Below are 230,686 nucleotides of genomic sequence, written 5' to 3' on the forward strand. Positions count from 1 at the left end.
CCCACCAAATCAATCATCGATAAGCGAAATAAAATAATAAAATCAACGCCCACCGCCGAGCGAACTGCTTTAACCACGTCAACGGCAAATTTCATCCGACCAAAGATGTCGCCGCCGTACTCGTCATCGCGTTTGTTGACATGGCGCGATAAAAACTGATTAAGCAAATAGCCTTCCGACCCCATGATTTCAATGCCATCATAGCCGGCTTGTTTGGCAAGCTTTGCAGCGCGAGCGTAATCATCAACGGTTTGCTCGATGTTTTTAATGCTCATTTTGCGTGGTTTAAAGGGCGATATTGGCGATTTAATCGCACTTGCCGACACCACAAACGGATGATAGCCATAGCGACCGCTGTGCAGGATTTGCATAATAATTTTGCTGTCAAACTTATGAACCGCTCGGGTGACGCGCTGATGGTTGATGACGTCAAGCTTAGAGTTCATCGTCCCGCCCGCCGGCAGCAACCAGCCTTCGCGATTGGGCGAGATGCCACCGGTAATCATCATCGCCACGCCGCCCTTTGCGCGCTCAGCAAAATAGGCGGCAAGCTTACCATAGTTGTAAAATCTGTCCTCAAGACCGGTGTGCATCGACCCCATCACCACGCGATTTTTTAAAGTGGTAAATCCTAAATCAAGCGGGGTAAATAAATGCGGATAAGCTGACACGTTTGGTGACTCTTGAAAAAATGGCTTAGCATTGTCGGTTGTTTGGCTAGCGCTGGTGTCTAATGTTGCTCTTTGGTTGGCATCAAGGCTGGCAATCATCACATTATCCTTATCAATCAAGCGGTTAATTCTTATAAGTTTGGCTATCGTAGCATATCGACTTTTGCGCAAGCCATGAACCATTGCGACTGATGAGTGGCTAGATTTTTTAACAATGATTTTTTAATAACGATTTTGAAAATTAAAAACCACTGGTCAATTTTCTAACAAAATCTTTCTTATTCTTTTTAAAATGAGAAGTTACTTATTAATTTAATCTTAATTTTACTTAACTCTTATAATAATTTTGACTCAATTGCGGCATGATTAAAGGATTAAGATAATTTTAACCGTGATAAGGGACTATCAAATGACCGATTTTCATACCGGACTTGGCAAGACGCCGGCTAACTTTCAGCCGCTCACCCCGATTGATTTTTTAATCCGCAGCGCTCAGGTTTACCCAAACAAACCTGCCATTATTTACGATGATTTGACCCACAATAAGTTAACCCAATCGTGGCAAGACACCTTTAACCGTTGTCGGCAATTAAGCGATGGACTGCGCAAGCTTGGCATTGATAAAAACGACACGGTTGCGGTGATGATGCCAAACGTTCCGGCGATGGTCGAGAGCGCGTTTGGCATTCCGATGTCAGGCGGCGTGCTTTGTACGCTGAACACGCGACTTGATATCAACGCGCTGTGTTTTTGCTTGCAGCATTCAGAAGCTAAAGTGCTGATTTTGGACAGTGAATTTGCCGAGTTAGCCGAAATTATTATCGAAACTTTTCCGGATTTAATTTTGATTCATGCCACCGACAGCGCGATTGAAGTGCCAAGTTTTGGTTTGATGAGCTATGAGGACTTGCTTGCAAGCTCGGATAATTTGGACAATTGGGAGCGCCCCGAGGACGAGTGGGACGCCATTTCGCTTAATTACACCTCTGGCACGACCGGAACGCCAAAAGGCGTGGTTTATCACCATCGCGGCGCGGCGCTCAATGCGGTGTCGAACATTTTAGATTGGGACATGCCCAAGCACGCAAGCTACCTTTGGACATTGCCGCTGTTTCATTGTAACGGTTGGAGCTTTCCTTGGACGGTTGCCGAGCGCGCCGGCGTCAACGTTTGCCTTCGCAGTATCGATGCCGATTTGATTTTGACCTTGATTGCCAAACATAGCGTGACTCATTATTGCGCCGCTCCGGTGGTTCATAACTTGATTGCCAACGGAAAAGACGAGCTTAAATCCGCCATCACACACACCGTTAAAGGTTGGGTTGCTGGCGCGCCGCCCTCAACAACGATGCTTGAAAAAATGGAAGCAATGGGCTTTGACATCACCCACGTTTATGGCTTGACCGAAGTTTACGGTCCCGTCACCATTTGCGCCGAGCAGGACGATTGGACAAATCTCGACATCACCGAACGCGCTCAAAAAAAATCACGCCAAGGCTTGCCCTCGCATTTGATGACCGGCTTTGATGTGTTTAAACAAGGGACGAATGAATCGGTTGCGGCAGACGGTATTGAAATTGGTGAGCTGGTGTTACAAGGCAATATGGTGATGAAAGGCTATTTAAAAAGCCGAAAAGCCACCGAAGAAGCGCTCAAAGATGGCTGGTTTCGAACCGGTGATTTGGGCGTAAAATTCCCCGATGGCTATATCAAAATCAGCGACCGCTTAAAGGACATTATCATTTCAGGTGGCGAAAATATCTCAAGCATTGAGGTTGAAAACGTGTTATATAAACTGTCCGCTATTGAAAGCTGCGCCGTCATTGCCGCCCCCGATGACAAATGGGGCGAGATTCCCATTGCCTTTATCGAGATTTATGACGGCAGCACCTTGACTCGTGACGAGGTCATCAGCCATTGCCGAGCACACTTAGCCGGATTTAAAGTGCCAAAACATATCATTTTCACCCAAATCCCCAAAACCAGTACCGGAAAAGTGCAAAAGTTTGAACTGCGCCAAGCAGCAAAATCACTGGCTCATGAAACGCCAAAAGTTAAATAAAAAGGCAGTTTAAAATAATTGCTAAAATAACGACCTAGCTAAGTTTAGGCTTGACAAATTGCTGATAAGCGATAATGCCTATTACCATCGCTACCACAAAAATAAGCGCTTGCCATTGACCTGTACCAAGAAGTACGATGGCAGGCGCAGGACAAATTCCGGCGATTCCCCAACCGATGCCAAATAATGCCGCGCCAAGAATCAGCGGTTTATCAATGACCGTTTTGTTGGGCAAAATGATAGCCTCGCCAATTAGGCTTTTTGGTTGACGCTTAGCAATATAAACGCCGATTATCGAGACCATCAACGCCCCGCCCATCACAAGCGCAAGCGATATATCCCAAGCGCCAAAGACGTTTAAAAATCCCAAGACTTTTTGTGGATTGACCATTTGCGATAAGATTAAGCCAACGCCAAAAATTAATCCTGAAATTAGACCGATAGTATTTTTTAGAAAATTGCTTTTTGACATATTATTTTTTAACAAGCTAATTTTTAACATAGATTTACCCTCGCTATTATTTTGCCGGTTATTATTTTAATAAAAGTTAAATCAGCCCAAAAACTTGCCGCAATAACGTTACCGTGATAATTCCGGTCGCCATAAAAGTGATGACCGCAACTAGCGAGCGCTTAGAAAATCGCGCCAAACCGCAAATGCCATGACCACTGGTGCAGCCTGAGCCAAGCTGCGTTCCGACACCTACCAAAAGCCCTGCAATTATTAGTACGGGAATGGATGAAGTGACCTCAACCGTTGGCAGCGGCACAATGATTTGGTAAATCAGTGGCAAGATAATTAAGCCGATTAAAAATAGCACTTGCCAAGGCTCAACGTTTTTGACGCAAATAACACTTGCGGTAATTCCGCTAACTCCAGCAATTCGGCCAATACCTGTGAGCAATAAACTTGCCGCTGCGCCAATGACTAAACCGCCGATTAGCGATATCGGTGTAAACGCTTGCCAGTCCATCATCCTGTCCTCAATTTTCATAAAATATTTTATTAAATTATAATATATAAATTTACATAATAAAAGGCTAAAAAAATACCAAGCCCAAAGAGTTGAGCTTGGTATATTAAAGACTTACAGCTTAAGCAAAATAAACTTAGGCAGAAGCGGCGTCTTTAGCAAGCACTTGGTCAAGCGCTTTTTCAAAGCGGGCAACCGCGCCATCAACGTCAGTCAATTTGTCAAGACCGAACAAGCCTAGGCGGAACGTTTTAAAGCCTGCAGGCTCGTCACACTTAAGTGGAACGCCGGCTGCGATTTGCAAGCCAAGCTCAGCAAAAGCGGTGCCTTTGTGCATATCGTCGCGCTCGGTGTAGCTGACCACAACGCCTGGGGCTTTGAAGCCTTCAGCGGCAACGCTTTCGATACCACGGCTTTCAAGAACCGCGCGAACTTTGTTGCCAAGCTCCCACTGAGCATCACAAAGCTTGTCAAAGCCAATGGCTTTTGATTCTTCGATGGTGTCGCGGAACTGACGTAAGCTGTCAGTTGGCATGGTAGTGTGGTACGCGTGACCGCCGTTTTCGTAGGCGCGCATGACGTTAAGCCACTGTTTTAAGTCAAAGCTAAAGCAGTTTGATTCGGTGTTTTCGACTTTTTCAACTGCTTTTTCGCTCAGCATCACAAGTCCTGCGCCCGGCGTGCTGCTCCAACCTTTTTGTGGGGCGCTGATAAGCACGTCAATGCCAAGCTTTTTCATGTCAAGCCAGACGCAGCCTGAGGCGATGCAGTCGATAACCAATAAACCACCAACGCTATGAACGGCGTCAGCAAGCTGCTTGATGTAGTCTTCAGGCAAAATGATTCCGGCTGAAGTTTCAACGTGCGGCGCAAATACGATGCCAGGCTTGGCTTCTTTGATTTTGGCAACGGCTTTTTCGATAGCCACTGGCGCAAATGGCTCAGGGCGGTCTTCGTCGTCTTCGCGGTCAGCAGCAAGAACGATTGACGATTTGGCAAATTTGCCTTGCTCTAAGATTTGCGTCCAGCGGTAGCTGAACCAACCGTTACGGATGATAAGGCAGTCTTCGTTTTGCGCCAATTGACGGGCAACCGCTTCCATGCCATAAGTTCCTGACCCTGGAAGGATAGCTACGGCGTCAGCGTTATAAACGGCTTTTAGGTCACGAGATAAGTCGTTCATGACTTTTTGGAACACTTTGGACATGTGGTTTAGGGCACGGTCGGTATAAACCACTGAATATTCAAGTAAGCCTTCTGGGTCAATGTCTTGACGTAATGCAGGCATGAGACACTCCTTGTTTGTCGATTGAGTAAATTGCAATAAAAAAAGATATAACCCCAAAAAGCGGATTATATGGGATGGTTAATAACAACTTATCCATAAAAAAAGGCGCAAGGTAAAGCCACCCAAGGGTTAAGTCGCGATTAGAATAGAGGTTAACGATATGGCGCTTTTGTCCTGCGCTATTGCCGTTATATTAGGTATGTAGTTATGATGATCAGTAGGCTTTATGTTCTTGGTTAAGAATAAGTCATCCAAGAATAGGGAAGCTTGGGCTAGCGATTCGATTGATGCTGCTTAGCGCTCAGCAGATGGTAAGGAGCGCTCGGGCTACTGATGTGTATCATGAAGCTTAATACTACCACCGATTATTAGGCTTGACAATGGTCTATTGCTATCTATTTGACTTAACGGCGCATTTTATTTTGTAAAAACGGCTGATTTTCGGTTTTAAATTTTGCAAAATTTTTAAAACTGCTAAACTATTTTCGATAAGCATCATGAAGCCCTGATACCACAAAATCTAGCAGAGCGCTGTCGCCTTCGCGAGCGGCTTTGCGCATCAGCTTTGAGGGCGCATGACTGAGCGTTTGTGACAAGCGGCGCGACAATTCAGTGATGGTCTCCTCGGCGCTTTGCTCCCCTGATTCAAGCTTTTGCAAGGACTGAGCCACCAGTTGGGCAACTTGGTCTTGGGTTCGAGCGCGGTAAGCTTGAATGTCGCGACCAACTTGGCGAACTTGAAAGCGGCGCTCCATTTCAACGACCAACTGACTTACCAAAAGCTCTGCATCCACCGCCGCTTGCCGGCGCTGCTCAAGATTGCCGGCAATTACGTGCTGCAAGTCATCAACCGAGTACAAATAAACATCATCCAACTGCCCAATACTCGGCTCAATATCGCGTGGCACTGCCAAATCGACCATCAATATGGGCTGATAGCGGCGACGTTTTAGCGCCGTGATGGTCATGGCTTTATTAATCAGCGCGTCCATACTGCCGCTACAACTGCTGACAATATCCGCCTCGCTTAGTACCTCGGCAAGCGCGTCAAGCCCGCGAACTTCAACCCTACGGTTAGGGGCAGCCAGCTCAGCTGCCAAGGCTTGAGCGCGCTCAGGGCTTCTATTACAGACGATAATTCGACCTACGCCAAGCCCTGCAATGTGCGTTGCCACCAAGCGGTTCATCTCACCTGCGGCCACCACCAAAAGCGTTCGACTGGCAATATCATCAAAGATTTGGGTGACCAATTTAGCCGCCGCAAAGCCAAGCGATACCGCTTGCGCGCCAACTTGGGTGTCACTGCGGACGCGTTTGGCGGCGGCAAAGACTTGGTCAATGACCCAAGACAACTGACTGCTTAATGCTTGCTGCGACTGCGCCAACTGGACGGCTTGTTTAATTTGCCCCAAAATCTGCGGCTCACCCAAAATCATCGAGTCAAGCCCTGATGCCACGCGCAGCCAATGGGTTAACGCATGGGAGTTTTGATGAACATATAAATAAGGCTCAATTTCACCCAGCCTCATCGCTTTAAAATCAGCAAGCCAAAACTTAATCACCTCAACACCAGCAGATTCTACGGCTTCATTGTCAGGCAAAAGCGCATAAATTTCAGTTCGGTTGCAGGTTGAAACAATCACGCAGCCATCGCTTAGCGTTTTCAGCTGTCGCAAAGCGGTCGTTACATCGTCACCCACAAACGCCAAGCGCTCACGCAAAGCGACGGGTGCGGTTTTATGATTGACCCCGATGACCACTAATCTCATGATTGATAAACCATAGCGACAATACTAAGCATAAAGGCTCAAAAAAGCAGCATTTGACCTTAATTTATGAATAAAGCAGCTGCGGTATGTTGGAAAAAAATTGACCCATTGTTGTAGGATACGTGCCCATGATGCTGGATATCCGTTTCAATGACGAATGAGTAAGCTTGCCATTATAGCATTGTTCATATCATTATTTAATACTGCAATCTAACTGCCTTTTAATAAAGCCTTTTTTATCATCATATTAATCCCAGTCCTCCTAGCAAAGCGGTGAGCGCTCAAAAATTGCGGCGAAAAAAGCAATTTCAACAAAACAGCGACGCATGTAACAGGAGTACCATTGTTTGGCTGAATCATTCCCTCTTATAATAATACCGATCCCTTGTTCTGCAAATTATTTCCTTATGATAAGTTTAGTTATGCAAAATTTTTTGTGCAGCGCGCTCACTGACGGCGCGGTGCCACACCTTGATAATTGATGACCTTGCCCTATGATCTGTTTTGGTTTTGCCTCTCGCCTTGTTTTTAAAACTTGCAACTCGGTGCTGCAATCCAGTTGGCAGTGCTTATCGGCTTGGGCTAACTGGCGATCCCCCTGCGGCTTGATAACCCTCTGTTTTTTATCGTTTTCAGCAGTCGCGGCAGCGCCACCACTGGCGGCAGATTTGGCAGGGCTGCCCCCAAACTTAAGCCCTCAACAAAGAGAAGCTGCCAGTCTTTATGCACTGCTTGATGCCGAATTTGCTGCTGACCGCGGCGATATCCCGCGAGCGCTGAGCATTTATAAACATGAAGCCTTTAAAAAAGACGCCACTGCCGTTTTTGAGCGCGCGCTTGGGTTATCCATTGATACCGAGAGTCCGAGCCGCTCTTTAAGCTTTGCCAAACGCTGGCAATTGGATAACCCCGATCACGTTCCGGCTTGGTTTTATGTGGCGCATTTGGCGCTTAAAGCCCACGATTACCGCTTGGCAGGGGCAACGCTTAACCGGATTTTGCGCTATGATCCGCGCGCGGATTTAAGCGAAATCTTAATTGGCATTTACCCAAATAACGTTGAGGACCAACGTGAGCTGCTTGCCGCCTTACTTCCTATTGATAGCGCTCAAAACGCCTCGCTTTCGGTATTAAAAGCCGGATTATTAAATCAGTTCAACAACCCTGAAAACGCCTTAATCCATATCAATCGCGCGTTGATGCAGCAGCCTGATTATGTGCCGTTTATCACCTTAAAAGCCGATATTTTGCGTAAAACTGCCGATCAAAATGAAGTCAGTCAATTTATCAGGCAAGCTCGCTTACGAATTCCGGGCAGTAAAAGCTTATATTTATACGAAATTCGCTATTTGCTGGATTTAAAGCGCAATTTGGAGGCGCAAAAATTGCTGCTTGAGGCGCAAAATCGCTTTGACAATGATCCTGAGATTACCTTGCTAGCGGCACTCGTCAGCCTTGATGTTGAGGATTATAAAAGCGCCGATAAACTGCTCAATCTCTTGGCAAAAAGCCCAAATTATTTAAACCAAGCCTATTACTACTTGGGAATCAGTGCCGAGCGGCAACAGCGCTTTGAGCAAGCAAAGTATTATTTAAACGGGGTGATGCAAGAAGACTTGGTGCTTGCGGCGCGTGAAAAAGTGGTGGATCTTGAGCTGCTTGATGACAATGTGGAAGCTGCCCTTGCCGTCTTAACCAAGCTTCGCGATCAGTTTGAAGTTTTTGCCCCCGATACTTATGTCATGCAGGCGGATATTTTATGGCAGCGCGGTGAGGATGAAGAGGCTCGGCGCGTTTTGAGCAAAGCGGCTCGAAAATATCCGGATAATGAGATGATTTTATTTGCTCGCGTCCAGTTATTAGATGACGTGAAAGATTATGCCATTAAACGCCCCCTTTTAAACCATTTGCAAGCGCTTGATCCTGACAATTTGGCGTATCAGTTAAGCTTTGCCCAGTTGCTATTGGCTAATGACCAACGCTCTGAGCAAGGCATCACTATTGCCCAAAACATCATCCAAATTCGCTTTGATGACCCGCGTTATGACAATGAACTGCACCTACAAGCGCTTAATGTTTTGGCAGCAAATGCCCTTGCCAACCAAAAATACGAGCAAGTCATTGACTATCTTCAAACCCCTTATGATGTGCTTCCTACCTTGCAGTCAGGCGTGTTATTGTTGCGCGCTTATCAAGGGTTGGGTGATACGGCGAAAGTAACGCTACTGCTTGCAGATTTACAACAGCGCTTCTCGTTTGGTCAGCAAAATATCAATGACCGCGTTCAGCTGTATTAAAAGGTTTAATGAGGTAATTAAAATTTTACAACGATTTGTCGCAATATTGGCAACACTAGGTTGTTAGCCTTGATTTTTTGAACAGCTTCAAAGCTCGACTATGAAACATCTTAAGCCTTACAATTAAAGGCTCAGTAAAGGACAGTTATGACCAAATCCATGATAAAAACCCCTGTCATTTTGGCAGCAATCAGCCTGCCTATTGCCATTTTAAGCGGTTGTCAGTCGCTACCCAAAAGCACTCCTAAGCCAAGCTCGCCGATTTCACAGCCGCAAAAGCTTGCAAGTTTTAATATTAATGGCAAAATTGGGGTAACCAACCCGCAAGCAGTCGATGGCAACCAAGGCGGCAGCGCGTTTTATGCTTGGGGTCAAGAAAATGAGCGCTTTGCCATTGAACTTATTGGCGCCCTTGGCATCGGCAAAACCAATATCAGCTATGACGGTCAAAGCGCGACTTTGGTGAGTGAAAAAACCGGAACGCTGACGGCAAAAACGCCCGAGGAATTACTCCAAAAGGCAACCGGTTGGCAAGCCCCGATTTCGCAGATGCCTTATTGGATTTCTGGTCGCGCAGCGCCCTCGGACAACACGCCAAAGTTTGATGCTCAAAACCGTTTAATCAGCTCACAAAATGGTCAATGGTCAGCAAGCTTTACTTATAAGGGTAATGACAAGCTGCCCAATAAAATCAGCGCCATTCAGCCAAACGGTCAAAAAGTGGTGATGACCATTAACCATCAATAGCTGAACAACGACTAAGGAGATAACGCTTATGAGTGCCAGCAACGACGCTTATTTTGGAATTCATACCGCACTCACCCGCCTATCTCCTGCAAAAATCAATTTATTTTTGCACCTCAATGGCAAACGTAAAGACGGCTATCACGAGCTACAAACCGTCTTTCGCTTGCTCGATTGGGGCGATTATTTGCATTTTTTACCCACAACAAGTTTCGCTTTGGTGGGCTTGATTCAAGCTGATCCTGAGTTTGCAACCAAATCTAGCGCTGAGCAAGCCGCCACGCTTTGTCATCAGTTGATTAAGCTAAATGGGGCGGCAAGCATCACTGAAAATCTTGCAGACAATTTGATCATTAAAGCTGCCACCGCCTTATTACAATTTGCGCTTGAACAGGGCAGTTTGCCGGAGTCACTGAGCCAAATTACCTTAAGTATTGATAAACACATCCCCATGGGCGCAGGGCTTGGCGGTGGCTCCTCGAATGCCGCAACCACCTTAACCACGCTCAATCGCTTATGGCACTTAAATTTAGAGTTAAGCGTTTTGTGTCGCCTTGGCGCCACCTTAGGGGCGGACGTTCCGATTTTTATTTTTAATCAAGATGCCATCGGCGGCGGCATCGGTGATGAGCTCAGCCCCATTACCCTTGCCGATCAGTATTATTTATTGCTGACCCCAAACGCGCATATCAGCACCGCCACCCTCTTTAACCACCCCAAGCTGTCTCGAAATCAGCCCAAACTTGCTTTAACCACCATCAAGCAGCAAAGTGATGACTTTAGTCAAATCTTAACGCCGGCTTATCAAAACGTATTTACGCCCTTGGTAACGGAGCTATCGATAGCCGTAGCCGAGGCGCTTGCGTATCTGCAAAGCTTATTACCCCTTGAAATCAGTACGGCACGAATGAGCGGCACCGGAAGCGCCGTGTTTTTACCGCTTCCTGATGAGGTTGCCTTTGATGAAGACCTTATCCAATCATGGATTGACCGCGCTCCTTGCCCTGCAATTTTGGTTCACAATTTATAAAAAAGGGCTCATGTAAGCTTGGGTGATTTAAAGGAAAAGTTTGTAATTAAAAGCTGATGGCTCATTTTCTAAAAAATAAGTTGCTAAAATGGGTAGGCTTTATGGTCATAGTTTGCTAGAATAGCGCCTGACTTAAAACATTGAAGAAAAAATACGCAGAACGCTTGCAAATTAAATTTTTTTATTTATAATAGGTCGCCCATATAGGGGTATAGCCAAGTTGGTAAGGCATCAGGTTTTGATCCTGACATCCGTTGGTTCGAGTCCAGCTACCCCTGCCATATTTAATTAAGATTGCCCGCGCACTCTTAATCGATAGCTTAAAGCTTGTTACTTCTTTAAAAAGCAATTTTATAGAACACAAGCTTTTTTGGTATCATGTCAAACCGTTTTTAGGGGTATAGCCAAGTTGGTAAGGCATCAGGTTTTGATCCTGACATCCGTTGGTTCGAGTCCAGCTACCCCTGCCATTTTCCAATCTTTACCACAATTTACTTTGAGCAGTTCGTCACTGCTTAGCGGTCGCTGCTTGAGTCAATCAATAGGACATCAATCATGCCTTATTTGGCGATTTTCACGGGAAGTGCCCACCCTGAATTAGCAAAAACCGTAGCCGACCATCTGCATATCCCGCTCGGCAAAGCTGATGTTACCCGCTTTTCAGACGGTGAAATTGCTGTTGAAATCAAAGAAAACGTCCGTGGTAAAGATGTGTTCATCTTGCAGTCCACCTGCGCCCCAACCAATGACAACATCATGGAAATCATGATGATGGCGGATGCTTTGCGCCGCTCAAGCGCCGGTCGAATCACCGCGGTCATGCCTTATTTTGGTTATGCTCGTCAAGACCGCAGACCGCGCTCTGCTCGTGTTCCTATCTCTGCCAAAGTCGTTGCTGATATGCTAAATATCGTGAGCATTGACCGCGTGATGACGGTTGATTTGCACTCCGATCAAATCCAAGGCTTTTTTGATATTCCAGTTGATAATATTTACGGCACGCCAGTATTATTAAACGACTTAACCAAGCAGCATTATGATGACTTAATGGTCGTCTCCCCTGACGTGGGCGGTGTGGTTCGTGCTCGCGCCATGGCAAAACAGCTTGGTGATACCGACCTTGCCATCATTGACAAGCGCCGCGCTCGCGCCAATGAATCGCAAGTCATGCACATCATTGGTGATGTTCGCGACCGCGATTGCGTGATTGTGGATGACATCGTCGATACCGCAGGAACGCTTTGTAAAGCGGCGCAAGCCTTAAAAGACAACGGCGCTCGCCGCGTTTTAGGCTATATTACCCATCCGGTATTGTCAGGAAATGCCCTAAAAAATATCAGTGAATCTGTGCTTGATGAGCTTGTCGTCACCGACACCATTCCGCTGTCAGAAGCTGCCAAAGCTTGTAGCAAAATCCGCCAAGTTAGCATTGCCCCCACCATTGCCGAAAGCTTACGCCGAATCAATAATGAAGAATCAATCAGCGCAATGTTTGAATAAGGCATGCTCACGCCATCAAATTAGTTTGATTAAAATAAAGGCTTAGGTTTAAGCCTTTATTATTATTACAAAACCTCGTATAATGCGCCTCCAAGTCTGATATCGTTTTATCAGCTTATCATCAAGTAAATCGACGCCAAACTTGGTCGCAAAGTTTGCCACTGTATTTACTTTTTTTATTTTTTTATAGGATAACCTCATGAGCAATAACCCATTTGCCCTAAGCGCAGTTGACCGTTCTGCTGACTTGCAAGGTAAAGGTGCGAGCCGCCGCCTTCGTAAGCAAAACCTTGTTCCTGCCATCATTTATGGCGGTAACGAAGAGCCAACTGCGATTTCTCTTAAAGTCAATGAATTGGTTAAATCCATTGAAACTGAAGCGTTTTTCTCACAGATTTTGACCATCACCGTTGATGGCACTGAGCACCAAGCGGTTATCAAAGCCTTGCAGCGCCACCCATCAAAAGGCTTCCCAATGCACGTGGATTTTCAGCGCATTGTTAAAGGTCAAAAAATCACCTTGAACGTTCCGGTTCATTACGAAGGCGAAGAAAACGCTCCTGGCACTAAAGCTGCGGGTATCTTGTCAACGCTTGTGACCGATATTGAAATTTCTTGCTTGCCGTCACAGCTTCCTGAAAACCTAACGGTTGACGTTTCAGGACTTGATATCGGTGATGTGATTCGCTTATCAGACGTAAAACTACCTGAAGGCGTTGCCATCGTTGAGCTTGAAAACGAAGAAGGTCATGACCGCACCATCGTGACTATGCTTGCTCCTAAAGTTGAAGAAACCGAAGACGCAGGCGACGCTGCTGCTGACGACGTTCCTGCCACTGAGCAAAAAGACACTGACAGCGAATAAGCTGCTGCAGTAAGTCTATTGTTTGAAAACAGCAGGGGATAATCTCTCCTGCTGTTTTTGTATGCCGTAAATATAACTTTCATCTTTGCTAAAAAAGAGCCGCTATGACCTTAAAGCTTATCGTTGGCCTCGGAAACCCCGGCGCTGAATACATGATGACCCGTCACAATGCAGGGTTTTGGTTTGTTCAGCATTTGGCGCAGCAGTTTAATATTCCCTTAAATCCTGACAAAAAATTTCACGGCGTCACCGGTCGCGGTCAGATTTTGGGTCATGATGTTCGCTTATTGTTGCCGCTGACCTTTATGAACAAATCGGGGCAATCGGTCGTGCCGATGGTCAAATATTACGGCATTGATAACGATGAGCTGTTAATCGCCCATGATGAGCTTGATTTAAACGCCGGCGTCATTAAATTAAAAACCGGCGGCGGTCACGGCGGTCACAATGGTCTTCGCGACATTACGCCGCATATTGGCAATGACTTTCACCGCCTGAGGATTGGCATCGGTCACCCCGGTCACAAATCCAAAGTCAGCGGTCATGTGCTCTCAAAAGCCTCAAGCGCTGAGCAAGCGATGATTGATAGTGCATTAAGCGCCGCTTTTGATGCGCTGCCCTTATTGTTGTCCGGCGACATTGAACGGGCGCGGTCACAAATAAATGGGTTTAAATTGCCCAGTTAACGCGGTATCATATTGATTTTAAAAAGCTTGGCAAATATCAGCTTGGGCTTTTTTTATGCGTTATTTATTACAGCGGCTTTTTTAAAATTGCTTTGTTTTTAAAATAACAGCCTCAGCAGCAATATTTCGTTTGATTTAAAAATGGTGAGCGGCAACCCTTTTAATATTGCCAACTCTCGCCATTAAGCTCCTAATCTCGACTCAAAGGATAAGCCCTTCATGCTACTTAACATGCTTAAATGCAAATTGCACCGCGCCCGTGTCACCCACGCCGAGCTTCACTACGAAGGCTCTTGCGGCATTGATGGCGACCTGCTTGATTTGGCAGGGCTGCGCGAAAATGAGTCCATCGATATTTATAACGTCAACAACGGCAAGCGCTTTCGCACTTACGCCATCCGCGCGGAAGCTGGCTCTGGTATCATCTCTTTAAACGGCGCAGCCGCTCACATGGCGGACATCGGCGATATCGTCATCATTTGCGCTTACGCTCACTTGGACGAAGCCGAAGCGGATGAGTATTTACCAAAGCTCGTTTATTGCAACGAAGACAACACCGTGAAAGACACCGCCAATATCATTCCGGTGCAAGTGGCATAATTTTTTTTATAACAATAAAAAAAGCTGACATTGAAGGTCAGCTTTTTTGTGCGATTAATTATTTAAGGCTGTTTTTTGCGGTTTCTAAAGCCCTCTAAAATCCCAACGTGAGCAACTTTGGGCATTTTTAAGGTCATGGTGTTGGACAGCAAATCTTGAACCGCCAAGCCGCGCTGATTAAAAAGACAAAATAAATAGTTAAAAATGAATCCCAAAAAGGCGCTGGTCAATAAAATCTGCCGCGAGCCACCAATTAGATAGCCCACCATCGCCAATACCGCAGGCACCAAACATGCCGCCAAAATCCGCTTGACCGATTGCCCCCAACTGAGCAATTTACCGTCTTGATTGACCGTTTTCAGCCGCCACGTCTGCATGCCAAGCGTTTGACCACCACGACGCCAAAACAGCCCATAAAAGCCAATGAGCGTGAGCACAAAGGCAGGGGTCATCACCAAATTTTGATACCATGACGGCAGCGACTGCGCTTCATTGGCGCTTGTCCCTGATTGCATAGTAAGCAGCGTCCCAATCACTGTCAAAACCGTCCCCACCAAAAACAGCAGCGCCAAAATCAGCATGCCATCATAAACAATCGCCACCAAGCGCGTCAGCGGTTTGGCAATGGTCGGCTCATCACCATTTTGCGGTAAGTTTTGAGAGTGGTTTTGCGGCGGAATTTTGGGCGTTAGGGTAGGTTTTGGCATGACTTTGAACCATCATAAAAGATGGTCTATTGTACCGCAAAATCGCCGTTCTGCGGCGCGGATTGTTTGGCAAGATTGCCGCACAAAAATAACAGGCATAAAAAGCAGGCACAAAAAAATCGCCAAATTGTCATGTGACAGGCGATTGATTGTTGAACTTAACGCTAGTTGCAAAATGGTGCGCCTGGAGAGATTCGAACTCCCGACCCCTTAGTTCGTAGCCAAGTGCTCTATCCAGCTGAGCTACAGGCGCATTTTGCAAAACTTTACTACCCAAACAAAAGCTTTTGTAGTAAATTAGGTTGGCTATTATATAGATAATTTCGAGGTTGTCAATACTTTTTTCAAAGTTTTTTTAAGTTATTGGCAATTTATTAAACCGCGTTTTAACTTAAAACTGACTGCTCAAACCAACAAATGGCGGTGAAGGAGGGATTCGAACCCTCGATACGCGTAATTACGTATGGTTCCTTAGCAGGGAACTGGTTTCAGCCACTCACCCACTTCACCGAAACGATTTAAGACAGTTTTACCCAAAGTATCAATGCTAACGATACGTCTTATGCCGTGGGCGAGTATTATAACAAAGTTCACCTTGTTTGCAAGCCCTTAAATGGCATTTTAATTCAATTGTCAGCAATGTCATTGATTTTACTTGAAAATAATCTTTTCACTTTTTGCAGTTACTGGCTATTTTTGTCAATCAAAGCTATAGTAGCAAGCAAATTAAATAACAAAAAATGATTGAGAAAGGAGACCTCATGCGACCGGTAGTATTGTGTTTTTCAGGGCTTGACCCGTCAGGCGGCGCAGGATTGCAAGCAGATATTGAGGCCATTGGGCAAGCCGGCGCTCACGCAGCCATTGCTTGTACCGCAATTACGGTTCAAAACTCGCAGCAAGTGATGGGATTTGAAGCTTGTAGCGCCGATTTGCTTGAGCAGCAAGCCAAAGCGGTGTTGGGTGATTTGCCGGTTGCGGCGATAAAATCGGGAATGCTTGGCACGACGGACAATATTACCAAACTGGCTGGTCTTTTTAAAAGCGGTCAAATTGATAATTCGCTGCCGTTTGTGCTTGACCCCGTGTTGGTTGCCAATAGCGGTGGCAGTTTGGGCGATGAAACAACGCTAGTTGCCGCGTTTCAAGAGCTGTTGCCCTTTGCCACGCTGATTACACCAAACACGCACGAACTGCGAGCATTAAGCGGTGAGCAAGATTTGCACGTGGCGGCTAAAAAATTGTGCAATCAAGGCGTTCATGCGGTATTGGTCAAAACGTCGCACGATTTTGACAGCGGCGATATTGAACAGTTTTTATATGTTGGCGGTGAGATGGTACTTAAAAGCGTGATTGAGCGGCTTCAAGGCGAGTTTCATGGCTCAGGCTGCTCACTTGCCAGCTTTATTGCCGGTCGCTTGGCGGTGGGCGATGCGTTAGCCGATGCGGTAATGGCAGCCGATGATTGGATTATTAAAACACTAAAAGCTGCGGACAGACCGCATCCTGAGGATGAGGCGGCGCAATTAATTCCTAATCGTTTTATTTAGATTGCTAAAAGTTCTTAAACTTTTTTCAAAATTACCCAATAAAAAAGACGCTTAAATTTTGCGTCTTTTTTTAGCCGTTTGTTTTCACTAAACTTTATGTTAACCCAGCATCGGTAGCAAATTTGCAGCAATGGCGGTGACAAAAATTTCAATCAAGTACAGCGCAAAAAACGCAATCATTGGCGATAAATCAATCATGCCAAGATTTGGAGTAATTCGACGAAAGGGCGCTAAAATTGGCTCAGCTAAACGGATGATAATCCCGATAATCGGGTGATTGGATTGGGTAAATACCACAATCCAGCTGACGATGATTGAGCCGATAACCAAATAGCGGCACATGCGTAAAAAGTCCAAAATCAAGCTGAGCGAGCCTTGAAAAAACAGCGGAATAGGCGCTATGCCTTTATGCATCAGCGCCGCTTTTCCTGAAATGTCAATCAAGCGAATTAAAAACATCAGCACAATGGCGGCAATGCTGATGCGACCATGACCGACGGTCGGAAAAATACGCCCGAAAACATCAACGATTTGGGTGGCTTGGTAGGCGGGGCGAATCGCGGGGTCGCGAGCGTCCATTCCGGCAAATTGCAGCATAAAGCGGATAAACACCAGCAGCATGGCAAAGGTGGTCACCAAATCAAAAATCTGTAATAACATATCGTTCATGAAGTGCTACTCAATGTCGTAAAAATCAAAAAATATCAAAACTAACGCAAGACTTTATTCAAGACAAGCTTATTTGCTATCGCCGCTTAGCTCTTGACTGCGGGCGCTGCAAGCTTTCATCGCCTCAATGATGTGATCGCCAACGTGAAGCTGCTGCATGGTTTCAATTGCCGCTTGCGTTGTGCCATTAGGCGAGGTCACGCGGCGGCGAAGCTCCTTTGGTGGCTCATCACTTTGCGATGCCATAGTTGCCGCGCCAAGGACGGTTTGCATGGCAAGCGCGGTCGCCTCCTCATGGCTTAGCCCCAACTGCTCGCCGCCTTTTATCATCGACTCTAAAAAATAAAACACATAAGCTGGCGCTGACCCTGCAACGGCAGTAACCGCGTGCATTTTGACCTCAGAATTGACCCAAAGCGTTAGTCCCGAGGCGGCAACCACGGCTTCGGCAAGCGCCTTTTGCTCAGCGCTGACGCTATTATCAGCAAACAGCGCCGATGCGCCCATCTGAATGGCTGACGGGGTATTTGGCATCACGCGAATGATATGTTGATAGCCGCCAAGCATTGTGGATAAAGTCGCCACCGAAAGCCCTGCGGCAACTGAAATTACTAACTGCTCATCTAACGCATCGGCAAAGTCTTTTACCACTTCCGCCATTTTTTGTGGTTTCACCGCTAAAATGACCACGTCCGCGCCCGTAATCGCATCTTTTGGATAAGTTTTGGCATCAACCGTGTGTAGCCCTTTGTCCTTAAAAAGCTGCCGCGTACTGTCACTTGGGGCAGAAACAATGATTTGCTTTGGGTCAATTCCGCAAGCAAGCAGCCCTGAAATTAACGCTTGCGCCATATTGCCGCCGCCGATAAAGCTGATGGTTTTGTTCGCCAAGGTGCTTTTGATGGCTTGAGGGTCGATGGCGGTCATAAGGACTCCTTTTAATTAACAGGGGCGCAAACTAAAAATCCATAGCCGCGCGTAAAATGCTATTAAGTTTAGCACACTGACCTACGTCTGGCTGATTAATTCTTCATGGAATTCTGACCAAAGCGGCTTTGAATGGTGAATCTAACTTGTTCTTTTTGTTCTGATTTCAGCGCGTCATTATCACTGTCAAAAAGCGCCCAATCTTGATAAATTGAGCAAAGCATAACGGGCAGCCGCATTTTTTTGTCATCAATTAAGCTAATCACCACTAAGCTGTCTCTAAGCCAAACTGGAATGCCAAGCGCTTGAAACAGCTTTTTGCCAGATTTTGGCGTGGCATTTGGCGCAAGGGTTAATTTTTGCTCGCGGGTTAAGGCTCGAACCTCAAGACCAAAACCATAGGTTTGCAAAAAATTTATTGCCGCTTTAGAAAGTTTTAATTGCCAGTGATAATTGGCTATTTCAAAAAAGCTCATCATTTCTTGATTTGGCAATTTTGGATAAAAAACTTTTGGGGCAATTGGCTGTTGCAGTTTGGCGAAAAACTGCTGGTTTAGGCGAAATAAATGCTTTCGATAACGAAAAATGTAATAACTTTGCTCGCTTGCCTGCCATTCAAGCTTGGATTCGTGGTTATTATCGGCTCGTAAGGTAAGCGCGAGCACCTCATCAACCAAGCGCTTTGGCGGCGGTAACGGCTCATCAAGACTAAGCCAAAAATGCAGCAATTGGGCGCGCTGAGAGGGTGGTAACTGCCGTAAAGTATCACTATCAAGTACGCGCTGAATCGGCGCAAAATCAAGCGCTTTGTTTTGGCAGCGTTGATAATTTTGCGCAATTTGAGCCTCAAGGCTGACTTTAGCCTCATTGAGCAATGCCGCACTTTTAGCCATGTTGGTAACAGCTTTTGGATTTAAGATGGTAAGCTTTGGCAACACCTCATTGCGCAGATGGCTTCGAACGTTATCGCCTGCCGTATTGGTTGGGTCGTCGATATAGGGTAATTGTAGTGCTTTGGCATAATTGCTAATATCGGCGCCCTGAACTAAAAGCCAAGGTCGAAACAGGTGGTAGCGCGAGCCTTTTTTATTGACCTTGCGCCAAGGCTGCATTGCTGAAAGCCCCGCAACCCCTGCCCCTGAAATCAACCGAAACAGCAGCGTTTCGGCTTGGTCGTCGCTATGGTGAGCAAGTAAAATCACGTCATCTTGGCAAATTGCCGCGCTCATTGCCGAATATCGCGCCTGCCTTGCCGCTTGCTCATCTTTGCCATTAACGGTAATGCTTAATATTTGGCAAGGTAAATTTTGCGCGGCAGCCCAATTTTGAACATGAGTTGCCCAAGTATCGCTTGCAGCTTGCAAGTTATGATTCACGTGCAATAACTGCGGTAAAAACGGCAATCGACCTTGATGATAAAGCTGAGCGCAAAGCGCCGCCAGTGCTAGCGAGTCACGACCGCCACTACAAGCTAACCAAACCTTTTTACCTGTTAATGGCTTAAAATATTGCTCAACGCTTTGCAACAGCGCAGCAGCAAGCTTGTCATCAACCGCTTGATTGACGATAGTACAAATCGGATAAGGTCGGATGCTGTCACTAGCGCTCAAAATTACTCCTGATTAAGTCGTTTTTTATGATGAATATGAAATAAATACAAAGTCTTAAAACCGCTTAAAACATTTCATTGCTCAATCATTATACGGTTTAATTGGCATAAAAAAACGCGCCGTATGGGCACGTTTTTATTAGCTACGTTGTTAACAGGCACGTTTTTTAGAATTAAAATTTAAGCGGCTATTTTATACGATTAGCAAGGCAGCATCACTTCTGAATCAAAAGCTTTTAATTTTTCATAGCGCTTTTCACAGCGCTCGTCAGCGTCCATGGTCTCAAGCTCGCTTAACTGTTCAAGCAGCAAGGCTTTGAGCGAATTCATGACTGGTTTTGGCTGTAAATGAGCGCCCTCACCTTCATCAATAACCGCGTCAATCAATCCCATTTGGTATAAATTGATGGCGTTTAATTTAAGCGCTTCACTGGCATCTTGCGCTTTTTCAGCAGTTTTCCAAAGGATTGACGCGCAGCCTTCAGGGGAGATGACCGAATAAATGCTGTTTTGTAGCATATTCACTTTATCACCAACGCCAATGGCAAGCGCGCCGCCTGAGCCGCCCTCACCAATGATGGTCACGATGATCGGCACGCGAAGGCTTGAAAATACGGCAATGCTTTCGGCAATCGCTTGCGCTTGACCGCGCTCTTCTGCGCCAACGCCAGGGTAAGCACCTTGGGTATCAACAAAAGTCATCACCGGAATGCCAAAGCGCTCTGCCATTTTGGCAAGACGAATGATTTTGCGGTAGCCTTCAGGGTTTGCCATCCCAAAATTGTGTTCAATGCGCTCGCGGGTGCTGCGACCGCGGTGCTGACCGACGACCATCACCGGCTTGCCATCGATGCGCGCAAGACCGCCTAAAATGGCTTTGTCATCGGCAAACGCACGGTCGCCATGCAACTCGTCAAACTCCGTAAAAAGCTGATTTACATAGTCCATAAATAATGGACGATTGGCATGGCGCGCCAGCTGAACGCTGTCCCAAACGGTGCTCATAGACCTATCCTTTTTGTCATAGTATCGGCAACAGCCTTGATAAGCTATTTTGCCCTATCAAAGTACAGTTGTAAACTCATTCTACAAAAGTCATTCAACTAATCTGCAAGCGGTCAATCACCTTAAGCGGAGGATTTCAAACTATAAGGCGATAACATGAAGTTCAATGCCCCATTTGGCAAATTGCTCAATTTGCGCGTTTAAATCGCCAAGTAAACACGAATAATGCTCGCTTGCCGCCATCACCTTAATTTGCCAACGGTTAGGATTATTCTCCAAAATGCTCAGCTGAATTTTGGGCGGCGTGTGCTCGCTGCGGCTGTGCTGAATCAAAACAGCGAGGCGCAAAAGTAAGCAAAGATAAACCAACGCTTCTCCGCCAACCAACATCACTTGCTCGCGCAAATCGGCTTTGAGCTTATGGCGGTGGTTCAGCACCAATTGTGCCATGCGCTTTTGGTCGACTTGCGAAAATCCAGGGATATCGGAAAATTCAAGCAAATAAGCGCTGTGGCGATGGTAGCCGCTGTGGGCAATGGCAAGACCAATTTCATGTAAAAAGGCGGCGCGTCTTAACAAATCGCCATCTTCATCGGTGAGATTTAGCGCATTTTTCACTTGGTCAAATAACTGCTGAGCAGTTTTTACCACTTGTTTGGCTTGTTTTTTATCGACCGAATAGCGCTTGATAAGCGCCTGAACGCTTCTATCGCGGACGTCTTCACTGGCAAAGCGCCCAAGCATGTCGTACATCACGCCTTCACGAAGCGCGCCGTCAGAAAAGCTTAACGTCTCAACGCCAAAGGCTTTCATCGCGGCAATTAAAATCGCCACCCCGCCTGGAAAGACCGCTTTTCGGTGTTCTTTGACACCCTCTAAATCAATATTGTCCACATGACCGATTTCGATGAGGCGTTTTTCAAGCTTTTTAATACCTTCATAAGTGATGCGCTCTTGGTCATCCGCCCAGCCTTCGCTGACCAGCACCTGCTGAACCGCTTTAATCGTCCCGCTTGAGCCAACCACACTGCTCCAACCAGCTTTTTTATAGCGGCGGTTAATTGCCAAAATCTTTTTGCGAGCGCCGGCTTTGGCACTGTTAAAAATCGATTTGGTCATCACCCCATCGGCAAAAAAGCGCTGAGTAAATGCCACGCAGCCCATTTGTAAGCTTTCGGTCAGCATCGGCTCAAAACCTTGACCGATGATAAATTCGGTTGAGCCGCCGCCAATGTCAATCACCAAGCGCTTATCGGTACTGGCGTTGGTGTGGGAGACGCCCAAATAAATCAAGCGCGCTTCCTCACGGCCGGCAATAATTTCAATCGGCTTTGGCAAAATGGCGTTGGCACGGTAAATAAAGTCGTCGGAGTTGGTCGCTTGGCGCAGCGCGTTGGTTGCCACAATGCGGATACGATTTGCGGCTACCGAGTCAAGGCGCGCTGCAAATCGGCTTAAGCAATCCAAACCACGCTTTTGCGCCTCATCGCTTAAAATATTGTTGGCATCAAGCCCTGCTGCCAATTGTACTTTTTCCGACAGCGACACAATTTTGCGAACCTCGCCGTGGTCAAGCCGCGCAATCGCCAAGTGAAAGCTGTTTGAACCTAAATCTATCGCCGCCATCAGCTCATCTTCAGCAAGCGGCGGGGCAAAGGAGTCATAAGTGAGCATAAAAAACCACGCAAAAGTTATCAGCAGGGCACTACCAGAAGCAGCATTGGGAACAAAATGCCGCCATTAAAGCATTAATATTACGCGGTTTCAACACAAAACCTTGCTTAAATTGTCGGGCTTTTTTGTAACGGATTTTAGCGGTAAAATGCTTGGGTTAGCATTTATAAATGGCAGCGAATTTAGCAATTGCCGTTCGCCATAAAAAAACCAACGACTGAGCGTTGGTTTTTTTAGTCATGAGCAAATCAGTTTTAAACCGCTGCCATTTTTGCAAAAACTTCATCGGCAGCATCAAGGGTAGCTTTAATGTCCTCATCCGTGTGCTTAATCGACATAAATCCTGCCTCATAAGCTGACGGCGCAAGGTAAATGCCGCGCTCAAGCATGCCATGGAAAAAGGTGGTAAAGGCATCGATATCGCAGTGCGTCACATCATCAAAGTTTTTGGGCGTGGTCGTGTCAGTATCTTTAACAAAAAACATCCCAAACATGCCGCCTAAATGATTGGCTCGCAGATTAATGCCATGCTTGTCGGCTTTTTCTTGCAAGCCTTCAATCAGCATTTTGGTTTTTTCACTTAATTCATCATAAAAGCCATCGACGGTTAAATCTTCAAACATGGCAATCCCTGCGCGCATGGCTAATGGGTTGCCCGATAACGTTCCGGCTTGGTAAACGCCGCCTAAAGGTGCGATACAAGACATAATCTCTTTTTTACCGCCAAACGCACCAACCGGAAGCCCCGCGCCAATGATTTTACCAAAGCACGTCAAATCAGGCTCAATGCCAAAATGCGCCTGAGCGCCACCAAGACCGACGCGAAATCCAGTCATAACTTCATCAAAAATCAAGACCGCGCCGTTGTCGGTGCAAAGCTTACGAAGTGTGTCGTGAAACTCTTGCGTTGGTACAATCATATTCATATTGCCGGCGATTGGCTCAACAATCACGCAAGCAATCTCATTACCCCATTTTTCAAAGCAGTCTTTAAGCGCTTGTGGGTCGTTGTAAGGCAAGGTGATGGTGTGCTTGGCAAAATCTGCCGGAACGCCTTTTGAGGTTGGCTCACCGATATCGAGCATTCCAGAACCTGCTTTCACCAAAAGGCTGTCTGAATGACCGTGATAGCAGCCTTCGAACTTAACAATTTTGTCACGACCGGTAAAGCCGCGCGCTAGGCGAATTGCGCTCATGGTCGCTTCTGTCCCTGAGCTGGTCATGCGAACCATCTCAACACTTGGCACAATCTCACAAATCTTATCGGCAACGGTGGTTTCAAATGGCGTTGGCGCGCCAAAGCTTAAGCCATCATCGGCCGCCTTTTTGACCGCTTCAATGACTTTTGGGTGCGAATGCCCCAAAATCATCGGTCCCCAAGAGCCCACATAATCGATATAGGCGTTGTCTTCGGTATCAAACATTTTGCTGCCAGCTGCTCTATGGATAAATACCGGCGTCCCACCAACTCCGGCAAACGCTCGAACCGGCGAATTCACACCGCCGGGGATATGTTTTCGGGCTTGGGCAAATAACTGCTCGTTTTTTGTACTCATTACTTGTCTCTTTTTTATTTATAAATTAAATAAAAGCTAAGCTTTTTTTACCACCGACGACTTAAGTTTCATTGCCCCAAAGCCATCAATTTTGCAATCAATGTCATGACCATCGGTTGCATCCGGAAGCAAGCGAATGCTTTTTACTTTGGTACCAACTTTAATGGACGTTGATGAGCCTTTGACCTTTAAATCTTTAATCACCGTTACCGCATCGCCATCTTGAAGCTCATTGCCAACCGCATCGCGAATCACCGCATCAGCATCACTTGCTGCTGCCTCCGACTCCGCTTGCGTCCACTCATGAGCGCACATCGGGCAAACGAGAAGCGCTCCGTCTTCATAAGTATAATCGGCATCACAGCTTGGGCAATTGGGTAGACTCATCATATCCTCGTTAAGCAGCTCGCGCCGCCTATATTTGGGTGAATTTGGAAACAGCTTAATAATAATGGGTTAATAACAAACCGAAAAAAGCAAATCAATTAAAAATCAACGCCCTATTGTAGCCGAAGCTGCCGCAATTCACCAATACCTGCATGCTAAAGCTTGGTCGCCTTTTTTATGCTACTGTTTTAAAATAAGGTCAAATCTTATAACCTCAACCCAACTTCAGAATAAAAACGATTTAAAGGATACGATAATGACTAGCGAAACCAACAACCTAACTAAAAATCTGGCTGAAAAAAGTGCAACCAACGCAACACCGCAATTTGTACAAATCAGCATTGAAGGCGTTGACGCCGCAAAATTTTTGCAAGGTCAGCTCACTTGCGACGTTACTAAACTCGGACTGAGCTACCAAGCCGCTGCCATTTGTAACCTAAAAGGTCGCATTGACTTTGGCATTTGGATTAAGCGCCACGGCGAGCAGCAGTTTGACATGGTCATATCCCAAGACTGTTCGGCAAGTTTCCTTGCGCATCTGAAAAAATTTGGCGCATTTTCCAAATTTACCACCAAAGAATCCATCGACGTTTACCCTTGCGTGTTGGACGGCGAGCCAACTTTTAGCCATAACACCGATCACAATTGCGATGATGAGCGTAACTCGTGGATGGCAGCCAGCATCAACAGCGGCAACTATTGGATTGTGGCGGCGACCCAAGGCGAATTTCAACCGCAAGAGCTGCGACTACATCAGCGCGGCGGCATGGATTACGATAAAGGCTGTTATTTGGGGCAAGAAGTTATTGCGCGAATTTATTTTAAATCCGCCCCAAAAGCCTTTTTGCATTTGGTTAAAGGCAGCGGCGCCGTGCCAAACGCTGGCGATAAAACTGATAACGTTCAAGTCGTTAATGCGATAGCGGCAAATGACGGCTTTAAAGCACTGGTTGTGGCTAGACCCGAGCATTTAGAACGTAGCGATTTGACCATTTTACCGCTTCCTGAAGCGCTGCAAGCGGACGTTGCTCGTCAAAAATAAGGTTTAGTTAGCCCCCTGTCTAATGAATTACGAGGTTACTTAATAAAACTGAGCCGTTACTTAATGGGCTTAGATACTATTATTGGTCGTTATTAGCCGCTTAGGTTAACAAAGTAATTGAGAACGATTATACTTTGATAACACTATAAACATTGCTTATACAGACAACAAAATCGATTCTAATTATATTAGGAACTAGCAGTGGGCGACAGCACGCTGTGAAAACAAAACCAATAAAATCAAAGCTTAAGATTGCTTAAAAGCAATTGATAACTTCTCATCGCGTCTCATACTCAGTCATAACGAAAAATCAAGATGACGCGCCATGACTACAATAAGGACAACATAATGAACGAACATACTCTAAAAGGCGAGTGGAACCAATTAAAAGGCACGGTAAAACAAAAGTGGGCTGACCTCACTGACGACGACTTAACCCACATTGAAGGCAGCCGTGACAAACTGGTAGGTCGAATTCAAGAGCGTTATGGTCGTGCTAAAGATGAAGCTGAGCGTGAAGTTGACGACTGGCGCCGCGCCAATGATTATTAATCAATCGAAGCTTTAGGCGTTAAATTAATGACAATCTAACCTTTATCTTTACGCCATCATAAGATAAACAATAAAAAGCTGCATCCTCTCGGTGCAGCTTTTTTATGAGCTTTGCTCAGGCAAACACGAAAAAACCGCAATCTCATTACTGAGTTTGCGGTTTTTTCGTCTATCATCCTTGATATTATCATTACCACCTAGCGACATCCTTGCCACGTAACTGGTAGTGATACTGAGCATCCTGCCCATTTTGCATCTTATGACAAGCTTTAGCTTATCATCTGAAGGTTGTGTCCGTACTTTAAAAGCGTTAATCATCCTGATGCCAGCTTTTAAATGTTTGTCCTTAATACGGAGCACCCAATCCTTGGGTCACAATCCCTCATGCCGTGAGACTATAATCGCAAATTGTTGCCGCCGTGTTAAGTCGCGTGAACGACATTGCTTGTAAGCTTTTGCTTACACGGTCTAAATTATTTTCTAATTCTAAGGATTAACTATAGGGGCATTTGTAATCATCGCGACCCCACCTTTATCTGTCCGTATTTGAATACTTTTGCCATTTGTTGCTTCGGCTATTGAAGATTGCGACGCATTAGGAAGGCTTTCAACCACTGTATCAGGCGGTAAATCAGGCTTTGGGATATTATGATTTTTATTATGAGAAACTTGCGAGCCGCTGATAGGCTCTGAATGTATATCAGCAAGAACATCATTGTTATTTAGCGACTGCTGCGGTTTGCGACTGTTTTTTTGCAAAGACGCTGCTACGACTCTATTTGAAGTTGCAGCCTGAGCACTCACTCGGCAGCTGCTTACCCCTGTGATATAGTCCATCATATGCTCAGGTATTTGGCGAACGGCGGCCGCCCCTTTAAGCGGCTGCGCAAGCGCGGTTTGTAATACCGGCATGGTTGAGATTTGATGATAATAATAGTTTGCCGTAGGCGTATGCGACCAGTGCCACGGCTCATCAGCGTAGCCTTTGTTGCGACCTGAAGCATAAACTTGGCAAAAGCCAAATTTGGGCGCATTGTTGCTAAGCCAGCGATAAGCCGTTCGACCTTTTGGCGAGTTCCAATAATCAAGCGCCACGCTGTTAAAATCAACATCGGTGCCCCAGTGGTGACGGCTGGTTCCTGGAAAAGAGGAGTAACGTAAAATATGGCGCGCTTTTTCGATATCCGTATCTGAAGCATTGCCCCACTTATTTTCCCAAATTCGGCGCTGATGACTATAAGAGCGGTACGCTGAAACGATAGACAAATCAATGCCATCTTGTTTGGCGGCGCTAATTAATGTCATTAATGCCGGATAAACGTTATGATGAACCCATTCTTCTTTACTAGTAAACTGGCTGTGGATGGCTCGTAAATGGTCGCGACCGCCTTGACCATGAACGTCATCAAGGCGCCCTGAATGTGGCTTTGACGGCAGCGGCTGATCAGGTGGTAAGTTTTGCGCTATGCGACTATCTGGCAATTGAACTGGCGCGTTCGGATCGGTTGGGATCGGCTTTGGTGGCAGCTGCAAACTACCCTCAGCATCGCTCGCCGCGGTCGGGTCCGTTAGCTGACCTGCCGCGTTAGGCTCACGGATAGCATCAATGACGATGTCTTTAGCCAAATAGATGAGCAGTGTCATGCCCACAAAACAAAAAGCAATGCCAACCAAAAAACTGGTCAGCCGACCGCGGTTATCGCTTGAGCGTCTCATCGTATCTCACTTTATTAATACTGCAAATAACCGCCGAAGCTATAGCCAACCAAGCGATTGACATCCATCACTTTTACCCAACACCCCTCAATCCTATTAATCACCTCGCATTTATTGGTCTCGCCAATCACCCAAACCTCCTCTTGGTCATATAAAAATCCAAGTTTTTTCGAAGTTTTAGACGGCGCTTGCCGAACCAAGACCTTACCGCCGTATTGCGTTAATACACTGGCGCGATAACGAACGACCGTTTCCGTCAGTCCTGAACTTGGCGCAGCCGCAGGAGCGGGCTTTGGTGGCAAATTTTCGTAAGCTGTAGGGTCAGGCGCTGCCGCTACAGAATCTTGCGGCTCATAATAAGTTGCCTCATCTTGAGGCTGATTCATGCTTGGCTCTTGGTTATAGACGATTTCAGGAGGGGTCTGTTCGGGAGCCGTGGCGGCTGGCGGCGCATTGGTTTTATCTTCCTCCTCGACAATCGCCTTAGCTGCCGCCTTAATCATTCGCTCGCCCGTATCCCCACAACCCGATAACATCAGGATTGAAGAAGCCAATAAGCTTAAAACCAACAATCGTTTCATGCGATTATCCTTTAAGAAAGCTATAATTACATATTTTAACGATTAAAATTTTTTATTGCAAATAATTGTTTGATAAAAATACTTTGATATTATGGGGCATTTTTGGGAAAAGTTGCCTTAATATAAAAAAGCTAATTTATTTATTATAAATTTATCATATTAATCAACCACTTGAATATAAATTACAAATTTTCTTGAAAATTTTAGAAGTATTTTCAATTTAAGTATTTTTAAGCCATTACGCTTACTATCTTTACAATTGTTATTTTTATTATTTTTTAGAGGAATTTATTGTCTTTTAATTCCAAAATCTAAATAGAACAATAATCAATTCATTTCAAATTTTTCGAACGTTTATCTTTACCTTGATGAAAACCGTGTTTTGCAAAAACTTGCTAAAATTACCTAACCGTCTTTTTTAGTTACATCTTTTTAACCAAATCGACATCTAACCTCAAGTTTTGATGACTACCATAGCTTTGTAAGAAATTATTTCAACTGAACGGGTAGTATTTATAAAAAGGCAAGCAACAAACAGGAGCAGAACGTGGCTATCTTATCTCAATATCTAAAAGCAGCAGCAGTTTCTGCGATGACTGTCGCGGTGCTAGGAACCGCTCTTGGCAGCTCGGCAATGGCGACCAATAACTATAACCAAGCGATTTATCGTGATGGTAACTTTAATACCCTGGCGCAAAAACTGCGCCACGATTTGACGAAATCAGGCTATCAGGTGATGGACATTGAAGTTGACAATCGCAAAAGTAACCCATCACTTCTTGTTTTTGCCAAAAAAAATAATTTGCCGTACGAGCTGCATTACACTTATCCGGGGCTAAAATTAATCAGTTCAAGCCAAAAACAGTGGTCAACCGTTTGGCAGGACAAAAAGCAGCTTCATCAAGGCAGTTACCATCACGCCAATTACAATAAGCAAAAACATCATAATGAGGATATTGAAGACAACATCAAAAAAGAATCGCGTTATCCTGCCATCAAACAGCAGGCTATTCGCAAGGTCACCTCAATGGGCTATCAGGTCAAAAAAATAGAGGTCGATGAAAAAAACAATCGCGGCGTCTTTGAGATTGAGGCGAAAAAAGGCGCTCAAGACTATGATATTATCTTGGGCTATCCTAATTTAAATGTGATTAAAGTTGAAAAGGACTGATGGATGGCGTGGTCAAAACGTTTATCTTCACCGCAACTTATTTAAGCGCTGGCTTGTTGGCGCTTGAGCTTGAACCTTGGGCAAGTATAAAGTGCCCTAACCTTTTGGCGTCGCTTCCTTGACGCCGCCGGTCGAATAAATCAGTCCTTGGTTTATTTGACCTTTTTTTATTAGTGATTTTAGGAGAATTAAGGGATGACTTCATCGTGGTTAAAACCAAGCATGGCTGCCGGACTCATGACCGTCATATTAAGCAGCGTTACCGGCTGTATGACCACGCCGGACGGTTATAATGCTTACGGCGATCTTTACGAGGACATTTATAAAGACAGCAAAATTTATAAAAAGCACAAAAAAACCATCAACACCATTGATAAAGACATTTATCGCCCTGCCATTGAGCAGACGGCTGCCAATCGTGTCAGCAATATGGGCTATCAAGTTCGTGATGTTCGTTACAATAAGGGCGATAAAACCATTCGCGTTAAAGCCAATCGCGGCGGTCAAAAGTATAAAATCGATTTGGATTACCCAAGCTATAACGTGATTAATATCAAAAAAGATTAACCGTTAAAAAAAGCTAACTTTTTTATTAAATATCAAGAACTTTAATCGCATCATAAGCAGGCGTTTCATAAGGATGCGCCTGTTCAAGCGCGGCAATGACCGCGGCAATTTTATCATCAGCCACGACCATTTCAACGCGCCACTCGGCTACCGTTTCAAACTGATTTTGCGTGCCAATATGCGGCGAGCTTCCTGACAGCGGCCTGAACTGACCTTCGCCTTTAACTTGCCAGCAGCACTTATCATAATTGCCAATTTTTCCTGCCCCTGCCTCAAAAAGGGCAGTTTTAACTTGCTCGAGCGCCTCATCTGGAATAAATACGGTTAATTTAATCATGGTTATTTCCTTATTATTTTTAAAATCTTAAGTCAAATAACAACTTAATTATTTTTTGGAAAGCGACGGTTGAGCCGTCCAAAGGTAACGCAGCAGCCAGTCTTTAGCCTCCCCTGCGTAATCAATGCCAATTCGTGGTCGCAGTGACACCGGCGGTCTTTCGCCGTCATCTTCAACCCAAAGCATAGATGTTGGTGCAATCACTTTGCCGTAAAGGCTTTTATCAATCTTTAAGTGCTTGGTTAATTTACCTGGCCCTGAAAGCTGCTTGATGTCAAAATTCGGATTGGCGTTGTCTAAATTGCCTACCTCATCCACAAAAAATCCGGCACGAATCAAGACCGCTTCGGGCGACTCTGCGGCGCCACTGACAAGGTTGAGCATAAAATGGATGCCATAAGTCAAATAAACATAAATCACGCCGCCTTCATGGTACATGATTTCGGTTCGCGGCGTTCGCGTTCCGGCGTGGGCGTGGCAGGCGGCATCGCCCTCGCCGATATAAGCTTCGGTTTCGCTGATTCGCATTCGCAAAGTTTTTGTCGCACCGCTATCTTCAATAATTTTTCGGCAAATGATTTTACCAATTAAGTCACTTGCCACCACGCAAGTTGGACGGGTAAACCACACCGGCGGTAAGATTTGCGCGCTTTTATCTTGGTCAAAGTTTGGCACGATTTCAGGTTTAAACGCCTTTTTTTTCATAAGTTATCCGCTCAATTTTTATTATCGTTTTAATTTTAACGTGGTTATTTATAAGTCACTGCTTAAACCTTATCACAGCACGATTTGTTAATTTTTTAAAAATGGCTATTAATCGGTAAGGCAATGTTAAATAAAGCGGTTAAAGCCAAAATTTAAGCAAAAAAAACTGAGCCTAAGCCCAGTTTGTATCTTAAAATCGCTAACTTTTAATCAAGCGGAACGCCAATTCGGCTCGCCACTTCTTCATAGCCTTCAATCACGTCACCAAGCGACTGACGGAAGCGGTCTTTGTCCAGCTTTTTCTTGGTGGCTTTGTCCCAAATCCGGCAGCCGTCGGGTGAAAACTCATCGCCTAACACGATGCGGTCATGGAACACACCAAATTCTAGCTTAAAATCCACCAAGATTAAATCGCCTTGGTCAAACAGCGCTTTTAACACCTCGTTGACTTGTAAGCTGATGGCTTTCATGGTGTCAAGCTGCTCTTTGGTTGCCCAATCAAGGGTAATGGCTAGCGACTCATTGACCATCGGGTCACCGAGCGCATCGTCTTTATAGAACAGCTCAAACGTCGGCGGCGTTAACTCGTGACCTTCTTCAAGCCCCAATCGGCGAACCAAGCTGCCAGCAGCAAAGTTGCGAACCACGCATTCAACCGGAATCATCTCAAGGCGCTTGACCAAAACTTCATCGCTTGACAGCTGTTTTTCAAAGTGGGTTTCGATGCCAGCTTCAGCAAGTTTTTGCATGATAAAGGCATTAAAGCGGTTGTTCACCACCCCTTTTCGCGCCAACTGCTCGATGCGCTTGCCATCAAGCGCTGAGGTGTCATCACGAAAATGTAGGATTAAAAAATCGTTGTCCTCGGTTTCATAAACCGATTTGGCTTTGCCTTTGTAAAGCAGTTGTTGTCTTTGCATCAGTGCTGTCCTATGTTGCCTGTCTTGGTTGCCTGACTGGTCAGTTAAATTAAGCGCTTAACTCAATGGCGCTTTAAAAATAAGCCCATCTGGGGTTGCAAAAGTTTATTGGGCGCTGTCTGATAAGCGAACGGCGCGCTCAGGCTTTGGCAGTTGGTATTGTTTTTTGGCGGCGTTTTGCAGGTTTAAAGTGTTGGCGCCAACATTTGGGGTGGGATAAAGCGGCACAAACGGCGCGGTGTCCTGATTGGCAGGAAGCTCTAACGGCGCAAGTTTTTTGCTTGATTGATAATCAAGGCTGCCGTTATCACGCTTGGCAATCCAACCTTTTAAACTTTGGCAGCCGCTAAGCACCATCGTGCTGCTTAAAACAAGCATGGATAAGGCAAGTAGGGGTTTGTTCATCATCATATCTCTTTGGTCAATCAAATTAACCGATTATCATTGCTAAATTATCACTTTTAATGCCAAATACCAATTACAGCAACTTGGCTTTGGCTAAGGCGGCATCAATGACTTTTTGGTGCGCCTCAGAGAGCCAAACCAGCGGCAAGCGGATGCCGTTATCAATCATTCCCATTTTATAAAGGGCGTATTTGACCGGAATGGGGCTTGAGTCAATAAATAGGTCTTGATGCAAGTGTTTGATGGGGTCGTGAGCACGAACGGCGGCGTCATAATCGCCATTGAGCGCCGCGGCAAAGGTTTGGCTCATGGCTTTTGGGGCAACGTTTGCCGTGACCGAAATGTTGCCTTTAGCGCCAAATTTCATCAGTTCAAGCGCGCTTGCGTCATCGCCTGAAAGTACCACCAAGCGGTCGCCGACTGCTTGAATCAGTTTTTCGCCGCGTGGTAATGAGCCGGTGGCGTCTTTAATCGCGACAATATTGTCAATATCGGCTAGGCGCTCAACGGTATCTTGGCTAATATCAACGATGGTTCGCCCCGGAACGTTATAAAGCATTTGCGGTAAAGCAACCGCTTCTGCAATGGCTTTATAATGCTGAAACAAGCCTTCTTGCGGTGGTTTATTATAATAAGGTGCCACCAGTAGCGCACAATCCGCGCCGGCGTCTTTTGCTTCTTGGGTGAGCTCAATGGCTTCAACGGTGTTGTTCGCGCCCGTTCCGGCAATGACAGGGACGCGGCCATTAACGTGCTTGACGAAATAACGAATAACCTCGCTGTGCTCTTTCATAGACAAGGTTGCCGACTCGCCGGTCGTACCCACGGCAACTAGGCAGTGCGTGCCTTGGTCAATCTGCCAGTCAATAAGCTTTGCTAGACGCTCAAAATCAATCTTCCCGTCAGGAAACATCGGCGTTACCAGCGCCACCATCGAGCCTTGAAGTCGGGATTTGATATCGTCAAATGCTGTGCTCATAACCTTGCCTTTACTAAAAATGTTAGCGGTCGTGTAAATTAACACTTATGAAAAATCTCTGCTAGTGTAGCATATTTTAATTTGTCGATAAGTGCTCATTGAAGAACATTTTTATGGTTTATTATATTAACCAGTTAACCTTTTTTTAGGCTGCCGTTATTCAATTCGAAGTCCAATAATTGCCGGAATACCTTGACGGATAATCTCAATGGTCACCACGCCTTTTTTGGGTAAGGAGGAGATGGCACTAGAAAAATCGGTCACGTTGGTGATTTTCTTTTGGTGTAAATTGGTGACCACGTCTCCGGTCATCAGCCCTGAGCGCGCGGCAAGTCCGGTTGGGTCAACGGCGGTAATTAACACGCCGGTTTTGTTGTCTTTGGCGATTTCGCTTTTTTCAGTGGGGGTGAGGTTTCGCAAGCGAAGCCCCAATCTGACGTCACTGTCTAATTTATCCCGACCTTCGGCTTGAACGTCGCTTGGCGCGGGCGCTAATTTTCCGGTCACGGTCAAAGATTTGCCATCGCGAAGCAGCTGAATGTTAAAAGCGTCATTGGTTCGGGCGCGGTTGATGAGGTTTAATAAATCAGAAGATTCAACGATTTTGGTATTGTTATATTGCAAAATGATGTCGCCGGCTTTTAACCCTGCTTTTTGCGCCGGTGAGTCGGGCGCCACTCGGGTTAAAAGTGCGCCCTGCGGCTTGGACAATTTATAAGCTTCGGCAAGGTTGCGGTCAATGTCTTGTGGATAAATGCCAAGATACGCCCGCGCCACTTGACCGGTGGTTCTTAGCTGCTGATAAATATCCATTGCCGCATCAATGGGAATTGAAAACGACAGCCCCATATAGCCGCCGGTGCCGCTAAAAATGCGCGAGTTGATACCAACGACTTGACCGCGCTGATTAAATAACGGGCCGCCTGAGTTACCGGGGTTTAAGGCAACATCGGTTTGGATAAAAGGCACGCTGGTTTCGCGCGAAAAGCTTCGGGATTTAGCGCTGACAATTCCTGCGGACGCTGAATAATCAAAACCAAACGGCGACCCCATGGCAAGCACGGGCTCACCGACTTTTAAAGCGTTTGAGTCGCCAATCGGCAGTGCGGGGAAATTATTTCCGCTCACTTTTAATACCGCCACATCGGAGCGCTCATCGCTGCCAATTAATTTGGCGTCAAGCTCAGTTCGGTCATTTAAAGTGACGGTGATTTTATCCGCACCTTCCACCACATGATGGTTGGTAAGCATATAGCCGTCGCGGGTGACAAAAAATCCGGTGCCATAAGCGTGCTCAATGGCAGGGGTTTGCGACTCTGGAATGCGGATGCGGTCGCCAAAAAACTGGCGCAGCAGCTCGGCGGTTTGGGCGTTGGCAAGCTCCGCTTCGCTAATCGTTTTGGTGACGTTCACCCGAGCAACGCCTGGGGTAACTTGCTGAACCAATCCGGAAAAATCCGCGGTGGTCACGGCGGCTTGAGCTTGCGTTACCACGCCCAAACTTGCCACCCCTGCCATGGCAATAGCCAAGCTTAATGCTTGCGCGAGCATATTTTTTGACAGCGTTTGCAAGGGCAAATTTTTATCTTTAATAGATGATGTTTTTGATTGTTGATAGTTTTGCTTTTCGGGTTGTTTTAGCATCTCACTTCCCTTTTATAACGATGAATCGCATCATTGCCGCGCTATGGAGCGCCGATGGTTTTTAAAGGTTGGCTTTAGGATGGATTGCCAAGTTATTGTTGTCATCGCTGTAATTCTGACCATTCATCACAAGTTTTTAGCAAAAAAATAGTAATGATGTCAATGGCTTTTCAATCCCCAAAGCGGTTGCCTTATTATGCAACAAAGTGGCGGCGTTGGCTATTGGCTTATTGGCTCAATCGACGCCCTTAAACCACGACAAATAAAATCGTGATATGATAATTCGTTCTATAACTGCTCAAAGATGATGTTTATGCTTTTACCCGTGCTTGTTCACCCCAAAATTAGCGCGCCGGCATCGCGGCTGGCGTTACCAAGATAAGGGGTCAGCAATGGATACAGCGTTATTATTGTCCTCAATCGTTGGCATTGGTATTGCCGCTCAGTGGTTGGCTTGGTATTTAAAGCAGCCCTCGATTTTGTTTTTGTTGGTCATTGGTATCATTATTGGCCCAGTTTTGGGCTACCTTGACCCCGATTTGCTGCTTGGCGAGCTGTTATTTCCGCTGATTTCCTTAGGCGTTGCCATCATTTTATTTGAAGGCTCCTTGACCTTAGAGATTGACGAAATTAAGCAGCACGGCACGGTCGTTCGGATGCTCGTTTCGGTTGGGGTGTTAATTACCATTACCGTCGTTGCCTTATCCACCTATTTTTTATTTGATGTTGACCCCATTATTGCGCTGCTGTTTGGTTCGCTGGTTTGCGTGACGGGACCGACGGTCATTGTACCGCTGTTAAAAAGCGTTCGTCCGAATAAAACCATTGCCAATATTTTAAGGTGGGAAGGCATCATCATCGACCCCATCGGCGCGATTGCGGTGGTTTTGGTTTATGAATATATCATTTCAGGCGGTGAGGCAAGCAGCTTATTGCTGTTTTCCAAAATCGTGGTGCTCTCAAGCGTTTTAGGGCTGCTTGGCGCTTATGTGTTGGCATTTTTGATGCGCCGGCATATGATTCCAGAATTTTTGCGCAACGTATTTACCCTTGCCTATGTCCTTGCATTGTTTTCGATTTCCAACCATTTAGAGCACGAGTCGGGGCTGCTGACGGTCACCGTTCTTGGCATTGCCCTTGCCAACTGGCCAAAATTCCCGCGCGATACCATTTTAGAGTTTAACGAGTCGCTCACGCTACTGCTTGTCTCTGTTTTATTTATTGTTCTTGCCGCTCGCGTTGAGCTGAACAGCTTGCTTAGCGTTGGTATTAAAGGGCTGATTTTGCTTGGCATTATTATGTTTGTTGCGCGACCATTGTCAGTTTGGGTGTCGTCGATTGGCTCAAAATTAAAAACCAATGAAAAACTGATGATCAGCTGGATTGGTCCACGCGGAATTGTGGCAGCAGCCATTTCATCGCTGTTTGCCATTCGCTTGCAAGAGTATGATATTGCGGGGGTTGAATTGCTTGTGCCCTTGGTATTTATGGTGATTATCGGAACGGTGATGATTCAAGGCTTGGGCGCAAAATCGGTTGCCAAACTCCTTGGCGTTCGCGAACCTGCGACCAATGGTATTTTGATTGTCGGTTCAAATCCGGTGGCGCTACTGGTTGCCACCTCACTAAAAGACCAAGGCTTTGACGTTATCGTCGCCCACACCAACTACACCAACATTGCTCGCGCGCGCATGAGTGGTCTGCGAACCTATTTTGGCAATCCGGTCTCTGAGCACGCCTCGCACCATTTGGACTTGATTGGCATCGGGCGCTTATTTGCCATGAGTACCGACCGCGAGCTGAACACCTTATCTGAAATTTATTACCGGCATGAATTTGGCGAGCAAAAGATTTTCCGGCTAAAATTTAGTGATGAAAAAGTTAAAAATGAGCGCGACGACAAACAAAGCAACTTTCAATCCAACTGGCTGTTTGGCAAAGACGTCACCTACACCAAGCTTGCCAGTATGCTGTCAAAAAAAGCGCGAATTAAAATCACCAACCTCACCGACAGCTATAGCTTTGCGCAATATAAAGCTGACAATAAGCAGTTTGTGCCGCTCTACACCATTGATAAAGACGGCAAATTGCACGTGATTACCGATAAATTTGACAACCAAATTCCGATGGATTGTAAATTGGTCGCGCTTGTGGTTGATGATGAGGTTCAGCCAAAACCGGTCGATGTGACGGCAAAGCAAGAGCAAGCACGGGCGGTTGCCGACGCCAAATTTGACGAGCAGGTCAAAGCGCCTAGCAAACGCAAAGAAATTGAGATGAATAAAAAAACGTAAATCAAATTGGGTTAAAAATCAGGATGATTTAATGTCGAGTAATCTTGATTGAACCGCTTGCCAAATTCTTAACGCAACCTCATCGGCATTGCCTTGAGCATCAATCCGGCAAAACCTCGGCTCATGATTTGCTAACATTGCAAAGCCGTCATAAACGCGGTCAAAAAATGCCAACCGCTCTTGCTCAAAGCGGTCAGCTTTGCTGCGCTTACCGGCGCGGCTCATGCCATCAGCGACCGGCAAATCAAGCCAAAGGGTTAAATCCGGCAGTCTTGGCACAAAATTTTCGGTGAGCTGATTAAGTTTATCTAAATAACTTTTATCGCCAAAGCCGCGACCAAAGCCTTGATAAGCGGTGGTAGAATCGACAAAACGGTCGCAAATCACCCATTTATTTTGATTCAGCGCCGGCAGAATCACCGACTGTAAATGGTCGCTGCGAGCGGCAAACATCAGCAGCAATTCGGTGTCGTCATTAATTTGAGTGGCAGGGTCAAGCAATAGCGCCCGCAATTTTTCGGCAAAGGCGCTGCCACCTGGCTCACGAGTTTGGATATAATCAATGCCAAGCGCGTCAAATTGTGCCGCAAGCGCTTTGATGGCGGTGGTTTTGCCGACGCCTTCGGTGCCCTCAAAGCTGATAAATCGGGCAGGAAAATTTGGCTTGCTCATCATTTTTTATCACTTTTTAATATTTTTTAACCGCTTATCTTTTAACCACTTATTAAGCTTATTCAATTATGGCTGATTGTTCTCGGTTTCGGCTTGTTTTTGCTGCGCCTTTTTTTCACGCATCACACCAAGATAATCTTTGACCGCTTGGTTATGGTCGTTCAGCAAGGTGGTAAATTTGTGACCGCCGTGACCGGTTGCCACAAAATAAAGTGCATCACTGTCCGCCGGATGCAAGGTCGCGTCAATGGACGCCGCTGACGGCAGCGCAATGGGCGTTGGCGGCAGACCATCGATTTGATAGGTGTTATAACTGGTCACTTCATCAATATCACGGCGGCGAATGTTGCCCTCATAGCGCGCCCCCATGCCATAAATGATGGTCGGGTCCGTTTGCAGCCGCATGCTTTTTTTCAGGCGGTTGTTAAATACTGCGGACACCAGTGGTCGCTCTTCGCTGACGCTGGTTTCTTTTTCGATGATGGACGCCATGATTAGCGCTTCATATGGCGATTGGTACGGCAATCCTTGCGAGCGGCTTTGCCAAGCTTTATCAAGCGCGGCTTTTTGGCGCTTATAAAGGTCGGTCAAAATCTGCTTGTCGGTTGTGCCTTCATCGTAATAATAAGTATCGGGGGCAAACCAACCCTCAAGGTTGTGATTGACGATAAAATCAGGGTTTGATTTGACCGATTCTGGCAGCGCGTCATCCATCCCAAGCGCTCGGGCAATACTGGCATTGTCCGCGCCATCGACCAACACTTCTTTTTTAATCGCGTCATTGTCCCTTAGCGTTTGGAACAAGTCCTTTGCCGTTTTACCTTCAACGATTTGTATTTTGACGACCGCTGCTTTTGCGCCTTGAGCAAGCACTTGCAAGGCTTCTGCCATCGTTGGGTTTTCAGGAAGTTGATAGGTTCCAGCATGCAGCGGCGCGCTCACTTGCGATTTGATATACAATTTGGCGATGGTCGCTGAAAATAGCGGCACCGATTGCCACTGCGGAATCAAGCCGTAATAGGTTTGACCTTCGTCAATCGTGACCATTTTGGCAGGTTGAGTGATGCGCCCAAACAGCGTCTGATAAATCATCACCAATAAAAAAGCGGCAATCAATCCTGCCACGAGCAACACTTGATAACCGCGCTGCATAAAAAACGACGGGTTGTCTTTTTTATAGTTTCGCGGTTTGCCCTCGCCATTGATTAAAAAGTCTTCAGGGGCAGCGTTGTCGCTTTTTGCCTCAGAATTGCCGGTTGGCTCATCAAGCTTGGGATTTTCGGCGGGCTCGTTTGAAACTGGCTCGGCTTGATTGGCTTGGTTATCTTTTGGGTCGGGACGATTGGTCGGATTGGTCATGGCCACTCAAAAGGCAGAAATTTGCTAGAATTTAGCACTGAACGCGCCGCTTTTCAATGCTAATTATAGTGGCTTTACCATATCGGAGATAATAATGTTATAATTTTGCGCCTAAATTTAGCTTACGCTCCTCGTAAAAAGGCAGTAAATAATGGCAAAACCCTTTATTAAATGGGTAGGTGGTAAAAGTCAGCTGATATCACAAATATCTCAGCGCTTGCCGCAATACGTTCAAGATGGCAAGCCTTACCTTTATGTTGAGCCTTTTTGTGGCAGCGCTGCACTTGCCTTGTTCCTGCTTGACAGCGAATTTGCTCCTAAATTTGCCGTCTTAAATGACATTAATACAGATTTGATTAACCTATATCATGTCGTAAAGCATCATCCTCACAGTCTGATTGATACTTTACAGGTGATTCAATCTGAATATGACTGCTTACAAAGTAAAGAAGAAAAACAGCCTTACTATTATGCTAAACGTGAAATCTTCAATGAGCGCAGCTCAAACCCAATTGAACAAGCTGCTTTATTTATATTTTTAAATCGGGCAGGCTTCAATGGACTTTATCGAGTGAACAGTAAAAATCAGTTTAATGTTCCTATTGGAAGTTATAAGAAGCCGAATTTCATTTTTGAAGAGGTCATTCTCCAAGCATCAAAGGTGCTGCAAAAAGTAGAGCTTTTTAGCCAAAGCTATGAAATCACGCTTAGTCATTTGGACGCTATTAACCCCCATAATCTCCCTGTCTTTTTTTATATCGATCCGCCTTATAAGCCCATAAGCGATACTGCAAGCTTTACTGCTTATTCAAAAGATAACTTCAATGACAACGACCAGCAGCAGCTCAAAGAGTTTTGTGATACGTTAGATAACAAGGGCTATCAGTGGCTACTTAGCAACTCCGACCCTGCAAATATTGACAACCACAATACTTTTTTTGATGATCTTTATTCTCAATACACCATTGAACGCGTGAAAGCCAATCGCAATATAAATTCAAACGGAACAAAGCGCGGTCAAATCAATGAGCTGCTCATCAAAAACTACTAAAGGATCTTATGGCTTGGTAAAGTACCGTTTTGAATGGCAATCATAAAATCTTTTTTGAAATAAAAAGCATGGTTTTTATTTGATACGTATCGCCCTAAGACCTTTGAATAAATCGGATTGTAACTGCCATCTTTTCTTTTAGCATCCTTACTTCGGATTTGAATGTACTTACCATTTGAGGTGTGAATAAAGCCATCATTGGGGTTTGCTAAATGCCCTAATATTTGCTCTTTAATATCAAGAAAGTCTTTCAGATAAAGTGCTTTAAGTTCAGTATAGTGGTTAGAGTCAATATGATGAGCGGGCAAGAAAAACCACTCCTCAGGTACATTGGCATTGGGCTTAACCACAGGCAAATATAACAAATTACTGATTTTTTCTAATAGTCTATTTGTCTGTAAATCTCCAAAGAATAGCTCATCAAAATCCTTAGAGATTTGAGTGATGAACATCGTTTCTCGCGGCATGCCGTTAGGATAAGACTTGTTTGTTTTAAGCTCACCATCAACGAAATCCGTTAGGTTGCTGTTGTTTGGCATATCAAGAAGCTGCTGTAAAAACTGTCCTGTATTGCCTTTATTTATCGTAAAGCTTGAAATATCTTCTTGAAGCTTAAGCTCTTGAAACTTCTTTTGATAAAGACTGGGCAGTCTGGCAAAAACATCTTCTAACTTCATAAATTTCTCCTTAGATTTTTAATAGCTCTGATAGGCTCATGCCAAAAGCATCCGCAAAAACTTCCAAGTTCTCAAGGGAGGGATTGCGCTCACCGCGCTCTATCATTCCAATATAGTTGTAATGAAATCCGGTTAAGACTCCAAACTGCTTTTGCGTCAAACCTCGCGCTTTACGCAAAGTTCGAACCCTTTGCCCAAACTTGACTAAAATTTGTTTTTTCATTTGCCTTACTCGATAAACATGTGTATTATTAATTACACACAATAAGTGTCTTTTTTGGAGTCGTTTGAATGCTCCAATAGGATGCAGCTATGATAACTATTCAAAACTTAACGCTAAATATTTCGGTTTCAGCTGAGCCTGAAGATAATTTTGACATGACAACTTCAGCTCGCGATGAGCTTGTTAATTTGTTAAGAATCATTAGCCAAGATAAACGCTTTGCTGAGCAGACCGTGGTCATCCCTGATAGTTGCGATACCATGGGCTTTAGTAAAGGCGAGTTCGCTTTGCCAAGTCTTCTATATTTTTTAGCCGATATGTTGGAATGATAATGACCCCTTTATTTTTTGACAGTCCTTCGCAAGACTTTACATTATGGCAAGGCGACTGTATTGAACTTATACCTCTTCTCGATAGCAAGGTTGATATGGTGTTTGCTGATCCGCCTTATTTCCTATCAAACGATGGCTTAACCGTAAAAAACGGGAAAATCCAATCAGTAAATAAAGGCTATTGGGATAAGCTTCAAAGCTCATCAATAGCTCAAGAATTTACTTATGATTGGCTATCTATTGTTCGCGACGCCATGGCAGACAACGCCACGATTTGGATAAGTGGCACTCATCATAATATTTTTATGCTAGGACAAGCTTTGCCGCAGTTAGGGTTCAAAATTTTAAATACCATCACTTGGCAAAAAAGCAACCCACCCCCTAATTTTTCTTGCCGATTTTTTACACATTCAACCGAGTTTATCATTTGGGCGCGAAAACATCCAAAAATACCCCATTATTTCGACTATGATCTGATGAAAAAGCTTAATGGCGATAAACAAATGAAAGATGTTTGGCAACTTCCGGCAGTAGCAGCTTGGGAGAAAACTTGCGGTAAACACCCTACCCAAAAGCCTTTAGCGCTTCTTGCTCAAATCATTCTTGCTGCTACCCAAAAAATGCTTTGGTTCTCGATCCTTTTTCAGGAGCAGCAACCACTGGGGTTGCCGCTCAAGTTTTGGGAAGACGTTTTATTGGGATAGATAAAGAAACGGAATATCTAAAGCTTGCTCAGTTACGCTATGAAGACTTGCAACAAGCAGGTCGAAAACAAAACTTTAAGCAGCATTTTTATCGCCTACTTAATAAAGTGCCGTCTAAAAAGAATACTGCTTAAATACGAGACCAGATTTTTGGCTTAACCAAAGCTGGTCTATCGGCATCACCCCGCGAACAGCATTACAAAAAAATAGCTTGGTTACGTTTGGCAAATCGTCATTTTCAAGCTTTTGGATAATAATAGGCTGACCTTCTTTTTGGCTTTTATCCAAAATCACGCGGCGCATCACACCATTGACGCCGGAATGCTCAATCGGCGGCGTCAACCATTGACCCGAAAAGTAATCCTTATCTAAATCGTTATCATCATTGTTAAGTTGATAAAAAACATTGCTCATGACACCTTCAACCCAATGACCATTTAAATCACGAACCAAGCCTTCAACCAAATTTGGCTGAGCCGTTTTAAAGCGCTGCAATTCACCTGCTGCCAGTACATTGTCCAAGCAGTTTAAGCTTTTAACTCCGGCTAATAGCTTTGGCAATTGGGCAAGCTGAGCGGTTAAGCAAACCGCGTCACCAAAGGGCTGAATGGGAATGTGGGTATTTTCATCAAGCTGCCAATAAGACTTGGTGGCAATCTTGGCAGGGCTTGCTTTAAGCCAAACCTGACAAGCTCGACCTTGAGCGTCACTGCTAAAGCCGTAACCACGAACGGCTTGGACATTTTGGGCAGCGCGGTGAACGATAAGCTTTATGATGCCCTCACCAAGATTTTTGGCGCTTGCTATCACCTTTTCCCAAAATTCAAAAATAGGCAACTCCAATTGCAGCGCTAACGCATGCTCAGCCAATCGCGATTGGTGATAACTTTCCCATAAAATAGCGCCCCCTAAAACGCCCATCGTGGTAAAAAAGCCGTCGCCATAAGCTAAAGCGCGGTTGTCTAGGGTGATTTGGTCGGAAGCGCTCTTTGGATAAATCAGCACGGACGCTTAGCCTGCCGCTTTATTTAAAATAAGCATGCAGCTGTAAAATTCGCATTTTGCCAACTCGATTTTTTGACCGCCGATGACTTTATTTTTAATCACTTGACCGCCCAAAATATCGGCAACGGTGCGACCGCCATCCTCGCCCATCAGCTTTCGAGCTAAAGTATAAGCGTGTTTGGCATGTGATTTGCTGACTTCTTTTTCTTTATCTGAGTCACTTGGATTGGCAAAATACCAACCTACTTCTAAATACTTATCTGAGTCAATCAAGTCCAAGTACGGCGCGTCATCATTCATAAAGCGGTATTTGGTGGCGATGTTACTGGCGTAATCAAGACTGTTGTCATCGGTAGTGACGACTTTGCCAAGGGTTGCTTTGATGTCGTCCAAGTCATTAAGTGTGATGGGGCTGACCGCTTCATTCGACCAACTGGTCACATCATAGCTGACCGGCTCGGCAGGGACATCTGGCGCAGCGCTCTCATCGGCAGCTGCCGGCGGATTGTTCGGCTCGGTGGTGGTCTCAGCTGCTGAATCACCTTTAATGTCGGAAGCAACGTCCTCAATGACGCCTTTTTTTGAGTCATCACAACCTAAAAGCAGCGTGCTTGCAGCCAGAGTAATCGCGCAAGCAAGTGCCGTGAAAGAAGGGTTACGCATAAACAGGTCTCAAGCTAAAAAAGTGTAAAAAATCATACCACTGACATGGCTTAAGTTTACCCAACTCGCCCGCTATTGACTAGCGTTTAGGTTACAGATAGTCATCAAAGATTGAGCAAATTTGTTAAAGCGCGTTTGTTAAAGCAAGATAGTTAAAGCCAGTTTGTTAAAAAGCCTCAGATTGATTATGATGAGCCATCGCAGATTTTATAAGGCTCAGTTATGACCGCTCATTTTATGGTGATTGGCAATCCGATCGCGCACAGCAAATCCCCGCAGATTCATCAAGCGTTCGCAATGCAAGCAGGGCTTGATATCCGCTACGCTCGGCAACTTTGCCCAACCGATGAGGCAAGCTTTATTGCGGTGATTGAAGCGTTTTTTAATGGCGGCGGTATTGGCGCCAATGTTACCGTGCCGTTTAAGCAAATGGCATTTGAGTATTGCCAAAAAAACGGTCAACTCTCAAGCAATGCCGCAGCGGCAGGGGCGGTCAATACGTTATATTATAAAAATAACCTGTTAATCGGCGACAACACGGACGGTCAAGGCTTGGTCAATCATATGTTAAGTATGGATTGGCAACTGTCGGGCGCGAATATTGCGATCATTGGCGCAGGCGGCGCGGCTCGTGGGGCAATTTTACCGCTCGTTAACGCCGGAGCCGCGAGCATTTCCCTTGCCAATCGAACGCTGGTTAAAGCTCAAGATTTGATTGATGAGTTGCGCGAAAATAACGCGGCAATCAAAGCCTCCAACATTCAATCTTGCGAAACTGGCGCGTTAACTGGTGATTTTGACATTATTATTAATGCCACCTCCATTGGGCTGACCGGTGACAAATTGCCGCTATCAGACGATCTAAATTGCGGCGCGGCTTATGACATGATGTACGGCAAAAGCTTGCCGTTTTTGACTCATTTTGCTAATAAAGGCGCGGTAACCTCTGACGGCTTTGGCATGCTGTTAGGTCAAGCGGCGCTTAGCTTTTTGCTTTGGACAGGATTTGCCGCTGATGTAAAACAAGCAAGCAACGCCTTGAGTCATCAAGCCGCCGTTAGCTAAATTTTGCCAATAAATACGCCTCAATTTTTTGAAACGGCGCTTGCAGTTTGGAGGAGTGAATCACCCAGCCGCCCGCCAAGCCGACCACGCAGCCAAGCGCGGTATCAATCAGCCTTGCGTTAATGATAGCTTGTGAGTGCGCGGCACTCACCGGCAGACCACTGCCATATTCGGCAATAAAAATGGTCAACGGTGTAATAAAGATTACGGCAATGGCATAATGGCGATCAATCATCGATTCAATACAAATCATCATTGCCAAAATCGCGCCTGCCACCCCCCAAATACCAAGCCCTAAGCTGAGCAACCAGCCTGCCAGCAGCATACCAATCATCGTCCCAAGCAGGCGATGAAACTGTTTAATCCACATGGATCGCAAATGAATGCCTTGCAAAATAATAAAGCAGCTCACCGCTGCCCAATAAGGATTGCTCATTTTCAAAGCAATGGCAAGGCTCAGCGCCACAATCACAAACAGCGTGATAATCAAGCTTTCACTGATCGTATCAGGGCGATAACTGAGTTCGGGTTTGGGCGAAATCGGTCGCGTTGCTACCAAAAATAGCGAGTACAGCAGTGCCATAGCGATTGCAAAACCACTGCCAAGCATTACCATCCCCGTTGCCACAAACAGATGCTCAAGCGGCACCGGAATAAATAGCGCAATCGCTGCTGCCATCAAAATAAACAATCCTGCTGGCGGCGCTTGCTGATAATAACGACCAAACATCACCACCCCAAAGGCAAGCAGCGCAAATACAGGAAGTCTTAAAAAAGGCAGCTGCTGAGTGATAAGCCCAAGCGCAAAACAAAACGCCATAGCAAAGCCCCAAGCCATCAGCGTCACTATTCTGTCGCCAAGCTTACCGACAAGGGGCGTATTTAAAATGACCATCGCCCCTAAGGAGGCTTTGATGCCCGAGGGCAGCGCGCCAAAATACGCGCCGACAAACACCGGAAAGCTGATGGTCAGCGCCGCTATGATGGGCATATGCCACGGTCTGCGGCTTTTATTGATGGTAAACAGGTGGCGCAGCTCATCTTGGAATAATTGGCGCGCGCGGTCTGAAATCATAAACGAAAATCCTAAGGTAATGAACTTGACTTTAGTTGATTTGGGCGTAGCTTAATAGGAATGGTAGGGACAAGCTAAGCTAAATAACCTCAGCAAGTATTAGGTTTTAAATAACAAAAATTTATTGCTTACTTAAATTTACATGAATAAAAATTATAAATGGTAGTTTTACGGCGATCAAGCTTTTATACTAAAAGCCATGCTGACCTTTAGACTTAAACTAAGTGCTTTAAATTAATTGTTTTATATTAAAAAATTTTAACTTCCCTTTTAAATCACACTCACCTTTTAAATAATAAGAGAAATGAATATGTTAACGTATAAAGCCCCGCTTCGTGATATCAAATTTTTGATTAATGACGTTTTTGATTATCAAGCCCATTATAAAACCCTTGATAATGGCGCGAACGCTGACCCTGAAACGGTCGATATGATCTTGCAAGGCATGGCAGATTTTGCTGAAAACGTGTTGGCGCCCATTTATCAACCGGCGGACGCTGAGGGCTGTCACTTTAATAACGGCGAGGTCAACACCCCAAAGGGCTTTAAAGAAGCTTATCAGCAGTTTGTTGAGGGCGGCTGGCAGGGTATTTCTTATCCTGAAGAATACGGCGGGATGAACTTGCCGATGTCGCTTAACCTCATTAAAGCTGAAATGATTGGGACGGCAAACTGGCCTTGGGCGATGTATCCGGGGCTATCCACAGGCTGCATCAATACTCTTTTACAATACGGTACGCAGGCGCAAAAAGACACCTATTTACCAAAGCTGGTTGAAGGCAACTGGTCGGGAACCATGTGCTTGACCGAGCCGCAATGTGGCACCGATTTAGGTCAGGTCAAATCCAAAGCCATTCCGCAGGACGACGGCACGTATAAGCTTTCTGGCACTAAGATTTTTATTTCAAGCGGTGAGCATGACTTAACTGAAAACATCATTCACATTGTTCTTGCTCGCCTTCCCGATGCGCCTGAAGGCACCAAAGGCATCTCGTTGTTTATTGTACCAAAATTTTTACCCAATGATGCAGGCGAACTTGGTGAACGAAACGGCGTCACTTGCGGCTCGATTGAGCACAAAATGGGCATCAGCTCATCCGCTACTTGCGTGCTTAACTTTGATGCCGCGACCGCCTTTTTGATTGGTGAGCCGAACAAAGGCTTAAAAGCCATGTTTACCTTTATGAACACCGCTCGCATTGGCACGGGAATTGAAGGTCTTGCGCATACCGAGCTGTCCTTTCAAAACGCCTTGCCTTATGCCAAAGAGCGCCGCTCCATGCGAGCGTTATCAGGCGCTAAAGACCCTGAAAAAGTTGCCGATGCCATCATTCATCACGCTGATGTTCGCCGGATGCTACTGACCCAAAAGGCGTTTGCTGAAGGTGGGCGCTCGATGATTTATCATGCGGGGCGCTACGCCGATAAAATGTCGCAAGGTATCGTTAATGGCGATGACGAAGAATTTGCCAAATGGGATGACAAGCTTGGCTTTTATACGCCGATTTTAAAGGGCTTTTTGACCGAACTTGGCATTGAAGCTGCCAAACATGGTCAGCAAGTTTACGGCGGTCACGGCTATATTAAAGAGTGGGGCATGGAGCTAATTGCACGCGATGCCCGAATTGCCACCATGTACGAGGGCACCACGGGCGTTCAGGCGCTTGATTTATTAGGTCGCAAAGTCATTTTGCAGTCTAAAGGCAAGATCATTCGTGATTACACCTCAAATATCATGAAATGGTGCGGCGAATATGCCCTTGATAAAGACATGCGCAAGTTTGTTTGGGCCCTCACCAAGCTTTGCGCGGAATGGAACACTCTAACCGTCCGCCTTATGCTCATGGCTCGAAAAGACCGCGAGATTATCTCAGCCGCCTCGGATGACTTTTTGATGTATTCAGGCTACGTGATGATGGGCTATCACTGGGCGCGAATGGCAGCCATTGCTTATGACAAGCTCAAAAACGGCGGCACGGAATCGCCCGAATTTTACACCGCCAAAGTGCAAACGGCTGATTTTTACTTTGATAAAATTTTGCCGCGAACTTCAGGTCACGCTGAAGGCATGGTTGCCCCAAGCGAGAGCATGATGGCAATGGATATTGACAGCTTTGCGTTTCTTGATTAATTAACTAATTAATTAGCTAATGAATAATAAGTTCTAAAAAAGCGCTCAAGTTGGGCGCTTTTTTTGGTATTACGAATGAATCATTTAAGAAAACCTTACAAAATCATAGCAAGAACCTCTTAAAGAAAAATTGCTACTTCGCGCCTTGTTTTTTAAGATAAATCAAACAAATAGAAAAAATATCGAGACAACAGGAGACAATGATGAAAATTCAAAAAAGCTTAATAGCTGTCACCTTAACCTCAGCCTTGTTATTAGCCAGCTTAACTGCCCAAGCCCAACCCAATTCAACGGCAGCCACCCCCATTCATTTTGATAAAGGTCAGGTGAGCACAATCATTACGGGCAAACTGTTACCAAAACAGGATACAAAATGGTATCAATTTAGCGCAACCGCCGGTCAATTTGCGCTGATTAATATCACCCCGCTTGCAGGAACGAGTGAGACCGCCAACGTTGGCGTTTTGCATATGCCGGACGGCAGCTATGATGGTAATAAAGGCGGCATCGTTTACCAAGGCTGCCTGCCAAAAACTGGCACTTATAAGCTAAAAATGGGTCGCAACTTGATGGCAACGAATGGCAAAACGGCAGGCTACCGAACCGAAGTGATTATTTTGCCCGAATACGCCAGCCGTCAGCTTTGCCGTTAGGGTTTAAATTGACGGCTTAATGCGCTTTAAATGAACAAATCTTTAACCGGCGTAGGACAGCCTGCCAAGATTTTTTTATGGTAAATAGCGCTTAAGTCCTCAACCTCAACGCAAATTTGTAAGGTGGCGCGACCAGACTGCGACTCGCAAAGTGCTTTTTCAATGGTGTTGACCAAAAGCGCGGCAAGCTGATTTTTGGTGGTCTCATCGCGACCTGCCATGATTTTTAATTGCGCGTAAATAAAGCCATCAGCTTGCTCATCATCTTCAACGCCCACCAAAAAGGTCGGAATATTAAGCAATCGCGATTTAATATCCGTTGCTGATTTAAAGTGACCGCTGTCCCAAAGTGCTTTATTGAGTGTTTTAAGCAGGCTTTCAGCATGGGCAATGACGACATTTGGCGTTGCTTGCAGAGTTAAATGCGGCATAATGTTCCTTGTTTTTTTATTATGAGTCGTATTTCAAATTTTCTATGATTTATGTAAGCGTTAAATATTTTCGCTAATATCAGCAAACTTAGCCGTTAAAGCCGTTGCCAAATCCTTTGGGGACAATTCAATTTCAAGACCTCGGCGACCGGCGCTGACAAAGATGGTGGCAAAGTTAGCTGCCGTCGTATCAATCACCGTTGGCAAGCGCTTTTTTTGACCTAAGGGGCTGACGCCGCCCAAAACGTAACCGGTGCTTTTTAATACCAAATTTGGCTCTGCCAGTTGCACTTTTTTGCAGCCCAAAGCCTTTGCCATTTTTTTAAAATTTAACGTCGTGGTGACCGGAACAATCGCCACGGCAAGCGCTTTGCTGTCGGTTTGAACCACCAAGGTTTTAAAAATCTGCGCGCCATCCTTATTCATTTTTTCAGCGGCTTCAAGCCCAAACGAGGCGGCATTACTGTCGTGGTCGAACTCATGAATGCGGTAAGTTAACTTGAGCTTATCGGCAAGGTTGATGGCAGGGGTCATTGACTCTCCAGTGAAATGCGACAAAGTTTTAGCTAAAAATTGGTAAAGCCATCTCATCTTACGCAAAATGGGGGCTGAAATAAACTATTTTACGATTTGGTTAATAAAGTGTATATATCGCTTTGGCGGCTTTTATCACCATTCACCGTAAAACCATGCCGCCCTAAGCATGGATATCAGGCATTGTTTGTTGCTTATAATTAGCGCTTTTGCTAATATTAACTTGTTGCGTTGATTCAGCCAGTAGGCTGGCGTGACATGGTAACACCTTAAATACCTCCTAGTTTGTGGCGTGTCCTTTGACAATCCTAACGGTAGCCACAATCTTAGAATAAGACCTGAGCACTAAGATCTAAACATCATGGTATTAGCAAAGGTCGCGGTCGGGCTTGACCGTCTAGCGGTAGGAATCCCCTCTCTTTAGAGAGGTGAGGAAGTCAAGGCATCATAATCAGCATGATTTGCCCATTTGCCCCTATTTATAATTGATTTATGATGATGCCAAAATTTTTATTAAAAAAAGCCAAGCGTAACCGTCAAACAGACGACCCAAATACCTTGCCCCTGCCTTACGCCAATGCGCCCATCAATCAGCTGTACCGAAAGCTGTCAGGGCAAGCGCTGGATTTGGCAGTCAAGCCCAAACTGCTTGGTGAGTTGCCAAATATCGACAATAACGGCACGCTCACTTTTTATGTGCTGCAAGATTATTCGCGCTCAAACAGCATTTTAATTGATTTGCAGTCGCAAGAATATCACTTACCGCCGGCGCTGGCTCAAGTTCAAGATACCGCGCATCACATCGATGAAAATGCAGCGATTGTCTTTTTGCATCACCCCAAAGCCAAAAATGAGCAGCTCTCCCCGAGATTATCGCGTCTTGTGGCGGCAAGTTTGCAATTTCCTGAATTAAACATTCAACTGGTTCCGGTGTCGATTTTGTGGGGTCGCGCCCCTGAAAAAGAGGACTCGCTATTTAAGCTCTTGGTCGCGGACAACTGGCAAGACCCAAGCATCAGTAAGCAGCTGTTTAACATCGGCGTGATGGGCCGTGACACCTTTGTTCAGTTTCATGAGCCGCAGGATTTACGGGCGCTGATTCAAGATTATTTGCTTGACGGTGAGGTCGCGCCGAGCGATTTACTAAGCGCAAATTTAGCCGGTCAAGCTAATCAAGCAAGTAGCCGCGACCTTATTAGCACTGATATTGCCAATCGCGAGTTGGTTCAGCATTTGCAGTCGCAATTGGGCGGCTATTTGGACAAGCAGCGCGCTTGTATGCTGGGGCCTGACTTGTCCGATAAGCGCAACTTGGTGGACAAACTCATTTACTCGCCGGCGCTCAAACACGCCATCGAGCGTGAAGCCGATGAAGAAAACATCAGCGAAAAAGAGGCGCGGGCGCGGGCGCGCGGCTATGCTTATGAGATGGTCAATGACTACTCCTATCCGATTATCCGCGTGTTTGATAAGTTTTTAACTTGGCTTTGGACTCAGCTTTATGATGGCGTTGAGGTGCATCATTTTGAGCGCGTTCGGGCATTGGCAGCGGATTACGAGATTATTTACGTGCCGTGTCATCGCAGTCACGTGGATTATTTATTATTATCCTACGTGATTTATAAACGTGGTTTAAGCATTCCTTATATCGCCGCAGGCGACAATTTAGACGCACCAGTGCTTGGGTCACTGCTTCGCGGCGCGGTGGCGTTTTTTATCCGCCGAAGCTTTCGCGGCAATGCTCTTTATACGGCGGTGCTTCGTGAATATTTGCATACGCTTATCAGCCGAAATACGCCAATTGAGTACTTTATCGAAGGCGGTCGCTCACGCTCAGGGCGACTGTTGCCGCCAAAAATGGGCTTATTAGCGATGACCGTTCATAGCCAACTTCGCAAAACCAATAAGCCGGTGGTATTTATCCCAACCTTTATCGGCTATGAGCGCATCATGGAGGGCGGCACCTATATTGGCGAGCTGAAAGGCAAACCCAAAGAGTCCGAATCGCTCATGGGACTATTAAAGGTCAGCCGAAAAATCGAGCGCATTTTTGGTGACGTTCATTTAAGCTTTGGCACGCCCTTGTATTTAAGCGACTTTATGACTAAGTTTGATGTCGCGCCAAACAGCTTGCCCGCTGACCGAACCGACACGCCCTTTGATAAAAATGCCAGCGCCATGGTGGATAATATCGGCGTGAAAATCATGCAAAATATCAATAAGGCGGCGGTGATTAATCCAGTGTCGCTGCTTTCACTGGTCTTATTGTCCGCGCCAAAAAATGCCCTTGATGAAAACGTTTGCCGCGAGCAAATCGCCCTTTATCAAGGTATTGCCCGAGCCATGCCCTATGCCGATGATACGGTCATCACCGAGTTGACCCCGCAGCAAATTATCGATTACGGCATCAAACTTAAACTTATTGAGCGAACGCCGCACGTGTTAGGCGACATTATCAAAGTTGCCGATAAGCAAGCGGCGCTGCTAAGCTATTTTCGCAATAATATCCTGCACGTGTTTATTTTGCTGTCATTTTTGGCGGCGCTTGTGGCACGAAACGGCCGCATTAAACGCAGCCGCTTGGATGATATTGTCACCCAATTATATCCATTTTTACAAAGCGAGCTGTTTTTATATTATCCGGCGCATGGGCTTATGGACGTTCTCAATCAAAAAATTGATAACCTCATTGAGCATCAATTGATTGTTGATTTGGGCGACGGTTATTTAAGCATTCCGGACGCCAATAGCCGCCATTATCAGCAGTTAGAAGTCCTTGCTGCCCCCGTCGGTCAAAGCCTTGAGCGCTATTCTATGACGCTGGTTTTACTCTCGCAGCAGGGCTCGGGCAATTTAACCGCCGATGAAGTCATTGATTTATGTCACTTATTAGGTCAGCGCTTGTCGGTACTGTATGCCGATGATATTCCGGACTTTTTTGACCGCTCTTTGTTTATCAGCTTTGTGAATGCGCTGATTCGCTTAGATTATTTGCAAAAAGATGAAGCCACCGGCGTATTAAGTTTTGATAAACGCATTGATGACATTGCCCATCATGCCAAATATGTCCTAAGCCCTGATGTGATGCAGATTTTAAAACAAGTGGCAAGCCTTGATGACGAGGCAATGACGCATGCAATGACCGAAATTAATAAGAAAAAGTCGCTGTTTAGCCGAAAGCGTTAATGGAAAAACGTTAATTGAAAGTCAAACAATAAAAAAGACCGCTTAACATGAGCGGTCTTTTTTTACTATGAAAAAGTTATCCGTTAACTGGCAATTTTTTTATACTTCATGCGTTTTGGGGTCGCATCATCGCCAAGCTGCTTTTTACGGTAAGCTTCAAACTCGCTGTAGTTGCCATCAAACCAAATCGGACCTTCGTCTTCAAAGGCTAAAATGTGGGTGGCAATGCGGTCAAGGAACCAGCGGTCATGCGACACCACCATGACTGAACCGGGGAACACCTGAATGGCATCCTCAAGCGCGCGCAAGGTTTCAATGTCCAAGTCGTTTGACGGCTCATCCAGTAAGATAACGTTGGCGCCTTGCTTCAGCGTTTTTGCCAGTTGCAAGCGGTTGCGCTCACCGCCGGACAGTTGACCGACGTATTTTTGTTGGTCTTGACCTTTAAAGTTAAAGCGACCAATATAAGCTCGGCTTGGGGTGGTGTAATCGCCAACGGTGATGATGTCCAAACCGTCCGACACTTCTTCCCAAACGGTCTTTTTGTCGTCCAAGTTGTCGCGAACCTGACCCACGTAAGCCACGCTCACGCTTTCGCCCAAGTCCACCGAGCCGGTATCGGGCTTGTCTTTGCCGGTAATCATGTTAAACAGCGTGGTTTTCCCCGCGCCGTTGGGACCAATAATCCCAACAATCGCGCCGGCAGGAACGTTAAAGCTTAAGTTTTCATAAAGCAAGCGGTCACCAAATGATTTTGAGATGTCATTAACTTCAATGACTTTGTTACCCAATCTTGGACCTGGTGGAATATAAATTTCCGCCGTCTCGTTGCGCTGCTGGAACTCTTTTGAGTTCAATTCCTCAAAGCGCTGAACGCGAGATTTGGACTTGGCTTGCTGACCTTTTTGGTTTTTGCGAATCCACTCAAGCTCTTTTTTCAGCGCTTTGGCAAACGACTCTTCTTGCTTTTGCTGCTGCTCTAGTCGCTTGTTTTTTTGCTCAAGCCACTCGGTATAGTTGCCCTCATAAGGGTAGCCATGACCGCGATCCAGCTCCAAAATCCACTGCGCCACGTTGTCCAAGAAGTAGCGGTCGTGGGTAATAGCAACAATCGTGCCACTGTAATTTTGTAAAAACTGCTCAAGCCAAGCGACCGATTCGGCGTCCAAATGGTTGGTCGGTTCATCAAGCAGCAGCATATCTGGGCGCGATAATAATAGGCGGCAGAGGGCAACGCGGCGCTTTTCGCCTCCTGACAATTTACTGACATCGGCGTCCCAAGGTGGGAGGCGCAGCGCATCGGCGGCTTTTTCAAGCTGAGTGTTTAAATTATGAGCATCCCAAGATTGGATGATATCTTCCATCTTACCTTGTTCTTCGGCAAGCTTATCAAAGTCGGCATCCGGCTCAGCATATTCAGCATAAATGGCATCAAGTCGCGCGAGCGCATCGAGCGCCTCACGCATGCCATCTTCGACGTTACCGCGAACGTCTTTGGTTTCATCCAATTGCGGCTCTTGCGGCAGGTAGCCAACTTTAGTGCCGGTTTGCGCTCGCGCCTCCCCGCTAAAGTCTTTATCCACCCCTGCCATGATGCGCAGCAAGGTTGACTTTCCGGCGCCGTTAATCCCAAGAACGCCGATTTTTGCGCCAGGGAAAAAGGATAAATTGATATTTTTTAAAATTTCGCGCTTAGGCGGAACAAGTTTTGACACGTTGTTCATCGTGTAGATATATTGTGCCATTGAATCTCCGATGGACGGCTGTTAGGGTGAAAGTTGCACAGCTAATTTCACAAAAAAAATGTGAATAATAACAAGCGCTTTGCTCACCTAAAAAAAGCAGTAAAATTGTTTGCCATTATCGCATTGTGGGGCGGTGGCTGCAAGCAAGGCGGGCAGTTTTGGGCGGGAAAGCTTGGAATTTGGCTAAAAGCAAATTTTTTAAAAGTGAAATCGTAAGATTTGCTGATAGTTTTATCCGGCGGATTATTTTAACTGCGCTTTTAGCAAAATTCCTTACCATAACCCTAAGCTTTGTTGTAGTAAATTTTTAAAGAACTAGGCATAATCTCACTATTAAAGATAAAAATTAACGATAAAAACGATGAACGACAACAGCCGGATTTAAAACAACAATCAATAACAATAAGGATTTAAGCCATGACCGATGATATCACCATCACTCATAATAAGGCGGCTAAGCGCTTTGAAGCCCACATCGACGGCAAAATAGGTTACCTAAGCTATCAAGACTTAGGGCAAAGCTTGGTATTTGACCACACCATCGTCCCGCAAGCGCTCGGCGGTCGCGGCGTAGGCTCAGCGCTTGTTAAGCGCGGTCTTGATTTTGCCCGTGATGAGCACAAAAAAGTCGTCCCGCAATGCTCGTTTGTGGCAAGTTATATGAAAAAGCATCCAGAATATCAAGCCTTAAAGGCTTAAGTTTATTTAGCAATTGCTTGGCAAGATTAGAACGGTAATACTTGATTTACTAAGGAAAATAGACTTTTTACGCTCTAATATTTAACCGTATCTTTTTAACCACACCAAAAACCCGACTGTCACTTACAGCTGGGTTTTTTGTCCCCTAAGCCTTACTTTCAATGGATAATAAGGACAATAATAATGAGTAGCTTATACGACCATCAAGTAGATTTGCAGCTTGAAGAGTTAGCCGGTTGGCAGCGCGATGGCAACAGTATTGTTAAAACGTATATTTTTAATGATTTTATTGAGGCAATGAGTTTTATGAATCAAGCGGCGTTTTATGCTGAAGCCTTAGAGCATCACCCTGAATGGCGCAATATTTATAACGTGGTGGAAGTTCGCTTGATGACCCATGATACCGGCGGCATCACCAGTCACGACATTCGCTTAGCACGCCGGATGGAATATATCGTTCAGCCCAAAAGCTTGTAACTTATCACTTATCACCTGCAACTTATCAAGAGTTATCTTTGATGACTCTGTGAGGTTAACTATAAAAAACGTCCTAGAGTTAGGACGTTTTTTATTGTCGCTGCTTTATTTTATGATTACATTCTGCGGCTAACAAACGCTACGATAAACAAAATCACAGCAACGACTAGGAAAATATAAGCCAAGTTGGCAGACAAGCCGGCAACACCGCCAAAGCCTAATACAGCCGCAATTAAAGCGATGACGGCAAAAATAATAGCCCACTGAAACATGATTTTTCTCCTCTTAATTTATTTATTTTTTCATCTAAAACCATTGCTAATTTCTTGGTAACGTGCTGATTTAAAGTCGTTTTTTTCTGCAATTCATTTTAGGAACTTGATTGTGATTTTTTTGGTTACCAATGACCTTATACTTTTTATTTAAATCATGAAATCAGAGTAGCAATTTTTTTAAAATTACTGCGTTCCTTTTGGTAATAGTGGCGCTATGTTATGTAATCTGTGTAGTAGTATGACAAGATTTGTAGCAATAATTGAGCAGTCAGTCAGTATTTGCTTATACTATTTAAGCGTTGTGTGACGATTATTGGGGACAAAATAAGGAGGCGACAATGCCAAACGCCATTGCAATTGACCTGTCTGAAACATCAAAGCGTGACTTTGACATTGTTCTTTATGGGGCAACAAGCTTTGTTGGCAAATTAACAGCAGAATATTTGGTGGACTTTTTACGCGCTGACAAGCTTGCCTGCGATAAAACACAAGCGTTAAAGCAAAATCGCCCAATTCGCTTTGCCATTGCCGGTCGCAATAAAGCCAAGCTCACGGCGCTTAAAAACAATCTTAGTGCGCCAGTCGCTAACGACCAAGCTACGGTCAATGATTTGGCTATCGGGGTTATCATTGCGGACAGTCAAGACGCCAACAGCCTTGAGATGCTGGCAAAAAAAGCCCGCGTGATTATTTCAACCGTAGGACCTTATTTGCAACACGGTGAGGGCTTAATTAAAGCTTGCTCGGAACATGGCACGGATTACGTTGATTTGACCGGTGAAGCTATTTTTATTAAAGACATGATGGATTGCTACCAAACTGCCGCTAAAAATAGCGGCGCGCGCATTGTCAACTCCTGCGGTTTTGATTCAATTCCATCGGACTTAGGGGTTTATTTCACTCAAAGCGTGGCAAAAGCACAATTTAATCAGCCGTGCTCAGAGATTCGTATGCGCGTTAAAGCGGCTAAAGGCGGGCTGTCTGGCGGAACGATTGCTTCAATGGCAGCAATTTTTAGTGATGTGGGACAAAATCGCTCGCGAAGACGCCAACTGGCAAATCCTTATTTACTCAACGATGACCCCAACGCGCCCCGAATCCGGCAAACCAAGCTGAATAAGCCGCAGTACGATATTCATCACAACCTTTGGCTTGCGCCCTTTGTGATGGAAAGTATCAATTCACGAATTGTTCATCGCAGCAATCAATTGCAAGGCTATGCTTATGGTCGTGAGTTTTGTTATGACGAGGCGGTTTGGATGAAAGATGGTATTCAAGGTCAGTTGATGAGCCTTGGCATGAGTGCGGCAATCATAAGTTTTGCCATTGCCATGAGTAATAACAGCAGCCGCGAGTTTTTAGCCAGTCATGTGCTTCCTAAATCTGGAACTGGACCTTCAAAAGCCGACCAAGACCACGGTTATTTTGACTTACGTTTTTTTGGGGAAACTCAAAATAAGGATACGATTCTCACCAAGGTGACCGGAAATAAAGACCCCGGTTATGGCAGCACCTCAAGGATGCTTGCCCAATCGGCGCTATGTTTGGCGTTGGATGTGACTAAAGACGAGCTTCAAGGCGGCTTTTGGACACCGGCGGCTGCCTTTGGCGACAAGCTGATTTGTCGGCTTGAAAGGTTTGCGGGCATAAAATTTACCCTCATGTCTTAACTAAAACTGGTCAATTTAGCGCTCTTGTTTTGCCTAATAAAGTTATGGTGATAAAACTTATTAGGAATTAACTGATTAATCCTGCTTAAGAATTTTTTAGCGTAGTCTTTAAGTAAAACTATCGTGAGGTTTGGCTATTTTTACTACATATCACTACAAAATATTAGCGTAAGCATACAATCCTTAGGCAAAGCCTACTTTACTATGTGGATTGGTAAAAATAATTACCTACCCTTAATTTTTTGATTGCAAAATTGCAAGATAGGAGAAAATGGTGGCAGTTAACTTATTATCCACTAAGCTGTTCATAAATACAGCGCTAGTTTCAGGGCTGGTTATGGCAGCAAGCTCAGCCAATGCCGCGATGAAAACCGATGCTCATGGCAACGTCGGCTATGATACGTATGAGGAGTGCGTGGCAGCCATTGAAGATGGTTCTGCCAAATTCTACACCCCCTATACGTATCAACAGCCAAAACGCGGCGCAGGTGAAGCTAGCGTGAAAAAAATGCGCTTATCTGAGGTGACCATCCCAAAACATATTGTGAGCGCTCAGTCATTAAAAGCCGACCATTATAAAGGCGGCGCTTGTGATTTGGGCGTGGGTCAGTCCAATGGTCGTTATGGCGTTTCCGGCGCTTTGGTGGGTAAATACGTGCCCATTGCCGCGGACATGCCGGTCAACGTTTATATGGATAAAAAAGGCAATCCAGTTCGCTTAACCATGCAGCAATGTGACAACCATTTTAGTCACAAATTCCCAATGCCGGTGTCTTATTCTGCCGATGCTAGCAGCCCAGAAGCCCCTGCCCCTGCTCCTGAAATTGCCATTGAAGAAGAGCGCATTGCCACGCCGGTAGTGATTGAAACCAATCAAGTGATTCGCCCATCTGCGCAAGTCAGAAAAGTAGAAAGCACCGCTAAAACCGCCGTTGCCGCCGCCAATGCTCAACAAGCAGTTCAGTTAACCCCAAAATCAGAAACGGCGGTTTTGACAGATGCCACTATCGATAGCGCTGAGGAAGTTGAACTGATTGAGCTTGAAGCGCCGCAAACGGGGGATGGTTTGGTTGAAGCCGACGCCGATGAGGTCGTAATTATTGAACAATAAGCTATTGAGCAGCAAGTTATTGAATAAAAATTACTGAACTGTCAGGTTTACCATCAATAAAAAAACAAAAAAGCGGCTTAGGAGATAAGCCGCTTTTTTGATGTCATTTAAATTTTAAAAAATTTATTTACCGCCTTTTTTTACGCCCGCTTCTTGCAGCAAGGCGCCAAACGTGCCGATTTTAGCAGGGGCATCCGTTTTTGGTTTTGCGGCTTTATGAGGTCGGTTTTGCGGTTTGCCATTGTCTTTTCGCGGCGCGGATTTTTCTTTAGCGCCTTTATATGGCTTAGCTTGACGTGAAGGCTCAGAAGTTTTGGCGTTGTCTTTAGCCGCATGTTGCGCTGATGCAGCTTTTGATGCGCTCTTGTCTTGCTCAGCTTTCATGCTAAAGCCAATTCGACCGCGGGCTTCATCGATAGAAATCACCCGAACGCTGACAATGTCACCGGGTTTAACGCGGTTCATCGGGTCGGCAACAAAATCGTTTGCCATTTGCGAGATATGCACCAAGCCATCTTGGTGAACGCCGACATCCACAAAGCAGCCAAAAGCGGTAACGTTGGTCACAACGCCTTCTAGCACCATGCCCTCGGTTAAGTCTTTGATGCTGTTGACATCATCGCGGAAATTGGCGGTTTTAAACTCAGGTCTTGGGTCGTGGGCAGGTTTGGCAAGCTCATCAATGACGGCTTTCACGCCAACGCCACTGTCATCGTTAACTGCGGTTATATCCAAGCGCGATAATGCCTCACTATTACCAAGAACGTCCTCAAGGCGCAATCCTGATTGGCTGAGCAGCTCATTGACCAAGCCATAGCTTTCAGGGTGAACACCGGTGGCATCAAGGGCGTTATCCCCTGAGCGAATCCGCAAAAATCCGGCCGCTTGCTCAAAGGTTTTGCTGCCAAGTCTTGGCACGTTTTTTAAAGCGTCGCGGTTGCTAAACGCACCATTTTCGCGGCGATAGTTGACGATTTGCTGAGCCACGTTGCGGTTAAGCCCCGCAATGTGCGCTAAAATCGCAGGGCTTGCGGTATTCACATCAACGCCAACGGCGTTTACGCTGTCTTGGGTAACTTTATCAAGGCTATCGGCAAGCTGATTTTGGTTGACGTCGTGCTGATATTGACCAACACCAATGGCTTTGGGGTCAACTTTAACCAGCTCTGATAAGGGGTCTTGAAGCCTTCGCGCAATCGATACCGCGCCGCGAACCGAAACGTCCAATTCTGGCAATTCATCGCTTGCAAGCTCACTGGCGGAATAAACAGATGCGCCCGATTCATTCACAATGACCGCTCGCGCTTTTAGGCTACTGTTTGCCGCTAAAATGTCTTTAATCATCGCATCGGTTTCGCGGCTAGCCGTGCCGTTACCAATGGCAATTAAATCCACATTATAAGTGCTTAACAAGTCATCAATGACGGCTTTTGCTTCGGTCATTTTATTGTCAGGGGCAAACGGATACACAGTTGCAGTGACAAATTTGCCATCGCCATCGGTCATCACCTGACCTTGGTCGTCAATCAGCGCCATTTTGACGCCGTGACGGATGCCAGGGTCAACGCCCAAAATCACTTTGCGACCGGCAGGGGCTGCCATAAGCAGATGCTGTAAATTGTTAGCAAACACCTCAATGGCGTCCGCTTCAGCAGCTAAACGCTTTTCAGTTAAAAGACGGTGCTCAATATGCGGTCGCCATTTGTCCGACCAAAGCTTATGAGCCGCTTCTAACAAAAACTCGCGGCGCGGCATTGGCTCTACATTGGCAAGCTGAAAATGGCTAACGATTTTTTCGATAAATGGCGCATCTTCGCCATCGATTTTAAGCCCCAAGACGTTTTCTTGGCGACCGCGAAGCATGGCAAGCAGGCGGTGATTAGGAAGGCGGGCTAAGCTTTCTGAATGCTCAAAATAGTCTTTGAACTTTTCACCGACTTCGCGTTTGTCATCGCTTGCCACGTTTGAGACGATTTGCGCAGTTTTGGCAAAGCCTTGACGCAGATTATCGAGCAAATCTAACGCTTGTGTCCAATCATCAATGATAATCGCTTGAACCCCAATAAGCTGCTTATCAATATTGTTAAACGCCTCTAAATCCAACTCTTGGTGGTCAGCATTGTCCGCACTGTCAGTAGTTGGCAATTGATAGTCATTAAGCGCCTCGGTTGGCGCAACTTCATGTTGCAAAATAGTGTCGGCAACAGGCGCAAGCCCCACAGCGCGAGCTTTTGCTGCCAAAGAGCGGCGGCGTGGTCGATACGGTAAATAGATGTCTTCAAGCTCAAGCTTGGATTTGGCAGACTCAATGCGAGCGCTTAATTCATCGGTTAAATTGCCTTGATTGCTCAAAAGCTCAATGATTTTTTGGCGGCGGCTTGCCATATCGCGCTCATAATTGAGCGCTTTTTCAAGGGCGCGCAGCTTAACATCGTCCAAGTTTTGAGTTTTATCTTTTCGGTAGCGCGCAATAAACGGCACGGTCGCGCCTTCATCATAAAGGGTGACAAACGCATTAACCTGCGCGGTATTGATACCAAGACTTGCCGCCAATTTGGCGTAGATGGCGGTGTTTTGCTCAGCAGTTAAACTGGCTTTAGGTTGCTGCTGCGAAGACGTTTGGGAATCAGTGCTACTCATATCCGTATCTATCACTAAAAAATGTCACTTGGCATTATAGCAAAAGCTGAATGAATAAAAATCCTTTTTATTGCCGCCAAGTTTAATTATCAAAATTAGCGCCAAAGCTTGTAAACAAACGCATACAGCAAATGTGACCTTAAATGATGCAAAAGTCGGTACAATCTTATAAACTAAAGTGGCAGGGTGATAAGATTTTAAAGTAAAACGAAAGTTTTAATTTTTAAGGATAAATAATTTTTTTTGCTGACCCACTGCATAAAAACTTGGCGATAACAACACTGACAATAATAAGCTTTTAAGGATTTTGGCATGACTGATAACACCACTCCCAATACCGATACCATGACTCAGCGCATTTTAGTGGTCGATGATGACGCCCGCTTGCGCTCGCTTTTGCAGCGCTTTTTGGAAGACGACGGCTTTGTGGTTCGCACCGCTCACGACGCAAGCCAAATGGACAAGCTCATGCAGCGCGAGCTGTTCTCGCTTGTCGTTCTTGATTTGATGCTCCCAGGTGAAGATGGCATCAGCATCTGTAAACGCCTTCGCGCGGAAAATGCCGACATTCCTATCATTATGCTGACTGCAAAAGGTGGTGATGCCGACCGCATTGCAGGGCTTGAGGCGGGTGCAGACGACTATCTGCCAAAACCATTTAACCCAAAAGAGTTGCTTGCGCGAATCAAAGCGGTTCTTCGCCGCCAAAACCGCGAATTGCCCGGCGCGCCAAGTTATCAGCTAGAAGTCGTTGAATTTGGACCTTGGACGCTTGATTTATCTACCCGAACGCTCAAACGCGACGGCAACGTGGTTACCTTAACCACCGGCGAGTTTTCCGTATTAAAAGCTTTAGTTCAGCATCCGCGCGAGCCGTTAACCCGCGATAAACTGATGAATCTTGCTCGCGGCCGCGAGTGGGGCGCGATGGAGCGCTCAATCGACGTTCAAGTATCGCGCCTTCGCCGCTTAATTGAAGACAATCCGTCACAAGCGCGCTATATCCAAACCGTTTGGGGCGTAGGCTACGTGTTTGTTCCTGATGAAGCTGCAACAGAAAATACCGCTCCTGAAGCTTAATTTTTTATTTTTTTGCTTAGCTTGTTTTTCCGTTTAATTTATTTTTCCATTTAGCCATAAAAAAACCGATTCGCAAATTGCCATCGGTTTTTTTATATTTAGCAAAAAATTTAGCAAAATTATTGTTAAATTAACGCAGCTGACTGTCTTTACTGCCGCGGCGGTTAAACAGCTCCACCTTTTTTGCCTGACTTTCAAGCTCGCTTTGGCAGCGGACGCAGTGCTGAACGCCTTTTAATGCTTTCCGGCGCGCCTCCGGAATCGCCTCACCGCACTCATCGCAAAATTCAGCGCTCTCGCCCCTTGGTAGCGCGCGCCGAGCTCGGTCTAGGGCATCATTGACCGTGGCGTCCATTTGTTCGTGCTCTGCGCCATCTCGTGACCAACCACCTGCCATGTTATTTCCTTTTTTAAAATTTAAAAACGCTTCAATAACAATAAGATGGCGACAAATTAGCGGTTTTCAATAGAACAATAATCTTAATCTTTTGGTTGCAATGCCACCACTTGACCACGAACGCCAATGCTGTCATCACTCATCAAGCAAACGTAGCCTACCATGATGTCCTCAGGCGTTTTAAGGCTTAACGGATTCTCCCCAGGGTAGGCATGAGCGCGCATATTGGTTCGCGTCGCCCCCGGATTGATGCAATTAAAGCGTAAATTGGTGGTGTTTTGCGTTTCTTGAGTGAAAATATCGCTCATGCCCTCAACCGCTTGCTTGGATAACGCATAAGCGCCCCAAAAGGCTTTCGGGTTCGTTCCCACTGAACTTGTGGTAAATACAATCGAGCCGTTTGGCGCATCTTTAAGCCGTGGCAGCATGGCTTGGGTCAGCATAAAAGTGGCGGTCAAATTCACTTTCATCACCTCGGCAAAGGTATGAACATCGTACATTTCAAGCGGAGTGAGGCTTCCCAAAATTCCTGCGTTATGCAGCAGTCCATCAAGCGCGCCAACTTCTTTATGAATCATTTGTTCAAGCTGCTGCATCTCTGCATAGGTGGCGCTTTCAAGGTTCATCGGCAGCATGGCAGGCTGAGCGCCGCCCATACTTTCAATCTCATCATAAACGTATTCAAGCTTGCTGCTGGTGCGCCCAAGCAGCAACACGGTCGCGCCAAAGCTTGCGTAAGTGAGCGCTGCCACCCGACCAATCCCGTCGCCGGCGCCGGTCACCAAAATGGTTTTACCTAAAAGGCAGTCGCTTTTTGGAACAAAATTGCGAATGTCGTCATGGCTCAAAGTTGCTTTATTATTAGCTATCATTCAAGTTCTCACTTTGGCAAGGTTGTCAATTAAAATCATGAAGTAAAAAGTTAAGCGGCGAAATAAGCAAATTCATCTGACAATAATAAGTCATAAAGCGCTTCGGGCGTGGCAATGATATAGTCCGCGCCCCAATCTTCAAGGCGGTCTTTATCCTCAGGCGGAATATAACCGTAAGCCGCTAAAATCGTTTTCATCCCAGCTGCTGCCCCTGCCTCGATATCGCGAACATGGTCGCCGACGTAAATGACGTTTTGCGCAGCAGATTTTGGCAAGTTTAATTTATCAAGGGCAAGCAGCATCGGCTCAGGGTCGGGCTTGGGATTGCTAACGTCTTGCGGGCAAACCAAAACTGAGCAGCGCTTGTCCAAATTAAGCGCGGATAATAAGTCTTCTGCCAAATAGCGCGGCTTATTGGTGACAATGCCCCAAGGAATATTGTTGGCTTCAAAGTGAGCCAAAACATCTTCAAGGCGGGTAAATAAGCAGCTGTCAACGCAAATATCCGCGGCGTAATCGTCCAAAAACTGCTGGCGAAATCCCAAAAGGGCTTTTTCATCGACGTCTAGCTGCTCATTATGGCGCAGCATCAATTTGACCATGGCGGACGCTCCTGCTGAAACTTGCTCGCGGATTAGCGCCTCTTCAGGAACTTGCCAACCATTTTGCGCGCTCATACAAGCAATAATGCGCACAAAATCGGCAGCAGTATCAATCAACGTGCCGTCCAAATCAAAAAGAACAGCGTTTATTTTTCGGCTCATAAGGGTGCTCAGTTGAAATAAATATAAGTTAACAGCGGCTTTTTTAATAGGTTTATCATTAATCTAAGATTAAACATGACCGTTCTTAAAACGCTCAACTGGTATAAATTTTTTTTGCTTGCTGTTCATTTTATTCACAGAGGCGGCAAAAAATTCATCCCAGCATCGCTTTATTCGCTTTTTTATTTTTACATTAAATTAAATCTATCACGGCTTTTTGACCGCCATCATATAATTGACATCGACGTTTTGCGCCAGCCAATAGCGCTTGGTGATGGGGTTATAATGTAGCCCAATAATATCTTGGCGCGCAAATCCTGAAGTCATTGCCATGCTGTCAAGCTCGGCGGGCGTGATAAATTTGCCGTAATCATGGGTACCGCGGTCAAGTAGGCGCAGCACGTATTCCGCGCCGATAATCGCAAATAAATACGATTTTGGATTGCGGTTAATGGTGGAGAGCACACAAACGCCGCCGGGTGCTAATAACTCAAAACACGCCTGAACGATGGCAGCAGGGTTGGGAACATGCTCAAGCATTTCCATACAAGTGACGATATCAAATTGACCTGCCTCGCGTTTTGCCAAGTCCTCCACCGCAATGTGCTCATAGCGTAAGGTAGTTTCAAGACCGCTTTGTTTGGCGTGAATCGTCGCCGCTTTAAGGTTTTCCTCCCCCAAATCAACGCCTAAAACGTCCGCGCCGCGCCGCGCCATCGATTCGGCTAAAATACCACCGCCGCAGCCGATATCAACGATTTTTTTACCTTTTAAGACGTTTGCCGTATCATCATCTGAGCCATAAACTCGGGCAGCATTGTCGCAAATCCAGTTCAGCCGCAAAGGATTGATTTGGTGCAAGGTGGCAAACGCGCCGGATTTGTCCCACCACTCATGAGCCAAATTGTTAAACTTGGCGATTTCACTGGCATCAACGTTGCTTTTGGCAGGGTTTGGCTTGCTGTTTGGATTGCCCTCAGCATTTTTGGCGTTTACTAAAGTTTGGCTCATCTCTTATCCTTTTTTATCATTATCAGTTATGGGCTTAAAAATAATTTTGGTCATTAAAAACACTGGCAACATCGTTTGCGCCTTGCGTAAAAAATGCAGGTCGCAATTGGCAATTCCCAATTATTCCTCATCATGGTAGCATGAGCGATAAAATTTGTCCTTTAACCATTCTGAAGGGTGCCAGATGGCAAAGTCAGCCAAGCCGAAACTTTGCTAAGACCTTGCTAAAACTGTTAATCAACTCTTGATAATGGTCACAGATTAACAACTTTTGGTTAAGGTTCTGATTCACAAGCGGTTATTATTTACGATATTATAGTCGACTTCGACGGCAATAAATAAATGCTTTGCCATGATTAACAACGGTGTTGTTTGTTGTTAAGTCAATTTTGCGGCAATGAAGATTTTACCCTGATTGTTGATTTGGTTTACCGCTGAACCCTTTTTTCTTCGATTTTTTGATTATCAAGCGCTTAAGGAAACTTTATGAAACGTGTTCTTGCTTTGACTGGGCTGACGGCAGCAATTGGGCTTGCCTCGATGGGGGCAACGGCCGCCGATTATGTCGCCGGAAAGGACTACCGCGTTCTTGACAACCCTGAAACCATCACCGGAAATACCATCATTGTTCGCGAGTTTTTTTGGTACGGCTGCCCGCATTGCTACACCTTAAACCCGCACATGGAAAAATGGGCAAAAACCAAACCTAAAGACGTGGCATTCTTCAAAACCCCTGCTGCGCTCAATCCAGTTTGGGAAGCCAATGCTCGCGGGTTTTACGCCGCGCAATTGTTAGGATTTGAAGACAAAACCCACGACGCGCTATTTGATGCGATTCAAAAAGACGGCAAAAAGCTGTTTGACCAAGCGTCTTTAAGCAAATGGTACGCTTCAAAAGGCGTTGACCAGAAAAAATTTAACAGCCTTTATAACTCATTTGCCGTTGGCACTAAAATTGGTCGCTCGCAAGCCGGCGCTAAGCGCTATCAGTTGTCCGGCGTTCCTGCCGTTGTCGTCCAAGGTAAATATGTGGTGACCGGCGAAGATGCCAATGTACCCAAAGTGGTCGATTACTTGGTGAAAAAAGTCCGCGCTGAGAAAAAATAAGCCGGATTTATCTCAAATTTTCAATAAAAAAGCCAATCTGTTCACGATTGGCTTTTTTATTCACGCTATAAATCAAAGCGAGCTATTTATTAAGCTGCGATAATAGCGCCACTTCGCGAATATAGCTTTGCAAATCGGCAACGGACTCAGCAAGCAGTTCATCATCTTGCAAATGACGGGCGTATTCAATCCAAAGCAAGAGCTGATAAAGGCTGTTGCGCTCAGAAGCTTGAAATTGCTTGGTAAACTGCTTAAGCGTGCCCTCGTCATGAATGTTGAGCCGCTCTTGCCAGCTCTCAATCTTGGCAATTTGTTCTTTAGCAAAAAACGCTTCAAACAAGGCTTTAACGAGCACATGGCGGTCTTCTTCCACCATCAGCTTGCCAACACGTTTGGTTTGGCGGTTGCGGGCATTGGCATTGGCATTGGTAATGTCGGCAAGGGCAAGCAATTCTGCCATAAAATAATCGCTTGCCGGCAGCGCTTTGAGCTGCTTTTTGGACAAATTTGCCAACGGAATTGCCAACTGCTGCAAGCGCTCGTGGGCTTTTTTCAGCTCCGTTCGGGAGACGCGCATGTCATGCTCAGACCAATTAATCATAACTACCCTTTTACTGTTTACAACTTTTCGTATTTTAAAATTGTGACGCCTAGCAAGCATTAACCGTTAAGTTAACTGCCAACGGTGTTTTTCACGGTGTTTAGCCACCACAATCAGCGCCTCTGGTAACTCATCAAGCATTTTTGCTAACGCTTCGGTGACAAATACCGAGCGGTGCTTGCCGCCGGTGCAGCCAATCGCAATGGTGACGGTATGGCGGTTGTTGTGCAAAAACTCTGGAAGCCAGCGCTGCAAAAAATTGCCAATATCGCACGTCATCTCGCTAACTTCCGGATAATCAGCAAAAAACTCACCAACGCTAGCATCAAGCCCCGTTGCCGCTCGCAGCGCAGGATTCCAATGCGGGTTGGGCAAAATGCGAACGTCAAATACAAAATCGGCATCAATCGGGCTGCCATATTTAAAGCCAAACGACAATAAATTGACCACGACTTTGTTGTCCGCGCCGATAAGCTCGCGAAGCCGTTCTTTTAATTGATGAATGTTTAATTTACTGGTATCAATTTTGATGTCGGCGCAATAGGCAATGGGTTCGAGCAATTCCGCTTCTTTTTCAATGGCAGCAGGCAAATTATAAGTATTTTCAGAACCGGCGCTGCTTGATGTTGCCATCAAGGGGTGAACGCGGCGGGTGGCGTTAAACCTTGCCACCAGTGTGCTTTCTTGGGCAGTCACGTAAATGACTTGGACTTGGTTGTCACCGTATTCTTGCTTAAGCCCTTGATAAATATCGGCAAATTTGGACAAATCAGCTTGCGGTGAGCGAATATCCACGCCCAAAGCAATCTTGCAAACGCTACTTTCACGGGTGAGCTTAAAAGCCGCATCGGGAACGAGCGATAACGGCAAATTGTCAATGGAATAATAGCCCAAATCCTCAAGCATATTAAGCACTGAGGTTTTCCCCGAGCCGGAACGTCCTGAAATCACCAAAATGCTCAGCTTATCGTCATCACAATAAAAAGTTGCAGGGTTGTTATTTAGGTTTTCCATGGCGTTTGTCATTCCCATTAAGTAAATTTTTGACTGCGATTTACGGTTTGTTAACGACCAAATTGTCCAAAAGCCGAGCGCGACCCAGTTTTGCCGCCACCAAAATCACAATCGCAGATTCATTTTGAAAAATATCTGCCGATTTACTGCTGATTGGCGCCAGCATTGTCGATTTAACTTCTAAATAATCGACCAAAAAGCCAGCTTGATTGAGCTTAGTTTTGCTGTCATCAATCAGCTCGTTTAATGATTTTTTCGAAGAATTGTCTTTTAATTGTTCAGCTAAATTCTGTAATTCTTGTTGTAATTTTGGCGCAATTTTTCGCTCATCATCACTTAAATATTGATTTCGTGAGGACAATGCCAAACCATCATCAGCACGGATGATAGGCGCGGCAATAATCTCAATCGGATAACTTAAATCGCGAACCAGTTGCTTAATAATTGCCAATTGCTGATAGTCTTTTTGCCCAAAAATGGCGATATTGGGAGCAATGATGTTAAATAATTTGCAAACGACAATGCCAACGCCATCAAAATGCGTCGGTCTGGACTGACCGCAAAGCAGCTTGGCAATGTCGCCCGTTAAAACTGCTGTCGGTGGCGGCATCACCGGATACATTTCATCAACGCTTGGCGCAAATACCAAATCTGCGCCAACCTCGGCAAGCTTTGCCACATCATCATCAAGGGTTCGTGGATAGCTGTCAAAATCCTCACCAACGCCAAACTGAGTTGGATTGACAAAAATGCTGACCACGACGATATCGGCGCGAGCTTTAGCAATTTTTACCAATTCTAAATGACCGTCGTGAAGGTTTCCCATCGTTGGCACAAGGGCAATGATTTTATCAGCGCGATTGGGCAATAACGCTTGCTGAATGGCGTTGATTCGGTGGTAAATTTTGGGGGAATTGCTCATGGTTTAAAACATCACTATTTTAAAAGCCGTATAAATTAAGCATCATTGCTAAATTGGTGCTGACTTTGCGGAAAATTGCCGGCGCGGACTTCACTTTGAAATAAGGCAAACGCGCCTTCAATGCTTCCCAATTCATTTTTGGGGTCGGTTAAAAAGTCATGGACAAATCTTGGCACTCGACCATGAGTCATCCCAAGCATATCGTGCATCACAAGCACCTGACCGTCGGTGTCCGCTCCTGCCCCAATGCCAATGACCGGAACATGCACCGCTTCGGTGACAGCTTTGGCAAGCTCACTTGGGACGCACTCTAACACGAGCATCGCCGCGCCCGCCTCGACCACGGCTTTGGCATCGTTTAACAATTTAGCAGCCGCATCCGTTCCGCGACCTTGGACTTTGTAGCCGCCAAAGACGTTGACCGATTGCGGCGTCAATCCTAAATGAACGCAAGTGGGCGTTCCGGCATGGGCAAGCGTGCTGATCAGCTCACAAAGCTCAAAACCGCCCTCAACTTTAATGACGTGGGCGCCGGCTTGCATCAGCGTTCGGCTGTTGGCAACCGCCTCAGTTAATAGCGCGTAACTCATAAATGGCAAGTCGGCTAATATCAGCGCCTCGCTATTGGCGCGAGCCACGTTCGCTGTGTGATATGCCATGTCGGCAACGGTCACCGGCAAGGTCGAGTCGTGACCTTGAACCACCATGCCAAGGCTGTCACCAATTAAAATCGCATCAATTTTAGCGCGCGCCATCATCCGTGCAAACATCGCATCATAGCAGGTCAAGCAGCTAAATTTGGTTTTTGAGGTTTTAAACTGCTGTAAAGTAGATAACGTGGTCATAACTTATCTCGCTGATTTGCCTCACAAATTTGGTGAATGCCGCTTAGGTTTTGACTCTCTGAATAGCTGCTGATGGGAGCGCCGTTAATGATAAGGTCTGGTGCAATTTCTCGAAGCGGCACCAGTACAAAATTGCGCTCAGTGAGACCGGCGTGCGGGACGGTCAATCGCGGCTCATCAATCTTTTGGTCGCCAAACAATAGAACATCAGCATCCAAACTGCGCTCGCCCCAATGCCGAAGCCGCTCGCGCTTTGCCCCTGTTTCAAGGGCTTGGCAAACCTCTAATAGCGCAATTGGGGTTAAATCTGTCTCAAAACCAACCACCGCATTGACAAAATCGGGTTGGTCTTGCGGTCCCATTGGGGTTGAGCCATAAAATGAGGACGCAATTAAATTGCGGATTTGTGGATTTGCTTTAAGCGTAGCAATAGCGCGCTTTAAATGCTCAATTGGGACTCCAAGCTCATTGGCTAGATTACTGCCAAGTCCTAAATAGCACTGAATCCAATTTTGATTTGGCGTTTGGCTTTCAGCACTCATGATACGCCCCACTTTTTTTGCTTGATGCGGTCGGCAGGCTCGTCACTGCTTGGCGTTCGGCGGCGGCGCGTGGCAGGAATGGCGCCTTTATTATTGCTCATGTTAGCGCTGACTTGAGTATCGTCATTTGAACGATCAGCATTTACTTTTGCATTAGAATCAACTGCATTTTTTGCTTGGTTTTGAGTGTTTTTTTCAACCGCTGCTTTTTTTGAAACGGCTAAATTTGTCGAATCATCCTCTTTTTCTTGAGGCAAATTTTTAACAATCACGCTCGGCTTGTTTGCTTTTACGCGAATAGCAGGAACCTCACTGCTTGGCGCGCGGCGGCGGCGCTGACTTGGAACGGCATCAGTGGTTGGTGCAGGCTTTGGCGCGGTAGCAGGATAACGCGGCTGGTCTTTTTCGCTATCTTTTTTACCTACTGGCGCTCGCTCAACCTGAGCGGTTTTATTGTCCTCATATTGACTGTTTTCAGGCTCAGCGCTTTGCAACTTATCTTTTTTGCCGGTTAAGCTTTTTTGCAAAGGCGGAACGACGCTTTGATGCTCAATGACAAATAACGGCTTGGGTTGGCTGCTGCGGTTTTGCAGCGGCAGCGCCAATTTATGCAATTGATTTAATTCACTTTTATCTTGAACGCTTGGCTGCTGAGCTGCGGCAGATTTCACCTCAACGCTTGCGACGATACTTTCAGCTTTTTCATTTTGTTTTTGCCGATTGCGGTTGCGACCACGTTTTTGAGCGCTGCGGCGGCTGTCATCAAAGCTTGCAATGGCCTTTTGTTTTTGCTTGTCGCTCATGGTTTGAAAATTTTGCCACCACTCGCCCATGCCGTTGGTCGACTCAGACAATGGGTGCTCGCTATCGCCGCACTCCTCACGAAGTAATAAAAAATCAAATCCGGCGCGAAATCGTGGATGCTCGGACAATCCTTCGATTTGCTTGGCTTTTGGCGCGGCAAGTCGCGGCTGAAGCAGCCAAATATCGCGGATAAACTGCTCAGCAAACTTTGGAATGGCGGTTTTTATGCGTTGACGGTCAATAACGATACTTGCGGCTTGCAATTGCGCTTCAGCAAACGGCATGTTGCGCTTTTTAAATTTTTCAAGCTGATATAAATAGTTTTCCCAAAGTAGCGCGGCATAAAAAAATGCCGGATTGATGCTTTTGCCAGCTTTGATGCGCTTATCGGTGTTAATCGCCACTTGCTGAACCAGCGGGCTTGGCGCTTTTGGTGGATAAATGACCAAATGCTCAATCGCGCCTGATTCGAACAATAACGGCAGCAGCGGCACTAAATAGCCGCCGGTGAACATCTTTTGCGTTTCATCATAAAGGCGGTGCGGGGATATTTGCTCAAGAAGCGCCCAATTTTCTGGTCGAAACTGACGGGCAAGCGCGTCATCAAATTCAAATCCCAATTTGGCTTTAAATCGCAGCGCTCGAAGCAGTCGAACAGGGTCTTCTTCAATTCGGGTTTGCGCGTCGCCAAGTAAGCGGATGATTTTGTGATTAATATCATCAATCGCCCCGCAAAAATCGTGAACGACGCCGGTCAACGGCTGATAATATAAGGCATTAATCGAAAAATCGCGGCGAGCAAAGTCCTGCTTAATATCGCCCCAAACATTATCGCGGATAAGCATACCGTCTTGAGTAACGTTGGCGTCATTTTTAGGCGGCGCGCGAAAGGTTGCCACCTCAATCAAGTCGCGACCTGAATACACGTGGGCGAGCTGAAACCTGCGACCGATAATCCGGCAGCGCTTGCCAAACACGTCTTTGACCTCATGCGGCTTGGCATCGGTGACCGCGTCAAAGTCTTTAGGCTTAAGCCCAAGCAAGGTGTCGCGGACGCCGCCGCCCACGATAAACGCCTCAAAGCCTGCTCGTGCCAAGGTGGCAATCACTTCGATGATGGAATTGGGTAATTCAGATTTGTGTAATGCTAACTGCTTGGCGGCGCGCTCGGCCATGCATCTACTCCTTGCCAATCAAAACCGCGAAATGCTTGCTTGTCAGCGCATCAGGCGGATGTCAGCGCTAGTTTAACAAATTTTGCGCGCCGCGTGTGCGTCAACCCTACCCTCATTGTGTTAAATCTTTTAGGTATTGTTGCTTTTAGGCAGGGTTAAGCGCTTAAGTCGTCTATTCAACGATTTAGCGAACGCGAAGCCGCGAGCGATTTTTTTCAATGGTTTTGGCGCCGATGCCTTTTACTTTTGCTAAGTCATCAACGCTATTAAAATTGCCAAACATCTCGCGGTACAAAATAATCGCTTGCGCTTTGCTGCTGCCGATACCATGAAGCGACACCAGTTCGGCCTCACTTGCCGTATTGATGTTCACCAGCGCTGATTTTACTGCTTGCTCATTGAGGTTTTCTTGCCGTGTCAATTGCTGATAAGCACTTTTTGGGTCGCCAAAACACATCGCGGCAAGGCTTATTTTCGGTATCATCAACATCAATGATAAACACAAGAAAAACGCCGCTAACGACATTGCAAACGATGAAAAAGCAGTCAGCGAAAAATTAGGTAACGAAAAAGTTTTAGTCCTTTTCATAACGTTTTGCCGCTTGCCAAAGCTGATCCATCTCAAAAAGACTGCTGTCCTCAAGGCTTTGATTGATCTTTAACAGCTCATTTTCAATAAAGCCAAATCGCGATTTGAACTTATGAACGCAAGTTAACGTTGCAGCTTCGGCATCTAAATCAAGCTTTCTTGCAATATTGACCAAAGCAAAAAAACAATCGCCAAGCTCTTTTTCAATGATCGCTTTGTTGGCTTTGATATCAGCTTTGGATTTGTTTGCAATTTCGGCTTTTAGCTCGTCTATTTCCTCATCAAGCTTATCAAGCGCGCCACTGACGCCCTCCCAATCAAAGCCAAGCTTTGCCGCTTGTTTTTGCAGCTCTTGAGCTTGCATCAGCGCGCTTCCGGCTTTGATATTGTCTAATCGGCGCTTGGGCTTTCCGCGAGTGGCTTTGGCAGCGTTTTCTTCGGCTTTAATTTCATCCCAGCGTTTTTTGACCGCCGCATCATCGGGCAAATTGTCCTTATCAAACACGTGCGGATGACGGCGAATCAGCTTTTCTTGTAGCGTTTGGATAACGTCACTGAAATCAAAACGGTGTTGCTCGGCATAAAGCTGACAATGAAAAATCACTTGCAACAGCACATCGCCAAGCTCGCCTTTGATGTCCTCATCATCATTATCTTGAACTGCCTCGGCAAGCTCGTAAGCCTCTTCAATGGCATACGGAATCAAGCTTTGATTGGTCTGCTTTTTATCCCAAGGGCAATCATCGCGAAGCCTTGCCATCAATGCGATTAAGTCGCTAATTTCGCCTGTGGCGGTTGGCATTCCCTTTACAGGTGTCGGAACATTAACAGTCAGTTTTGAATTATCTTGAGAGGTTACAAGGTGAGTCTTGGTCATAATATCGTCCTGATTTCGTTGCCGTTATAGGCGGCGCAGCAGGGTTAGTGTATCATTAATCGTTGTAAAATTTAGCCCACAATTTTTAGATAACCTTTCATCATATTTTTTTAAAATGACAAAAAACAAGGGATGTTTAATGACCACCAATCCACAATTTTCAAAACCCGAACCGCAATTTGAGCCGCGACCCATCACCTCATTTAAAGCTTATGACATTCGCGGCGAGCTTGGCGTCAACCTTGATGAGGACATTGCTTACCGCATTGGTCGCGCCTTTGCGCAAATCTTGGCATCGCGATTGAACGATAATAACAATACCGAAAATAAAGACCTAAACCGCTGCATCGCCATCGGCTGCGATATTCGCCCCTCAAGTGAGGCCTTAAAAGCGGCTACCATTTCGGGCATTATTGACGCCGGAATTGATGTGATTGATTTGGGAATGACCGGAACCGAAGAAGTTTATTTTGCCACCAGTCATTACCAAGCGCTTGGCGGCATTGAAGTCACCGCAAGTCATAACCCGATTAATTACAATGGCTTAAAGCTGGTTAAAGAGCACTCAAAGCCCATCAGCGCTGATGATGGTTTGGCAGAAATTCAAGCACTGGCTGAGTCGGGAAACTTTGCTAAACCGACCAAGCTTGGCACTATTCAATCAAAAACTGATAAAACGGCTTATATTAATCATTTGTTGACCTTTATTGATGCTAAAAAATTAAATCCCTTAAAACTGGTTATCAATTGCGGTAATGGCAGCGCCGCCCCTGTTGTTGATTTACTCGTTGACAACTTACAAAGTCAGGGCGCGCCATTAGACATTATTCGCTTGCATCATGAGCCGGACGGCAGCTTTCCAAACGGCATTCCTAACCCCATGATTTTGGAAAATCGCACTGCCACCCGCGATACGGTTATTAATAATGGTGCAGATTTAGGGATTGCCTTTGATGGCGACTTTGACCGCTGCTTTTTGTTTGATGAAACCGGCAATTTTATCGATGGCAGCTACGTGGTTGGCATGCTCGCGCAAGCATTTTTACAAAAGCATCCGAGTGAGTCCATCGTTTACGACCCACGAGTGATTTTTAATACCGAAGCGGTCATCGATAACTTTTCTGGCAAAGGCGTGTTAAGCAAATCAGGGCACTCATTTATCAAGCAAAAAATGCGCGATGCCGGCGCGATTTACGGTGGTGAGATGTCCGCCCATCACTATTTTCGCGACTTTTTTTACTGCGATAGCGGCATGATTCCGTGGTTGTTGACCATTGAGCTATTATCCGTCAGCGGTAAAACGTTATCCGAGCTTGTCCGTCAATATATTGCTGACTTTCCAAGCTCAGGGGAGCTCAATTTTCGCTTGACCGATATTGATGCAAAAACGATTATTCATGACATTGAGCAGCATTTTGCCGCCCAAAATCCTGAAAAATTAATGCTTGACGGTTTAAGCCTTGATTTTGACAACTGGCGCTTTAATTTGCGAGCGTCAAACACTGAGCCGCTTATCCGCTTAAATATTGAAGCTAAAGGCAATCTTGATTTACTTGAAGAAAAAACGGCAGAACTGGTCACTTGGCTTAAAGGTCGCGGCGCAACACCTGCCTAATCTGCCTAGGCGCTGCAATTGATTCTCCTTATAATAACTATAAAAAAACCGCCCAAGCAACTTGAGCAGTTTTTTTAGCGCTTTTCATTTAGAAGGGTTTGCAACCTTAATTTGGCTTATTTGCTGCGACCAAGACCGATATAATCGCCAACCAAATCATCAATTTGTAATCTTGATAACACGTTTTGCGCGTCAAATACCGGTAAGCCAAACTGGTTTAGCTGAGCGATATCGATGGGTTCTTGATGAGACACGCTTAATAAAAACATCGCTTGAGCGCCTTTGATGCCCTCATAAGGCGCGTCGATAATCTCAAGCAGCGGCTCGTTTTTATATTGTGCCAACAGCTCGCCTTTTGCTTTATCCGTATAAACGCGCGTTTTGATGTTATACGACCAAAGCAGCGACAATAACGGATGAATGGCGGAGTTTGCCGTCCGACCTGAGTCGGCTTTATAGCTTGCACCCCAAATCAGCACCGTTTTATCATCAATAAAACCATCAAAATACTGCCAAAATTTCCGGAAAATCAGCTCTTTTTGGTCGTCATTAATATGAATGACCGATTCAATCAGCGGCATAGCGATTTGGCAATCGGCGCTTGATTGCTGCAAAGCTTCAAGTTCAAGCGGTAAGCTATTGCCGCCAAAACCCCAACCGGCGGTCAAATAACTGTTACCGACTCGATTATCAAGCCCCATGATTTGGCTGACCTTTTGAATATCAACGCCATTGACATCAGCAAACCGTGACATCTCATTCATGAAGCTGACGCGCGTTGCCAGCATTGCCATGATGCTGCTGCGCGCAAATTCGATGGTGGCAATATCCGCTTGGTGATAAGCTTTTGCTTGCTGCATGATCGGTCGCAGCACGCTTAAGCGCTGAGCACTGTTTGAAGTTTTCTCCCCCAACAGCCAAAGCGTAGGCGTGAGCATGGAGCTAAACGCGGCGCCATCTTGCAAAAATACAAACGGCACATAATATACCCAAGCTCGGCGCAGTGCCTCAGCAAAGCCGCTGATTTGACCAATTTTTGCTGTTCCACTTAAAATAATTGGGCATGCTTGCTGCTGACTGTGGTTAAACGCGGTAATCCAAGTATCATCTGACCAGTAATTTTGGACATTATTTAAAAATAACCAATAAAGTTCAGGGGTTTGGTGTTGATTGTTCAACTGGGCAGGTTGATAACGGTTAATGACGTCTGCGGCTGCCTTTGGCACGTCAACACATTCAATTTGCTGCTGACCGGTATAAAGCTGCCAAAGTGCTTGCAGATGATGCTCAAAGCCGTACTGCTCAAGCGTCTCAGTAAGCTTTGCTAAATTGGCAAACAAATGGACGCGCTGATTGAGACTTGAAAGCACCACGCTTGTGGTAATTGCCTCAATACTATGACCGATAATGACGCAAACCTTTGCGCTATCAGTACTTGGCATTGAAGCTATCGGTAATTGCGAGTAAGGCATAAATTGACCTTTTAAATATTAAAAGCCGATTAAGAACAGGGCTAAACAAAGTTAATCAGGATTAAGACAACTTGCGAATGTGCTCTAACAGCTGATTGGTTGAGTCATCAAACGGTCGCTTATCTTGGCTTAATGCTTGATAAACTGATTCCGCCATCTGTTTTCCCATCTCAACGCCCCACTGGTCAAAGGGGTTAATATCCCAAATACAAGCCATCACATAAACTTTATGCTCATACAACGCAATGAGCGCGCCCAAACTTTTTGGCGTCAGCTCATCAATTAAAATCGTTGTTGAGGGCTGATTGCCGCGATAATTTTTAAATTTATCAGTAACGCAAGCCATGGCGGTATTTTCCACCGCGGCGTTACCAAAGGCCAATACGCGGCTTTGGGCAAGGCAGTTGGATAAGGCAAGCTCATGCTGATGCCGCAGCGTGGCAAATTTTTCCTCATCACTGTAGTGGCGAACGCAAGCAATAAAGTCGCAAGAGACCTGCTGAGTGCCTTGATGTAAGAGCTGATAAAAAGCGTGCTGAGCATCTGAGCCGATCTCGCCCCACAAAATTGGGCAGGTATTGTAGTCAACTTTTAAGCCGTCATGGGTTACCGATTTGCCATTACTTTCCATCTCAAGCTGGGTCAAATAGCTTGGCAAATAAGCCAGCCTGCCATCATAAGGCAGCACGGTATGACCATGAATTTGTAAAAAACTACTGTTCCAAACCGCAATAAGCCCTAACAAAACGGGCAAATTTTCCGCAAAATCTGCCACTGCAAAATGCTCATCCATCGCATGAGCGCCAGCCAGCAATTCATGAAACTTTGGCATACCAATGGCGATGGCGATGGCAAGACCAATCGCTGACCACAGCGAAAACCTCCCACCAACCCAATCCCAAAGCTCAAGCTGATGCTCAGGATGAATGCCCCAAGCGCTCATTTTTTCATGATTGGCAGAAACGCCAATAAAATGACGGCGAAGTACGCTTTGCTTTGACCCCGATAGCGTCGCCGCTGTCGTCAATAACCAATTCAGCGCCGTTTTGGCGTTTGATAAGGTATCCACCGTGCCAAAAGATTTGGAGGAGATGATAAATAATGTGGTTTCTGGATTGAGCCATTTGAGCAAATTATCCAACTGGCTGCCATCCATATTCGAGACAAAATGAACCTCAATATCAGTATCTGACCACTCCTCAAGCGCTGTGCTTGCCATTAACGGTCCTAAATCCGAGCCGCCAACACCAATATTAACCACATCGGTAATTGCTTTTCCTGAAAATCCGCGCCAAGTGCCATTGCGAATTCGCCTCGATAAGCGCTCAACGTCGGCTAAACTTTGATGAATGTCTTTGACCACATCGCGATTTTCAACCAAAAGCGTAGCAGATTTGGGCAACCTGAGCGCCGTATGTAGTGCCGCCCGCTGCTCACTGGTGTTGACTTTGACGCCGCTTAGCAAAGCATGAATTTTATCTTTTAATTTGCTATCGTCAGCTAAGGCTAATAAATGCTTTACTACCTCATCGTCTAAACACTGTTTGCTGTAATCTAAATAAAGCGACAAGTTAGAAACTTGAAAGCGCTCACCGCGCCGATCATCTTGCTCAAAAAGTGTTGGTAATGACCACGATTTTTTTGCTAAATTCTCAAGCGCTGACCAATGAGGCGAAGTTTTCACGCTTATTTTCTGACTTATTGATGGCGCTGCTAAGTTTGTGGTCATCATTGGTTTTCCGCCAATTGCTGCTTGGCAAAATAAATAAATGCTTTCATATAAGAGGTCATGTCGCCGGCATCAAAGCTGTCGCCTTTCATCGTCGTCACTTGAACGCCTGAGGTGCTAATTAACGCATCAATAGCGTCAGTCAGCTGAATTTCACCACCAACGGAGGGCTGAGTTTTAGCTAAATAATCAAAAATGCGGTTGTCAAAAACATAACGGCCTACCACTGCAAGCTTTGATGGCGCATTTTCTAAACTTGGCTTTTCAACAAATCCTGCCACGCCAAAGCTTTGATTTCCCATCAACTCATCTTTATTTTGCATTGGCGCAGATTGGTTATCGCAAAGCTTAGCAATGCCATATTTATGAACGTCACCATCAGCAACTTGATCCACCAAGATTTGCGATTGCTGATTGCTTTGAAATGCCTTAATCATAAATGCTAAATTGTCTTGGCTTAAGTCGGTGGTAAACGGATTGAGCACCACATCAGGAAGGAGCACGGCAAAGTTATGGTCGCCAACAATTGGTCTTGCAGCAAGAACCGCATGACCAAGACCAAGTGGCTTTCCTTGACGAATCATAGAAACACTGACATCATCCGGTAGCCAATTTAAGCTATCGGCAAGCTTATCTTTACCTTTTTGACGCAATTGGCTATCAAGCTCAGCATTGACATCAAAATAGTTTTCAATGGCGCTTTTTTGCGCGTGACCGACCAAAACAATATGCTTGATGCCCGCGGCAATGGCTTCTTCGACCACATAGTGAATGGCAGGTTTATTACCAAGCGGTAGCAATTCTTTAGGAATGGCTTTTGATAAAGGCAGCATTCGCGTTCCAAATCCTGCTACGGGAATGACGGCATGAGAAATAGAAGTAGTCATAATTATTATTAAACGTCCATGATTATTTAGTTATGAAAAATTTATTACGAAGTATAGCCTTGCGGATTGGCTTCTTGCCAACGCCAAGTATCTGTGCACATCTGCTCAATACCAAGCTTTGCCTGCCAACCAAGCAAACGTTGAGCTTTATCGCAGCTGGCAAAGCAGCTGGCTATATCACCCGCTCGCCTATCAACAATGGTATAAGGAATATCTTTTCCAGTGGTTTTGGCAAAAGCGGTAACCAACTCTAATACTGAGGTTCCTGTTCCTGTCCCCAAATTAATGGGAACAAATCCTAGAGCTGATGATTGCTTATTTAAATAGTCAAGCGCGGCTACGTGACCTTCGGCAAGATCGGTCACATGAATAAAATCGCGAACCCCTGTACCATCGATGGTCTCATAATCGCCGCCAAAAATACTCAGCTTTGCCAATTTACCAACGGCGACTTGTGAAATAAATGGCATCAAGTTGTTAGGAATGCCATTAGGATTTTCACCAATTTGCCCTGACTGGTGCGCCCCAACGGGATTAAAATATCGCAGTGAAATCAGGTTCCAAGCATGATCAGAAACTGCCAAATCTTCCAAAATATGCTCAACCATCAGCTTACTTTGACCATAAGGATTGCTGCCCGATCGCGGCGCGGTTTCATCAATAGGAAGCGTTTGCGGGTCGCCATAAACCGTAGCTGATGAAGAAAACACCAAATTTTTAACGTTAAAATCATTCATGACTTTTAATAACGTTACGGTGCCAGCAACGTTATTGTCATAATATTTAAGTGGCTTAGCAACGGATTCACCAACGGCTTTTAATCCAGCAAAATGAATCACCGCCTGAAACTCATACTTGCTAAACAATTGTCTTAAAGCGACCTCATCACGAATATCGCCTTTGATAAAGGTGATGGGCTGCTCAATTAATTTTGAGATGCGATTGATGGCTTCGCTTTGACTGTTGGATAAATTGTCATAAATCACCAACTCATAGCCAGACTGGTGCAGGGCAATACAAGTATGCGAGCCAATATAGCCTGCGCCACCGGTAACGAGTATTTTTTGGGAAAAATTTGGAGTTTGGGTCATCATTATTATTGTTATTATAAAAAAAGACACCCCTATTGTAGAGGCGTCTTTTGTTTATAGCAACATGACTGTGTTGTCAACAGTTTGCTGATTGAGGTTAGCGACAATAAGCCGGCGCCATATCAACACAAACCTTTATATCAGCCATCTGCCAAACTGGTAATTAATTATTCCCAACCAGTCACTTCTTTAAGTTTTTCGCCGATTTTTGATGGGTCGCGAGTGTAAGCGATGCCAGCATCTTCAAAGGCTTTGAACTTATCTTCAGCAGTACCTTGACCGCCTGAGATGATTGCGCCGGCATGACCCATACGCTTTCCAGCAGGAGCCGTAACCCCTGCGATGTAACCAACTACAGGCTTAGTTACGTGGTCTTTGATGTAAGCTGCAGCTTCTTCTTCAGCGGTGCCACCGATTTCACCGATCAAGATGATCGCTTCAGTTTGTGGATCGTCTTGGAACAGTTTTAGCGCATCAATTTGGTTCATGCCAGGGATTGGGTCACCACCGATACCGATACAAGTTGACTGACCAAAGCCAAGCTTAGTAGTTTGAGCAACGGCTTCATAAGTCAAAGTACCAGAGCGTGAGATGATGCCCACTTTTCCTGGTAAATGGATGTGACCTGGCATGATACCGATTTTACATTCGCCTGGTGTGATCACGCCTGGGCAGTTCGGACCAACCATTTTCACATCGCCTGCTTCTTCGATGTAACGCTTGGCTTTTAACATATCGATGGTAGGAACGCCTTCAGTGATCACAACGATCAATTTAACGCCCGCGTCAACCGCTTCGATGATTGAATCAAGAACGAAAGGTGCTGGAACGTAGATGACCGAAGCGTCAGCTTGAGTGGCTTCCATCGCTTCTTGCATGGTGTCAAAAACTGGCAAACCAAGATGTGTTTGACCGCCTTTACCTGGAGTTACGCCGCCAACCACTTTGGTACCGTATTCAATGGCTTGTTCTGAGTGGAACGTGCCGTTTTTACCTGTGAAACCTTGAACCAATACTTTGGTGTCTTTATCAATTAATACACTCATTATGTTTTCCTTAATCTGTTGTCTACTAAAGCAGGCAGCTTAACTTTTTTATATAGCTATTGAATATCAATAAGCTTTTAAACTGCCGGCTTTACAATAAGAGGCTTATGCTTTTTTAACAGCGTCAACGATTTTTTGTGCCGCGTCTGATAGACCTTGGGCTGAAATCAATTGCAATCCTGACTCTTCAAGCAATTTGGCGCCTTTTTCAGCGTTGTTGCCTTCTAAGCGAACAACAACAGGAACTTGAACGTTCACTTCTTTAACCGCTTCGATGATGGCTTCTGCAATCATGTCACAGCGAACGATACCGCCAAAGATGTTGATTAACACGCCTTCAACGCTGCTGTCTTCTAAAATGATTTTAAACGCTTCAACCACGCGCTCTTTGGTCGCGCCGCCGCCAACGTCAAGGAAGTTAGCTGGTTTGCCGCCGTAAAGCTTGATGATGTCCATGGTTGCCATCGCAAGACCGGCGCCGTTTACCATACAGCCGATGTTACCTTCTAGAGCAACGTAGTTAAGATCAAATTCAGAAGCTTTTAGCTCACGCTCATTTTCTTGAGACTTGTCGCGAAGCGCTTCAATTTTTGGCAAGCGGTAAAGGGCGTTTGAGTCGATGCCGATTTTGCCGTCAACACAAACGATTTCGCCATTTTCACGAACCGCGAGTGGGTTGATTTCAAATAAAGCAAAATCATTGTCAACAAACGCTTGATAAGCACCCGTCATTAATTTTACGAACTGATTGATTTGCTTGCCTTCTAAGCCAAGTTTGAACGCAACTTCACGAGCTTGGAACGGCATCAATCCTACTAATGGATCAACGTTTACTTTAAAGATTTTTTCAGGCGTTTCTTCAGCAACTTTTTCAATTTCAACACCGCCTTCAGTTGATGCCATGAAAGTGATTCGGCGTGATGAACGGTCAACAACCGCACCTAAGTAAAGCTCTGTTTTTACTGGATACATATCTTCAGCAACAAGAACAAAGTTTACAGGCTGACCTGCGGCGTCAGTTTGGTAAGTCACCAAGTTTTTGCCGATCAATTCTTCAGCAACTTGCTTAGCTTCTTCGCGTGATTTAACAAGTTTTACACCACCTGCTTTACCACGGCCCCCTGCGTGAACCTGAGCTTTGATAACCGCGATGTCGGTTGGGGTTTTGTCAAATGCTTCAGCGGCTTCTTCGCCATTGTGAGCAATGATGCCTTCTTGAATTGGCAGTCCGTAGCCTTTTAATAGCTCTTTTGCTTGATACTCATGTAAATTCATTGATTGTACCCTTTATTTTTTGATAAAAGTAAATGCTAAGCTTGATCATCACAAGCTTTTGAGGGGCACTTTTGATGAGATTGCAATCAAAAGCGCCATCATCAATTTAAAACGATTGATTTATTTACGGCGTTTACGCTGAATGGCGTGAATCGCACGACCGTCCGCTGAAAGTGCAGCTTCGTGAACGGCTTCTGAAACGGTGGGGTGAGCAAACGTCATCAATTGTAGATCTTCGATGCTAGAAACAAATTCCATCGCAATCATACCTTGATGAACGATGTCGCCTGCACCGACTGAAATGGCGTGCATACCAAGTAAGCGGTCAGTTTTGGCATCAGCAACCACTTTGATTGAGCCTTGGGCTTCACTTTGCGCCAAAGCGCGACCGTTAGCTGCCAAGTTAAATGATCCCGTTTTCACTTCAAAGCCTGCTTCAGTAGCTTCTTGTTCAGTCATACCAACCCAAGCAATTTCAGGATGCGTGTAAATGACGTTGATGATGGTATCATAGTTTACTTGCGCTTTTTCGCCGTGAATGCGCTCAACCGCCATCATGCCTTCTTCCATGGCTTTGTGAGCAAGCATTGGACCGCGAACCAAGTCACCAATGGCATAAACGCCATCAAGGTTGGTTTTGCACTGATCGTCAACTTCAACCAAGCCGCGCTCAGTTAAGTTAATACCGCTGTCTTCACCCAAAAGTTTTTCAGCGTAAGCGCGACGACCAACACAAACGATCAGCTTATCAAAGCGCTCCTCGCTTGTTTCGCCTTTGTTTTCGCTGGTAACGACAACTTCATCACCTTGAACTTCGGCTTTAATCACTTTGGTATCAACGCGAATATCAAGACCTTGCTTTTTAAACAGTTTTGCTGCTTCTTTAGAAATGTCTTTGTCAGCGGCTGCTAAAAAGCTTGGAAGCGCTTCATAAATGATCACTTCACTGCCAAGGCGACGCCAAACTGAACCAAGCTCAAGTCCGATAACACCGGCACCAATAACGCCAAGGCGCTTAGGAGTTTCCGTAAAGTCAAGAGCGCCGGTTGAATCAACGATACGCTCGCCGTCAGTTTTGGCAACGGGAATATCAACAGGAACTGATCCTGACGCTAAAATCACATTTTTAGCAGTGATGGTGCTTTCGCTATCGTCACTAAGCGCGGTAAATTTGATTTGTTTATCCGCACCTTTACCGTCAACGAGTGTTCCCCAGCCTTGAAGCCAGTCAACGTTATTGCCTTTTAATAACGCCGCCACACCGCCGGTTAACTGCTTAACGATACCTTCTTTACGATCGATCATTTGCTTGATGTCAATGCTTACATCACCGGTGCTGATGCCGTGCTCGCCAAGCTCATGCTTGGTGGCTTCATAACGGTGCGAGCTGTCAAGAAGGGCTTTTGATGGGATACAACCGACGTTTAAGCAAGTTCCGCCTAAAGCTGGCTCACCTTTATAAGTACGCTTTTCAATACAAGCCACACTCATGCCAAGCTGAGCGCCGCGAATGGCTGCTTCATAGCCGCCAGGACCGCCGCCAATAACGACGAGATCGTAATTGTCTTTCATAATCGTCTTCCGTGGTTCAATTTTTAATCTTGTTTTAAAGGAGTATTGCCAATAGGGCAATCACCTGCAAAGTTATTTGTCTCAACATTAAAATCACTTTGCTAAAAAGCTTGCATCAGTCACTTCCGATGCAAGCCTTTTAAATTATAGATCAAGCAATAGCATGGCTGGATCTTCGATAAGCTCTTTGATGGTGACTAAGAACTGAACGGCTTCTTTACCATCGATCATACGGTGATCGTAAGACAGCGCTAAGTACATCATTGGTAAAATTTCAACCTTACCATCAACCGCCATTGGACGCTCATTGATCGCATGCATACCAAGGATTGCCGTTTGAGGTGGGTTCAAAATTGGGGTTGACATGAGCGAGCCGAAAACACCGCCGTTTGAAATGGTAAATGTACCACCGGTCATGTCTTCAATACCAAGCTTGCCTTCTTGAGCGCGCTTGCCGAACTGACGAATCGTGCCTTCAACATCAGCCATAGTCATGCGGTCAGTATCACGAAGGATAGGAACCACAAGACCACGATCTGAAGATACGGCAACACCGATGTCATAGTAGCCATGATAAACGATGTCATCGCCATCAAGTGAGGCGTTTACCGCAGGGAAACGTTTAAGCGCTTCGGTTGCTGCTTTTACGAACAACGACATAAAGCCAAGGCGAACACCGTGACGCTTTTCAAAGCGGTCTTTGTATTTGGCACGAAGATCCATCAATGGCTTCATGTTCACTTCGTTAAACGTGGTGAGCATGGCAGTATCTTGGGACGCTGACAATAAACGCTCAGCAACACGCTTACGAAGACGGGTCATTGGAACACGTTTTTCGCTACGCTCGCCAGTGGCTTCAGCAACAGGGCGACCGCTATCGGTCGTGATGTTGCTGTCAGTTTTCAAGGTTGGGTTTGCCATGTCAGATTTAGTGACGCGACCACCGCGACCTGAACCTTCAACGTTGCTTGGATCAACGCCAGATTCTTTAGCCGCTTTTCTGACCGCTGGGCTTTGATCTTTGTGATCTTTTTCTGCAACGTGTGGCGCAGCTGGGCGGTTTGGCAAATCGCCATAACCTGCTTGCTCTGGGGCTTTTTCAGCAGCTTCGCTTGATTCAGCGGCAGGAGCACTTTCACTTGCCGTAGCGCCCGCTTCAAATTCAGCAATCAACTCGTCAGACAATACGGTATCGTCAACTTGTTTGACGATTTTGGTAACAACGCCGTTGTCTGGGGCAACAACTTCAAGAACAACTTTGTCAGTTTCGATTTCAGCAAGCAAATCATCACGATTAACTTGTTGACCTTCGCTTACGTGCCACTCAACGATGGTACCATCAGCAACAGATTCTGGAAAAACGGGGGCTTTGATCTCAGCCATCGATATACTCCTTAGATTTGGAAATGATTATTTGTATAAAGCGTTAATGACGCGGCATGACCTAAAGCAATTGATTATTGCCTAAATACAAAGGTCATACCATCGCCTGATTATTTAACTTACTTATTTTGCTAATTGGTCAACTTCAATACCAAGACCACCGGCAACGAGGGCTTGCTGCTGCTCGATATGGATCTTGCTTGATCCTGTTGCAGGAGCGGCACTTGCAGGACGAGCAACGGGCTCAAGCAATTTTGCACTTGAGGAATGCGCGATCACCGTACGGTACATTTCAGGAGCTAAGTAATACCAAGCGCCTTGGTTCAATGGCTCTTCTTGCGTCCAAACGATCTCTGCAAGATTGTCGTACTTGCTGATCTCTTCATTGAGGCGCGCTTCTGGGAACGGATAAAGCTGCTCAATTCGAACAATCGCTACATGATCAAGACCAAGAGCGCGGCGCTGCTCAAGTAAATCGTAATAAACTTTACCACCACAAAGTACCAATCGGGTCACTTTGCTGTTATCAAGTTGATCAAGTTCTGGCAATACCGTTTCAAATTTACCATTTGCAAGCTCCTCAAGCGTTGAGGTAGCAAGCTTATGACGCAGCAAGCTCTTTGGCGACATCACAATTAATGGCTTACGGATTGGTCGGATGGCTTGACGACGCAGGGCGTGGAAGATTTGCGAAGGGGTCGTTGGGGTAATGACCTGCATGTTGTCTTCAGCACAAAGCTGCAAGAAGCGCTCAAGGCGAGCTGAGGAGTGCTCAGGACCTTGACCTTCAAAGCCGTGTGGTAACAGCATGGTCAAACCACAAACGCGCTGCCACTTAGTCTCACCACTGGCAATAAACTGATCAATCACCACTTGAGCGCCGTTTACGAAGTCACCAAACTGAGCTTCCCAAATAATTAACGCATTAGGAACGGTGGTGGCGTAGCCATATTCAAAGGCTAATACCGCTTCTTCTGAAAGCAAAGAGTTATAAGTGGCAAAGCGAGCTTGGTTTTCACTCATGTGCGCTAAAGGCACATACATGCTACCATCATTGATGTTAAATAGTTCCGTATGGCGATGCGAGAACGTACCACGACCCACGTCTTCACCCGTGATGCGAACTAAAATATCATCTTCAACTAAGCTGGCATACGCTAACGTTTCAGCGGCGCCCCAGTTCAAAGGCTCTTCGCCAGTTTGCATGGCAAGACGCTGCTCAACCACTTTTTGAACTTGACGCTGAAGCTTGAAATCAGCAGGGATTTCAGCCATTTTTCTGCCAAAAGCTTTCAGCTTTTCAATATCAATACTGGTGTCCCAATCATCTTCAAGCTCATGACCCAGATATGGCGTCCAGTTCACATACAAGTCAGGGTTTGGCTCTAGCACTAATGAGTTGACCACATACTCGCCGCGATCAAGCGATTCGCGGTATTCATCTTCAAGTTTGGTGGCTTCTTCGCTGCTAATAACGCCTGCGTCAACCAATTTTTTCACGTAAATGGTGCGAGTGGTCGGTAGTTTTTTGATCACCGCATACATCAATGGCTGAGTGGCTGATGGCTCATCGGCTTCGTTATGACCGTTACGGCGGTAGCAGAACAAGTCGATAACGATGTCTTTGCCAAACTCGTGACGGTAGTCAAGGGCTAGCTGAGAAGCAAAAATAACCGACTCAGGATCATCGCCGTTCACATGAAGGACGGGGGCATGAACCATCTTAGCAACGTCAGTACAATACTCGGTTGAGCGCGCATCTTCTTGACGGCTGGTGGTAAAACCAACTTGGTTATTAATGACAATATGAACCGTGCCACCAGTGGTATAAGCACGAGTTTGTGACATTTGGAAAGTTTCTTGAACGACGCCTTGACCGGCAAAGGCGGCATCACCGTGAACCACGATTGGCAATACAGAATTGCCCGTTGTATCATTACGGCGAACTTGACGTGCGCGCGCTGAACCTTCTAGCACCGGAGATACAATCTCAAGGTGCGATGGGTTAAAGGCCAAGGCTAAGTGCGCTTCACCACCTGGGGTCATCACGTTTGAAGAATAACCGTTATGGTATTTTACGTCACCTGAGCCTTTTTCTGGCTGAACTTTACCATCAAATTCATCAAACAAGTCCGCAGGGTTTTTGCCCAAAATGTTGACCAGTAGGTTTAAACGACCGCGGTGCGCCATGCCAATCAGCATTTCTTTGGTGCCGTAGCCTCCAGCGCGCTGAATGATTTCATTCACCATAGGGATGAAGCTTTCACCGCCCTCAAGACCAAAGCGCTTCACGCCGGTATATTTACGCGCTAAGTATTTTTCAAGACCTTCAGCCGCGGTTAAACGCTCAAGGATTGATAATCGCTTTTCTTTATCAAAGTTAATATAGCCATGGTTTGATTCAAGGTATTTTTCCATCCAACGCTTTTCAGTGCTGGTGCTCACATGCATGAATTCAATACCAATATAACGGCAATAAACCCGCTCCATGATCTCAATGATTTCGCGAAGCGTGGCTTCTGATTTGCCAATATTTAAATCATTGGTTGGGTAAACGGTATCTAAATCTGCTTCTGATAAGCCATGATAAGCAAGGGTCAAATCCTCAACTTCAGCGCGAGGGTGCAACTCTAAAGGATCAAGTTGGGCTTTACGGTGACCTCGGCGGCGATACGCAGAGATCAGCTGCTGAACCGCCATTTGCTTAGGATCCGCACTAGAGGTGCTGGCACTTTCAGGGCGCTTGTTGGCGGTTTGATTGCGGGCTAACAGCAAAAATTGGTCTTTAATCGCATTGTGCGGCGCATCGTTTGGCGATTGATACTGCTTAAAGTACTCCTGCCAATCAGCGTCGACACTATCGGGATCGCTCAAAAATTGCTCGTAAAGGGACTCAATATATAAGGCGTTATCACCAGCAAGCTCTGTGGCTGCGGCTGGATCTTTAGTTATACTATTCATAATAACCGTCTATTTGATAGATAAATGAATGGAGTTGGTCGTCGTTATGATCAACAGTAAGATTGGCGCGTTGCATGTAGGCGGTAGCTGGAATGATAATGGCAAAAAGGCGTGGTCAAACGGGCATGCAAATAGATCGCTAACATATATTTATTGCCTCAATTAAAGGCAAGATTGCAAATGCAGCGAGCGATATCATAGCGTTCACCAACTCTGATGTCTTTTACTTTGTACCATTAAAAGAAGAACTATCCATACTTATAGCCCTAATTTTAAAGCTGCAAAGGTCATTCCTTGACGAAAAATGCGGTTGTTGTGCCAAACGTACATTGCTAACTAGGGTATCACGGTTAAATTTCTTGACATAGTTTGTTTGTTCAATACTAGTTATTTAGATAATAAATACCCATTATCAAAATAATCACCCTTGATAATAAAAGTTAGTCAAAAGTATTATTAGTCAGCTAGTTTTTAATTTCAACCCTAAGATACCAATTCTTTAAGCAGGGTAAGACAAGCGCAAGACTTATAGTAAGCGTTGGCTTAGATTACCTGAGCGCCAGTCAAAATTGTGGCTTTGATCTGCGCGATTTCTTAAGAGCCATACCTTGTTAATTTTAAAAACTTGCCGCCAAAACTTCTAGCGCTTTTAAAACCCCGCGATATTATAGCACGGCTTATCTTGCTTTTTTTAGAAAGAAATTTTGATTTGGGTAAAAAATGCAAAAAACTTTTCTTTTTTATAAAAAAAATCGCCTCAATATGGAGACGATTTGATTAATCTTATTAAAATCAGCGCTTTAACCTGCCAAATCAATGAGCATATTTCTTAAATGACCGATGGCTTGGGTAGGATTAAGACCTTTGGGGCAAACCGCAACGCAGTTCATGATACCGCGGCAACGAAATAGGCTAAAAGGATCGTCAAGCCTTGCAAGGCGAGCTTGGGTGTCATTGTCACGGCTGTCCGCCACAAAGCGATAGGCGTTAAGCAGTGCGGAGGGTCCTAAAAACTTATCAGGGTTCCACCAAAATGAAGGACAACTGGTCGAACAGCAAGCGCATAAAATACACTCATAAAGACCATTTAATTTTTCACGCTGTTCAGGCGATTGCAGGCGCTCAGTTGGCGGCGCCGGTTGGTCGTTAATGAGGTACGGATGAATTTTTTCGTATTGCTCATAAAATTGGTTCATATCGACGACCAAATCACGAACAACAGGAAGCCCCGGCAGCGGTCGAATGACAATTTTTTCAGGCAAGGTGTTCATGTTAATTAAACACGCCAGCCCATTTTTGCCATTAATGTTCATGCCGTCAGAACCACAAATGCCCTCGCGGCACGAGCGACGAAAAGTGAGGCTTTCATCGCCCTTTTTAAGTCGCAATAACACATCAAGCAGCATCCGATCCGATTCAAGTAATTCAATCGTATACGTTTGCATATAAGGCGCTTGATCCTTGTCCGGATCGTAGCGGTAAATTTCAATGGTGCGAGTACCTCGGCTCATGATGCTAAACTCCACACTTCGGTGAGGCGCAATCCGCGATAATGTCGTGACTGCGGGCGGTATTGCTAGCCATCACCTTAAATAATTTAATAAAAATAGTCGTTTTGGCAAAGCTCGGTTAATAAACCCGAACTTTTGGCTCAATATAATCAACGGTCAAGGGGCTTTTGCGAACCGGCTTATAAATAATTCGATTGCCCTCAGAATACCAAAGCGTGTGCTTCATCCACTCGTGATCGTTGCGACCGTTTGGCGCGTAATCGTCATCTTCAGGGCGGTCATAATCAAGAACGCTATGAGCGCCGCGACTTTCGTGACGGTGAGCTGCTGAAATCATGGTCGCTTTTGCCACTTCATAAAGGTTAGCAACTTCAAGGGCTTCAATGCGAGCGGTGTTAAACACTTGCGATTTGTCCTCAAGATGAATGTTATCAATCTTGTCTTTTAAAGCTAAGATTCGCTCGACGCCTTCATCCATCAGCTCTTGAGTTCGAAACACGCTGGCATGTTTTTGCATAATGGCGCGGATTTCGTCCGCCACGTCTTGAGCCTTAAACCCTTCGGTCGATTGCTGCAATTTGTTCAAGCGATTGACGGTAAAATCAAGAACGTGAATATCAAGCGGCTTATAGGTGTGATCGGTTTGGTGGTATTCATCAACGATGTGCTGACCGGCGGCGCGACCAAAAACAATCAAGTCAAGTAACGAGTTGGTTCCTAAGCGGTTTGCGCCGTGAACGCTCACGCAAGCACACTCGCCAATGGCATAAAGCCCTTTAACGATTTTACCTTGGGTATAAAGCCCCTCGTCATCCGTGCCAGCTTCCAAATCAGGAACCGTGACTTGACCGTGAATGTTGGTCGGAATGCCGCCCATCATATAATGAATGGTTGGAATGACCGGAATCGGCTCTTTGGTGATGTCGATGTTGGCAAAGTTTTTACCAATTTCAAACACCGAAGGCAAACGCTTCATGATGGTATCGACACCCAAATGGGTCATGTCCATAACGATGTAGTCACCTTTAGGACCACAGCCGCGACCTTCCTTGATCTCTTGGTCCATCGAGCGCGACACCAAATCACGCGGCGCTAAGTCTTTTACCGTCGGCGCGTAACGCTCCATAAACGCCTCGCCGTCTTTGTTGCGAAGGATCGCCCCTTCACCGCGGCAACCTTCGGTCAACAGCACGCCGGCACCCGCTACGCCCGTTGGGTGAAATTGCCAAAATTCCATATCCTGTAGCGGAATTCCGGCGCGAACCGCCATGCCGATACCGTCACCGGTATTGATATAAGCGTTGGTTGACGCAGCAAAAATACGACCTGCACCGCCAGTTGCCAAAATCGTCGTTGGCGATTGGAATACCGCTACCGTTCCGGTTTCTTGCTCAATGGCAATCACGCCGTTAATATTGCCGTCTTCATCTTTAATCAAATCAAGGGCAATCCACTCGATAAAAAACTCGGTGCCTTTTTCAAGGTTTTTTTGATAAAGGGTATGCAGGAGCGCGTGACCCGTTCTGTCGGCAGCGGCGCAGGCACGCTGAACCGCTTTTTCGCCGTAGTTTGAGGTGTGACCGCCAAAGGGACGCTGATAAATCGTGCCATCTTCGTTGCGGTCAAACGGCATCCCCATGTGTTCAAGCTCATAAACGACTTTGGGCGCTTCTCGGCACATATATTCAATCGCGTCTTGGTCGCCAAGCCAGTCAGAACCTTTTACCGTGTCATAAAAGTGAAAATGCCAATTGTCATTGCTCATGTTGCCAAGGCTTGCCCCAATCCCGCCTTGAGCGGCAACCGTATGCGAGCGCGTTGGGAAAACTTTGGTGAGAACCGCCACTTTCATTCCAGCATCAGCCAATTGTAGGGAGGCGCGCATGCCAGAACCACCGCCACCAACAATGACCGCATCGTAACTTAAGGTTTTGATATTACTAATGGTGTTATCTTGTCTCGTTGCCATTATGATTGTCCTAATACCTAGTCAAGCTTGGGAAGTTTATCCTCATCAAGCGAATTTGGTTGATAAAGCAAGCGTTACACCGCAACGACACCAAAGCCGTTACCCCAAAAAATCATGATGCCCCAAAATACAAAAACCAAAATGGCGATAATCATTAACGCTTGCAGCACTAAGCGAATCCCCGCCGCCTTTGATCCCACTTGGTTTAACGTAATATAGTCCGTAAATACCGTCCACATCCCCACCCAAGCGTGACCTGCTAAGGCAATAATGGCTAATAAGCTCAACAGCTTCATGGGTAGGCTGGTCATAAACGCTGACCACTGCACAAAATCAACATTGCTGTGCGTTAAAAAAAAGCCCACCAACACCACGCTGTAAACCGCCAATATCACCGCACTGATGCGCTGAACCACCCAATCACGCGACCCTGAACCGGTAAGTCCTGTGGCACTTTTTATGCCTGAATCATTTTTAATCATTAGAACATCACCCATACAAATGACGCGACAATCAAAATCGCCGCAATGATAAAGCTGACCGTCGCCGCCAAGCGACCTGATTTGAGCTCCTCGATCATTCCCATATCGGCAATTAAATGCTTCACCCCCATCACAAAGTGAAACGCGGTTGCCGCCACAAAAATCCAAACGACAAAACGTAGCAGCACATTGTCAAACAGAGCCTCAAAGCTTTCAGGAGAACTAAGCGAAGTCTGCAATAACCACAGCAGAACGGGGATGAGTAAAAATAAAATAACACCGGAGATGCGATGCAAAATTGAGGCAATCGCAATGGGTGATTTTACGTTGACGCTAATCACTTGACTCAGCGGCAAATTAATAGGTCGGTTGCTTTTCACAGCGGGCATCCTTTTTTGTGGTTACACTTCGTTGGCAACTTATGATCCGGCTACCGTTTGCCCGATACACTGAGTTCCAAAGAAGACGAATAAAGTAAGGAAGAGCTAGCTGACTCAATGAGTACAAATAAACACTGGTTTTTGGTTCAGCGGCTGCTTATGGTTTATCAGTCAAACGTCAAAGCAGCGTTTAATCAGGCTCTACCACCAAAATCATCCAACGGTTGCTTTAATTAAGTCCTCAAACCTCAGTTATTAATCATTAGTTCATGATCATTATTAAATTTTTTTGCAAATTGGGAGTTATCTCCCCTCAATCAAAACTATTTGTATTCAATAGCTTGCAAAAGACAACTTTATATTAACTATTTTTAGCAATTTAGTGAACTTAAGTTTATTAATTTGGTTTTTATGAATAAAACCAAAAGTTATCATTTATCAGCCATTACAAAACCAAGTTAATAGCGCAATTTTAAGGCAATCAATAGCAATAATTATAAAATGTCAGCGTCACAATTACAAATTTATGCGATAAATAATAAGCTTAGTCGCATTTTTCGCTATTTTTAAAATTAAGCGACATTTCAGCCAAAATCATCATCACGCTACGAAATGGAATTTAAGCTTACCATTTAGTTGGACGTTATGTCCTCCCTATTTTTGACGCAATTAAGTAACCAAATATTATTAAAATAATAATTAAAAAGATACGATTTATATTGGTATAATAAATTTTACATAAGATATAAAAATTTACACAATTGGCACTTAAAATATTAGTAGACATATTTTGATACAAAAATAGAAGTTAAATCGCCCTTAATCCATCGAAATTCAGGGCTTTTGAGCAAGAAACTCTTTTCAAAATGCTATGAATTGCTGTTAAGATAGCCACAGTGTTAAGAATTAGTTTACGATATGTGACCCTTTGTTTTAACTGTCACATTATAAAAAGAGTAACTGCGGATCAAAAAGTGATCATCAGACCTACTTTTACTTTAATAAGCAAAAACCAACGGAGAGGAAATTATGGCAGACAATAACGCCAAACTAACTGTAGATGGTAAGGACTACCCACTTCCTATTATTGAGGGCACGCTTGGTCGACCTGTTATCGACATTGACGCCTTTCAAGATGCCGGCTATTGGTCTTATGATCCTGGGTTTAAGGTGACCGCTCCCGTTGAGTCAAAAATTACCTTTATTGATGGTAACAAAGGCGAGCTGTTATACCGCGGCTATCCGATCGACCAGTTGGCTGGAAAAGCTGAGTATTTAGAAGTCGCTTACGCGCTGATTCATGGCGATCTGCCAAATCAAGCGCAAAAAGACGACTTTTATGAAAAAGTCCGCAAACACTCAGGCGTCCATGACCAACTGCGGAAGTTTTTTGAGGGTTTCCGCCGTGACGCGCACCCGATGGCAATTATGGTCGGTGTGGTCGGAGCATTGTCTGCGTTTTATCATGAAGGCTTTGATGTTAATGACGAGCGCCACCGCGAAATCACCGCGATCCGTTTGGTTGCCAAAATGCCAACCCTTGCGGCGATGAGTTATAAATACTCGCAAGGCGAGCCGTTCATGTACCCACGAAACGACTTTAACTACGCCGAAAACTTTTTATATATGATGTTTGCCACACCTGCGGACGTAAATTTTAAAGTTAACCCAATTCTTGCCGATGCGATGGATAAAATTTTCACCCTGCACGCTGACCACGAGCAAAACGCGTCAACCTCGACCGTTCGCTTGGCAGGATCAACAGGCGCGAACCCTTATGCTTGTATTGCAGCCGGAATCGCCGCCCTTTGGGGACCGTCACATGGCGGTGCGAACGAAGCGGTGCTTGAGATGCTTGATGAAATCGGCTCGGTGGACAATGTTCCTGAATTTATGGAAAAGGTCAAACGCCGCGAAGTTAAGCTGATGGGCTTTGGTCACCGCGTTTATAAAAACTTTGACCCGCGCGCGCAAGTGCTTAAAAAATCTTGTGATGAGGTGCTTGCTGCCCTTGGTATCAATGACCCGAAACTTGAGCTTGCGATGAAACTTGAGCAAATTGCCCTTGAAGACCCGTACTTCGTTGAGCGTAACTTGTATCCTAACGTGGACTTCTACTCTGGCATCATTTTAAAAGCCATCGGTATCCCAACGTCAATGTTCACGGTGATTTTCTCACTGGCGCGAACGTCAGGTTGGATCAGCCACTGGCTTGAGATGCACAGCGAACCGTTTAAAATCGGTCGTCCGCGTCAGCTTTACACCGGTGAAACTGAGCGTGATTTTGTGGCGATTGACGACCGCAAATAAGCTTGCAAATTGAGTTATCAATCATAAAAAAATCCTGCCTTAGCGCAGGATTTTTTGCCGATGATGCTTTTTGCTGGGGTTAATTGCCAAACTAGTTCTTTTTAAGCTCGTTCAGCATTTTTTCATAATTGGCAATTTGCTTATCATAACCTTGGATGGTTTCATCAAATTTGCTGACAAGCTCGTCAAACTCTTGTTGTTGCTCTGCTTTCATATTCTCAATATCAGCGGCTTGTTGGGCTTCAATCTGCAGGCTAACTTGCGATTGAACAATCAAGCGACCAAGGGCAGGGCTTTTTAAGGTTAAGCGCTCGGCAATCTCAAGATTGTCAAAGACTTGCGGAATGATTGCAGCGATATTAAGTAAGGTGTCGATTTGCTCGGCGCTCAAGGCTTTGGATTCTGGCTCATAAAGCGCGCTCATTGCCTCTTGATAGCGCGCAATCAGCTCATCTTCGGGCAGAAGCTTGGGCGCTTTTGGCGCTAATGTGACGCGCTTTAATACTTCTAAATCACGCTCGCCAACTTCGGTGCTGATGTTGGTTTCTATATTGGTTCCCGTAGAAGTTTTATCATCAGCGGCTTTATCATTTTTAGCTTGAGCATCATCCGGTTTTGGGTCAGCGGCATTTTCAGCACTTAGGTTTGTGGCAGCGTTTGATACTATGTTATCTGCTTCATTGCTTGACTCGGTTGGCGTTAACAATCCTAAATCTTCCGCCGAATCGGCAGCTTCTAGCGATTCAAACTCTGCTTGTAGCCTGCGCTGCAAATTTTGCATCTCAACCACAAATATGGGCTGATATTTGGCAATTTGCGCGGCAGCTGAGTCGCTTGGCTTTGCGGGCAAATCCGCTGCTTTTTTAAGCGATTTTTCAGCAGCTTGGTTATTGGCGTTTTGAGCGTCTTTTGGCTGACACGCCCCAAGCATCAGCATGGCGCTAAGTAGGGAAGTCAGTAAAATTGGCGTTGGCGCTGTCATTTTTTTTGCAATCATAGTGGTAATAAAGCATCACTTATTAATGGAAAATTGCGGTTATTGGCAACCGTTAAGCGTCTCTAGTTTTTGAATCGGGCTTATTTACATCAGAGCGGTTTAAATTCGCATCTTTTAAAAACGGAATAAAAGCGCTCAGCGCTTGGCAATCTTGACCGCGCTGCCTTTGCACAAAATAATCTTGAACCATTCGCGCTTGTTGCTCAATGCCGTAGCTAAAAAACGGCTTGCCTTTAATCAGCTCATACTGATAACGGCGATTGAGAAGCGCGCCGCGAACGACCTTTAAGCCGTGCTGCAATTGCCAAACGTGGGTCAATTCATGAATCAGCCAGCTTTGGTAGTTAAGGCTTGTCGAACTAAAATCAGCTAAGTAGTCTTTAGGATGAAAATAAATATTGCCGTTTGGGCTGACCGCGTAGTTTTTGAGCACCCACCACGCGGTTTTGATTTGGATGCCCTCTAAGTTTAAGCTGTCACCAAATACCGAGATAGCAAGCTGTTTTTCACCAACCGTTAGCGCTCTTGACTGCTTTGGCTTGCGGCTTAACGAGCAAAGCCGCAAGCTAAAGCGGCGGTAACAACCGTTTTTACGTAAATTATCAACACTCATTGGCGAAAAGCTACCTTTTATCGCGCCCTTGTGGTCGAGGCAATGTGCCCCCATGAATCAATCTTAAGCAATCAGCCTAACTATCACCCAATGTTAATAAGGCTTAACGGTTAAATTAAAAGTGCGTTCAACCTTTGATGTACGCTTGAGCAAGATTTGGGCAGGGTCAGCAATAAGGTCAAAATGATGGCAACTCAACATTCTGCAACAGTTCCGCTTGCGCAGCGATTGCGCCCAAAAAGCCTTGATGAGGTCATCGGTCAGACGCATTTGCTGAGCCATGGTGCGCCGCTTCGAGCTTTGGTTGAGCGGCAATATTTGCCGTCTTTAATACTGTATGGCGATGCCGGAATCGGCAAAACGACCATTGCCATGCTACTGGCGGACGCGGTAGGGCGACCGTTTCATGCGTTATCGGCGCTCAATACCGGCGTCAAACAACTTCGTGAAGTTCTTGAAAGTGATGGCTTAAATTTTGCCGCACCTGTGGTATTTATCGATGAAATTCACAGGTTTAATAAAGCTCAGCAAGATGCGCTGCTTGGTGCGGTGGAAGCCGGTGACATCACCTTAATTGGCGCAACAACCGAAAATCCCTCGTTCAGCGTCAATAATGCACTGCTGTCGCGCTGTCAGGTTTATAAGCTTGAGCCGTTAAATAACAGCCAAATCAAAGCCGTTTTAGACCGCGCGTTAAGCACTGATTCGGTGCTAAGTCATCTTGATATTAGCATTGCTAACTATGAATCAATTAGCGATTTGGCAAATGGCGATGCCAGAAAAGCGCTCAATTTACTGGAAATGGCGGTTCAATCTGCCGACCTAAGCGCGCCAATTGTTATCGATGATAAGGCAATCAGCCAAGTGGCGCAGTCGGCGCTTCGCCGCTATGACAAAAACGGCGACCAGCATTATGATATCATTTCAGCAATGATAAAATCAGTTCGCGGCTCAGACCCTGATGCGGCGCTCTATTGGATGGCGCGGATGCTTGTTGCCGGTGAGCCGCCGGAATTTATCGCGCGGCGCTTGGTCATTTTAGCCAGTGAAGACATTGGAAATGCCAACCCAAACGCGCTGCTGTTAGCCGATACCGCCCTTCGCAGCGTTCAAGCCATTGGTATGCCTGAGGCGCGCATTATTTTAGGGCAAGTGGTGGTTTATTTAGCGACCAGTGCCAAAAGTAACAGCACTTATAAAGCGATTAACGCGGCAATGAAACTTGCTGAAAAAGACGCGTCCCCTGTTCCGCTGCATCTGCGAAATGGGGTGACTAAACTTATGAAAAACCAAGGCTTTGGTAAAGGTTATATTTACCCCCATGATTTTCCCCATCATTTTGCCAAGCAGGACTATTTGCCGGAGTCCTTGCGCGGGGTAACCTTTTATCATTTTGCCGACAATCAGCGCGAGCAGCACAGCAAGCAGTATTTGGCTTGGCTTCATGAGCAAGCCGCCCAAAATCGGCAGTACTAAAAACCTTGCTAAAATTAAATACTTTTATTATGAAATTGAATTAAATTTTTACTTTGCATTTTATATTTTTAATTTACAATTAAATGGCATTTTATTGAACTGCTTCATGCCATAAATAATGCTTAATTTGGTTCTTTTGCCAATTTTGTTACACTAGCTGCGGGCGCAATTTTTAATTTTTAGTACCATTTATCCAAACTCTGAGGCGTTTATGAGCTTAAATAGCATCCCTGAAATCATCGATGACATTCGCGATGGCAAAATGGTCATCTTGATGGACGACGAAGACCGCGAGAACGAAGGCGATATCATCATGGCCGCCACCCACGTTCGCGCCGACGACATCAACTTTATGATTACCCACGCTCGCGGCTTGGTGTGTTTGACCTTATCGCAAGCGCGCTGCCGTCAGCTTGATTTGCCGCTGATGAGTGAGCGCAACGAAGCTAAATTTAGCACCAACTTTACTTTATCGATTGAAGCGGCCGAAGGCGTTTCTACCGGAATTTCAGCCGCTGACCGCGCGCGAACCGTTCAAGCTGCCGTTGCTGCTGCTGCTAAACCTAGTGATATCGTTCAACCGGGGCACATTTTCCCGATTATGGCGCAAAATGGCGGGGTTTTGCACCGCGCCGGTCACACTGAAGCCGGCTGCGATTTGGCACGACTTGCAGGGCTTGAGCCAGCAGCGGTGATCGTTGAGGTCATCAATGAAGATGGCACAATGGCGCGCCGCGATGATTTAGAGGTGTTTGCCAAAAAGCACAATCTAAAAATCGGGACGATTGCCGATTTAATCAATTACCGAATTGCCAATGAGCAAACGGTGGAAGAAACCGAAGTTCGCGAATTTGATACCGAATTTGGCAGCTTTACCCTGCACCGCTTCCTCGAATTTGGCACGGAGGAGACGCATTTGGCGTTGGTCAAAGGCGACGTCAGCTCAGGGGTGAGCACGGTTCGCGTTCATGGGTTTCATCCGCTTCGTGACTTGTTTGCGGCGACCGATTTGGGCAGCCGAAGCAGTTGGAGCATTCAAGCGGCGCTCAAAGAAATCAGTGACAGCGGTCAAGGGGTTTTGGTTTGGATTGGCAGCAATCAGCCGGTCGATTTGGGCGAGGCCTTAGATAAAGCCGCGGGCAAAAAATCACAATCAACCCTTGCTCAGCAGCCGTACCGAAGCATTGGCGTTGGCGCTCAGATTTTGCGGCATTTGGGCGTCCGCGATATGCGCCTATTGTCCTCGCCAATGAAGTTTCATGCGTTATCAGGATTTGATTTAAACGTGGTTGATTTTGTCAGCGCGCCCAAAGATGATGAATAACGGTTAAATTTTTATCATAAAAAAGCAGAACCCACTTTTGGCTTCTGCTTTTTTTTATGGTTTAATTTTAACCATTAACATCCATTCAATAGCTCACATTAATGCGAGGGCGTGTGCCCAAATTTGGCTTCAAGGTCAAATAAAGCATCACGCTCTTCTTCTGACCAAGCCACTTTTTTGCTGGCGCTGCTGTCAAGGCGAACGATGACGGCATCGGCGGTGGCAACCACGGCGTTTTGCGCGGTGCTAAAATAGCTGTATTCCATAATGATGCTTGTCGTTCCTAAATGGCGGCAGCGAACGCCGATAAGCAAGGTGTCCGGATAGGTCACGGGGCGCAAATATTTGCAGCTTGACTCGGCAAGAACGGTCACCATGTCGCCATCAAACATCTTTAAAGCAAATAAATAAGCAATCCGCGCGGATTCAGCATAGCGGTAAAATACCACGTTATTTAAATGATTAAAGGCGTCCATCTCGCCCCAATGGATGGGCTGCGGATGAATGACCGGAAACTGTGATAGCTCCTCGGGACGCTGAAAGCTTGGCTGAGTGATGTCGTGAAGAGCCGTCATGATGGTCATCCCTTAGATGAATAAATAGTATAAAATCCCGATTATATCAGTGGGCGTTTTTTTGGTTCAACATCTGAGCAGTCACCAAGGTAATGGCGGCAGGTTTATTTTCAATAAGCGCATCAATCGCAGCAATCGCCTCGGGCAATGTGGTCGGCGTGTTATCGCTTGCGCTACTTGGCGCGGCGACTTTATTAGCCTCATCACTGTTCGCCACGTTTTTGTCTTTTTCGGCGCTGTTTTTGGTGAGTTGGTCGAGGGCTTTTTTGGCAACAGATTTTGCGTCATCACTGCTATTTTGCGCGGTAGCTGACGTGCTTTGCAAACTTGCTAACTGCTCGCGCGATTGGCGTAAATAACTGACCGTTTCGTCCCCATGATGCAAATTGCTGGCTTGAATGGCAAGGTTTAAGGTCATAATGACTTCATGAATGACAAGCTGCTGCTGCGAAATGGTTGCCGATTGCTTATGGCTTAACTGATGTAAAAAGGTTTGGATGTTTTGAATGGCAAGGTTTTGCCGTTGCCAAGGATTGGTTTGTAGGCTTTGAGCTTGCAGGCGTTCAATGTCTTGATTCAGGCTGTTTTTGATGACAATAGTCAAGGCTGGGGCAATCTCGTTGCTGCTTTGCGACAACTGCCATTGCAGCCCGCGAAGCAGTTCAATGGTCGCCGGTAAATTGTTATCGTCAAGCAGCCGCGTTGCCGCTTGAATTTGAATCTTTAACAAATCAAGCTGATTTTGCGCTTGATTGCTCATGTCTCCCTTAGGTTCAGGAAGCGCTTGCTGACTGATGGCAAACAGGCGGTCGTCCATATCGTTTAAGCGCGTGGTCAGCTGCTCATTGGTTTGCAGCCGCTCGTTAATTTTTTGCTCAAATTTTGATTGCGCCAACATCAACCAAATCCAAGCTAAAATTAGCAAAAATATGATAAGCCATTGCAACCGTGACAGCCAAACGCTGACTTGCCGGCGCTGATACGGCATGGAAGGCGATTTATTTGCAACATGAGCATCTTGCTGATTTCGATTGCGACCCAAACTTGCCTCCTTGATGCCTTTTAATGACCACGGTTAATTATAGCGCAGGCTTTTGCGCTAAGAATGCTGCCAAAATGGTTTCGGGACTTAAATCTTCCACGCGGATAAACTCAAGATGATGCTCTGCGACCATATTGGCTAAGCGCTCGCCTAAAACCACATAAGTAAAATCACTTAAGCTTTGCTTAGGACTAGTTTTTGAGTTTTGCAAAATAGCTTGCCAATTTTCAAACGCCGTTCCGCTACTCACGATAACGATGGGCGGCGGCGCGCCTACCTTTGGCGTATAGTTTTGCTGCCACTTGTTAAAATTGCTTTCTGCATCCTCCGGCATTAAGCGCTCATACCAAGCGATGCTATCAATACTAACGCCGCGAGTCGCCAGGGTATCCACAAGCAGCCGCCGGCCACCAAGACCACGCCAAACAAGCAGCCTATCGCCTTGTTGCAATGCTGCAATCTCAGGCATGGCAAGCATTCCTTCATTATTGGCAATTAACGGCTGTAAAATGTCAAAATGGCTAGTTAACATTGAGTCGTGAAGCACTTTAGCCGTGGCATCACCGACCGCAATGATGTGGCTTGGCGGCTGATCAAGAGCAGTTGCCAAGCCGTTGTCAATCAGCTGCTGCCAAGCGTGAAGCCCAGATTCCGCAGCGGTTGGGCTGACGATAACCAACGCTTGAAAACTGCCCTTAAGCCAAGAGGTCATCAATGCCAAATCAGCGCTACGGGTTTCGCGGTTTGCCAAGCTCAGCAGCGGCAGCTCAACGACCTCAAAGCCATTGTTGCTCAAATGCTCGGTTAACGGCGCGGCGCGCTCGCTAGGTCTTGTATTAATGACTAAAGGCAATTGCTGATGTTGCATCGTCATCACGCCGGCAGTTTCAATTGGCATTGTCATGATAAATCGCTGCTAAAATCTCGCCGGCACCTTTTTCAAGCAGCTGCTCGGCAACCTCAATGCCCAGCTGATTGGCTTGAGTTTCTTTATCACTTTGTGAGCCATGAAGTTCAATGCGCTTTTCCGCTTTTAAGAGCACGCTGCCATCGGCTTGACCAACGCGACCACGAAGCCAAAGGGTTTGGTTATTGTTACCGTTGCTGTCGTTCTTATTTTCAAGAACGGCAAACGCTGCAATTGGCACTTGACAGCCGCCTTCTAAATGCCGGTTTAAGGCACGCTCAGCAATCAGGCGGATTCTTGCTTGGTCATCATTTAATGGCGCAAGCAGCTGCAATATCGCCTCATCACCCTCGCGGCATTCAATGGCAAGCGCGCCTTGACCGACCGCCGGAAGGCTCACGTCAATATCAAGCTCACCTTTAATACGGTCTTCTAAATGAATGCGCTGAAGCCCACTGGTTGCCAAAATAATCGCGTCATAGTCGCCGGCATCAAGCTTTGACAGCCTTGTTCCGACGTTACCGCGCAAGGTTTTGATTTGCAAATCGGGTCGATAGTGCTTAATTTGGCACTGACGGCGCAGGCTTGAGGTACCAACCACCGCGCCCTTAGGCAGCTCTTCTAAGCTGTTATAAGTATTAGACACAAAGGCATCGGTTGGCGCGGCGCGTTTACAATACGCCCCAAGCATCAACCCTTCAGGCAATACCATCGGAACGTCTTTTAAAGAGTGAACGGCAATGTCGGCGGTTTTATCATACATCGCTTGCTCAAGCTCTTTGACAAACAAGCCTTTGCCGCCGATTTTAGCCAACGGCGTGTCCAAAATTTTGTCACCCTTAGTGACAATTTTTAGCAATTTTACCTCAAGGTTTGGATACAGTTCTGTCAGGCGATCACGGATGTGTTCCGCTTGCCAAAGCGCCAGCGGACTTTGGCGCGTGGCAATGGTTAAGGTTGAGATGGTCGAGGGCTGATTGGTCATAATATTCTCAGTGGTCAATCTTGAAAAAGTTCAATTGGTCTTGGCGCAAAAAAATACCCCTATTTAAGCACAAATAAGGGCATGATGGTATGACCACATGGTTAAGATCGAAATTGGCTTGCAGTTAACGGCTACATGCTTTGAATTTTATCGCGAAGCATCGGTAAATGGCGGCGGCTGACTGCCAAAGTCTCCTCGATACCTTTAAAGCGAACTTGGTATTGCCCTGAATCAATCGATTCTAAATAGTCTAAAAATCCCAAATTAATAATGGCATTACGATGAACGCGAAATAAGCGCTCGCCAAACTCACTTTCAAGTTCTTTGAGCGTTTCATCAATCAAAACAATACCGTCCTTATAGCGAACTTTGACGTACTTTTGATCGGCGGTAAAATAGTAAATGTCTTTAAGCGGAATCAATTTCATACCGCGATGGGTTCTTGCGGCAATATGCTCTCGCAGCGGTCTTGCGGTTGGGTCTTCAAGTTGGCGGATGGCATTGAGCTGAGCGGCATTTAAATTTTTAGCTTTGGATAATGCCTCAATCAGCTCATCTTTATTGGCGGGCTTCAGCAAATAACCAATGGCATTGGCTTTAAAGGCGGCTATCGCATAGTGGTCATAAGCGGTCACAAAAATAATCGCCGGCGGGTGCTCAAGGTCGTTTAAAAACTGAGCGCAGCGAACGCCGTCCATCTCAGGCATTCGGATGTCAAGCAAGATCACATCGGGTTGGCAAGCTTTTACCGCCGTCACCGCTTCTGCACCTGTTGTTGCTTGCGCCACCACTTCATGACCTGAGTCTTGAACTATCCGAACCAAGCGCTCGCGAGCAAGTGGCTCATCATCACAAATTACAATCCGCATAACTTCCCTCTTTTGCGCCTAGGTTATCGCCAAAACCAAACTTTTACAGCCATGAACACTTTTTCAATTTATAATATCACGATTTGGCGGCAGCTATGAGCGAATCCTACAACAAGCGTTGGTAAAACCGAACGCTGTTTGCAAGCTTAAAGACACCATGTCATACCATGTTTTACTTGTATCAACCTACTCAGTCTACAACTCATCACGGTAATAAATTGCAACAACTGTGCCAAACATTCTAGCAGCCGCTTGATAGTTAAGCCTTTTTAGCCTATTTCCTGCCAGTTTTGATTTAAATACTGACGTCTTGCAGCGGATAATTGATGATGGTGGTGACTTGTTTATTATTCACATCGCTATGAATATAAGCGCTTTGACCAAAATACATTTGTAGCCGCTCCGCTTGCAAACGAAAATCAATATGCTGACGCAAATTTTGAGCGACCACCAAAGTTTTGCTTGGCAACTGAACGGTAATCACAATCGTCACCCGATGCTGTCGCCAGTCTGCTTCTATATTCATCACCACGGTTTCGGTGGTATTTTCGACCACATTTACCAGCATTTTTTCAAGAACGCTTTGCAAGGTCAGTGCGGTGATGACCATGTCATACATGACGTCATCGTTTGGAAGCTGCCAGTTCACCTCAAGTTTGTCCGCAAGCCGGCAAGATTCAATCGCTAAATAGTGTTTACAAAGCGCGATTTCTTCTTCAAAGCTGATTTCACGAGCGCCATTAAAGCTTGCTCGAAACAGCGCTGAGATATGTTGCAATAATTCAGAAGCCCGCGGCGGGTTCGATTCAATTAACGAGGTCAAACTATTGATGGTGTTAAAGAAAAAATGCGGCGCAATTCGGGCTTTCATCACATCATTTTGCGCTTTTAGTTTTTGCTCAAAGGACAGTTTAAGGGCAGACAGCTCTTCATAACGGCGCATAAAATACAATAAAAACACCAAGGTAAAAGCGCCGGTAATGACCGCATTTACCATCACGTTAGAAATGAAAGCTTGGCGGTTATACTCCATGACGCCCAAATTGATGCGCAGCAACATGGTCAATAAAATGGTAACAATAGCGCCCGTCACCAACATCAGCAACACATAAGCGCTGACCCGAATGGGGTTCATACGTTTAAATACCGGTCGCCAATAGTCGATTAAATACAGCGCTGGAATGATGGTGGCAATATTTTGAAAGGCGCGACTGGCAAATTTAATCATAAAATCGCTGAGCGTCAATAAGTTATGACGGTCAATCACCGTCACAAATAGCGACCAAGTGATGATATATAAAAGCCACTGCCAAGGCTGCATCATCCCGATAAGCTTGGGAATAAAAAACTCTAAGCGCTCAGCTAGTAACGCGACCTCATCCTTTGCTATACTTGAGGTCTCATTCACCTGACTTGTCTTAGACCGATATGAACGCCACTTCTTCAAATGTCATCAATCCTGATTCAAATAATCATCCAAACAACCCGTTAAATAATAATGCTTCTGAAAATAATTCTAGCACAACTTCAGTGAAACCAAATCAAAGTGTTGGTCAGCAAATGTGGGGCGGCAGATTTAGCGAAGCTACCGACAGCTTTGTGGCGGCGTTTACCGCCTCCGTCGGCTTTGACCAGCGCTTTGCCCGCCATGACATTGAAGGCTCAATTGCTCATGCGACCATGCTTGGTAAGTGCGGTATTTTAACCGATGATGAGGTTGCCACCATCATCGAGGGACTCAAACAAGTTCTGAGCGAGGTTGAAGCCGGTCAATTTCAGTGGTCAATTGCGCTTGAGGACGTTCACATGAACGTTGAGTCGCGATTGACCGATATCATCGGCGCCGTTGGTAAAAAACTGCACACCGGTCGCAGCCGCAACGACCAAGTCGCTACCGACATCCGGCTTTGGCTGCGTGAGGAAACCGACAATATCGTTGCCTTACTGGTTAAGCTGCAAAGCGGACTTCTAGACCTTGCGGCTAAACATACTGCAACTATCATGCCCGGATTTACCCATTTGCAAACCGCGCAGCCGGTCAGCTTTGGTCATCACGTGATGGCTTGGTTTGAGATGCTAGGTCGCGATACCGAGCGCTTTATTGATGCTCGCCGCCGCATCAATCAGATGCCGCTTGGTAGCGCCGCGCTTGCCGGAACGACCTTTCCAATTGACCGCACTATTACCGCCGAACTGTTAGGCTTTGAAGGTATTTGCCAAAACTCACTTGATGCGGTATCTGACCGTGATTTTGCTATTGAATTTACTTCAGCGGCGTCGATTTTAATGATGCACCTGTCACGAATGAGTGAGGAGATCATCCTTTGGATGAGCGCTCAGTTTGGCTTTGTGCAAATCCCTGATCGCTTTTGTACCGGCTCGTCCATCATGCCACAAAAGAAAAACCCTGACGTTCCAGAATTGGTTCGCGGAAAAGCCGCTCGTGTGTTTGGGCAGTTGACTACCCTATTAACCTTAATGAAAAATCAGCCGCTGGCTTATAATAAAGACAACCAAGAAGACAAAGAGCCGCTGTTTGATTGCGTTGATACCTTAACCGGCTCGCTTTTAGCCTTTGCTGATATGCTGCCGAACATCACCCCAAATGCGGATAATATGCGCGCTGCCACCATGAAAGGCTACGCCACCGCCACCGATTTGGCAGATTATTTGGTTCGCCGAGGGGTGGCGTTCCGCGATGCTCATGAAGTGGTTGGCAATGCGGTCGCTTTGGCAATCCGTGAGGGCGTTGATTTAAGCGAGTTGTCGCTTGAACAGTTGCAGCAGTTTAGTGATGCGATTGGCGAGGATGTGTTTGATTACTTAACGCTCGAAGGCTCGCTTGCTGCTCGTGACCATTTGGGTGGCACTGCGCCAAATCAAGTGAAACAGGCGATTGAGCGCGGTCGCAAGCGTTTAGAAAAATTTGCATAATTAGTCATTCAATTAAAATAAAAATACCTGCGTTATCGTGGGTATTTTTTTGGCTAAAACTTTAAAGGTTGATTTTTTTAATCCCAATTTTTAAAACGCTCTTTTTTGCCCAATCATTACGGCATTTGTTATGATAACGAAACAATTAATTTTACAATAAGGATAAGAACCATGGCAGAAACATTTAATCCCAAAGCCAACACGGTATTTTGCCGAAAATACCATCAAGAGTTGCCAAAAATGGCGCATCCGCCCTTTCCCAATAAGCTTGGTCGTGAAATTCAAGAGACCGTTTCGGATAAAGCTTGGAAAGAGTGGCTTGAGCATCAAACCATGCTGATTAACGAAAACCATTTAAGCATGCTTGACCCTGAAGCCAAAAAATTTATCACCGAGCAGCGCAATAAATTTTTGGACAATGAGGATTATGAACGCGCTCAAGGCTGGACGCCGGAAAATAAATAAGCGTTAAAGCAAATTTTGCGGCGCGCTTTGGCTTTGCTCAATGGCGCTTTGAACGGTGGCAAAATCGCTATGGCGAACGTCCGTTCCTGAGCAGATATAAATAACCAGTTCAGCGAGATTGCGGGCGTGGTCGCCGATACGCTCAAGCGCCCGCAGCACCCACAAAAGATGAATGACTTGGCTGATGGTTCGCGCGTCTGCCATGACGTAGGTCATCAAAGCGCGTGTTGCCGATTGGTATTCAAAATCAACGTCGCAAGCGCTTTGCAGCACGGTAAACGCGGCTTTAGCGTCTTGAGTTTCAAAGGCAATCAGCGCGGAATTGAGCATTAAGCGAACTTGGTTGCTTAATTGCCAAACTTCTTGATGGCAATAAGAGTGCGCCTCGGTGATGATTTTTTGTGCCATTTGGGCGATTTTTACCGCTTCATCGCCGATGCGCTCAATATCAACGACGCCCTTACTAATCGCCACCACCAAGCGTAAATCGCGAGCCGCCGGTTGGCGTTTGGCAAACAGCAACAAAACGCGCTCATCGATAAGCATCTCTAATTGATTGATGGCATCATCACCTGCTATCACTTGCTCGGCTAACTCAAAATCGCCCTCAACCAACGCCCGCATGGCAAAGGTGACCAACTCGCTTGCCGATTGCCCCATTTTCAAAAACAGCTTGGAGACTTCGGTTAAATCTTGGTCAAAACGGCGAGAAATGTGCGGTGAAGATTGCGGCATGGCAGCGTTACCTAGAAATTTATTTAGAGTTTCACTTAAAAAGTGACCTAAAATTACTCAAAGTTTTTATTAAAAGTTTTTATTAAAAATTGCTTTGATTTTGGCAATCAGCCATAACGTCCGGTAATATAATCCTCGGTCGCTTGCTGATTGGGACTGGTAAAAATCTGGTCGGTGGCGCCCACTTCAACCAAATCACCCAAATACATATAAGCGGTGACATCGGAGATTCGCGCCGCTTGCTGCATGTTATGAGTAACAATCGCAATGGTGTAATCTTGCTTTAAATCCTCGATTAAGTCCTCAATGGCGCCGGTTGAAATTGGGTCAAGCGCGGAGGTTGGCTCATCAAGGAGCAGCACTTCAGGTCGGGTGGCGACCGCGCGCGCAATACAAAGCCGCTGCTGCTGACCGCCGGATAAGGACAATCCTGAGGCGGTTAATTTGTCTTTAACCTCATTCCAAAGCGCGGCTTTTTTTAGCGCCCACTCAACGCGCTCGGCAAGCTCGGCTTTGCTCAAGGTCTCATAAAGACGAACGCCAAACGCCACGTTATCAAAAATCGACATCGGAAACGGCGTGGGCTTTTGAAAGACCATGCCAACCCGCGAGCGCAGTAAATTGACGTCCGTTGATTTTGCCAAAACGTCCAAGTCATCCAGATAAATCTGACCTTCTGCTTTCATATTTGGGTATAAATCAAACATTCGGTTAAAGCTTCGCAGCAGCGTTGATTTACCGCAGCCAGAAGGTCCAATAAACGCAGTGACCTTTTTGTCTTGAATGTCGATATTGATATTTTTTAGCGCATGAAATTTGCCGTAATAAAAGTTTAACTCACGAACTTTAAGTTTTGCTAGCGCTGAATCAAGAGCAAAACTAGGCTCAGCATCGGTGAGCATTTGCGCGATATTCAGGGATTGCTCTGTTGGCAAACCAGTTACCGGCGCCGTTGCCGAAGTCTTTGCCAAATTTGCACGCTCAAAAGGGCTAAAAATGGTTTTATTTTGCGGTTTTTTAAGGGTCTTGGTCATGAAGGTTGTCTCGTTAAAAGTGGGGCAAATCTGTTAATGTAAATCTTTAGCACCGATATAGCGCGCGATAAGGTTTAATACCAAAACGCTTAGCGTAATAAGCAGTGCCGCCGACCACGCCAGCGCGTGCCAGTTGTCATAAGGGCTCATGGCAAATTGATAAATGGTGTTCGGCAAGTTGCCCATTGCTTGACCCATATCAAGGCTAAAATATTGGTTGTTCAGCGCGGTAAATAGCAAAGGCGCGGTCTCCCCCGTGATTCGGGCAAAGGCAAGTAAAATTCCGGTTAACAGCCCTGCTCGCGCCGCTTTCATGGTGACTTGAAGCACCAACTTCCATTTGGGCGTCCCTAAAGCAAACGCCGCCTCGCGAAGCGCATTTGGAATGAGCAGCAGCATATTTTCCGTCGTTCGAACCACCACCGGAATGACAATCAGCCCCAAAGCCACCGCCCCTGCCCAACCTGAAAAACTGGCATTTTTCACCATCAGCGCATAAACAAATAAGCCAATAACAATAGACGGCGCGGACAGCAAAATGTCATTTAAAAAACGAATAACTTTGGCAAGGCGGCTGTTTGCTGAAAATTCTGCCAAATAAATCCCTGCAAGCAGTCCAATCGGCGCGCCAATAAATAGCCCTGCCCCTGAAATCATCACTGAGCCGACAATGGCATTTTTAAGACCGCCTGAGCTCATTGGCGGCGGCGTATCTTGAGTAAAGATGGGCATCTCAATAAGTCCGGTAATGCCGTGACTTACCAATGTCCACAAAATCCAACCGAGCCAAAATAGCCCAAATCCCATGGCAAAAATGGCAAATCCCAAGCCGATTTGGTTGCGCCATTGACGCTTGCGATAGCGGCTTTGGTTAAACACTCGCGGGGCTTGGATGGGCTTATTCGTGGCGCTCATGGTGGTCATAATGTCAATCCTAAAAACTCAAATAGCTCGCTTGATAATAAAATAGCGGTAACCTTAAACGCTTTGTTTTAACGCTCATTATTTTGACAACTACTGTCCTGCCCGCTTGTCCAAATGACCAATCAATAACCGCGAACATGCCAGTACCAAAAAGGTAATTAAGAACAGTACCAATCCCAAATTTAAGAGCGCCGATAAATGCAGCGGCGTTGCTGCTTCGGCAAACTCATTAGCGAGCGCTGAGGTGATAGAAACGCCTGAGGCAAACAAACTTGGGCTGATATTAAAGGTGTTGCCAATCAAAAAGGTCACCGCCATCGTCTCCCCAAGCGCGCGACCAAGCCCCAAAATCACCCCGCCTGCAACGCCGGATTTGGTATAAGGCAGCACCACTTTAGTCATCACCTCCCAAGTGGTCGCCCCCATGCCATACGCCGACTCTTTAAGCAGCGTTGGCACCACCAAAAACACATCACGCATGGTGGCAGCAATAAAGGGAATAATCATAATTGCCAAAACAAGCGCCGCGCAAAATAGTCCAATTCCCATGGGTGCGCCGACAAATAGCTTGCCAATAACGGGTAACTCGCCTAAATGTTCAGTTAACCACGGCTGAATGTGATTGCCAAAAAACGGCGCAAACACAAACAAGCCCCACATGCCATAAATGATGGAGGGGATTCCGGCAAGCAGCTCAATGGCAATCCCCAAAGGCTTTTTAAGCGCTTTTGGGCAAAGCTCGGTCAAAAACATCGCAATGCCAAAGCTGATAGGAACGGCAATGACCAGCGCCATGATGGAGGTCATAATCGTGCCATAAATGGGCGCAAGCGCGCCGAACTCCCCTGCCACTGGGTCCCAATGATTGCTAAGATAAAAATCAAATCCAAACGCTTGAATGCTTGGCCAAGCGCCCACCACAAGCGAGACCAAAATCGCCCCCAAACTTGCCAAAACAGTCAGCGCGGCAAGCTTGGTAACGCCTACAAATAGCGCATCTAATCGCTGCTGCTTGCGTAGTTTTTGCTGAATGATGCTTGCTTGATTCATGCTTGCCATCGTTTTATCCTAACCTTGAACTGTTTTGGGCGCTTATTTGGCGATTTTTAAATGGAGCAATTTGCTTTAAGGCTTATTTTGGCTGAGAAACGGGCTTGCCATCTTTATCAACCACTTGTTTCCAACTGTCTTTAAATAAGGCTACGGCAGTGTCTGAGAACGGCACATAATCAAGCGCTAAGGCTTCTTTATCGCCTTCATCAAATGCCCAGTTGAAAAAGGCAAGAACACCGGCGGCTTGTTTGGCATCTTTTGGTGTTTTGTTCACCAAAATAAAGGTTGCCGCCGCAATTGGCCAAGCGTTTGGCGTTTCTGCATTGGTAATAACTTTATAAAATCCAGCTTGCTGTGACCAATCAATGTCCCCTGCCGCCGCAAAACTTTCGGTTGACGGCTGAACGATATTTCCTGCCGCGTTTTTGAGCGCCACATGCGCCATATTATTTTGTTTGGCAAAGGCGTATTCGACATAGCCAATCGAGTTATTCATTCGAGCCACATAGCTTGCCACGCCCTCATTGCCTTTTCCTGCGGCGCCTTGCTTCGCGGTTGGCCAATTGACCGATTTATCCACGCCCACCTTACTTTGCCAATCGGGGGAAACTTTTGCCAAATAATCGGTAAAGTTAAAGGTCGTCCCTGAGCCATCCGAGCGAAATACAGTAGTGATGGGAGCGTCCGGTAAGCTCAACTCTGGGTTTAATTTGGTGATGGCAGGATCATTCCATTTTTTAATGTTGCCTAAATAAATATCGGCAAGCGTTTTGCCATCAAGCTTGAGCGCCCCTGCGGCAATACCTTTGATATTTACCACCGGAACGACGCCACCAATCACCGTTGGGAACTGGATTAAGTTATTGGCATTTAATTCGTCAACGGTCATTGGCGCATCTGACGCCCCAAAATCAACCGTTCCTGCGATGATTTGCTTGATGCCGCCTGAAGAGCCAATCGACTGATAATTGACCTGACCGCCGGTTTGTTGGTGATAATCGGCTGACCATTTGGCATAAATCGGCTGCGGAAATGATGCCCCAGCACCGGTGATGGTCATGGCAATGGTGTCATTTTTACCGGTTGCGGTGGTGTTTTCTGAAGTTGTGATTTCTGAAGCTTTTGCTGCGCCACTGTCTGCGGCGTTAGCGTCATCAACACTTTTATTACAAGCACTGAGCATCATGGCGGTGGCTATCATGGCAACGATGCTGACTTGGCGAAAGTTTTTGCTCATTACGGCTCCTAAAAGTTATCAATTTAATCCTCGAATAAGGTTATATTGCCAAGCTTTGATGACAATCTGATGAGCATTTGATGACCGTTTGATGACAGTATTAACAAGCGCCTAAAAAACATGACGAAAAAATGACAATTCAAGACGCGTTAAAATAGTATTAGAATTCAAGGCAGAAGTTTGCTAGCATAGGGGAAGTTTCAACACTGACAGACTCGGGGTGCGGTTGTTTAAATCATGAAGTTTAACAATTGATTTGAGCGCTCGCTGAGACACACCCGCCGAACCTGATGCGGTTAGCACCGACGCAGGGAAGTCTTAAGCATGGTTTTTTGAGAGAATAGAGCTTGCAGAAATGCTTGATAAGTTATTACGCTTAGTTTTTAAAACACAGTTTTAAAGCTTATTCGGTTAACTTATTTGCTGCGATATTCAGTTTTTGATGTGGCTTTTTATGTTTATAAAAAAGTCATCAAAAATGTCAAAAAAACGCGCGTTCCGCAGTCATTGGCGGTGTTGCTTTTATGGACATCAGCTAGGACAGCTTCTTATGACTCAATCTACCCCCACGATTCACGCACCAACTGCCAAGCAAAAGACTCCAAAAACCGACGCGCTTAAAACGCCTGCGCACCGATCAAGCTTAGACGCGCGGTTTGAAGAAGAATCGCGCGATTTGCACCGCATTTTGCCGGCATCTAAAAAAGTGTATCTCGAAGGCTCACGCCCCGACATTCAAGTGCCCATGCGCGAAATTACCTTATCGCCAACGCCACTTCAAGACACCCCTGAGAGCGATTGGGAACAAAATCCGCCGTTTTACGTTTATGACACCTCAGGCGTTTATACCGACCCAAACGCGCAAATTGACTTAACCCGCGGCTTGCCAAAGCTTCGTGAAGGTTGGATTGAGGAGCGCGGCGACACCGAACGCTTAGACGCCTTATCAAGCGACTACGGTCAAGCTCGCGCCCGCGACATCACGACCGCTAATTTGCGCTTTGCTCATATCGACAAGCCGCGCCGCGCCAAACTGGTCGATGGCAAAGCCGGCAACGTCACCCAAATGCACTACGCCCGCCGCGGCATCATCACCCCTGAGATGGAATATATTGCCATCCGCGAAACCCAAAAGCAGCACGAATTGACCGACACCCGTCAGCACGACGGCGAAAGCTTTGGCGCCAATACCCCAAAAATCATTACCCCTGAATTTGTCCGCGATGAGGTTGCCGCCGGTCGCGCGATTATCCCAAACAACATTAACCACCCTGAATCTGAGCCGATGATTATCGGTCGCAACTTTTTGGTAAAAATTAATGCCAATATCGGCAACTCAGCGCTTGGCTCATCGATTGATGAGGAAGTGTCAAAAATGACTTGGGCGACGCGGTGGGGCGCGGACACCATCATGGACTTGTCAACCGGCAACCACATTCACGAAACGCGCGAGTGGCTGATTCGCAACTCTCCCGTTCCAATTGGCACGGTTCCTATTTATCAAGCGTTAGAGAAAGTCGATGGCATTGCTGAAGATTTAACGTGGGAAATTTTCCGCGACACATTGATTGAGCAAGCCGAGCAAGGCGTGGACTACTTCACCATTCACGCCGGCGTCCTTTTGCGCTACGTTCCGATGACCGCCAACCGTTTAACCGGAATTGTCTCGCGCGGCGGCTCGATTATGGCGCAGTGGTGTTTGGCGCACCATCAAGAAAACTTTTTATACACCCATTTTGAAGATATTTGCGAGATTATGAAGCAGTACGATGTCGCCTTTAGCCTTGGTGATGGTTTGCGACCCGGCTGCTTGCAAGATGCCAACGATGAGGCTCAATTTGGCGAGCTGCGAACGCTTGGCGAGCTGACCCAAATCGCTTGGAAGCATGACGTTCAGGTGATGATTGAAGGCCCAGGTCACGTGGCGATGAACCGAATTAAAGAAAACATGGACTTGCAGCTTGAAACCTGTAGCGATGCGCCTTTTTATACGCTTGGGCCCTTAACCACCGACATTGCCCCCGGTTACGACCATATCACCAGTGCCATTGGCGCGGCGATGATTGGCTGGTTTGGCACGGCAATGCTTTGCTACGTGACGCCAAAAGAGCACTTGGGACTGCCGAACAAAAAAGACGTGAAAGACGGCATCATCACTTATAAAATCGCCGCCCACGCTGCTGACTTGGCAAAAGGTCATCCCGGCGCGCAGGCTCGTGATAATGCGCTGTCCAAAGCACGATTTGAGTTCCGCTGGGAAGACCAGTTTAATTTGGCGCTTGACCCTGATACCGCTCGTGAATTCCACGATGAAACCTTGCCAAAAGATGCTCACAAATCGGCGCATTTTTGCTCGATGTGCGGCCCTAAATTTTGCTCCATGAAAATCACTCAAAATGTCCGTGAGTACGCCAAAGGTCTTGATGCCAATGCAAGCTTGAGCGCGGCGGCGATTGATGAGGGCATGAAAGAGATGACCGAAAAATACCACGCAGAAGGTCGTCAGTTGTATAAGGAAGTTTAAAAAAGGAAGTTTAAAAAGGGAAGTTTAATTTTTAACAGTTAAACAAAAAAAACCCTTACTGTTATCGTAAGGGTTTTTTTATTCAACTAATTTTAACGCTAAAGCTAAACCTTTGACGCGCTATAAATCTCATCAATCGAGGCGTTAATGGTATCGGCAAATTCTTTGTCGCTTTGCTGTTTACTCAAACCTTCAGTAAAGGCGCGTGAGAAACTGGCAATCATTCCAGGGTTTTGCTTTAGCTTTTCGCAAGCGTCTGTTCGGCTATAACCACCGGATAGCGCCACCACTTTCACTACTTTTGGATGGTCGATCAACTCTTGATAAAATCCGGCTTCATCAGGCAGTGTAAGTTTAAGCATCACTTGATGGTCGTCATCTAAGCTGTCTAAATTGCGCAAGATTTCTGTTTTTAAAATCACTTCGCAGTCGTGTTTTTTCTCGCTGTTGATGTCCACTTCTGGCTCAACAATTGGCATAAAGCCTTGCGATAAAATCTGCTTTGCCACGTCAAACTGCTGCTGAACGACAAGCTCAATACCATCAACGCTTGGCTCATAAATCACTGAGCGCATTTTGGTGCCGAATACTGGATAATTTTTGGCTTTGTCCAAGAGCAAATCAAGGCTTGGAATCGGTCGCATCACCTGAACGCCGTTCATGTGCTCAGCCAAACCCTTATCCACCTTTAAAAACGGCACAATATTTTTATCTTCCCAAAGATAATTGGCAGTCGGCTTGCCGTTCACCTCACGGTCCATGGTGTCTTCAAACAAAATTGCGCCCAAAACGCGCTCATTGTCAAAGCAATCACAAGTCATAATGCGAGCGCGCATCTCATGAACAAGGTCAAACATCCCCTCGTCATCGTTATAGTCACTCTGGCTTACGCCATAATTTTCAAGCGCTTTGGGCGTGCTGCCGCCACTTTGGTCAAGTGCGGCGATAAATCCGTTGCCAGTTTTGATACGTTCGAGCTGCTTTTCATAAACGGCGTTTGTCATCTTGTCGTCATCCTTTGTTGTTAGTCAGTCTTAATCGCTTATTTTTCTCAACTTATTTTCCACCGCCCACCATAGCACAAGATGACGCGCCTTCATATAATCCAATAGTGAAAATTGCCTCGTTTAAAACATTGCCGTACAAAATCGGTAATAAAAAAACGAAGAATCAGAAAACCTATAACAAAAATAAAATCCCTGCGCTCACCACCGCCAAAACCAATCCCAGCATATTCAGCTTTGATAATTTTTCATGAAAAACAACCGCCCCAACTCCTGTTGCCACCACAATCACGCCGACGTTCATTCCGGTAAAAACAATACTTGGCGACTCGGATAATACTTGATGGGCGCGAATATAAGCGTAAATATTACCCACGTTGAGCGCGCCTAACACCAGTCCAAAAAGTAATGCTTTGGGCTGCCATTGGGTTTTTTGCAAGAGTAAATATCCCCCTAAAAATAGCCCCGCCAAGCTAAAGCTGACAAAAAGCGTAAGTGGAAACGCTGCGCCTTGTTTGGCAACGTGTTTAAATAACACATCAATGACGCCATAGCCTAAAAAAACACCCATCAGCCAAAGGGTTGTAGAAAATTTCGATGATAAAGTCGCTTGGGATTGAGTATGAGAAACGTGATTCAAATCAGCCTTTGGCGCTTTTATCACCAAAGCGGCAAGCGCCAGTAATCCAGTAACCAAACCAAGCGCGCGAATTGGCGAAATCACCTCACCAAAAAGCACGGCTGCCGCCATAATCGGGATAATCAAGGACAAGCGCTGAGCCGCATCCGCTTTAATGATGCCAGCTGTGCTAATTGCGCGACCTAAAATCACAAACACTAACGGCAATAATATGCCAAGGGCAACAATCACGCCCCAAGCGTTGCCAAGATTGTTAACACCTTGAATATCCGGCTTAAGCAATAAAAAGGTCAAGAGCACCGCCATCGGATAGCCGGCAGCAATGGTTTGGCGAATGTCTAAATGTTGCGCCCGAAGCAGCTTTAACAGTACAGAAACGGCAACGCTACAGCACACCGCAATGGCTAAATACCCCATAACTTAACTCAATCCTTTATTGTGTCTCAAAATCGCTGCTATTTTAAACGCCTATCGTGACGCAGATACGTTTTTGCTTAATTTTTAATTTTAAAATCATTTTTTTAATTAACATTGAACGACTTAATCCCTGAAAAAAGTGCCTTCTAAAAATGCCTAGAGCGTTCAAATTACAATTACCTTGCAGGAGAATTAGTAATATTTTGCTAAACTATCCGCTTGATTTATCAATAATAACTGCAAATTACCGACCGCTTTGACTGCTTATGAACGCTTTATTTCGATTTTTTGAGACCCGACTGCCCGCCTTTCCTGACAGCCCAATGCCGCTACCACGGCATGGACTGTTACATTTTTTATGGGCGTGTACCAAAGGGCTTCGCGGTTGGCTGCTGCTATTTATGATCTTATCGGCGGGCATTGGCATTTATGAAGCGCTGCTGTTTGCTTGGATTGGCAAGTTGGTTGATTGGCTTGGCACCTACTCGCCTGTCATGCTTTGGGCAGAAAAAGGCGACATGCTGCTGCTCATGCTTGCGATGCTTATTGTCAGTCCGTTTTGGATTGCGCTGTCCTCCCTGATTCATTTTCAAGTGATTCAAGGCGTGTTCCCGATGCAGATGCGCTGGCACTTTCATAAGCGCATGCTTGGTCAGTCGATGCAGTTTTATCAAGATGAGTTTTCAGGTCGGGTGTCGGCAAAGGTGATGCAAACGGCGCTTGCGGTTCGTGATACGGTGATGACGGTCACCGATATGCTGATGTATGTGACCGTTTATTTTATCACCACCGGCGTCATTTTATTTAATTTAGACCGTCTTTTACTCATTCCGTTTATCATTTGGACGGTGCTTTTTGGCTTGACCATGTGGTTTTTTATCCCGCGATTAAAACGCTCCGCCATCGTTCAAGCTGACGCTCGCGCCTTGATGGTGGGTCGGGTGACCGATGCTTATGCCAATATTATGACGGTCAAATTGTTCAGCCACTCGCGCCGCGAGCTCAGTTACGCCAAACACGCGATGGGGCAATTTTTAGGAACGGTTCATGCGCAAATGCGCTGGGTCAGCTATTTGGAAGTGGCAAACCATATCGTTAGCGTAATTTTGGTGGGAACGACGGCAGGAATTGGCATTTATCTTTGGCAAAAAGGCGCGGTTGGCGTTGGGGCAATTGCCGCAGCAACCGCAATGGCGCTTAGATTGAACGGTCTTACGCACTGGATTATGTGGCAAACCTCAAGCCTGTTTGAAAGTATCGGCATAGTTCAAGATGGCATGAAAACGCTGTCCGCACCGCAAACTATCGTTGATAAACCGGATGCCAAGCCGCTAGTCGTCACAAACGGTCAAATCACTTTTGATCATGTTGATTTTGGCTATCAGCGCGACGATGACGTCAAAGATTTAGAAGGCATAACCATTGATGAAGCCAACGGCATTGCGCCCAAAAAGCTGTTAGACAATTTTTATTTAAATATCAAATCCGGCGAAAAAATTGGCTTGGTTGGTCGCTCAGGCGCCGGAAAATCAACGCTCGTTAATTTGCTACTGCGCTTTTATGATGTCGATTCAGGTAAAATTTGCATCGACGGTCAAGCCATCGACAGCGTCACCCAAGAGTCGCTGCGCCAACAAATCGGCATGGTTACCCAAGATACCTCCCTACTTCATCGAACCATCCGCGAAAATATTGCTTATGGTCGCCCTGATGCCACTGATGAGGACATCATTAACGCCGCCAAACAAGCGCAAGCTTGGGACTTTATCAAAGACTTATTTGATGACAAAGGCAATAGCGGGCTTGATACTCAAGTCGGCGAGCGCGGCGTCAAGCTGTCCGGCGGTCAACGTCAGCGCATTGCCATTGCCCGCGTGATGCTCAAAAACGCGCCGATTTTGCTGCTTGATGAAGCCACCAGTGCGCTAGATTCTGAGATTGAATTTGCCATCACCGAAAGCTTAAACGACATCATGACCGGCAAAACCGTGATTGCCATTGCCCATCGCCTATCAACCATCGCTGCCCTTGATCGATTGGTGGTCATGGATAAAGGTCAAATCATCGAGCAAGGCAGCCATGATGAACTGCTTGCCCAAAATGGTGTTTACGCCGGACTTTGGCAGCGGCAAAGTGGCGGCTTTTTGGGTGACAGCGACGAGTTCGATAATGATGAATAAGTTATTTGATGCTGAAAAAAGCGTGATGATTTCGGGAAAAAACGCCCGTTATTTTGACTTTTCGGCATATTCACCACAAAAAAAGCCCATTGCTCATTTTTATGGCGGTAATGGTTTTGCAATCGGCTGCTACCTGCCGCTCCTTGAACGACTGAAACCTGATTTTGATTTAACCTCGCTTGCCCTGCGTGGCTATTGGTTTGACAAACCGACCGCTAACAAACTTACCCGCGAAGAAGATGCCGACGTTTTAATTGAATTTTTAGAACAAACTCAGGATAAGCCAGTCATCGGTATAGGTCATTCCCAAGGGGCAACCGCCACTGCCATTGCTGCGGCAAAGCGTCCAGAGCTGTTTTCAAAGTTGTATCTGCTTGAGCCGGTCACCTTTACCAAAGCGCAAACTTGGGTTTATAACCTGTTGCCGCGAGCGCTTAAAATGACCCAAGAGCCTTTTAAAAGTACCCAAGCTAAGCAAAACAACTGGCAAAGCGTGGCAGATTACTTGGCGCAATTACGAGCATTAAAAGCGTTTCGGCGAATTGATGATAAATATTTGAAAATCTTTGCTGATCATAGCCTTATCAAAACCGATAACGGCTATCAGCTTATTTTTGAGCCCAAGCAAGAGCTTGCCAATTATTTTGGAACGCCATTTATTGATGACGCGCTAAAAGCTTTATTACAAAAAAAGCTTCCTTTTACCCTAATCCTTGGCAAACCTACCTTATTTTTGAGCCAAAAAGTCCGGAACAACTGGCAGCACTTTATTAATAATGAGCAAATCATCACGCTTAATGACTTTGGGCATTTATTGCCGATGGAAGCGCCGGAAATTTGCGCTCAGCTTATTTTAAAAGACCATCAAGCATCCTCATGACCGCGTTTCATTCAAAAAATCTGCTGCCTGATTTAGCTTAAAATTAAGTTACCGTTGATTTGGTCGGCTATTACGATAAACTTTAACAAGCCACTGAATTAGCAACGCAAGCGTTAACAGTCCTAAAACTGGATAAATAATCAGCAAATCAATGCGAATGGGGGCAATTACCGTTTGCTCCCAATGCTTCATAAAAAAATAATAGGGCACAAACAGCAGCCAAGCTATTAAAGTTACCATTTGCAGCCGCGTCATAATGCACCTTTTTATAAGCTAATGAGGATTAAATTATTAATCACTGACTTGCAAGACGATTTTGCCAAAGCTGTCACCTTTTTCAAGCTGCTTATGGGCAGCAATGGCGTCCGATAAGGCAAATTCTTTATCAATATGAAGTTTAATCTCGCCGCCCGCAAGCTTTTGTAAAATTTGTCCCATGCTATCGCCGTTTGGCGTCACGGCAAAACCCTCAACGCTTAAGTTTTTATCTTTTCCGGCTTTTTTAAGCTTATCTGCCCAAATGGTCGGCAATACCAACACGCGAGCGCCAGATTTTAGCGTAGTAAGCGCTTGAACGCCGGCATCATCACCAACCAAATCAAGCAACACGTCGGCTTCTAACTTTGGAAAGTTTTCATTTTTAGTGTAATCAATCCAGCCTGCCAAATGATTTTTATCAATGAGCTTATCGAGCTTTTGGTACTTTTCAGGGGAGCAAATGACGCTGACTTTTAAATTATCCGCTTTTACTTTTTGCATAAGCAGTTGAATTAAAATGTGACCCACGCCGCCGGCAGGAGCATTCATCACCACGTGGCTGCCCTTTTTGATGTCGGCAAAGTCCAAAAATTGCAGTGCCGTTTGACCGGCGCAAGGGAGCGCTCCGGCTTGGGTTGAGCTGACATTTTCGGGGATTTTGGCAAGCAATTTATCATCGACGGCGACAAACTGAGCATAGCAGCCACCATCAAAGTTAAGGGCAGCAACGTTATCGCCGATGTTAAACTTGTCACTTTGACTGGCAATGACTTCTCCTGCCAAATCAAAGCCCAAAATCGCGGCGTCATCAAAGTCAAACTTAGCCTTTTGAATGTTGTCCGCGCCCCAACCTTTACCTTGGCGCGTTTTATAATCAACCGGATTGATTCCGGCAGCGGCAATTTTTACCAAAACTTGACCGTCTTTTAAGCTTGGGACAGCAACACCATCTTGATAACTCATGACGTCAGGGTCGCCAAATCTGGTGATAATCACCGCATGTTGTGAGGTTGGCAGATTTTGATTGGACGTCATAAGATGTTCCTTTAACTTATTATGTTTTAAATGAGCAATTAAACTCGAGCCAAGCGCGCGCTGATGGGCAGATGGTCAGATAAAGTTGACCACGGTTTTCCTGAATGCACCCAAGCATCTTTGACAATTAAGTTACGAACATAAATTCTATCAAGGCTTAATACGGGCAATTTTGCCGGAAAGGTCGGAAGCAGCTTGCCATGACACGACTTAAAAGCTTCGGTCATGCCAAGGCTGCTTGCCAGTTTGTCGCAAGACAGCTTTTTCCAGTCGTTAAAGTCTCCTGCCAAAACGAGCGGTTGGTCGCTTTCGATGCAGTTTTTGACGTAATCACTGATGGCTTGGTACTGCTTGACTCGGTCGCGCTCAAGTAAATTTAAATGGGCGCATAAAATAACAACAGGCAACTCCCAACCCTCCGGCTGAACCTCACAGTGCAGAACGCCGCGCTGCTCAAGCTTATTGACCGTGATATTGACGTTATGTTTGGGGTCTAAGGGATACCGGCTTAATACCGCATTGCCGTGATGACCGTTTTCATACTCGCAGTTTTTGCCATAGCTGTTTTGCAAACACAAGTACTCGCCAAACCATTCATGTTGCGACTGGTCAGGATATTCATTATATTGCAAATTGCGCTTGAGATTTTGACCTTGAACCTCTTGCAAGCATAAGACATCTGAGCCCACGTCTTGAAGCGCCGCCGCAATTCCTTGCATTTTGACCTGCCGATTGAGCGGCGACATGCCTTTATGAATGTTATAACTGGTCAAAATAAAAGAGTCTGGCGTCATAGCTGGCTTTAATCTCATCAAGTTGCAAAAGGTTACCGTCAAATTTTATTGTAGCTTTTTTATCGTAGCATCAAGGGGCTAACCATAAGTCTTTATCAAATAATCAATAATGTCTTTAGATTCAAACATTTTGGTGTTGGTATTCGGGTCAACAAGGTAGGGAAATTGCAATTTGCCGTCCATGACTTCGTTCATAATTCGTTCACGCTTTCCGCCTTTAATGGGCTGATAATCGCCCAAATTCAAGCGAACGCCAAACGCGCCGATGTCCTCAATTTGCTCGCGGGCAACGTTATGATTGATGTAGCCCACTTCAAGCTCGCTTAACTTTTCGCGAACCAACCGGCAAAACGGACTGGCTTCAAAGCCATATAAATGCAGCGGCTCATCAGGGCGACCGCGGTCTTTATTTTTTTTGGGGTGCGCCGCTTTAACCCCGCGCATCATTGAGGCAATGCTTGCCGATTTGTTGAGCAAGCTTGCATTATCGCCGTCATTGGCTTGGTATTTTTTTGGCGTTTTACCGTCTTTTGAATAATGCTTAAATAAATGGTCGATGATTTGTTGTGAGTCCGAAATTTTATCGTCGGTATTGTCATCAATCAAAAACGGCACTTGCGTTTTTCCGGAAATCTCTTTTAACTCATCGCGGTAAACGTGACCTTTATGCGGACTTGGTCGGCTTTCGAAATCAAGATTTAAACAGGTCATCACCTCACGGACGCGGCGCGAGTACGGACAAGCTTCATGCTCATAAAGCACCAGCATTTTTTTAGGCAAAATGGGCGTTGGCGTTCCCATGTTGCCAAGACCGCCGCGAAGCAGGGTGCTTGCGGTTGCTTGCGCGCTTTTTATTTTAAATCCTAAGGAGCTGTTTGGAATAATCATCAAAATCATCCTAAGCAAGTGACAATGAGATAAGTGATAGCAGGACAAGCTATAACAAGACAAGTAAAGCTAAGGAAGCCGGCTTGCTGTCAAACCGGCTTAACTTACCTTTTTAATTATAAAAAGCCAACCCTTAATAACGGGTAATCAGCGCCAGTGGCTGCTCAGACGCCATCATCTCTTGCGGCATAAAAATTGCTTTGCCGCCATTTTGGGTGACTTGAGCAATAATATCGCCAACCACGTCATCACTGATATTTTTGTCAGCAGGGTCACTATTATCTACAGTGCTAAGCGTCAGTTTTTCCTCATCAACCTTAGCCGCTTGAATATAACCACGGCGGACATAAAGCGTCTCGCCTGCGCCTTGGTTGGCAGCGCGGTAAATTTCTTGCAGATCCGTCAAGAGCATTCCTGCACCGCGGGCTTTGTCAATCTCGCCCATGGCGGCTTTGTGAAGTGAGGTGCGGTAGTCCTCAATGGCTTCTTGAACGCCATCAATGATGCGCTGAGCGCTGCCGTTTTCAAGGTCGGTTAAGTTGGAAACGGTCGCAATGATGTTGTCTGGGCGGTCGCAAACCTCTTTATAGTAGCCGATGTTTTTGGTATCGCCAACGACGACCAATGACATTTTTTGTTCACCCCAAATTTCTTGGACGCTTTTATCGACTTGATTAAAAAACTCTTGCAGATAGCTGTTTTCTTTGTTGGTTGAGCGGTCAGAGCCGGCATCCCCTGTGGTATATAAGCCATTGTTATCAATAGGGAATTTGATATTTTCCATATTAACTTGCAATTTGCTGTGCTCATCAAACTCTTGAACCACGCGGTCATTTGCCGCTTCAATCAAGCGCGCTTTATCGCGGGTCAGCACCACGGTGTAATAATGAACGGCACTTGCCATATCGCGAACCAAATCTCGGGTCGCAAAGCGGTTTGAAATTACGATACGCTCAGGCGTATCAAGCGGCATTCGAACGATGGTGGCATCATCAGGGCTGGCAAAAATCGCTAAAGTATCTAAGTTATAATTGTGGTTCAAATCGTCCGTTTTTTTATGGATTTGTTCGAGGACGGCGGTGGCAGTTTTTTTATCGTATTCTTGAGTTAAGCGCTCCTCGGCAAGCTTAAGCTGATTTTTTAAGGCAATGGGGTCGGTGCTGTTGTCCGGATGCTCACGGTGGGTCTTCACAAAAATGCTGACCGCAGGGTTGGCTTTGGCGTCTTGTAAGCTTTTTAGGGTGGCTTTCATTAATTCAGCTCCTTCTTGTCATTCTCTTTTATTATTGTTAGCGGCAATTTAACCGCTTTGATGTTCATCGCCAACGAGGGCGACAAATCAAAACGTTTCATTGCAAGTCTGCAGTGCCTTTATTGATGCTATCAAGATAACTTTACGTTCTATATGGTTGCTTTGCAAGCAATTGGTGAGGCTTTGTAACTATGATCTTTAACAACTATGACCTTTAAACTGGTATTTTATTTGGCTTAGTTTCATTTAACGTCGTTGCAATTGCTAGAATAAAATTAATTTGGCTTGATAAAGTAGAGTGCTGCCAATATATCAATAGTTATACTGCGCGTTTACCGCATTTCCAACATTTATAATACGCTGACCATTAAAACTTATTTAGGATTTGTATGACTGCGACTGCCTCAACGAACCAAGCTGATACCAATTTGCATTTGGTTGATTTTAACCAAGTGACGCCTGAGCAATTAAAAGCGGATATTGAAATTGCAATTGATGCGGCGATGGGCTTTTTAGACAAACTACATAGTGCTGACGACATGAGTGCCAAAGCGGCGCTTGAGGATATTATTGCCTTTGACCATTTAAATATCACCCTTGATCGCGCTTGGGGTATTTTGTCGCACCTTAACAGCGTAATGAGCAATGACACCATTCGCCAAACCCATCATGAGGTATTGCCGCTGCTGTCAGCGTTTGGGACGCGCGTTGGTCAATCAAAGCCGCTATTTTATCGCTACCAAAAAGTAGCAGCGAACAAAGAATTTTTTGCAACTTTGGATAAGGCGCGAGCGCGGGCAATTACCCTTGCCATTCAAAGCTTCGAGCTGTCGGGGGTGGCATTGGCAAAAGACGACCAAGAAAAATTTGCCGATATTCAGCGTCAATTGTCGCAGCTGTCGGCAACCTTTTCTGACCATATTTTGGATGCGACCCAAGCGTTTTCGCGACCGCTTAGCGATGATGAACTTGCCGGCATCCCTGAAAGTGGTTTGGCGCTGCTTGCGGATGCCGGCGAAACTTTTAAGCAAAACGCCCTTGCAACTGGCTTACTCACGCAGACAGATATTGATAATTTGCCAACGCCTTACTACGTAGCAACGCTGAACATTCCGGTTTATCTTGCGGTGATGACCCACGCGGACAATCGCAAGCTTCGCGAATCGCTTTATTATGCTTACGTGACCCGAGCCTCGGAGTTTGATGCTCATAAAAATGCCAAAGGTGAGTCGCTCAATAACGCGCCCATCATGAGCGATATTTTAAAATTGCGAGCGCAAAAGGCAAAGCTTTTGGGCTTTGACAACTATGCGACGTTATCCCTTTCCACCAAAATGGCAGAAAGCGTTGCCGAGGTTGAATCGTTTTTGCGCAATTTAGCGACCAAAGCAACGCCAGCGGCAACCGCTGATTTGGCAAAACTGCAAGACTGCGCTACTAAATTTGGCATTGACGATATTCAGCCTTGGGATACAGCGTATTTGGCAGAAAAAGTGAAGCAAGTCAGCTTTAGCTTATCGCAAGAGGACATCCGACCTTATTTTCCATTGCCAAAAGTGATTGACGGCTTATTTAACATCGTTCAGCGCTTATATGGTATTCGCGTTCAGCCAAAAGATGCGGCATCAAAGGTATCACGTTGGCATGATGAAGCGATGTTTTATGAGCTTTATGATGTCGATGACAGCTTGATTGGCGGCTTTTATTTTGACTTATTTGCCCGAAATAACAAGCGCGGCGGGGCTTGGATGAGTGGCTTTCAATCGCGCTATGAGTTGGCGGACAGCTACAGCCAACTTCCCGTTTGCTTTATGGTTGCCAACTTTACGCCGCCGCTTGATGGCAAGCCAAGCCTATTGACCCATGATGAGGTAACCACCTTATTCCACGAGTTCGGTCATGGCCTGCATCATTTGTTGACGCAAGTGAGCGTTGGCGATGTCGCAGGGGTCAATGGCGTTGAGTGGGATGCGGTGGAGTTGCCAAGTCAGTTTATGGAAAATTGGGCTTGGGATGCCAAGGGCATTGCGCTCATTAGCGGTCATGTCAAAACGGGCGAGCCGCTACCAAAAGATAAGTTAGAGGCGCTACTTGCCGCCAAAAACTTCCAAAGCGGTTTGCAAACGCTGCGCCAAATTGAGTTTGCACTGTTTGATTTGTCGATTCATGCCGATGCTCAAGGTTTAGATTACGACGGCATTTTAGCCACGCTCAACCAAGTCCGTACTGACATTGCTATTTTGCCAACGCCCGATTACAACCGCTTTGCCAATGGTTTTAGCCATATTTTTGCCGGCGGCTATGCGGCAGGGTATTATTCGTATAAATGGGCAGAATTGTTATCGGCGGACGCGTTTAGCAAATTTGAAGAAGAAGGGATTTTTAATCCGGCAACGGGAAACGCCTTTCGCGAAAGCATTTTAGCGGTCGGTGGCAGCCATCCTGCCAAAACCAACTTTGAAAACTTTCGCGGCAGACCTGCCAGTATTGACGCGCTACTTCGGCATAGCGGCTTTGCGGTTGATGCTGACAATGACGCCAACAACGCCGCAAACGATACGAAGGCAAGCTGATGCGCTATCAATCTAAAAATCTTAAGCGTCAGTTTTTAGCTGGCGTTCGCTGCCCAAAGTGCCAAACGATGGATGCCGTGGTTCAGGTGCAAATTTTTGAGCCCAATCCTGATGAATTTATCGAGTGCACAAATTGCGGTCATCGCGAGCGCCGACCTGAGCCTGATAGCGCAATCTTGCAAAGCTTAACCGATAATTTAGGAACGCAAGGGGTGGTTAAATTTAAGCCCTAGCTTTTACCTTTTTAAGTCATTGAAAACAAGTTAAATAAAAAATAGGATGACCGTACTGCCATGAGCCAAGTTCAGCTGACCCATGACCCCATTTTAATCAGCAACGCGCAAGTCTTGGTGTTGCCGGTCAACAGCGCCGGATTGTTGTTGGATTCGGTATTGGTCAAATCGCAATCGCTTTATCCAGACAATTATAAGCGCTATCGCAGGGCTTGCCGAAACGGCGAGCTTAAAGCGGGAAGCTGCCTGCTTTATAAACGCAAGCTTGAATCGTCAGGACTTAGCGCAAGCTCCAATGGCAATCAGCCGCGATTTATCGCTAATTTGGTGGTATCTGATCATCCTTATCATCCGCCGCGCTCGGAGTGGCTAACAGATGCTATGACGGAATTGCAGCAGCAGCTGTTACCGCTGATTCGATATGACGGTATCCGAAAATTAGCGCTGCTCACAAGACCGCTGATTTTTACCAATGAAGCGCCGTTTGAAAACAACAGCGCGCCAAGATTGCCGCTTGATTGGCAAGATACCACCTTGCCACTGCTTAAAGAAGAACTTTCTAAACTTCCAAAACTGCAATCGGTGCTGCATTTGCCAAAAAGTATCGCGATTACGGGTTAATCTTAAAGTTTAATCTTAAATTTTTTGCCAAAAAAACCGCCTAAAGTTAGGCGGTTTTTTTATTATTAAAATGATTATCAAAAATTAGTTTTGCTCAAGACCTTTCATGGTAAGCTTAATGCGACCACGGTTATCGACATCTTGAACCAAAACTTTAACCGATTGACCTTCTTTTAGGTAGTCAGAAACGTTTTCAACGCGCTCTTCGGCAATTTGCGAGATGTGAACTAAGCCATCGGTATTTGGCAAAATGTTGACAAACGCGCCAAAGTCAACGATTCGCGCTACCGTACCTTCGTAGGTTTTGCCAACTTCAACTTCTGCCGTTAGCGCTTCGATTTGACCAATCGCGGCTTTGGTTGCGGCTTTATTTTCACCAAAAATGCGAATCGTTCCAGCGTCATCAATGTCGATCACCGCGCCCGTGTCTTCGGTCAATTGACGGATGGTTGCGCCGCCTTTACCGATAACGTCACGGATTTTTTCAGGATTGATTTCAATGACCGCGTAGTTTGGCGCATGAGCATTGATTTCAGTTCGGCTTGATGCCAACACTTCATTCATGGCGTTTAAGATATGGATTCGACCAGCATGAGCTTGCTTTAGCGCTTGCTCCATGATGTCGGCGGTGATGCCTTCGATTTTAATGTCCATTTGCAGCGCGGTAATACCATCTTTTGAACCGGCAACTTTAAAGTCCATATCGCCTAGGTGGTCTTCATCGCCCAAAATGTCCGACAATACGGCAAAACGCTCGCCTTCTTTAACCAGTCCCATGGCGATTCCAGCAACCGGCGCTTTCATGGGTACGCCAGCGTCCATCAAGGCAAGGCTTGCGCCGCAAACGGAGGCCATTGACGATGAGCCGTTTGATTCGGTGATTTCTGAAACTACGCGGATGACGTACGGGAAGCGCTCGCTGTCAGGAAGCATCGCTTGAACGCCGCGGCGAGCCAGACGACCATGACCGATTTCGCGGCGTTTGGGCGCACCCTCACGACCCGTTTCGCCAACAGAGAACTGCGGGAAGTTATAATGCAGCATGAAATGGTCGCGGATGGTACCAGCTAAAGAGTCAATCAAGTTGACATCACGGCTGTTGCCAAGCGTTGTGGTGACTAAGGCTTGAGTTTCACCGCGGGTAAATAGCGCTGAGCCATGAGTGTATGGCAACACGCCCACTTGAATATCAAGGGCGCGAACGGTTTCTAAATCGCGGCCGTCGATTCGCGGCTTTCCAGATAAAATATTGTCACGAACGGTGCGGTATTTTAACTCACTATAAAGCTCTTTAAGCTCGCTTACGATATCGGCATAGCCTTCAGCTTCACTGTCACCGGCAAGCGCCGCAATCATAGCATCTTTGATTTCATCAAGCTTGGCGTAGCGCTCTTGCTTGTTGGTGATGGTATAAGCTTCGGCAACTTGATCGCCAAATTGCAACTTCATTTGACCAACCAACTCTTGGTTTTGCTCAGGGGCGCTAAAGTTTTGCTTGGCAACGCCTGCCTCTTCAGCAAAGGAGATGATTTGGTCAATGACGATTTGCTGCTGCTCGTGACCATAAAGCACCGCGCCAAGCATTTGATCTTCTGACAACTCACGAGCTTCAGATTCAACCATCAATACCGCAGATTTGGTTCCGGCAACGACCAAATCCAAATCGCTTTCTTCTAACTGAGCAAGGCTTGGGTTTAAGACGTACTCGCCATTGATAAAGCCGACTCGCGCCGCCCCAATAGGGCCATTAAATGGCGCATCTGAAATGGCAAGCGCGGCTGACGCGCCAATCATGGCGGCGATATCGGCATGATGGGTTTTGTCAGACGACATGACCGTTGCGGTAATTTGGATTTCGTTCACGTAGCCTTCGGGGAACAATGGTCGGATTGGGCGGTCAATCAGGCGCGAGGTGAGCGTTTCAAATTCGCTGGCGCGACCTTCACGTTTGCCATAAGCGCCGGGGATTTTACCTGCCGCGTACATTTTTTCTTGGTAGTTCACGGTCAATGGGAAAAAGTTTTGATCTTCTTTGGCATCTGCCTTGACTACTGCTGCCACAAGTACCGAAACGCCACCCATATGAACCATCACTGAATACGCTTGGCGGGCAATTCGACCCGTCTCTAGCACGACTTTTTGATCACCGTATTGAAACTCACGCGTCACGGTTTGAAACATCGAAGAATTTGTCATAAATATGTCCTAATAATTATTGACGATAAGAATAGCGGCTCTTTTGGCGCTATCACTTATAAAAAGGGGGAATCAAGCGTTTGATTTTATAACGACTTTGACTCTTAATTTTTTATCACTTAATCACGCTAAAGTAGCGTTACTTTCCAATCATAGCAATTGCGATCACAGCTAGATAACGGGCTACGGCAATTATCAGCTGAGGTTATGGATTTTGCCCTAATTATTCATCATAAAACCCAAGGCATCATAGATGGCGATTTTGCCAAACTATTAAAGGGCAATCAGCAATTATATAACTTAAACTACGATTCGCGCGTTTATTTTACAGAGATTTGGTCGCTATGACCAATAAATTACAAATAACCTGTTGGCACAAAAAAAACGGCGTGACACCTCACACCGTTTTTTAGCACCAAAAGTTAACGCTACCTTATTGCCTGATATCAGCATCGCCAGAATAGCTGTTGATACCAAAGCGAGTTGGCAAATTAGCGGCGTAATCCTAATTGGCTGATGATCGTGGTATAACGACCCAAATCTTTACGCTTTAAGTAGTCAAGCAATTTGCGGCGCTGATTAACCATTCTGATCAAACCGCGGCGGCTGTGGTGGTCCGCTTTGTGTTCTTTAAAGTGGTCTTGCAAATCGTTGATACGAGCGCTTAACAAAGCCACTTGAACTTCAGGAGATCCAGTGTCATTTTCGCCGCGCTGATATTGAGCAATAATTTGTTGGCGATCGGTATTGGTTAGCATAATAGTCTCCGGCAATGCTAAAGATATCAAGATGATACCTGTAAAAATAATCAATAAGGTGACATTCAGATCGACCCTGCATTACTAGAGTCGAACCAGTGCCGCCATTATCAAAGAATAAAAACCAAAAAATAAATGAACTCAAGGCTATTGAGTCAAGCGCTAGATTATAACAAAAAACTGCTGAACCAACAGCAGTTTTTTATTCAAAATAGCAAATAGATGGGCTTCGATTACAAATCATTTTCTTTAGTTTGCGCATTTGGGTTGCCAGCGCCAGCTGCATTTTTGCCAAGCTCATCACCTTGTAAAGGCACAGTGGTCGCTTCAGCAAGACTGTCTGGCAAACCATCTTGAGCCGGCTTGATGTCTTCTGCTAAGTCTTTAATGGTTGTCTCTTCGCGGTCTAAATCGCTTTTTTTAGTATCCATATTGACCTCAATATTGTTAATTCATTGACTAAGTTAGCAACTTCGGTCTTTTTAGGGGCAATACTGATGAATTTACTGCTTATCTTGAGCTTGTTCAAGGTTACTTTCAATGCCATCAGCGGCTTGGTCATTAGTTTTATGGTTGTTCTCATAATTACCCTCAGCTTGATTTTTTAAAGAGGACACTTCTGATTTAGATTTTTGCTGCTCAAGTTCGGTATTGTTTGGATTCGGATTTGACATAATTATTGTTCCTTTTATTATCAGTTATTTTTTGAAGTTTCAAAATACAGTTTATTTAACTGTTTTTTAGCATGTCATCAATCGCATTGACAAAGTTTGCAATATCATCAGGATTTCGTGAGGTAATCAGATGACCATCAACTTGAACGGTTTTGTCAACGAAGGTGGCGCCGGCGTTTTCTAAGTCCGTTTGCAGCGACTGATAAGCCGTTAAGGTTTTACCTTTAGCGATTCCGGTGTTAATTAGTGCCCAAGGTGCATGGCAAATCGCGGCAAGGGGTTTTTTGCTGTCGTTAAATGCTTTAATCAGTTGCTGAGCGTCTTTGTTACCGCGAAGGTTGTCCGCATTAACCGTACCACCCGGCAAAACTAAGGCATCATAATCATTTGGGCTGGCATCTTTAGCAAATAAATCAGCAGTAAAACTGTCGCCTTTTTCGACATCGTGATGACGACCTTGAACGTTTTTATCGTCGTTGGTCGTTATCAGCACCGTCTTATAACCTTTGTCTTTGAGCTGATTATTCACCTCTTCATATTCAGCTTGTTCAAAGTTATTATGAAGTAAAAATACAATCGTTTTCATAAGACCTCTTTTTATTCATTAAAATTAGTGGTTATCCTAAATTTTTATCATTATTTTTAACTTATAGTTTTTTTTATTTTTTTAATTATTATCTCTTAATTTATTATTATAAATATTTAGATAATCATCTTATTTTTTTTATTATATTCTTTTTTTATTTTTTTAAATTTGCCAGTCAGCGTTTTATATTATTATTGGTTCTCAGTATTATTTTTGACCCGCAGTAAAAATAGTATAAAAAAAGCAGGGGTCACTATAGGTGAACCCTGCAATAAAATGTAGCGAAGTGTGATTTATGTCATTACATCGTAAAGATAAATCTCGGTTATTTTAGTTACTTTGGTTGCTTTAGTTATTCGAAGTTAATCAGTTTTTTAGGTTGCAATCTGCCGTTCATTTCAATTGCTCCTAGCCCTAAAAACGTATCGGCGGTCGTCACCAGTTTAATATCGGTCAGGTCTTGACCGCTATCTTCAATCAGTGCTGCAATATCCGCAGTGATTTGCGCTTTGACATTGAGGCGCTGACCCATTTGAATTCGCGCGCACTGCTCAGGCGACAGTACAAGGGTAGCGTCAAGGTCAATGCAAGCATCAATCGGCAGTAATCGCGCCAGTCGCTCGCTATGGTTTAGCGCTTCAAAATCAGGTAGCGTTAGCGCTTGGTGGACATCAAATTTACCGACGCGCAAGCGGCGAAGTTCAGTTAAGTGCCCAAGCGTTCCAAGCGCTTTGGCAATATCCTCACCCAAAACGCGAACGTAAGTGCCTTTGCTACAAGTGACGGTGATTTGCAGTTGATTAGGCGCAATTTGAACCAATTCAAGCTGTTTAATGGTAATAGACCGCGCCGGACGGTCAATTTCAATCCCTTGACGGGCAAGCTCATAAAGCTTTTTGCCGTCTTTTTTCAGCGCCGAATACATGGGCGGTATTTGCAATTGCTCGCCTAAGAATTGCAAGCGAACTTGGGCAAGGTCATCCTCAGTGATTTTAGGGAAGCTTTGGGTGGCAATGATTTGACCCTCAGCATCACCGGTATCGGTTTGACTGCCAAGCAAAACCGTGGCTTGATAGGTTTTATCGGCATCTAGTTGATAGTGGCTAAATTTGGTTGCCTCCCCAAGGCAAATTGGCAAAAGTCCTGTCGCCATTGGGTCAAGCGTTCCGGTGTGACCGGCTTTTTTACTGTCAAACCCCTCAGCTTTCAGCAAATACTTGACCTTAGAGACCACCTGCTGCGAGGTCATGCCGATGGGCTTATCGATTAAGATAACGCCTGACACCTTTTTTTTAGCGACTTTATTCTTTGCCGGATTGGCGGTTGACGCGCTCATATTATGGCTTGCTCTCATCATTATCAGCTTCGTTTTGCTCAGTTTTGCTGACCGCTTGGTTGATAAGCGCCATCATATAATTGCCGCGAGCGGTGACCTCATCGTAATGAAAGCGCAGTCTTGGCGTGGTTCGCGTCTTTAAGCTGTGGCTGAGCGCTGAGCGCAAAAATCCGGCAGCTTTATTGAGCACTTGCAGACTTTGCTCATGGCTATGTTTAGTCATCGCGTCGTTCATTTCAGGCTCCATGATGGTGACATAAATGTCGGCGTAACCTAAATCGGGACTGACTTTAACGCTTGAAATGGTCACAAAGCCGGTCAGTCTTGGGTCGTTGACTTCATCACGGATTAACACGGCAAGCTCACGCTGAATTTGGTCTGCTAAGCGCTGTAAGCGTTGGTTCATAAAAATGTCCTAGTGTGGTTATCAACAAGTTTTTGAATAAAAACTTGATTATCGATTAAACAATTAAATTTTTATAGTTAAAAAAAGGTCTAACAGAATTATCCTGATAGACCTTTTTTCGGCAAATTAAGGCGATTGCCTATTGTAGCCGAACCGCAATTAAATGGTGCGCTCGACTTCTTGGATTTCAAAGACTTCGATTTTATCGCCGACTTCAACGTCATAACCGCGAACCGCAAGACCACATTCCATTCCGGTACGAACTTCATTCACGTCGTCTTTAAAGCGGCGCAAAGATTGCAATTGACCGGTAAAAATGACTTGGTCATCACGTAAAACGCGAATCGGTTTGTTGCGATAAATCGTGCCTTCAACCACCATACAGCCAGCTGCCGCGCCAAATTTACTTGAGCGGAACACGTCGCGAACTTCAGCAATGCCCAAGATTTTTTCGCGGTGCTCGGGCGCAAGCATACCACTCATTGCCGCTTTAACATCATCAATTAAGCCGTAAATGACGCTGTAGTAGCGGATATCAAGGTTTGCCGCGTCTGCTTTTTTACGCGCTGCTGCATCGGCTCGAACGTTAAAGCCTAATAGTACCGCTTCGCTTGATTCGGCAAGGGTCACGTCCGATTCAGAAATAGGACCGACACCTGAGCTGATTACGCGAACTTTTACTTCATCGGTTGACAGCTCATTTAAGGCGGCAAGCAGCGCTTCTAATGAACCACGAACATCGGTTTTAAGTACGATGTTTAAGAACGACACGTCGCCTTGACCCATTTGCTCAAACATATTTTCAAGGCGCATTTTGTTTTGGCGCTCAAGCTGCTGCTCACGCTCACGGTTGGTTCTAAAGTCGGCAACTTCACGCGCTTTTTTCTCGTCGGTGACCACTAAGAACTCGCTGCCCGCTGCTGGCGTTTCCGGAAGTCCTAAAATCTCAACAGGAATTGACGGTCCTGCCGATTTGATGCGTTGACCATTTTCATCAGTCATGGCGCGAACTTTACCGTAATGCTCGCCTGCCAGTACCAAGTCACCTTGCTTGAGCGTGCCTTTTTTGACCAAGACGCTCACCACCGCGCCGCGACCTTTTTCAAGTTTGGACTCAATGACCACGCCTTGAGCAGCCCCATCGAGTGGCGCTTCAAGTTCCATCAATTCAGCTTGAATGCTGATAAATTCAAGCAGCTCGTCGATACCTTGACCGGTTTTTGCTGAAATTTTAGCAACTGGCGTATCGCCGCCCCACTCTTCGGTGACCACGCCTTTGGTGGTCAGCTCATTTAACACGCGATCAGGGTCGGCTGATGGCTTATCCATTTTGTTAATGGCCACAATCAATGGCGTTCCGGCCGCGCGAGCGTGGTCAATCGCCTCTTCAGTTTGTGGCATCATACCGTCGTCAGCTGCCACAACAAGCACGACGATGTCCGTCGCTTGAGCGCCGCGCGATCGCATGGCGCTAAACGCCGCGTGACCTGGGGTATCAAGGAAGGTAATCACGCCGCGATCGGTGGTGACATGATAAGCACCGATATGCTGAGTGATGCCGCCCGCCTCGCCGGTGGCAACTTTAGTGGTTCGGATTTTGTCAAGAAGCGAGGTTTTACCGTGGTCAACGTGACCCATGATGGTGACTACCGGCGGTCTTGCCTGAACGTTGCTGCTGCGCTCATCGACGTCTTCGTGAAGCTCGTCTTCAACTTTGGTGTCGCTGACCAAAATAGGGTTGTGACCCATTTCTTCAACAATAAGGCTTGCCGTTGCTTGGTCGATGGTGTCAGATTCGCGAACCATTTCGCCCATTTTCATCAACAGCTTAATGACTTCACGGACTTTGATGGCCATTTTTTGCGCAAGATCAGAAACGACGATTTGCTCGCCAATTTCAACATCATGGACGATTTTTTCAACCGGCATTTCAAACTTATGCTGAGCCGCTTGCGCGGAGCGTAAACCGTTTTTACGGTTTTTCATTTCGCGTTCTTCTTGGTTTTTACGGCGGCGACCGCGAGCAGGAGCGGTGCTTGCTCCGCGTTTGATTTCGCGGCGCTCTTTTTCAAACGACTCTTCAAGTGCCGCGCCAACTAAACCTTCGGCTAATGGCTCATCACGGCGAACTTCAGTAACAGGCTCGCGATCAGTGTACTTTCCTGCCATTTTACGCATTTGCTCAAGGGTGCGCTTTTGAGCTTCTTCCGCTTGAATGCGGCGGTTTTCCGCTTCCAGTTGACGCAAGCGCTCTTCTTCAGCTTCGCGAGCAGCTCGGGCTTTACGCTCAGCTTCCGTTTCAACTTTAGGTTTAGGTGCGACCGCTTTTTTCTTTTCTTTCTCTTTTTCTTTGGCTTTGATGTCGATAGCCGCTTTACTGCCTTTTTTAACCACCACCGATGAAGTTAATGGCTCATCACTTTTGCCAGTGCTGCTTTTACCACCGCCAAAGCTTGCGCGCATGGCAGCAAGCGTTGCTGCTTGCCGCTCTTCAGCTTGCTTTTTGGCAGCTGCTTTTTCTTCCGCCTCTTTTATCGCGCGCTCTTGGGCTTCTGCCATGGCTTTTTCGCGGGCAGCAAGCTCTTGCGCCATTTTTTCAGGATCTGGCTTTTCAAAAACTTTTTTCTTACGAACTTCAACATTGACGCTTTTTGATTTTCCAGAAGATCCGGTCACGCGAGCGGTGCTGGTCGTTTTAGATTTTAGGCTAATTCGGCGCTTTTCTTGCTGACCGTGACTTTGTTTAAGATACGTTACTAATTTTTCTTGCTCAAGTTCGGTGACTAAGTCATCCTCCCCGCGAGCAGGCAGTCCGGCATCGACAAGCTGCTTTTTCAGCGCGCTTGCGGTTTTGCCAACCATTTCTGCCAATTCTTTGACGGTTTTATCTGCCATTGATTATCACCTACTGTCTATTGTTTGCTATGTGTTCAATTCAGTTGTTGGTCACAAGTGATTGCGCGCTGACCCAGCTTTTTATGATTGCTCAGTCAAATTAACGATAGCATACCACCAAAAGACAGTGGTATGCGGCTAACGCCTACTCATTGAACCAAGATTCCCGAGCTTTCATAATGAGTTGACCTGCGGTTTCGCTGTCCAAACCTTCGATATCTTCTAAGTCAAAGACGGCTTGCTCTGCCAAATCATCAAGGGTAATGATGTCTTTTTGCGCCAATTTATAAGCAAGACTCACGGTCATACCTTCTAAGTCTTGCAGCTCTTGGCTCGGCTCTTTCATATTTTGTTGCTTAACCAACTCATCCGCGATGACCACTTCTTTGGCGCGCTCTTGAATCATGTCAATGGCGTCATCGTCAAGACCTTCGATGTCATAAAACGTCTCAACCGGAACGTAAGCAATCTCTTCGATGCTGGTAAAGCCCACATCAACCAATGCTTGCGCCAAATCTTGATCCACCTCCAAGCGGTCATAAAATAAGTTAATAAAGGCTTTGGTTTCGTTTTCTTGCTGAGCTTGGTATTCAGACTCAAGCATCATGTTCAGCTTATAACCGGTAAGCTCAGATGCCAAACGCACGTTTTGACCTTGCGAGCCAATGGCGCGCGCCAACTGATCATTGGTACTAAAAATAATATCCGCGGTTTTCGCATCTTCATCAAGAATAATACTGCTGACGTCAGCAGGCTCTAGCGCACTGATAATATACTGCGCCGGATCATCTGACCAAACCACCACATCAATGCGCTCGCCATCCAGCTCTTGCTGAACCGCTTGGATTCTGGTGCCGCGCATTCCGATACAAGCGCCAACCGGATCGATGCGGTTGTCATTGGTTTTTACCGACACTTTTGCCCGCGTCCCCGGAAGTCGCGCCACGTTACGGATTTCGATAACTTCTTCCGCAATTTCAGGAACTTCTTTTTGCATGAGGGCGGACAGCATTTCAGGATGCGTTCTTGATAACAATAACTGGGCGCCGCGATTGTCACGATTGACGTGGTATAAGATGGCGTTGATTCTCGATTTTACGCGCAATTGCTCACGTGGCAGCATCTGATCTCGCGCCAAATAGCCTTCGGCATTGTCACCTAAATCAATGATGTAGCCATCGCGAGTTTGTTTTTTGACCTCGCCGTACATCATCTCGCCAACGCGTGGTTCAAACGCATCAGCAACCAAAGCGCGCTCAGCTTCACGGATTTTTTGAATGATCACTTGCTTGGCTTGGGTGGCGGCAATTCGACCAAACTCAATCGATTCAATTTGCTCTTCTTTGACATCGCCAATTGCCCATTCATTAGGATCAAGGTCACTAATGGCAAGCTGACACGCTGGCATTTCATGGTCTTCATCAGCAACCACCGTCCAATAACGATAAGTATCATAATCGCCGGTAGCACGATCAATCGCCACACGAATGGCAACTTCAGGCTGGTCGGTATAGACCTTTTTTTTGGTCGAAACCACCAAAGCGTCTTCAATCGCCTCAAAGATGTCTTCAGGATTTAAGCCTTTTTCATTACTGACGGTTTCAACCACCGTTAAAATTTCACGACTCATGCTTTAGTTATCCTTACCTTTTTGATTGGGCATCTTTTACCCCACATCATTACAAATTTTGGGCTTAAGGCTTAAGAGTAGCCGCGATATTGATTACAGCTCATCAAAAACCAAATTGGCTTTATCTATATTGGTTAATAAAATATCAAACGTCATGTTGTCGCTTGTGGTCAAGTTTAAACTTGCTTCATTGATGCTATTTAAAACACCCGTCACTTTGCGGCGCTTTTGATCACCTGTGCCAATCGCTTGAATCAAGCGTAGGCTAATGGTCTCACCGATATACTCTTGCAATTGATCATCAGAAAAAAATGAGCGATCAAAACCTGGAGAGGACACTTCAAGAATATATTCTCCTGCAATCGGGTCATGAACCTCAAGAACGCCACTGACTTGATGGTTAACTGCCGCACAGTCCTCGATGGTGACGTGTTTGCCGGCGGCTTTGTCCTCAGGCAAGCATTCGATATAAATGCGCAGTAAGGATCTGCGACCTTGCGGCGCAAACTCAACGCCCCACAGCGCCACATCACAAGCCGCGACAGCCGGCGCGATAATTTGGGTTAATTCAGCAACTTTGGTCGAAAGTTTCATGGTGTCTTGATCGCTTCCTATTCACAGCATTGCGGCGTGAGCATCATTTCCCACCTTGCCGCCAAAATATTTTTTAGACAACAGACCGCTGATATCGTCAAGCTTTGCTGACGCGTCGGTCTTTATGGGCATAAAGCTTAGCATATTAGACAAGATACTGCGGCAACACTTAAGTTTCAGATACAAAAAAACCCACAAACATAATGGTGGGTTTCTCGCAACTGACAATATTGCGTACAACAATCAGTATAAAAGTGGTAGCGGGGGCTGGATTTGAACCAACGACCTTCGGGTTATGAGCCCGACGAGCTACCAGACTGCTCCACCCCGCAACAATTTAGAATGCATACTATAAATGGTTTTTTATATTCTGTCAATGATTATTTTAAATAAATCATCTAAGCTCAAAAACCTAAGCCATACTATGCGTTTTGATGATTGTCTAAAGCAATCATTGGTGCGATTGGGGGGACTTGAACCCCCACAGCTTGCGCCACTACCCCCTCAAGATAGCGTGTCTACCAATTCCACCACAATCGCAATCTTTAGCATCACTGCCAAAAAGTAGGTTGGCATTGTAAGACGTCTTGCTCAAAATAGCAAGCGCTTATTATCAAGACTGCCTGATTAAGGTTAAGGATTTTGATTCAACGGTCTTGGGTTTTGTGGCGCGGTTGCAGGAGCGCTTGGACCATCTAAGCGGAACTGGTCTTCTGCTTGTTTTCTGGCGTGAACGGCAAGCGTCAAACTGGTAATAAAAAAGATAGCCGTCAAAATCGCGGTCGCTCGCGTTAAAAAGTTGGCAGAACCGGCTGCGCCAAAGACCGTTCCTGACGACCCTGCGCCAAAAGATGCCCCTGCGTCCGCGCCCTTGCCATGCTGAATCAAAATCAGTCCAATCATGGCAATTGCCACGATGATGTGCAAGGCTAAGATAAATGTAAACATGGTAACCTCGTTGCAGCCTGACGCTTAATTGCCAATGAAAGCTTGCGCGGCGTTGCAATAAAAATAAGTAGGCGCATTGTACCTGATTGCAAGGTCAAAATTAAAGGGGCTTATAAAAAAGCAACCTTAGGGCAATTTTGACGTCATGGTTTAAGCGCGCTGACCAAACGCCCGAACGATTGCCAAAAAGCTGTCGGCTTTTAATGACGCGCCGCCAACCAACGCGCCATCAATCATCTCGCTTTTGGCAAAATCGACAGCGTTATCGGCATTAACACTGCCCCCATAAAGCACGCTTAACTCAGCTAAGCGCGGGTCAAAACGGCTTAAGGTTTGCTTGATGTGCTCATGAATTTGGGTGACCTCAGCAACCGTAGGCACTTTTCCGGTACCAATTGCCCAAACCGGCTCATAAGCAATGATCAGCTTTTCGGTGAGCTTTTTTGTCAACTCAGGGTCATGTTGTAGCAGCTCTTGAACGACGCTGAGCTGATTTTCTAACACGGCAAGCGTTTGCCCATCTTTGTGCTCGGCTTCGTGCTCCCCAATACAAAAAATGACGCCCAAGTCTTTGTTCATCGCGTGCTGCATTTTATTTAAAAGCATGGCATTGGATTCTTGATGGTATTGGCGGCGCTCGGAGTGCCCTAAAATACAAAAGCTTGCCCCTGAGTCTTTGATTTGCGTCGCTGAGCAATCGCCCGTAAACGCGCCAGTCGTTGAGCTATGCGCGCTGATGTCTTGGGCGGCGCACAAAATGGGCGAGCTTTTAAGCTTATCGGCAGCTTGGTAGAGATGAATGCAGCTTGGGGCAACCATGATTTGGCAGTTCGATACCTCAGGATTGAGGGTGTCATCGCAAGCGATGGTGTCAAGCAAGGCATCAAGAAGCGCGGTCACATCGGTTGAGGTTGCCGGATTTTGTTTCCAGTTGCCAATTACAGCTTGCATGGTCATCTACCTTTTATTAATTGTCAAAATAAAGCGCCAAGACGGCAAAATTGCCCGCCAGTATAGCAAAGATTTAATTCAGGCTATAGTCCAACGTGCCGCAATGCCTGAAAAAGGCTTTATTTTTTGGCTGTAGTTTCATACACTTAAAATTGAGGTCAATGGGTCATTGCGGCTGGATATAAGGCACTGTTGTCACGATTTTTGCAAGAAATTTAGACTTATGACTGATAAAGTGACCGCGTTATCCCTGTTATTGGCGTCAACAGCCGCTTTTATTTTGCCTAACTTTTACTATCACGCTTCTTAAAAAACTTAAAATTTAATCCTAATTAAAAACTGTATTGTAATTTATTTGAATTTCTGCTCGAAAAAAGGAGAGCAACATGGCAACCACCAAAACCCCGCTTGGGGGGCTTGCGCTACAATTGGTCAATGAAGGTGTGGTCACCGAGGACAACATGCGCCGAGCGCAAGCAGATGCCGCTCAGCAGCAATCAGGGCTGATTCCGTATTTGGTTGACAACAAAATGGCAGCAGCGCTTGAGCTGGCAACCCTGCTGTCAAAAGCCTTTGGCGACCCTTTATTTGATTTAAATACCATCAATAATGAAGTCATCCCAAAAGACTTGGTCGATGAAAAAATCGTTCGCAAGTTTAACGCCCTGCCGATTTTTAAACGCGGTCAGCGGCTGTTTTTGGCATTAAGCGACCCCACAAAAATTGATGCCATTGACGCGATTGCTTTTAACTCGCGACTGTCGGTGGAAACCGTGGTTGTTGAAGAAGACAAGCTGCGGGCAAAAATCGATGCTATTTTTGCCGATACTATGCAAAACTTTAGCAGCTTTGCCGACAGTGATTTGGACGCGGGGTTTGGCGAGGAGGTGGTTGATGACGGCGAAACGGCGATTAATGACGGTGTTGATGAAGCGCCGGTGGTCAAGTTTGTGAATAAAATGCTCCTTGATGCCATTCGCATGGGCGCGTCGGATTTGCATTTTGAGCCTTATGAAAAAACCTACCGCGTCCGCTTTCGCGTTGATGGCGTCATGCAGCAAGTGGCAAGCCCACCGGTTCAGCTTGCCGGCAAAATTGCCGCGCGCTTAAAGGTGATGTCGCAAATGGACATCTCTGAGCGCCGAGTTCCGCAAGATGGTCGTATTAAATTAAAAATTTCCAAAAACAAAGCCATCGACTTTCGGGTAAACTCCTTGCCGACCCTTTTTGGTGAAAAAATCGTCCTGCGTATTCTTGACCCCTCCTCAGCGATGCTTGGGATTGATGCCTTAGGTTACGAGCCCGACCAAAAAGACATGTTTATGGAAGCGCTGCACAAGCCGCAAGGCATGCTGCTAATTACCGGCCCGACAGGTTCAGGTAAAACGGTGTCGCTTTATACCGGAATTAACATTCTAAATACCGGCGCCACCAACATTTCAACCGCTGAAGACCCCGTTGAAATTAACCTTGAGGGCATCAATCAGGTCAACGTTAACCCAAAAGTTGGCTTAACCTTTGCCAATGCGCTCAAATCCTTTTTGCGCCAAGACCCTGATATTGTGATGGTTGGTGAGATTCGAGACTTAGAAACCGCTGAGATTGCCATTAAAGCGGCGCAAACCGGTCACATGGTACTTTCCACCTTGCATACCAACTCGGCGCCGGAAACCTTAACGCGGCTTCGCAACATGGGGGTGGCGTCGTTTAATATTGCAACGTCTGTTAACCTTGTGATTGCTCAGCGCCTTGCCCGACGGCTTTGTAAACTTTGCAAAAAACCGGTCAACGTGCCGCGCAAAAGCTTGCTTGAGATTGGCTTTACCGATGCCGATTTAGACGATTCAAGCAAGGTGATTTACGAGCCGGTGGGTTGTAGCGAGTGCCGTGAGGGCTACAAAGGTCGGGTGGGGATTTATGAAGTGATGAAAGTGACGCCGGACATTTCGCGGATTATTATGGAAGATGGCAACGCTATTGACATTAAAGATGCTGCCCTTAAAAATGGCTTTCGCGATTTGCGCCGCTCAGGAATCTTAAAGGTGCTTGAGGGGGTCACCAGTATTCAAGAAATGATGCGGGTCACCTCAGAGTAAATAAATCAACAATATTAGGCAAAAATTTAATTTTTTAAGGTAATATTGCGCTACTATAGTAGTTATGTAAAGCTTAAGCCTGATTAACCGTTAAGCTTTGAACTTAATTGAAACATTATTTTAATTACTCATGCTTAATTGATGATAAGGATTTGACATGGCAAAAGCAAAAACCGACATGCTGCTTGATTTTGTCTATGATGGGGTCAACAAGCGCGGTCAAAGGGTTAAAGGGGAAACTACCGGTCGCAGTTTGGAGTTTGCTAAAGCAACTTTGCGCAAGCAAGGCATCACGGTAAAAACCATTAAGAAAAAACCCAAACCGCTTCTTAATTTTAAAAAAAGCATCAAACCGGTGGATATTGCCATTTTTTCGCGGCAGCTTGCCACCATGATGAAAGCGGGCGTACCTTTAACGCAATCGTTTGAAATTGTCGCGGACTCCCTTGATAATCCGGCAATGAAAGAGTTGGTGCTACAAATTAAAGCTGATATTGAAGCTGGCGGCACCTTTGCCTCAGCCCTGCGCAAGCATCCGCGCTATTTTGATGACCTGTTTTGCTCGCTGGTGGATTCCGGTGAGCAATCAGGGGCGCTTGAAACCATGCTTGAGCGCGTTGCCACCTACAAAGAAAAAAGTGAGCTGTTAAAAGCCAAAATCAAAAAAGCGCTCAAATACCCGATTGCGGTTATTGTCGTGGCAATTATTGTCACCATCATTTTGCTGGTTAAAGTCGTTCCGGTATTTGCCGATTTGTTTGAGTCCTTTGGGGCAGAATTGCCGGCCTTTACCCAAATGGTCGTTGGCATGTCGGAGTGGATGCAGTCGTGGTGGTTTGTGCTGATTATTGTCATCGGCGGCGCGGTGATTGGTTTTTCTGAAGGTAAAAAACGCAGCAAAAAGTTTCGCGATATGCTGGACCGAGCGACCTTAAAAGCACCGATTTTTGGCAACATTGCTTATCAAGCGGTGATTGCCCGCTTTGCGCGGACGCTGTCAACGACATTTGCGGCCGGTGTGCCTTTGATTGATGCCCTTGATTCAACCGCAGGGGCGACCAATAACGTGGTGTTTTATAATGCCACTCAGCAAATTAAAAATGACATCGCCACAGGTCAGCAGCTACAATTTTCCATGCGTGCCACCAATTTATTTCCCAGTATGGCAATTCAGATGGTCGGCATCGGCGAGGAAGCCGGAAGCTTGGAGGAAATGCTCGATAAAGTGGCGGTGTATTACGAAAACGAAGTCGATAACGCGGTTGATGGTTTGACGAGCCTGATGGAGCCGATGATTATGGCGATTTTGGGCGTTCTTGTGGGCGGCTTGGTCATTGCGATGTATCTGCCGATTTTCCAAATGGGCTCGGTGGTTGGCTAACGCGCTTTTGCTTAAAAAACAAAATGGAACCCTATTAACGGAAACAATATTGATGTCGTTTATCGCGTTATTGCAAGACAATTTGGCGCTTGCCTTAATTACTTTTGGTATTTTAGGGCTTTGCGTGGGTAGTTTTTTAAATGTGGTCATTCACCGCTTGCCGCTGATGATGGTTCGTGAGTGGCGGGCGGAATGCAGCACGTTTTTAAGCCATGAGCCGGACATTCCCAAAGCGCATTCTGGAGCCATCGCGGCAATTATTGCTACCGATTCGCCGATGACGCTAAGCACACCGGCATCAACCTGCCCAAATTGCCATCACGGCATCCGCTTTTATGAAAATATTCCGCTGATCAGCTGGCTTTTACTTCGCGGTCGCTGTTCGGGGTGTAAATCGCCGATTAGCATTCGCTACCCTATCGTTGAAGTGGTCACGGCGATTTTATCGGTACTAGTCATTTATCATTTTGGGGTGACGCTCGCAGGCGCAGCCGCGCTGGTTTTGGTTTGGGGCTTGATTGCGCTGACCGGAATTGATTTTGATACTCAGCTGCTTCCTGATAAAATTACCTTTCCTTTAGCAGGGCTTGGGCTATTGGTCAATGCCAAGCATATTTTTGTCTCGCCGACCGAGGCGATTTGGGGCTTGGTTCTTGGGTTTTTATCACTTTGGGTGGTGGTCAAAATCTTTTATTTATTGACCAAAAAGCATGGCATGGGTCAAGGCGATTTTAAGCTGTTGGCGGTTCTTGGTGCTTGGCTTGGTCCTATGATGCTACCGCTGATTATTTTATTGTCCTCCTTTTTGGGGGCGATTGTCGGTATTATTTTAATGAAAAAAGCAGGCGAGAGCCGACCGTTTGCTTTTGGACCTTATATTGCCATTGCCGGTATCATTGCCTTATTATATGGTAGCGACATTATCTCATGGTATTTGGGAATGTACGCCTAAACCAATTTTTTAATCAATTAAGTCAATGTTATGTCTCAACACAGTTTTATAGCAAGCTCAGAAGCAACTCTTACTTCCCAAAACCGACCACGATTGGTCGTCGGGCTAACGGGCGGCATCGGCAGCGGAAAATCAGCAGCAACGCAGTGGTTCGCTAAGCAAAACATTGATATTATTGACGCCGATGTCATCGCCCATGAGGTAATGGCAAAAGGCAGTAAAACGCTTAAAAAATTGCAGCGCAAATTTGGCGATTGGGTGATTCAAGACAACGGCGAGATGGACCGCGCTGCGGTTCGCAACTTGGTGTTCAGCTCGCCGGACGCCTTGATGGAACTTGAGGCCATCACCCATCCGGCAATCCGCGAAGCTGCCAAAGCAAAACTTGCTCAAAGCACCTCAGAGTATGTGATTTTATCCGCGCCGCTGTTAATTGAAGGCGCGGAAGCTGGACTTGCCAATTTATGTCAGCGCATTTTGGTAATTGATGCCAGTGAAACGGTTCAGCTTGAGCGTGCAAGCCGCCGCGATGCCCAAAGTGTCAGCCGCATCAAAGCCATTATGGCAAACCAGTTAAGCCGCGAGGAGCGCAACCGCCATGCCGATGATGTGGTGGTCAATGATGGCGATTTAACGGCGTTTTATGACAAGCTTGCGCCGCTGCATGAATTGTATTTGCAGCAGGCAAAGCTTTTTTAGTTTAAAATGTTATCAAGCTTGGCGTTGGCGGTTAATCTCGTAAAGCGCCATTCCGGTGGCAACGCTGACGTTTAAGCTTTGTAAGTTACCAAACTGATTGCCACTCATCGGGATATAAACCAGCTCATCGCAGTTCTTGATGGTAAGCTGACGCATCCCCTCGCCCTCAGACCCCATAATCAGCGCAACTTTTCCGCTAAAATCAACGTCAAATATCGGCTTTGCGGTGTCATCAAGCGCCGTTCCAAAGACAAACACGCCGGCTTGCTTAATTTGCCCAAGCGTTCTTGCCAAATTGGTGACGCTGACAACCGGAATAAGTTCCGCCGCGCCAACCGCAACTTTGGCAACCGTTGGGGTTAGACTTGCGGCATGATGTTTGGGGCAAATGACCGCATCAACACCCATCGCCACCGCCGTTCGCAAACAAGCGCCTAAATTATGAGCATCGGTAATTTGGTCTAAGACAAGCAGCAAACAGCTTGGGTTTTGAACGATATTATCAACAACGCTTTCATCAGCAAAATTCAGCGGCCGCGCATGCAGTACCACCCCTTGATGCTGCGGGCTGCCGCAAAGCTGAGTCAATTTGTCCTTTTGCGCGGTTTGGATGCTGATGCCGTTTGCTTTGGCGGCTGCCATAATCGCCGCTACCTGAGCGTCATTGTCACGAGCCGGCTGAACAAACAAGCTTAGGGCATCAAGCGGTCGCTGCTGCAATAAGGCGTCAATGGCGTGAATGCCATAAAAATAACAAGGCTTTGCCATACAAGTCCTAATAGTATTAATTAGCAATACAGCTAAGTAAAAAACAGTTAATTAAAAACAGCCAATAAAAAAGGCAATAGTTACCCTATCCGCCTTTTGCTGAATCGCCCTTTGTTTACCGGCTTTTTTATCAGCCTTCTGTTTTATCAGCCTTCTAAATGGCAAATATATTGAACGATGGTGTCGGTTTTGATTTGAAAGCTGCTGTCACCTTGCACAAAAAACGAGTGACCGCTGCCATAATAGGCAAAATCTTCTTCGCCCTCGACCATCACTTCGCAGTCGCCGCTGATGATTTCGATTTTTTCAGAAGTGTTGGTGCTAAATTTGTAGCTGTCAACCGTATCGTCACAAGGCAAAATGATGCCAATGGTCTTGTGGCGACCATCCTCAAACAAAATGGTGTGGCTGGTGCAGCGACCATCATAAGAGATGCTCGCCTCAACATTGATGGTCACATTGTTATATTGGGTCACTGACATAAGGTACTTCCTTATTAATAACGATTTATAAGATAAATAAGTGACTGATTAAACAACTAAAATTTGCCGTTATTTTGGTTTAATTCGTGTCTTAATGGGGCAAAGCTTTGTGCTAAAATCGTGCTGTGAGCAAAAGGCTTGCGCTAATCGTTTGGATTTAGTGAGATTATGCTACCACATTATTTCTAAAAAGTTTGTTACCATCAGTTTGAATCTAAAAAGATAAAGACGCACTACAAAAAATTCAGTCCCCATCACTACCCTTCTGGGAAAGCCAATTTATCACAAATTTTTATAATAATCATGAGGCTACTGCGCCAAATTGGGCGTAATTTTAAGTTATGGCAATTGTAATTATCAAGCTTGGTCATCATAATGGGCTTGAAGATTTTTATCGTAAATTTTAGCTAAAGCTGCTAGTTAATAAGAGGCGTTGATGCTGATATCGTTAACATTACACCAATTTGCGCTCGTCGATGAGCATGAATTAAGCCTTGATTCTGGCTTTAATGTCATCACCGGTGAGACCGGCGCAGGCAAATCGTTGCTGCTTGATGCGCTGTCTTTATGCTCAGGGGAGCGCGCGGCAAGCTCGATGGTGCGTCATGGGGCGGTATCTGCCGATATTTTCGCGCTGTTTGATGTGACGGACAATAACGTGGTCAAAGACTGGTTTGCCGCTCATGAGCGCAATCTTGACGACGATGAGATTTTAATCCGCCGGCAGCTTAGCCAAAATGGTCGCTCAAAAGCTTGGCTCAATGGCGCTCCGGTTAGCATTGCCGAGCTTAAAGAGCTTGGGGCGCTGCTGATTAATATTCACAGTCAGCACGCCCAGCAAGCGCTATTAAAGCCGCAATTTGTGGTTGATTGGCTTGATGACATGGCAAAGCTGACGCCGCTTGCTAAAACCGTAGCTGAAAAATTCGCCCATTATCAAGCACTAAAGCGCACTGCCGCAAACCTTGCCGAGCGCGAAGCCCAACGCGCCGACCGAATTCAGCTGCTGCAAAATCAGCTGAGCGACGTTGCGCCACTATTGAGCGTCGATTATGGCGAGATTGAAGCTGAGCATGAGGAACTGTCTAACATCGAGGCGCTCATGCAAGAGGCAAGCCATGCCTTGCATTTGCTGGATAATGACACTGACGCGCCGGATGTGATGACGCTGATTGGTCAAGCGATTAAAATTTGCGACCAACAAGTGGGGGTGAGCGCCACCTTTAGTCAAGCTTCCGAGCAGCTGTATTTGGCGCAGCAGCAACTAATGGACGTCACCGCTGCGCTGTCGGATTATGCCGACCAGCAGTTGCCCGACCCTGAACGGCTACAATCCTTAAATGAGCTGATTGCTTTAGGTCACAGATTATCACGAAAGCATCACTTGCCTGCTAATGAATTAATTGCTGAGGCGAAAGTTTGGCAAGAGCAATTGGAAGCCCTTGAAAATGAGCCAACATCGGAAGATTTAGCCGCGCAAATCAAAGAGGCTTGGCAAGACTATTTAACCGCGGCTCAAGAGTTAACCGAAAAACGCCAACAAGCGGCGCCAGCGATTGCGAAAAAACTGGTCGAAAAATTAAAGCCGCTTGCTCTGCCTAATGCGCGCTGTGAGTTTGTCTTTACCAAAAAAACCAGCGATAACCTTTATAACGCTCAAGGAACGCATGACATTGAGCTGCTGTTTAGCGCCAACGTTGGTATGCCGATGCAGCCTTTGCACAAGATCGCTTCAGGTGGCGAGCTGTCACGAATGGCGCTGGTCATGCAAGTGCTTGAGGTGACTCACGCCGATTATCATGCGGCAAAACCAATGCTGGTTTTCGATGAAGTTGATGTTGGCATTAGTGGGGCGACCGCGCAAGTGGTCGGCGAGCTTTTGCGCTCCCTTGGCGACACTCAGCAGCTGCTTGCCATCACTCACCAAGCCCAAGTTGCCGCGCAAGCCCATCAGCACATTTTGGTGAAAAAACATCACGACGAGCAGTCAAAAAGCGAGCTGATTATTTTAATGGACGATGCCAAAGTTGATGAGTTGGCAAGAATGTCAGGTGGCGTGGTGATTACCGAGGTTACCCGACGCCACGCGCAAAGTTTGCTTGATGCCATTGATTCATAATGGCTGCTTTTTTAATCGCTAACGCTTACTGATGCAAATTGGCGTTTGGTTGATTTTCGTGTCATGATCGCCATATAGTTTAAATGCCTTTTGCCAAATACTATATTGATAACTTTACGTTGATCCATTACGTTGAAAACAAAGCCTTATGACCAAAGCCAATTTGACCCACCATTTTTTGATTGCCGCCCCAAGCCTTGCCGACCCAAGGTTTGAAAAGGCGCTGATTTATATTTGCCGCCATGATGAGCACGGCGCGCTTGGGCTGATGGTCAATCGCCCGATTGACAGCGCTCGCGTTGGCAAACTCCTTGAAGACTTAAACATTGAAGTCAACAGCCCTGAGGTGATGGATGACGTTCCGCTTGCCGGTGGTCCAATGTATCCTGAGATTGGCTTTGTGCTGCATACCGGTCAGCCGGAATGGGCATCGTCGTTTGCCATCTCCGAAAACGTTTGCATCACCACCAGCCAAGACGTGCTCAAACGCATTGCCACAAGTCAAAGCGTCGGTCACTATTATTTGTGTTTAGGTCACGCCAGTTGGGGCAAAAAGCAGCTTGAACGCGAGCTTGAAACCGGTGATTGGCTTGTTTGTCCGGCTGACTTGACCTTGCTTTTTGACACGCCCTTTGATGAGCGTTGGCAGGCAGCAGCAGATAAAATCGGCGTGAATTTTGACTATTTAAGCGACGATATTGGTCACGCTTAAAGCGTTTTAGCATAAAATAGCAACAAGTAATTGGGCAAACAGGCAATAAGTTTTATGACACAAACCACCGCGGATAAGCTGATTTTAGGGCTGGATTACGGCGTCAAAAAAATGGGAATGGCGCTTGGCAATACCATCACCGGCACGGCGCGAAGCTTTGATATTTTAGCAATGAATAACGGTCAGCCTGATTGGGACAATTTGCTTGGGATTATTCAAACTTGGGGAATCCATCACGTGGTGGTCGGACTGCCTTTAAATATGGACGGCTCAAGCTCGATGCTGTCAAAGCGCGCTCATAAATTTGCCCGCCGCTTAGCGCACCGCTTGATGGAGCAGCGCATCAAAGTTGGCGTGAGCCTTTGCGATGAGCGCTTAAGTTCGGTCGATGCTCGCGAGATGGCTTGGGAAAATGGCTGGATTGACGATGTCCGCGCGGAAATTGATGACATTTCGGCGTGTATTTTATTATCCAGCTATTTTTCTGACCCCAGTAGCGTGATGGCAATTGATGCGATTAAAGCCGATTGATTTTAAAAACGCTTGTTAACTGCTTATTTTAGTTTTTACCTTGTTGACCGAGTCCCTTATGAGCCAAGATTCTGCTGCGACCCCAACTGCTATTGCGCCGCAAGTTATCCACGTGATTAAGGGCGCAGCTCGCGCCAACAAAATCGCCATTTATCTGATTTACGCCGCCATTGCTGCGTTTTTAATATTTGGAACGCTGGCAAGCTTGACCGCATTTCATGACAATCAGTTGTTATACCGCTTATTTTTTAATTTGCCGTATGCGCTGATTGCCCTCACCATTCCGGTGACCCTTTATGATGCCTTTATCATTTATCGCTACCGCTTAAGTCAGCCGTCGATGGTAGCACTTGCTATTGGGGTATCTGTGGTGGTCACGCTTGGTAATTTGATATTTTCGGACAGTATTTGGCTTGGGCTGTCCTGCTGGCTTGGCGTGGCGTTTTTATTTCAAGCCAACTTTAAGCGCTTTTTTAAATATTTAGCCGCAAGCACTTAATTTAGCGGTTTATTTACCTGTCTATTTAATTTTCCAATCTGTTAACTCTCCAATTTGATACTTTAAGCTTATGACCACTGAAAACCCAACCCCGACCTTTAACCATCAGCTTGACACCCAAGGCTTGATTTGCCCTGAACCGGTGATGCTGTTGCACCGCGCCATTCGCAATGCTGAAGGCGGTGAGGTGATTGAGATTTTGGCAACTGATCCTGCCACCACCCGCGATATTCCTAATTTTTGCCGCCATTTGGGACATGAACTTTTAAGCCATGAAACCCTAGATAAAACTTTAAACGACGCGCCAACTTACCGCTACTTGGTCAAGAAAAAAAGCGCTTAAATGTTTAAGCTAATAGTAGAGCCATTATGAGCCTTGACCGCGCGCTATTGCCACGAGCGCCCAAAGCGTTGGTAAAAAAAGATGAGCCGGAATATTTAACCGAATTTCGGCAAGCGCTGCTCGCTCGGGGGTTGGCAACACAGTCACGAAATGCGTATCTTCGTGATTTGACCCAAAGCTTGGCAGTCATTGATAAGCCGCTGCCGGAGTGGTCGGCGCAAGACGTTTTGGCTTGCCTTGCGGATGTTGAGCGCTCAGGAAAGTCGCCACGCTCGCAAGCACGAATGCTGTCAAGCCTTAAGCAGTTTTTTGCTTGGCTGATTGATGTCGGTTACCGCGAGGACGACCCCTGTGCGCAAATCAAAGCGCCAAAGCTAGGTCGCACGCTGCCAAAGGACTTAAGCGAGGATGACGTCGAGCGGCTATTGTCCGCGCCAGATGTCAGCTCCGCCATCGGACTTCGTGATAAAGCCATGCTTGAGGTGCTTTACGCCTGCGGGCTTCGGGTCAGCGAGCTGGTCAATTTATCCCTTGACCAAGTCAACCTGAACGCCGGTTGGCTGCAAATCGTTGGAAAAGGCAACAAAATGCGCCTTGTGCCACTTGGGGAATTGGCAAGTGAGGCGCTGAGCAATTATCTGACCTTTGGTCGCGGTCACTTGATTGCCCATCTAAAAGCTGGCAACTGCCAAGCGGTGTTTTTGACCACCCAAGGCGGCTATATGACGCGGCAAAACTTTTGGTATCTTATCAAAAAACACGCCAGTGCCGCCGGAATCGATAAAGCCTTGTCTCCGCACACTTTGCGCCACGCCTTTGCCACCCACCTTATCAATCATGGCGCAGATTTGCGCAGCGTTCAGCTGCTCCTTGGTCATAGCGATCTTTCAACGACGCAGATTTATACCCATGTGGCAACGGCGAGGCTGCAAAAGCTGCATGCGGAACATCATCCGAGGGGTTAAAGTAAAAATTAATAAATTATGGATAGAAATTAAATGAAAGAGTTTTTACTATTTATCTTTGTATTGGCTTTACATTTTTATTTTGAAAGAAACTATCCTAATAGTATTGGGCAATATTCTTTATATTTAATATTAGGAACTGCCCTTATATTGATTTATCGCGGTTTACGTTATTCGAGTTAAATGCGCTATGGTTATTTTCGTTTTTCATATAGTAAGTTGTAATTATACCATCGCCCATTTAATCTAAAGAAGCTCCTTACCGCTTCAATTTTCTAAAACAATATTAGGATTTCGCGCTTGTATTTCTTGAAGAAAAAGCGGCTTATTTTTAGGTGATATCAATACCGAATTACCCTGATAACTTATTTTAATTCTATCTAAGGATAATGCGGGAGAAGCTTTTATATTTCTTGTCGGGGTAATCTTGGTAATTTTTGCAATCTCAATCCGCTGAGTAAGAAAGCCATTATTTATAAGCAGCTGACTTTCTGTTAACGTATATTTTGTTCTAAACAGGGGTAACAGCATCAACGCTACAAAAGGAAGCAACATAAACGCTAAGAAAATGCTTTGCGCTAATGAACCATCACCATTCCTTTTCCATTGCCAAAAGGGAGCAGCTATTGTTAATAGGATAGCCCCAAAAAGTATCGCAGCAATCCAAAAATCAATTTTAGAAGTAAATACGAGATTTGCCATAAAAATGATAAAACCCACTTAAATAAACTTAAGTTTAGCAGATATGACTAATTTTAGTTGTAGTTATCATTCTTAAATCAATCCCTAGCTGCAATCCTCCCCTTTTCTCGCTACAATAACCGCCAGTTAAAACTATTCCCAAGCGAGAACCCCATGAGCCATACCCCGCCCGCCGATTTGCTAAAAAAAGCGCAATTTTGGCGTGATGACATCCAATTTCGCCAAGACGTTCTTGGTAAGCCGTTTGACTTTACCACCACTTGGGGCATTTTCTCCCCCGAAAAGCTTGATGATGGTAGCCTAATGCTGCTTGATTATGTCGATTTTCAAAGTGACGACGACTCGATAGATTTGGGCTGTGGCTATGGTGTTCTTGGGATGACGGCGGCGCGCGAGTGCCCAAACGGCAAGCATACCTTGATTGACAAAGACTTTGTGGCGGTCGATTATGCTCGCCGAAACTGCCAAAAAAACGGCTTAACGAACGTCGATGTTCATTTGTCCAACGGCTTTAACGAGGTTGACCCGACGAAAGACTTTAGCCTTGTCATGTCAAACTTGCCTGCCAAAGTCGGCAAAGAGCAGCACTATTTATATTTGCTTGATGCCCATGCCAAAATGCGCGAGGGCGGTCGTTTTTATGTGGTGACGATTAATGGGCTGCGGCAGTTTATGAAGCGCGCATTTACCGAAGTGTTCGGCAACAGCGACAAAGTCAAGCAGGGCAAGACCTACACCATTACCATGGCGGTAAAAGAATAGCTGTTAAGAAAAATCTTAAAATAAAAAAGCACGCTAAATTTTTATGGCTTAGCGTGCCTTTTTTAACAAAATTTTTATGGCAAATCAGGCGGTTACATTTGCCGTTTAAGCAAATAAAGCCCAAGCGCGGCGCTGGCGATAATCGGTAAAATGACCATAATCAGCGGTGAAACTCCTGTGGCAAGGGCAATAAAACCGACCAAATCTTGCAAATAGCTAAACAGCAAGCCAAAGAGCAGCGCCACTACAATTCGAAGCCCCAAGCTGTGGCTGCGCAATGAGCCAAACACAAACGAGCAAGCAACAATCACCAGTGACAAAATAGAAAACGGTGACAGCAGTTTTTGCCAAAATGCCAGTTCGTGGTCAAGCGAGCGCTTGCCCTGCTCGCGCATAAACTGCTTATGAGCATAAAGCTGAGTCAGGGACAAATCCTCGGCTTTTTTGGTGAGTAAATAAACCGATTCGGGCGCAAATGGTAGGCTAAGCGTTTGCGCGGGCGTGCGGGCGTGCGCGGTATCAAAGCCTTGATTGATGGTCAATTCGGTCATGTTGTTCAGCTGCCAATTGTAACGGTAGCGCTCGGTCAAAGTTTGGCTTTCAGGATTAAGCGGGATTTTGCCACTATATTTGCCGCCGCTTGCATGAATGGCGCTTTGCAAGTTGCCTTTATTGTCCAAATGCCAGCGCTTGACCTCACCGATATTGCCGTTCACATCCGCATAATCAATATAAAGCACGTCGTTGCCATCGACCACCTCGCCGTTTGGTGTTGATTTTAGCGTCGGCTGAACTGTCCAATAACCACGAACGGAAGTGACAAGGCTGGTGACATCGTCGTTGTTAATTTCTCCGGCGCGCTGATTGGAAATCGGCAAAACAAATTGATTGATAGCAAGGGCAAGCATAACGAAAATCAGCGCCGGTTGCAGCGCCCAGCCAACGATTTGATAAACGCTGACCCCTGCTGCGCGCATCACCACAAGCTCGCTGTTATTGGCTAAAAGCCCAAGCCCTACAACCGCCCCAAGCAGCGCCCCTGTGGGAATAAATTCTTCTAAAAAATACGGCGAGCGATAAAAAATATACCAAAGCGCCTCGCTGGTGGTGTAAGTGTCGGATAACGAATCCAGCTCGGACAAATACGAAAAGACAATTTGCAGCGCCCAAAGCCCCAAAACGGCAGCGACAATGGCAAATAGCGCATTTTTTTTGACATAGCGGCTGAGCACCTTTGCCGATAAAAAGCTTTGGCTAATGGTTTCGCTTTGCTGATTAGCTTTAAAAAACGCTGCCATCAGTCTTGACCTCCGGCGTTATCTAATAGCTTTTTATCTGCCACCCGAAAGCGCAAGCGGTGCTGAATCCGGCTGCCCCAATTGAGATAAAGCGCCAACGCCATAAAGCCTAAAATCAGCCAAGCGTTTGCCCAAATGCTCACATTGCCTTTACCAACCGCATTTTTTAAAGAAATCACCCCAAGTGCGCAGCTAACAAATAACAAAACTGACGGAAATAATCTGAGCCAACGACCTTGACGCGGTCGAACTTGCGCTAACGGCACAGCAAGCATTGGCGCGATAATCATCAGCCAAGGCAGTGCCAAGCGATAGCCAATCTCGCCTTGGGCGGCAGTGGTAGCCGCCGCATTGTTGTTATTAAAGGCGGCATTCCAAAGCAGCGCGATGGACTGAGTTTCGATATTGTCCTCGGTCACCTCTTCTTTTGGCGGCTCGGTTAAAGTGATTCGGTAGCGGTCAAAGCCCACTTGGTTGTACTTTAGACTTCCCGCGCCCACTTCATAGCGGCGACCTTGGAATAAGTCCAATTGCGTAATGCCGCTTGCCGGATTTTCCACTTGAGCGGCGCGCTTTGCCAAGATAATGGTGTCTTTACTAGTGCTATCAGCGTTGTTCACGATATTTTTTGGAATGTCCGGCAGCGATTCTAGCTCTTTGGCGTCCACTTCGTTAAACGCTGGTCGACCTTTTTCTTTGGGTTCAGTTTGAATCAAGACCACATTTTGCAGCTGTTTTTTATCGTCGCTTAAACTGCCAACATACAAATGATAATTGCCGCTACTGATGAACTCGTTAGGGCGGATTAAATCAAAGGCACTGCTGAGCGCTTGCTGTTTCCAGATATTTTCAGACTCACGAACGCCCCAAGGTTTGGCAACCACCGACAAGCCAACTTCCACCAAAAATAGCGTCAAAATCAGCGGCGTCATCAAACGACCAAGTCTACCGCGCGAGATGCCGCTACCGTTAATTACCGCCATTTCTTGGTCAACGTAAAGCCTACCAAAGACGAGCATCAGCGCAATAAAAAACGACAGCGGTAAAATTAATTCCAAAAAATACGGCAAATTGTAACCAATAATGGTAAACAGCAAGCCGACATCAAGACCGCCTTCAGCAGCAATGCCAAAGTAGCGAATCAGGCGACCGCCAAGCATCATCACCACCAAAAATCCAAGCACCAATGCCGTGGTTGAGGCAACTTGCTGGGTCATGTAGCGGCGCAATATCACAATAAAACTCTCTTTTTTTGCGGTTTAAACTTAACTTTTTACCGATTTGGCAACAACTGAGCAATAACAAAAAAGCGTGACCATACTATCAAAGTTTTTATAAAACTGAATGGTGTCACGCCGCTGTCAATGCTAGCATGTTTTTGTAAAAAATGGCTGCAAATTGTGTTTGCAAACATTACTCAAAACTTGCTTGCTGCGCAAAGCTTTTGAGATATGCTACACTGATTGCCGAAATTGGCTTGAAAAAATAAAGCCAAAACGCGGTAATATAGTCAGTCTTATATAAAAAAATCAAGCGATGCTGGGATGAATTTTTTGCCGCCTCTGTGAGCTTGCGAGCAGCAAGCAAAAAAAATTTATACCAGTTGAGCGTTTTTAAAAACCGTAACTTTTTAAAGTTAGATTGACAATATAAAGCACGACATCAATAACTTAAAATGATGACTTTAACCGAACAATAAGCCGATTGCAGGCACAATTATAATTTGACAAAGGACACCATGATGAATATTCAACTGACCAGTCAGCTGCCAAAAACGCACACCCAAAAAATCCTTAAAAAACCCACCGCCAAAGATGCCGCTTGCCTTGTGGTGTTGGTTGACGACCAAAAAACCTTACTTGCCAACAACGAGCTAAGCGAATTTCAAGAGCGCGTTGAGCAACTGGTTGAAGTGGCGCATTTTGACGGTAAAGTTGGCGAAACCGTTGCCGATTATGCCTTAGCCGGTGATAAAAAAACCACCAAGCAAAATCCAGTTCAATTGCTGATTGTCGGTGTTGGCAGCCTTGATAAGCTCAATCATTCAAGTTTACAAAAAATCGCCAAAGCCATTTATAGCGCGACCAAAAACCGCGTTGAGTCCTTAACCATTGCCTTAGGTGATGCGTTTGGCGATGAAGAATTTGACCAATTTGTCCGAGCGCTACTGTCTGCCGCTTACCGCTTTGATAAGTACAAATCTGAGCAAAAAGCCCCGCTATTAAGCGACATTTACTTATTGACCGATGACAGCTTTGCCCCCGCCCTTGAGTTTGTAAAAGCGGTGATTAAAGGTCAAACGTTGACCCAAGACGTTGCCAATGAACCGGGCAACATCTGCTTCCCTGAGTACCTTGCTGAACAGGCTCAAGCGTTGGCAAAAGCGCATTCAGACGTGTTGACCGTTCATGTTTTAGGCGAAGAAGAAATGACGGCGCTTGGCATGGGCTGCTTTTTAGCGGTCGCTCAAGGCTCAAAAAAAGAAGGCAAATTGGTCATTTTAGAATACCAAGGTCGCTCAAAATTCAGCGCCAAAGCCAAATCTGGCGTGGTCAAAGCCATCACCAGCAAACTGCCCATGAAATCGGCAAAAGAAGACAGCGCTACCAAAACCATCAGCCCTGATGCGCCAATTGCACTCGTTGGTAAAGGCGTAACCTTTGATTCAGGTGGCATTTCAATCAAGCCAGGCGCTGCCATGGATGAGATGAAATTTGACATGGGTGGCGCAGCATCGGTGCTAGGAACGATCAAAGCCCTTTGCGAATCGCGATTGCCCATCAACGTCGTTGGCGCTTTAGCTTGCGCTGAAAACATGCCGTCAGGTGATGCCACTCGTCCAGGCGACATCGTTAAAGCCATGAACGGTAAATCGGTTGAGATTTTAAATACCGACGCCGAAGGTCGCTTGGTGCTCGCCGACACCTTGTGCTATGTTCAGCGCTATCAGCCAGCTGCCATCATTGATGTGGCAACGCTTACCGGCGCTTGCGTGATCGCACTAGGTCACGTTCGCTCAGCGGTCTTTAGTAACGATGAGGACGTCTTATTTGCCCTTGAAAATGCCAGCAGCCAATCGGGCGATTTGGTTTGGCACATGCCGCTTGATGACGACTACCAATCGCAATTGGATTCTCCGATTGCCGATATCCAAAACATTGGCGGTCGCGCGGCAGGCGTGGTTACCGCGGCTTGCTTCTTAGCGCGCTTTATTGAAGACGGTCAAGCTTGGGCGCACTTAGATATTGCCGGAACGGCTTGGAACTCAGGAGCGGATAAAGGCGCAACTGGTCGCCCTGTGCCGTTATTTATGCAATATCTTAAAAACAGCGCTGACGCCCTATAAATGACGCCCGTTTCTGTCAGTTTTTATGTGTTAAGTGAGACTAAAGCCCAAGATATCTTGGGCTTTGTTTGCAGCTTAACCCAAACCGTCATCGATAAAAGCGCGCTTGCCGTGGTCATTTTAAGTGACGATAGCGCCAAGCTTTCGCAAATCGATGACGCGCTTTGGGCATTTGAGGCGACAAGCTTTATTCCGCATCAAGTTATTAATGACCGCGTGACTTCCAAAAATAGTGCTGCCAATACCGCAACAAATTCAAAAGACCTTTCACCGCGAGTATTATTAAGCAAAAATCTGCCCAACGGCTTTTCAGGAGCAGTGATTAATTTAACGGCAAAGGCGCTTATTTTAAACTCTGAAAACAACTCTGAAAACTCAAACTCGCAAACCTCAAACCCTTCCCGAATTTTAGAACTGGTATTGCCCAACGAGCAAAGCACCGCGCTTGGTCGGCAAAAATACCAAGCTTATAAGTCACAAGGCTGCAAACTGCAACATTTTAAAGTTTAAGCTGTTTTATTTTACCTTTTAAAATTTGTTTGGCTAAGCTTGTCATTCTCTCTAAATAACTTCCCCTAAAACCATTTTTAAGATACTGCCTTTTGTCCGCTAGCGACGCTTTTATTAGCCTGACTTTATAAAAAATGCTACTATTCCTGCGAATTTAGCATAACGATAGCTCAAAACTTCACAAAGCCATCGTTGACCGCAGATAGGGGCGACATTATGCAATCCTTCCTCGCAGCATATCAGCGCATTGGGCTGGTGCCGCTGATTATTTTTGGCTTAATCTTGGGCGTTCTTATTGGCTGGCTTGCGCCAAGTATTGGCATCGCGCTTGGGCTGTTGGGGACGCTGTTTGTTGGCGCGCTCAAAGCCGTTGCGCCGATTTTGGTGTTTGTTTTGGTGATGGCAGCGATTTGTCAGCACCAAAGCAGCAATGAAGTGTTTGTAAAGCCGGTCATTATTTTATATTTGATCGGTACGTTTTTGGCAGCATTGACCGCCGTTGCGGCAAGTTTTTTATTTCCGACCACGCTCGTTTTGGTTCAAAATACCGTCGAGCAAATCCCGCCGGCAAGCTTGCAAGAGGTCATTACCAATTTATTATTAAGCCTCGTCGCCAATCCGGTCAACGCCATTGCCAACGCCAACTATATGGGGATTTTGGCTTGGGGCGCGATTATCGGCTTTGCGCTTCGCCAAGCCAGTAGCACCGCGCGCCTTGTGGTCACCGACTTGGCCGACGCCATCTCTAAAGTGGTCAAGTGGGTCATCATGCTTGCGCCCATCGGTATTTTAGGACTCGTTGCCAATACGGTTGCCGAAACTGGATTTTCAGCGCTTGCCGGTTATGCAAGGCTGCTTGGCGTTTTGGTCGGCTGTATGGGATTTATCGCGCTGATTGCTAACCCGCTTATTGTGTTTATTAAAACTGGTAAAAACCCCTATCCGCTGGTGTTTACTTGCTTAAAAGAGTCGGGAATTACCGCCTTTTTTACAAGAAGCTCGGCGGCAAACATTCCGGTCAATATGAGCCTTGCCGAAAAACTTGGGCTACAAGAGGACTCATATTCCATCACCATTCCATTGGGGGCGACCATCAACATGGCAGGGGCGGCAATCACCATTAACGTGCTGACCCTTGCCGCCGCGAACACGCTTGGGATTGAGGTCAGCTTTGCATCAGCGTTATTATTAAGTTTGGTGGCGACTATCAGCGCTTGCGGCGCGTCAGGCGTTCCAGGTGGCTCGCTGCTGCTGATTCCGCTTGCCAGCAGCTTATTTAGCATCCCCAACGACATTGCCATGCAGGTCGTCGCCATTGGCTTTATCATTGGCGTGGTTCAAGACTCGACCGAAACGGCGCTTAACTCATCAACGGATGTGCTATTTACCGCTGCTGCCGACCCAAAATATGCTCGCAACTCGGCGTGATAATTGGCGTTAACGTTTAACAAAAAAAAGGGCGTCATTGCCCTTTTTTTACAGTTTAATTTCAGAAAAATTTTTAATAAAAATTATCAAGACGTTATTTTGGCGCGGTCACCGCAACTTCAATTACTGGACGGTCGCTTTGCCATTGGCGTTTAAATTGGCGCAGCTGCTCAAGCTCATCAAGCAATTCTAAAATCAGCCCGATGGCAGGGACGCTGGCGTCAAAATCACGGCTTAATCTTGAGGCTCGGCGAACCGTGGTCAGCTGGAACCCTGAAAATCCGCGCGGCTCAGCAACATCATATTCAATGATATTTTCTTCAATTAAGGCAATGACCCACTGCCGGTCTTGACCGCAAGCGGCAATCAGCTCATCTAAATCCATGATAATATCGGTTAATTCGGGCGAGTGCTTCATCGTTATTGTCCTCGTTATCTATGTCGTATTCTTCTTGTTATCGACTATATTATAGTAGCAACCTTTTGATTTTGTTAAATAATTTTAAAACATTATCTTTGTTTAAAAATAAACTTTAATCGTTAACGGCTAATGGTTGAGCTGTTAAACGCTTGCTTTAACTGCTCAAAAGCGGCGCGCTCGTCATCGGTTTTTACTTCAGGATTGACGATATTTAAGGTTAAAAATAAATCTCCGGCTTGTTTGGCAGGGATACCTTTGCCTTTTAAGCGCAAATTGCTTCCAGATTTGCTGTTTTTTGGGATACTGACACCAAGCGTTCCGGCAGGCGTGGTGATGTTAATTTTATCGCCAAGCGCGGCTTCCCAAGGGGTGATATTGACGGTTTGGTAAACGTTGGCGCCTTCAAGCCGGATGTTGCTTGGGTGAGTAATTTTCACTTTTAAAAATAAATCGCCGTTTTTGCCGCCGCCAGTTCCTGCCGCGCCTTGACCGGACAGGCGGATTTGCTTACCTTCGGTGATGCCTTTGGGGATTTTGATTTTTAAGGTTTTATTTTCATAATTGACTTGCCCCATAGCGTTGCGGGTTGGGACGTTAAGTTTTATGCTGTAGTCATCGCCGGTGTAAACCGAGGCTAAATCAACGCTGATTTCGGCGTGTTGGTCTTGACCTTGCTGGTTTTGATTAAAGCCGCCAAAGTCATCAAAGCCGCCGCGCGACTGCCTGCCGCGAGCGCCGCCGCCAAACGCGGAAAAAATATCATCAAAGCGAAAGCCACCTGCGCCATGAGCATTGCCTTCACCAAACTGGTCTTTAATATCCTCCCAGCGAAAGCCGCCAGCACTGCCACCAAAACCGCCGCCGAATCCTGAAGCGCCGCCGCCAAAGCCACCTTGACCTGCAAACGGATTGGCAAGCATGGCATCGTATTCCGCGCGCTTGTCTTTATCGCGCAAGGTTTCATAAGCGTTGTTAATCTCGGCGATTTTGGCATCGGCGTTGGGGTCGTCGCTGACATCAGGGTGATATTGGCGAACCAACTTACGGTACTTTTTTTTGATGTCGCTATCAAGGGCGTCTTTACTGACCCCTAAAATGTCGTAATAGTTTTTTTCAGCCATATTATTATTCCTTATGATTTTCAAATTTTTATAGCGATAAAAATTGCTTGTTCTAAATGAGTGGGATCAATGATTAAGCGCGGTGGGTTTAGTTTTGAGGGTCAACATTGGTAATCATCTTCGGTTCAATCAACCGCTATAACGAGCAATATATATAAGATCAGAAAATAAGTTCATTTTTTTAAACTTATTTTTCACCATAGCGCATTAATCCTTGATAAATTTGGCTTTACTTATGATTTTACAAGTTTAAATACGTTTAGCCACAATTTATTTAGGGCGTTTTGTTCACGAATCGTTATTAGCCTTTTAGAGCTTAAATAGGTCGCAGAACTCTCAATAAAAAAAATTCTCAATAAAAAAAGAGCAAACAGCTTTCTGTTTACTCTTTTTATTGACAGCAACTGGCTTTAAAGCCACTGCCCAATTACGATTAGCGGCAATAGACCTTTGCCGTTCTTGGGGTATAAATACCAAAAGAAACCACGCCCAAAGCAATATCTACGGGCTGCTGAATGGTTTGAATTTTCGCAACATTGGCTGCGCCGCCGCAAACCTCAGCCGCATTGACTGTTTGCTCTTGTCCTAATCCTGAGATGAAAAAGGATTGCGATTTTGAATATGTGGCTACCGCTTGAGCGTTTGGTTGAATGACGGCAGTTTGAGTTGCACAACCTGACATTATGGTTGCCGCGCCAATCGCTGCAGCAATAATCAGCTTTTTCATAATGATATCCTTACTTGCAGAATACGCGAAGTTGACGCGGCGTATAAATTCCAAATGTGATCGTACTTAGCAAAACGTTCATGGCGCTTTCTTGGGTTTGAACGCTATGGACATTACGCTGACCTGAACAAACCTGAGCGGCATCAACCGTTTGCTCTTGACCAATTCCGGCAAGCAAGAAGTTTTGTGTCTTATCAAGCTCTGCAGTTGCCGTATTGTTTGGGGCATTTGTTGATCCCAACAAATAAGTTTGGGTGGCACACCCTGAACTTAAAACTGCAAGCAATGCCAAAATAGCAGCTTTTTTCATGAATTACTCCAAATTAAGATCATATAATATGATTTTTGTTCGGAGGATACTAAACACAATCTTACGCTAATGCAACAAATTTGCAAGCAAATGACCATAAATCTTAAATTTGGTCAATTTTTTAGAAAGCGCCAATCATAACGTTGGGTTCTCAAGCGCTTCTAATTCGCTCATGGCATCAAGTAGGCGCTCCTCAATGGCATCTTGAGATTGCTGCAGTGTCGATTGCTCCTCAAGTAACGCCAATAATTTATTTTTATTGGCATCTTCATATAAACTGACATCCGCAAGCGTTTCTTCAAGAATACCCAAACGCTGGCTGGCGTTTTCAAGCTCTGTTTCTAAGTTGGCAATTTGTTTGCGAAGCGGCGCGGTTTGTTTACGCTGCTCGGCGGCTTGTTTACGCAAGGCTTCTTTGCTGATTGTGCTTGCTTTATCTGGCTTAGCTTCAGAAGTTGCCAACGCTGATTTCGTTTCACGTGAAACCTGAGAGGATTGCTTTTTATTCTCGCTGATCCATTTGCCATAATCATGAATGTCGCCGTCAAACTCATCAACCGCGCCGTCGTGAACGAGGTACAATTCATCGCAAACGTTCGCCACAAGCTCGCGGTCGTGCGATACCAAAACGACCGCGCCCTCAAAGCTTTGTAAGGCAAACGTGAGCGCTTGCCGCATTTGCAAGTCTAAATGGTTGGTCGGCTCATCAAGAACCAAAACGTTGGGGCGCTGCCAAACAATCAGCGCTAGGGTTAATCGCGCCCGCTCGCCACCTGAAAACAGCTTACTTTGGGTATCAATGCGCTCGCCGCGAAAATCAAAACTGCCCAAAAACGAGCGTAAATCAGCATCCGAGGTTAGCCCCGCCAAACGGCGAAGCATTTGCATTGGGGTGGCGTTTTCATCAAGGCTGTCCATTTGGTGCTGATTAAAATAGCCAAGCTTTAGCGTATCGGAAACGCGATATTGACCAGAAATCAGCGGCAACTCACCAACTAAAGCTTTAATGAGCGTCGATTTTCCTGCGCCGTTAATCCCCAAAAGCCCAATCCTTGAGTCCGGCGTCACTTGCAAATTCACGCGATTAAGCATCGGCACATTATCGTAGCCAATGCTGGCATCGGTCATCACAATCAAGGGCGAGCTCATGTGGGTAGGCTTGTAAAACTGAAAGCTAAACGGATTGTCCGCCATAACCGGTGTCAGCTCGCTCATGCGCTCAAGCTGCTTAATCCGGCTTTGCGCCTGCTTTGCCTTACTGGCTTTGGCGCGAAATCGGCGGATAAAGTCATCCAAATGCGCGCGAGTGGCTTGCTGCTTTTCAAAGGCGTGCTGCTGCTGAGCCAATCGCTCACTGCGGGTTCGGATAAACTGCTGATAATTCCCTGAATACAAGGTGATTTTTTGCTGTTCCACGTGAAGGATGTTGTTCACCGTGGCATCAAGAAACGCTTGGTCGTGGGAAATAACAATGATTAAGCCGCTAAACTGGTTAATCCAAGTTTCAAGCCACAAAATTGCGTCCAAATCCAAATGGTTGGTTGGCTCATCAAGCAGCAATAAATCAGCGCGGCTCATCAAGGTTTTAGCCAAATTTAGCCGCATTCGCCAACCGCCCGAAAACTCCGACACGGTTAACTCATGCTGATGGTTTAAAAAGCCAAGCCCTGCCATAATTTGCGCGGCTTTGGTTGGCGTCTTATAGCCATCGATTTCATCAAAGCGTTGATGCAATTGAGCAATCTCATCATCTCTTAGCGCCTCAAGATTGTTAAGCGCGGCATTTAATGAAAACCACTCGTCATCGCCGCTCAACACGTAATCGATGGCTGATTGATTGCTTGCCGCAACTTCCTGCGCCATGTGAGCGACCTGCCAACTGTCAGGGATGCCAACGCTGCCGCTGTCCACGCTGACCTCGTCACTTTGACCGTCAGCATTGCCAAGCGCTTGCATTTGGGTCAAAATTAGCGCAAACAGCGTTGATTTTCCCGTGCCATTATTGCCGGTAAGCCCGATTTTTTGGTTCGGGTGCAGCTGAAAACTAGCACCACTAAATAGCACGCGACCATCACGGCGAACGGCAACTTCTTTAAATTCAATCATAAAATCATCTTTTAAAAGTTACGGTTAAAATCAGCAAACTGATTTCAACATTATTAAGCGCTATTATTTCAAACGCGCTAACAATAGGCAATCGGGCAAGCCGCCCCTTGACAAATAAATTCGCCGCCCCAATTATGCTATACTAACGATTGACCATCAGGCAGTGACTGCTCTGCCTTATTGATATTTTGAGGTAATCATGACCGTAAGTGCCGCCGTATTTAACCCAGCTGAGCAGCTTGACCCCACCGCCCTGAATTTGACCAACAGCGCTGCCCAAAAAGTGCGTAGGCTTCGCGAAGAAGAAGGCGATGACGATTTGATGCTTCGTGTTTATGTCACCGGCGGCGGCTGCTCGGGATTTTCCTACGGCTTTAACTTTGCCAATGAGGTCGATGAAGACGATGCCGACTTTCAAAATGGCGATGTAACGCTTGTTGTTGACTCATTAAGCTATCAGTATTTGCAAGGCTCAACCATTGATTATATTGAAGGCTTAGAGGGCGCTCGCTTTGTGGTTCAAAACCCCAATGCCACCACCACTTGCGGCTGCGGCTCGTCGTTTTCTATCTAAATTGCCTTTATTTTTCTAAAGCTTAAATTTAAGACCCATCATTTAAAGCTTTCTTAATATAAAGCTTGAGTTATTGATTTTATAACCAGCTTTAATATGAAATTGCAAGCATTATCAATTTACCTCTGTTTATAATTTGCCTTTTTTTACCGATTAAACAAACAAAAGCGCGTTTAGTCGGTTTTAAACTTGTTTAATTATTTAGTTGTGGTTAAATATAAGGCGAATCAAGCGCGTGATATTAATGAAAAATTTTTATTTATTGGCTTCAAAGCCGTTAGGCAAATGCCTCCTTTGAACCTATAAATAATAACTTCACCTTAATTTTTGCCGCTGATTTAGACGTAACTTGCAAATTTAATTTGTTTGACCGTTATGTTTTGCAATTTTACCAACGGTTTTAGGTTGGTGTATTGGAGAAGATACGGGCTAACTGTTTGCTTGCCGGTTACGACGAATTTACCTAAATTTTGGCTAATTTTTAAGCCCAATCATAACTAATAATAGGACTCGTCCCATGGCAAAATTATCACTTGACCCATTAAACGAAATTGACGGTTTTATCGCTGCTGCCCTTGTTGACAGTGAATCTGGTCTTGCCCTAGCGACCCTTGGTACTGGCATTGACTTAGAGCTTGCCGCCGCCGGTAACACCGAAGTTATCCGCGCTAAGCGCAAAGTGGCTGATGCGCTTGGTCTTGATGAAAATATCGAAGATATTTTGATTACTTTGAGCAAGCAGTATCACTTATTGCGCCCATTAGTTCGCAATAGCAACTTATTTTTATATTTAGTATTGGACCGCCAAAAATCAAACCTTGCCATGGCGCGTCATAACTTAAAGAGCTTTGAAACTGAGCTTGATTTTTCCTAAGGGCTGCTAAAACGACTTTGATATGAATTTTTATCATAAGCATCTACCGTCATGGTAGGTGCTTTTTTCGTGTGGTTGCGATTTAATTTAGCGCCAAAAACTACTAAGTAGCCATAGCGATAAAAACGGGACATTACCATTGTTAAAGTGGCGAAAGTCAGTGCAAGTAAAGGTTACGCAATTTGTAATCGCGCGTGGTGTTTCGCAAGGCTTTGGGATAAACTTAGCCCATTCTTACCCTTTTTTAAGCAGCGTTTGGCGCCAAAGTCAGCCTTGCTTGATAATAATAATGAACAGTTGCCAATATTATGAGTGATTTTGCTACAAATTTTTCTGGATTTAAACTTCCTGATTGGCTAACAGCGTCCCTATTAGCCGGAATGCTGCGCGGTATTGAAAAAGAAGGGCTTCGGGTGCTCGCTGATGGTCACTTAGCAAAGACTTTTCATCCCAAAAAGCTTGGCTCAAAGCTGACCCACCCGTTTATCACCACCGATTATGCGGAAAACTTACTTGAGCTGATTACCGAGCCAAAAAGCACGCCAAAAGATACGCTTGCCATGCTGCGACAGCTCCACGTTTTGGTTTATCAAGCGCTTCCTGAGGATGAGTTGATGTGGCCTTTGTCCATGCCGTGTATTAAATCGGCTAACGATGAGGACATTCCGCTGGCTGATTATGGCACATCGAATTCAGGTCGGTTAAAGACGCTTTACCGAAGTGGTCTTGGCATCCGCTATGGTCGGCGGATGCAAGCCATTGCAGGGCTGCATTATAATTTGTCCTTTGGTGATGAGTTATTTTCGCGCTGGCTTGCCGAAGAAAATAAGCAAAATGACGCTCAACATAGCCACGATAATGAGCGGCTCTCAAACTTTAAAAATGACAAGTATTTGGGGCTGATTCGTAACTTTAAGCGCTTAACCAGCCTTGTGCTGTATTTGCTTGGGGCAAGTCCGAGCGTTTGCGCAAGCTTTGTGGAAGGTCGCAACCATGATTTGGAATTATTAAACGAGCGCACCTATCATAAGCCGTTTGCCACCAGTCTGCGAATGGGCAAGCTTGGCTATACCAACAGCGTTCAAGAGTCGCTTGATATTCGCTACAATCATTTGCCGGAATATGTGGCAGGGCTAAGACGCGCCATTCAAACGCCACACGACAGCTTTAAAGCGCTCGGTCTTGAGGATGAAAACGGCTCGCCGATTCAAATTAATGACCACATTTTGCAAATTGAAAATGAGTTTTATAGCCCGATTCGCCCCAAACAAATCACCGAGCGCGGCGAAGCGCCAACCGAAGCTTTAGAGCGGCGCGGCATTGCTTATGTGGAGTTTCGAGCGATTGATTTAGACCCGTATAGCGACATTGGCATTCGCTTATCCAGTGCTTGTTTTTTAGAAGTGATGGCGCTGTATTGTTTGCTAAGTGACTCGCCGCTATTGCTTCCTGACGAAGAAGAAGAGCTTGCAATCAACGTTGAGCGCGTTGTGAATCAAGGTCGTCTTGAGGGTCTGCAGATTTTGGCAGGCGGCAAAAAGGTGCTATTGCAAGATTGGATGCTTGAGCACTTAACTCAAATGCGACCGCTCGCGGCGCTCCTTGATGCTTATCATGGCGGCAACGACTACCGAACCGCCATTGCCCTAATGCAAGGCAAGGCCGGTCACAGCGACTCGACCATTTCAGCGCAAGTGATGGATGACAGCAAACGCTTGGGCGGAATGTGGCAGCTTGGGGCAACGCTTGCCAATCAGCACAAGCAAAGCCTATTAAAACAAACGCTCAGTCCAAAAGACCAAGCCAAATATGAGGTCTTGGTTGAAAAATCGCTACTTCAGCAAGCCGAACTTGAAGCTGCCGACACTGAGGATTTCAACACCTTTTTACAGCAGTATCGCTAATTAAGCTTGGCAAAAATTTACTCAAGCCCTAAAAAGATTAAGTCCAAAAAAAGAGAGTTTCAATGTCCCGATTGACTTACCGCAATTTAAACTGGCTGTTAGCCGCTGCTGCCCTGTTAGGAATGGGCTTTGCGCTGCTGTTTTTACAGCGTTATATGGGATTTGCGCCCTGCTCGCTTTGCGTCTTTCAACGGGTCGGCTTAATTGTGATGGGGGTTTTTGCGCTGATTGCTGCGGTGGTTAACCCAAAAGCCATGTGGGCAAGGCTACTGCTTTGGGTGGGCAGTTTTGCAGGGATTTTGTGGTCGGTAGGGGTTGCCGCGCGCCACATTTGGCTTCAGCACTTGCCGGCTGACCAAGTGCCCTCTTGTGGTCCTGGTCTTGACTATTGGCTTGACACCTTGCCTTTGCAGCAAGTGCTTCACGAAGTGCTGTCCGGCTCGGGTGAGTGCGCCCTTGTTGAGTGGCGCTTTTTGGGACTGAGCATTCCTGAGCAAGCGCTGATTTTCTTTTTAATCTTACTTATCATTCATGGGCTATTATTCTTCCGAATTATCAAAGCAAACTAAGTAGTAATTTAATAGTGGTTAATAATCAATCACTTACTGCCAAAATAATTGACTGGGCATTCACGATTTTCTTGCAAAAGACTGCTTTAGTATAACAAACGCTTACAGTGTTAAAAGCAAATTTTGCTATCTTAAGCGGATGTAGGGCTTATTAGCATTTGGACTAAAAGCTGCTGATGGTTGGTAGCTCTCAGCGTTATCTAATAGCCTTTCTTTTTAAAGCCACCGTTTACCTTACTCCTGTACTTGCTTTTGCGATAAACCTGCAAGCGGCGCGGTGGCAGCTTGATAGCAGTCAGTTAAGTTATGATAAAAAACCTTATTTCCGCTCGGTTTGCACTTTTAAGTAGCAAAGTACCTAGCATCAAAGCCCCCTTAACGGTAAGCGGTTGGCAAGGCTTAAAAAAGCGCCAACTTCTTACAGCGGCTTCGATACTGTTAGGGTCAGTCTGGTTGACCGGTTGTGATAGCCAGTCGGCGACCTTTTCAATGGTCGATTCAAAGGCAGATGAAGCGGTAGAATCTACGGCAGCGGCAACCCAACAAGACCACCTTGCTGACACTGCTAACCATGACGCTGATGAGCGCTTACCAAGCTTAGGGGCAAGCCCTGCCCCTGAAACTCGTGGTCAGTCGTTACTTGCCGCTGCCAAAACCGATGACAATCCGGCTCAAAATCTAGCCACGATGGACAACCGTAGCGAAAACTCCTTACATGCAACCTTAATTGGTGATTATGAAGGGATGTTGCCTTGCTCGTTTTGTGAAGGGATAAATGTCACTTTAAACTTATTTTCTGATGGCTCGGTGATTAAAACCAGCGTTTTTGAGGCGCCGGATGTCCCAAAAGCACCACTTTCTGAGTCGGGCGTTTACCGGCAAGACAATAATAAAATCATCATCGCCTATGAAGACCAATCGATTGAGTCGTTTGAGATTCAAGATAACCATTTGGTGATGTTTGGTAAGGACAAAAAGCCCAATCCTGATTTTACGTTATCTCGAAAATAGTCCTTATCAACCTTAAAAAAACGTTCATTACCGCTTAGTTATTGACCCTCTTGCCTACCTTGTAGGCTTTTTTTATGTCAAAAAATTGAGGGCAAGGATTTTCATTGGCGAAGTTTTGCGCTTTACATTACAATGAGGCGGTTATTATTTTGCCTTTTGACTACAGCGAGCGCGATTGATGCACATTCATATCTTAGGAATTTGTGGGACATTTATGGGGTCATTGGCGCTTTTGGCGCGAAGCCTTGGGCATACGGTGACCGGCTCTGACGCCAATGTTTATCCGCCGATGTCCACTCAGCTTGAAGATGCGGGCGTTTCCATTCTTGAGGGCTATTTGGTTGAGCATTTAACGCCAAAGCCTGATTTGGTGGTGGTTGGTAATGCCCTGAAACGCGGAATGCCGGTCATTGAATACTTGCTCAATTCCGACATTCGCTACACTTCAGGACCACAATTTTTATCCGAAGAAGTGCTGCAATCGCGCCACGTGTTGGCCGTTGCCGGAACGCATGGCAAAACCACGACGACAACGATGCTGGCTTGGATTTTGCAATTTGCAGGAATTGATAGTGGATTTTTAATTGGCGGCGTGCCCCTTGTGAATACCGATGATGAGCGCTTGCAACATGCCTTTGCGCACAGCAGTCATTTGGGCACCAATACTGATGATAAAACCACGGGCTACTTTGTTATTGAGGCGGACGAGTACGATTCGGCGTTTTTTGATAAGCGCTCAAAGTTCGTTCACTATCGCCCAAGAACGGCAATTTTAAACAATTTAGAATTTGACCACGCCGATATTTTTGCTGACTTAAACGCCATTCAAACTCAGTTTCACCATATGATTCGCATGATTCCCAGTCACGGTCAAATCATCATGCCAAACCAAACCCCAAGCCTTGAGGACACCCTTGCCAAAGGCGTTTGGACACCGGTTTGGCGAACGGAAGTTGCGACTGAAACCAAATCAAAGCTTGAGCAAAATCCAACCAGCGACTGGCAAGCGCAACTCATCCGCGATGATGGCAGCCAGTTTTTGGTCAAATTTCATGGTGAGAATAACTTAAATGACAGCAATCAAAACCAAGGTCTTGTGACTTGGGAAATGAGCGGCAATCATAACGTCAATAATGCTTTGGTTGCCATAGCTGCCGCGTTTCACGTGGGCGTCAGTATTGATAAAGCTTGCGAGGCGCTGAGCAACTTTGCTGGCATTAAGCGGCGGATGGAACATCTTGGCACGGTGAACGACATCATGGTCTTTGACGACTTTGCCCATCACCCCACGGCAATCACCACTACCCTTGATGGCGCTAAGAAAAAACTTAATGGTCGCAAAATTTGGGCGGTGATTGAACCGCGAAGCAATACCATGAAAATGGGGATTCACCAAGATGATTTGGCGGAATCTGCAAGCCTTGCCGATAGCGCCATTTGGTTTGAACCTGCGGGGCTTGAATGGGGTCTTAAAGAGGTTATTTTGGGCGCGGACGTTGCCAATCCGCAGCAAGTATTAAGTTCAACGGACGCCATCATTGAGCAGTTAGCCGAAAATGCCCAATCTGGAGATGCCATTATTATCATGTCAAACGGCGGCTTTGAGGGCATTCATCAGCGCTTATTAAGCAGACTTGCAAAATCCAGTCACGCTTAATTTCTAAAGTTTTTACTGTTTTAACCATTCTAAATCAGCGCCAACTGCTAACTTTGGCGCTTTTTTTTGCTGATTAGGAGTAACAATCAGCGCTTTCGTTACGTAAATTTTCAAGCCGCTACTTTATTAACTTATCCTTTACCGAACCTAGTCACACGGTAGCAATTATCGATTTTTTCTCACATAGCCCATACACAGCTAACACTTCTCGATTATTTTTTGACCGCAATTAATTCTACAATAAGCTTATCAAATCAGATGATAGCTGCCTTGTTGTAGCACTCAAGCTGATTCAAAACTTATAAATTTAAAATTAAAACTTATAAAAAATTAAATGATTGAAGTGGTAGGAGAACGATTATGGGATTTATTTGGATGATTATCGTAGGTCTGGTTGCTGGGCTTTTAGCGCGAGCCATTAAACCCGGTCACGACCCCATGGGCTGGATTATGACCATCGTCTTAGGAATCGTCGGCGCGCTCATTGGTGGCTTTTTAGCCAGTATGGTGGGAATCAATGCTGATGGCGGCTTTACCGGTCTTATCTTTTCCGTGATTGGGGCGATTATTTTGTTGTTCATTTATGAGTTTGTGATGAACAAACGCCATGTTTAAGGGCAACCTTTAGCGTAATAAAAGACCTTAATCCAATTTAAGGTCTTTTTTTATGGCTATTTTTACTTACCTGCGATGTTAAAGCAATAAATAAAAATGTTTCATATCGTAGTGAGCCATTGATAATCATTACTTTTGACCGCAATTATCTTATAATATGCCAAGTTTTAGCGCGGATTTGCGCCAAATTTGCCAATGTTACTCAAAAAGGTGAGCCCAATGGCCGTTCTTCCTATTTTAAGTTACCCTGACCCTAGACTTCGAACCCTTGCCGCCCCCGTGAAGGTGGTTGATGAGGAAATAAAAGCCCTTATCAAGGACATGCTTGAAACCATGTATGACGCTCAAGGCATCGGTCTTGCGGCAACTCAAGTTGACCGTCATGTTCAGGTCATTGTGATGGACTTGTCCGAAGATAAGGACAAGCCTATGGTGTTTATCAACCCGAAAGTCACACCGCTGATTGACGAAACTCAGCCCTATGAAGAAGGCTGCCTGTCTGTTCCTGAGGTTTATGATAAGGTTGAGCGACCCGCTAAAGTGCGAATTGAAGCGCTTGATGGCAATGGCGAGGCAATCGACATGGAAGCGACCGGACTTTTAGCCGTTTGTATTCAGCACGAAATGGACCACTTAAACGGCGTCATTTTTGTGGATTATTTATCAAGGCTTAAGCAGTCGCGGGCGCGGGATAAGGTAAAAAAAGTCATTAAAGCTCGTGAAAAGCTTGATGAGGTAAAATCGGCTCAGCCGGTAAACGTCTAGCGGGAAAATTACTGCCCCAAACTATCCATGATTGACTTCTCCATTATTTTGCTTAAAATTTGAGCAATCTAATAATTTTGGCTTCTTTTTTCTGACCACCAAAAGGTTTTGATAACGATGATTAAAATTGACCAATACTTTGATGCAAGCAGCTGGCAAAAATTCACCAAAGCGGCTGAAGGTCGTCCCACGCCATTTTTGGTGGTGGATTTAAGCCGAATCAAAACCAAATACCATGAGATGGTTGAGCTGTTTCCGACCGCCAAAATTCATTACGCGATGAAGGCAAGCCCTGCGGTTGAGGTGATTAATTTACTTGCCGATTTGGGCTCAAACTTTGATTGCGCCTCCATTTATGAGCTTGACCGCGTCCTTGGTTGCGGCGTTGACGGCTCGCGGATTTCTTACGGCAACACCATCAAAAAAGCCGACCATGTGAAATATGCCTTTGATAAAGGCGTTCGCTTGTTTGCCACCGATTCTGAAGCGGATTTAAAAAATATTGCCAAATTTGCCCCCGGCTCAAAGGTTTTTGTTCGTATTTTGGTTCAAGGTTCAGAAACGGCGGAGTGGCCCTTATCGCGCAAATTTGGCTGTCACCCGAACATGGCAATTGATTTGCTCATTCAAGCCAAGGCGCTTGGTCTTGACCCTTATGGCATTTCGTTTCACGTGGGCAGTCAGCAAAAAGACGTGGCTGCTTGGGATGATGCCTTGGCTAAGGTCAAATATATGTTTGATTGGATGCTCAATGAAGAAGGCATTAAGCTGCGAATGATTAATTTGGGCGGCGGTTTTCCGACCAATTATATCAGTGAGGTCAATCCAATTCAGGTTTATGCTGAAGAAATCAAAAGCTATTTGACTGATGATTATAGCGATGAAGACATGCCGGACATTATTCTTGAGCCGGGGCGCTCATTGGTTGGTGGTTCGGGCGTTTTGGTCAGTGAAGTGGTGCTGATTTCGCGAAAATCAGATACCGATTTGACGCGCTGGGTTTATACCGATGTTGGGTTGTTCCAAGGGTTGATTGAAACGCTTGGCGAGGCGATTAAATATCCGGTTTATACCCCAAAAATGGAAACCTCAACCGATGAAGGCACGGTGGTTTTGGCGGGCCCAACTTGTGACTCGACCGACATCATGTACGAAGAAGCCGGCTATCAATTGCCAGAAGAGCTTGAAATCGGCGATAAAATTTATTGGCTGACCACCGGCGCTTATACCAACTCTTACTCCTCAGTTGAGTTTAACGGCTTCCCGCCGCTGGATGTGGTTTATATTGACTAAAAGTTTTAGTTAAAGCTTTTGATTAAATAAAGGTTTGAAAATAAAAAGCGCTGGTGATATCAGCGCTTTTTTTGTACTTACTTTTTGCTATTAAAAACTATTGAACCATTAGCCAAATGGGCGTGCTATTGGTTTGCGAAAATTGACCGCTTTTGCCAAACGTTGATTGGCTAATGTTTTTATTTTGTTGAATATCGCCGATTTTTTGCCAAGTTCCACGTGAAACAATAAGTGAGCTTGACAAGGCTTGCTGCTGAATCATTGGTGAGCTAAATCTTGAGCCTTTAATCACTTTATCGTTGTTTTGCTGAAGGGTTACTTCAACTTGGTTGTTATTCAGCAGTCTTGGAATGACGTTAATGCCTTGCGCGGCGGTAACCAGTCCAATTTGATTAATGACGATTTGATGAGCTCCAAGCTGCCCAAACTGGGGTTGATTGAGCGGCTGCGGCGATAGCGCCAGTAACGTTGCGGTGCTGATACTTGCCGGATAGCCGGATAAGGTTTGCACTTGGTAGGACTGGCTGGACTGCGCTTGGTTTGACTGCTGATAAGCGCCGCCTTGAGCAGAAATGCCGCGCTGATTGATAATAACTTGAGCTTGGTTGACTTGACCAAATTGGCGGCTATCACCGCCAACGCGGACGTTAATGATTAAGGGCTTTGGCTGCTGGTCAATTTGCGAAAGCAGGTTTTTGACCGCTTGGTAATTGTCAGCGGTGGTGGTGACAATCAATTTGTCTTGATAGCTTATCACGCGACCGCCGTTTGGGTGTTGATTGAGCAGCTGTTGAACGGGCGCAATGAGAGCCGTACCGCCATAAGAGTCAATGACAAAGGTTTGCGGGCTTGTCGCTTTTGCAGGTTTTAGCATTGCCGTAACCGCCAGCAGCGAAAATGCTACGGCTTGATAAGTCCTGTTTTTCATAAGTGATTTTAAAACTTGCATGGCTACCCTCACCCATTTCACTCACTGTTACCAACGCTTATTTTTTATCGTTTAATCCCAAAACGTCCTGCATGTCATAGCGGGCTGATGGCTGATTTTTAAGCCAAACCGCCGCACGAACCGCGCCTGCCGCAAAAGTCATCCGCGAGCGCGCTTTGTGGGTGATTTCGACCATCTCGCCATCGGCAATAAACATCACCGTATGGTCGCCAATGATTTCGCCGCCGCGAACCGCGTGAATGCCGATGCTGCCTTGCTTACGCGCGCCGGTTTGACCTTCACGGCCATAAACAGCAACGTCTTTTAAGTGTTGACCGCGAGCATTTGCGACCGCCTCTGCCATCATAAATGCCGTTCCGGACGGCGCATCGATTTTATGCTTATGATGCGCTTCAATGACCTCAACGTCGGCGGTATCGCCAAACGCTTTGGCGGCGATTTCTAACAATTTCAGTGATAAATTAACGCCCGTTGAATAGTTTCCGGCGTAAACAATAGGAATTTGGCGACTGGCGTCATTTAAAATTTGCTCTTGGTGTTCATTAAAGCCAGTCGTTCCAATGACCATCGCCACACCGTGCTTGGCGCAAATTTGCATCATCTCGGCGGTCGCATCGGGCAAGCTAAAGTCAATCAGCACATCAATGTCATCAATGACCGCATTTAAGTCGCCCGAAATGGCAACATTTTTTTTACCAATTCCGGCAACCTCACCGGCATCACTACCAATCAAGCTTGAGTCAGCGCGAACAATTGCCGCGCTCAAATGGCAGTTAGGATCATCAAAAACGGCTTCAATCAGCATTCGCCCCATTCGCCCTGCGGCGCCCATAATGCCGATGGCAAGGGTTTGTTGGTCATTATTATCGGTCGTCGTCATCACTGGTTTTCCTTAAAAAAGTAGTTTTCAAAAAAGAATCGTTGCTGCTGATATCATATCATGAAATTTTAAAGCGCTTGCTTGATGGCGGCGTTGTTCTTTTTACGAGCTTAAATGGTTTTTAAAAAACAAAAAAAATAAGAAAACAAAAAACCCCAAAAGTTCCACATGAAACTTCTGGGTCAGCGATAACAATTTTGCTTTAAGGCTTAATCAAACAATTCGCCAATTTTTTTAAAAAACGATTTTTTATGCGGCGACTGCTGATGATGACCGTCACCATCAAGGGTATCTTGGAATTTACGCAGCAGCTCAATTTGCTCTTGGTTTAAGTTGACCGGCGTTTCAACGATGATTCGGCAAATGAGGTCGCCTTTCATGGTGGTTTTAATTGGCGTGACCCCTTTACCGCGAACGCGAAGCATTTTACCGCTTTGGGTACCTTCAGCAACGCGGATTTTGACTTTGCCATCAAGGGTTGGAATTTCCACTTCTTTGCCAAGGGCGGCATCTGAAATGCTCACCGGAACGTCCATGTACAAATCAGCGCCGCGACGTTTAAAGACCTCGTGCGGCTTGATGCGAACTTCAACGTACAAATCGCCATTTTGAACGCCAGCGCCGCCCGCTTCGCCCTCACCGCTCAAGCGGATGCGGTCGCCATCGTCAACGCCTGCAGGGATAGTCACTTCAAGGGTTCGCGATTTGTTTTTAACGCCGCTGCCTTGACAATCTGAGCAAGGATTTTTGATTTGTTTACCGCTGCCGCCGCAGTGCGGGCACGTTTGCTGAACGGCAAAAAAGCCTTGCTGCATTCGCACTTGACCGTAGCCGTGACAGGTTTGGCAAGTGACCACGTCGGAGGGGTCTTTGGTGCCTTTGCCATTACAAGTGTCACAAGGCGCCGGTGCGCTAAAGGTAATCTCTTTTTTGCAGCCGCGAACCGCCTCTTCAAGGGTCAATTCAATCACATAGCGCAAATCTGAGCCGCGGCGTGGCCTTGATGAGTTGCTGCGACCTTGACCAAAAATGTCCTGAAAGTTGCCGCCAAAATGTCCAAACAAGTCGCCAAAAATATCTTGAAAGCCGCTACCACCAAAGCCGCCGCCGCCCATGCCATTTTCAAACGCTGCATGCCCCATTCGGTCATACGCCGAGCGCTTGTTATCATCGCTCAATACTTCATAAGCAAGCGATGCTTCTTTAAACTTTTCTTCAGCATCAGGGTCGTCCGAGTTGCGGTCAGGGTGATATTTCATCGCCAGTTTTCGGTAAGCTCGCTTAATTTCTTTGGTATCCGCCGTTTTGCTGACCCCTAACACCTCATAAAAATCGCGCTTACTCATGGTCTCTCCTCTTGTCATCAAAGCTTGCCGCCTTTATCCCCTTGCAAATGATAAGTTGCCGCAGACCTCATAAGAAGTTTCACGTGAAACCGGTCAAAATCATCGGGGCGGCGCTGCTAAAGTTGGGTGGCGAGAAACTTGCTAACCAAATCAATTAATAAAAGTTTGCGCTGTTAATGGTGATGACAATCACAATTATCAAGACTTAACTGACAGATATTTTTGCAGGCTTTGATATGGTTTTTAGCAAATTTCTTTTATATCGATTTTTTGGCAGTCATGATAAGATTTAGCTCCTGCTTTGACCGCAATCTTGATTTAAGAGTCACCGTTTTTTTGCCCAATAAAAAAGCGGCGCAGGTAAAAATAGGAATAAATGTTATGAAAAAGCTGACCTCGCTGCTGCTGATTTTGATTGTGATTTTGGTGGCGATTTTTGCCGCATCGCCATATTATCGCGCTTATCAGCTTAAAAATGCTTTTGACGATAAAAATGGCGCGGTGATTGCGGCGGCAATTGATTATGAACTGCTCAACCCTAGCGTCAAATCGCAATTAAAAAACCAATTTGCCAACACCCTTCAGCAGTATCCGGCGGTGGTGGAACTTGGCGGCGAGCCGTTAACCCAAGCGGCAAATGGCTTTATCGAGCAAGCCGTTGATGGCGCTATCACCCCGCAAAACGTCGAAAAAATCGTCAGCACTCAAGGTCAAGCCAACAACGCCACCAAAGAGCTGGCGGCAGCTTGGGCAATTGCCAGTAACCAAATTAATTTAAAAACCCTCATCCGCGATATGATTATCGAGCGCGGCGACATTGATGCGGTGATAAAAAAACAAGTTAATTTGGTGATGAACAACCAAGCTCAGCGCATCGAAACGGCAAAAGCAGCGCCGGATGCCGGTAAGCCTGAACTTCACTATTGCGGCATCAATTGCTTTACCATCAGCGGTGTGGTCAAAGGCTATCCGGTGACTGTTGAGTTGGCGCGGCAAGGCTTTACCACTTGGAAAATCGTCGACGTGACGTTGCCAGAATAGCCATAATCGGAATTCATAAAAAATAGTATGAATAAAAAAACCGCCATCAATCAAGGCGGTTTTTTAATGCAAAATTTTAACTGAAAGCTTTTTAAATCATGGTTTAAAAACTAACGAATCCCTAAAAACTGCAAAAATTCAGGGCTGTCAAAGCTTGCTTGATACAGCTCACCATCGGCGCGGAAAATCGCCGGCGTTGCCACCACCGCAAGTCCTGCTGCTTTATCGCGGTTTGGGGTGACAAAGTCGGTGCTGCTAGTTGCGGTTGGCATTTGACCTTTAAGCATCGCGTTATCAAGCGCAAGCCTGCGGGCGCTATCCCCTTTTTGCGACCAGATGGCGCGCATTTGCTGCGGCGACTGCTCATAAATTGGGTAGCCAATCGCTTTTACTGTGACGCCTTTTTTATTGAGTTCAGGGATTTGATGGTGAAATTTTCGGCAGTACGGGCAATTAACATCGGTTGCGATATAAACAACCGCTTTTTCCGGCGCCGTTGCCGGATACGTAATCAATTGCGACTCATCAAGCGTTTTAAAGACCGCTTGGTTTTTACGCTTTTCAAAGGTGTCATCAAGGCCAGTAAATTGACCGTTTTGAATGACCGCAATCTCGCCGTCGGTGATATAAGCACCATCATCGCTCACCAAAAATGGCACGCCCTCAAGCGATGCGCCCCAAATCACCCCAGGAACAGCGGTATAAAAAAACGGGTTTTTACTGCTGATATTTTTAAGGGCGCTCATGTTATCAAGCAGCACTTTTTTAGCAGTCGCGGTGATGGGTTCTCCGAGCTGAGCGCTACTTGCTCTTGGTGGCACTTGGCTATTGCGCTTCGGGCTTGGATTTTTTTGCAGCTCGCCTTGGATGACGTATTTGCCATCGCCGGTCATGTGGAGGGGTGGCTGACCGGCAAGGCTAATTTGGTACATATTGGGCAGTTTTGATGGGGTAATGCTTAAAATCTGCGCCTTAATTCCGGCCTGATTGAGAACTTGGCGCAATTTGCTATCAATGGCAGGGCTGACTGCTGAGCTTGTCGTCGCGGAAGCCGTTTTTTGAGTTGCCTTTGGCGCTTTTGTTGGCGCTGGCTGAGCGCAAGCACTGGTCACCAGCAGCGCCGCAAAAAGAGGAGTTAGGGCTAATTCAGGTCGTTTCACAGCAAATCCTATCGAGTTATCATTTTAAATATCATGATTTAGTTTGCAAAAAATTTAGCGGCGCGATTTAAAAGTCATTGATAAATGGATAACCATCAATACGATTAATCATTAAGAACTTTTAAAAGTTTTTACCGCAAAATTTTATATTATGCAAAAAGGTAGATTAAAATAGACATCGACTGTAGCATAACTGACCTAATTTTTAACCCAAACTAAGCTAATTTTGCAATTTGGCTACCAAATATTAAGACCCGAGAAACAGTTTAATTTTAAGTATTTTTAAACTCACCATTTTAAAATTGGCTGATTTCTTCATCTGATAAAAAGCGGCTGTCGCCTTTTTCCAAACCATCAAGGGTAATATTGCCAATGCTTTCGCGGTGAAGTTCAATCACTTTATTGCCAAAATAGCCCATCATGCGCTTCACTTGGTGATACTTTCCTTGAACTAAGGTCAGTTTGGCGTGGGTCTCATCAATAAATTCAAGAGTAGCCGGTTTGGTTGGCTCATAGTCGCCATCAAGTAAAATGCCCTTTGCCACTTGCTTTATCGCATCAGCTTGCGCATCGGCGTCCATCGGGTCAGCTAAAGTGAGCGCGTAAACTTTGGGATGCTCGTGCTTAGGACTGGTGATTCGGTGCAAAAACTGACCATCATCACTTAAAATCAGCGCCCCTGTGGTGTCCACGTCCAAACGTCCTGCCATTCGCAAGCTTTGCAATTCAGGAACGGCAATCAGTTCGGTGACGATAGGATATTCTTTGGCTTTGAGGGTACATTCAAAGCCTTCAGGTTTATACAATAAAATATAGCGGTTGCCGGTCGCGACCGACAGCGGCTCGCCTACCCAAAGCACCTCATCATTTAAAATGTCGATATGCAGCCCTGGGTCTTTGACCACCTCATCATTGACGGTAATTTCGCCGGCGTGAAGGATTTTTTTGGCCTCTTTTCGAGACAGCTCGGTGGCCTTACTGATTAATTTATCTAAGCGCATTGATTTGCCCATCCGTTGTTATCATAATGATGACTCAAAAACTAAAAAATTATAGGTCAAAACCTGACCTAACTTGCCGCAAGTTTAGCATAGTTGCCCTATTAAGCTGAACGATTCCTAACTTATGAAAACGATGTGCTATGAGCTATCAAACCTTAAAACGAGCTGTCCGCGCCGATTTGGAAATAAAAAAGTCGCAATTTATTGCCTTTGCCTATCCGGTGACCACTCGTGAAGCCGCAATGTTTCATGTGGAACAATTAAGGCTTGAGTTTCCCGATGCTCGCCACCACTGCTGGGCATATATCATCGGTGACCCAAACAACACCACAAGCGCGGGATTTGATGACGACGGCGAACCAAACGGCACGGCGGGTCGACCAATTTTAAATGTGTTGCAGCATAAAGCCATTGGCAACGCAATTATCATCGTTGTTCGCTATTTTGGTGGCATTAAACTTGGCGCAGGCGGTCTCACGCGAGCTTATGCGGCATCAGCGCAATTGGCGGTTGATGAAATGCAATTGGTTGAATTTGTTCCCAAATCAATGCTGATGATTGAAACGGATTTTGCCGATGAAGCCCAGTGCCGCTATATTGCCGCGCAATTGGGCGGCACAATTGGCGAGGTCAATTACGGCCAAACGGTTCAGCTGCCAGTGACGATTGCCAATGAACATATCGCCGAGCTTCAAGAAAACTTAGGCATTTACGGCAAAGTGACTGAAAATAATAGCAAGCAAAGCATAGAAAATAAGGATTAAGCTATCATTTAACCTTTAATAAATTTTTAAACGCCAAATTAAAAAAGTTAAGTTTCACGTGAAACTTTTAACAATTAAAAACAACCAAAAAGCTGCAACTATTTATGACAAGTTTTAATTACCAACCGTTTAAACCGCCGTTTTGGCTGGCCAATCCGCACTTGCAAACCATTTTACCCAAGTTTATCGCCCCAACCTCGCCAAATTATCGCCGCGAATTGGTCAAAGACTCGCTCAATGAAAGCGAAGTGGCTTACGATTTTGTTGATACTGCTGACATTCAATTAAGCGAAAATCAATTTCAAAAGCCGCTGCTCGTTTTGTTTCACGGCATGGAAGGCAGCAGCCAAAGCCATTATGCAAGGGTTCTTGCCAAGGCGGCGCAAACTCAAGATTGGCATTTTGTGGTGGTTCATTTTCGCAGCTGCGGCGGCGTTCCGGTTAAAGGTCGCGTGTTTTATAACGCCGGTGACACCGCTGAAATTGACCATGCGCTGCGCCATTTATCCCAAAGCTACCGAACGATTTTCGCCGTTGGCGTGTCGCTTGGTGGCAATGCGCTTGCAAAATACATGAGCGATTTTGGCGATGATGCCATTTGTAAAGCGGCGGTTGTGGCGTCTGCGCCCGTTGATTTGCTTTCCGCGTCGCTTGCCATGGAGCGTTTTTTGGGTCGTCGCGTTTATACGCCCTATTTGCTTAATCCCATCATTGAAAAAGCGCTTGCCAATGATTTAAGTGAGGATGAAATCGCGGCGATTAAATCAGCGCGGCGAATGAGCGATTTTGACAACATTTTTACCGCCCCGCGTCATGGCTTTCGCTCGGCAAATGATTATTATTATAAAGCATCTGCACTGCCGCATTTGATTCATATTGCCAAGCCAACCTTGATGATTAGTGCCAAAGATGACCCGTTTTTGGGGGTCACTGCGACATCCGGCGACGTTTCCGACCAAGTGACATTAATTGATACGGCTCACGGCGGTCATATTGGCTTTTTAACCTATCAAGATAAAAAGTTTGATTTAAGCTGGTTGCCAAATACAGCGGTCAGTTTTTTTAAGGAAGCTGAGTTGTTGATTTAGCGTTAATTACCAATCTCCGCCCGAAACTCTTTATAATCCGCCGCCGTCTGATTCACCGCCTCAATCATCGGCACGTGACCAACGTCCGGCATCAACAGCACTTTGGCATGCGGCATAAGCTGCTTCATTAAATATGCCGTTTCAGGTTTGATGACTTTATCCTCTTTGCCCCAAACCACAAGCGTTGGGATTTGCTGCTCGGTGATGACTTTGGCGCGTGCCTCGACGTTGTCGGTCACGACCTGCTCAATAATTTTGCTATGTAAATCGCGGTTATTAATGTTGTCCTGAGCAAACACCGCTTGCACCGTTTTTGGAATAAACGGCGGCTTGTTCATCACCAAATGATAAAGCGCAAAATACTGCTTGGTGTTGTCAATGACCAAAGGATTGTTGTCCGCCGTTGCGTTTTGATAGCGCTCAAACAATCCTGCCGACCAAAATCCTGCGCTATCAAGCAGCCATAAGCTTTTTACCTCTTTTGGAAACATGGCTGCATACGCCACGCTGATGCTACCGCCCATGGAGTTGCCGCCGATATGAATGCCGCTGTTAAGGTTTTTTTGGCGTAAAAATTCATTCAATCGCCGTGCTTGAGCATCGCTACTATAATCAGCATCCATCGGTTTGCTTGAATTGCCAAAGCCGAGCAAATCTGGAATCACTAAATGATACTCGCCCAATTTATCCGCAATTCGGGTGAAGTTGTCCTTATTACCGCCAAAGCCGTGAATCAACAATAAAGGCGCGCCGTTTAAATTGCCGCCTTCTAAATACGCTATTTTATCGCCAGAGTTAAGCGTTAAGCTTTTGGTTTCAAGGCTTGATTTACTGCGCTCAAAATTGACCAGTTTTTGGGTGGCGTTAATGGTTAAGGGATTGGGCGTGGTGCAGCCGATTACCGACAAGCTGAGCAGCGCGGCAACGCTTAAGCGTTTAAGCGACATAAATCTTCCTTTTTCAAAGTTGATAAATTAAAAAATTGATAGTTAAAAGTTAATAGTTAAAAAGCTAAAAAAATCTAGTTTACCGCTTAAATTGGCTAAGACAACGTTTAGACTTACCTTTTAAGTCACACCAAAAGTCCTCAAATCGTAACCCCTGTTAACCGCTAAGATTACAGCTCTAATAAAGACGGCATTAGCATTGTCCTTTATGATAAAGGCTTTCGCTAAATTTACTTCAATAAAATTTTTATCAGTAATAACAATAAATAATGCAAAAGGATAACCCGTGAGTGATGCTGCCGCCGCCCCAAAAAAATCGCGTGATTTGACCACAGGGTCAATCGCCAAAACCATGCTGTTATTTGCCTTGCCAACGCTTGGGTCGTCGGCATTGCAGTCGCTTAACGGCTCAATCAACGCCATTTGGGTGGGTCAGTTTTTGGGTGAAAATGCGCTTGCGGCAACGGCAAACGGCAATATCGTGATGTTTATCCTGATTTCCTTTATTTTTGGCTTTGGCATGGCATCGACCATTTTGATTGGTCAAGCGATGGGTCGGCGCAACCCTTTAATGGTCAAAAAAACCATGGGAACGGCGCTTGGCAGCATCATTCCGCTGAGTATTTTGATTGCGATTTTGGGTTGGGTGTTTTCGCCCACGCTGCTTGATCTGCTTGGAACGCCGGCAAGTGCCGCAGAGCTTGCGCTAACTTATCTTCGGGTAATTTTTATTGCCATGCCAGCAACCTTAACCTTTACCCTTATCATGATGGCGCTTCGCGGAACGGGCGACTCGACGACGCCACTTTGGTTTATTGGGCTGTCGGTGCTGATTGACCTTGTGTTATCGCCGGTGCTTATTTTGGGGATTGGACCTTTTCCTGAATGGGGTATTTTTGGCTCAGCGTTTGCCACTGCGGTTGCCAACTTGGTGGCGCTTGTAGGTTTGGTCATCACTTTATATTTGCGCCGCTCCGTACTTGCACTTAGTTTGCTAGAGCTGAAATTTTTACGTGCCGACCCGCAGATTTTAAAATCAATGATTACCAAAGGCTTGCCAATGGGGATTCAGATGATTGTTATTTCATCGGCGGCGCTCACGATGCTGACTTTAATCAACCGCGAAGGCGTTCAAACCACCGCGGCTTATAGCGCCACTCAGCAGCTTTGGACTTACGTTCAGATGCCCGCCATGGCGTTAAGCGCGGCGGCAAGTGCGATGGTGGCGCAAAATATCGGCGCCAATAAATGGAACCGCGTCCCTGACATTACCAAGTGGGGGCTTATTTTTAACCTAGTGTTAACCGGAGCGCTCATCTTGGTGCTGACCATTTTTGATGAAGCGGCGCTTGGGCTATTTCTTGGCAGCGACAGCGATGCCGTTCCCATTGGTCGGCATATTCAATTGGTGGCGACTTGGGGCTATCTTTTTTTTGGCATCGCTCAAGTGCTGTTCGGGACGATGCGCTCCAACGGCTACGTGATTTGGCCGCTGATTGTGATGATTATCTCCATGTATCCGGTGCGCTTGGGATTTGCATTTGGGCTTTATCCGATGCTTGGCGAGGACGCGCTTTGGCTGTCGTTCCCCGCCGGAATGGTGGCAACGGCGGTGATGGGCGCAGGGCTTTATTGGTACGGCGGTTGGCGAAAAGGTAAAATCTTACCTGCCGAGGAAGCAGCGCAACATTCTGAAGAGTTTCGCATTGATACCGGAGCCAGCGCTTCAGGTCGCGAGCTGATGCCAACGACCGTTTGGAAGCGCTCACCGCTGCGACGACGCCTTAAAAACTTGCAGCGCCGATTGCAACGGCGGGTGTTAAAAAGAAAACTCAAACGGCAATCGCGAGGTTGATTTACCCTCATAAAAAATAAACGCTATCGTCATTTTCTGACCTTTTTTAGCCAGATTATCATTTATAATCATTCTTTATTCAGTAAAATCCTGATTAAACAATGGCGTAATTGTCATTAGGACTTAGAAAACGGCGATATTTATGACGACAAAACAACCCTTTAAAATCCGAACCCACCGCAAATATTATCGTTTGCTGTTTACAGGGCTCATGGCGCTGATGATGTCGCTGATTATCTCAACCGTGCTCATGCTGATTAAAGTCGGCTTTGTTGACGGCTTTTTTATAGAGCTGCTGCACTCTTGGGGATTGGCATTTTTGGTGGCTTGGCCAAGCGCTTATGCTTGCGCGTATTTGGTTCAAGAGCATATTTTAAGCCGGATTGAGTTTTATTGACGGTTATTGAAATCTGCTTATTTCATTGTTAATTAACACTATTTGACAAATCGAGCGCTTAATTCTCGCTAAGATAACCTTATCTCCATCATGATAAGGGTGGCACGATGACCAAGCGAACCATTGAGCAGTTAATTAATGCGGAGGTCTTGCCTGCGAAAGTTGCTGAAAAGGCAGCGATGGCGCTTCATATTTACCCAAGCGTTAAGGAGTGGCGGCAGTTTTTTGAGCGGCTGCTGACCATCATAGGCGTAATAGCTATTGCCTTTAGCCTGATATTTTTTATTGCCTTTAACTGGCTTGAATTGGGCAAAATGGGCAAATTTGCACTGGTTGAAGGCGCGTTGGTGTTCACTCTCATTTGCTATTTGGCGCTCGTTTGGCTAAAAAAAGCTTCGTTGCTACAGCAATTGTTACTGCTGGCGGCAAGTCTGATTACAGGCGCCCTGCTCGCGCTTGTCGGTCAAGTTTACCAAACGGGCGCAGACTCATGGCAGCTGTTTGCCATTTGGTCGGTGCTGATTATTCCTTGGGTACTCATTGCCCGCTTTCCCATACTTTGGCTGCTTTGGCTTGAGCTGATCAATTTGACCGTGATGGTCAGCTATGCCCAAAGCTCATGGTTTGCTATCGCGCCATTTGCTTTTATTATTAATCCTATTTTTAGCAAAATGCTGCTGCTGACATTGATTAACGGTTTCGCGTTTTTGGCTTGGCTTATGATTGCTGAGCACTTATCGATTGTTCCACGTGACTCTCACTTACCAAGCATAAATCCAGCGGCAAATATTGCTGAAAAAAAGCTCATTGCGCCGCCCGTTCATCTGCATTGGAGCACCAATTTGGTGGGGCTATTGACAACAGGATTTGCCACGATACTTGCCAGCAATAGCGCGATTAATGAGGTCAATTTTGCCAACACCTTACTTGCTCATGTCATTTGGCTGCTTTGGCTTGGGGTGTTGTGGTATCACTTTTATTGGCTCAGATTAAATTTATTGATGCTCACCTATTTTTGCGCCGCGATCGTTGCGGTCGTGATGGTTTGGAGTGCCAAGTGGCTTGATTTTGACTGGGAAATGGCAGCGCTTTTTGTCATGGCGGCGATATTATTGATCATAAGCTCGCTTGCGGTGGGTTGGCTTCGGCGCTTATCGGCAGCAAGTTTGCGCGTAAGGAGATCGTGATGATGCCTTTTGAGCGCCAAGATTTAACGACGGCTGATATGACCGAAACCCTCGACAAACTGGTCGAGGCAAAGCTCATTGACCCAACCTCAAACGCCTTTGTGCAATTCAAAGCCGCTGAACTTAACGATGACTTAACCCTAGAGTCCACGCCTTGGTTTATTCAGCTATTTTTTGGGCTTTGCGGTCTGGTGATCAGTGTGTTGTTGCTTGCGGCGATTGCATTAATGCTGATAGCTTTAGATTTTGGGGAATCGACCGCGCTTTTTGTGACGGTTGCCATAATGCTAAGCGCGTTGGGTTATGTTTTGCTGACTCATGCCAGCCGCAGCTCGCCCTTTGTCACAGGATTGGCATTAAGTTTAGCGATCGGCGCTCAAGGCTATTGGCTCATGGCAATCGTTGATAATCAGGACAGTTTAGCCTTTCGAGTTGCCGGGTTAATGGTTGTTGAGCTGATATTAACGGTAATTATGCCAAGCTTGTTTTATCGGCTGGTAAGTTGCACGATCATGCTGGCAAGTTTGCTTTATTTATTAAGTATTTTTGGCGTAACGGCGGTCAGTTTGGCGCTGCTTGCGCTCATTTTTATCAGCACAACGCTTTTTTCCCATAAATCATTGACCTTGTTGCCACCACAATTTTTGGCAAATGGCATCTCCGTTTTGCGGTCGCTCAGCTTTTCATCGGCAATCCTCTTAATGATTTCGGCGATATTTTTCATTGATATTGTATGGGATCTCGTAGATGCTAATTCAGCAGTTTTGCAGCTGACCGACCCTGTTATATTGATGCTATCGCAAGGATTATTGACGCTGGTCAGCATTGCAGCGGCAATGATACTTGCTAAACGCTATACGATGTCTATTTCATCGCTACCATTTTTACTTGCAATGATTGCCATTATCGCCCTTGGCACGCTGTCTTTTTGGGCATCAGGACTCTTAGCAATTGCGCTTGTGATCACGGTCAGCTTTGCTAATAGCGAGCGTTTGCTGCAAGCGCTTAGTATGGCAACGCTGATCGGTTACGTCTTTTGGTATTATTATCAATTAGATACCTCCTTACTTATCAAATCGGCGCTGCTGCTTGTTCTAGCCCTTGGCTGCTTGTTACTGCGGGCGCTGATTTTTAGTCCGCGGTTTAAAGGTCAAAAAGACCAAAAAGCTCAAGGAGGTACGCCATGAGCCGATTTTTAAATAAGCTTTTGACACCTTCCAAATCAACCCCTCGGCGCGGACTGGCAATTGTTGCCGCCTTACTTGGACTGATTATTACTTTAAGCGCGGTCAATATTTCCATTGCCAAGTTTGAGTCGCAACTGGCAAACGGTCGCGTGGTATTGCTAAAGCTTGCGCCCGTTGACCCGAGAAGTCTCATTCAAGGCGATTATATGGCGCTCAATTATCAACTTGAAGATGACATTGCCGAAGCGCTTAGCCAATCGGTCAAAACGACCGCGACCGATGAGGACATTGAGGGTAATTTGGAGGAAGACGTTTGGTTTCGCCCGAACCTTCCTGAGCAGTTTTGGCATTATGATGGCTTTGTGATTTTAAGTCTGGATAAGCACCGCGTTGGGCATTTTGTAAGGCTTGCCGATACGCCCAACCATACCGCTGATAATGAAATCGCCCTGCGTTACAAAATCCGTGACGGCAGTATTTATATCGCAACCAATGCATTTTTCTTTCAAGAAGGTCATAGCAAGGCGTTTGAAAATGCAGAATTTGGTTTGTTTCGGGTCAATGATAAGGGCGCGCCGCTACTGCAATCGATGGTGAATGAAGATTTTGAGGTGATTGTTCCTAAGAATAATGACGCGCGGTGACTCACGATTCACTAAAAGGTCGTTGCAACTAAAGGCTTTGACTTGTTACGGTAAAGGCTTTCACCATTAAAATAATAAGGATAAAACAATGAAAAGCGCTAGCTACGAGCAGTTTGGCAATCCTACTGAGGTGTTAAGTGTCACCGAACGCCCAAAACCTGAACCAAAAGCTACTGGGGTTCGCGTTAAAACGATTTTAGCCTCCATCCACAATCATGACCTATTGACCATCCGCGGTCAATACGGCTTTAAACCCAAACTTCCAGCAATCGGCGGCTCTGAGGCGGTCGGCGTGATTGATGCGGTAGGGACTGAGGTCAAAGGCTTAACAGTCGGTCAAAAGGTCGCGGCGGCAAGCGTTCAAGGAACGTGGGCGCAGTATTTTACCGCACCAAGCCAAATGGTCTTTGCTATTCCCGACACCATTCCCGATGAGATGGCCGCGCAACTGATTGCCATGCCGCTTAGCGCTTTGATGCTTATTGAGTTTTTGAACCTGCAACCGGCGCAGTGGCTCATCCACAACGCGGCCAATGGCGCGGTCGGCAAATCACTTGCAATGCTAGCGAGCGCTCGCGGCATCAACACCATCAATTTGGTTCGCAGCGCAGGCGCCCTGAGCGAGCTTAAAGAGTTGAACTTAAAGCACAATATCAACACCTCAAACGAGGATTGGAAAGATAAGGTGCGCGCGATCACCCAAGATACACCCATCAGCGCGGCGGTTGATGCGGTCGGCGGCGAGGCCAGCGGCGATCTGTTGTCCTTACTCGGTTTTGGCGGAACATTTGCGGTATTTGGTGCAATGTCTGGCAAGCCCATGATGCTTAATCCTTCTGATATGATCTTTAAACAGGCCATTTTAAAAGGCTTTTGGGGCAGTAAGATCAGCCAAGAAATGGAATTTGCCAATAAACAACGGCTGATCCAAGAGCTGATTGACCGCGCGGTCAGCGGCAAGCTTACCCTTCCTACGGGAGCTATTTTTGATTTGGCAGATATTAAAAAAGCGGTGGATGGTAAGGTTCAGAAGGAGAAGATGGGGAAGGTTTTGGTTAGGGTTTAGATTTTATTAAGCTATACCACTAACAATAAAGAGTAGGGTCCTTGTTGTAGAACCCTGCCTTTTTCAAGCGGCTATTTATTTAAACTTTAATTTCTTTAATACCAAGCGACTTAAGATAATCCCAAGTACCTTCATAAAATTTTTCGGGTCTGGTGTGATCGAGGATGTCACCTTCAGGAATGAAGATAACCATCCCTTGCCTGGCTCTAGTCAATAATACTCGGTATGTATTTTTCAGGAATTCTTTGGCATCTGGCTGCTTAATGCTCTGCCACTTAGTGCCCTTGAAACTTAAGTATTGCCAAGCACTAGATTCTATATGAAAGTTGCCTCCCCAAGCGACACAAGCCCAGTCGATTTCAAGGCCCTGGATATCAAATTCTGTCGCTACTTCTTCTAGAAAATAAGAAGATCGTATATCGTTGCTGTCATTCAAAAACCAATTCGGTGCCGAAATGCCTTGACTGACATCTATCCCTAAAGGCCGTAATCTTTTGGCACCCGAGGAGCTGATTACCCCTATTCTCTCGCTACCTTTTGCAGACTTTCGTAGCCAGTTTTTAGCAGTTTCAAAATCTCTGGTAATGACAATGGGGTAATCTGCCTTAATTTGGGTATAAATACTTTTGGCGACGTCTTTATCTAAGTCTAACAGCGCTTGAACAAAATCTGACAATTTTTCTGATCGAAATGATCTGACAGATACTGACAAATGCAGCTCAGATTTACTGTTGCCGTTGTTTGCCAGCCAATCCTTGATAGGTTTAGATCTAAGATAATTATTACTTTGAAGAATGACGTGTGAATAATAAATATTCCAGTGACTAAAATGATGTTTTAAAGCGTGAATCCACTCCTCAAGACCAGCTTCACCAGTATTGATTTCTTGTCCGCCCCCGATTAAACAGATGATAGTACACCAACCCGTATGCCTATTCATAACCTCAATCAAAAACTCAGGTTCAGATTTATTAAAATTTTCAATACCCTTTTTTCTTTTCATAAATGCGCAGGCTTGCGCTGTCGTCCACGCTCTTTGGGCTTCATCAAACACCACCACCTTTTCAATTGGGGCGTTATCCGACTTTAAGTTATCATCTCTAAAATGATGAATATTTTGTATAAACGCGTTGGCTTTAATGGCGGCTTGTTTTTTAGTCAGCTTTTGAGCATGAAGTTTGGACGTTGCCACCGCATCTCGAGCCAATGCCTCTCGTAGAACCTCAACTAAAGGGCCATTTCCTGATAAAAAAACAGCATGCTCATCCTCATCAGCTTTCATACGCTGAACTGCGGTATTCAAGCCAGCTAACGTTTTACCAGCCCCAGGAACACCGGTCACAAAGCAAATTGATTTTGAGTGATTGCGTTTTGAGTATTCAATAATTTGATTGATTTGTTCATTTGTTGTTGTCAGATTAATGGCGCCGGCATCTGATCGGGTAATATCTTTGACATTATGGCCCTTATAAAGGGCTTGCGCCGCCTCTACAATCGTCGGTGTAGGCTTGTAAATTGAATTCTCCCAATAGGCAACATCGATAGCGGACTCATTTTCATTTATAAACGTGCCAAGCGTTTGGGCTAGATTGAACTGATTAGATTTAGCCACATCTTGGTGATTGATAATGTCCGCATGATCCGTCATCGTCTGACTATCTTTGGCATCTGTCACCACCAATAATGGTATTAACTTGGCATGATGACTGCCCTCATGGAAGTTTTTAAGATCAAGGGTATAGTCGATTGTTTGTTCGATGGCCGGTTTCTGGTAGCCACCAGCAGCAACCTTGAACTCAACAATAAAAACAATATTATTTATAATAATAATATTGTCCACCCGTTTACCCATTCTCGGAATAGTAAATTCAAAATAAATCTGACCTGAAAAATTACTAAGTTGACTTTTTAATACTTGAATTTGCTTTTTCCAAGCGTTGATTTGTAGCTCTTCAAGCGTTCTATTGCTGTGGCCTGCGGTCAATTGTCCTAAAATACTGTGTTCAGATTCTATCAAAAAGTCTTTTATTGAGCTTGAATAGTAGGCGCGCTTCACAGGCTGTCCTTGTGTTAATAAATGCTTAAATTTATAGCTTAATACAATATTGTTCCGTATAAAAAAACGCAAACTAAAAGTCTGCGTTTTTACTTTCTGAGCAAGATTTAAACTTTGATTATTCCCACTCAATCGTCGCTGGCGGCTTGCTTGACACATCATAAGTCACGCGCGAAACGTCCTTGATTTCGTTCATGATTCGGTTCGATACCGTCTCAATCAGCTCATACGGCAGGTGGGCAAAGCGCGCGGTCATAAAATCCACAGTTTCTACAGCGCGAAGGGCAATCACCCAAGCATAGCGGCGACCATCACCGACCACACCAACTGATTTAATCGGCTGAAAGACCGCAAAAGCTTGCGCGGTTTTGTCGTACCAGCCTGATTTTTCAAGCTCTTGCATAAAAATGGCATCCGCTTGGCGCAAAATATCCGCGTATTCTTTTTTGACTTCACCCAAGATGCGAACGCCTAAGCCGGGGCCTGGGAACGGATGGCGGTAAATCATTTTGTGCGGCAATCCTAAAGTGATACCAAGCTTGCGGACTTCGTCTTTGAACAAATCGCGGAGCGGCTCGACCAGTTTAAACGCCAAATCATCGGGCAAGCCGCCGACGTTATGATGGCTTTTAATCACGTGGGCTTTGCCTTGGTGCGATTTGGCAGACTCGATGACGTCAGGATAAATCGTCCCTTGTGCTAAAAACTCAATCTCTTGACCGTCGCTGCTATTGCTGATCTCGCGGGCGCTGTCGGCAAAGACGTCGATAAAGGTTTTGCCGATGATTTTGCGCTTGGCTTCAGGGTCGGTCTCGCCTGCAAGTGCGGTTAAAAAGCGGTCTTCAGCATCAACACGGATGACTTTAACGCCCATATTCTCGCTAAATACCTGCATGACTTGGTCGCCTTCATGCAATCGAAGTAGTCCAGTATCCACAAATACGCAGGTCAATTGGTCGCCAATGGCTTTATGTAAAAGCGCAGCCACCACTGAGCTGTCAACGCCGCCGGACAAGCCAAGCAAGACTTGTTTGTCGCCGATTTGCTCTTTTAGCTGTTCAACGCGCAAGTCAATGATGTTGTCCGGTGTCCAGTCACCCGCGCAGCCGCAAATCTCATGAACAAAGCGACCAAGCAGCGCCTCACCTTGCAAGGTATGGGTGACTTCTGGGTGGAACTGCAAGCCGTAATACTGACGCGATTCGTCTGCCATAATGGCAATTGGGCAGCTTTGGGTTGAGGCGATAATCTCAAAGCCTTTTGGCGCGTCAATGACTTTGTCGCCGTGACTCATCCAAACGCTTAAGCTGTCTTTGCTATCTTCGATGCCGCGAGTCAGCGCCGACTCTTGATTTAAGCGGATACTTGCCGCGCCAAACTCATGAATGTCGCTTGCATGAACCTTACCGCCAAAGCGCTCCGCCATTGCCTGCATGCCGTAGCAAATGCCAAGCACCGGAACGCCAAGCTCAAACACCGCTTCATTAATCCGCGGGCTGTTTTCAATATGAACGCTTTCAGGACCGCCGGATAAAATGATGCCTTTGGCGCCAAAGTTTTTGATGCGGTCACTGTCAATATCAAACGGGAACATTTCACAAAACACGCCGGAATCGCGGACGCGGCGGGCGATAAGCTGACTGTACTGCGAGCCAAAATCGAGGATAAGGATTCGGTCTTCTTTAATAGTTGGCGTGACGTCTTGATTAGAGATGGCAGGGGTGGCAGTTGTCATAAAGCAATGTCCATCGATAGATAAATTGTAGGGGTATTTTAACAAGTTTTATACCGCTTCGGGTCATTTCGGAGCATTGATGGGTCAATTATTTATGGCAGAACAGCCAAGCCAAGCTCTTGTAAAAACTTATTATGGGTCGCTTTAGCGCTCTGTACTCGTTGTTCTATCTCAATCAATTGCTGATGAACCTCTTCTAGGTCAATTTGCTTTTCAGCTTCAGCGATACTAACATAACGGGTAATATTAAGGTTAAATCCATGCTCTTCAATCTCATCCATTGATACACGGCGAGAGTAGCGTGCCTCTTCACGGCGGTTTTGATACGTATCAATGATTTTGTCGATATGCCCAGGCTCAAGCTCGTTTTGGCGTTTACCTGGTTTGAAGTTGTCTTTATGACTGGCATTGATAAATAAAACATCATCAGACTTTTTACACTTTTTGAGCACTAAAATACAAACAGGAATACCTGTCGAATAAAACAGGTTAGCAGGCAAACCGATAACAGTATCTATATGTCCATCTTTGAGTAACTTAGTACGTATGCGCTCCTCAGCACCGCCTCTAAATAGTACCCCATGCGGCAAAATAATCGCCATCGTGCCATTATCAGCTAGGTAGTGAAAGCCATGTAATAAAAAGGCAAAATCCGCCGCTGACTTAGGGGCAACGCCATAGCCTTTAAACCTAAAGTCATCGCTTGTAGTGTCAACAGGCTTCCAACGTAAGCTAAAAGGCGGGTTGGCGACAATGGCATCAAACACGATCTTTTTTGCGGGGTTACGTTCATTAAGTATGTCCCATTCGTTTTTTAGTGTGTCACCATGATAGATATCAAACTCGGTATCTTTTACCCCATGCAATAGCATATTCATACGAGCAAGATTATAGGTAGTGATATTGCTTTCTTGACCGTATAGCTTACCGATGCCGTCTTTACCCATTTGGTTCCTAACGTTTAACAGTAAGGAGCCTGAGCCGCAAGCGAAATCGAGCACTTTATTTAATTTGTCTCGCTTGCCAAGTTTCGGGTCTTGACTATCAAGCGTGACGATACGAGACAATATGGTAGACATCGGCTGCGGGGTATAAAACTCGCCTGCTTTTTTGCCACTGCCTGCGGCAAATTTACCGATCAAAAACTCATAAGCGTTACCCAATGTGTCACTATCTGTATTGAACTCAGCTATACCATCAGCTATCTGCTGAATAATCGTAGAGAGTTTCTTATTACGCGAGTGATAATCTTTGCCCAGCTTTTCGGATTCTAGATTGATCTCAGAGAACAACCCTTGAAAGTTACTATCAAAAGATTCATTTTCAATATATTTAAAAGCTTTATTTAAGGTTTTAAGTAATTCAATATCCTGTGTGCGAGCCTTTTCAGCGATGTTACTCCAAAGGTAGTGAGGCTTGAGTACGTAATGCATTTTACGGCGCATTAAGCTTTCAAACATTTTAATATCTGGCTCTGGTGCAAATGTAATGGTTAAATCGCTATCCTTCGTCGCCTTAACAATAGGTGGCTCAGATGGTGAAGTGGGCATTGTCTTTATACTGATAAGAGCCTCAGTAGGATCTTCCTTCACTCTTAACATATCAATTGGCATTGTTAAGACACCCGTCTTCTTATCAATTAGATTGTCTATATAAGACGATTGATTGTCTGATATCCAATTACCATCTTCATCTTTATTAACGATGATACTTTTTACTTTTCCTTTAGTATCGACGTAGTCAATACTGACTTCATGAATGTCATTGCTATTATCTTTATACCATACGGCTAAAGGTGACCGCTTATCATCCTTATTCAGTTTGGGATAGTCTGCGCCTAGCTCTGCTGCCGCTGTCTCTTCATAGTTGTCTGAGAGATAACGCAGGAATAAAAAGGAGAGCATATAGTCGCGAAAGTCATCGGCATTCATCGCGCCACGTAAGCTGTCCGCAATGTCCCATAGGGTTTTACCGAGGTTGTTTAGTTGTTCTTGGGTCATGTTTATTTTCTTCCACTAGGTGGTTCAGTCATTAATTTAGGTAATTCAAACTGGTATCGAGCTAAAAATGCATGAAGGATTTTCTCAAATAAATCTTTTGTATCCTCTCCCATTTCTATAGGAGCGTAAGTGGAGTATTGCCCATGACTCATTACGTTCAAAGCCCGGCTAAATAAGTCCTTATCTTCCATATTATCGATACAGACGGAGAAGTCTTTATAGCCAAAAAAGGTGGATGTCTTTTCTAAGATAGCTCTTAGCATATTGAAATGATGCGTATATACTCTTCCTGTCTCACTTGCTTCTTTTAATTCGCTAAGCGTAGCAACATGATGAAAAAAGGGCGTATCATCAGTCGCTTGTAGCGTATAGTCACGTTCAGATGCTTTATGCAAAAAATAAAGCTTATGCTTACTTTTTTTAAGCTCATTGCTCATGACGTTAAAAAATAAACTATGATGTGAAGAAATCACTACTTTTTGATCATCTCTCTTCTTTTTTAAAAGTTTAGAAAGATCACAGGCTACGGCTATAGCATTGTTATCATCTAGTGATGAAATTGGATCGTCAATATAAATATACTTTACCCATTTATAAGCATCTGCTTCTTCAATGGCTAACTCGCAAATAGCCATAAATATACACCATACAAATATCGCCTCCTCTCCTCGCGATATCTTTATAAACTCATCTTCATCGTCTTTGTAAAACCTAATTGTCCAATTTTCGTAGTCAATTTTGAAATTAAAGCTAGCATAGCGCTCATAGTATTTAAAGATAGCGCTTTCAAGCTCTAACTCCTTAAAACCTGCAAAAAACTTGGAATCAGAATTGATATGTAGTTTTGGCTCTGTATCGTTATCTAAGTCATTATCCCAGTAAAACAGGTCTTCGGTGTAAGCATTAAAATATAGCGTATCTGGTTCTTTAGGTTTACGCTTCTTAGTCGTCTTACCTCTTTCTTTAAACTCCATAGATAAGCGTGTCTTTCCCGTACCGTTATAGGCATATACAAGAATGAAGTTTGCGCTATCAAGATCGTTAAAGTTGAGATCATCTCGTAGGCGAGAGACTATCTTTTTTAAACTGACATAATGATATAGCTTTTTGGTTTCTTCATTTGTTTCAGTCTCATTAGTATTTTGGGTTACGTCACTCATAGTCATTCACCATCCATCACAGGAAACAACTGCTGCATTAAACCTCGCTTATGCTCTTTTAGCGCATCAATTTGGTTATCTTTGGCTTGAATAAGATTGTCTAAAGAAAATAAGCAATCGACTATTTTTTGTTGTTCTTTACTACTGCTTGGGAATTGAATGTTTAAACGTCTTAGGTCGTCCCCATAAATTCTAGTTATTGTTGTAGAATTTAAAATACCCCAATTTATATTACTAACAATATAGTATAAAAGCTCGTTTTTGATTCTTTGCTTAGGGTTATCAAGCCAAACAATATTGGAATCTTGATAATAAGCATCCTCTCCATCGTATATAATTGTTTTCCCAACAGTACCGCTACATGTCAAAAGCACTTCTCCTTTCTTAGGAAAGTTGTACCTACTTTTGTAATCTTCATATAAATCTCGACTGATGAAAGCATCAGGACTGCTACCTAACGTACCGATTTTATAAAAAGGTACACCTCGAAGGCTGTTTGTTTGATCTGTGAACACTCTTTTACACATGAGTATCTTGCACAGCTCTCCTAATTTCACTTCTTCCCAATCCCCATCATCTTCAAACTCTGCAAATCGACGCTTAGGCGTTGTTTCGCCTTCAGCGGGAAACAGTTGTTGTATTAATCCTGCTTTGTACTCTTTTAAGGCATTAAGCTGTTCATTTTCAGCTTGAATCAGTGTGTCTAATGAGGATGAGCAATCGGCTATTTTTTGCTGTTCATTATAATGAGGTAAATATAAGGGAAGTTTATTTATCGCAGATGCATACAAGTGATAAACCGTGGAGCCAGTAACATATTGTAAAACCTTTTGCTCTCTAAGACGGATATAACGACTCAAAAACTCGCCATTTATAATACTTTTATCTGTCCTAATAACTAATATATCACCCCCTAAGATAATACCACTCTTGTTTATACAACTAGCTTTTGCTAAACCCTTAGGGGTTACGTCTGATGTCGGCATTAAAACATCATTTTCTTCTGATAATACCCATTTTTCTTTTACATTAGTAAAGCTTATGACCTCATTAATCACTTCAGAATAACGTGTGAATAGCTCTCCATAATGTATGCAAGGTAGTGTTCCTTTATCATCTATATAAGATTTTGGGAGCCCTTTACCTTTGCTAAAAGTAGCTACTTTTCCTAACTGTTTAATCTCCCAATCACCATCACCCTGAAACTCAGGAAAGCGTAGTCTTGGCACAGCCGTTATTTTATTAGTCTTCATATGCTTTTAATCCTGATATCTCTTGCCCATCGGCGCGTTTTTTGAGTAAGGGGATAAGCTCATCCATCAGTGCCATCTCAGCGCTCATTCGTGCCTTCCAGCCCAGATTTAATGGCTTGAGCAGCTCGGTCAGCGCTTCACCATCGAACACCTTTCGCCAGATGATATCATCAACAAAGGCGCTTAACCTATCGACCTTTAAATCATGTTTGCTAGCGATATTATCCAACTCTTTTGCCGAGCGCTTGGCTTTGAAGTCATTGTAGCCTTGTTTAATTTGCGCTTCACTGAGCGGCTCGCCCGCTTGTAGGCTATTGATATAATCGGCGATGTTATCGCGTTCATCCATTAGATTAGACTGTGAAGCAAGCAAGTCAATCAACTCTTGCTTGCTCATCTTATGCTTATCAGACGCCTCTTGAGTATAGCGAGAGATGAGTCCCATAATATAATCGTAATCAATGATAGCGGATGAAAATAATACAAACTCAAAGTCTAGCTCATCAATAGGGTCATCGGCATCTGTACTCTCAGGCTTATTCTGCTTGGCTTTTAGATCCTTTGCGATATCGATATATACTCCTCGAAACCCTAATAAGTCCTCTTTTGGAATAATATCGGCAATCGCTTGGGTTTGCTCGTCTGTTAGATCCGTATATTGGTCGAGCTGTGTCTTCAAACGCTGCACGGCTTTGAAGTCATTGATAAAGCTTGCTCGTGCGTTATCGCCTTTTAAGTTGGCGACTGCTTGCGGGGTACAATCCAGCCCTTGAGAAGCCATAAATTGCTCAAGCTTACCCACCGCTTCATTATAGTCACTGATGACTTTGGGCGCAGGGTCAACCAGCCAGATCTCTTTGGCACTGTCATGCTCTTTTTTCTCACCAGAGAACAGCTCTATCGCGTCGTCAACTGCTGACTCCTGATGACGAAAGTCTAAGATATTGCCCCAGGGCTTGGTGTCGTTTAGTACCCTATTAGTTCGCGAAAACGCTTGAATCAAGCCGTGATACTTAAGGTTTTTATCCACATACAAGGTATTTAGGTATTGCGAATCAAACCCTGTTAGTAGCATATCAACCACGATAGTGATGTCAATTTTATGACTATGAGCGTAGTCACTATTAGGGTATTTATGGTCTTTGATACGCTGCTGAACATCTTGATAATATTGATCGAACTGGCTGATCTGATGATTGCTATTAAACTGCGCGTTGTAGTCCTCTATGATGGCTTTTAAAGCCTGTTTTTTGTCTTCTGGATTGTGTTTGTTGTCCTCTTTTTCTTGAGCTAAGTCTTCTTGTAGCTGCCTGACATCTTGATTGCCCTCGCTTGGCGGCGAGAACACACAAGCAATATTGAGAGGACGCCACTCGTTAAGCTCATCTAGGCGCTTCTCTTGCACTTTTTTAAATAGCTCAAAATAAGCAATCGCATCATTAATAGAGGCAGTAGCAAATAGCGCATTAAAACGCCTGTGATCGGTCGCGGTGTCGTGCTTGTCCAAAATGGCGTTGACGATGGCTTCTTTGGTTAGCGCATCTTGATTATGACTCGATACTGTTTTTTCATACTTTTCAGAACCTTCAGGCTTAAAGTAATCCACATGAAAGCTTAAAACATTTTTGTCTTCAATGGCGTGAGTGATGGTATAGGCATGAAGCTGTTTTTCAAAAATATCCTTGGTGGTTTTAAATTGACCAACTTTGCCTTCAATCTTTACGTAGTTACTGTTTTCTTCAAAAATAGGCGTCCCTGTAAAGCCAAATAATTGCGCGTTAGGAAAAAATTCTTTGATGGCTTTATGGTTGTCACCAAACTGTGAGCGATGACACTCATCGAAGATAAACACCACGCGCTTATCCGCCAGCGGTTGCAAGCGTTTTTTATAGTCGTGTTTGTGGCTTCCATCAAGTGCCAAACCCAGTTTTTGAATGGTGGTTACGATGACTTTATCCGCGTAATCATCGGACAAGAGCCGTTCGACCAGTGCATGAGTATTGGTGTTTTCTTCAACCGCACCTTCTTGAAACTTATTAAACTCTTCACGAGTTTGCCGGTCGAGGTCTTTACGATCCACCACAAACAAACACTTTTCAATATCTGGATTGTCTTTGAGTAAGGTTGAGGCTTTAAAAGAAGTGAGGGTTTTACCACTGCCAGTGGTGTGCCAAATATAGCCATTACCTCGGTTTTGATGAATACAGTCTACGATCGCTTTAACAGCATAGACTTGATAAGGTCGCATCATTAGTATTTTTTGCTCACTGGCAACCAGTACCATATATCGACTGACCGTTTCGCCTAAAGTGCATTTTTCTAAAAAGGTTTCACAAAAATCATCAAGCCCTGATATTTTTTTATTGGCTTTGTCTGCGTATTCATACACAGGTAAAAACCGCTCATCGGCATCAAAAGTAAAATGGCGATTGTCATTATTGGCAAAATAATAAGTCTTATTATTATTACTGACAATAAACAACTGAATAAAACACATCAAAGTGTTGGTATAGCCATTACCTACATCTTTTTTATAATCAACAATCTGTTGCATAGCGCGCCGGGGACTTACCGCGTAGGTCTTAAGCTCAGTTTGAGCAATTGGTAAGCCATTAATTAGGATAACAACGTCATAGCGATGATAGCTGACATCGTGATTCACCCTTGGCTGATTGATGACTTCAAACTCATTTTTACACCAGTCTTTGATATTGACTAAGGTGTAATTGAGCGGCGTACCATCATCACGTATAAAGCTGTTCATTTGGCGTAGCGTTTGGGCATTTTTAAATACATTAGGGCTTATGATCAGCTCCATTAAGCGACTAAACTCATTATCACTTAAGTTAACCTTATTGAGTGCCTCAAACTTTTGGCGAAAGTTATTATGTAGCGCCTCAATATTGCGAATATCTTGACGATAAGTGTATTTAAGCGCTTCAAGTTTTTGAATAAATCTGTTTTCTATTGACGTTTCGTAGGACATTTATCAGCCTATATTGTTTGTGTCGTTGATGCGCTAAGAGTACCTCAGATATAAGATGGTATAAACCTTAAATCTTATTAACTTAGACTATTTTCATTTAATATAGTTTTTATTTGAGGCCTAATCTAAAATCTATATTCTAATGCCCCAAAAACTTAGGCGCTCGCCGCTCAAGCATCGCTTTTGCGCCCTCGACCGCATCACTTGAGGCAAACAATTCTGGCAAATAGCTGTGAATGTTGCCAAGCGCAGCTTTTTCACCGTTTAATTTGGCATCTTGAGCCGAGGACAATAACGCTTTAACCCCAAGCGGCGCAGCGGTGGCGATAGTTTGGGCAATGCTAAAGGCACGCTCAAACTGAGTACCTTTTTTGGCAATTTCGCTGACCAAATTTAACTTTTCCGCCGTTTGCGCGTTAAATTCGTTTCCGGTCAGCAAATACGGCATGGCTTTTTGCCAACCTGCCGCCGCGACAAAGCGAACGGTTGCGCCGCCAAAGGGCATGATGCCGCGCTGAACTTCTAATTGCGCAAATCGGCAGTCGTCGCTGGCAATGACCACATCGGCATTGAGCATCAGCTCAATCCCAGCAGTAAAGCAAACGCCTTGAACCGCGACTACCACTGGCTTTGAGCGCCGCCGACCGGTGATGCCCCAAGGGTCGATTTGCGACTCATTAAACGTTAAAACGCCTTTATCCCATTTGTCCTGTAATTCCATCAAATCAAGCCCTGCGGTAAAATGCTCGCCATGCGCAAAGATGACGGCGCAGCGCAAATTATCATTATTTTCAAAATCAGTGAGTGCTTCGGACAACTGCCTTATCATGATGCTATCAAAGGCGTTGCGTTTATCGGCGCGATTAAGCCCAATCAAGCAAATATGGTCTTTAATGTCAAAGGTAATCCGTGTGGTTATCATAACTTCTCCTTACTATTATTTTATTTATCCCCTTTGCCTTACCATACTGAGCGCGCCAAATTTGAGCAACTTAAAAATGAGGCTTTTGGAATACTGCAAAGTCATTTCTTCAAGAAGTTTCACGTGAAACAAAAAAACCGCTTTCCTAGAAAAGCGGTTTTAACAAGCTTATTTCAAAATACCAAAATAAAGTTAAATATCAAGATTGGAAACGGTTAAGGCATTTTCTTCAATAAAGGCTCGGCGCGGCTCAACATGGTCACCCATCAGGCAGGTAAACATATGGTCAGCGGCAATGGCATCATCGATGGTCACTCGCAGCATTCGGCGATTTTCTGGGTCCATGGTGGTATCCCAAAGCTGATCAGCGTTCATTTCCCCAAGACCTTTATAGCGCTGAATGGCAAGACCACGGCGCGCATCAAGCATCATTTGTTGCCATAAGTGCTCAAAGTCGCGAATGGCGATTTGGCGTGCCGACCCTGATTGCTCTTTTTGGATAAAGGCGCTGTCGGTCAACAGCGTGTTCCACTCGCTAGCCAAGCGCAGTAATTTACTGTATTCGCCAGAATTAATAAAGCTGGCATCAAGCAAATAATGATGCGCCAACTGGTGAATATAAATGGTCACTCGCGGCAGCCACTGGGCTTTATCCGACAACAGCGCGCTGTCATCGACCGCGCCATCGCCTGATAAATTTAAATTGAGCATATCCTCCGGCTGACCGCTGCTGCTAGAGTCGGCATCATGGATATTTACCAATTCAATTTCAGGTCGGAATTCCGAGCCAAAGTGGTTAAGCTGATGTTGCAAGTTGTCACACCATGACTGCATGGCAGCTTTGTCATAAGTCATGTTGACCGAAAGCTTTTCTGTTTTGGTCAGTGCATCAAGAAGTACCGCCGGATAACGGAGTTGCAATCGCGCTTTAATCAATTGCGTTTGGTTATAATCGTTTAATAACTGCTCAAGCGCTTGACCGGTAATGGCAGGGGCGTCGCTTGAAACGTGAAGCCTAGTATCGTCAATCGTTGAGGACAACAAATAGGCTTTCAGCGCTTCATCATCTTTTAAATACAGCTCTTGGCGACCTTTTTTCACCTTATAAAGCGGCGGCTGAGCAATATAAATATAGCCGCGCTCAATCAATTCAGGCGTTTGCCGGAAGAAAAAGGTCAATAGCAGCGTTCGAATGTGCGAGCCATCAACGTCAGCATCGGTCATGATGATGATTTTATGATAGCGGACTTTATCCGGATTGTATTCGTCAGGACCAATGCCGCAACCAAGCGCGGTAATGAGCGTACCAACTTCAGCGGACGACAACATTCTATCAAAGCGCGCGCGCTCAACGTTGAGGATTTTCCCTTTTAACGGCAAAATCGCTTGGGTTTTACGGCTACGACCTTGTTTGGCGCTACCCCCTGCTGAATCCCCTTCCACAATATAAAGCTCGGACAATGCAGGGTCTTTTTCTTGGCAATCCGCCAGCTTTCCGGGCAATCCTGCAATGTCCAAAGACGTTTTGCGGCGGGTCATCTCGCGAGCTTTACGAGCAGCATCTCTTGCGCGAGCCGCGTCAATGATTTTGCTGACAATGGCTTTAGCAGCGTTGGGATTTTCAAGCAAGTAATCGTTAAATTTATCGTGCATTGCCGATTCAACCGCCGATTTGACCTCGCTTGAGACCAATTTGTCTTTGGTTTGGCTTGAAAATTTAGGGTCAGGAACTTTTACCGACACAATCGCCGTTAAGCCTTCGCGAGCGTCATCGCCGCTTACGCTAAATTTTTCTTTTTTCAGCAGATTTTCGCGGTCCATATAGCTGTTTAAGCCGCGAGTAAGCGCCGAGCGAAATCCTGACAAGTGCGTTCCGCCATCGCGCTGCGGGATGTTATTGGTGAAACAAAGCACTTTTTCGTTATAAGTGTCCGTCCACTGCAGCGCCACTTCAACGCCAATGCCATCATCTTGGCTGCTGATAAAATGCAAAACGTCATTGATGCCGTCTTTTCCAGCATTGATATAACTGACAAATTCTGCCAAGCCGCCTTTGTGTTCAAACTCGTGGCGCTTACCGATGCGCTCATCGGTCAAGACAATACGAACGCCGGAGTTTAAAAACGACAACTCGCGAAGGCGTTTTGCCAAAATATCATAATCAAAAATGGTGTCGCTAAAGACCTCCGCGCTTGGGTAAAAGCGGATTTGTGTTCCGGTTTTTTGAGTCGGCTCAAGCTTGGCAACGTCGCCATCAGGAACGCCATCGCTATAGGTTTGCTGATAATGAAAGCCTTCACGCCAAATGTTCATCTCAAGCTTTTTGGACAGCGCATTTACCACCGAAACGCCAACGCCGTGAAGACCGCCGGATACTTTATAGCTGTTGTCATCAAATTTACCGCCGGCGTGAAGCACAGTCATAATAACTTGCGCCGCTGACACGCCTTCTTCGGGGTGAATGTCAACCGGAATGCCGCGACCATTGTCCATGACGCTCACCGACTCATCTTCGTGGATGATGATGTCAATTTGGTTACAGTGACCGGCTAACGCCTCATCAATGGCGTTATCGACCACCTCAAAGACCATATGATGCAGCCCTGTGCCATCATCGGTATCGCCAATATACATTCCTGGGCGAACGCGAACGGCCTCAAGACCGCGCAAGACGCGAATGTCTTTTGAGCTGTAGTCCGACGTTGGGGCAGCCCCTTCAGGAGAAATAGCTTGCGTTGACGGCTCAGAAGTTAGCTCGGTAATTTCGGTCGCAAATGACTCACTCATAGGTCTTCCTTAGTCAATCCTAATTTTTGCCCGCGTGGTTGTTGTTAAAATAATCACTGCTATAGATAGCGGCACTTTTTTATCAATAACCAACCCAATAAAATTCTGCTAAATCAAGGCTTTAACCGCCAAAAATTTGCAATCAACTATTGGTGTGGTTATTAAAAAAAAGCGAAAACGCTTGCAAAAATGAGGTGAAAAATAAAGCCTTATTTTAGCATTTTTTTGCTGCTAAGTCACTGTTTAGCGTCATAATTGGTAGCGGCAAAACAGGCGAATTAAACGAAAAATTTGCTTTTAAATGAAAGGCTTAAAATTATCAATCAAGTAGAAACTCACTAACCTGACCGTGTTTCACGTGAAACAACTTAGGCGTTTGCCAATGCGAGTGAATAAGTGAAATAATATCTTCGGTTAAACTGGTGATAAACACCTGACAAGGCAATTTGGAGAGCGTGGTAAGCAAAATATGAATGGCGCGGTCATCAAGCTCAGCGGTAACATCATCAACTAATACGATGGGCGCGGCGCGCGGCGCGGTGGTTTTGGTAGGGACAGCGGCTTTATCGACAGTCTCTTGAGTCAGTAGCGGCAGTTGCGACAGTTTAAGCGCGGTAATCAGCAGTTTTTTTTCACCGCGTGATAAGACGTTGGCAGCTTGCTCTTTAATGGTTTTGGTTTCATTAAGAGTATTTAAAGCTTCATCATTGTCAACTTTTCCAGCACTTTTACTGCGCCAATGAACATGAACGTCGGCGCGGTGGCTGCCAATTCGCGAGTAGCCCAATTGCAAATCTTGCTCTAAGCGCTCAGCCAATTGCTCATCAAGCGGTCGGTCGGTATCAAATCCGGCAGAATAGCTGAGCGTCAGCTGCTCGGCAAATTGCGGCAACAGTTTTGCGATGATGTCTTTGAAATACGGCTGCCAAGCGTCGAAAACTTGGCGGCGATAATGATGGATTAAGGCGGCATGGTTTGACAGCCCACTATCCCAAGCTCGAAGCTCGGACAACTGAGCGTTTGATAAGGGTTTTGGTTGTTTGAGCAGTTGGTTGCGCTGCTTTAAAAGGCGCTGATAAGCAAGCCACTGCGGATGAAAGCTAGGTTTCATGTGAAACACTAACCAATCGAGCAATTGCCGCCGATTGGTACTGCCTTGCTCAAGCATTTCCATGGAAGAGGGGTCAATAATTAGGGTCGGCAGCAGCGAGGTGAGGGCGCTTTGGGAATAAACGTTGCTATGATTCAGCCGTAAGGTGGTGGTGGCATCAAGCTGTTTTTGAATGGCAAGGCTTGAACCATCGGTCAGCGTGGCAAATACCGTTACCGCCTCATGATGATGTTCAATATAGCGCTTGGGCTGATGGTGGCGAAAGCTTTTGCCGCGTGATAACAAAAAAATGGCTTCAAGGCAGGAGGTTTTGCCGCTGCCATTAGCCCCAATCAGTACGTTACAAGCGCCAGCGCTGATTTTCACGGCATGTAAATTGCGCAACTGGCTGATTTGTAAGCGCTCAATCATAACAACGTCGCCATTTTTTAACGTCTAATTAAAGGCGCATTGGCATAATGACAAACTGATGCCGCTCATCGCCCAACTGATTGACCAGCACCGAGGCGTTGGATTGGCTCATTTGCAACTGAACGTCGCCTGAGATGACCGAAAGCACATCTTGCAAATACGCGGCGTTAAAAGAAAGCTCAATGCCATCGCCCTGAAATTTGCTTTGCAGCACTTCAACCGCCTCATCGTGCTCAGCGTTGTTAGCACGAACCTCAACGCTGCCATCAGGGGCAAAGCTAAAAATTACCCCACGCGATTTTTCATTACTTAAAATGGCAACGCGGCGCAGCACCTCACTTAAGGTGTCTTTGTTCAATAACGCCCGCTTATCGCTGCCACTTGGCATCACCCGCTTATAATCCGGAAATTTACCATCGAGCAGGCGCGCGGTAAAGGTCACCATCAAATCGCGGCTGATTTGACCGGTGCTATCAACGTCGCCAAAAGGCAAGGTGACTTGTAAAAATTCGCGACCAAAGCTGAGCGTGACCGGATTGTCATTATCGCCAAGCATTTTGCCAAGCTCACTGGTTAAACGCTCAAGCTCAATCACCGCTTTTCTAGGTAAAATCGCCTGCATTTGCAGGGTATCGTCCGCCTCAATCGCGCTTCTTGCTAAAGCTAAGCGGTGACCGTCGGTCGCAACCGTCGTCAATTGCCGCTGCGCCACATCAAACAGCATCCCTGTCAAATAGTAGCGAACGTCTTGAATCGCCATGGCAAACTGAGTTTTTTGAATCAAATCCGTCAGCTGGCTGCGCTGAATATGAATAGCTGTGATATTTTCAGGATTACCTAGTATCGGATAGTCTTTTGCCGGAAGCGTTCCTAACATAAACCGGCTTTTACCGCTACTGATTTGGCAACGCTCGTTATTTTGTGAAGTGATATTAATTTGCGACTGCGCCGGAAGTGATTTGCAAATGTCTTTAAATTTAATTGCAGGCAAGGTTACCGCGCCTTCTTCAATACAAGCATTGGGCGGCAATTGCAAACTGGCGGTCAGCTCAACCTCTAAATCAGAGGCGGTTAATACCAACACCTCAGAGGTAAGCACCAACTTAATATTTCCTAAGATAACCATATTATGGCGCCGATCCGCAGCCTTAGCGATCAGATTAACCGCTTTTAATAACGCCTCTCGATTGATCGTTAACTGCATTTGACAAGCCCTTTATCATAAAACTGTGGTGAAATGATCTCAGGTTTTAGGAAAAACCTTTAGCAAAAAATACGACTAGCTAACCTTAAATTATAGCACAATGCGCAATAAAATAAGCGCAATCTTTGTATTGAAGCGCTTTGGAGTTACCATCAGCCCGCTTGCAGCATGAGTGATAGCGCCTTGTAATCCTTATCAATGTTGGGGTCACTGGCGCGCAGCTCAGCCACCTTATCACAAGCGTGCATCACCGTGGTGTGGTCGCGACCGCCAAACGATTGCCCAATATCGGGGAAGCTATCACCGGTCAGCTCGCGAGCAAGTGCCATAGCAATTTGCCGTGGTCTGGCAATTTGCCGCGTTCGTTTTCGACCCATAATGTCTTTGACACTAACATTATAGTATTCCGCCACCACTTTACGAATATTGTCCATATTCACCGCTTGAACGCGCATCGCCACCACGTCTTTGAGTGCAAACTGAACCATCTCAAGGGTAATCGGCGCTCCGGTCAAATTGGCATTGGCAAAAACTTGGTTCAACGCCCCTTCAAGGCGTCTGACATTCGACACCACATTTTGTGCGATAAATAAGGCGCATTCTCTTGGCAACGCCATTTGATGCAGCGCCGCCTTTTTTTGCAAAATTTGCATTCGCGTGTCAATTTCCGGCGGTTCAACAGCAACCGTCAATCCCCAAGAAAATCGCGACCGAAAGCGCTCGTCAAACTCCGTCATTTGCGACGGGTGCCGATCCGATGCCAAAATCAACTGCTTATCACCACTGGTAAAATCAGCAAATAAGGTTAAAAACTCGTTACTGCTTTTGGTTTTTCCTGCCAAGACATGAATATCATCAACAATTAATAAATCAACCTTTTTTATTTTTTTCTTAAAATCTTCGACTTTATTATTTCTTAATGAATAAACCAATTGATTAATAAATTTTTCGGAAGTGAAATAATAAAAACTCTTATTCATTTTGACATAGCGGTCGGCAACAGAGTGCATTAAATGCGTTTTTCCAAGTCCAGAAGGACCGTAAATAAATAACGGATTGTGGCGATTTTTTGGTTGACGTTTGCTCAGCTCAAAACATGCCTTGTAGGCAAGCTGATTAGATTTTCCGGTCACAAACGTATCAAAGGTAAACTCCGGATTAAGATAGCTTAACGACTTAGCTTCGGCGGTATCCTCACTTACTGCTTGCGCAAATTTTTTATCTATCTCATTGATTTTATAATTACTTTTTTCGTCATTTTTTTCTAATGCCTCAGTAGGGGAGGGCAAATTATCGAAAGAAGAGTCTATATTTTGATGATTATCAACACGGGCAATGACTTCCTCAATCTGACCTTGGCTGTGCTTAAGCGCAAGCGCCTTGATGTCAGCTAAATGATGCTTTTGGATATAAGCCACAAAGTAATCGTTTGGCGCTCGGATAATCAAATTTTTACCTTCTTGCTGCGCGGATAGCGGGCGTAGCCACATGGTAAAGACGTTGTCTTTGACGCTATAACGCAAGTCTTCCAAGCACTTATCCCAAATCAGCGTGGTATCTATCATGAATGACATATCCTTAACGGTAAAAAAATATAGGGCAGTTATCAAAATTTATCTGACAAGCTTAGGAGATATTTTGGCGTGACAATCTAACATAATTTGCCTGTGGATAACATAGCCATTTTCTGTGGATAACCTTGGGGATAACCCTGTGAATAACTTTGGGGATAACTTTTAGACAATTCTAAAAGGCAAGTTATTCACAATTCATCCACAAGATATCCACAGGGTTATCCATATCGTAAATAACTGATAAATATAGGAAATATGCACTTAACCACAGAAAAACGCTATACCAACAATAACAAGATATATAATATTAATAAAACCTTATTATTATTAAGCAGCGCAATTTTTTTGAAAATTTAAGGCAAAAAAACGCGATTTTTGCAGTTAGCGACAAATAAAGCTTCAGGATAAATTTCAGCTAAAGACGTTTAGTCGGCTTTAAAGTTAGATTTCAAGGGTTTAATTGATTGACCGAAAAATAACAGCGTGATATAATTTTGCGCTATTACGAATTGAGTCCCATTATTTGATAGGTGAGTTATGAAACGTACATTCCAGCCAAGCGTGATTAAACGTAAGCGTACTCACGGTTTCCGTGCTCGTATGGCTACTAAAAAAGGCCGCCAAGTTCTAGCGCGTCGCCGTGCTAAAGGTCGTCATCGTTTGACCGTCTAGGAATGGATTAGAATCTTTTTGCAGCCATTAATCATTAATATTGCGATTGGATTGTTTCATCTTGCTCCTAGCAACTGCTAATTTTTATGATTAGTTTTATTAAAAGCGCCTTAGTGGCGCTTTTTTTTGGTTTAAATGTCTCCATATTTTATTGTCAATTTGGTTTTAATTAGCTTGAGGTCAAACCATGCCCAAAACTACTCATCAGCCAGCCCCAAAAGCGCCTTTAGAGGCTATAAGCGCGCGATTTACTAAGTCACAGCGCTTATTGACTGCGCCTGAATTTAAAGCGGTTTTTGACGCTCCTGAGCGCAAATTGCACCAAAGCCATCTGATGGCGTTTACCCGCTCAAATAGCGCCCAAACGCCACGAATTGGCATGGCAATCACCAAACGCCGCGTTCCCACAGCGGTCGCTCGTAATCGCTTAAAACGGCAAATTCGTGAGCAATTTCGCTTGCAGTCGCATCAGCTCAAAAATAAAGACATCATTTTTATTGTCAAAAATTCAATTGCTGACTTAGATAATAAAGAATTAAAAAGACAGGTAAATAATATTTTTAAAAAAATAGAAAATAAGTGAAAATGAAAATTTCAAATTTTTTAGAAAAGATTGTTTTTACTTTTTTTAAAAAACTGGTAAAAATATATCAATTATTCATTAGCCCAGTTATTCCCGCGCGTTGTCGCTATTACCCAACGTGTTCGAATTATGGTAAGCAAGCGCTTGATTGGCATGGCGGCATTAAAGGCAGTTGGCTGCTTTGTAAACGATTAGCACGCTGTCAGCCGTTTGGTAGTTATGGCGTTGATTTTGTGCCGCTTCCGCTTTATCGCTTTGATTATATTTTGTTGAAGGAAAACGGGAATGAGCCTATTGGAGTGATGAAAGATACCACCAGTTATCAGGCGCAGTTAAACTTATGGCTTGGACGTTAAGTTAAAAAATTGTGAGTTTTCAAGAGGCTGACAAAAAATGTTACGACCTTATTGGTGCTAAAAATCTCTGTGAGTATCATTTAATGCTAAATTTTAGTAAAATAATGACCATTTTAGGTCAAGATGAGGGTGCAAATTGGCAATTGGCGTTCAGATTCTAATAGCTCTTGGCTTAAGCCCAAATTTTTCACTGTAGGATAGGTTTATGCAAAAGATACTTCGGCTTATGATCATCATTGCGATGCTCATCACCGCTTATCTGCTGATTTTAGCGTGGCGAGATGATTATGCCGATGCGCCGGCGACAGATGCTGTGCAACAAACGGTAACGCAAGCAGGCTCCGACATTCCAACCACCCAAGGCGCGGCAGGAGATATTCCGGCGCAGTCGACCTCAACCGCTGGCGGCGCGACAGTGGCGGCGCAAGCTACAGGTAATAACGGTCTGATTACGGTAACCACCGACCGCTATGACATCAAAATCAACCCTGAAGGCGGGGACATTGTTTATGCTGCGCTCAAGCAATACAACGCAACGCTAAATAGCGACACGCCATTTGTCCTGCTCGAGAATGACCAAAATCGCGTTTATATCGCGCAGTCTGGATTGATTGGCGCCAATGGCATTGATACTGCTGAAGGTCGTGCAAACTACCAGCATGCCAAAAATAGCTATACCATGCAGCCAAATCAGCAAACACTATCGGTACCGCTGACTTATGAAAAAGATGGCGTGACGGTGATCAAAACCTTTACCTTTACTCAAAACAAGTATCCCATTGAGGTCAGTTATCAAATTCAAAACCGTAGCAATGCGCCGTGGCAAGGTCAGCTGTTTGCGCAGTTAAAACGCGATGACAGCAAAGACCCTGGCATGTCGGATAAAGGCGCGCTTAGCATGGCGACTTATCTTGGCGGCGCTTGGGGAACACCGGATGAGCCTTATAATAAGCTTAAATTTGGTAAGTTTGGCAAAAGTGAGTTAAACGTAACCAGCGAAAAAGGCTGGGTGGGAATCGTTCAGCATTATTTTGTTTCCGCTTGGACGCCAAATAACTTTAAAGGTCAGTTTTTTGCTCGCGAAACCGGTGGCGATTATTTTATCGGCTTTAACAGTCAACCGATGAATGTGGCGCCAAACAAGCAAGCGACGCTGAGCGCGACCCTTTATGCCGGTCCTAAAGTTCAATCAGAGCTTAAAGACGTTGCCGTTGGACTCAATAAAACGGTGGACTACGGTCTGCTTTGGCCGATTTCAAAGGTTTTATTTGCGCTTCTGGATGGCATTCATAAAGTGATTGGCAACTGGGGCTGGTCGATTATCGTTCTGACCATTTTGGTCAAAATTGCCTTGATGTGGTTTTCCAACAAAAGCTACTATTCGATGGCAAAAATGCGTGCCATTGCCCCAAGGCTGCAAGCGCTCAAAGAAGAGCACGGCGACGACCGCATGAAAATGTCGCAAGAGATGATGAACATCTATAAAGAAGAAAAAGTCAATCCGATGGCAGGCTGTTTGCCCATTTTGATGCAAATGCCGATTTTCTTAGCGCTTTATTGGGTGCTCGTTGAAAGTATTGAATTGCGTCATGCGCCGTGGATTTTGTGGATTCAAGACTTATCGGCAATGGACCCTTGGTTTATTTTACCGCTGCTTATGGGCGCGTCGATGTTTATTCAGCAGCAGTTAAACCCGCAGCCGACCGACCCGATGCAAGCCAAAGTCATGAAGATTTTGCCGATTGTCTTTACCGTATTTATGCTGTTTTTCCCCGCAGGTCTCGTGCTTTACTGGACGGTGAACAACTTATTTAGTATGACTCAGCAATATATCGTCAACCGAAAAGTGGAAGAAGAACAAAAACACCGAACGGTAAAAGTTCTTGATTAGCTAAATTTTTTGCTCAAAAAGACCATCGCGATTGCGGTGGTTTTTTTATGGGGAATGTCTTAATTTGAGTTAATAGGAAGATTGTTTGTTGAGTTGGGTTTTGGCGACTATAATAAGGGTTTTGGCTTTGAATGAGCGTGATGATGTTTGATGCAAGCTTAAATTTACCAACGATTGCGGCAATTGCAACGCCTATCGGTCGCGGCGGCGTTGGCGTGATTCGCTTATCTGGGGCAAAGGCGGTAGCGATTGCTAAAGCCTTAACTGGTCGAAAGACCTTGAAACCGCGCCATGCTTATTTTTGTAGGTTTTATGGCGATGATGGCACGCTCATTGACGAAGGCTTGCTGCTTTATTTTCAAGCACCAAACTCCTTTACTGGCGAGGACGTGATTGAAATCCAAGGTCATGGTGGCATGATTTTGCAAAATCAGCTGCTCGCTCGGGTGTTTGAATTAGGCGCAGTGCAAGCAGCTGCCGGCGAATTTTCTTATCGCGCCTTTGACAATAATAAGCTTGATTTGGTTCAAGCTGAAGCCATTGCTGATGCCATTGATGCGACCAGCGTGGCAGCAGCAAACAGCGCCATTCGCTCATTAACTGGTGAGTTTTCGCAAAAAATTAATACGCTATTGTCGCAGCTGATTGAACTTCGGCTTTATGTGGAAGCCGCCATTGATTTTCCCGATGAAGAGGACGTGGATTTTTTATCCGATGGGGTGATTTTAAGCAAATTGGAGGCGGCGCAAGCGCAAATTGAGCAAATATTAGCGACGGCAAAGCAAGGTCAACTGCTTCGCGATGGTATCCACGTGGTGCTGGCAGGACGACCAAATGCGGGAAAATCAAGCCTATTAAACCGCTTGGCTGGCGTTGATCGGGCTATTGTTACGGATGTGGCTGGAACCACCCGCGATACCTTGCAAGAAACAGTGGTGTTAAATGGCTTAACGCTGCACTTGACCGACACGGCAGGGCTTCGTGATACCAGTGACACCGTTGAGCGTATTGGCATTGAGCGCGCCCGAGCGGCTATTACCCAAGCCGATATTTTGCTGCTCGTTTATGACGTTACCCGCGATATTGATATTGCTAGTGGCTCGCCGCTTGATTTGGCAAAAGTATTGTTTGGCGCGGATTTGGATACCAAACGCTTACTTATTGTTGCCAATAAAAGTGATTTACTAAGCCAAGATATTGCCCAGTTAAATCAAGAGTTAGAAGAAAACGCGCTTACACCGATTTATGTTTCATGTGAAACAGGTACGGGAATTGATACGCTGATTGAAAAGCTTTGCGATAAAGTCGGCTTTCATCCGCCAGAAAATAGCTTGATTGCTCGAACTCGGCATATCGATGCGCTGAAACGAACGGCTGGGCATTTAGTCCAAGCTCATGAGCAACTAACCATTTTTCAAGCCGGCGAGTTGGTTGCTGAAAGCTTGCGGCAAGCTCAGGTGAATTTGGGTGAAATTACTGGCGAATTTAGCGCGGATGACTTACTTGGCAAGATTTTTAGCAGCTTTTGCATTGGTAAATAGTCGCTTATTACTGCTTATCGGCACATTTTTTAGCGCATTTTTTTAGAGCTTATTATTTTTGAGTACATTATTTTGGAGCATCAGGATGCATTGTCCTTATTGTAACGCGTCAGAAACCAAAGTGATTGACTCACGCCTTGCTGCTGAAGGTGCTCAAGTTCGCCGCCGCCGCGTTTGTAGCACTTGCCAAGAGCGCTTTACCACCTTTGAGATGGTCGAGGTGGTGATGCCGCGAATCATCAAATCCAGCAGCAAAATTGAGCCTTATGACAGCGACAAGCTGCGCCGCTCCATCATGCTGCCTTTGCAAAAACGACCCATCACCATTGATGAGCAAGAGGCGATGATTAGCCGAATTGAAAAGCGCGTCCGGCAAATGGGCGAGCGCGAAATCAGCAGCAAGGTACTTGGGGAAATCATCATGAGCGAGCTTAAAAGCTTAGACGATGTGGCTTACGTTCGTTTTGCCAGCGTTTATCGCGACTTTCAAGACATTGATGCCTTTCAACAAGAGCTTGCCAATATCCGCCCCGATAAAAGCTGATGGCGGCTTTGTGAATAGGTTTAGAGGCTAAATAAAAGATGACCATGACGTTTACCCCCACTACCACCGAAAAAACCGACCCGCGAGCTGCTTGCGACCGCTACTTTATGAGTTTGGCGATAGAGCAAGCCAAGCTTGGGCAATTTACCACCCGCCCCAATCCGGCGGTGGGCTGCGTGATTGTCAAAGAAGATAAGGTGGCAGGTCAAGGTTTTCATCCAAAAGCGGGTCTGCCGCACGCTGAGGTTTTTGCGCTCAAAGCTGCCGGTGACTTGGCAATTGGCGCTACCGCTTATGTCACCCTTGAGCCTTGCAGCCATACCGGTCGCACGCCGCCTTGCGCTAAAGCATTGATTGATTCTGGCGTTCGCCGAGTGGTGATTGCAGGGCTTGACCCCAATCCAAAAGTTGCCGGCAGTGGCGTTAACTTGCTCAAAGCTGCCGGAATTGAGGTGACTGTTGGCGTATTAACCGAAGCGGCTGAAGCGTTAAATCAAGGTTTTTTAAAAGCCATGCGCCAAAATCTGCCTTATGTTCGCCTAAAAATCGGCGCAAGCTTGGACGGTCGAACGGCAATGAAAAGTGGCGAATCCAAATGGATCACCGGAGCGGCAGCACGGCTTGATGGGCAAAAGCTTCGCGCAAAAAGTGGCGCGATTATTACCGGAAGTGAAACTATCATTCAAGACAATCCGCAACTTAACGTCCGAGTTGCCCCAATGGGGGTGAATTTAGCGGACATTCCAACGCCAAAAGTGGTGATCTTAGACCGCCGAAAGCGCCTAAGTTTTGATAAAAACTCGAGCTATCAGCTTTGCCAAAACCCTGAGACGCTTTATTACCGGAATGATGATTTAACTGAGCTGCTTTCTGATTTGGTTCAAAATCATCAATGCTATGATATTTTGGTCGAAGCAGGTGCAAGTGTTGCCGCAAGCTTTTTGCAGCAGGGTTTAGTGGATGAAATGATTGTTTATCAAGCGCCTTGTCTGCTTGGAACGACCGCGCGAGCAATGGTTGATTTGTCCTTTGAGCGCTTATCAGAGCAGCTCAGCTTTGAATTTGTCAGTGTCGAGAAGTTAGGAAGCGACTTAAAACTGATATTAAAACCCCTTTGATAACTGGTGAACAGAATTATTTATAAGTCCAAAAGGTTTCACATGGAACATAAAAACTGTGGATAACTTAGTTTCACGTGGAACTATTAATAGTTTTATTTTTAAATATCAAAGTAATTTATAATTAAATCAATAGTTTAATATATAGTTATTTATAAGTTCCATTTTGTGAAACCTATGAAACAATGTGGATAACTTCAGTTTTTAAAGATTTTAGCCGTAAATTTTATCCATTTAAAAAAGTTATCCACAAGGTTATTCAAGATTTAGCAAGATGTATTAAAATTACTCACAAAGATGATGAGGCAAAAATAATATGTTTACTGGAATTATTGAAAGTGTTGGCATAGTCAAAGCGCTTAAGCCCATCGGCGGCGATATCCGCTTGACCATTGAGGCACCAAAATTGGACTTTAGCGATGTTCAGCTTGGTGATTCTATTGCTTCTAATGGCATTTGCTTAACGGTCGTTCAGATTAACAATCACAGTTATTCTGTGGATGTTTCACGTGAAACTATCGCAAGAACAGCGCTTCATGAGCTAAAATCAGGGTCTATGGTTAATTTGGAAAAAGCCATGCTACCGACCACGCGCTTTGGCGGTCACATTGTTTCCGGTCACGTTGATGGCGTGGGCGTGGTGAAACAGCGCAAGCAAGATGCGCGCTCGCTTTATTTTGAAATTGAAATCCCAAATGATTTGGCAAAATTTACCGCCACCAAAGGCTCCATCACTGTCGATGGCATCAGTCTGACCAGCAATTTGGTGAAAGGCAATATCGTTTGCTTAAATATTATTCCGCATACCGCCGAAGTGACCAATATCGATAAACATTGGCAGGTGGGCAGTTTGGTAAATATTGAAGTTGATGTGGTTGCCCGCTATTTGGAGCGACTGCTGAATAAAGATGCGCCGGTAGCTGCCCCGCAGTCGAAAATCTCAGAAGCCTTTTTAGCTGACAATGGCTTTTTAAAATAAGCGGCTGTCAATAAAATTAGCTTGTGGTTTTAGCTTGGCTTACTCTTGGTTGGCGGTTTTTTCGCTTGCCAAAAACTTGGCTAAAACGGCTTGCAGCTGAGCTTTATTGACCGGTTTTGATAAAAATCCATTCATGCCAACTGCTAAGCAAGCGGCTTTATCCTCATCGCTGTTGTTTGCGGTTAAAGCAATAACAGCAATATCATCGCCCTTCGCGCGGATGGTTTGAGTGGCTTGCAGACCATCCATGACTGGCATCCGGCAATCCATCAAAATAAGGGCAATGTCGTCTCGCTGCTGCGCCAAAACTTGCAGCGCTTCTTCACCATTTTCAGCAATTAAGCTTGAATAGCCAAGCTTTTCAAGCATTTTTTTGGTGATTTTTTGATTGGTGACGTTGTCCTCAACGATTAAAATCAGTGGCGGCGCTTCCGTTGCTGTGGTATCAAGAAGGTTAGGGTTTTTTGGCAACAGTGATTGCGATTTATCGTCAACAGCCTTTGCAGGTAAATTGGTGGCAGTCTTAAGCGCTATATCAGGAGTCGTTTGGGTCAACCGCGTAAGTTCAGACAGCAATAGCGCCACATCAATGGGTTTGTTTAAAAAGCCATCAAATTGCTCAAGCAAATTTGAGGAAATACCGCGCTCAGGCTTCATGCTGATCAGTATTTTGGCAACCGTTTTATGGGCAATCAGTTGTTTTAGTAAGCTTTGCTCTGGTTGGTCTTGAACGCTCAGATAATATTCATAATCGATGATCAGTACCGGAGTTTTTGCTTCGGGAAGTTGTGATAAGGTTGCCATGATTTCTTGCAATATTTGATTATCTATTGAAAGATAAAGCTGCGTGGTGAGCGATAAATGCGCGCCAAGCTTTTGCAGATAATGCTGGCGAACGGAGTTATTGAGAATACCAAGCAAACAAATATGCCCAAAATTAAGCTTGGGCTGATGAGGCGATTGCAAGTTAGGAGTCCGGCTGGGTAAGAACAACTCAAAGCAGCTGCCGCGATTTTTTTCGCTGGTCAATAATATAAAACCACCTAAAAGTTTGGCAAAGCTGTTTGAAATGGCAAGACCCAGACCGCTGCCGCCAAATTGACGGCTGATTTGATTGTTGGCTTGATTAAAGTAGGTGAATAATCGCTGCTGCTCTTTGGGGCTGATGCCAATTCCCGTATCCATCACCCGAAAGCGAATCCACGACTGTGGTTTTTGAGCCACTTCCTCCAACCAGCGGTAGGTGGTCAAATCGCGGTCATTGCTGGTTTTTGTGCCTAAGTCATGATTCAGTTGATTGAGCCGGTCTTGTAATTTAGCATGAGCCATGCGCTGCAATTGCTCACTTGAAATCAAATCAATCTCAAGCGCCACGTGACCTTTGGCAGTAAACTTGATGCTATTATCAAGTAAGTTCAATAAAATTTGCCGAAGCCTTGTTTGGTCAGTGTGAATATAGCGCGGACAATTGGGTATAAAGGCATAGACCAAATCCAGTCCTTTTTGGCGGGCGCTGCCGATCATCAGCGAACTGATATTTTGGCTGAGCTTAAATATATCCACCGTTTCATCAACCGTCACCGCGGCGGCGGATTCACTTTTTGACATTTCAAGCATGTCATTGAGTAACGTCAACATCGATTGGCTTGAGTGAATTAAGGTGGCAAAAATTTCTTGCTGCTCAAGCGTCAAGCCGTCGGTATCAATCAAATTTAGCGTCCCGATAATGGCGTTGAGCGGCGTTCGCAGTTCGTGACCTATCACTGAGCGCAGCCGCGTCATTTCAGTAAGGCGGTGCTGTTGCTGCTCAAGCTGTCTTTCAAGATCCTGAGACTGCTGTAGCCACGACTGAACATTATGCAGAATTACCGTAAAGCCGTGGACTTGACCATGTTCACCAAACCAAGGCGCAAAATGCAGCTGATAGGCAAGGTGGTCCTCAACTCCAAAAACCAAAAGGCTGCGGGCTACCTTTTGGTCTTCTAAACGCTCTAAAATCTGTTGAATGGCTTTGTCATCGCCCATGACAAAATCCGTGATTTTATAACTGCTATCGCGCTGAAGATGGGCGGCAAAAACTTGCTCAAAGCGTTGATTAAAAAAGCTGATTTGACCTTGGCGCATCACCATCATCATCGGCAGCGGCGCTTTTTCTACCAAATGCTCCAACCGGTGCGTCAACATTTTAATGCGCCGATGTTTTTGATGCAGATCATGGCTGATGCGACCAAGCAGGTGACCTAAGCGCAAAAATTCAATAGGAGAGTCGGCATTATCAAATGGTGGCGGCGAATAGCCCTCTTTAGCGGTGCTGATTAAACCGTCCGTGTAGCTGAGCAGCTGATCCCAATTGTTGCGCCGTTTTAAAATAAACAACAGCGCCCCGATAAATAAAGCGATAGCAACCATCAGCGGCAGCCAAGATGGGTAAGCCATCCAGTCAATTTGAACCGGCTTGTGCCTGATGACCAAATAAATTTGCGTGTCATTGGCTAAGTCAATGGTGGCAGTTAAGGTATTAGCCGATAAGGTATAAGCGCTGTGATCCTCAATTTGGTCATAATTAAGAATGGGAAAAGACACGGTGTTGAATCTAGGCTCATCAGGTCGGGTTTCGCGGTGAACGTAGGTTTTCCCCGAGGGCAGCATCACAATCAGCTGATAGCTTAACTCCTGAAACATCGGTTTTTTAAGAATTTGCGCGATGTCCTCATCGCTTGGCGCCGGCAAACTTAAAATTTCAAATTTAAACGCTTCAAACGCTTGCAAGCTTTGTTCTTGATGCAAATTTTTAACCAGCAACACCATCATGGCATAGTATAATGCCAGCATCATTACCAGCGTCATTAAATAAAAGGTCAGCAAGCGTTTTAATGACTGAAACTTAGGCATGGTAGCTTGTCCTAACGGCGGTCACGGTAAGTCAACGTTAAGTGGTTAACAATAAAGATCATCTTAATAATAAAATTTGTAATAATAAAAAAACGTAATTGGCTTATTTAAGGGTTTCAAGTTATCTTAACACCGAAGCGCCAGATTTTATCGTGTTTTATGCAATTCAAACAGCGCTTCATGATAAAGCGTCAAGATTGCCGGCTAAAAGACTTCCATGGGCGTTTTGGCGGCAATAAAAACGCTGACGAGTTTTGGCATTCATGGCAGAAGCATCAAAATTTGCCTATAATAACCCTTTTAAGGCTGAAGCTTTCCGCAACACCATCAATAATGAATCACGATCAGCTGCCGATCAGTTGAATTTTATAACGATCACGATAATTTTTGGACCTCATATGACCAAGTCGATTGTACCGCCGCTGCGGGTGGTATTTGCAGGAACGCCCGAATTTGCTGCCAAAAGCTTAAGCGTGCTGATTGACCAACAAGAAACGTTAAATATTGAAATTGTTGCTGTTTATACTCAGCCGGATCGCAAAGCAGGTCGTGGTCAAAAGCTGGCAATTTCCGCAGTAAAAGAAGTGGCGCTTGCTAATAATCTTGTCGTTCAGCAGCCGTCCACCTTTAAAAAATCCGTGACTGAAGGCATCAACGCCCGTGAAACCCTGCGGTCTTATCATCCGGATGTGATGATCGTTGCCGCTTATGGGTTGATTTTGCCGGTGGGGGTGCTAACCATTCCCAAATTTGGCTGCCTAAATATTCATGCCTCATTATTGCCCCGTTATCGCGGCGCGGCGCCCATTCACCGAGCACTGCTGGCAGGCGATAACGAAACGGGCATCACCATCATGCAGATGGATCAGGGTTTGGATACCGGCGATATGCTTTATAAAGTCAGCTGCCCGATAGCAAAAGATACCACTGCCGCAAGTCTTCACGATAGCTTAGCCGACTTGGGCGCAGGCGCCATTGTCAAAGTTTTAAGCGATTTGCCAACGTATCAAGCCAATGCCAAAGCGCAAGATGACGCGCTTGCCAATTACGCGCAAAAGCTGACCAAAGACGAGGGTTTAATCGATTGGAACATTTCAGCTTACCTTATCGACCGGCAAATCCGCGGTCTAAATCCTTGGCCGGGAACGTTTAGCTTTGTAAATGGCAAACGGGTTAAAATTTTGGCGGCGTATCCGCTGATGCTCAATTCGTCAGCTCAAGCGCCGTTTGGTCGCGTGATTAGCGTTGGCAAAAAAGCGGTTCTGGTAGCTTGCGGCACCGATACCAGTGAGGATAGTGATGATATTCAGCAAACCGCCCTTGCCATCACTGAGCTGCAATTTGCCGGTAGCAAACCGATGAGCGCTGAGCAAATTTGCCACGGCAATCAAATCAATGACGGTGATATTTTTGCCGCTGATACCCATTGACTTTGACACCAATTGCCGCTGATACCAGTGCCGAAAATTAATTTTTAAAAAGACAATCTAACTTATGACCCAAAGCCCAAAAACGACCTCAAAAAATAAAATGGACTCAAAAAACACCCGAGCTCAAGTGGCCGAGGTGCTGATTGCCATTCAGCGCGGTCAGTCGCTTGCAAGCTTGCTCGATGGCTTGCTTGAGCGCGTCAATAGCGCTGATAAAAGCTTTGCCCATGCGCTGCTGCTCACCACGCTTCGGCATTGGCACGCTCAGTCGCGGCTGATTGACAGCTTGGCTGACAAGCCAATTGATGAAATCGAAGTTCGCACTATTTTGCAATTGGGCTTAACTCAGCTGCTTTATTTACAGGTAGCTGACCATGCGGCGATTCATGAAACGGTCGAGGCAGTCAAGGCGCTAGGGTTCGACAGAGCGGCGGGGCTAATCAACGCCATTTTGCGAAAAGTAGCTAAAAATCCCAATAAAATTCGCAAAAAAGCCGATAAAAATCACAGTCTGCCCAATTGGCTTGCTTATCAATTAAAGCAAGATTGGGCGGCTGAATATGATGAGCTGACCCAAAGTTTGCGCCAAGCTGCGCCGATGTTTTTACGAGTAAACAATGTCGTTGACAGCGCGGATGATTATAAAAAAGCGCTGACGGATAGCGGAATTGACTTTGAAACGGTTTGCCAAACTATGGGTCTTAACGTTGCTAATAGAGGGCTTGCGAATAAAATCAGCGCGCAAATTGAAGCATTACGATTAGCAAACAGCCTTCCGGTTAGCGCGTTACCGAAATTTAGTGAGGGCGCAGTTAGTGTTCAAGATGCCCATGCTCAGCTTGCCGCGCCAATCATTCATCATGCATTATTATCAGTAATCGATGATAATAAAAGGGATTCGGAAACCTTGCAACTCCTTGATGCTTGCGCTGCGCCGGGTGGAAAATTGGCGCATTGGCTTGATTTATTTAACCAAGATAGCGCTAAGTTTCACGTGAAACAAATTGAGATTAGGGCACTGGACAATGAATCAACAAGGCTAAATCGCGTTGATGATAACCTTAAGCGCTTGCAATTAACTGAATTCGATAAAATTAACGTCCAAAACATTTGCGCCGATGCCACCACTTGGCAAGTAGATATTCAAGATAGCGATGGCGGCTTTGATGCGATTTTGCTGGATGCCCCATGTACCGCAACAGGCGTGATTCGCCGGCATCCGGATATCAGCCTATTGCGCGTTGAGGATGACGTTAACCAAACTGTTCAGTTGCAAGCCAATATTTTGGACAATCTTTGGTTGCAATTAAAAAATGGCGGCGTCTTGCTTTATGTGACTTGCTCAATTTTAAAGCAAGAAAACGTGAAACAAATGCAGTCGTTTTTAGTCCGTCATCAAGATGCCACTGCTATTGAGTTTACCGACGATTGTAGCTTTGGTTTGGCGCAAAGCGTTGGTCGTCAGTGCTTGCCACTTGATGAGTTTGGCGGCGATGGCTTTTATTTTGCCTTATTGCAAAAACAAGCGATAACTTAATTTATATTAACGTGACAACCTTTTATTTTTACTCCTAATTTACTTTACTGAGAATGACTATGAAATATATCAGTACCCGCGGTAACACTAAGCCGATGGATTTTAGTGACGTGCTCTTGATGGGACTTGCTCCCGATGGCGGCTTGATGCTTCCTGAAACCTATCCGCAGATTGATGACGCGACGCTAAGCAATTGGCGAAAGCTCAGCTACCCAGAGCTTGCATTTGCCATCATGTCGCTGTTTGCCACCGACATTGACCAAGACGATCTCAAAGATATTGTAGACCGAACTTATACTGCCGAAGTTTTTGGCTCAAAAGACATCGTCCCGACCCGAAAACTGGGTGATAACTTGCATATTTTAGAGCTGTCGAATGGTCCAACGCTTGCCTTTAAAGACGTTGCCATGCAGTTTTTAGGAAATGCCTTTGAATATGTGCTGAAACAAAAAGGCGCTCGCTTGACCATCATTGGCGCAACCAGCGGCGATACCGGCAGCGCAGCAGAATATGCCCTTCGCGGTAAAGACAATATCGAAGTCTTTATGTTGTCCCCAAATGGCAAAATGAGTGCCTTTCAGCGCGCGCAAATGTATAGCCTGATGGATGACAACATTCATAATATCGCGGTTGAGGGCATGTTTGATGATTGCCAAGATATCGTTAAAGCCTTGCAGCAAGACGCCAAATTTAAAGCCGATTACGACTTAGGAACGGTCAACTCCATCAACTGGGGTCGCATTTTGGCGCAAATCGTTTATTATTTTAAAGCCTATTTTGCAGTGACAGATAGCAACAGTGAGCACGTGAGCTTTTGTGTGCCGTCCGGTAACTTTGGTAATATTTGCGCCGGTCACATCGCCCGTGAAATGGGATTGCCGATTGACCGCTTAATCGTTGCCACCAACGAAAACGACGTGTTAAACGACTTTTTTAATCAAGGCGCTTATAACCCAAGAACCGCCGACAAAACTTTTGTCACCTCAAGCCCATCGATGGACATCTCAAAAGCGTCAAACTTTGAGCGCTTTGTTTATTTGCTGCTTGATAAAGACAGCAAGCGCGTGAGCGAGCTATTTGATGGGGTCAAATCCGGTCAAGGCTTTGATTTAGCCGAGTTAAAACAAGTGATTAATGAGCGTTACGGTTTTGCCGCTGGAAAATCGACGCATCAAGACCGTCTCAATACCATTAAGGCAGTTTATGACGAGTTTGGTGAGCTTATCGACCCGCACACCGCTGATGGCGTTAAAGTGGCTCGCGAACTGCAACAGCCAAATGAGGTCATTATTTGCGCAGAAACGGCGCTTCCTGCCAAATTTGCCGAAACGATTGTTGAGGCTGTTGGTCAAGTTGACATGCCGCGACCTGAGCACACTCAAGGTTTAGAAGATTTACCGCAAAAAGTAACCGTTCTTGACAACGATGCAAGCTTAGTTGCCGAACAAATTAAAAAGTTTGTTAAAGCAAATTCAGCAACCGCTTAAAATTTGCTTATCTAAATTCTAAAGCCTTTTCGTTTCACGTGAAACGAAAAGGCTTTTTTATTGGAGTAATGAAAAATTTCCAAATAAAAGTTACGCTTTTGTAAAAAAGTGTTTAATATTGTGCTATGGTAGTCAAACAAAAATTTTGCGTTTTTTACCCTTAATGGCTTGCCGCGCTAACTACTCAGCCGTTCTCACCACGCTTTATCACGATGCCCGAAAAGCGGCGGCGCGCTTGCAACAAATCTTGAATCACTTAGATGGAATGACTAATGACCAATCGTTTCTCAACGCTGACCAAAGCTTTGGCGGCAACGCTTGTTGGCGGTGTCCTCTTCATGAATCCGGCGTCAGCAAACAATCCACCGCCGACGATTAAAGCCGACGCGCCCAACCGCTACATCGTGAAAAAAGGTGACACGCTTTGGGACATTTCAGGGCGTTATTTGCAAAGCCCATGGCGCTGGAAAGAGATCTGGGCAACCAATAAGCAAATTAAAAATCCCAACTTAATTTATCCTAATGATGTGCTGATTTTGTGTGTGATTCAAGGAAAAACCTTGGTGGGTGTCGATACCGGTGAAGGTTGTGCCGGCGTTGAGGCGCAATTAACCGGAGCGGCGGTCACGACAACCGTGGCGGTGACCAGTTCGGCAAACAGCATTCCGCCCATTCCGTGGTCAGCCATTCAGCATTGGCTCGATAAAACCATCATTGTAAATCCAAAGGACTTTAACACCACGCCGTATATTTTAGCGTCCAAAAATCGCAATTTAATCACCGGCGCTGGCGATAAGGTTTATGCCAAAGGCATTCCGCTGATTGTCGGTCAGCGCTACGGCATTTACCGCGAAGGTCAGCCGTATATTGACCCGACCACTCAGCGCGTCATCGGTCTTGAGGTCACTCAAGTGGCAACCGGACTTGTGACCGATGCCAATACTGATGGGGTAACCAGCCTTCAGCTGACCGGTTCTTACGGTAAAGAAGTTCGCGAAGGCGACCGCGTATTTGTTGAATTAGACCATGCCATCCCGCCGGTATTTTATCCTGCCCCTGCGCAAGTGTCGCGCGGTGGGATGATTGTTCGAGTACTTGATTCGATCAGCTCAGCGGCTCGCGGCAGTGTGGTTGCCATCAATTTAGGTCGTCGTCACGGCGCAAAACCGGGGGATGTGTTAACCGTTTATCAAAAAGGCGCGCTGGTTCGTGATATCCGCGATAATGATACGCCGGTGCGCTTGCCAAGCGAAGAAAGCGGCATGGTCATGGTATTTAACACCTTTGATGACATCAGCTACGCTTATGTTTTAGAGTCTGAATTGCCGCTCAATGTCGGCGATAAGTTGTTGCCGCCGCCTTATTTATAAGAGGTAACCGCAGTAATGGCAATCATAACAGAACACAACCGCGCCGCCTTGGCGCTTTGGTTTGAGGTGAACTGTTCGCTGAGCGCTTATCAAAAACTGATTGCAAGTTTTGATGGCGCGGTCAATGCTTGGCAGGCAAGTTCGGCAGACTGGCAGCAGCTTGGCATTCATAAGCTGCATATTGAACGCCATCAAGATAATGCAGCAACGCTTATCTTTATCGAAACGCTAGAAAAAAGCTTAGCTCAAAAGCAGTATCAGCTGCTTTTTGCCGATAGTGCTGATTTTCCGGAAAGCTTAACTGAGCTGTTTGACCCGCCGCCATTGCTGTTTTATCAAGGTAATATTAAGCGCTTGGCTGAGCCGCAAATTGCCATCGTTGGCAGTCGCAAGCCAAGCCCGCACGCGCAAAAAACAACCTTTGATTTGGCACAGTATCTGGCGCAGTCAGGACTTGTGGTGACCAGTGGTCTTGCCATGGGGGTGGACAAGCGCGCGCATTTAGGGGCGCTGTCGCAGGACAATCCACAATATCAAGGTCGAACCGTTGGCGTCATGGGAACGGGAATTGACGTTTGTTACCCCAATCACCACGACCAACTCATGGCGCAAATCATCGACCAAGGCGGCTGTATCATCAGTGAGCTGCTGCCGAAAACGCCGCCGCAGCGGCACACCTTTCCGCGCCGAAATCGCTTGGTAGCAGGGCTTAGCCTTGCCACCATCGTCACTGAAGCGGCGCTAAAAAGTGGCTCGCTGATTACCGCAAGATTGGCTTCTGAACAGGGCAAGCAGGTTTTTGCGGTGCCAAGCCATATTGACAATGTGAATGCTGAGGGCTGCCATCATTTGATTCGCGAGGGCGCCACGCTGATTTATCACCCTGACCAAGTCTTGATGGATATCCGCTGGCAACTGCCAACCACGGTCGCGCCGGCAGTTAACCAAAATAATGAAGAGTTACCGCTTGCGCCACAACGCCCAACCCTTAACCAAACCACAAATAAAACCCAAGGCATAAGCTATCAAGTAAAACAAGACGTTCCGCAAAGTTTGAGCGTCCCTGACCACCTTAACCCCATTTATGAGGTTCTTGATTGGCATGGTCAAGATTTGGATGCCTTGGTTGCCGCCACCAACGTTACCACGCCGCAGCTTATTGCTCAATTGATGGAGCTTGAGCTGTTAGGGATTATTCGTGAGCAGGGCGGTCGTTATTTGCGCGTTTAGTCGTGGTATCATAACTCTTTTACGATGATGTTTTGCCATGACTTTTTTAACCACCAATTTTACCGACCGACCTTGGGTCACTGACAACGTTTCCCAAGCCGCTACTTGGCTAAAAAATGGTCAATTATTAGCTTATCCTACTGAAAGCGTTTGGGGCATTGGCTGCGACCCGTTTAACCAAACCGCCACTCAAGCGTTGCTTGCCCTCAAACAGCGACCTATGGCAAAAGGCTTGATTGTGGTGACCGACAGTATTATAAGGATTGAGCCATTTTTAGCCGTTTTAAGCAAGGCTCAACGTGAACAAGTGGTTCACAGTTGGCAGCCCAATCCGAACGCCGATTTCAACCAAAAGCAAGCAAAAACGTGGCTGCTTCCTATGCCGCCAAATCTTAAGCAAACAATCCCCAATTGGGTCACAGGAAGCCACCAAAGCCTTGCCATCCGCGTGATTCAGCACCCTAAAATTCAACAGCTTTGCGCCGAGTTGGTCAGTGATACCAACCCGTTTGGTTTTTTGGTTTCGACCAGTTGTAACTTAACCGGTCAGCCGCCCGCGCTCAATTTAGAGGACGCTCTTAGCTACTTTAATCCGCCAAATACAGCGCAAAAGGTCGCTTATTTAGCAGGGAATACTTTAAATTACCAGCTACCAAGCCAAATTCGCGATGCCATTAGCGGGGCATTGATTCGCTAAAATATCTACAATTGTCCTCTTGTAATTTGGTTAAAAAATTTGTGAAACTGTCTTTTTTATCCTAAAAGATAACAATAAAAACAATTGCTTAGCCAAATAAGGATGACAGCCATGAACGTATTAATCAGCGGTGGTAGCGGATTTTTAGGGCGAGCGTTAAGTCGGGCGCTTCTTAACCAAGCGCGACTGCAAAATGACGGCATTAAAATCACTTGGCTGTCGCGAAACGCCAATCAAAATCACGATAACGACATCGACATCATTACTTATGATGACTTGGTTCAGCGCTTTGATGATGCCATGGCGTTTGATGTGATTGTGAATTTGGCGGGGGCGGGCATTGCCGATTCGCGCTGGAGTGACGCTCGCAAAGAAGAACTTATGGCAAGCCGAATTAAGCCGACCGAGGCGATTTTAGAATTTATTGCCAAGGCGACCATTAAGCCCAAATTGCTGTTAAGCGGCTCGGCGGTCGGTTGGTACGGCGTTCAAGGCGACACCCCACTTGATGAAGCAAGCCCTGCCAATCCAGACTTTGCTCATAAGCTTTGTGACGATTGGGAGCAGCTTGTCATCAAAGCGACCGAGTTTGGCGTTCCTGTCGCTATTGTTCGCACCGGAATTGTGATTCACCCAGACGGCGGCATGGTCAAGCGCTTGTTGACCCCATTTAAACTGGGGCTTGGCGGTAAACTTGGTGATGGGGCGCAAATCATGAGCTGGATTAGCCGTGAGGATTGGGTTCGCGCAGCAATATTCTTGATTCATCAAAAGTTAGCCGAAAAAAATCTTATCGTGGGCAACAATGAGCGCGATAGCGGAAATAGCATTAACGCTGCCGTTTATAATTTTACCGCGCCAAATCCTGTGACCAACCTTGAATTTACCCAAGCCCTTGGTCATTTTGTTCATCGCCCAACCATCATGAGCGTTCCTGCGCCGGTACTTAAAGCCATGTTTGGCGAGATGTCAACGCTTTTGCTTGATGGTCAAAAGGTGTTGCCAAAAGCGCTGCTTGAGTCGGGGTTTGAGTTTCATCATCCAACCATTGCGCAAGCGCTTGCCACCGATTCCCCGTAATTTAGCTATTTTCCTATTTAGTTTCACGTGAAACGCTTATGACTTGGTTATTTGTTTTTATCACCCAAGGGCTGGCAATTGCAACCAGCCTTATTTTATGCTGGCTACTTGGGTTAAAGCGGCGCTCGGCGGTCATGTCTTGTTTCATTGCCGTATTTATGGCTAACAATTTAGCGCTTGCTTACGGCTTAAGCGAGTTTTGGCGTGAGCGCTTTCATGTGTATTTGGTCATCAGCGTTTTGCAAGGCTTTATGAGTTATGCCGCTGTTATCACCTTAATAGTCATGATGGGAGTCTGGTTATTAAAACGCTTTACGCATCATAAGACTAAATTTACGCTTGCGTCAACGCCGCTACTTCGCGGTAGCTTTCTTGCGGTTTATCTTGCCATTGTTGCGGCAGCGTTATTTTCTGCTTATTCGCCAACGCCGCGTTATTTGACCATTCACGTGGACAAGCCCATGCCTGCGCCGCTAAAAATTGCCCTCGTTTCTGACACCCATTTGGGGCGCTGGTTTGGCAATCATCAGCTCAAAAAATTGGCAAAAATGCTTGATGACCATCAGGTGGATACGGTGCTCATTGCCGGCGATATCATGAATGACAGCACTTATTATTTTGAAAAATACCAAATGCAAGCGGCGCTTTCCCAAATTAAAGCCCCGCTTGGGGTATTTGCGGTGCTTGGCAATCATGACTATTCAGGAAATCAAGTTGCCATTGCCCGCGCCGTTAAAGATGCGGGAATTACCGTGATTGATAATCAACAAGTGCTGCTGAATAATGAAGTTTGTCTCGTTGGTCGCTCCGATGAAACCGACCCCAACCGCCCCAGTGCCAAAGACTTACTCGCCGGTATTAGCGATAATAAACCGATTATATTTTTAGAGCATAGCCCAAGCTCAGTAATCGAGATTGGCGAAAATGCGGTTGATGTTCATTTTTCAGGTCATACGCATGGCGGTCAGATTTTCCCATTAACTTGGCTGATGGAGCTTATGTTACCCATTGCTTATGGTCATCAGCAGTTTTATGACACACAGTTTTTGGTGACCTCAGGGTTTGGCTTTGGCGCGCTGCCGTTTCGCTTAGGAACGCGCTCGGAGATTTGGATTGTCACGGTAGCTCAAGCTTAAAACAAAATTTATAGCCAATAAAAACTAAAACCATAAAAAACCGCCTTTTATAGTTAATATCACACAAAAGTAGTACAGCGATGCTGAGATGAATTTTTTGTAGCCTCTGTGAGCTTGCGAACAGCAAGCAAAAAAAATTTATACCAGTTGAGCGTTTCTAAAAAATGTATCTCTCTTATTTTGGATTAACTATATCAGCGATTTTTTATAGTTTTGGCTTAAATGAAGCACTTAAAGTCCGGCGATAGATTTAAACTTGGCTTCATCAAAGTCATCGCTATGGGTGACCACCACCGTGCCTTTTT

Annotated in this window: 206 protein-coding genes, 6 tRNA genes, 1 pseudogene and 1 riboswitch (2 of these 214 running past the window's edge); of the genes and pseudogenes, 90 read left to right on the forward strand and 123 right to left on the reverse strand. The window is 45.6% G+C overall.

Annotation, left to right across the window (positions count from 1 at the left end; translation table 11 throughout):
* A protein-coding gene (locus ACZ5XY_RS04890; protein ID WP_464743764.1) for a 2,4-dienoyl-CoA reductase FMN-binding domain-containing protein crosses the window boundary here: on the reverse strand, positions 1 to 671 show its beginning. The gene continues 1,420 nt to the left of window position 1, outside the view; only the first 671 of its 2,091 coding nucleotides appear in the window; its start codon is at positions 669 to 671; its stop codon lies off the left edge, out of view.
* A gap of 409 nt (positions 672 to 1,080) precedes the next feature.
* Between ACZ5XY_RS04890 and ACZ5XY_RS04895 the strand changes: the two genes are divergently transcribed.
* A complete protein-coding gene (locus tag ACZ5XY_RS04895) occupies positions 1,081 to 2,733 on the forward strand; it encodes an AMP-binding protein (protein WP_464743413.1) in 1,653 nt (550 codons plus the stop codon).
* Positions 2,734 to 2,767: 34 nt separating this feature from the next.
* Here ACZ5XY_RS04895 and ACZ5XY_RS04900 read toward each other — a convergent pair whose 3' ends face one another.
* From ACZ5XY_RS04900 to hemA, 4 genes are all read right to left on the reverse strand, one after another.
* Positions 2,768 to 3,235 (reverse strand): DUF6691 family protein, encoded by a 468-nt coding sequence (locus ACZ5XY_RS04900; protein WP_464743415.1) that lies wholly within the window; start codon positions 3,233 to 3,235, stop codon positions 2,768 to 2,770.
* A gap of 46 nt (positions 3,236 to 3,281) precedes the next feature.
* Positions 3,282 to 3,707, reverse strand: coding sequence for a YeeE/YedE family protein (locus ACZ5XY_RS04905; RefSeq protein ID WP_464743417.1), 426 nt, complete (start codon positions 3,705 to 3,707; stop codon positions 3,282 to 3,284).
* 136 nt (positions 3,708 to 3,843) lie between these two features.
* On the reverse strand, positions 3,844 to 4,995 hold the full coding sequence (locus ACZ5XY_RS04910; protein WP_464743419.1) for an aminotransferase class V-fold PLP-dependent enzyme: 1,152 nt from the start codon (positions 4,993 to 4,995) through the stop codon (positions 3,844 to 3,846).
* 479 nt (positions 4,996 to 5,474) lie between these two features.
* Positions 5,475 to 6,764 (reverse strand): glutamyl-tRNA reductase, encoded by a 1,290-nt coding sequence (gene hemA / locus ACZ5XY_RS04915; protein WP_464743421.1) that lies wholly within the window; start codon positions 6,762 to 6,764, stop codon positions 5,475 to 5,477.
* Positions 6,765 to 7,369: 605 nt separating this feature from the next.
* Here hemA and ACZ5XY_RS04920 point away from each other — a divergent pair.
* The 9 genes from ACZ5XY_RS04920 (at position 7,370) to panD (ending at position 14,486) form a co-directional block, all read left to right on the forward strand.
* Positions 7,370 to 9,061 (forward strand): tetratricopeptide repeat protein, encoded by a 1,692-nt coding sequence (locus tag ACZ5XY_RS04920; RefSeq protein WP_464743423.1) that lies wholly within the window; start codon positions 7,370 to 7,372, stop codon positions 9,059 to 9,061.
* Positions 9,062 to 9,208: 147 nt separating this feature from the next.
* A complete protein-coding gene (gene lolB / locus ACZ5XY_RS04925) occupies positions 9,209 to 9,808 on the forward strand; it encodes a lipoprotein insertase outer membrane protein LolB (protein ID WP_464743425.1) in 600 nt (199 codons plus the stop codon).
* A gap of 28 nt (positions 9,809 to 9,836) precedes the next feature.
* On the forward strand, positions 9,837 to 10,835 hold the full coding sequence (gene ispE / locus ACZ5XY_RS04930; RefSeq protein WP_464743427.1) for a 4-(cytidine 5'-diphospho)-2-C-methyl-D-erythritol kinase: 999 nt from the start codon (positions 9,837 to 9,839) through the stop codon (positions 10,833 to 10,835).
* 205 nt (positions 10,836 to 11,040) lie between these two features.
* Positions 11,041 to 11,116, forward strand: a tRNA-Gln gene (locus ACZ5XY_RS04935).
* A 113-nt stretch (positions 11,117 to 11,229) separates the two neighbouring features.
* Positions 11,230 to 11,305 (forward strand) — tRNA-Gln (locus ACZ5XY_RS04940).
* An 85-nt stretch (positions 11,306 to 11,390) separates the two neighbouring features.
* A complete protein-coding gene (locus ACZ5XY_RS04945) occupies positions 11,391 to 12,335 on the forward strand; it encodes a ribose-phosphate pyrophosphokinase (RefSeq protein ID WP_464743429.1) in 945 nt (314 codons plus the stop codon).
* Between the two features lie 199 nt (positions 12,336 to 12,534).
* Positions 12,535 to 13,200 carry a 50S ribosomal protein L25/general stress protein Ctc gene (locus ACZ5XY_RS04950; RefSeq protein WP_464743431.1) on the forward strand — a complete coding sequence of 222 codons (666 nt, stop codon included), beginning with the start codon at positions 12,535 to 12,537 and terminating at the stop codon, positions 13,198 to 13,200.
* Positions 13,201 to 13,304: 104 nt separating this feature from the next.
* Positions 13,305 to 13,886, forward strand: a complete 582-nt coding sequence (pth, locus tag ACZ5XY_RS04955) for an aminoacyl-tRNA hydrolase (protein ID WP_464743433.1) — start codon at positions 13,305 to 13,307, stop codon at positions 13,884 to 13,886.
* Positions 13,887 to 14,105: 219 nt separating this feature from the next.
* Entirely contained in the window at positions 14,106 to 14,486 is a 381-nt protein-coding gene (panD, locus tag ACZ5XY_RS04960; protein WP_464743435.1) for an aspartate 1-decarboxylase, read from the forward strand.
* Between the two features lie 62 nt (positions 14,487 to 14,548).
* Here the strand turns inward: panD and ACZ5XY_RS04965 are convergent, their stop codons facing one another.
* From ACZ5XY_RS04965 to ACZ5XY_RS04975, 3 genes are all read right to left on the reverse strand, one after another.
* Complete coding sequence (locus ACZ5XY_RS04965) at positions 14,549 to 15,193, reverse strand: RDD family protein (RefSeq protein WP_464743436.1); 645 nt, start codon at positions 15,191 to 15,193, stop codon at positions 14,549 to 14,551.
* A 176-nt stretch (positions 15,194 to 15,369) separates the two neighbouring features.
* Positions 15,370 to 15,446, reverse strand: a tRNA-Arg gene (locus ACZ5XY_RS04970).
* Positions 15,447 to 15,611: 165 nt separating this feature from the next.
* Positions 15,612 to 15,703 (reverse strand) — tRNA-Ser (locus ACZ5XY_RS04975).
* Between the two features lie 251 nt (positions 15,704 to 15,954).
* On the opposite strand from ACZ5XY_RS04975, the gene ACZ5XY_RS04980 reads away from it, so the two are divergent.
* A complete protein-coding gene (locus ACZ5XY_RS04980) occupies positions 15,955 to 16,743 on the forward strand; it encodes a hydroxymethylpyrimidine/phosphomethylpyrimidine kinase (RefSeq protein ID WP_464743438.1) in 789 nt (262 codons plus the stop codon).
* Between the two features lie 99 nt (positions 16,744 to 16,842).
* On the opposite strand, the gene ACZ5XY_RS04985 is transcribed toward ACZ5XY_RS04980, so the two are convergent.
* The 7 genes from ACZ5XY_RS04985 to ACZ5XY_RS05015 form a co-directional block, all read right to left on the reverse strand.
* The gene (locus ACZ5XY_RS04985) at positions 16,843 to 17,412 is read right to left on the reverse strand and encodes a YggT family protein (protein WP_464743440.1); all 570 of its coding nucleotides are present in this window, start codon (positions 17,410 to 17,412) and stop codon (positions 16,843 to 16,845) included.
* Between the two features lie 69 nt (positions 17,413 to 17,481).
* Complete coding sequence (proC, locus tag ACZ5XY_RS04990) at positions 17,482 to 18,339, reverse strand: pyrroline-5-carboxylate reductase (protein ID WP_464743442.1); 858 nt, start codon at positions 18,337 to 18,339, stop codon at positions 17,482 to 17,484.
* 95 nt (positions 18,340 to 18,434) lie between these two features.
* Positions 18,435 to 19,949, reverse strand: a complete 1,515-nt coding sequence (gene tilS / locus ACZ5XY_RS04995; protein WP_464743444.1) for a tRNA lysidine(34) synthetase TilS — start codon at positions 19,947 to 19,949, stop codon at positions 18,435 to 18,437.
* Between the two features lie 200 nt (positions 19,950 to 20,149).
* Positions 20,150 to 20,953, reverse strand: a complete 804-nt coding sequence (locus ACZ5XY_RS05000) for an acetyl-CoA carboxylase carboxyltransferase subunit alpha (protein ID WP_464743445.1) — start codon at positions 20,951 to 20,953, stop codon at positions 20,150 to 20,152.
* 141 nt (positions 20,954 to 21,094) lie between these two features.
* The gene (gene ppx, locus ACZ5XY_RS05005) at positions 21,095 to 22,627 is read right to left on the reverse strand and encodes an exopolyphosphatase (RefSeq protein ID WP_464743447.1); all 1,533 of its coding nucleotides are present in this window, start codon (positions 22,625 to 22,627) and stop codon (positions 21,095 to 21,097) included.
* Between the two features lie 254 nt (positions 22,628 to 22,881).
* On the reverse strand, positions 22,882 to 24,183 hold the full coding sequence (gene hemL, locus ACZ5XY_RS05010; RefSeq protein ID WP_464743449.1) for a glutamate-1-semialdehyde 2,1-aminomutase: 1,302 nt from the start codon (positions 24,181 to 24,183) through the stop codon (positions 22,882 to 22,884).
* Positions 24,184 to 24,219: 36 nt separating this feature from the next.
* Positions 24,220 to 24,570 carry a zinc ribbon domain-containing protein YjdM gene (locus ACZ5XY_RS05015; RefSeq protein WP_464743451.1) on the reverse strand — a complete coding sequence of 117 codons (351 nt, stop codon included), beginning with the start codon at positions 24,568 to 24,570 and terminating at the stop codon, positions 24,220 to 24,222.
* A gap of 256 nt (positions 24,571 to 24,826) precedes the next feature.
* On the opposite strand from ACZ5XY_RS05015, the gene ygfZ reads away from it, so the two are divergent.
* Positions 24,827 to 25,612, forward strand: coding sequence for a CAF17-like 4Fe-4S cluster assembly/insertion protein YgfZ (ygfZ, locus tag ACZ5XY_RS05020; RefSeq protein WP_464743453.1), 786 nt, complete (start codon positions 24,827 to 24,829; stop codon positions 25,610 to 25,612).
* A gap of 348 nt (positions 25,613 to 25,960) precedes the next feature.
* A complete protein-coding gene (locus ACZ5XY_RS05025) occupies positions 25,961 to 26,164 on the forward strand; it encodes a CsbD family protein (RefSeq protein WP_464743455.1) in 204 nt (67 codons plus the stop codon).
* A 486-nt stretch (positions 26,165 to 26,650) separates the two neighbouring features.
* Here ACZ5XY_RS05025 and ACZ5XY_RS05030 read toward each other — a convergent pair whose 3' ends face one another.
* Together ACZ5XY_RS05030 and ACZ5XY_RS05035 are read right to left on the reverse strand one after the other, a co-directional pair.
* Positions 26,651 to 27,880, reverse strand: coding sequence for a M15 family metallopeptidase (locus ACZ5XY_RS05030; RefSeq protein WP_464743457.1), 1,230 nt, complete (start codon positions 27,878 to 27,880; stop codon positions 26,651 to 26,653).
* A gap of 14 nt (positions 27,881 to 27,894) precedes the next feature.
* Entirely contained in the window at positions 27,895 to 28,461 is a 567-nt protein-coding gene (locus tag ACZ5XY_RS05035; RefSeq protein WP_464743459.1) for an SH3 domain-containing protein, read from the reverse strand.
* 547 nt (positions 28,462 to 29,008) lie between these two features.
* On the opposite strand from ACZ5XY_RS05035, the gene ACZ5XY_RS05040 reads away from it, so the two are divergent.
* Both ACZ5XY_RS05040 and ACZ5XY_RS05045 read left to right on the forward strand, forming a co-directional pair.
* Positions 29,009 to 29,632, forward strand: a complete 624-nt coding sequence (locus ACZ5XY_RS05040; protein WP_464743461.1) for a hypothetical protein — start codon at positions 29,009 to 29,011, stop codon at positions 29,630 to 29,632.
* A gap of 195 nt (positions 29,633 to 29,827) precedes the next feature.
* Entirely contained in the window at positions 29,828 to 30,199 is a 372-nt protein-coding gene (locus tag ACZ5XY_RS05045) for a hypothetical protein (protein WP_464743463.1), read from the forward strand.
* Between the two features lie 25 nt (positions 30,200 to 30,224).
* Here ACZ5XY_RS05045 and ACZ5XY_RS05050 read toward each other — a convergent pair whose 3' ends face one another.
* The 6 genes from ACZ5XY_RS05050 to ACZ5XY_RS05075 form a co-directional block, all read right to left on the reverse strand.
* Positions 30,225 to 30,536: an NGG1p interacting factor NIF3 gene (locus ACZ5XY_RS05050; protein WP_464743465.1), complete on the reverse strand. Its 312-nt coding sequence runs from the start codon at positions 30,534 to 30,536 to the stop codon at positions 30,225 to 30,227.
* Positions 30,537 to 30,584: 48 nt separating this feature from the next.
* Positions 30,585 to 31,241 carry a DNA-3-methyladenine glycosylase gene (locus tag ACZ5XY_RS05055; protein ID WP_464743467.1) on the reverse strand — a complete coding sequence of 219 codons (657 nt, stop codon included), beginning with the start codon at positions 31,239 to 31,241 and terminating at the stop codon, positions 30,585 to 30,587.
* Between the two features lie 206 nt (positions 31,242 to 31,447).
* The gene (purC, locus tag ACZ5XY_RS05060; protein ID WP_464743469.1) at positions 31,448 to 32,161 is read right to left on the reverse strand and encodes a phosphoribosylaminoimidazolesuccinocarboxamide synthase; all 714 of its coding nucleotides are present in this window, start codon (positions 32,159 to 32,161) and stop codon (positions 31,448 to 31,450) included.
* Positions 32,162 to 32,266: 105 nt separating this feature from the next.
* Positions 32,267 to 32,572: a hypothetical protein gene (locus ACZ5XY_RS05065; protein ID WP_464743471.1), complete on the reverse strand. Its 306-nt coding sequence runs from the start codon at positions 32,570 to 32,572 to the stop codon at positions 32,267 to 32,269.
* Positions 32,573 to 32,639: 67 nt separating this feature from the next.
* Positions 32,640 to 33,545, reverse strand: a complete 906-nt coding sequence (dapA, locus tag ACZ5XY_RS05070; RefSeq protein WP_464743473.1) for a 4-hydroxy-tetrahydrodipicolinate synthase — start codon at positions 33,543 to 33,545, stop codon at positions 32,640 to 32,642.
* Positions 33,546 to 33,701: 156 nt separating this feature from the next.
* The gene (locus tag ACZ5XY_RS05075; protein WP_464743766.1) at positions 33,702 to 35,096 is read right to left on the reverse strand and encodes a Do family serine endopeptidase; all 1,395 of its coding nucleotides are present in this window, start codon (positions 35,094 to 35,096) and stop codon (positions 33,702 to 33,704) included.
* A 485-nt stretch (positions 35,097 to 35,581) separates the two neighbouring features.
* Here ACZ5XY_RS05075 and ACZ5XY_RS05080 point away from each other — a divergent pair, with 485 nt between their 5' ends.
* Positions 35,582 to 37,483, forward strand: a complete 1,902-nt coding sequence (locus tag ACZ5XY_RS05080; protein ID WP_464743475.1) for a cation:proton antiporter — start codon at positions 35,582 to 35,584, stop codon at positions 37,481 to 37,483.
* Positions 37,484 to 37,501: 18 nt separating this feature from the next.
* Here the strand turns inward: ACZ5XY_RS05080 and tmk are convergent, their stop codons facing one another.
* Both tmk and mltG read right to left on the reverse strand, forming a co-directional pair.
* The gene (gene tmk / locus ACZ5XY_RS05085; protein WP_464743768.1) at positions 37,502 to 38,155 is read right to left on the reverse strand and encodes a dTMP kinase; all 654 of its coding nucleotides are present in this window, start codon (positions 38,153 to 38,155) and stop codon (positions 37,502 to 37,504) included.
* Between the two features lie 66 nt (positions 38,156 to 38,221).
* On the reverse strand, positions 38,222 to 39,514 hold the full coding sequence (mltG, locus tag ACZ5XY_RS05090; protein WP_464743477.1) for an endolytic transglycosylase MltG: 1,293 nt from the start codon (positions 39,512 to 39,514) through the stop codon (positions 38,222 to 38,224).
* A gap of 151 nt (positions 39,515 to 39,665) precedes the next feature.
* Between mltG and ACZ5XY_RS05095 the strand changes: the two genes are divergently transcribed.
* Positions 39,666 to 40,565, forward strand: a complete 900-nt coding sequence (locus ACZ5XY_RS05095) for a DNA adenine methylase (RefSeq protein ID WP_464743479.1) — start codon at positions 39,666 to 39,668, stop codon at positions 40,563 to 40,565.
* Here ACZ5XY_RS05095 and ACZ5XY_RS05100 read toward each other — a convergent pair.
* Both ACZ5XY_RS05100 and ACZ5XY_RS05105 read right to left on the reverse strand, forming a co-directional pair.
* Complete coding sequence (locus ACZ5XY_RS05100) at positions 40,562 to 41,242, reverse strand: PDDEXK family nuclease (RefSeq protein ID WP_464743481.1); 681 nt, start codon at positions 41,240 to 41,242, stop codon at positions 40,562 to 40,564. The genes ACZ5XY_RS05095 and ACZ5XY_RS05100 overlap by 4 nt on opposite strands.
* Before the next feature lie 10 nt (positions 41,243 to 41,252).
* Positions 41,253 to 41,465 (reverse strand): helix-turn-helix domain-containing protein, encoded by a 213-nt coding sequence (locus tag ACZ5XY_RS05105; protein ID WP_464743482.1) that lies wholly within the window; start codon positions 41,463 to 41,465, stop codon positions 41,253 to 41,255.
* An 89-nt stretch (positions 41,466 to 41,554) separates the two neighbouring features.
* Between ACZ5XY_RS05105 and ACZ5XY_RS05110 the strand changes: the two genes are divergently transcribed.
* Together ACZ5XY_RS05110 and ACZ5XY_RS05115 are read left to right on the forward strand one after the other, a co-directional pair.
* On the forward strand, positions 41,555 to 41,794 hold the full coding sequence (locus ACZ5XY_RS05110) for a hypothetical protein (RefSeq protein WP_464743484.1): 240 nt from the start codon (positions 41,555 to 41,557) through the stop codon (positions 41,792 to 41,794).
* Between the two features lie 98 nt (positions 41,795 to 41,892).
* Positions 41,893 to 42,635: pseudogene (locus tag ACZ5XY_RS05115) on the forward strand (DNA-methyltransferase).
* On the opposite strand, the gene ACZ5XY_RS05120 reads toward ACZ5XY_RS05115, so the two are convergent.
* Positions 42,616 to 43,506 (reverse strand): aminotransferase class IV, encoded by an 891-nt coding sequence (locus ACZ5XY_RS05120; protein ID WP_464743486.1) that lies wholly within the window; start codon positions 43,504 to 43,506, stop codon positions 42,616 to 42,618. The pseudogene ACZ5XY_RS05115 and the gene ACZ5XY_RS05120 sit on opposite strands and share 20 nt — an antisense overlap.
* A gap of 6 nt (positions 43,507 to 43,512) precedes the next feature.
* Positions 43,513 to 44,169: a hypothetical protein gene (locus tag ACZ5XY_RS05125; RefSeq protein ID WP_464743487.1), complete on the reverse strand. Its 657-nt coding sequence runs from the start codon at positions 44,167 to 44,169 to the stop codon at positions 43,513 to 43,515.
* 222 nt (positions 44,170 to 44,391) lie between these two features.
* Between ACZ5XY_RS05125 and aroE the strand changes: the two genes are divergently transcribed.
* On the forward strand, positions 44,392 to 45,234 hold the full coding sequence (aroE, locus tag ACZ5XY_RS05130) for a shikimate dehydrogenase (RefSeq protein ID WP_464743489.1): 843 nt from the start codon (positions 44,392 to 44,394) through the stop codon (positions 45,232 to 45,234).
* Here the strand turns inward: aroE and ACZ5XY_RS05135 are convergent.
* The gene (locus ACZ5XY_RS05135) at positions 45,227 to 46,309 is read right to left on the reverse strand and encodes an FUSC family protein (protein WP_464743491.1); all 1,083 of its coding nucleotides are present in this window, start codon (positions 46,307 to 46,309) and stop codon (positions 45,227 to 45,229) included. The two genes, aroE and ACZ5XY_RS05135, sit on opposite strands and share 8 nt — an antisense overlap.
* Positions 46,310 to 46,619: 310 nt before the next feature.
* Between ACZ5XY_RS05135 and ACZ5XY_RS05140 the strand changes: the two genes are divergently transcribed.
* Both ACZ5XY_RS05140 and ACZ5XY_RS05145 read left to right on the forward strand, forming a co-directional pair.
* Positions 46,620 to 48,440, forward strand: a complete 1,821-nt coding sequence (locus ACZ5XY_RS05140; protein WP_464743493.1) for an acyl-CoA dehydrogenase C-terminal domain-containing protein — start codon at positions 46,620 to 46,622, stop codon at positions 48,438 to 48,440.
* 203 nt (positions 48,441 to 48,643) lie between these two features.
* The gene (locus ACZ5XY_RS05145; RefSeq protein ID WP_464743494.1) at positions 48,644 to 49,093 is read left to right on the forward strand and encodes a hypothetical protein; all 450 of its coding nucleotides are present in this window, start codon (positions 48,644 to 48,646) and stop codon (positions 49,091 to 49,093) included.
* A gap of 26 nt (positions 49,094 to 49,119) precedes the next feature.
* On the opposite strand, the gene ACZ5XY_RS05150 is transcribed toward ACZ5XY_RS05145, so the two are convergent.
* Complete coding sequence (locus ACZ5XY_RS05150; protein ID WP_464743496.1) at positions 49,120 to 49,524, reverse strand: 5-carboxymethyl-2-hydroxymuconate Delta-isomerase; 405 nt, start codon at positions 49,522 to 49,524, stop codon at positions 49,120 to 49,122.
* A gap of 60 nt (positions 49,525 to 49,584) precedes the next feature.
* Positions 49,585 to 50,058: a Cys-tRNA(Pro) deacylase gene (ybaK, locus tag ACZ5XY_RS05155; protein ID WP_464743498.1), complete on the reverse strand. Its 474-nt coding sequence runs from the start codon at positions 50,056 to 50,058 to the stop codon at positions 49,585 to 49,587.
* A gap of 492 nt (positions 50,059 to 50,550) precedes the next feature.
* On the opposite strand from ybaK, the gene plsB reads away from it, so the two are divergent.
* Complete coding sequence (gene plsB, locus ACZ5XY_RS05160; RefSeq protein WP_464743500.1) at positions 50,551 to 53,244, forward strand: glycerol-3-phosphate 1-O-acyltransferase PlsB; 2,694 nt, start codon at positions 50,551 to 50,553, stop codon at positions 53,242 to 53,244.
* Positions 53,245 to 53,327: 83 nt separating this feature from the next.
* Here plsB and ettA read toward each other — a convergent pair whose 3' ends face one another.
* Complete coding sequence (ettA, locus tag ACZ5XY_RS05165) at positions 53,328 to 54,989, reverse strand: energy-dependent translational throttle protein EttA (RefSeq protein WP_464743502.1); 1,662 nt, start codon at positions 54,987 to 54,989, stop codon at positions 53,328 to 53,330.
* A 417-nt stretch (positions 54,990 to 55,406) separates the two neighbouring features.
* On the opposite strand from ettA, the gene ACZ5XY_RS05170 reads away from it, so the two are divergent.
* Together ACZ5XY_RS05170 and ACZ5XY_RS05175 are read left to right on the forward strand one after the other, a co-directional pair.
* On the forward strand, positions 55,407 to 55,688 hold the full coding sequence (locus tag ACZ5XY_RS05170; RefSeq protein ID WP_464743504.1) for a GNAT family N-acetyltransferase: 282 nt from the start codon (positions 55,407 to 55,409) through the stop codon (positions 55,686 to 55,688).
* Positions 55,689 to 55,871: 183 nt separating this feature from the next.
* Entirely contained in the window at positions 55,872 to 56,165 is a 294-nt protein-coding gene (locus ACZ5XY_RS05175; protein ID WP_464743505.1) for a 4a-hydroxytetrahydrobiopterin dehydratase, read from the forward strand.
* Positions 56,166 to 56,281: 116 nt separating this feature from the next.
* On the opposite strand, the gene ACZ5XY_RS05180 is transcribed toward ACZ5XY_RS05175, so the two are convergent.
* Positions 56,282 to 56,437: a DUF1328 domain-containing protein gene (locus ACZ5XY_RS05180; RefSeq protein WP_464743507.1), complete on the reverse strand. Its 156-nt coding sequence runs from the start codon at positions 56,435 to 56,437 to the stop codon at positions 56,282 to 56,284.
* 341 nt (positions 56,438 to 56,778) lie between these two features.
* Here ACZ5XY_RS05180 and ACZ5XY_RS05185 point away from each other — a divergent pair, with 341 nt between their 5' ends.
* Both ACZ5XY_RS05185 and ACZ5XY_RS05190 read left to right on the forward strand, forming a co-directional pair.
* Positions 56,779 to 58,110 carry a saccharopine dehydrogenase family protein gene (locus ACZ5XY_RS05185; RefSeq protein ID WP_464743509.1) on the forward strand — a complete coding sequence of 444 codons (1,332 nt, stop codon included), beginning with the start codon at positions 56,779 to 56,781 and terminating at the stop codon, positions 58,108 to 58,110.
* A 337-nt stretch (positions 58,111 to 58,447) separates the two neighbouring features.
* The gene (locus tag ACZ5XY_RS05190; protein ID WP_464743511.1) at positions 58,448 to 59,221 is read left to right on the forward strand and encodes a hypothetical protein; all 774 of its coding nucleotides are present in this window, start codon (positions 58,448 to 58,450) and stop codon (positions 59,219 to 59,221) included.
* 123 nt (positions 59,222 to 59,344) lie between these two features.
* On the opposite strand, the gene ACZ5XY_RS05195 is transcribed toward ACZ5XY_RS05190, so the two are convergent.
* Positions 59,345 to 61,861, reverse strand: a complete 2,517-nt coding sequence (locus ACZ5XY_RS05195; protein WP_464743513.1) for a Tex family protein — start codon at positions 61,859 to 61,861, stop codon at positions 59,345 to 59,347.
* Between the two features lie 312 nt (positions 61,862 to 62,173).
* On the opposite strand from ACZ5XY_RS05195, the gene ompR reads away from it, so the two are divergent.
* Positions 62,174 to 62,941 (forward strand): osmolarity response regulator transcription factor OmpR, encoded by a 768-nt coding sequence (ompR, locus tag ACZ5XY_RS05200; RefSeq protein ID WP_464743515.1) that lies wholly within the window; start codon positions 62,174 to 62,176, stop codon positions 62,939 to 62,941.
* Positions 62,942 to 63,071: 130 nt separating this feature from the next.
* Here the strand turns inward: ompR and ACZ5XY_RS05205 are convergent, their stop codons facing one another.
* The 4 genes from ACZ5XY_RS05205 to ubiG form a co-directional block, all read right to left on the reverse strand.
* Positions 63,072 to 63,338 (reverse strand): DksA/TraR family C4-type zinc finger protein, encoded by a 267-nt coding sequence (locus ACZ5XY_RS05205; protein ID WP_464743517.1) that lies wholly within the window; start codon positions 63,336 to 63,338, stop codon positions 63,072 to 63,074.
* An 83-nt stretch (positions 63,339 to 63,421) separates the two neighbouring features.
* Positions 63,422 to 64,210, reverse strand: coding sequence for a YciK family oxidoreductase (locus ACZ5XY_RS05210; protein WP_464743519.1), 789 nt, complete (start codon positions 64,208 to 64,210; stop codon positions 63,422 to 63,424).
* Positions 64,211 to 64,260: 50 nt separating this feature from the next.
* Complete coding sequence (locus tag ACZ5XY_RS05215) at positions 64,261 to 64,974, reverse strand: HAD family hydrolase (RefSeq protein ID WP_464743521.1); 714 nt, start codon at positions 64,972 to 64,974, stop codon at positions 64,261 to 64,263.
* A 207-nt stretch (positions 64,975 to 65,181) separates the two neighbouring features.
* Positions 65,182 to 65,985 (reverse strand): bifunctional 2-polyprenyl-6-hydroxyphenol methylase/3-demethylubiquinol 3-O-methyltransferase UbiG, encoded by an 804-nt coding sequence (gene ubiG / locus ACZ5XY_RS05220; RefSeq protein WP_464743522.1) that lies wholly within the window; start codon positions 65,983 to 65,985, stop codon positions 65,182 to 65,184.
* 486 nt (positions 65,986 to 66,471) lie between these two features.
* On the opposite strand from ubiG, the gene ACZ5XY_RS05225 reads away from it, so the two are divergent.
* Positions 66,472 to 67,092, forward strand: coding sequence for a thiol:disulfide interchange protein DsbA/DsbL (locus ACZ5XY_RS05225; protein ID WP_464743523.1), 621 nt, complete (start codon positions 66,472 to 66,474; stop codon positions 67,090 to 67,092).
* Between the two features lie 82 nt (positions 67,093 to 67,174).
* Here ACZ5XY_RS05225 and yjgA read toward each other — a convergent pair whose 3' ends face one another.
* The 8 genes from yjgA to mazG form a co-directional block, all read right to left on the reverse strand.
* A complete protein-coding gene (gene yjgA, locus ACZ5XY_RS05230) occupies positions 67,175 to 67,693 on the reverse strand; it encodes a ribosome biogenesis factor YjgA (protein WP_464743525.1) in 519 nt (172 codons plus the stop codon).
* Between the two features lie 66 nt (positions 67,694 to 67,759).
* The gene (gene rapZ, locus ACZ5XY_RS05235) at positions 67,760 to 68,707 is read right to left on the reverse strand and encodes an RNase adapter RapZ (protein ID WP_464743527.1); all 948 of its coding nucleotides are present in this window, start codon (positions 68,705 to 68,707) and stop codon (positions 67,760 to 67,762) included.
* A gap of 40 nt (positions 68,708 to 68,747) precedes the next feature.
* The gene (gene panC, locus ACZ5XY_RS05240) at positions 68,748 to 69,629 is read right to left on the reverse strand and encodes a pantoate--beta-alanine ligase (protein ID WP_464743529.1); all 882 of its coding nucleotides are present in this window, start codon (positions 69,627 to 69,629) and stop codon (positions 68,748 to 68,750) included.
* A gap of 35 nt (positions 69,630 to 69,664) precedes the next feature.
* Positions 69,665 to 70,474, reverse strand: a complete 810-nt coding sequence (gene panB / locus ACZ5XY_RS05245) for a 3-methyl-2-oxobutanoate hydroxymethyltransferase (protein ID WP_464743531.1) — start codon at positions 70,472 to 70,474, stop codon at positions 69,665 to 69,667.
* Complete coding sequence (folK, locus tag ACZ5XY_RS05250; protein WP_464743533.1) at positions 70,471 to 71,016, reverse strand: 2-amino-4-hydroxy-6-hydroxymethyldihydropteridine diphosphokinase; 546 nt, start codon at positions 71,014 to 71,016, stop codon at positions 70,471 to 70,473. Before folK ends, panB begins: the two co-directional genes overlap by 4 nt.
* Positions 71,013 to 72,995 carry a polynucleotide adenylyltransferase PcnB gene (gene pcnB / locus ACZ5XY_RS05255; protein WP_464743534.1) on the reverse strand — a complete coding sequence of 661 codons (1,983 nt, stop codon included), beginning with the start codon at positions 72,993 to 72,995 and terminating at the stop codon, positions 71,013 to 71,015. Before pcnB ends, folK begins: the two co-directional genes overlap by 4 nt.
* 184 nt (positions 72,996 to 73,179) lie before the next feature.
* Entirely contained in the window at positions 73,180 to 73,479 is a 300-nt protein-coding gene (locus tag ACZ5XY_RS05260; protein ID WP_464743536.1) for a ComEA family DNA-binding protein, read from the reverse strand.
* A gap of 91 nt (positions 73,480 to 73,570) precedes the next feature.
* Entirely contained in the window at positions 73,571 to 74,386 is an 816-nt protein-coding gene (gene mazG / locus ACZ5XY_RS05265) for a nucleoside triphosphate pyrophosphohydrolase (protein ID WP_464743770.1), read from the reverse strand.
* Positions 74,387 to 74,600: 214 nt separating this feature from the next.
* Here mazG and ACZ5XY_RS05270 point away from each other — a divergent pair, with 214 nt between their 5' ends.
* Entirely contained in the window at positions 74,601 to 76,076 is a 1,476-nt protein-coding gene (locus tag ACZ5XY_RS05270) for a phosphohexomutase domain-containing protein (protein WP_464743538.1), read from the forward strand.
* Positions 76,077 to 76,192: 116 nt separating this feature from the next.
* Here the strand turns inward: ACZ5XY_RS05270 and ACZ5XY_RS05275 are convergent, their stop codons facing one another.
* The 13 genes from ACZ5XY_RS05275 to sdhC form a co-directional block, all read right to left on the reverse strand.
* Entirely contained in the window at positions 76,193 to 77,548 is a 1,356-nt protein-coding gene (locus ACZ5XY_RS05275) for a UDP-glucose/GDP-mannose dehydrogenase family protein (RefSeq protein ID WP_464743539.1), read from the reverse strand.
* A 61-nt stretch (positions 77,549 to 77,609) separates the two neighbouring features.
* Entirely contained in the window at positions 77,610 to 79,277 is a 1,668-nt protein-coding gene (pgi, locus tag ACZ5XY_RS05280; RefSeq protein ID WP_464743772.1) for a glucose-6-phosphate isomerase, read from the reverse strand.
* On the reverse strand, positions 79,277 to 80,164 hold the full coding sequence (locus ACZ5XY_RS05285; RefSeq protein WP_464743541.1) for a UTP--glucose-1-phosphate uridylyltransferase: 888 nt from the start codon (positions 80,162 to 80,164) through the stop codon (positions 79,277 to 79,279). The genes pgi and ACZ5XY_RS05285 overlap by 1 nt, the downstream gene beginning before the upstream one ends.
* Positions 80,165 to 80,208: 44 nt before the next feature.
* Complete coding sequence (gene galE / locus ACZ5XY_RS05290) at positions 80,209 to 81,258, reverse strand: UDP-glucose 4-epimerase GalE (protein WP_464743543.1); 1,050 nt, start codon at positions 81,256 to 81,258, stop codon at positions 80,209 to 80,211.
* Between the two features lie 164 nt (positions 81,259 to 81,422).
* Positions 81,423 to 82,301: a succinate--CoA ligase subunit alpha gene (gene sucD / locus ACZ5XY_RS05295; protein WP_464743545.1), complete on the reverse strand. Its 879-nt coding sequence runs from the start codon at positions 82,299 to 82,301 to the stop codon at positions 81,423 to 81,425.
* A gap of 105 nt (positions 82,302 to 82,406) precedes the next feature.
* Entirely contained in the window at positions 82,407 to 83,576 is a 1,170-nt protein-coding gene (sucC, locus tag ACZ5XY_RS05300) for an ADP-forming succinate--CoA ligase subunit beta (protein WP_464743547.1), read from the reverse strand.
* Between the two features lie 120 nt (positions 83,577 to 83,696).
* Complete coding sequence (lpdA, locus tag ACZ5XY_RS05305; RefSeq protein ID WP_464743549.1) at positions 83,697 to 85,148, reverse strand: dihydrolipoyl dehydrogenase; 1,452 nt, start codon at positions 85,146 to 85,148, stop codon at positions 83,697 to 83,699.
* 144 nt (positions 85,149 to 85,292) lie between these two features.
* Positions 85,293 to 86,531 (reverse strand): 2-oxoglutarate dehydrogenase complex dihydrolipoyllysine-residue succinyltransferase, encoded by a 1,239-nt coding sequence (odhB, locus tag ACZ5XY_RS05310; protein ID WP_464743551.1) that lies wholly within the window; start codon positions 86,529 to 86,531, stop codon positions 85,293 to 85,295.
* Positions 86,532 to 86,654: 123 nt separating this feature from the next.
* The gene (locus tag ACZ5XY_RS05315; protein WP_464743553.1) at positions 86,655 to 89,492 is read right to left on the reverse strand and encodes a 2-oxoglutarate dehydrogenase E1 component; all 2,838 of its coding nucleotides are present in this window, start codon (positions 89,490 to 89,492) and stop codon (positions 86,655 to 86,657) included.
* A gap of 800 nt (positions 89,493 to 90,292) precedes the next feature.
* Complete coding sequence (locus tag ACZ5XY_RS05320; RefSeq protein WP_464743555.1) at positions 90,293 to 91,003, reverse strand: succinate dehydrogenase iron-sulfur subunit; 711 nt, start codon at positions 91,001 to 91,003, stop codon at positions 90,293 to 90,295.
* Between the two features lie 118 nt (positions 91,004 to 91,121).
* Positions 91,122 to 92,972 (reverse strand): succinate dehydrogenase flavoprotein subunit, encoded by a 1,851-nt coding sequence (sdhA, locus tag ACZ5XY_RS05325; RefSeq protein WP_464743557.1) that lies wholly within the window; start codon positions 92,970 to 92,972, stop codon positions 91,122 to 91,124.
* 74 nt (positions 92,973 to 93,046) lie between these two features.
* Positions 93,047 to 93,433 (reverse strand): succinate dehydrogenase, hydrophobic membrane anchor protein, encoded by a 387-nt coding sequence (gene sdhD / locus ACZ5XY_RS05330; RefSeq protein ID WP_464743774.1) that lies wholly within the window; start codon positions 93,431 to 93,433, stop codon positions 93,047 to 93,049.
* A gap of 20 nt (positions 93,434 to 93,453) precedes the next feature.
* Positions 93,454 to 93,843, reverse strand: a complete 390-nt coding sequence (gene sdhC, locus ACZ5XY_RS05335) for a succinate dehydrogenase, cytochrome b556 subunit (protein ID WP_464743558.1) — start codon at positions 93,841 to 93,843, stop codon at positions 93,454 to 93,456.
* Between the two features lie 1,020 nt (positions 93,844 to 94,863).
* On the opposite strand from sdhC, the gene gltA reads away from it, so the two are divergent.
* A complete protein-coding gene (gene gltA / locus ACZ5XY_RS05340) occupies positions 94,864 to 96,144 on the forward strand; it encodes a citrate synthase (protein ID WP_464743560.1) in 1,281 nt (426 codons plus the stop codon).
* Positions 96,145 to 96,235: 91 nt separating this feature from the next.
* Here gltA and ACZ5XY_RS05345 read toward each other — a convergent pair whose 3' ends face one another.
* Together ACZ5XY_RS05345 and ACZ5XY_RS05350 are read right to left on the reverse strand one after the other, a co-directional pair.
* Complete coding sequence (locus tag ACZ5XY_RS05345; protein ID WP_464743562.1) at positions 96,236 to 97,141, reverse strand: hypothetical protein; 906 nt, start codon at positions 97,139 to 97,141, stop codon at positions 96,236 to 96,238.
* A gap of 52 nt (positions 97,142 to 97,193) precedes the next feature.
* Entirely contained in the window at positions 97,194 to 97,808 is a 615-nt protein-coding gene (locus tag ACZ5XY_RS05350; RefSeq protein WP_464743563.1) for a type IV secretion protein Rhs, read from the reverse strand.
* 132 nt (positions 97,809 to 97,940) lie between these two features.
* Between ACZ5XY_RS05350 and ACZ5XY_RS05355 the strand changes: the two genes are divergently transcribed.
* Both ACZ5XY_RS05355 and ribBA read left to right on the forward strand, forming a co-directional pair.
* Positions 97,941 to 99,230: a replication-associated recombination protein A gene (locus tag ACZ5XY_RS05355; RefSeq protein ID WP_464743565.1), complete on the forward strand. Its 1,290-nt coding sequence runs from the start codon at positions 97,941 to 97,943 to the stop codon at positions 99,228 to 99,230.
* A gap of 211 nt (positions 99,231 to 99,441) precedes the next feature.
* Complete coding sequence (gene ribBA / locus ACZ5XY_RS05360) at positions 99,442 to 100,554, forward strand: bifunctional 3,4-dihydroxy-2-butanone-4-phosphate synthase/GTP cyclohydrolase II (protein WP_464743567.1); 1,113 nt, start codon at positions 99,442 to 99,444, stop codon at positions 100,552 to 100,554.
* A gap of 98 nt (positions 100,555 to 100,652) precedes the next feature.
* Here the strand turns inward: ribBA and ACZ5XY_RS05365 are convergent, their stop codons facing one another.
* The 6 genes from ACZ5XY_RS05365 to ACZ5XY_RS05390 all read right to left on the reverse strand — a co-directional run bounded on the left by ACZ5XY_RS05365 (position 100,653) and on the right by ACZ5XY_RS05390 (position 106,340).
* Entirely contained in the window at positions 100,653 to 101,129 is a 477-nt protein-coding gene (locus ACZ5XY_RS05365; protein WP_464743568.1) for an acyl-CoA thioesterase, read from the reverse strand.
* A 46-nt stretch (positions 101,130 to 101,175) separates the two neighbouring features.
* A complete protein-coding gene (locus tag ACZ5XY_RS05370; RefSeq protein ID WP_464743570.1) occupies positions 101,176 to 102,171 on the reverse strand; it encodes a hypothetical protein in 996 nt (331 codons plus the stop codon).
* 37 nt (positions 102,172 to 102,208) lie between these two features.
* Positions 102,209 to 103,075: a uroporphyrinogen-III synthase gene (locus ACZ5XY_RS05375; RefSeq protein ID WP_464743572.1), complete on the reverse strand. Its 867-nt coding sequence runs from the start codon at positions 103,073 to 103,075 to the stop codon at positions 102,209 to 102,211.
* Positions 103,059 to 104,063, reverse strand: a complete 1,005-nt coding sequence (hemC, locus tag ACZ5XY_RS05380) for a hydroxymethylbilane synthase (RefSeq protein WP_464743574.1) — start codon at positions 104,061 to 104,063, stop codon at positions 103,059 to 103,061. The genes ACZ5XY_RS05375 and hemC overlap by 17 nt, the downstream gene beginning before the upstream one ends.
* Before the next feature lie 131 nt (positions 104,064 to 104,194).
* Positions 104,195 to 104,932: a LytR/AlgR family response regulator transcription factor gene (locus ACZ5XY_RS05385; protein ID WP_464743576.1), complete on the reverse strand. Its 738-nt coding sequence runs from the start codon at positions 104,930 to 104,932 to the stop codon at positions 104,195 to 104,197.
* A gap of 295 nt (positions 104,933 to 105,227) precedes the next feature.
* Complete coding sequence (locus ACZ5XY_RS05390) at positions 105,228 to 106,340, reverse strand: sensor histidine kinase (protein ID WP_464743578.1); 1,113 nt, start codon at positions 106,338 to 106,340, stop codon at positions 105,228 to 105,230.
* A gap of 152 nt (positions 106,341 to 106,492) precedes the next feature.
* Here ACZ5XY_RS05390 and argH point away from each other — a divergent pair, with 152 nt between their 5' ends.
* Positions 106,493 to 107,866 (forward strand): argininosuccinate lyase, encoded by a 1,374-nt coding sequence (argH, locus tag ACZ5XY_RS05395; protein WP_464743776.1) that lies wholly within the window; start codon positions 106,493 to 106,495, stop codon positions 107,864 to 107,866.
* Positions 107,867 to 108,037: 171 nt separating this feature from the next.
* The gene (locus tag ACZ5XY_RS05400; RefSeq protein ID WP_464743580.1) at positions 108,038 to 108,331 is read left to right on the forward strand and encodes an oxidative damage protection protein; all 294 of its coding nucleotides are present in this window, start codon (positions 108,038 to 108,040) and stop codon (positions 108,329 to 108,331) included.
* 3 nt (positions 108,332 to 108,334) lie between these two features.
* On the opposite strand, the gene phoU is transcribed toward ACZ5XY_RS05400, so the two are convergent.
* The 5 genes from phoU to pstS all read right to left on the reverse strand — a co-directional run bounded on the left by phoU (position 108,335) and on the right by pstS (position 113,314).
* Positions 108,335 to 109,066 carry a phosphate signaling complex protein PhoU gene (phoU, locus tag ACZ5XY_RS05405; RefSeq protein ID WP_464743581.1) on the reverse strand — a complete coding sequence of 244 codons (732 nt, stop codon included), beginning with the start codon at positions 109,064 to 109,066 and terminating at the stop codon, positions 108,335 to 108,337.
* Between the two features lie 107 nt (positions 109,067 to 109,173).
* Positions 109,174 to 109,968, reverse strand: coding sequence for a phosphate ABC transporter ATP-binding protein PstB (gene pstB, locus ACZ5XY_RS05410; RefSeq protein WP_464743778.1), 795 nt, complete (start codon positions 109,966 to 109,968; stop codon positions 109,174 to 109,176).
* Positions 109,969 to 110,133: 165 nt separating this feature from the next.
* Positions 110,134 to 111,015 (reverse strand): phosphate ABC transporter permease PstA, encoded by an 882-nt coding sequence (pstA, locus tag ACZ5XY_RS05415; protein WP_464743780.1) that lies wholly within the window; start codon positions 111,013 to 111,015, stop codon positions 110,134 to 110,136.
* Positions 111,016 to 111,114: 99 nt separating this feature from the next.
* Positions 111,115 to 112,083: a phosphate ABC transporter permease subunit PstC gene (pstC, locus tag ACZ5XY_RS05420; protein WP_464743583.1), complete on the reverse strand. Its 969-nt coding sequence runs from the start codon at positions 112,081 to 112,083 to the stop codon at positions 111,115 to 111,117.
* A gap of 73 nt (positions 112,084 to 112,156) precedes the next feature.
* On the reverse strand, positions 112,157 to 113,314 hold the full coding sequence (gene pstS / locus ACZ5XY_RS05425) for a phosphate ABC transporter substrate-binding protein PstS (RefSeq protein ID WP_464743585.1): 1,158 nt from the start codon (positions 113,312 to 113,314) through the stop codon (positions 112,157 to 112,159).
* Positions 113,315 to 113,520: 206 nt separating this feature from the next.
* Positions 113,521 to 113,645, forward strand: a riboswitch (TPP riboswitch).
* Between the two features lie 219 nt (positions 113,646 to 113,864).
* Here pstS and thiC point away from each other — a divergent pair.
* Complete coding sequence (gene thiC / locus ACZ5XY_RS05430; protein WP_464743587.1) at positions 113,865 to 115,838, forward strand: phosphomethylpyrimidine synthase ThiC; 1,974 nt, start codon at positions 113,865 to 113,867, stop codon at positions 115,836 to 115,838.
* A 104-nt stretch (positions 115,839 to 115,942) separates the two neighbouring features.
* On the opposite strand, the gene ACZ5XY_RS05435 is transcribed toward thiC, so the two are convergent.
* Together ACZ5XY_RS05435 and ACZ5XY_RS05440 are read right to left on the reverse strand one after the other, a co-directional pair.
* A complete protein-coding gene (locus ACZ5XY_RS05435) occupies positions 115,943 to 116,842 on the reverse strand; it encodes a fructose bisphosphate aldolase (protein ID WP_464743589.1) in 900 nt (299 codons plus the stop codon).
* A gap of 175 nt (positions 116,843 to 117,017) precedes the next feature.
* On the reverse strand, positions 117,018 to 117,899 hold the full coding sequence (locus ACZ5XY_RS05440) for an EamA family transporter (protein ID WP_464743591.1): 882 nt from the start codon (positions 117,897 to 117,899) through the stop codon (positions 117,018 to 117,020).
* Between the two features lie 266 nt (positions 117,900 to 118,165).
* On the opposite strand from ACZ5XY_RS05440, the gene ACZ5XY_RS05445 reads away from it, so the two are divergent.
* Positions 118,166 to 120,079 carry an ABC transporter ATP-binding protein gene (locus ACZ5XY_RS05445; RefSeq protein WP_464743593.1) on the forward strand — a complete coding sequence of 638 codons (1,914 nt, stop codon included), beginning with the start codon at positions 118,166 to 118,168 and terminating at the stop codon, positions 120,077 to 120,079.
* Entirely contained in the window at positions 120,069 to 120,959 is an 891-nt protein-coding gene (locus tag ACZ5XY_RS05450; protein ID WP_464743595.1) for an alpha/beta fold hydrolase, read from the forward strand. The genes ACZ5XY_RS05445 and ACZ5XY_RS05450 overlap by 11 nt, the downstream gene beginning before the upstream one ends.
* Positions 120,960 to 121,007: 48 nt before the next feature.
* On the opposite strand, the gene ACZ5XY_RS05455 is transcribed toward ACZ5XY_RS05450, so the two are convergent.
* The 5 genes from ACZ5XY_RS05455 to ACZ5XY_RS05475 form a co-directional block, all read right to left on the reverse strand.
* Positions 121,008 to 121,214, reverse strand: coding sequence for a hypothetical protein (locus ACZ5XY_RS05455; RefSeq protein WP_464743597.1), 207 nt, complete (start codon positions 121,212 to 121,214; stop codon positions 121,008 to 121,010).
* A 36-nt stretch (positions 121,215 to 121,250) separates the two neighbouring features.
* Positions 121,251 to 122,252, reverse strand: a complete 1,002-nt coding sequence (locus tag ACZ5XY_RS05460) for an NADP-dependent oxidoreductase (protein WP_464743599.1) — start codon at positions 122,250 to 122,252, stop codon at positions 121,251 to 121,253.
* Positions 122,253 to 122,290: 38 nt separating this feature from the next.
* Positions 122,291 to 123,046, reverse strand: a complete 756-nt coding sequence (locus ACZ5XY_RS05465; RefSeq protein WP_464743601.1) for an endonuclease/exonuclease/phosphatase family protein — start codon at positions 123,044 to 123,046, stop codon at positions 122,291 to 122,293.
* A gap of 78 nt (positions 123,047 to 123,124) precedes the next feature.
* Entirely contained in the window at positions 123,125 to 123,934 is an 810-nt protein-coding gene (locus tag ACZ5XY_RS05470; protein WP_464743603.1) for a glutathione S-transferase N-terminal domain-containing protein, read from the reverse strand.
* A gap of 133 nt (positions 123,935 to 124,067) precedes the next feature.
* Complete coding sequence (locus ACZ5XY_RS05475) at positions 124,068 to 125,186, reverse strand: AOC03_06830 family ribosome hibernation factor (protein ID WP_464743605.1); 1,119 nt, start codon at positions 125,184 to 125,186, stop codon at positions 124,068 to 124,070.
* 389 nt (positions 125,187 to 125,575) lie between these two features.
* Between ACZ5XY_RS05475 and ACZ5XY_RS05480 the strand changes: the two genes are divergently transcribed.
* The 3 genes from ACZ5XY_RS05480 to ACZ5XY_RS05490 are packed head-to-tail and all read left to right on the forward strand — an operon-like array spanning position 125,576 to position 128,613.
* Positions 125,576 to 127,759 carry a M3 family metallopeptidase gene (locus tag ACZ5XY_RS05480; RefSeq protein ID WP_464743607.1) on the forward strand — a complete coding sequence of 728 codons (2,184 nt, stop codon included), beginning with the start codon at positions 125,576 to 125,578 and terminating at the stop codon, positions 127,757 to 127,759.
* Positions 127,759 to 127,992, forward strand: a complete 234-nt coding sequence (locus tag ACZ5XY_RS05485) for a YheV family putative metal-binding protein (protein ID WP_464743609.1) — start codon at positions 127,759 to 127,761, stop codon at positions 127,990 to 127,992. The genes ACZ5XY_RS05480 and ACZ5XY_RS05485 overlap by 1 nt, the downstream gene beginning before the upstream one ends.
* 60 nt (positions 127,993 to 128,052) lie before the next feature.
* The gene (locus ACZ5XY_RS05490) at positions 128,053 to 128,613 is read left to right on the forward strand and encodes a macro domain-containing protein (RefSeq protein WP_464743611.1); all 561 of its coding nucleotides are present in this window, start codon (positions 128,053 to 128,055) and stop codon (positions 128,611 to 128,613) included.
* An 84-nt stretch (positions 128,614 to 128,697) separates the two neighbouring features.
* Here the strand turns inward: ACZ5XY_RS05490 and pnp are convergent, their stop codons facing one another.
* Positions 128,698 to 130,809 (reverse strand): polyribonucleotide nucleotidyltransferase, encoded by a 2,112-nt coding sequence (gene pnp, locus ACZ5XY_RS05495; protein WP_464743613.1) that lies wholly within the window; start codon positions 130,807 to 130,809, stop codon positions 128,698 to 128,700.
* Positions 130,810 to 131,016: 207 nt separating this feature from the next.
* On the opposite strand from pnp, the gene ACZ5XY_RS05500 reads away from it, so the two are divergent.
* Positions 131,017 to 131,157, forward strand: coding sequence for a hypothetical protein (locus ACZ5XY_RS05500; RefSeq protein ID WP_464743615.1), 141 nt, complete (start codon positions 131,017 to 131,019; stop codon positions 131,155 to 131,157).
* A 143-nt stretch (positions 131,158 to 131,300) separates the two neighbouring features.
* Here the strand turns inward: ACZ5XY_RS05500 and rpsO are convergent, their stop codons facing one another.
* The 13 genes from rpsO to tpiA form a co-directional block, all read right to left on the reverse strand.
* Entirely contained in the window at positions 131,301 to 131,570 is a 270-nt protein-coding gene (gene rpsO, locus ACZ5XY_RS05505) for a 30S ribosomal protein S15 (protein ID WP_201536966.1), read from the reverse strand.
* A gap of 230 nt (positions 131,571 to 131,800) precedes the next feature.
* Positions 131,801 to 131,998 (reverse strand): hypothetical protein, encoded by a 198-nt coding sequence (locus ACZ5XY_RS05510; RefSeq protein WP_464743617.1) that lies wholly within the window; start codon positions 131,996 to 131,998, stop codon positions 131,801 to 131,803.
* Between the two features lie 72 nt (positions 131,999 to 132,070).
* The gene (locus ACZ5XY_RS05515) at positions 132,071 to 132,241 is read right to left on the reverse strand and encodes a hypothetical protein (RefSeq protein WP_464743619.1); all 171 of its coding nucleotides are present in this window, start codon (positions 132,239 to 132,241) and stop codon (positions 132,071 to 132,073) included.
* A 55-nt stretch (positions 132,242 to 132,296) separates the two neighbouring features.
* Complete coding sequence (locus tag ACZ5XY_RS05520; RefSeq protein ID WP_464743621.1) at positions 132,297 to 132,827, reverse strand: type 1 glutamine amidotransferase domain-containing protein; 531 nt, start codon at positions 132,825 to 132,827, stop codon at positions 132,297 to 132,299.
* Between the two features lie 352 nt (positions 132,828 to 133,179).
* Positions 133,180 to 134,181: a tRNA pseudouridine(55) synthase TruB gene (gene truB, locus ACZ5XY_RS05525; protein WP_464743782.1), complete on the reverse strand. Its 1,002-nt coding sequence runs from the start codon at positions 134,179 to 134,181 to the stop codon at positions 133,180 to 133,182.
* A complete protein-coding gene (locus ACZ5XY_RS05530) occupies positions 134,165 to 134,569 on the reverse strand; it encodes a ribosome-binding factor A (protein WP_464743623.1) in 405 nt (134 codons plus the stop codon). Before ACZ5XY_RS05530 ends, truB begins: the two co-directional genes overlap by 17 nt.
* A gap of 159 nt (positions 134,570 to 134,728) precedes the next feature.
* Positions 134,729 to 137,464: a translation initiation factor IF-2 gene (infB, locus tag ACZ5XY_RS05535; RefSeq protein ID WP_464743625.1), complete on the reverse strand. Its 2,736-nt coding sequence runs from the start codon at positions 137,462 to 137,464 to the stop codon at positions 134,729 to 134,731.
* A gap of 145 nt (positions 137,465 to 137,609) precedes the next feature.
* Positions 137,610 to 139,094, reverse strand: coding sequence for a transcription termination factor NusA (gene nusA, locus ACZ5XY_RS05540; protein WP_464743627.1), 1,485 nt, complete (start codon positions 139,092 to 139,094; stop codon positions 137,610 to 137,612).
* 93 nt (positions 139,095 to 139,187) lie between these two features.
* Positions 139,188 to 139,688 (reverse strand): ribosome maturation factor RimP, encoded by a 501-nt coding sequence (gene rimP / locus ACZ5XY_RS05545; RefSeq protein WP_464743629.1) that lies wholly within the window; start codon positions 139,686 to 139,688, stop codon positions 139,188 to 139,190.
* 255 nt (positions 139,689 to 139,943) lie between these two features.
* Positions 139,944 to 140,020 (reverse strand) — tRNA-Met (locus tag ACZ5XY_RS05550).
* A gap of 123 nt (positions 140,021 to 140,143) precedes the next feature.
* Positions 140,144 to 140,228 (reverse strand) — tRNA-Leu (locus tag ACZ5XY_RS05555).
* Between the two features lie 93 nt (positions 140,229 to 140,321).
* Positions 140,322 to 140,636 carry a preprotein translocase subunit SecG gene (gene secG, locus ACZ5XY_RS05560; protein ID WP_464743631.1) on the reverse strand — a complete coding sequence of 105 codons (315 nt, stop codon included), beginning with the start codon at positions 140,634 to 140,636 and terminating at the stop codon, positions 140,322 to 140,324.
* Between the two features lie 150 nt (positions 140,637 to 140,786).
* Positions 140,787 to 141,587 (reverse strand): triose-phosphate isomerase, encoded by an 801-nt coding sequence (gene tpiA / locus ACZ5XY_RS05565; protein ID WP_464743633.1) that lies wholly within the window; start codon positions 141,585 to 141,587, stop codon positions 140,787 to 140,789.
* A 386-nt stretch (positions 141,588 to 141,973) separates the two neighbouring features.
* Here tpiA and pilB point away from each other — a divergent pair, with 386 nt between their 5' ends.
* The 4 genes from pilB to coaE all read left to right on the forward strand — a co-directional run bounded on the left by pilB (position 141,974) and on the right by coaE (position 146,715).
* A complete protein-coding gene (pilB, locus tag ACZ5XY_RS05570) occupies positions 141,974 to 143,683 on the forward strand; it encodes a type IV-A pilus assembly ATPase PilB (RefSeq protein WP_464743635.1) in 1,710 nt (569 codons plus the stop codon).
* 157 nt (positions 143,684 to 143,840) lie between these two features.
* Positions 143,841 to 145,064, forward strand: a complete 1,224-nt coding sequence (locus ACZ5XY_RS05575) for a type II secretion system F family protein (protein ID WP_464743637.1) — start codon at positions 143,841 to 143,843, stop codon at positions 145,062 to 145,064.
* A gap of 52 nt (positions 145,065 to 145,116) precedes the next feature.
* Positions 145,117 to 146,016, forward strand: coding sequence for a prepilin peptidase (locus ACZ5XY_RS05580; protein WP_464743784.1), 900 nt, complete (start codon positions 145,117 to 145,119; stop codon positions 146,014 to 146,016).
* Between the two features lie 30 nt (positions 146,017 to 146,046).
* Positions 146,047 to 146,715, forward strand: a complete 669-nt coding sequence (gene coaE / locus ACZ5XY_RS05585) for a dephospho-CoA kinase (protein WP_464743639.1) — start codon at positions 146,047 to 146,049, stop codon at positions 146,713 to 146,715.
* A gap of 12 nt (positions 146,716 to 146,727) precedes the next feature.
* Here coaE and rlmB read toward each other — a convergent pair whose 3' ends face one another.
* Positions 146,728 to 147,483, reverse strand: a complete 756-nt coding sequence (gene rlmB / locus ACZ5XY_RS05590; RefSeq protein WP_464743641.1) for a 23S rRNA (guanosine(2251)-2'-O)-methyltransferase RlmB — start codon at positions 147,481 to 147,483, stop codon at positions 146,728 to 146,730.
* A 146-nt stretch (positions 147,484 to 147,629) separates the two neighbouring features.
* Complete coding sequence (gene ppnP / locus ACZ5XY_RS05595) at positions 147,630 to 147,965, reverse strand: pyrimidine/purine nucleoside phosphorylase (RefSeq protein ID WP_201534294.1); 336 nt, start codon at positions 147,963 to 147,965, stop codon at positions 147,630 to 147,632.
* A gap of 436 nt (positions 147,966 to 148,401) precedes the next feature.
* Between ppnP and recN the strand changes: the two genes are divergently transcribed.
* From recN to xerD, 6 genes are all read left to right on the forward strand, one after another.
* On the forward strand, positions 148,402 to 150,084 hold the full coding sequence (gene recN, locus ACZ5XY_RS05600; protein ID WP_464739739.1) for a DNA repair protein RecN: 1,683 nt from the start codon (positions 148,402 to 148,404) through the stop codon (positions 150,082 to 150,084).
* Positions 150,085 to 150,232: 148 nt separating this feature from the next.
* Positions 150,233 to 150,796, forward strand: a complete 564-nt coding sequence (locus tag ACZ5XY_RS05605) for a YqgE/AlgH family protein (RefSeq protein ID WP_464739741.1) — start codon at positions 150,233 to 150,235, stop codon at positions 150,794 to 150,796.
* Positions 150,797 to 150,850: 54 nt separating this feature from the next.
* A complete protein-coding gene (ruvX, locus tag ACZ5XY_RS05610) occupies positions 150,851 to 151,327 on the forward strand; it encodes a Holliday junction resolvase RuvX (RefSeq protein WP_464739743.1) in 477 nt (158 codons plus the stop codon).
* 58 nt (positions 151,328 to 151,385) lie between these two features.
* Positions 151,386 to 151,826, forward strand: coding sequence for a hypothetical protein (locus ACZ5XY_RS05615; RefSeq protein ID WP_464739745.1), 441 nt, complete (start codon positions 151,386 to 151,388; stop codon positions 151,824 to 151,826).
* A 70-nt stretch (positions 151,827 to 151,896) separates the two neighbouring features.
* A complete protein-coding gene (gene tusA, locus ACZ5XY_RS05620) occupies positions 151,897 to 152,169 on the forward strand; it encodes a sulfurtransferase TusA (RefSeq protein WP_464739747.1) in 273 nt (90 codons plus the stop codon).
* A 26-nt stretch (positions 152,170 to 152,195) separates the two neighbouring features.
* The gene (xerD, locus tag ACZ5XY_RS05625; protein ID WP_464739749.1) at positions 152,196 to 153,134 is read left to right on the forward strand and encodes a site-specific tyrosine recombinase XerD; all 939 of its coding nucleotides are present in this window, start codon (positions 152,196 to 152,198) and stop codon (positions 153,132 to 153,134) included.
* Between the two features lie 267 nt (positions 153,135 to 153,401).
* Here the strand turns inward: xerD and ACZ5XY_RS05630 are convergent, their stop codons facing one another.
* Positions 153,402 to 153,836: a PH domain-containing protein gene (locus ACZ5XY_RS05630; protein ID WP_464739751.1), complete on the reverse strand. Its 435-nt coding sequence runs from the start codon at positions 153,834 to 153,836 to the stop codon at positions 153,402 to 153,404.
* 153 nt (positions 153,837 to 153,989) lie between these two features.
* Between ACZ5XY_RS05630 and ACZ5XY_RS05635 the strand changes: the two genes are divergently transcribed.
* Complete coding sequence (locus ACZ5XY_RS05635; protein WP_464739753.1) at positions 153,990 to 154,598, forward strand: class I SAM-dependent methyltransferase; 609 nt, start codon at positions 153,990 to 153,992, stop codon at positions 154,596 to 154,598.
* Between the two features lie 92 nt (positions 154,599 to 154,690).
* On the opposite strand, the gene lptG is transcribed toward ACZ5XY_RS05635, so the two are convergent.
* The gene (gene lptG, locus ACZ5XY_RS05640) at positions 154,691 to 155,896 is read right to left on the reverse strand and encodes an LPS export ABC transporter permease LptG (RefSeq protein ID WP_464739755.1); all 1,206 of its coding nucleotides are present in this window, start codon (positions 155,894 to 155,896) and stop codon (positions 154,691 to 154,693) included.
* Entirely contained in the window at positions 155,896 to 157,113 is a 1,218-nt protein-coding gene (locus ACZ5XY_RS05645; protein WP_464739757.1) for an LPS export ABC transporter permease LptF, read from the reverse strand. The genes lptG and ACZ5XY_RS05645 overlap by 1 nt, the downstream gene beginning before the upstream one ends.
* 524 nt (positions 157,114 to 157,637) lie before the next feature.
* Between ACZ5XY_RS05645 and ACZ5XY_RS05650 the strand changes: the two genes are divergently transcribed.
* The 3 genes from ACZ5XY_RS05650 (at position 157,638) to sstT (ending at position 161,180) form a co-directional block, all read left to right on the forward strand.
* On the forward strand, positions 157,638 to 159,242 hold the full coding sequence (locus tag ACZ5XY_RS05650) for a leucyl aminopeptidase (RefSeq protein WP_464743786.1): 1,605 nt from the start codon (positions 157,638 to 157,640) through the stop codon (positions 159,240 to 159,242).
* Positions 159,243 to 159,752, forward strand: a complete 510-nt coding sequence (locus tag ACZ5XY_RS05655) for a DNA polymerase III subunit chi (RefSeq protein WP_464739759.1) — start codon at positions 159,243 to 159,245, stop codon at positions 159,750 to 159,752.
* 216 nt (positions 159,753 to 159,968) lie between these two features.
* Positions 159,969 to 161,180: a serine/threonine transporter SstT gene (gene sstT / locus ACZ5XY_RS05660; RefSeq protein ID WP_464739761.1), complete on the forward strand. Its 1,212-nt coding sequence runs from the start codon at positions 159,969 to 159,971 to the stop codon at positions 161,178 to 161,180.
* A gap of 94 nt (positions 161,181 to 161,274) precedes the next feature.
* Here sstT and ACZ5XY_RS05665 read toward each other — a convergent pair whose 3' ends face one another.
* The 5 genes from ACZ5XY_RS05665 to ACZ5XY_RS05685 all read right to left on the reverse strand — a co-directional run bounded on the left by ACZ5XY_RS05665 (position 161,275) and on the right by ACZ5XY_RS05685 (position 165,865).
* Positions 161,275 to 161,598, reverse strand: coding sequence for a chaperone modulator CbpM (locus ACZ5XY_RS05665; protein WP_464739763.1), 324 nt, complete (start codon positions 161,596 to 161,598; stop codon positions 161,275 to 161,277).
* A 122-nt stretch (positions 161,599 to 161,720) separates the two neighbouring features.
* On the reverse strand, positions 161,721 to 162,722 hold the full coding sequence (locus ACZ5XY_RS05670; protein WP_464739765.1) for a DnaJ C-terminal domain-containing protein: 1,002 nt from the start codon (positions 162,720 to 162,722) through the stop codon (positions 161,721 to 161,723).
* Between the two features lie 433 nt (positions 162,723 to 163,155).
* Complete coding sequence (locus ACZ5XY_RS05675) at positions 163,156 to 163,449, reverse strand: Bor family protein (RefSeq protein ID WP_464739767.1); 294 nt, start codon at positions 163,447 to 163,449, stop codon at positions 163,156 to 163,158.
* 10 nt (positions 163,450 to 163,459) lie between these two features.
* Complete coding sequence (locus ACZ5XY_RS05680; protein ID WP_464739769.1) at positions 163,460 to 163,759, reverse strand: Bor family protein; 300 nt, start codon at positions 163,757 to 163,759, stop codon at positions 163,460 to 163,462.
* A gap of 135 nt (positions 163,760 to 163,894) precedes the next feature.
* The gene (locus tag ACZ5XY_RS05685) at positions 163,895 to 165,865 is read right to left on the reverse strand and encodes an ATP-binding cassette domain-containing protein (protein WP_464739771.1); all 1,971 of its coding nucleotides are present in this window, start codon (positions 165,863 to 165,865) and stop codon (positions 163,895 to 163,897) included.
* Positions 165,866 to 166,064: 199 nt separating this feature from the next.
* On the opposite strand from ACZ5XY_RS05685, the gene erpA reads away from it, so the two are divergent.
* The 9 genes from erpA (at position 166,065) to ACZ5XY_RS05730 (ending at position 175,127) form a co-directional block, all read left to right on the forward strand.
* Positions 166,065 to 166,439 carry an iron-sulfur cluster insertion protein ErpA gene (gene erpA, locus ACZ5XY_RS05690; protein ID WP_464739773.1) on the forward strand — a complete coding sequence of 125 codons (375 nt, stop codon included), beginning with the start codon at positions 166,065 to 166,067 and terminating at the stop codon, positions 166,437 to 166,439.
* 517 nt (positions 166,440 to 166,956) lie between these two features.
* Positions 166,957 to 167,313 (forward strand): roadblock/LC7 domain-containing protein, encoded by a 357-nt coding sequence (locus tag ACZ5XY_RS05695; protein ID WP_464739775.1) that lies wholly within the window; start codon positions 166,957 to 166,959, stop codon positions 167,311 to 167,313.
* Between the two features lie 308 nt (positions 167,314 to 167,621).
* Entirely contained in the window at positions 167,622 to 169,217 is a 1,596-nt protein-coding gene (gene gshA / locus ACZ5XY_RS05700) for a glutamate--cysteine ligase (RefSeq protein ID WP_464739777.1), read from the forward strand.
* A 62-nt stretch (positions 169,218 to 169,279) separates the two neighbouring features.
* Positions 169,280 to 169,786 (forward strand): disulfide bond formation protein B, encoded by a 507-nt coding sequence (locus ACZ5XY_RS05705; RefSeq protein WP_464739779.1) that lies wholly within the window; start codon positions 169,280 to 169,282, stop codon positions 169,784 to 169,786.
* A 306-nt stretch (positions 169,787 to 170,092) separates the two neighbouring features.
* Positions 170,093 to 170,797 (forward strand): copper resistance protein NlpE N-terminal domain-containing protein, encoded by a 705-nt coding sequence (locus tag ACZ5XY_RS05710; protein ID WP_464739781.1) that lies wholly within the window; start codon positions 170,093 to 170,095, stop codon positions 170,795 to 170,797.
* A gap of 178 nt (positions 170,798 to 170,975) precedes the next feature.
* Positions 170,976 to 172,454 (forward strand): UDP-N-acetylmuramate:L-alanyl-gamma-D-glutamyl-meso-diaminopimelate ligase, encoded by a 1,479-nt coding sequence (mpl, locus tag ACZ5XY_RS05715; protein WP_464739783.1) that lies wholly within the window; start codon positions 170,976 to 170,978, stop codon positions 172,452 to 172,454.
* A 360-nt stretch (positions 172,455 to 172,814) separates the two neighbouring features.
* On the forward strand, positions 172,815 to 173,069 hold the full coding sequence (locus tag ACZ5XY_RS05720; protein WP_464739785.1) for a GlsB/YeaQ/YmgE family stress response membrane protein: 255 nt from the start codon (positions 172,815 to 172,817) through the stop codon (positions 173,067 to 173,069).
* 219 nt (positions 173,070 to 173,288) lie between these two features.
* Complete coding sequence (def, locus tag ACZ5XY_RS05725; protein WP_464739787.1) at positions 173,289 to 173,834, forward strand: peptide deformylase; 546 nt, start codon at positions 173,289 to 173,291, stop codon at positions 173,832 to 173,834.
* A 117-nt stretch (positions 173,835 to 173,951) separates the two neighbouring features.
* The gene (locus tag ACZ5XY_RS05730) at positions 173,952 to 175,127 is read left to right on the forward strand and encodes a type III PLP-dependent enzyme (RefSeq protein ID WP_464739789.1); all 1,176 of its coding nucleotides are present in this window, start codon (positions 173,952 to 173,954) and stop codon (positions 175,125 to 175,127) included.
* A 97-nt stretch (positions 175,128 to 175,224) separates the two neighbouring features.
* Here the strand turns inward: ACZ5XY_RS05730 and ACZ5XY_RS05735 are convergent, their stop codons facing one another.
* The 3 genes from ACZ5XY_RS05735 to dnaJ all read right to left on the reverse strand — a co-directional run bounded on the left by ACZ5XY_RS05735 (position 175,225) and on the right by dnaJ (position 178,302).
* Positions 175,225 to 176,055 (reverse strand): hypothetical protein, encoded by an 831-nt coding sequence (locus ACZ5XY_RS05735; RefSeq protein WP_464739791.1) that lies wholly within the window; start codon positions 176,053 to 176,055, stop codon positions 175,225 to 175,227.
* A gap of 58 nt (positions 176,056 to 176,113) precedes the next feature.
* Entirely contained in the window at positions 176,114 to 176,956 is an 843-nt protein-coding gene (gene dapB / locus ACZ5XY_RS05740; RefSeq protein WP_464739793.1) for a 4-hydroxy-tetrahydrodipicolinate reductase, read from the reverse strand.
* Positions 176,957 to 177,165: 209 nt separating this feature from the next.
* Positions 177,166 to 178,302: a molecular chaperone DnaJ gene (dnaJ, locus tag ACZ5XY_RS05745; RefSeq protein ID WP_464739795.1), complete on the reverse strand. Its 1,137-nt coding sequence runs from the start codon at positions 178,300 to 178,302 to the stop codon at positions 177,166 to 177,168.
* Between the two features lie 381 nt (positions 178,303 to 178,683).
* Between dnaJ and ACZ5XY_RS05750 the strand changes: the two genes are divergently transcribed.
* Positions 178,684 to 179,343 (forward strand): DUF2939 domain-containing protein, encoded by a 660-nt coding sequence (locus tag ACZ5XY_RS05750; protein WP_464739797.1) that lies wholly within the window; start codon positions 178,684 to 178,686, stop codon positions 179,341 to 179,343.
* Positions 179,344 to 179,453: 110 nt separating this feature from the next.
* On the opposite strand, the gene ACZ5XY_RS05755 is transcribed toward ACZ5XY_RS05750, so the two are convergent.
* On the reverse strand, positions 179,454 to 180,503 hold the full coding sequence (locus ACZ5XY_RS05755; RefSeq protein WP_464739799.1) for a disulfide isomerase DsbC N-terminal domain-containing protein: 1,050 nt from the start codon (positions 180,501 to 180,503) through the stop codon (positions 179,454 to 179,456).
* A 296-nt stretch (positions 180,504 to 180,799) separates the two neighbouring features.
* Complete coding sequence (locus tag ACZ5XY_RS05760) at positions 180,800 to 181,504, reverse strand: pseudouridine synthase (RefSeq protein WP_464739801.1); 705 nt, start codon at positions 181,502 to 181,504, stop codon at positions 180,800 to 180,802.
* Positions 181,505 to 181,644: 140 nt separating this feature from the next.
* On the opposite strand from ACZ5XY_RS05760, the gene ACZ5XY_RS05765 reads away from it, so the two are divergent.
* Both ACZ5XY_RS05765 and ACZ5XY_RS05770 read left to right on the forward strand, forming a co-directional pair.
* Entirely contained in the window at positions 181,645 to 182,268 is a 624-nt protein-coding gene (locus ACZ5XY_RS05765) for a YigZ family protein (protein WP_464739803.1), read from the forward strand.
* A 104-nt stretch (positions 182,269 to 182,372) separates the two neighbouring features.
* Positions 182,373 to 183,356, forward strand: coding sequence for a YheT family hydrolase (locus ACZ5XY_RS05770; protein WP_464739805.1), 984 nt, complete (start codon positions 182,373 to 182,375; stop codon positions 183,354 to 183,356).
* A 2-nt stretch (positions 183,357 to 183,358) separates the two neighbouring features.
* Here the strand turns inward: ACZ5XY_RS05770 and ACZ5XY_RS05775 are convergent, their stop codons facing one another.
* Positions 183,359 to 184,303, reverse strand: coding sequence for an alpha/beta fold hydrolase (locus ACZ5XY_RS05775; protein WP_464739807.1), 945 nt, complete (start codon positions 184,301 to 184,303; stop codon positions 183,359 to 183,361).
* 286 nt (positions 184,304 to 184,589) lie between these two features.
* Here ACZ5XY_RS05775 and ACZ5XY_RS05780 point away from each other — a divergent pair, with 286 nt between their 5' ends.
* The 6 genes from ACZ5XY_RS05780 to ACZ5XY_RS05805 all read left to right on the forward strand — a co-directional run bounded on the left by ACZ5XY_RS05780 (position 184,590) and on the right by ACZ5XY_RS05805 (position 190,639).
* On the forward strand, positions 184,590 to 186,158 hold the full coding sequence (locus ACZ5XY_RS05780; RefSeq protein ID WP_464739809.1) for an MATE family efflux transporter: 1,569 nt from the start codon (positions 184,590 to 184,592) through the stop codon (positions 186,156 to 186,158).
* 142 nt (positions 186,159 to 186,300) lie between these two features.
* The gene (locus ACZ5XY_RS05785; RefSeq protein WP_464739811.1) at positions 186,301 to 186,555 is read left to right on the forward strand and encodes a DUF2798 domain-containing protein; all 255 of its coding nucleotides are present in this window, start codon (positions 186,301 to 186,303) and stop codon (positions 186,553 to 186,555) included.
* A 107-nt stretch (positions 186,556 to 186,662) separates the two neighbouring features.
* The gene (locus ACZ5XY_RS05790; protein WP_464739813.1) at positions 186,663 to 187,742 is read left to right on the forward strand and encodes a DUF2157 domain-containing protein; all 1,080 of its coding nucleotides are present in this window, start codon (positions 186,663 to 186,665) and stop codon (positions 187,740 to 187,742) included.
* A complete protein-coding gene (locus ACZ5XY_RS05795; RefSeq protein WP_464739815.1) occupies positions 187,742 to 188,929 on the forward strand; it encodes a DUF4401 domain-containing protein in 1,188 nt (395 codons plus the stop codon). Before ACZ5XY_RS05790 ends, ACZ5XY_RS05795 begins: the two co-directional genes overlap by 1 nt.
* Positions 188,926 to 189,573: a GDYXXLXY domain-containing protein gene (locus ACZ5XY_RS05800; RefSeq protein ID WP_464739817.1), complete on the forward strand. Its 648-nt coding sequence runs from the start codon at positions 188,926 to 188,928 to the stop codon at positions 189,571 to 189,573. Before ACZ5XY_RS05795 ends, ACZ5XY_RS05800 begins: the two co-directional genes overlap by 4 nt.
* Positions 189,574 to 189,661: 88 nt before the next feature.
* A complete protein-coding gene (locus ACZ5XY_RS05805; protein WP_464739819.1) occupies positions 189,662 to 190,639 on the forward strand; it encodes a zinc-binding dehydrogenase in 978 nt (325 codons plus the stop codon).
* Between the two features lie 79 nt (positions 190,640 to 190,718).
* Here ACZ5XY_RS05805 and ACZ5XY_RS05810 read toward each other — a convergent pair whose 3' ends face one another.
* From ACZ5XY_RS05810 to dnaA, 11 genes are all read right to left on the reverse strand, one after another.
* Complete coding sequence (locus ACZ5XY_RS05810) at positions 190,719 to 192,695, reverse strand: DUF2075 domain-containing protein (RefSeq protein ID WP_464739821.1); 1,977 nt, start codon at positions 192,693 to 192,695, stop codon at positions 190,719 to 190,721.
* Positions 192,696 to 192,813: 118 nt separating this feature from the next.
* Entirely contained in the window at positions 192,814 to 194,430 is a 1,617-nt protein-coding gene (gene guaA, locus ACZ5XY_RS05815; protein ID WP_464739823.1) for a glutamine-hydrolyzing GMP synthase, read from the reverse strand.
* Positions 194,431 to 194,522: 92 nt separating this feature from the next.
* On the reverse strand, positions 194,523 to 196,430 hold the full coding sequence (locus tag ACZ5XY_RS05820) for a type I restriction-modification system subunit M (RefSeq protein WP_464739825.1): 1,908 nt from the start codon (positions 196,428 to 196,430) through the stop codon (positions 194,523 to 194,525).
* 2 nt (positions 196,431 to 196,432) lie between these two features.
* Positions 196,433 to 197,590, reverse strand: coding sequence for an AAA family ATPase (locus ACZ5XY_RS05825; protein ID WP_464739827.1), 1,158 nt, complete (start codon positions 197,588 to 197,590; stop codon positions 196,433 to 196,435).
* Between the two features lie 2 nt (positions 197,591 to 197,592).
* On the reverse strand, positions 197,593 to 198,843 hold the full coding sequence (locus ACZ5XY_RS05830; protein ID WP_464739829.1) for a restriction endonuclease subunit S: 1,251 nt from the start codon (positions 198,841 to 198,843) through the stop codon (positions 197,593 to 197,595).
* Positions 198,833 to 201,829, reverse strand: coding sequence for a type I restriction endonuclease subunit R (locus tag ACZ5XY_RS05835; protein ID WP_464739831.1), 2,997 nt, complete (start codon positions 201,827 to 201,829; stop codon positions 198,833 to 198,835). The genes ACZ5XY_RS05830 and ACZ5XY_RS05835 overlap by 11 nt, the downstream gene beginning before the upstream one ends.
* A gap of 139 nt (positions 201,830 to 201,968) precedes the next feature.
* A complete protein-coding gene (locus ACZ5XY_RS05840; RefSeq protein ID WP_464739833.1) occupies positions 201,969 to 202,751 on the reverse strand; it encodes a crotonase/enoyl-CoA hydratase family protein in 783 nt (260 codons plus the stop codon).
* 192 nt (positions 202,752 to 202,943) lie between these two features.
* The gene (gyrB, locus tag ACZ5XY_RS05845; RefSeq protein ID WP_464739835.1) at positions 202,944 to 205,538 is read right to left on the reverse strand and encodes a DNA topoisomerase (ATP-hydrolyzing) subunit B; all 2,595 of its coding nucleotides are present in this window, start codon (positions 205,536 to 205,538) and stop codon (positions 202,944 to 202,946) included.
* 319 nt (positions 205,539 to 205,857) lie between these two features.
* Positions 205,858 to 207,060, reverse strand: a complete 1,203-nt coding sequence (gene recF, locus ACZ5XY_RS05850; protein ID WP_464739837.1) for a DNA replication/repair protein RecF — start codon at positions 207,058 to 207,060, stop codon at positions 205,858 to 205,860.
* Between the two features lie 28 nt (positions 207,061 to 207,088).
* Positions 207,089 to 208,264, reverse strand: a complete 1,176-nt coding sequence (dnaN, locus tag ACZ5XY_RS05855; RefSeq protein ID WP_464739839.1) for a DNA polymerase III subunit beta — start codon at positions 208,262 to 208,264, stop codon at positions 207,089 to 207,091.
* Positions 208,265 to 208,416: 152 nt separating this feature from the next.
* Complete coding sequence (gene dnaA, locus ACZ5XY_RS05860; protein ID WP_464739841.1) at positions 208,417 to 209,829, reverse strand: chromosomal replication initiator protein DnaA; 1,413 nt, start codon at positions 209,827 to 209,829, stop codon at positions 208,417 to 208,419.
* 546 nt (positions 209,830 to 210,375) lie between these two features.
* Here dnaA and rpmH point away from each other — a divergent pair.
* The 8 genes from rpmH (at position 210,376) to ACZ5XY_RS05900 (ending at position 217,522) form a co-directional block, all read left to right on the forward strand.
* On the forward strand, positions 210,376 to 210,510 hold the full coding sequence (rpmH, locus tag ACZ5XY_RS05865) for a 50S ribosomal protein L34 (RefSeq protein WP_007394757.1): 135 nt from the start codon (positions 210,376 to 210,378) through the stop codon (positions 210,508 to 210,510).
* A gap of 187 nt (positions 210,511 to 210,697) precedes the next feature.
* On the forward strand, positions 210,698 to 211,093 hold the full coding sequence (gene rnpA, locus ACZ5XY_RS05870) for a ribonuclease P protein component (protein WP_464739843.1): 396 nt from the start codon (positions 210,698 to 210,700) through the stop codon (positions 211,091 to 211,093).
* A 2-nt stretch (positions 211,094 to 211,095) separates the two neighbouring features.
* Positions 211,096 to 211,449: a membrane protein insertion efficiency factor YidD gene (gene yidD, locus ACZ5XY_RS05875; RefSeq protein WP_464739845.1), complete on the forward strand. Its 354-nt coding sequence runs from the start codon at positions 211,096 to 211,098 to the stop codon at positions 211,447 to 211,449.
* A gap of 205 nt (positions 211,450 to 211,654) precedes the next feature.
* Complete coding sequence (yidC, locus tag ACZ5XY_RS05880) at positions 211,655 to 213,340, forward strand: membrane protein insertase YidC (RefSeq protein ID WP_464739847.1); 1,686 nt, start codon at positions 211,655 to 211,657, stop codon at positions 213,338 to 213,340.
* A gap of 140 nt (positions 213,341 to 213,480) precedes the next feature.
* Positions 213,481 to 214,881, forward strand: a complete 1,401-nt coding sequence (gene mnmE / locus ACZ5XY_RS05885; protein WP_464743788.1) for a tRNA uridine-5-carboxymethylaminomethyl(34) synthesis GTPase MnmE — start codon at positions 213,481 to 213,483, stop codon at positions 214,879 to 214,881.
* 85 nt (positions 214,882 to 214,966) lie between these two features.
* Entirely contained in the window at positions 214,967 to 215,425 is a 459-nt protein-coding gene (gene nrdR / locus ACZ5XY_RS05890; protein ID WP_464739849.1) for a transcriptional regulator NrdR, read from the forward strand.
* A gap of 44 nt (positions 215,426 to 215,469) precedes the next feature.
* Positions 215,470 to 216,543 carry a bifunctional diaminohydroxyphosphoribosylaminopyrimidine deaminase/5-amino-6-(5-phosphoribosylamino)uracil reductase RibD gene (gene ribD, locus ACZ5XY_RS05895; RefSeq protein WP_464739851.1) on the forward strand — a complete coding sequence of 358 codons (1,074 nt, stop codon included), beginning with the start codon at positions 215,470 to 215,472 and terminating at the stop codon, positions 216,541 to 216,543.
* 316 nt (positions 216,544 to 216,859) lie between these two features.
* Entirely contained in the window at positions 216,860 to 217,522 is a 663-nt protein-coding gene (locus ACZ5XY_RS05900) for a riboflavin synthase (RefSeq protein WP_464739853.1), read from the forward strand.
* Between the two features lie 39 nt (positions 217,523 to 217,561).
* Here ACZ5XY_RS05900 and ACZ5XY_RS05905 read toward each other — a convergent pair whose 3' ends face one another.
* Positions 217,562 to 220,414 carry a hybrid sensor histidine kinase/response regulator gene (locus tag ACZ5XY_RS05905; RefSeq protein ID WP_464739855.1) on the reverse strand — a complete coding sequence of 951 codons (2,853 nt, stop codon included), beginning with the start codon at positions 220,412 to 220,414 and terminating at the stop codon, positions 217,562 to 217,564.
* Positions 220,415 to 220,812: 398 nt separating this feature from the next.
* Between ACZ5XY_RS05905 and fmt the strand changes: the two genes are divergently transcribed.
* From fmt to ACZ5XY_RS05945, 8 genes are all read left to right on the forward strand, one after another.
* Positions 220,813 to 221,844: a methionyl-tRNA formyltransferase gene (fmt, locus tag ACZ5XY_RS05910; protein WP_464739857.1), complete on the forward strand. Its 1,032-nt coding sequence runs from the start codon at positions 220,813 to 220,815 to the stop codon at positions 221,842 to 221,844.
* Between the two features lie 64 nt (positions 221,845 to 221,908).
* A complete protein-coding gene (rsmB, locus tag ACZ5XY_RS05915) occupies positions 221,909 to 223,381 on the forward strand; it encodes a 16S rRNA (cytosine(967)-C(5))-methyltransferase RsmB (RefSeq protein ID WP_464739859.1) in 1,473 nt (490 codons plus the stop codon).
* Positions 223,382 to 223,440: 59 nt separating this feature from the next.
* The gene (gene thrC / locus ACZ5XY_RS05920) at positions 223,441 to 224,868 is read left to right on the forward strand and encodes a threonine synthase (RefSeq protein WP_464739861.1); all 1,428 of its coding nucleotides are present in this window, start codon (positions 223,441 to 223,443) and stop codon (positions 224,866 to 224,868) included.
* A gap of 272 nt (positions 224,869 to 225,140) precedes the next feature.
* Positions 225,141 to 226,238: a LysM peptidoglycan-binding domain-containing protein gene (locus ACZ5XY_RS05925; RefSeq protein WP_464739863.1), complete on the forward strand. Its 1,098-nt coding sequence runs from the start codon at positions 225,141 to 225,143 to the stop codon at positions 226,236 to 226,238.
* A 15-nt stretch (positions 226,239 to 226,253) separates the two neighbouring features.
* Positions 226,254 to 227,468, forward strand: a complete 1,215-nt coding sequence (dprA, locus tag ACZ5XY_RS05930; RefSeq protein WP_464739865.1) for a DNA-processing protein DprA — start codon at positions 226,254 to 226,256, stop codon at positions 227,466 to 227,468.
* A 37-nt stretch (positions 227,469 to 227,505) separates the two neighbouring features.
* Complete coding sequence (locus ACZ5XY_RS05935) at positions 227,506 to 228,165, forward strand: Sua5/YciO/YrdC/YwlC family protein (protein ID WP_464739867.1); 660 nt, start codon at positions 227,506 to 227,508, stop codon at positions 228,163 to 228,165.
* A 111-nt stretch (positions 228,166 to 228,276) separates the two neighbouring features.
* Entirely contained in the window at positions 228,277 to 229,245 is a 969-nt protein-coding gene (locus ACZ5XY_RS05940; RefSeq protein WP_464739869.1) for a TIGR01777 family oxidoreductase, read from the forward strand.
* A 38-nt stretch (positions 229,246 to 229,283) separates the two neighbouring features.
* Positions 229,284 to 230,381, forward strand: a complete 1,098-nt coding sequence (locus tag ACZ5XY_RS05945; RefSeq protein ID WP_464739871.1) for a metallophosphoesterase — start codon at positions 229,284 to 229,286, stop codon at positions 230,379 to 230,381.
* A gap of 231 nt (positions 230,382 to 230,612) precedes the next feature.
* On the opposite strand, the gene ACZ5XY_RS05950 is transcribed toward ACZ5XY_RS05945, so the two are convergent.
* A protein-coding gene (locus ACZ5XY_RS05950) for a hypothetical protein (protein WP_464739873.1) crosses the window boundary here: on the reverse strand, positions 230,613 to 230,686 show its end. It continues 109 nt past the right edge of the window; only the last 74 of its 183 coding nucleotides appear in the window; its start codon lies off the right edge, out of view; it ends in the stop codon at positions 230,613 to 230,615.

The sequence above is a fragment of the Psychrobacter sp. GTC18467 genome, from assembly GCF_055397455.1.

Excerpts from the sequence above, each read along its gene's own strand:
- ACZ5XY_RS04895 (WP_464743413.1), top strand. The coding sequence starts at position 1,081 with ATGACCGATTTTCATACCGGACTTGGCAAGACGCCGGCTAACTTTCAG.
- ACZ5XY_RS04900 (WP_464743415.1), bottom strand. The coding sequence starts at position 3,235 with ATGTTAAAAATTAGCTTGTTAAAAAATAATATGTCAAAAAGCAATTTT.
- ACZ5XY_RS04905 (WP_464743417.1), bottom strand. The coding sequence starts at position 3,707 with ATGGACTGGCAAGCGTTTACACCGATATCGCTAATCGGCGGTTTAGTC.
- ACZ5XY_RS04910 (WP_464743419.1), bottom strand. The coding sequence starts at position 4,995 with ATGCCTGCATTACGTCAAGACATTGACCCAGAAGGCTTACTTGAATAT.
- hemA (WP_464743421.1), bottom strand. The coding sequence starts at position 6,764 with ATGAGATTAGTGGTCATCGGGGTCAATCATAAAACCGCACCCGTCGCT.
- lolB (WP_464743425.1), top strand. The coding sequence starts at position 9,209 with ATGACCAAATCCATGATAAAAACCCCTGTCATTTTGGCAGCAATCAGC.
- ispE (WP_464743427.1), top strand. The coding sequence starts at position 9,837 with ATGAGTGCCAGCAACGACGCTTATTTTGGAATTCATACCGCACTCACC.
- ACZ5XY_RS04945 (WP_464743429.1), top strand. The coding sequence starts at position 11,391 with ATGCCTTATTTGGCGATTTTCACGGGAAGTGCCCACCCTGAATTAGCA.
- ACZ5XY_RS04950 (WP_464743431.1), top strand. The coding sequence starts at position 12,535 with ATGAGCAATAACCCATTTGCCCTAAGCGCAGTTGACCGTTCTGCTGAC.
- pth (WP_464743433.1), top strand. The coding sequence starts at position 13,305 with ATGACCTTAAAGCTTATCGTTGGCCTCGGAAACCCCGGCGCTGAATAC.
- panD (WP_464743435.1), top strand. The coding sequence starts at position 14,106 with ATGCTACTTAACATGCTTAAATGCAAATTGCACCGCGCCCGTGTCACC.
- ACZ5XY_RS04965 (WP_464743436.1), bottom strand. The coding sequence starts at position 15,193 with ATGCCAAAACCTACCCTAACGCCCAAAATTCCGCCGCAAAACCACTCT.
- ACZ5XY_RS04980 (WP_464743438.1), top strand. The coding sequence starts at position 15,955 with ATGCGACCGGTAGTATTGTGTTTTTCAGGGCTTGACCCGTCAGGCGGC.
- ACZ5XY_RS04985 (WP_464743440.1), bottom strand. The coding sequence starts at position 17,412 with ATGAACGATATGTTATTACAGATTTTTGATTTGGTGACCACCTTTGCC.
- proC (WP_464743442.1), bottom strand. The coding sequence starts at position 18,339 with ATGACCGCCATCGACCCTCAAGCCATCAAAAGCACCTTGGCGAACAAA.
- ACZ5XY_RS05000 (WP_464743445.1), bottom strand. The coding sequence starts at position 20,953 with ATGAGCACCGTTTGGGACAGCGTTCAGCTGGCGCGCCATGCCAATCGT.
- ppx (WP_464743447.1), bottom strand. The coding sequence starts at position 22,627 with ATGCTCACTTATGACTCCTTTGCCCCGCCGCTTGCTGAAGATGAGCTG.
- hemL (WP_464743449.1), bottom strand. The coding sequence starts at position 24,183 with ATGAGTACAAAAAACGAGCAGTTATTTGCCCAAGCCCGAAAACATATC.
- ACZ5XY_RS05015 (WP_464743451.1), bottom strand. The coding sequence starts at position 24,570 with ATGAGTCTACCCAATTGCCCAAGCTGTGATGCCGATTATACTTATGAA.
- ygfZ (WP_464743453.1), top strand. The coding sequence starts at position 24,827 with ATGACTAGCGAAACCAACAACCTAACTAAAAATCTGGCTGAAAAAAGT.
- ACZ5XY_RS05025 (WP_464743455.1), top strand. The coding sequence starts at position 25,961 with ATGAACGAACATACTCTAAAAGGCGAGTGGAACCAATTAAAAGGCACG.
- ACZ5XY_RS05030 (WP_464743457.1), bottom strand. The coding sequence starts at position 27,880 with ATGAGACGCTCAAGCGATAACCGCGGTCGGCTGACCAGTTTTTTGGTT.
- ACZ5XY_RS05035 (WP_464743459.1), bottom strand. The coding sequence starts at position 28,461 with ATGAAACGATTGTTGGTTTTAAGCTTATTGGCTTCTTCAATCCTGATG.
- ACZ5XY_RS05045 (WP_464743463.1), top strand. The coding sequence starts at position 29,828 with ATGACTTCATCGTGGTTAAAACCAAGCATGGCTGCCGGACTCATGACC.
- ACZ5XY_RS05050 (WP_464743465.1), bottom strand. The coding sequence starts at position 30,536 with ATGATTAAATTAACCGTATTTATTCCAGATGAGGCGCTCGAGCAAGTT.
- ACZ5XY_RS05055 (WP_464743467.1), bottom strand. The coding sequence starts at position 31,241 with ATGAAAAAAAAGGCGTTTAAACCTGAAATCGTGCCAAACTTTGACCAA.
- purC (WP_464743469.1), bottom strand. The coding sequence starts at position 32,161 with ATGCAAAGACAACAACTGCTTTACAAAGGCAAAGCCAAATCGGTTTAT.
- ACZ5XY_RS05065 (WP_464743471.1), bottom strand. The coding sequence starts at position 32,572 with ATGATGATGAACAAACCCCTACTTGCCTTATCCATGCTTGTTTTAAGC.
- dapA (WP_464743473.1), bottom strand. The coding sequence starts at position 33,545 with ATGAGCACAGCATTTGACGATATCAAATCCCGACTTCAAGGCTCGATG.
- ACZ5XY_RS05075 (WP_464743766.1), bottom strand. The coding sequence starts at position 35,096 with ATGCTCGCGCAAGCATTAAGCTTGGCTATTGCCATGGCAGGGGTGGCA.
- ACZ5XY_RS05080 (WP_464743475.1), top strand. The coding sequence starts at position 35,582 with ATGGATACAGCGTTATTATTGTCCTCAATCGTTGGCATTGGTATTGCC.
- tmk (WP_464743768.1), bottom strand. The coding sequence starts at position 38,155 with ATGAGCAAGCCAAATTTTCCTGCCCGATTTATCAGCTTTGAGGGCACC.
- mltG (WP_464743477.1), bottom strand. The coding sequence starts at position 39,514 with ATGACCAATCCGACCAATCGTCCCGACCCAAAAGATAACCAAGCCAAT.
- ACZ5XY_RS05095 (WP_464743479.1), top strand. The coding sequence starts at position 39,666 with ATGGCAAAACCCTTTATTAAATGGGTAGGTGGTAAAAGTCAGCTGATA.
- ACZ5XY_RS05100 (WP_464743481.1), bottom strand. The coding sequence starts at position 41,242 with ATGAAGTTAGAAGATGTTTTTGCCAGACTGCCCAGTCTTTATCAAAAG.
- ACZ5XY_RS05105 (WP_464743482.1), bottom strand. The coding sequence starts at position 41,465 with ATGAAAAAACAAATTTTAGTCAAGTTTGGGCAAAGGGTTCGAACTTTG.
- ACZ5XY_RS05110 (WP_464743484.1), top strand. The coding sequence starts at position 41,555 with ATGATAACTATTCAAAACTTAACGCTAAATATTTCGGTTTCAGCTGAG.
- ACZ5XY_RS05125 (WP_464743487.1), bottom strand. The coding sequence starts at position 44,169 with ATGCGTAACCCTTCTTTCACGGCACTTGCTTGCGCGATTACTCTGGCT.
- aroE (WP_464743489.1), top strand. The coding sequence starts at position 44,392 with ATGACCGCTCATTTTATGGTGATTGGCAATCCGATCGCGCACAGCAAA.
- ACZ5XY_RS05135 (WP_464743491.1), bottom strand. The coding sequence starts at position 46,309 with ATGATTTCAGACCGCGCGCGCCAATTATTCCAAGATGAGCTGCGCCAC.
- ACZ5XY_RS05140 (WP_464743493.1), top strand. The coding sequence starts at position 46,620 with ATGTTAACGTATAAAGCCCCGCTTCGTGATATCAAATTTTTGATTAAT.
- ACZ5XY_RS05145 (WP_464743494.1), top strand. The coding sequence starts at position 48,644 with ATGAAAATTCAAAAAAGCTTAATAGCTGTCACCTTAACCTCAGCCTTG.
- ACZ5XY_RS05150 (WP_464743496.1), bottom strand. The coding sequence starts at position 49,524 with ATGCCGCATTTAACTCTGCAAGCAACGCCAAATGTCGTCATTGCCCAT.
- ybaK (WP_464743498.1), bottom strand. The coding sequence starts at position 50,058 with ATGACCCCTGCCATCAACCTTGCCGATAAGCTCAAGTTAACTTACCGC.
- plsB (WP_464743500.1), top strand. The coding sequence starts at position 50,551 with ATGATGATGCCAAAATTTTTATTAAAAAAAGCCAAGCGTAACCGTCAA.
- ettA (WP_464743502.1), bottom strand. The coding sequence starts at position 54,989 with ATGGCACAATATATCTACACGATGAACAACGTGTCAAAACTTGTTCCG.
- ACZ5XY_RS05170 (WP_464743504.1), top strand. The coding sequence starts at position 55,407 with ATGACCGATGATATCACCATCACTCATAATAAGGCGGCTAAGCGCTTT.
- ACZ5XY_RS05175 (WP_464743505.1), top strand. The coding sequence starts at position 55,872 with ATGAGTAGCTTATACGACCATCAAGTAGATTTGCAGCTTGAAGAGTTA.
- ACZ5XY_RS05180 (WP_464743507.1), bottom strand. The coding sequence starts at position 56,437 with ATGTTTCAGTGGGCTATTATTTTTGCCGTCATCGCTTTAATTGCGGCT.
- ACZ5XY_RS05185 (WP_464743509.1), top strand. The coding sequence starts at position 56,779 with ATGCCAAACGCCATTGCAATTGACCTGTCTGAAACATCAAAGCGTGAC.
- ACZ5XY_RS05190 (WP_464743511.1), top strand. The coding sequence starts at position 58,448 with ATGGCAGCAAGCTCAGCCAATGCCGCGATGAAAACCGATGCTCATGGC.
- ACZ5XY_RS05195 (WP_464743513.1), bottom strand. The coding sequence starts at position 61,861 with ATGAGTAGCACTGATTCCCAAACGTCTTCGCAGCAGCAACCTAAAGCC.
- ompR (WP_464743515.1), top strand. The coding sequence starts at position 62,174 with ATGACTGATAACACCACTCCCAATACCGATACCATGACTCAGCGCATT.
- ACZ5XY_RS05205 (WP_464743517.1), bottom strand. The coding sequence starts at position 63,338 with ATGGCAGGTGGTTGGTCACGAGATGGCGCAGAGCACGAACAAATGGAC.
- ACZ5XY_RS05210 (WP_464743519.1), bottom strand. The coding sequence starts at position 64,210 with ATGATAGCTAATAATAAAGCAACTTTGAGCCATGACGACATTCGCAAT.
- ACZ5XY_RS05215 (WP_464743521.1), bottom strand. The coding sequence starts at position 64,974 with ATGAGCCGAAAAATAAACGCTGTTCTTTTTGATTTGGACGGCACGTTG.
- ubiG (WP_464743522.1), bottom strand. The coding sequence starts at position 65,985 with ATGAGCCAAACTTTAGTAAACGCCAAAAATGCTGAGGGCAATCCAAAC.
- ACZ5XY_RS05225 (WP_464743523.1), top strand. The coding sequence starts at position 66,472 with ATGAAACGTGTTCTTGCTTTGACTGGGCTGACGGCAGCAATTGGGCTT.
- yjgA (WP_464743525.1), bottom strand. The coding sequence starts at position 67,693 with ATGATTAATTGGTCTGAGCATGACATGCGCGTCTCCCGAACGGAGCTG.
- rapZ (WP_464743527.1), bottom strand. The coding sequence starts at position 68,707 with ATGGAAAACCTAAATAACAACCCTGCAACTTTTTATTGTGATGACGAT.
- panC (WP_464743529.1), bottom strand. The coding sequence starts at position 69,629 with ATGAGCAATTCCCCCAAAATTTACCACCGAATCAACGCCATTCAGCAA.
- panB (WP_464743531.1), bottom strand. The coding sequence starts at position 70,474 with ATGACCACGTTATCTACTTTACAGCAGTTTAAAACCTCAAAAACCAAA.
- folK (WP_464743533.1), bottom strand. The coding sequence starts at position 71,016 with ATGAGTGCTGAAAGCCAAACGCCAAATCAAAATTGGATTCAGTGCTAT.
- pcnB (WP_464743534.1), bottom strand. The coding sequence starts at position 72,995 with ATGGCCGAGCGCGCCGCCAAGCAGTTAGCATTACACAAATCTGAATTA.
- ACZ5XY_RS05260 (WP_464743536.1), bottom strand. The coding sequence starts at position 73,479 with ATGATACCGAAAATAAGCCTTGCCGCGATGTGTTTTGGCGACCCAAAA.
- mazG (WP_464743770.1), bottom strand. The coding sequence starts at position 74,386 with ATGCCAACCGCCACAGGCGAAATTAGCGACTTAATCGCATTGATGGCA.
- ACZ5XY_RS05270 (WP_464743538.1), top strand. The coding sequence starts at position 74,601 with ATGACCACCAATCCACAATTTTCAAAACCCGAACCGCAATTTGAGCCG.
- ACZ5XY_RS05275 (WP_464743539.1), bottom strand. The coding sequence starts at position 77,548 with ATGCCTTACTCGCAATTACCGATAGCTTCAATGCCAAGTACTGATAGC.
- pgi (WP_464743772.1), bottom strand. The coding sequence starts at position 79,277 with ATGACCACAAACTTAGCAGCGCCATCAATAAGTCAGAAAATAAGCGTG.
- ACZ5XY_RS05285 (WP_464743541.1), bottom strand. The coding sequence starts at position 80,164 with ATGACTACTTCTATTTCTCATGCCGTCATTCCCGTAGCAGGATTTGGA.
- galE (WP_464743543.1), bottom strand. The coding sequence starts at position 81,258 with ATGATGACCCAAACTCCAAATTTTTCCCAAAAAATACTCGTTACCGGT.
- sucD (WP_464743545.1), bottom strand. The coding sequence starts at position 82,301 with ATGAGTGTATTAATTGATAAAGACACCAAAGTATTGGTTCAAGGTTTC.
- sucC (WP_464743547.1), bottom strand. The coding sequence starts at position 83,576 with ATGAATTTACATGAGTATCAAGCAAAAGAGCTATTAAAAGGCTACGGA.
- lpdA (WP_464743549.1), bottom strand. The coding sequence starts at position 85,148 with ATGAAAGACAATTACGATCTCGTCGTTATTGGCGGCGGTCCTGGCGGC.
- odhB (WP_464743551.1), bottom strand. The coding sequence starts at position 86,531 with ATGGCTGAGATCAAAGCCCCCGTTTTTCCAGAATCTGTTGCTGATGGT.
- ACZ5XY_RS05315 (WP_464743553.1), bottom strand. The coding sequence starts at position 89,492 with ATGAATAGTATAACTAAAGATCCAGCCGCAGCCACAGAGCTTGCTGGT.
- ACZ5XY_RS05320 (WP_464743555.1), bottom strand. The coding sequence starts at position 91,003 with ATGAGCCGAGGTACTCGCACCATTGAAATTTACCGCTACGATCCGGAC.
- sdhA (WP_464743557.1), bottom strand. The coding sequence starts at position 92,972 with ATGGCAACGAGACAAGATAACACCATTAGTAATATCAAAACCTTAAGT.
- sdhC (WP_464743558.1), bottom strand. The coding sequence starts at position 93,843 with ATGCCCGCTGTGAAAAGCAACCGACCTATTAATTTGCCGCTGAGTCAA.
- gltA (WP_464743560.1), top strand. The coding sequence starts at position 94,864 with ATGGCAGACAATAACGCCAAACTAACTGTAGATGGTAAGGACTACCCA.
- ACZ5XY_RS05345 (WP_464743562.1), bottom strand. The coding sequence starts at position 97,141 with ATGATTGCAAAAAAAATGACAGCGCCAACGCCAATTTTACTGACTTCC.
- ACZ5XY_RS05350 (WP_464743563.1), bottom strand. The coding sequence starts at position 97,808 with ATGGGGGCACATTGCCTCGACCACAAGGGCGCGATAAAAGGTAGCTTT.
- ACZ5XY_RS05355 (WP_464743565.1), top strand. The coding sequence starts at position 97,941 with ATGGCAACTCAACATTCTGCAACAGTTCCGCTTGCGCAGCGATTGCGC.
- ribBA (WP_464743567.1), top strand. The coding sequence starts at position 99,442 with ATGAGCTTAAATAGCATCCCTGAAATCATCGATGACATTCGCGATGGC.
- ACZ5XY_RS05365 (WP_464743568.1), bottom strand. The coding sequence starts at position 101,129 with ATGACGGCTCTTCACGACATCACTCAGCCAAGCTTTCAGCGTCCCGAG.
- ACZ5XY_RS05375 (WP_464743572.1), bottom strand. The coding sequence starts at position 103,075 with ATGACAATGCCAATTGAAACTGCCGGCGTGATGACGATGCAACATCAG.
- hemC (WP_464743574.1), bottom strand. The coding sequence starts at position 104,063 with ATGACCAATCAGCCCTCGACCATCTCAACCTTAACCATTGCCACGCGC.
- ACZ5XY_RS05385 (WP_464743576.1), bottom strand. The coding sequence starts at position 104,932 with ATGCGGATTGTAATTTGTGATGATGAGCCACTTGCTCGCGAGCGCTTG.
- argH (WP_464743776.1), top strand. The coding sequence starts at position 106,493 with ATGTGGGGCGGCAGATTTAGCGAAGCTACCGACAGCTTTGTGGCGGCG.
- ACZ5XY_RS05400 (WP_464743580.1), top strand. The coding sequence starts at position 108,038 with ATGGCAGAAACATTTAATCCCAAAGCCAACACGGTATTTTGCCGAAAA.
- phoU (WP_464743581.1), bottom strand. The coding sequence starts at position 109,066 with ATGCCGCAATCTTCACCGCACATTTCTCGCCGTTTTGACCAAGATTTA.
- pstB (WP_464743778.1), bottom strand. The coding sequence starts at position 109,968 with ATGCTCACCGATGCTGAGCCTAGTTTTGCTCTTGATTCAGCGCTAGCA.
- pstA (WP_464743780.1), bottom strand. The coding sequence starts at position 111,015 with ATGAGCGCCACGAATAAGCCCATCCAAGCCCCGCGAGTGTTTAACCAA.
- pstC (WP_464743583.1), bottom strand. The coding sequence starts at position 112,083 with ATGGCAAGCATGAATCAAGCAAGCATCATTCAGCAAAAACTACGCAAG.
- pstS (WP_464743585.1), bottom strand. The coding sequence starts at position 113,314 with ATGAGCAAAAACTTTCGCCAAGTCAGCATCGTTGCCATGATAGCCACC.
- thiC (WP_464743587.1), top strand. The coding sequence starts at position 113,865 with ATGACTCAATCTACCCCCACGATTCACGCACCAACTGCCAAGCAAAAG.
- ACZ5XY_RS05435 (WP_464743589.1), bottom strand. The coding sequence starts at position 116,842 with ATGACAAACGCCGTTTATGAAAAGCAGCTCGAACGTATCAAAACTGGC.
- ACZ5XY_RS05440 (WP_464743591.1), bottom strand. The coding sequence starts at position 117,899 with ATGGGGTATTTAGCCATTGCGGTGTGCTGTAGCGTTGCCGTTTCTGTA.
- ACZ5XY_RS05445 (WP_464743593.1), top strand. The coding sequence starts at position 118,166 with ATGAACGCTTTATTTCGATTTTTTGAGACCCGACTGCCCGCCTTTCCT.
- ACZ5XY_RS05450 (WP_464743595.1), top strand. The coding sequence starts at position 120,069 with ATGATGAATAAGTTATTTGATGCTGAAAAAAGCGTGATGATTTCGGGA.
- ACZ5XY_RS05455 (WP_464743597.1), bottom strand. The coding sequence starts at position 121,214 with ATGACGCGGCTGCAAATGGTAACTTTAATAGCTTGGCTGCTGTTTGTG.
- ACZ5XY_RS05460 (WP_464743599.1), bottom strand. The coding sequence starts at position 122,252 with ATGACGTCCAATCAAAATCTGCCAACCTCACAACATGCGGTGATTATC.
- ACZ5XY_RS05465 (WP_464743601.1), bottom strand. The coding sequence starts at position 123,046 with ATGACGCCAGACTCTTTTATTTTGACCAGTTATAACATTCATAAAGGC.
- ACZ5XY_RS05470 (WP_464743603.1), bottom strand. The coding sequence starts at position 123,934 with ATGATTATTCCAAACAGCTCCTTAGGATTTAAAATAAAAAGCGCGCAA.
- ACZ5XY_RS05475 (WP_464743605.1), bottom strand. The coding sequence starts at position 125,186 with ATGAAAGCCACCCTAAAAAGCTTACAAGACGCCAAAGCCAACCCTGCG.
- ACZ5XY_RS05480 (WP_464743607.1), top strand. The coding sequence starts at position 125,576 with ATGACTGCGACTGCCTCAACGAACCAAGCTGATACCAATTTGCATTTG.
- ACZ5XY_RS05485 (WP_464743609.1), top strand. The coding sequence starts at position 127,759 with ATGCGCTATCAATCTAAAAATCTTAAGCGTCAGTTTTTAGCTGGCGTT.
- ACZ5XY_RS05490 (WP_464743611.1), top strand. The coding sequence starts at position 128,053 with ATGAGCCAAGTTCAGCTGACCCATGACCCCATTTTAATCAGCAACGCG.
- pnp (WP_464743613.1), bottom strand. The coding sequence starts at position 130,809 with ATGACAAATTCTTCGATGTTTCAAACCGTGACGCGTGAGTTTCAATAC.
- ACZ5XY_RS05500 (WP_464743615.1), top strand. The coding sequence starts at position 131,017 with ATGGATTTTGCCCTAATTATTCATCATAAAACCCAAGGCATCATAGAT.
- ACZ5XY_RS05510 (WP_464743617.1), bottom strand. The coding sequence starts at position 131,998 with ATGGATACTAAAAAAAGCGATTTAGACCGCGAAGAGACAACCATTAAA.
- ACZ5XY_RS05515 (WP_464743619.1), bottom strand. The coding sequence starts at position 132,241 with ATGTCAAATCCGAATCCAAACAATACCGAACTTGAGCAGCAAAAATCT.
- ACZ5XY_RS05520 (WP_464743621.1), bottom strand. The coding sequence starts at position 132,827 with ATGAAAACGATTGTATTTTTACTTCATAATAACTTTGAACAAGCTGAA.
- truB (WP_464743782.1), bottom strand. The coding sequence starts at position 134,181 with ATGAGAGCAAGCCATAATATGAGCGCGTCAACCGCCAATCCGGCAAAG.
- ACZ5XY_RS05530 (WP_464743623.1), bottom strand. The coding sequence starts at position 134,569 with ATGAACCAACGCTTACAGCGCTTAGCAGACCAAATTCAGCGTGAGCTT.
- infB (WP_464743625.1), bottom strand. The coding sequence starts at position 137,464 with ATGGCAGATAAAACCGTCAAAGAATTGGCAGAAATGGTTGGCAAAACC.
- nusA (WP_464743627.1), bottom strand. The coding sequence starts at position 139,094 with ATGAGTCGTGAAATTTTAACGGTGGTTGAAACCGTCAGTAATGAAAAA.
- rimP (WP_464743629.1), bottom strand. The coding sequence starts at position 139,688 with ATGAAACTTTCGACCAAAGTTGCTGAATTAACCCAAATTATCGCGCCG.
- secG (WP_464743631.1), bottom strand. The coding sequence starts at position 140,636 with ATGTTTACATTTATCTTAGCCTTGCACATCATCGTGGCAATTGCCATG.
- tpiA (WP_464743633.1), bottom strand. The coding sequence starts at position 141,587 with ATGCAAGCTGTAATTGGCAACTGGAAACAAAATCCGGCAACCTCAACC.
- pilB (WP_464743635.1), top strand. The coding sequence starts at position 141,974 with ATGGCAACCACCAAAACCCCGCTTGGGGGGCTTGCGCTACAATTGGTC.
- ACZ5XY_RS05575 (WP_464743637.1), top strand. The coding sequence starts at position 143,841 with ATGGCAAAAGCAAAAACCGACATGCTGCTTGATTTTGTCTATGATGGG.
- ACZ5XY_RS05580 (WP_464743784.1), top strand. The coding sequence starts at position 145,117 with ATGTCGTTTATCGCGTTATTGCAAGACAATTTGGCGCTTGCCTTAATT.
- coaE (WP_464743639.1), top strand. The coding sequence starts at position 146,047 with ATGTCTCAACACAGTTTTATAGCAAGCTCAGAAGCAACTCTTACTTCC.
- rlmB (WP_464743641.1), bottom strand. The coding sequence starts at position 147,483 with ATGGCAAAGCCTTGTTATTTTTATGGCATTCACGCCATTGACGCCTTA.
- ppnP (WP_201534294.1), bottom strand. The coding sequence starts at position 147,965 with ATGTCAGTGACCCAATATAACAATGTGACCATCAATGTTGAGGCGAGC.
- recN (WP_464739739.1), top strand. The coding sequence starts at position 148,402 with ATGCTGATATCGTTAACATTACACCAATTTGCGCTCGTCGATGAGCAT.
- ACZ5XY_RS05605 (WP_464739741.1), top strand. The coding sequence starts at position 150,233 with ATGACCAAAGCCAATTTGACCCACCATTTTTTGATTGCCGCCCCAAGC.
- ruvX (WP_464739743.1), top strand. The coding sequence starts at position 150,851 with ATGACACAAACCACCGCGGATAAGCTGATTTTAGGGCTGGATTACGGC.
- ACZ5XY_RS05615 (WP_464739745.1), top strand. The coding sequence starts at position 151,386 with ATGAGCCAAGATTCTGCTGCGACCCCAACTGCTATTGCGCCGCAAGTT.
- tusA (WP_464739747.1), top strand. The coding sequence starts at position 151,897 with ATGACCACTGAAAACCCAACCCCGACCTTTAACCATCAGCTTGACACC.
- xerD (WP_464739749.1), top strand. The coding sequence starts at position 152,196 with ATGAGCCTTGACCGCGCGCTATTGCCACGAGCGCCCAAAGCGTTGGTA.
- ACZ5XY_RS05630 (WP_464739751.1), bottom strand. The coding sequence starts at position 153,836 with ATGGCAAATCTCGTATTTACTTCTAAAATTGATTTTTGGATTGCTGCG.
- ACZ5XY_RS05635 (WP_464739753.1), top strand. The coding sequence starts at position 153,990 with ATGAGCCATACCCCGCCCGCCGATTTGCTAAAAAAAGCGCAATTTTGG.
- lptG (WP_464739755.1), bottom strand. The coding sequence starts at position 155,896 with ATGGCAGCGTTTTTTAAAGCTAATCAGCAAAGCGAAACCATTAGCCAA.
- ACZ5XY_RS05645 (WP_464739757.1), bottom strand. The coding sequence starts at position 157,113 with ATGACCCAGCAAGTTGCCTCAACCACGGCATTGGTGCTTGGATTTTTG.
- ACZ5XY_RS05650 (WP_464743786.1), top strand. The coding sequence starts at position 157,638 with ATGAATATTCAACTGACCAGTCAGCTGCCAAAAACGCACACCCAAAAA.
- ACZ5XY_RS05655 (WP_464739759.1), top strand. The coding sequence starts at position 159,243 with ATGACGCCCGTTTCTGTCAGTTTTTATGTGTTAAGTGAGACTAAAGCC.
- sstT (WP_464739761.1), top strand. The coding sequence starts at position 159,969 with ATGCAATCCTTCCTCGCAGCATATCAGCGCATTGGGCTGGTGCCGCTG.
- ACZ5XY_RS05665 (WP_464739763.1), bottom strand. The coding sequence starts at position 161,598 with ATGAAGCACTCGCCCGAATTAACCGATATTATCATGGATTTAGATGAG.
- ACZ5XY_RS05670 (WP_464739765.1), bottom strand. The coding sequence starts at position 162,722 with ATGGCTGAAAAAAACTATTACGACATTTTAGGGGTCAGTAAAGACGCC.
- ACZ5XY_RS05675 (WP_464739767.1), bottom strand. The coding sequence starts at position 163,449 with ATGAAAAAGCTGATTATTGCTGCAGCGATTGGCGCGGCAACCATAATG.
- ACZ5XY_RS05680 (WP_464739769.1), bottom strand. The coding sequence starts at position 163,759 with ATGAAAAAAGCTGCTATTTTGGCATTGCTTGCAGTTTTAAGTTCAGGG.
- ACZ5XY_RS05685 (WP_464739771.1), bottom strand. The coding sequence starts at position 165,865 with ATGATTGAATTTAAAGAAGTTGCCGTTCGCCGTGATGGTCGCGTGCTA.
- erpA (WP_464739773.1), top strand. The coding sequence starts at position 166,065 with ATGACCGTAAGTGCCGCCGTATTTAACCCAGCTGAGCAGCTTGACCCC.
- ACZ5XY_RS05695 (WP_464739775.1), top strand. The coding sequence starts at position 166,957 with ATGGCAAAATTATCACTTGACCCATTAAACGAAATTGACGGTTTTATC.
- gshA (WP_464739777.1), top strand. The coding sequence starts at position 167,622 with ATGAGTGATTTTGCTACAAATTTTTCTGGATTTAAACTTCCTGATTGG.
- ACZ5XY_RS05705 (WP_464739779.1), top strand. The coding sequence starts at position 169,280 with ATGTCCCGATTGACTTACCGCAATTTAAACTGGCTGTTAGCCGCTGCT.
- ACZ5XY_RS05710 (WP_464739781.1), top strand. The coding sequence starts at position 170,093 with ATGATAAAAAACCTTATTTCCGCTCGGTTTGCACTTTTAAGTAGCAAA.
- mpl (WP_464739783.1), top strand. The coding sequence starts at position 170,976 with ATGCACATTCATATCTTAGGAATTTGTGGGACATTTATGGGGTCATTG.
- ACZ5XY_RS05720 (WP_464739785.1), top strand. The coding sequence starts at position 172,815 with ATGGGATTTATTTGGATGATTATCGTAGGTCTGGTTGCTGGGCTTTTA.
- def (WP_464739787.1), top strand. The coding sequence starts at position 173,289 with ATGGCCGTTCTTCCTATTTTAAGTTACCCTGACCCTAGACTTCGAACC.
- ACZ5XY_RS05730 (WP_464739789.1), top strand. The coding sequence starts at position 173,952 with ATGATTAAAATTGACCAATACTTTGATGCAAGCAGCTGGCAAAAATTC.
- ACZ5XY_RS05735 (WP_464739791.1), bottom strand. The coding sequence starts at position 176,055 with ATGAAAAACAGGACTTATCAAGCCGTAGCATTTTCGCTGCTGGCGGTT.
- dapB (WP_464739793.1), bottom strand. The coding sequence starts at position 176,956 with ATGACGACGACCGATAATAATGACCAACAAACCCTTGCCATCGGCATT.
- dnaJ (WP_464739795.1), bottom strand. The coding sequence starts at position 178,302 with ATGAGTAAGCGCGATTTTTATGAGGTGTTAGGGGTCAGCAAAACGGCG.
- ACZ5XY_RS05750 (WP_464739797.1), top strand. The coding sequence starts at position 178,684 with ATGAAAAAGCTGACCTCGCTGCTGCTGATTTTGATTGTGATTTTGGTG.
- ACZ5XY_RS05760 (WP_464739801.1), bottom strand. The coding sequence starts at position 181,504 with ATGCGCTTAGATAAATTAATCAGTAAGGCCACCGAGCTGTCTCGAAAA.
- ACZ5XY_RS05765 (WP_464739803.1), top strand. The coding sequence starts at position 181,645 with ATGAGCTATCAAACCTTAAAACGAGCTGTCCGCGCCGATTTGGAAATA.
- ACZ5XY_RS05770 (WP_464739805.1), top strand. The coding sequence starts at position 182,373 with ATGACAAGTTTTAATTACCAACCGTTTAAACCGCCGTTTTGGCTGGCC.
- ACZ5XY_RS05775 (WP_464739807.1), bottom strand. The coding sequence starts at position 184,303 with ATGTCGCTTAAACGCTTAAGCGTTGCCGCGCTGCTCAGCTTGTCGGTA.
- ACZ5XY_RS05785 (WP_464739811.1), top strand. The coding sequence starts at position 186,301 with ATGACGACAAAACAACCCTTTAAAATCCGAACCCACCGCAAATATTAT.
- ACZ5XY_RS05790 (WP_464739813.1), top strand. The coding sequence starts at position 186,663 with ATGACCAAGCGAACCATTGAGCAGTTAATTAATGCGGAGGTCTTGCCT.
- ACZ5XY_RS05795 (WP_464739815.1), top strand. The coding sequence starts at position 187,742 with ATGATGCCTTTTGAGCGCCAAGATTTAACGACGGCTGATATGACCGAA.
- ACZ5XY_RS05800 (WP_464739817.1), top strand. The coding sequence starts at position 188,926 with ATGAGCCGATTTTTAAATAAGCTTTTGACACCTTCCAAATCAACCCCT.
- ACZ5XY_RS05805 (WP_464739819.1), top strand. The coding sequence starts at position 189,662 with ATGAAAAGCGCTAGCTACGAGCAGTTTGGCAATCCTACTGAGGTGTTA.
- guaA (WP_464739823.1), bottom strand. The coding sequence starts at position 194,430 with ATGACAACTGCCACCCCTGCCATCTCTAATCAAGACGTCACGCCAACT.
- ACZ5XY_RS05820 (WP_464739825.1), bottom strand. The coding sequence starts at position 196,430 with ATGACCCAAGAACAACTAAACAACCTCGGTAAAACCCTATGGGACATT.
- ACZ5XY_RS05825 (WP_464739827.1), bottom strand. The coding sequence starts at position 197,590 with ATGAGTGACGTAACCCAAAATACTAATGAGACTGAAACAAATGAAGAA.
- ACZ5XY_RS05830 (WP_464739829.1), bottom strand. The coding sequence starts at position 198,843 with ATGAAGACTAATAAAATAACGGCTGTGCCAAGACTACGCTTTCCTGAG.
- ACZ5XY_RS05835 (WP_464739831.1), bottom strand. The coding sequence starts at position 201,829 with ATGTCCTACGAAACGTCAATAGAAAACAGATTTATTCAAAAACTTGAA.
- ACZ5XY_RS05840 (WP_464739833.1), bottom strand. The coding sequence starts at position 202,751 with ATGATAACCACACGGATTACCTTTGACATTAAAGACCATATTTGCTTG.
- gyrB (WP_464739835.1), bottom strand. The coding sequence starts at position 205,538 with ATGAGTGAGTCATTTGCGACCGAAATTACCGAGCTAACTTCTGAGCCG.
- recF (WP_464739837.1), bottom strand. The coding sequence starts at position 207,060 with ATGATTGAGCGCTTACAAATCAGCCAGTTGCGCAATTTACATGCCGTG.
- dnaN (WP_464739839.1), bottom strand. The coding sequence starts at position 208,264 with ATGCAGTTAACGATCAATCGAGAGGCGTTATTAAAAGCGGTTAATCTG.
- dnaA (WP_464739841.1), bottom strand. The coding sequence starts at position 209,829 with ATGATAGATACCACGCTGATTTGGGATAAGTGCTTGGAAGACTTGCGT.
- rpmH (WP_007394757.1), top strand. The coding sequence starts at position 210,376 with ATGAAACGTACATTCCAGCCAAGCGTGATTAAACGTAAGCGTACTCAC.
- rnpA (WP_464739843.1), top strand. The coding sequence starts at position 210,698 with ATGCCCAAAACTACTCATCAGCCAGCCCCAAAAGCGCCTTTAGAGGCT.
- yidD (WP_464739845.1), top strand. The coding sequence starts at position 211,096 with ATGAAAATTTCAAATTTTTTAGAAAAGATTGTTTTTACTTTTTTTAAA.
- yidC (WP_464739847.1), top strand. The coding sequence starts at position 211,655 with ATGCAAAAGATACTTCGGCTTATGATCATCATTGCGATGCTCATCACC.
- mnmE (WP_464743788.1), top strand. The coding sequence starts at position 213,481 with ATGATGTTTGATGCAAGCTTAAATTTACCAACGATTGCGGCAATTGCA.
- nrdR (WP_464739849.1), top strand. The coding sequence starts at position 214,967 with ATGCATTGTCCTTATTGTAACGCGTCAGAAACCAAAGTGATTGACTCA.
- ribD (WP_464739851.1), top strand. The coding sequence starts at position 215,470 with ATGACGTTTACCCCCACTACCACCGAAAAAACCGACCCGCGAGCTGCT.
- ACZ5XY_RS05900 (WP_464739853.1), top strand. The coding sequence starts at position 216,860 with ATGTTTACTGGAATTATTGAAAGTGTTGGCATAGTCAAAGCGCTTAAG.
- ACZ5XY_RS05905 (WP_464739855.1), bottom strand. The coding sequence starts at position 220,414 with ATGCCTAAGTTTCAGTCATTAAAACGCTTGCTGACCTTTTATTTAATG.
- fmt (WP_464739857.1), top strand. The coding sequence starts at position 220,813 with ATGACCAAGTCGATTGTACCGCCGCTGCGGGTGGTATTTGCAGGAACG.
- rsmB (WP_464739859.1), top strand. The coding sequence starts at position 221,909 with ATGACCCAAAGCCCAAAAACGACCTCAAAAAATAAAATGGACTCAAAA.
- thrC (WP_464739861.1), top strand. The coding sequence starts at position 223,441 with ATGAAATATATCAGTACCCGCGGTAACACTAAGCCGATGGATTTTAGT.
- ACZ5XY_RS05925 (WP_464739863.1), top strand. The coding sequence starts at position 225,141 with ATGACCAATCGTTTCTCAACGCTGACCAAAGCTTTGGCGGCAACGCTT.
- dprA (WP_464739865.1), top strand. The coding sequence starts at position 226,254 with ATGGCAATCATAACAGAACACAACCGCGCCGCCTTGGCGCTTTGGTTT.
- ACZ5XY_RS05935 (WP_464739867.1), top strand. The coding sequence starts at position 227,506 with ATGACTTTTTTAACCACCAATTTTACCGACCGACCTTGGGTCACTGAC.
- ACZ5XY_RS05940 (WP_464739869.1), top strand. The coding sequence starts at position 228,277 with ATGAACGTATTAATCAGCGGTGGTAGCGGATTTTTAGGGCGAGCGTTA.
- ACZ5XY_RS05945 (WP_464739871.1), top strand. The coding sequence starts at position 229,284 with ATGACTTGGTTATTTGTTTTTATCACCCAAGGGCTGGCAATTGCAACC.